This window comes from Candidatus Omnitrophota bacterium (assembly GCA_030695905.1).
Taxonomy (GTDB): domain Bacteria; phylum Omnitrophota; class Gorgyraeia; order 2-01-FULL-45-10; family 2-01-FULL-45-10; genus CAZHPY01.
Map to the genome: position 1 here is coordinate 57,672 of JAUYOL010000043.1, position 210,652 is coordinate 268,323.

Annotated in this window: 221 protein-coding genes, 6 tRNA genes, 2 rRNA genes, 1 pseudogene and 1 riboswitch (1 of these 231 running past the window's edge); of the genes and pseudogenes, 5 read left to right on the forward strand and 225 right to left on the reverse strand. The window is 44.9% G+C overall.

The annotated features are described in order from the left end of the window. The 35 genes from Q8R38_07575 to Q8R38_07745 form a co-directional block, all read right to left on the reverse strand. Positions 1 to 600, reverse strand: partial view of a glutamate synthase subunit beta gene (locus Q8R38_07575; GenBank protein MDP3791885.1) — the 5' portion only. 846 nt of this gene lie to the left of the window's left edge; the window shows 600 of its 1,446 coding nt (coding positions 1-600); its start codon is at positions 598 to 600; its stop codon lies off the left edge, out of view. Beyond that, positions 593 to 5,119, reverse strand: a complete 4,527-nt coding sequence (gene gltB, locus Q8R38_07580; GenBank protein MDP3791886.1) for a glutamate synthase large subunit — start codon at positions 5,117 to 5,119, stop codon at positions 593 to 595. Before gltB ends, Q8R38_07575 begins: the two co-directional genes overlap by 8 nt. Positions 5,120 to 5,273: 154 nt before the next feature. Next, positions 5,274 to 7,466 (reverse strand): glutamine synthetase III, encoded by a 2,193-nt coding sequence (locus Q8R38_07585; protein MDP3791887.1) that lies wholly within the window; start codon positions 7,464 to 7,466, stop codon positions 5,274 to 5,276. A gap of 210 nt (positions 7,467 to 7,676) precedes the next feature. After that, positions 7,677 to 8,018: a P-II family nitrogen regulator gene (locus Q8R38_07590; GenBank protein ID MDP3791888.1), complete on the reverse strand. Its 342-nt coding sequence runs from the start codon at positions 8,016 to 8,018 to the stop codon at positions 7,677 to 7,679. A gap of 11 nt (positions 8,019 to 8,029) precedes the next feature. Then, entirely contained in the window at positions 8,030 to 9,265 is a 1,236-nt protein-coding gene (locus Q8R38_07595) for an ammonium transporter (protein ID MDP3791889.1), read from the reverse strand. A gap of 219 nt (positions 9,266 to 9,484) precedes the next feature. Further along, on the reverse strand, positions 9,485 to 9,826 hold the full coding sequence (locus tag Q8R38_07600; GenBank protein MDP3791890.1) for a P-II family nitrogen regulator: 342 nt from the start codon (positions 9,824 to 9,826) through the stop codon (positions 9,485 to 9,487). A gap of 18 nt (positions 9,827 to 9,844) precedes the next feature. Beyond that, positions 9,845 to 11,080, reverse strand: coding sequence for an ammonium transporter (locus tag Q8R38_07605; protein MDP3791891.1), 1,236 nt, complete (start codon positions 11,078 to 11,080; stop codon positions 9,845 to 9,847). 15 nt (positions 11,081 to 11,095) lie between these two features. Further along, positions 11,096 to 11,275, reverse strand: coding sequence for a hypothetical protein (locus Q8R38_07610; protein MDP3791892.1), 180 nt, complete (start codon positions 11,273 to 11,275; stop codon positions 11,096 to 11,098). 20 nt (positions 11,276 to 11,295) lie between these two features. Next, positions 11,296 to 12,552 (reverse strand): outer membrane beta-barrel protein, encoded by a 1,257-nt coding sequence (locus Q8R38_07615; GenBank protein MDP3791893.1) that lies wholly within the window; start codon positions 12,550 to 12,552, stop codon positions 11,296 to 11,298. Positions 12,553 to 12,719: 167 nt separating this feature from the next. After that, on the reverse strand, positions 12,720 to 13,259 hold the full coding sequence (locus Q8R38_07620; GenBank protein MDP3791894.1) for a sigma-70 family RNA polymerase sigma factor: 540 nt from the start codon (positions 13,257 to 13,259) through the stop codon (positions 12,720 to 12,722). A 92-nt stretch (positions 13,260 to 13,351) separates the two neighbouring features. After that, a complete protein-coding gene (locus Q8R38_07625; protein ID MDP3791895.1) occupies positions 13,352 to 15,031 on the reverse strand; it encodes an NAD+ synthase in 1,680 nt (559 codons plus the stop codon). A 145-nt stretch (positions 15,032 to 15,176) separates the two neighbouring features. Further along, the gene (locus Q8R38_07630) at positions 15,177 to 15,893 is read right to left on the reverse strand and encodes a GAF and ANTAR domain-containing protein (protein MDP3791896.1); all 717 of its coding nucleotides are present in this window, start codon (positions 15,891 to 15,893) and stop codon (positions 15,177 to 15,179) included. Positions 15,894 to 15,897: 4 nt separating this feature from the next. Next, positions 15,898 to 16,860: a radical SAM protein gene (locus Q8R38_07635; protein MDP3791897.1), complete on the reverse strand. Its 963-nt coding sequence runs from the start codon at positions 16,858 to 16,860 to the stop codon at positions 15,898 to 15,900. Between the two features lie 14 nt (positions 16,861 to 16,874). Then, positions 16,875 to 17,588 carry an STAS domain-containing protein gene (locus tag Q8R38_07640; protein ID MDP3791898.1) on the reverse strand — a complete coding sequence of 238 codons (714 nt, stop codon included), beginning with the start codon at positions 17,586 to 17,588 and terminating at the stop codon, positions 16,875 to 16,877. Positions 17,589 to 17,591: 3 nt separating this feature from the next. Further along, a complete protein-coding gene (locus tag Q8R38_07645) occupies positions 17,592 to 17,732 on the reverse strand; it encodes a hypothetical protein (GenBank protein MDP3791899.1) in 141 nt (46 codons plus the stop codon). A 19-nt stretch (positions 17,733 to 17,751) separates the two neighbouring features. Further along, on the reverse strand, positions 17,752 to 18,273 hold the full coding sequence (locus Q8R38_07650) for a M23 family metallopeptidase (GenBank protein MDP3791900.1): 522 nt from the start codon (positions 18,271 to 18,273) through the stop codon (positions 17,752 to 17,754). A gap of 77 nt (positions 18,274 to 18,350) precedes the next feature. After that, positions 18,351 to 18,746 (reverse strand): hypothetical protein, encoded by a 396-nt coding sequence (locus Q8R38_07655; protein ID MDP3791901.1) that lies wholly within the window; start codon positions 18,744 to 18,746, stop codon positions 18,351 to 18,353. Between the two features lie 55 nt (positions 18,747 to 18,801). Continuing rightward, positions 18,802 to 19,161: a sulfite exporter TauE/SafE family protein gene (locus tag Q8R38_07660; GenBank protein ID MDP3791902.1), complete on the reverse strand. Its 360-nt coding sequence runs from the start codon at positions 19,159 to 19,161 to the stop codon at positions 18,802 to 18,804. 17 nt (positions 19,162 to 19,178) lie between these two features. Then, positions 19,179 to 19,625: a GatB/YqeY domain-containing protein gene (locus tag Q8R38_07665; GenBank protein ID MDP3791903.1), complete on the reverse strand. Its 447-nt coding sequence runs from the start codon at positions 19,623 to 19,625 to the stop codon at positions 19,179 to 19,181. 110 nt (positions 19,626 to 19,735) lie between these two features. Further along, positions 19,736 to 19,936 (reverse strand): cold-shock protein, encoded by a 201-nt coding sequence (locus tag Q8R38_07670; protein MDP3791904.1) that lies wholly within the window; start codon positions 19,934 to 19,936, stop codon positions 19,736 to 19,738. A gap of 129 nt (positions 19,937 to 20,065) precedes the next feature. After that, positions 20,066 to 20,542: a peptide deformylase gene (gene def, locus Q8R38_07675; protein ID MDP3791905.1), complete on the reverse strand. Its 477-nt coding sequence runs from the start codon at positions 20,540 to 20,542 to the stop codon at positions 20,066 to 20,068. A gap of 14 nt (positions 20,543 to 20,556) precedes the next feature. Further along, the gene (locus Q8R38_07680; GenBank protein ID MDP3791906.1) at positions 20,557 to 20,910 is read right to left on the reverse strand and encodes an aspartate 1-decarboxylase; all 354 of its coding nucleotides are present in this window, start codon (positions 20,908 to 20,910) and stop codon (positions 20,557 to 20,559) included. Positions 20,911 to 20,913: 3 nt separating this feature from the next. Next, positions 20,914 to 21,255: a hypothetical protein gene (locus tag Q8R38_07685; protein MDP3791907.1), complete on the reverse strand. Its 342-nt coding sequence runs from the start codon at positions 21,253 to 21,255 to the stop codon at positions 20,914 to 20,916. Position 21,256: 1 nt separating this feature from the next. After that, positions 21,257 to 21,634, reverse strand: a complete 378-nt coding sequence (locus Q8R38_07690) for a PilZ domain-containing protein (GenBank protein ID MDP3791908.1) — start codon at positions 21,632 to 21,634, stop codon at positions 21,257 to 21,259. Positions 21,635 to 21,759: 125 nt separating this feature from the next. Continuing rightward, positions 21,760 to 22,125: an exosortase system-associated protein, TIGR04073 family gene (locus Q8R38_07695; GenBank protein ID MDP3791909.1), complete on the reverse strand. Its 366-nt coding sequence runs from the start codon at positions 22,123 to 22,125 to the stop codon at positions 21,760 to 21,762. A gap of 109 nt (positions 22,126 to 22,234) precedes the next feature. Then, a complete protein-coding gene (locus Q8R38_07700) occupies positions 22,235 to 23,881 on the reverse strand; it encodes an alpha/beta fold hydrolase (protein MDP3791910.1) in 1,647 nt (548 codons plus the stop codon). A 3-nt stretch (positions 23,882 to 23,884) separates the two neighbouring features. Beyond that, the gene (locus Q8R38_07705) at positions 23,885 to 24,463 is read right to left on the reverse strand and encodes a hypothetical protein (protein ID MDP3791911.1); all 579 of its coding nucleotides are present in this window, start codon (positions 24,461 to 24,463) and stop codon (positions 23,885 to 23,887) included. Next, a complete protein-coding gene (locus tag Q8R38_07710) occupies positions 24,463 to 24,996 on the reverse strand; it encodes a DUF4416 family protein (protein MDP3791912.1) in 534 nt (177 codons plus the stop codon). Before Q8R38_07710 ends, Q8R38_07705 begins: the two co-directional genes overlap by 1 nt. Beyond that, entirely contained in the window at positions 24,989 to 25,453 is a 465-nt protein-coding gene (locus Q8R38_07715; protein ID MDP3791913.1) for a PilZ domain-containing protein, read from the reverse strand. Before Q8R38_07715 ends, Q8R38_07710 begins: the two co-directional genes overlap by 8 nt. Next, a complete protein-coding gene (locus tag Q8R38_07720; GenBank protein ID MDP3791914.1) occupies positions 25,454 to 25,813 on the reverse strand; it encodes a PilZ domain-containing protein in 360 nt (119 codons plus the stop codon). It lies immediately after the preceding gene. 28 nt (positions 25,814 to 25,841) lie between these two features. Further along, a complete protein-coding gene (locus Q8R38_07725; protein ID MDP3791915.1) occupies positions 25,842 to 26,921 on the reverse strand; it encodes a DUF362 domain-containing protein in 1,080 nt (359 codons plus the stop codon). 107 nt (positions 26,922 to 27,028) lie between these two features. Further along, positions 27,029 to 27,376, reverse strand: coding sequence for a hypothetical protein (locus Q8R38_07730; GenBank protein MDP3791916.1), 348 nt, complete (start codon positions 27,374 to 27,376; stop codon positions 27,029 to 27,031). Between the two features lie 9 nt (positions 27,377 to 27,385). Then, positions 27,386 to 27,742, reverse strand: a complete 357-nt coding sequence (locus tag Q8R38_07735) for a PilZ domain-containing protein (protein ID MDP3791917.1) — start codon at positions 27,740 to 27,742, stop codon at positions 27,386 to 27,388. A gap of 84 nt (positions 27,743 to 27,826) precedes the next feature. Next, on the reverse strand, positions 27,827 to 28,159 hold the full coding sequence (locus Q8R38_07740) for an exosortase system-associated protein, TIGR04073 family (GenBank protein ID MDP3791918.1): 333 nt from the start codon (positions 28,157 to 28,159) through the stop codon (positions 27,827 to 27,829). A gap of 87 nt (positions 28,160 to 28,246) precedes the next feature. Beyond that, a complete protein-coding gene (locus tag Q8R38_07745) occupies positions 28,247 to 28,624 on the reverse strand; it encodes a PilZ domain-containing protein (GenBank protein MDP3791919.1) in 378 nt (125 codons plus the stop codon). 122 nt (positions 28,625 to 28,746) lie between these two features. On the opposite strand from Q8R38_07745, the gene Q8R38_07750 reads away from it, so the two are divergent. Then, entirely contained in the window at positions 28,747 to 29,565 is an 819-nt protein-coding gene (locus Q8R38_07750) for an XrtA-associated ATPase (GenBank protein ID MDP3791920.1), read from the forward strand. Then, positions 29,562 to 30,113: a hypothetical protein gene (locus Q8R38_07755; GenBank protein ID MDP3791921.1), complete on the forward strand. Its 552-nt coding sequence runs from the start codon at positions 29,562 to 29,564 to the stop codon at positions 30,111 to 30,113. Before Q8R38_07750 ends, Q8R38_07755 begins: the two co-directional genes overlap by 4 nt. Before the next feature lie 2 nt (positions 30,114 to 30,115). Here Q8R38_07755 and Q8R38_07760 read toward each other — a convergent pair whose 3' ends face one another. The 82 genes and pseudogenes from Q8R38_07760 to groES form a co-directional block, all read right to left on the reverse strand. Then, complete coding sequence (locus Q8R38_07760) at positions 30,116 to 30,574, reverse strand: GNAT family N-acetyltransferase (protein MDP3791922.1); 459 nt, start codon at positions 30,572 to 30,574, stop codon at positions 30,116 to 30,118. A gap of 15 nt (positions 30,575 to 30,589) precedes the next feature. Then, complete coding sequence (gene aroB, locus Q8R38_07765) at positions 30,590 to 31,681, reverse strand: 3-dehydroquinate synthase (GenBank protein ID MDP3791923.1); 1,092 nt, start codon at positions 31,679 to 31,681, stop codon at positions 30,590 to 30,592. A 7-nt stretch (positions 31,682 to 31,688) separates the two neighbouring features. Continuing rightward, positions 31,689 to 32,003, reverse strand: a complete 315-nt coding sequence (locus Q8R38_07770) for a small basic protein (GenBank protein ID MDP3791924.1) — start codon at positions 32,001 to 32,003, stop codon at positions 31,689 to 31,691. Positions 32,004 to 32,027: 24 nt separating this feature from the next. Continuing rightward, positions 32,028 to 32,594, reverse strand: a complete 567-nt coding sequence (locus tag Q8R38_07775) for an SPOR domain-containing protein (GenBank protein MDP3791925.1) — start codon at positions 32,592 to 32,594, stop codon at positions 32,028 to 32,030. A gap of 71 nt (positions 32,595 to 32,665) precedes the next feature. After that, on the reverse strand, positions 32,666 to 33,367 hold the full coding sequence (locus tag Q8R38_07780) for a hypothetical protein (protein ID MDP3791926.1): 702 nt from the start codon (positions 33,365 to 33,367) through the stop codon (positions 32,666 to 32,668). A gap of 2 nt (positions 33,368 to 33,369) precedes the next feature. Further along, positions 33,370 to 36,462: an ATP-dependent DNA helicase gene (locus Q8R38_07785; protein MDP3791927.1), complete on the reverse strand. Its 3,093-nt coding sequence runs from the start codon at positions 36,460 to 36,462 to the stop codon at positions 33,370 to 33,372. After that, entirely contained in the window at positions 36,428 to 36,700 is a 273-nt protein-coding gene (locus Q8R38_07790; protein ID MDP3791928.1) for a hypothetical protein, read from the reverse strand. Before Q8R38_07790 ends, Q8R38_07785 begins: the two co-directional genes overlap by 35 nt. Then, a complete protein-coding gene (locus Q8R38_07795; GenBank protein ID MDP3791929.1) occupies positions 36,687 to 38,210 on the reverse strand; it encodes an HD domain-containing phosphohydrolase in 1,524 nt (507 codons plus the stop codon). The genes Q8R38_07790 and Q8R38_07795 overlap by 14 nt, the downstream gene beginning before the upstream one ends. A gap of 56 nt (positions 38,211 to 38,266) precedes the next feature. Further along, the gene (locus Q8R38_07800; GenBank protein ID MDP3791930.1) at positions 38,267 to 38,767 is read right to left on the reverse strand and encodes a YajQ family cyclic di-GMP-binding protein; all 501 of its coding nucleotides are present in this window, start codon (positions 38,765 to 38,767) and stop codon (positions 38,267 to 38,269) included. Position 38,768: 1 nt separating this feature from the next. Continuing rightward, entirely contained in the window at positions 38,769 to 39,518 is a 750-nt protein-coding gene (locus tag Q8R38_07805; protein MDP3791931.1) for a DNA alkylation repair protein, read from the reverse strand. Next, complete coding sequence (locus tag Q8R38_07810; GenBank protein MDP3791932.1) at positions 39,519 to 39,920, reverse strand: hypothetical protein; 402 nt, start codon at positions 39,918 to 39,920, stop codon at positions 39,519 to 39,521. Between the two features lie 42 nt (positions 39,921 to 39,962). Further along, positions 39,963 to 40,664 (reverse strand): lipid-binding SYLF domain-containing protein, encoded by a 702-nt coding sequence (locus tag Q8R38_07815; protein ID MDP3791933.1) that lies wholly within the window; start codon positions 40,662 to 40,664, stop codon positions 39,963 to 39,965. Positions 40,665 to 40,767: 103 nt separating this feature from the next. Next, on the reverse strand, positions 40,768 to 41,016 hold the full coding sequence (locus Q8R38_07820; protein MDP3791934.1) for a translation elongation factor-like protein: 249 nt from the start codon (positions 41,014 to 41,016) through the stop codon (positions 40,768 to 40,770). A 57-nt stretch (positions 41,017 to 41,073) separates the two neighbouring features. Beyond that, the gene (locus Q8R38_07825) at positions 41,074 to 41,196 is read right to left on the reverse strand and encodes a hypothetical protein (GenBank protein MDP3791935.1); all 123 of its coding nucleotides are present in this window, start codon (positions 41,194 to 41,196) and stop codon (positions 41,074 to 41,076) included. A gap of 77 nt (positions 41,197 to 41,273) precedes the next feature. Continuing rightward, positions 41,274 to 41,402 carry a hypothetical protein gene (locus tag Q8R38_07830; GenBank protein ID MDP3791936.1) on the reverse strand — a complete coding sequence of 43 codons (129 nt, stop codon included), beginning with the start codon at positions 41,400 to 41,402 and terminating at the stop codon, positions 41,274 to 41,276. 21 nt (positions 41,403 to 41,423) lie between these two features. Further along, entirely contained in the window at positions 41,424 to 41,822 is a 399-nt protein-coding gene (locus Q8R38_07835; protein MDP3791937.1) for a PEGA domain-containing protein, read from the reverse strand. Positions 41,823 to 41,941: 119 nt separating this feature from the next. Then, positions 41,942 to 42,205, reverse strand: coding sequence for a type II toxin-antitoxin system RelE/ParE family toxin (locus Q8R38_07840; GenBank protein MDP3791938.1), 264 nt, complete (start codon positions 42,203 to 42,205; stop codon positions 41,942 to 41,944). Continuing rightward, positions 42,198 to 42,470 (reverse strand): type II toxin-antitoxin system Phd/YefM family antitoxin, encoded by a 273-nt coding sequence (locus tag Q8R38_07845; GenBank protein MDP3791939.1) that lies wholly within the window; start codon positions 42,468 to 42,470, stop codon positions 42,198 to 42,200. Before Q8R38_07845 ends, Q8R38_07840 begins: the two co-directional genes overlap by 8 nt. 114 nt (positions 42,471 to 42,584) lie before the next feature. After that, positions 42,585 to 43,031 (reverse strand): TRASH domain-containing protein, encoded by a 447-nt coding sequence (locus Q8R38_07850; GenBank protein MDP3791940.1) that lies wholly within the window; start codon positions 43,029 to 43,031, stop codon positions 42,585 to 42,587. 113 nt (positions 43,032 to 43,144) lie between these two features. Then, the gene (locus Q8R38_07855) at positions 43,145 to 43,678 is read right to left on the reverse strand and encodes a hypothetical protein (GenBank protein MDP3791941.1); all 534 of its coding nucleotides are present in this window, start codon (positions 43,676 to 43,678) and stop codon (positions 43,145 to 43,147) included. Between the two features lie 302 nt (positions 43,679 to 43,980). Continuing rightward, positions 43,981 to 45,132, reverse strand: a complete 1,152-nt coding sequence (locus Q8R38_07860) for a deoxyguanosinetriphosphate triphosphohydrolase (protein MDP3791942.1) — start codon at positions 45,130 to 45,132, stop codon at positions 43,981 to 43,983. A 42-nt stretch (positions 45,133 to 45,174) separates the two neighbouring features. After that, complete coding sequence (locus Q8R38_07865) at positions 45,175 to 45,645, reverse strand: HIT domain-containing protein (protein MDP3791943.1); 471 nt, start codon at positions 45,643 to 45,645, stop codon at positions 45,175 to 45,177. Further along, positions 45,632 to 46,447 (reverse strand): thymidylate synthase, encoded by an 816-nt coding sequence (locus Q8R38_07870; protein ID MDP3791944.1) that lies wholly within the window; start codon positions 46,445 to 46,447, stop codon positions 45,632 to 45,634. The genes Q8R38_07865 and Q8R38_07870 overlap by 14 nt, the downstream gene beginning before the upstream one ends. A 3-nt stretch (positions 46,448 to 46,450) precedes the next feature. Continuing rightward, the gene (locus Q8R38_07875) at positions 46,451 to 46,933 is read right to left on the reverse strand and encodes a metallophosphoesterase family protein (GenBank protein MDP3791945.1); all 483 of its coding nucleotides are present in this window, start codon (positions 46,931 to 46,933) and stop codon (positions 46,451 to 46,453) included. Further along, positions 46,934 to 48,562, reverse strand: coding sequence for an ATP-binding protein (locus Q8R38_07880; GenBank protein ID MDP3791946.1), 1,629 nt, complete (start codon positions 48,560 to 48,562; stop codon positions 46,934 to 46,936). It abuts the gene before it with no gap. A gap of 111 nt (positions 48,563 to 48,673) precedes the next feature. Further along, positions 48,674 to 49,312 carry a LysM peptidoglycan-binding domain-containing M23 family metallopeptidase gene (locus tag Q8R38_07885; protein ID MDP3791947.1) on the reverse strand — a complete coding sequence of 213 codons (639 nt, stop codon included), beginning with the start codon at positions 49,310 to 49,312 and terminating at the stop codon, positions 48,674 to 48,676. A 57-nt stretch (positions 49,313 to 49,369) separates the two neighbouring features. After that, positions 49,370 to 49,443: transfer RNA gene (locus Q8R38_07890), tRNA-Gly, on the reverse strand. A 13-nt stretch (positions 49,444 to 49,456) separates the two neighbouring features. Further along, positions 49,457 to 50,356, reverse strand: a complete 900-nt coding sequence (locus Q8R38_07895) for a PfkB family carbohydrate kinase (protein MDP3791948.1) — start codon at positions 50,354 to 50,356, stop codon at positions 49,457 to 49,459. 1 nt (position 50,357) lies between these two features. Continuing rightward, positions 50,358 to 51,650, reverse strand: coding sequence for a phosphomethylpyrimidine synthase ThiC (gene thiC, locus Q8R38_07900; protein ID MDP3791949.1), 1,293 nt, complete (start codon positions 51,648 to 51,650; stop codon positions 50,358 to 50,360). Then, the gene (locus Q8R38_07905; protein ID MDP3791950.1) at positions 51,641 to 52,051 is read right to left on the reverse strand and encodes a thiamine-phosphate pyrophosphorylase; all 411 of its coding nucleotides are present in this window, start codon (positions 52,049 to 52,051) and stop codon (positions 51,641 to 51,643) included. Before Q8R38_07905 ends, thiC begins: the two co-directional genes overlap by 10 nt. Further along, positions 52,048 to 52,521 carry a D-glycero-beta-D-manno-heptose 1-phosphate adenylyltransferase gene (gene rfaE2, locus Q8R38_07910; GenBank protein ID MDP3791951.1) on the reverse strand — a complete coding sequence of 158 codons (474 nt, stop codon included), beginning with the start codon at positions 52,519 to 52,521 and terminating at the stop codon, positions 52,048 to 52,050. Before rfaE2 ends, Q8R38_07905 begins: the two co-directional genes overlap by 4 nt. Next, positions 52,522 to 53,094 carry a D-sedoheptulose 7-phosphate isomerase gene (gene gmhA / locus Q8R38_07915; GenBank protein MDP3791952.1) on the reverse strand — a complete coding sequence of 191 codons (573 nt, stop codon included), beginning with the start codon at positions 53,092 to 53,094 and terminating at the stop codon, positions 52,522 to 52,524. A 53-nt stretch (positions 53,095 to 53,147) separates the two neighbouring features. Next, positions 53,148 to 54,188: an ATP-dependent 6-phosphofructokinase gene (locus tag Q8R38_07920; GenBank protein ID MDP3791953.1), complete on the reverse strand. Its 1,041-nt coding sequence runs from the start codon at positions 54,186 to 54,188 to the stop codon at positions 53,148 to 53,150. A gap of 27 nt (positions 54,189 to 54,215) precedes the next feature. Further along, a complete protein-coding gene (gene amaP, locus Q8R38_07925; GenBank protein MDP3791954.1) occupies positions 54,216 to 54,821 on the reverse strand; it encodes an alkaline shock response membrane anchor protein AmaP in 606 nt (201 codons plus the stop codon). Further along, complete coding sequence (locus Q8R38_07930) at positions 54,818 to 55,219, reverse strand: Asp23/Gls24 family envelope stress response protein (protein ID MDP3791955.1); 402 nt, start codon at positions 55,217 to 55,219, stop codon at positions 54,818 to 54,820. The genes amaP and Q8R38_07930 overlap by 4 nt, the downstream gene beginning before the upstream one ends. A 24-nt stretch (positions 55,220 to 55,243) precedes the next feature. Continuing rightward, entirely contained in the window at positions 55,244 to 56,593 is a 1,350-nt protein-coding gene (gene accC, locus Q8R38_07935; protein MDP3791956.1) for an acetyl-CoA carboxylase biotin carboxylase subunit, read from the reverse strand. A 23-nt stretch (positions 56,594 to 56,616) separates the two neighbouring features. Then, entirely contained in the window at positions 56,617 to 57,054 is a 438-nt protein-coding gene (gene accB / locus Q8R38_07940; GenBank protein MDP3791957.1) for an acetyl-CoA carboxylase biotin carboxyl carrier protein, read from the reverse strand. Between the two features lie 21 nt (positions 57,055 to 57,075). Beyond that, positions 57,076 to 58,125, reverse strand: coding sequence for a Xaa-Pro peptidase family protein (locus tag Q8R38_07945; GenBank protein MDP3791958.1), 1,050 nt, complete (start codon positions 58,123 to 58,125; stop codon positions 57,076 to 57,078). Continuing rightward, positions 58,125 to 58,565, reverse strand: coding sequence for a type II 3-dehydroquinate dehydratase (gene aroQ, locus Q8R38_07950; protein ID MDP3791959.1), 441 nt, complete (start codon positions 58,563 to 58,565; stop codon positions 58,125 to 58,127). The genes Q8R38_07945 and aroQ overlap by 1 nt, the downstream gene beginning before the upstream one ends. Next, positions 58,566 to 58,742, reverse strand: coding sequence for a Trm112 family protein (locus Q8R38_07955; GenBank protein ID MDP3791960.1), 177 nt, complete (start codon positions 58,740 to 58,742; stop codon positions 58,566 to 58,568). Beyond that, on the reverse strand, positions 58,743 to 59,711 hold the full coding sequence (locus Q8R38_07960; protein MDP3791961.1) for a lysylphosphatidylglycerol synthase transmembrane domain-containing protein: 969 nt from the start codon (positions 59,709 to 59,711) through the stop codon (positions 58,743 to 58,745). It abuts the gene before it with no gap. Positions 59,712 to 59,767: 56 nt separating this feature from the next. Next, the gene (locus tag Q8R38_07965) at positions 59,768 to 60,922 is read right to left on the reverse strand and encodes a DNA recombination protein RmuC (protein ID MDP3791962.1); all 1,155 of its coding nucleotides are present in this window, start codon (positions 60,920 to 60,922) and stop codon (positions 59,768 to 59,770) included. A 9-nt stretch (positions 60,923 to 60,931) separates the two neighbouring features. After that, on the reverse strand, positions 60,932 to 61,279 hold the full coding sequence (locus Q8R38_07970; protein MDP3791963.1) for a DUF1844 domain-containing protein: 348 nt from the start codon (positions 61,277 to 61,279) through the stop codon (positions 60,932 to 60,934). A gap of 3 nt (positions 61,280 to 61,282) precedes the next feature. Further along, the gene (locus Q8R38_07975) at positions 61,283 to 62,116 is read right to left on the reverse strand and encodes a patatin-like phospholipase family protein (protein ID MDP3791964.1); all 834 of its coding nucleotides are present in this window, start codon (positions 62,114 to 62,116) and stop codon (positions 61,283 to 61,285) included. Positions 62,117 to 62,128: 12 nt separating this feature from the next. Next, complete coding sequence (amrB, locus tag Q8R38_07980; GenBank protein ID MDP3791965.1) at positions 62,129 to 62,941, reverse strand: AmmeMemoRadiSam system protein B; 813 nt, start codon at positions 62,939 to 62,941, stop codon at positions 62,129 to 62,131. Between the two features lie 9 nt (positions 62,942 to 62,950). After that, positions 62,951 to 63,856 (reverse strand): sugar phosphate isomerase/epimerase, encoded by a 906-nt coding sequence (locus tag Q8R38_07985; protein MDP3791966.1) that lies wholly within the window; start codon positions 63,854 to 63,856, stop codon positions 62,951 to 62,953. 7 nt (positions 63,857 to 63,863) lie between these two features. Further along, positions 63,864 to 66,446, reverse strand: coding sequence for a pitrilysin family protein (locus tag Q8R38_07990; protein ID MDP3791967.1), 2,583 nt, complete (start codon positions 66,444 to 66,446; stop codon positions 63,864 to 63,866). Beyond that, entirely contained in the window at positions 66,443 to 66,610 is a 168-nt protein-coding gene (rpsU, locus tag Q8R38_07995) for a 30S ribosomal protein S21 (protein ID MDP3791968.1), read from the reverse strand. The genes Q8R38_07990 and rpsU overlap by 4 nt, the downstream gene beginning before the upstream one ends. Positions 66,611 to 66,643: 33 nt before the next feature. Then, positions 66,644 to 67,336, reverse strand: a complete 693-nt coding sequence (locus Q8R38_08000; GenBank protein ID MDP3791969.1) for an HAD family phosphatase — start codon at positions 67,334 to 67,336, stop codon at positions 66,644 to 66,646. Positions 67,337 to 67,343: 7 nt separating this feature from the next. Next, positions 67,344 to 67,985 (reverse strand): hypothetical protein, encoded by a 642-nt coding sequence (locus tag Q8R38_08005; GenBank protein ID MDP3791970.1) that lies wholly within the window; start codon positions 67,983 to 67,985, stop codon positions 67,344 to 67,346. Positions 67,986 to 68,015: 30 nt separating this feature from the next. Next, positions 68,016 to 68,747, reverse strand: coding sequence for a precorrin-3B C(17)-methyltransferase (cobJ, locus tag Q8R38_08010; GenBank protein ID MDP3791971.1), 732 nt, complete (start codon positions 68,745 to 68,747; stop codon positions 68,016 to 68,018). A gap of 2 nt (positions 68,748 to 68,749) precedes the next feature. Further along, positions 68,750 to 69,490, reverse strand: a complete 741-nt coding sequence (locus Q8R38_08015; protein MDP3791972.1) for a cobalamin biosynthesis protein — start codon at positions 69,488 to 69,490, stop codon at positions 68,750 to 68,752. Continuing rightward, positions 69,462 to 70,244: a precorrin-4 C(11)-methyltransferase gene (gene cobM / locus Q8R38_08020; protein MDP3791973.1), complete on the reverse strand. Its 783-nt coding sequence runs from the start codon at positions 70,242 to 70,244 to the stop codon at positions 69,462 to 69,464. The genes Q8R38_08015 and cobM overlap by 29 nt, the downstream gene beginning before the upstream one ends. After that, positions 70,241 to 70,981: a precorrin-2 C(20)-methyltransferase gene (gene cobI / locus Q8R38_08025; protein ID MDP3791974.1), complete on the reverse strand. Its 741-nt coding sequence runs from the start codon at positions 70,979 to 70,981 to the stop codon at positions 70,241 to 70,243. Before cobI ends, cobM begins: the two co-directional genes overlap by 4 nt. After that, positions 70,957 to 71,577, reverse strand: coding sequence for a precorrin-6y C5,15-methyltransferase (decarboxylating) subunit CbiE (gene cbiE / locus Q8R38_08030; protein ID MDP3791975.1), 621 nt, complete (start codon positions 71,575 to 71,577; stop codon positions 70,957 to 70,959). Before cbiE ends, cobI begins: the two co-directional genes overlap by 25 nt. Beyond that, complete coding sequence (cbiD, locus tag Q8R38_08035) at positions 71,574 to 72,665, reverse strand: cobalt-precorrin-5B (C(1))-methyltransferase CbiD (GenBank protein MDP3791976.1); 1,092 nt, start codon at positions 72,663 to 72,665, stop codon at positions 71,574 to 71,576. The genes cbiE and cbiD overlap by 4 nt, the downstream gene beginning before the upstream one ends. Further along, entirely contained in the window at positions 72,662 to 73,498 is an 837-nt protein-coding gene (locus tag Q8R38_08040) for an ATP-binding cassette domain-containing protein (protein MDP3791977.1), read from the reverse strand. Before Q8R38_08040 ends, cbiD begins: the two co-directional genes overlap by 4 nt. Positions 73,499 to 73,507: 9 nt before the next feature. Further along, positions 73,508 to 74,233, reverse strand: a complete 726-nt coding sequence (gene cbiQ / locus Q8R38_08045; protein ID MDP3791978.1) for a cobalt ECF transporter T component CbiQ — start codon at positions 74,231 to 74,233, stop codon at positions 73,508 to 73,510. Positions 74,234 to 74,528: 295 nt separating this feature from the next. After that, positions 74,529 to 75,185 (reverse strand): annotated as a pseudogene (locus Q8R38_08050) (energy-coupling factor ABC transporter permease). A 76-nt stretch (positions 75,186 to 75,261) separates the two neighbouring features. Then, positions 75,262 to 75,894, reverse strand: a complete 633-nt coding sequence (locus tag Q8R38_08055) for a precorrin-8X methylmutase (protein MDP3791979.1) — start codon at positions 75,892 to 75,894, stop codon at positions 75,262 to 75,264. Then, positions 75,894 to 76,511: a CbiX/SirB N-terminal domain-containing protein gene (locus Q8R38_08060; protein ID MDP3791980.1), complete on the reverse strand. Its 618-nt coding sequence runs from the start codon at positions 76,509 to 76,511 to the stop codon at positions 75,894 to 75,896. The genes Q8R38_08055 and Q8R38_08060 overlap by 1 nt, the downstream gene beginning before the upstream one ends. Next, on the reverse strand, positions 76,504 to 77,925 hold the full coding sequence (locus tag Q8R38_08065) for a cobyrinate a,c-diamide synthase (protein ID MDP3791981.1): 1,422 nt from the start codon (positions 77,923 to 77,925) through the stop codon (positions 76,504 to 76,506). Before Q8R38_08065 ends, Q8R38_08060 begins: the two co-directional genes overlap by 8 nt. Further along, positions 77,922 to 78,875 carry an adenosylcobinamide-phosphate synthase CbiB gene (cbiB, locus tag Q8R38_08070; protein MDP3791982.1) on the reverse strand — a complete coding sequence of 318 codons (954 nt, stop codon included), beginning with the start codon at positions 78,873 to 78,875 and terminating at the stop codon, positions 77,922 to 77,924. The genes Q8R38_08065 and cbiB overlap by 4 nt, the downstream gene beginning before the upstream one ends. Before the next feature lie 4 nt (positions 78,876 to 78,879). Beyond that, positions 78,880 to 80,391 carry a cobyric acid synthase gene (locus Q8R38_08075; GenBank protein ID MDP3791983.1) on the reverse strand — a complete coding sequence of 504 codons (1,512 nt, stop codon included), beginning with the start codon at positions 80,389 to 80,391 and terminating at the stop codon, positions 78,880 to 78,882. Next, entirely contained in the window at positions 80,388 to 81,446 is a 1,059-nt protein-coding gene (gene cobD / locus Q8R38_08080; GenBank protein MDP3791984.1) for a threonine-phosphate decarboxylase CobD, read from the reverse strand. The genes Q8R38_08075 and cobD overlap by 4 nt, the downstream gene beginning before the upstream one ends. Further along, on the reverse strand, positions 81,443 to 82,189 hold the full coding sequence (cobS, locus tag Q8R38_08085) for an adenosylcobinamide-GDP ribazoletransferase (GenBank protein ID MDP3791985.1): 747 nt from the start codon (positions 82,187 to 82,189) through the stop codon (positions 81,443 to 81,445). The genes cobD and cobS overlap by 4 nt, the downstream gene beginning before the upstream one ends. Continuing rightward, the gene (gene cobT, locus Q8R38_08090) at positions 82,186 to 83,241 is read right to left on the reverse strand and encodes a nicotinate-nucleotide--dimethylbenzimidazole phosphoribosyltransferase (GenBank protein MDP3791986.1); all 1,056 of its coding nucleotides are present in this window, start codon (positions 83,239 to 83,241) and stop codon (positions 82,186 to 82,188) included. Before cobT ends, cobS begins: the two co-directional genes overlap by 4 nt. An 8-nt stretch (positions 83,242 to 83,249) precedes the next feature. After that, positions 83,250 to 83,771, reverse strand: coding sequence for a bifunctional adenosylcobinamide kinase/adenosylcobinamide-phosphate guanylyltransferase (gene cobU, locus Q8R38_08095; GenBank protein ID MDP3791987.1), 522 nt, complete (start codon positions 83,769 to 83,771; stop codon positions 83,250 to 83,252). Next, positions 83,764 to 84,369, reverse strand: a complete 606-nt coding sequence (locus tag Q8R38_08100; protein ID MDP3791988.1) for a histidine phosphatase family protein — start codon at positions 84,367 to 84,369, stop codon at positions 83,764 to 83,766. Before Q8R38_08100 ends, cobU begins: the two co-directional genes overlap by 8 nt. 24 nt (positions 84,370 to 84,393) lie before the next feature. Beyond that, a complete protein-coding gene (gene cbpB / locus Q8R38_08105; GenBank protein MDP3791989.1) occupies positions 84,394 to 85,773 on the reverse strand; it encodes a peptide-modifying radical SAM enzyme CbpB in 1,380 nt (459 codons plus the stop codon). A gap of 19 nt (positions 85,774 to 85,792) precedes the next feature. Beyond that, positions 85,793 to 85,909, reverse strand: a complete 117-nt coding sequence (cbpA, locus tag Q8R38_08110; GenBank protein MDP3791990.1) for a modified peptide precursor CbpA — start codon at positions 85,907 to 85,909, stop codon at positions 85,793 to 85,795. Positions 85,910 to 86,023: 114 nt separating this feature from the next. Beyond that, positions 86,024 to 86,269: riboswitch (cobalamin riboswitch) on the reverse strand. 54 nt (positions 86,270 to 86,323) lie between these two features. Further along, positions 86,324 to 87,079 (reverse strand): DNA repair protein RecO, encoded by a 756-nt coding sequence (gene recO / locus Q8R38_08115; protein ID MDP3791991.1) that lies wholly within the window; start codon positions 87,077 to 87,079, stop codon positions 86,324 to 86,326. A 3-nt stretch (positions 87,080 to 87,082) separates the two neighbouring features. Next, positions 87,083 to 87,784, reverse strand: a complete 702-nt coding sequence (locus tag Q8R38_08120) for a diacylglycerol kinase (GenBank protein MDP3791992.1) — start codon at positions 87,782 to 87,784, stop codon at positions 87,083 to 87,085. After that, a complete protein-coding gene (gene ybeY / locus Q8R38_08125; protein MDP3791993.1) occupies positions 87,742 to 88,212 on the reverse strand; it encodes an rRNA maturation RNase YbeY in 471 nt (156 codons plus the stop codon). The genes Q8R38_08120 and ybeY overlap by 43 nt, the downstream gene beginning before the upstream one ends. Positions 88,213 to 88,258: 46 nt before the next feature. Continuing rightward, positions 88,259 to 90,022, reverse strand: coding sequence for an aspartate--tRNA ligase (gene aspS / locus Q8R38_08130; GenBank protein MDP3791994.1), 1,764 nt, complete (start codon positions 90,020 to 90,022; stop codon positions 88,259 to 88,261). A gap of 2 nt (positions 90,023 to 90,024) precedes the next feature. Beyond that, positions 90,025 to 91,278 (reverse strand): histidine--tRNA ligase, encoded by a 1,254-nt coding sequence (gene hisS, locus Q8R38_08135; GenBank protein MDP3791995.1) that lies wholly within the window; start codon positions 91,276 to 91,278, stop codon positions 90,025 to 90,027. Beyond that, on the reverse strand, positions 91,275 to 91,550 hold the full coding sequence (locus tag Q8R38_08140) for an HU family DNA-binding protein (protein ID MDP3791996.1): 276 nt from the start codon (positions 91,548 to 91,550) through the stop codon (positions 91,275 to 91,277). The genes hisS and Q8R38_08140 overlap by 4 nt, the downstream gene beginning before the upstream one ends. Continuing rightward, positions 91,547 to 91,993: a hypothetical protein gene (locus Q8R38_08145; protein ID MDP3791997.1), complete on the reverse strand. Its 447-nt coding sequence runs from the start codon at positions 91,991 to 91,993 to the stop codon at positions 91,547 to 91,549. Before Q8R38_08145 ends, Q8R38_08140 begins: the two co-directional genes overlap by 4 nt. A 59-nt stretch (positions 91,994 to 92,052) precedes the next feature. Beyond that, positions 92,053 to 95,499 carry a DNA polymerase III subunit alpha gene (locus tag Q8R38_08150; protein MDP3791998.1) on the reverse strand — a complete coding sequence of 1,149 codons (3,447 nt, stop codon included), beginning with the start codon at positions 95,497 to 95,499 and terminating at the stop codon, positions 92,053 to 92,055. A gap of 22 nt (positions 95,500 to 95,521) precedes the next feature. Further along, entirely contained in the window at positions 95,522 to 96,685 is a 1,164-nt protein-coding gene (locus tag Q8R38_08155; protein MDP3791999.1) for a GuaB3 family IMP dehydrogenase-related protein, read from the reverse strand. Between the two features lie 155 nt (positions 96,686 to 96,840). Continuing rightward, positions 96,841 to 98,487, reverse strand: a complete 1,647-nt coding sequence (gene groL / locus Q8R38_08160) for a chaperonin GroEL (protein ID MDP3792000.1) — start codon at positions 98,485 to 98,487, stop codon at positions 96,841 to 96,843. 20 nt (positions 98,488 to 98,507) lie between these two features. Continuing rightward, on the reverse strand, positions 98,508 to 98,795 hold the full coding sequence (gene groES, locus Q8R38_08165) for a co-chaperone GroES (GenBank protein MDP3792001.1): 288 nt from the start codon (positions 98,793 to 98,795) through the stop codon (positions 98,508 to 98,510). Between the two features lie 204 nt (positions 98,796 to 98,999). Here groES and Q8R38_08170 point away from each other — a divergent pair. Beyond that, a tRNA-Gly gene (locus Q8R38_08170) sits at positions 99,000 to 99,073 on the forward strand. A 101-nt stretch (positions 99,074 to 99,174) separates the two neighbouring features. On the opposite strand, the gene Q8R38_08175 is transcribed toward Q8R38_08170, so the two are convergent. From Q8R38_08175 to Q8R38_08550, 76 genes are all read right to left on the reverse strand, one after another. After that, on the reverse strand, positions 99,175 to 99,366 hold the full coding sequence (locus tag Q8R38_08175; GenBank protein MDP3792002.1) for a hypothetical protein: 192 nt from the start codon (positions 99,364 to 99,366) through the stop codon (positions 99,175 to 99,177). Then, on the reverse strand, positions 99,363 to 99,908 hold the full coding sequence (locus tag Q8R38_08180) for a nucleotidyltransferase (GenBank protein ID MDP3792003.1): 546 nt from the start codon (positions 99,906 to 99,908) through the stop codon (positions 99,363 to 99,365). The genes Q8R38_08175 and Q8R38_08180 overlap by 4 nt, the downstream gene beginning before the upstream one ends. A 270-nt stretch (positions 99,909 to 100,178) precedes the next feature. Then, positions 100,179 to 100,264, reverse strand: a tRNA-Tyr gene (locus tag Q8R38_08185). Between the two features lie 17 nt (positions 100,265 to 100,281). Then, a tRNA-Thr gene (locus Q8R38_08190) sits at positions 100,282 to 100,357 on the reverse strand. Then, positions 100,348 to 101,211 (reverse strand): NAD(P)H-hydrate dehydratase, encoded by an 864-nt coding sequence (locus Q8R38_08195; GenBank protein MDP3792004.1) that lies wholly within the window; start codon positions 101,209 to 101,211, stop codon positions 100,348 to 100,350. Before Q8R38_08195 ends, Q8R38_08190 begins: the two co-directional genes overlap by 10 nt. Next, positions 101,208 to 101,618, reverse strand: a complete 411-nt coding sequence (gene acpS / locus Q8R38_08200; GenBank protein ID MDP3792005.1) for a holo-ACP synthase — start codon at positions 101,616 to 101,618, stop codon at positions 101,208 to 101,210. The genes Q8R38_08195 and acpS overlap by 4 nt, the downstream gene beginning before the upstream one ends. After that, entirely contained in the window at positions 101,615 to 102,328 is a 714-nt protein-coding gene (locus Q8R38_08205) for a pyridoxine 5'-phosphate synthase (GenBank protein ID MDP3792006.1), read from the reverse strand. The genes acpS and Q8R38_08205 overlap by 4 nt, the downstream gene beginning before the upstream one ends. Then, on the reverse strand, positions 102,309 to 102,488 hold the full coding sequence (locus Q8R38_08210; protein MDP3792007.1) for a hypothetical protein: 180 nt from the start codon (positions 102,486 to 102,488) through the stop codon (positions 102,309 to 102,311). The genes Q8R38_08205 and Q8R38_08210 overlap by 20 nt, the downstream gene beginning before the upstream one ends. Positions 102,489 to 102,514: 26 nt before the next feature. Then, the gene (gene cdaA, locus Q8R38_08215) at positions 102,515 to 103,306 is read right to left on the reverse strand and encodes a diadenylate cyclase CdaA (GenBank protein ID MDP3792008.1); all 792 of its coding nucleotides are present in this window, start codon (positions 103,304 to 103,306) and stop codon (positions 102,515 to 102,517) included. Between the two features lie 13 nt (positions 103,307 to 103,319). Further along, positions 103,320 to 104,144 carry a dihydropteroate synthase gene (gene folP, locus Q8R38_08220; GenBank protein ID MDP3792009.1) on the reverse strand — a complete coding sequence of 275 codons (825 nt, stop codon included), beginning with the start codon at positions 104,142 to 104,144 and terminating at the stop codon, positions 103,320 to 103,322. After that, on the reverse strand, positions 104,122 to 105,996 hold the full coding sequence (gene ftsH / locus Q8R38_08225; protein MDP3792010.1) for an ATP-dependent zinc metalloprotease FtsH: 1,875 nt from the start codon (positions 105,994 to 105,996) through the stop codon (positions 104,122 to 104,124). Before ftsH ends, folP begins: the two co-directional genes overlap by 23 nt. Before the next feature lie 75 nt (positions 105,997 to 106,071). Further along, positions 106,072 to 107,073 carry a tRNA lysidine(34) synthetase TilS gene (gene tilS, locus Q8R38_08230; protein ID MDP3792011.1) on the reverse strand — a complete coding sequence of 334 codons (1,002 nt, stop codon included), beginning with the start codon at positions 107,071 to 107,073 and terminating at the stop codon, positions 106,072 to 106,074. A 14-nt stretch (positions 107,074 to 107,087) separates the two neighbouring features. Further along, a tRNA-Met gene (locus Q8R38_08235) sits at positions 107,088 to 107,164 on the reverse strand. 22 nt (positions 107,165 to 107,186) lie between these two features. Continuing rightward, a complete protein-coding gene (gene larE, locus Q8R38_08240) occupies positions 107,187 to 108,014 on the reverse strand; it encodes an ATP-dependent sacrificial sulfur transferase LarE (protein MDP3792012.1) in 828 nt (275 codons plus the stop codon). Continuing rightward, positions 108,011 to 108,628, reverse strand: coding sequence for a hypothetical protein (locus Q8R38_08245; GenBank protein ID MDP3792013.1), 618 nt, complete (start codon positions 108,626 to 108,628; stop codon positions 108,011 to 108,013). The genes larE and Q8R38_08245 overlap by 4 nt, the downstream gene beginning before the upstream one ends. Positions 108,629 to 108,647: 19 nt before the next feature. Continuing rightward, positions 108,648 to 109,283 (reverse strand): bifunctional 4-hydroxy-2-oxoglutarate aldolase/2-dehydro-3-deoxy-phosphogluconate aldolase, encoded by a 636-nt coding sequence (locus tag Q8R38_08250; GenBank protein ID MDP3792014.1) that lies wholly within the window; start codon positions 109,281 to 109,283, stop codon positions 108,648 to 108,650. Continuing rightward, the gene (locus Q8R38_08255; protein ID MDP3792015.1) at positions 109,283 to 110,233 is read right to left on the reverse strand and encodes an aldolase catalytic domain-containing protein; all 951 of its coding nucleotides are present in this window, start codon (positions 110,231 to 110,233) and stop codon (positions 109,283 to 109,285) included. The genes Q8R38_08250 and Q8R38_08255 overlap by 1 nt, the downstream gene beginning before the upstream one ends. Beyond that, positions 110,226 to 110,633, reverse strand: coding sequence for a peptide chain release factor-like protein (locus Q8R38_08260; protein ID MDP3792016.1), 408 nt, complete (start codon positions 110,631 to 110,633; stop codon positions 110,226 to 110,228). The genes Q8R38_08255 and Q8R38_08260 overlap by 8 nt, the downstream gene beginning before the upstream one ends. Positions 110,634 to 110,658: 25 nt before the next feature. Continuing rightward, positions 110,659 to 111,765, reverse strand: a complete 1,107-nt coding sequence (gene mnmA, locus Q8R38_08265) for a tRNA 2-thiouridine(34) synthase MnmA (protein ID MDP3792017.1) — start codon at positions 111,763 to 111,765, stop codon at positions 110,659 to 110,661. Continuing rightward, on the reverse strand, positions 111,762 to 112,856 hold the full coding sequence (locus Q8R38_08270; protein MDP3792018.1) for an AAA family ATPase: 1,095 nt from the start codon (positions 112,854 to 112,856) through the stop codon (positions 111,762 to 111,764). Before Q8R38_08270 ends, mnmA begins: the two co-directional genes overlap by 4 nt. A gap of 410 nt (positions 112,857 to 113,266) precedes the next feature. After that, a complete protein-coding gene (locus tag Q8R38_08275) occupies positions 113,267 to 113,527 on the reverse strand; it encodes a hypothetical protein (protein MDP3792019.1) in 261 nt (86 codons plus the stop codon). 1 nt (position 113,528) lies between these two features. Next, on the reverse strand, positions 113,529 to 114,326 hold the full coding sequence (locus Q8R38_08280) for a dihydropteroate synthase (GenBank protein MDP3792020.1): 798 nt from the start codon (positions 114,324 to 114,326) through the stop codon (positions 113,529 to 113,531). A gap of 14 nt (positions 114,327 to 114,340) precedes the next feature. Beyond that, positions 114,341 to 115,267 (reverse strand): 2-dehydropantoate 2-reductase, encoded by a 927-nt coding sequence (locus Q8R38_08285; GenBank protein MDP3792021.1) that lies wholly within the window; start codon positions 115,265 to 115,267, stop codon positions 114,341 to 114,343. After that, positions 115,267 to 116,109 (reverse strand): 3-methyl-2-oxobutanoate hydroxymethyltransferase, encoded by an 843-nt coding sequence (gene panB, locus Q8R38_08290; GenBank protein ID MDP3792022.1) that lies wholly within the window; start codon positions 116,107 to 116,109, stop codon positions 115,267 to 115,269. The genes Q8R38_08285 and panB overlap by 1 nt, the downstream gene beginning before the upstream one ends. A gap of 10 nt (positions 116,110 to 116,119) precedes the next feature. Then, entirely contained in the window at positions 116,120 to 116,908 is a 789-nt protein-coding gene (locus Q8R38_08295; GenBank protein MDP3792023.1) for a dihydropteroate synthase, read from the reverse strand. 13 nt (positions 116,909 to 116,921) lie between these two features. Beyond that, positions 116,922 to 117,842: an acetyl-CoA decarbonylase/synthase complex subunit delta gene (locus tag Q8R38_08300; GenBank protein ID MDP3792024.1), complete on the reverse strand. Its 921-nt coding sequence runs from the start codon at positions 117,840 to 117,842 to the stop codon at positions 116,922 to 116,924. Between the two features lies 1 nt (position 117,843). Next, positions 117,844 to 118,530 carry a carbon monoxide dehydrogenase gene (locus Q8R38_08305; GenBank protein ID MDP3792025.1) on the reverse strand — a complete coding sequence of 229 codons (687 nt, stop codon included), beginning with the start codon at positions 118,528 to 118,530 and terminating at the stop codon, positions 117,844 to 117,846. A 50-nt stretch (positions 118,531 to 118,580) separates the two neighbouring features. Continuing rightward, positions 118,581 to 120,395, reverse strand: a complete 1,815-nt coding sequence (locus Q8R38_08310) for an ASKHA domain-containing protein (protein ID MDP3792026.1) — start codon at positions 120,393 to 120,395, stop codon at positions 118,581 to 118,583. Next, the gene (gene acsC, locus Q8R38_08315; protein ID MDP3792027.1) at positions 120,396 to 121,730 is read right to left on the reverse strand and encodes an acetyl-CoA decarbonylase/synthase complex subunit gamma; all 1,335 of its coding nucleotides are present in this window, start codon (positions 121,728 to 121,730) and stop codon (positions 120,396 to 120,398) included. A gap of 13 nt (positions 121,731 to 121,743) precedes the next feature. Beyond that, entirely contained in the window at positions 121,744 to 122,940 is a 1,197-nt protein-coding gene (locus Q8R38_08320) for a glycosyltransferase family 39 protein (GenBank protein ID MDP3792028.1), read from the reverse strand. Between the two features lie 13 nt (positions 122,941 to 122,953). After that, positions 122,954 to 125,131: an acetyl-CoA decarbonylase/synthase complex subunit alpha/beta gene (gene acsB, locus Q8R38_08325; GenBank protein MDP3792029.1), complete on the reverse strand. Its 2,178-nt coding sequence runs from the start codon at positions 125,129 to 125,131 to the stop codon at positions 122,954 to 122,956. Further along, complete coding sequence (locus tag Q8R38_08330) at positions 125,124 to 126,392, reverse strand: FAD-dependent oxidoreductase (GenBank protein MDP3792030.1); 1,269 nt, start codon at positions 126,390 to 126,392, stop codon at positions 125,124 to 125,126. The genes acsB and Q8R38_08330 overlap by 8 nt, the downstream gene beginning before the upstream one ends. Continuing rightward, the gene (locus tag Q8R38_08335; protein MDP3792031.1) at positions 126,389 to 126,832 is read right to left on the reverse strand and encodes a 4Fe-4S dicluster domain-containing protein; all 444 of its coding nucleotides are present in this window, start codon (positions 126,830 to 126,832) and stop codon (positions 126,389 to 126,391) included. The genes Q8R38_08330 and Q8R38_08335 overlap by 4 nt, the downstream gene beginning before the upstream one ends. Further along, the gene (gene cooS / locus Q8R38_08340; protein ID MDP3792032.1) at positions 126,829 to 128,772 is read right to left on the reverse strand and encodes an anaerobic carbon-monoxide dehydrogenase catalytic subunit; all 1,944 of its coding nucleotides are present in this window, start codon (positions 128,770 to 128,772) and stop codon (positions 126,829 to 126,831) included. Before cooS ends, Q8R38_08335 begins: the two co-directional genes overlap by 4 nt. Before the next feature lie 14 nt (positions 128,773 to 128,786). Continuing rightward, complete coding sequence (locus Q8R38_08345; protein MDP3792033.1) at positions 128,787 to 129,653, reverse strand: methylenetetrahydrofolate reductase; 867 nt, start codon at positions 129,651 to 129,653, stop codon at positions 128,787 to 128,789. 74 nt (positions 129,654 to 129,727) lie between these two features. Beyond that, positions 129,728 to 130,591: a bifunctional 5,10-methylenetetrahydrofolate dehydrogenase/5,10-methenyltetrahydrofolate cyclohydrolase gene (locus Q8R38_08350; protein ID MDP3792034.1), complete on the reverse strand. Its 864-nt coding sequence runs from the start codon at positions 130,589 to 130,591 to the stop codon at positions 129,728 to 129,730. Further along, entirely contained in the window at positions 130,588 to 131,190 is a 603-nt protein-coding gene (locus Q8R38_08355) for a cyclodeaminase/cyclohydrolase family protein (GenBank protein ID MDP3792035.1), read from the reverse strand. Before Q8R38_08355 ends, Q8R38_08350 begins: the two co-directional genes overlap by 4 nt. After that, entirely contained in the window at positions 131,169 to 132,848 is a 1,680-nt protein-coding gene (locus tag Q8R38_08360; protein ID MDP3792036.1) for a formate--tetrahydrofolate ligase, read from the reverse strand. The genes Q8R38_08355 and Q8R38_08360 overlap by 22 nt, the downstream gene beginning before the upstream one ends. Before the next feature lie 65 nt (positions 132,849 to 132,913). Next, on the reverse strand, positions 132,914 to 133,684 hold the full coding sequence (locus tag Q8R38_08365; GenBank protein MDP3792037.1) for a type III pantothenate kinase: 771 nt from the start codon (positions 133,682 to 133,684) through the stop codon (positions 132,914 to 132,916). After that, positions 133,681 to 134,658 (reverse strand): biotin--[acetyl-CoA-carboxylase] ligase, encoded by a 978-nt coding sequence (locus Q8R38_08370; protein ID MDP3792038.1) that lies wholly within the window; start codon positions 134,656 to 134,658, stop codon positions 133,681 to 133,683. Before Q8R38_08370 ends, Q8R38_08365 begins: the two co-directional genes overlap by 4 nt. Further along, positions 134,621 to 136,615 (reverse strand): excinuclease ABC subunit UvrB, encoded by a 1,995-nt coding sequence (gene uvrB / locus Q8R38_08375; GenBank protein ID MDP3792039.1) that lies wholly within the window; start codon positions 136,613 to 136,615, stop codon positions 134,621 to 134,623. The genes Q8R38_08370 and uvrB overlap by 38 nt, the downstream gene beginning before the upstream one ends. 4 nt (positions 136,616 to 136,619) lie before the next feature. Further along, on the reverse strand, positions 136,620 to 137,474 hold the full coding sequence (gene nadC / locus Q8R38_08380; GenBank protein MDP3792040.1) for a carboxylating nicotinate-nucleotide diphosphorylase: 855 nt from the start codon (positions 137,472 to 137,474) through the stop codon (positions 136,620 to 136,622). 9 nt (positions 137,475 to 137,483) lie between these two features. Beyond that, positions 137,484 to 137,768, reverse strand: a complete 285-nt coding sequence (locus Q8R38_08385) for a hypothetical protein (protein MDP3792041.1) — start codon at positions 137,766 to 137,768, stop codon at positions 137,484 to 137,486. 15 nt (positions 137,769 to 137,783) lie between these two features. Further along, positions 137,784 to 140,423 (reverse strand): valine--tRNA ligase, encoded by a 2,640-nt coding sequence (locus tag Q8R38_08390; protein MDP3792042.1) that lies wholly within the window; start codon positions 140,421 to 140,423, stop codon positions 137,784 to 137,786. A 5-nt stretch (positions 140,424 to 140,428) separates the two neighbouring features. Continuing rightward, on the reverse strand, positions 140,429 to 140,854 hold the full coding sequence (locus Q8R38_08395; GenBank protein ID MDP3792043.1) for a hypothetical protein: 426 nt from the start codon (positions 140,852 to 140,854) through the stop codon (positions 140,429 to 140,431). Positions 140,855 to 140,864: 10 nt separating this feature from the next. Further along, positions 140,865 to 141,302, reverse strand: a complete 438-nt coding sequence (locus Q8R38_08400) for a hypothetical protein (GenBank protein ID MDP3792044.1) — start codon at positions 141,300 to 141,302, stop codon at positions 140,865 to 140,867. After that, positions 141,299 to 142,867: a citramalate synthase gene (cimA, locus tag Q8R38_08405; protein MDP3792045.1), complete on the reverse strand. Its 1,569-nt coding sequence runs from the start codon at positions 142,865 to 142,867 to the stop codon at positions 141,299 to 141,301. Before cimA ends, Q8R38_08400 begins: the two co-directional genes overlap by 4 nt. Positions 142,868 to 142,895: 28 nt before the next feature. Then, a complete protein-coding gene (locus Q8R38_08410; protein ID MDP3792046.1) occupies positions 142,896 to 144,125 on the reverse strand; it encodes an aspartate kinase in 1,230 nt (409 codons plus the stop codon). Between the two features lie 2 nt (positions 144,126 to 144,127). Next, positions 144,128 to 145,348, reverse strand: coding sequence for a cofactor-independent phosphoglycerate mutase (locus Q8R38_08415; GenBank protein MDP3792047.1), 1,221 nt, complete (start codon positions 145,346 to 145,348; stop codon positions 144,128 to 144,130). After that, entirely contained in the window at positions 145,345 to 146,403 is a 1,059-nt protein-coding gene (gene thrC / locus Q8R38_08420; protein ID MDP3792048.1) for a threonine synthase, read from the reverse strand. The genes Q8R38_08415 and thrC overlap by 4 nt, the downstream gene beginning before the upstream one ends. A 1-nt stretch (position 146,404) precedes the next feature. Next, positions 146,405 to 147,694, reverse strand: a complete 1,290-nt coding sequence (locus Q8R38_08425; GenBank protein MDP3792049.1) for a homoserine dehydrogenase — start codon at positions 147,692 to 147,694, stop codon at positions 146,405 to 146,407. Positions 147,695 to 147,726: 32 nt separating this feature from the next. Beyond that, a tRNA-Pro gene (locus Q8R38_08430) sits at positions 147,727 to 147,804 on the reverse strand. 127 nt (positions 147,805 to 147,931) lie between these two features. Further along, the gene (locus Q8R38_08435) at positions 147,932 to 148,933 is read right to left on the reverse strand and encodes an NAD(P)H-dependent glycerol-3-phosphate dehydrogenase (protein MDP3792050.1); all 1,002 of its coding nucleotides are present in this window, start codon (positions 148,931 to 148,933) and stop codon (positions 147,932 to 147,934) included. Then, complete coding sequence (locus tag Q8R38_08440; protein ID MDP3792051.1) at positions 148,930 to 149,697, reverse strand: tetratricopeptide repeat protein; 768 nt, start codon at positions 149,695 to 149,697, stop codon at positions 148,930 to 148,932. The genes Q8R38_08435 and Q8R38_08440 overlap by 4 nt, the downstream gene beginning before the upstream one ends. After that, complete coding sequence (locus Q8R38_08445; protein MDP3792052.1) at positions 149,694 to 151,571, reverse strand: BatD family protein; 1,878 nt, start codon at positions 151,569 to 151,571, stop codon at positions 149,694 to 149,696. The genes Q8R38_08440 and Q8R38_08445 overlap by 4 nt, the downstream gene beginning before the upstream one ends. A gap of 2 nt (positions 151,572 to 151,573) precedes the next feature. Next, entirely contained in the window at positions 151,574 to 152,737 is a 1,164-nt protein-coding gene (locus tag Q8R38_08450) for a tetratricopeptide repeat protein (protein ID MDP3792053.1), read from the reverse strand. 2 nt (positions 152,738 to 152,739) lie between these two features. Continuing rightward, the gene (locus Q8R38_08455) at positions 152,740 to 153,741 is read right to left on the reverse strand and encodes a VWA domain-containing protein (GenBank protein ID MDP3792054.1); all 1,002 of its coding nucleotides are present in this window, start codon (positions 153,739 to 153,741) and stop codon (positions 152,740 to 152,742) included. A 2-nt stretch (positions 153,742 to 153,743) separates the two neighbouring features. Continuing rightward, the gene (locus Q8R38_08460) at positions 153,744 to 154,742 is read right to left on the reverse strand and encodes a VWA domain-containing protein (protein ID MDP3792055.1); all 999 of its coding nucleotides are present in this window, start codon (positions 154,740 to 154,742) and stop codon (positions 153,744 to 153,746) included. After that, positions 154,729 to 155,646: a hypothetical protein gene (locus tag Q8R38_08465; GenBank protein ID MDP3792056.1), complete on the reverse strand. Its 918-nt coding sequence runs from the start codon at positions 155,644 to 155,646 to the stop codon at positions 154,729 to 154,731. The genes Q8R38_08460 and Q8R38_08465 overlap by 14 nt, the downstream gene beginning before the upstream one ends. Next, the gene (locus tag Q8R38_08470) at positions 155,646 to 156,521 is read right to left on the reverse strand and encodes a DUF58 domain-containing protein (GenBank protein MDP3792057.1); all 876 of its coding nucleotides are present in this window, start codon (positions 156,519 to 156,521) and stop codon (positions 155,646 to 155,648) included. Before Q8R38_08470 ends, Q8R38_08465 begins: the two co-directional genes overlap by 1 nt. Before the next feature lies 1 nt (position 156,522). Further along, positions 156,523 to 157,518 (reverse strand): AAA family ATPase, encoded by a 996-nt coding sequence (locus Q8R38_08475; protein MDP3792058.1) that lies wholly within the window; start codon positions 157,516 to 157,518, stop codon positions 156,523 to 156,525. An 11-nt stretch (positions 157,519 to 157,529) separates the two neighbouring features. Next, positions 157,530 to 157,952, reverse strand: coding sequence for a response regulator (locus tag Q8R38_08480; protein MDP3792059.1), 423 nt, complete (start codon positions 157,950 to 157,952; stop codon positions 157,530 to 157,532). 27 nt (positions 157,953 to 157,979) lie between these two features. Beyond that, entirely contained in the window at positions 157,980 to 165,425 is a 7,446-nt protein-coding gene (locus Q8R38_08485) for a glycogen/starch synthase (protein MDP3792060.1), read from the reverse strand. A 108-nt stretch (positions 165,426 to 165,533) separates the two neighbouring features. Next, on the reverse strand, positions 165,534 to 166,148 hold the full coding sequence (locus tag Q8R38_08490) for a ribonuclease HII (protein ID MDP3792061.1): 615 nt from the start codon (positions 166,146 to 166,148) through the stop codon (positions 165,534 to 165,536). Then, on the reverse strand, positions 166,093 to 166,476 hold the full coding sequence (gene rplS, locus Q8R38_08495) for a 50S ribosomal protein L19 (GenBank protein ID MDP3792062.1): 384 nt from the start codon (positions 166,474 to 166,476) through the stop codon (positions 166,093 to 166,095). Before rplS ends, Q8R38_08490 begins: the two co-directional genes overlap by 56 nt. Before the next feature lie 52 nt (positions 166,477 to 166,528). Next, entirely contained in the window at positions 166,529 to 167,212 is a 684-nt protein-coding gene (trmD, locus tag Q8R38_08500; protein MDP3792063.1) for a tRNA (guanosine(37)-N1)-methyltransferase TrmD, read from the reverse strand. Between the two features lie 51 nt (positions 167,213 to 167,263). Then, positions 167,264 to 167,509 (reverse strand): 30S ribosomal protein S16, encoded by a 246-nt coding sequence (gene rpsP, locus Q8R38_08505; protein MDP3792064.1) that lies wholly within the window; start codon positions 167,507 to 167,509, stop codon positions 167,264 to 167,266. 10 nt (positions 167,510 to 167,519) lie between these two features. Then, entirely contained in the window at positions 167,520 to 168,785 is a 1,266-nt protein-coding gene (gene murA, locus Q8R38_08510) for a UDP-N-acetylglucosamine 1-carboxyvinyltransferase (protein MDP3792065.1), read from the reverse strand. Beyond that, entirely contained in the window at positions 168,773 to 169,453 is a 681-nt protein-coding gene (gene prmC / locus Q8R38_08515; protein ID MDP3792066.1) for a peptide chain release factor N(5)-glutamine methyltransferase, read from the reverse strand. The genes murA and prmC overlap by 13 nt, the downstream gene beginning before the upstream one ends. Further along, complete coding sequence (gene prfA / locus Q8R38_08520) at positions 169,450 to 170,523, reverse strand: peptide chain release factor 1 (protein MDP3792067.1); 1,074 nt, start codon at positions 170,521 to 170,523, stop codon at positions 169,450 to 169,452. Before prfA ends, prmC begins: the two co-directional genes overlap by 4 nt. Positions 170,524 to 170,533: 10 nt before the next feature. After that, the gene (gene rpmE / locus Q8R38_08525; protein MDP3792068.1) at positions 170,534 to 170,764 is read right to left on the reverse strand and encodes a 50S ribosomal protein L31; all 231 of its coding nucleotides are present in this window, start codon (positions 170,762 to 170,764) and stop codon (positions 170,534 to 170,536) included. Positions 170,765 to 170,780: 16 nt separating this feature from the next. After that, a complete protein-coding gene (rho, locus tag Q8R38_08530) occupies positions 170,781 to 172,031 on the reverse strand; it encodes a transcription termination factor Rho (GenBank protein MDP3792069.1) in 1,251 nt (416 codons plus the stop codon). Next, positions 172,022 to 172,624, reverse strand: coding sequence for a dephospho-CoA kinase (gene coaE, locus Q8R38_08535; protein ID MDP3792070.1), 603 nt, complete (start codon positions 172,622 to 172,624; stop codon positions 172,022 to 172,024). The genes rho and coaE overlap by 10 nt, the downstream gene beginning before the upstream one ends. Then, positions 172,625 to 174,013, reverse strand: coding sequence for a glycogen synthase GlgA (gene glgA, locus Q8R38_08540; protein MDP3792071.1), 1,389 nt, complete (start codon positions 174,011 to 174,013; stop codon positions 172,625 to 172,627). Positions 174,014 to 174,040: 27 nt separating this feature from the next. Beyond that, a complete protein-coding gene (gene polA / locus Q8R38_08545; protein ID MDP3792072.1) occupies positions 174,041 to 176,716 on the reverse strand; it encodes a DNA polymerase I in 2,676 nt (891 codons plus the stop codon). A gap of 108 nt (positions 176,717 to 176,824) precedes the next feature. Further along, the gene (locus Q8R38_08550; GenBank protein MDP3792073.1) at positions 176,825 to 178,420 is read right to left on the reverse strand and encodes a hypothetical protein; all 1,596 of its coding nucleotides are present in this window, start codon (positions 178,418 to 178,420) and stop codon (positions 176,825 to 176,827) included. Positions 178,421 to 178,567: 147 nt separating this feature from the next. On the opposite strand from Q8R38_08550, the gene Q8R38_08555 reads away from it, so the two are divergent. Then, the gene (locus Q8R38_08555; GenBank protein MDP3792074.1) at positions 178,568 to 180,220 is read left to right on the forward strand and encodes a diguanylate cyclase; all 1,653 of its coding nucleotides are present in this window, start codon (positions 178,568 to 178,570) and stop codon (positions 180,218 to 180,220) included. On the opposite strand, the gene Q8R38_08560 is transcribed toward Q8R38_08555, so the two are convergent. From Q8R38_08560 to Q8R38_08705, 30 genes are all read right to left on the reverse strand, one after another. Beyond that, positions 180,221 to 182,362 (reverse strand): hypothetical protein, encoded by a 2,142-nt coding sequence (locus Q8R38_08560; GenBank protein MDP3792075.1) that lies wholly within the window; start codon positions 182,360 to 182,362, stop codon positions 180,221 to 180,223. Between the two features lie 23 nt (positions 182,363 to 182,385). Next, positions 182,386 to 184,446 (reverse strand): hypothetical protein, encoded by a 2,061-nt coding sequence (locus Q8R38_08565; protein ID MDP3792076.1) that lies wholly within the window; start codon positions 184,444 to 184,446, stop codon positions 182,386 to 182,388. A 180-nt stretch (positions 184,447 to 184,626) separates the two neighbouring features. After that, positions 184,627 to 185,937 carry a diguanylate cyclase gene (locus tag Q8R38_08570; GenBank protein ID MDP3792077.1) on the reverse strand — a complete coding sequence of 437 codons (1,311 nt, stop codon included), beginning with the start codon at positions 185,935 to 185,937 and terminating at the stop codon, positions 184,627 to 184,629. A gap of 5 nt (positions 185,938 to 185,942) precedes the next feature. Further along, on the reverse strand, positions 185,943 to 187,625 hold the full coding sequence (gene recJ / locus Q8R38_08575) for a single-stranded-DNA-specific exonuclease RecJ (GenBank protein ID MDP3792078.1): 1,683 nt from the start codon (positions 187,623 to 187,625) through the stop codon (positions 185,943 to 185,945). 19 nt (positions 187,626 to 187,644) lie between these two features. Continuing rightward, positions 187,645 to 188,517, reverse strand: coding sequence for a cation diffusion facilitator family transporter (locus Q8R38_08580; GenBank protein MDP3792079.1), 873 nt, complete (start codon positions 188,515 to 188,517; stop codon positions 187,645 to 187,647). 17 nt (positions 188,518 to 188,534) lie between these two features. After that, a complete protein-coding gene (gene secD / locus Q8R38_08585; protein ID MDP3792080.1) occupies positions 188,535 to 190,763 on the reverse strand; it encodes a protein translocase subunit SecD in 2,229 nt (742 codons plus the stop codon). Positions 190,764 to 190,787: 24 nt separating this feature from the next. Further along, positions 190,788 to 191,069, reverse strand: coding sequence for a preprotein translocase subunit YajC (gene yajC, locus Q8R38_08590; protein MDP3792081.1), 282 nt, complete (start codon positions 191,067 to 191,069; stop codon positions 190,788 to 190,790). Then, the gene (gene tgt / locus Q8R38_08595; protein MDP3792082.1) at positions 191,066 to 192,214 is read right to left on the reverse strand and encodes a tRNA guanosine(34) transglycosylase Tgt; all 1,149 of its coding nucleotides are present in this window, start codon (positions 192,212 to 192,214) and stop codon (positions 191,066 to 191,068) included. Before tgt ends, yajC begins: the two co-directional genes overlap by 4 nt. Before the next feature lie 63 nt (positions 192,215 to 192,277). Beyond that, on the reverse strand, positions 192,278 to 193,276 hold the full coding sequence (queA, locus tag Q8R38_08600; protein ID MDP3792083.1) for a tRNA preQ1(34) S-adenosylmethionine ribosyltransferase-isomerase QueA: 999 nt from the start codon (positions 193,274 to 193,276) through the stop codon (positions 192,278 to 192,280). Between the two features lie 6 nt (positions 193,277 to 193,282). Further along, positions 193,283 to 194,449, reverse strand: coding sequence for a SpoIID/LytB domain-containing protein (locus tag Q8R38_08605; protein ID MDP3792084.1), 1,167 nt, complete (start codon positions 194,447 to 194,449; stop codon positions 193,283 to 193,285). Continuing rightward, the gene (locus Q8R38_08610) at positions 194,446 to 194,988 is read right to left on the reverse strand and encodes an epoxyqueuosine reductase QueH (protein ID MDP3792085.1); all 543 of its coding nucleotides are present in this window, start codon (positions 194,986 to 194,988) and stop codon (positions 194,446 to 194,448) included. The genes Q8R38_08605 and Q8R38_08610 overlap by 4 nt, the downstream gene beginning before the upstream one ends. Beyond that, positions 194,985 to 196,049 carry a Holliday junction branch migration DNA helicase RuvB gene (gene ruvB / locus Q8R38_08615; protein ID MDP3792086.1) on the reverse strand — a complete coding sequence of 355 codons (1,065 nt, stop codon included), beginning with the start codon at positions 196,047 to 196,049 and terminating at the stop codon, positions 194,985 to 194,987. Before ruvB ends, Q8R38_08610 begins: the two co-directional genes overlap by 4 nt. A gap of 27 nt (positions 196,050 to 196,076) precedes the next feature. Next, the gene (gene ruvA / locus Q8R38_08620; GenBank protein ID MDP3792087.1) at positions 196,077 to 196,709 is read right to left on the reverse strand and encodes a Holliday junction branch migration protein RuvA; all 633 of its coding nucleotides are present in this window, start codon (positions 196,707 to 196,709) and stop codon (positions 196,077 to 196,079) included. Positions 196,710 to 196,713: 4 nt separating this feature from the next. Continuing rightward, positions 196,714 to 197,259, reverse strand: a complete 546-nt coding sequence (locus Q8R38_08625) for a crossover junction endodeoxyribonuclease RuvC (protein MDP3792088.1) — start codon at positions 197,257 to 197,259, stop codon at positions 196,714 to 196,716. Next, positions 197,259 to 197,996, reverse strand: a complete 738-nt coding sequence (locus tag Q8R38_08630; protein MDP3792089.1) for a YebC/PmpR family DNA-binding transcriptional regulator — start codon at positions 197,994 to 197,996, stop codon at positions 197,259 to 197,261. The genes Q8R38_08625 and Q8R38_08630 overlap by 1 nt, the downstream gene beginning before the upstream one ends. Continuing rightward, complete coding sequence (gene fusA / locus Q8R38_08635) at positions 197,996 to 200,056, reverse strand: elongation factor G (GenBank protein ID MDP3792090.1); 2,061 nt, start codon at positions 200,054 to 200,056, stop codon at positions 197,996 to 197,998. Before fusA ends, Q8R38_08630 begins: the two co-directional genes overlap by 1 nt. A gap of 181 nt (positions 200,057 to 200,237) precedes the next feature. Continuing rightward, positions 200,238 to 202,007, reverse strand: a complete 1,770-nt coding sequence (locus Q8R38_08640) for a YgiQ family radical SAM protein (protein MDP3792091.1) — start codon at positions 202,005 to 202,007, stop codon at positions 200,238 to 200,240. A 7-nt stretch (positions 202,008 to 202,014) separates the two neighbouring features. Next, the gene (locus Q8R38_08645) at positions 202,015 to 202,341 is read right to left on the reverse strand and encodes a hypothetical protein (protein MDP3792092.1); all 327 of its coding nucleotides are present in this window, start codon (positions 202,339 to 202,341) and stop codon (positions 202,015 to 202,017) included. A 3-nt stretch (positions 202,342 to 202,344) separates the two neighbouring features. Continuing rightward, positions 202,345 to 202,677 carry a hypothetical protein gene (locus tag Q8R38_08650; protein ID MDP3792093.1) on the reverse strand — a complete coding sequence of 111 codons (333 nt, stop codon included), beginning with the start codon at positions 202,675 to 202,677 and terminating at the stop codon, positions 202,345 to 202,347. A gap of 12 nt (positions 202,678 to 202,689) precedes the next feature. Then, entirely contained in the window at positions 202,690 to 203,106 is a 417-nt protein-coding gene (locus Q8R38_08655) for a secondary thiamine-phosphate synthase enzyme YjbQ (GenBank protein ID MDP3792094.1), read from the reverse strand. A gap of 158 nt (positions 203,107 to 203,264) precedes the next feature. Further along, positions 203,265 to 203,822 (reverse strand): LemA family protein, encoded by a 558-nt coding sequence (locus tag Q8R38_08660; protein MDP3792095.1) that lies wholly within the window; start codon positions 203,820 to 203,822, stop codon positions 203,265 to 203,267. 49 nt (positions 203,823 to 203,871) lie between these two features. Next, entirely contained in the window at positions 203,872 to 204,630 is a 759-nt protein-coding gene (locus Q8R38_08665) for a TPM domain-containing protein (protein MDP3792096.1), read from the reverse strand. An 11-nt stretch (positions 204,631 to 204,641) separates the two neighbouring features. Continuing rightward, positions 204,642 to 205,382 (reverse strand): hypothetical protein, encoded by a 741-nt coding sequence (locus Q8R38_08670; protein MDP3792097.1) that lies wholly within the window; start codon positions 205,380 to 205,382, stop codon positions 204,642 to 204,644. Beyond that, positions 205,379 to 205,915: a hypothetical protein gene (locus tag Q8R38_08675; protein ID MDP3792098.1), complete on the reverse strand. Its 537-nt coding sequence runs from the start codon at positions 205,913 to 205,915 to the stop codon at positions 205,379 to 205,381. Before Q8R38_08675 ends, Q8R38_08670 begins: the two co-directional genes overlap by 4 nt. After that, positions 205,909 to 206,259 carry a response regulator gene (locus tag Q8R38_08680; GenBank protein ID MDP3792099.1) on the reverse strand — a complete coding sequence of 117 codons (351 nt, stop codon included), beginning with the start codon at positions 206,257 to 206,259 and terminating at the stop codon, positions 205,909 to 205,911. Before Q8R38_08680 ends, Q8R38_08675 begins: the two co-directional genes overlap by 7 nt. Positions 206,260 to 206,279: 20 nt before the next feature. Further along, on the reverse strand, positions 206,280 to 206,651 hold the full coding sequence (locus Q8R38_08685; protein ID MDP3792100.1) for a response regulator: 372 nt from the start codon (positions 206,649 to 206,651) through the stop codon (positions 206,280 to 206,282). Between the two features lie 17 nt (positions 206,652 to 206,668). Beyond that, positions 206,669 to 207,043, reverse strand: coding sequence for a hypothetical protein (locus Q8R38_08690; GenBank protein MDP3792101.1), 375 nt, complete (start codon positions 207,041 to 207,043; stop codon positions 206,669 to 206,671). After that, complete coding sequence (locus Q8R38_08695) at positions 207,044 to 207,478, reverse strand: hypothetical protein (GenBank protein MDP3792102.1); 435 nt, start codon at positions 207,476 to 207,478, stop codon at positions 207,044 to 207,046. It abuts the gene before it with no gap. Next, complete coding sequence (locus tag Q8R38_08700) at positions 207,475 to 207,831, reverse strand: hypothetical protein (GenBank protein ID MDP3792103.1); 357 nt, start codon at positions 207,829 to 207,831, stop codon at positions 207,475 to 207,477. Before Q8R38_08700 ends, Q8R38_08695 begins: the two co-directional genes overlap by 4 nt. Before the next feature lies 1 nt (position 207,832). Then, positions 207,833 to 208,039, reverse strand: a complete 207-nt coding sequence (locus Q8R38_08705; GenBank protein ID MDP3792104.1) for a PspC domain-containing protein — start codon at positions 208,037 to 208,039, stop codon at positions 207,833 to 207,835. A 461-nt stretch (positions 208,040 to 208,500) separates the two neighbouring features. Here Q8R38_08705 and Q8R38_08710 point away from each other — a divergent pair, with 461 nt between their 5' ends. Next, on the forward strand, positions 208,501 to 208,743 hold the full coding sequence (locus Q8R38_08710) for a hypothetical protein (GenBank protein MDP3792105.1): 243 nt from the start codon (positions 208,501 to 208,503) through the stop codon (positions 208,741 to 208,743). A gap of 69 nt (positions 208,744 to 208,812) precedes the next feature. Here the strand turns inward: Q8R38_08710 and rrf are convergent. Next, positions 208,813 to 208,930 (reverse strand): 5S ribosomal RNA (rrf, locus tag Q8R38_08715). Positions 208,931 to 208,993: 63 nt separating this feature from the next. Then, positions 208,994 to 210,652: ribosomal RNA gene (locus Q8R38_08720) — 23S ribosomal RNA — on the reverse strand; the annotation flags it as partial.

Below are 210,652 nucleotides of genomic sequence, written 5' to 3' on the forward strand. Positions count from 1 at the left end.
AATGCGGCGGTCTATGATCTTTTTTTCGAGTTTGAAGTCAGGAATGCCGTAGCGTAATATTCCGCCAGGCCTGTCATCTTTTTCAAATACTGTAACCTTGTGCCCCGCTTTATTGAGCTGGTCCGCGCAGGATAGCCCGGCGGGGCCGGAGCCTATTACGGCCACGGATTTTCCTGTGCGTTTTTTTGGAGGCCTTGGTTTGATATAGTTTGAATTAAATGCCCATTCTATTATCGAAAGCTCGTTATCTCTTATTGTAACAGACTCATCGTTAATGCCAAGAACGCATGCGTATTCGCACGGAGCCGGGCATATTCTGCCTGTTATTTCGGGCAGATTATTTGTTGCGTTTAGAAGTTCGAAAGCTTTTTCCCATTCGCCATGAAAAACAAGGTCGTTCCATTCCGGTATATAATTGCAGACCGGGCAACCCCAGTGGCAGAAAGGCGTTCCGCAATCCATGCATCTTGAGGCCTGTTCTTCGGAATCCTTCTCGTTGCGCAGCTTGGCTACCCACTCGTGATCCTGCACCCTCTCGCACACAGGCCGGTAAGGCAATCCCTCTCTCTTTACTTTTAGGAAACCCTTAGGGTCACCCATCCGACACCTCCGACAGGTCCATCTTCTCCTCGGCTTTTCTTGCCTGAAGTATGCGCTTGTATTCAGTAGGCATTATCTTGACAAAATATTTCTTCTCTTTATAGAAGCTGTCCAGTATCTTTTTGGCGACATGGCTTTTAGTGTATCTTGTATGGTTAAGCAAAAGGTGTTTTATGGCTTCCTCGTCCTCTGTAGTCAATTTTTCAAGCTCTACCATGCTCATATTGCATTTGTCTTTGAAAGACTTGTCCCTGTCGAATACATATGCTATGCCGCCCGACATGCCAGCGGCAAAGTTTCTACCGGTTCTGCCCAATATGACGACTCTTCCGCCGGTCATATATTCACAGCCGTGGTCTCCGACACCTTCTACGACAGCGTTTAAGCCCGAATTTCGTATACAGAACCTTTCGCCGGACACGCCTCTTATATATGCCTCGCCCGAAATAGCCCCATAGAATGTCGTATTGCCGATAACTATATTTTCTTCGGATTTGTAGGTTGCTCCGTTATCGGGATAGATAATTATTTTCCCCCCGGATATGCCTTTGCCTACATAGTCATTTGCCATTCCTTCTAATTCGAATGTAGCTCCTTTTGCCAGAAAGGCTCCAAAACTCTGTCCGGCGATACCATTAAATTTACAGTTAATAGTATTTTCGGGCAGGCCTTCCTCGCCATATCTTCGGCATACCTCTCCGCTGAGCATTGCGCCCGTTGTTCTATTGGTATTATTTATGGATAGTTTTATATTTACCGTATTTTTATTTTCGAGCGCGTCTTTGGCCATTTCAATCAGCTTGATGTCCAGTACGCGTTCAATATTATGATTCTGTTTCTTCATGCAGCGTATATCCACACCTTGCGGGACATCAGGTTTAAATAAAATCTTTGAGAAATCTATATCTTTACCTTTCCAGGGTAGCGCAGATTTATCTGACTCCAGAAGATCCGTTCTCCCGGTCAATTCCTCTAAGGTTCTCACGCCCAGCCGAGCCATTATTTCACGTAATTCTTGCGATACAAATTTGAAGTAGTTTATAAGATATTCGGATTTTCCTTTAAACCTTTTCCTTAATATATCATCCTGTGTCGCCACGCCCACAGAACAATTATTTAAATGGCAGTGCCGCAACATTACGCATCCTAATATAATAAGGGCTGCTGTGCAGAAACCAAATTCTTCAGCCCCTAAAATAGCTGCTATGGCCACGTCCCGGCCCGTACGCATCTGCCCATCCGTCTGAAGCCTTACCCTGCTTCTCAAATCGTTAAGCACGAGCGTCTGATGTGTTTCTGACAGTCCTAATTCCCATGGAAGTCCCGCATGTTTTATCGAGCTCAATGGCGACGCGCCTGTTCCACCGTCTCCACCCGAAATAAGTATCATATCGGCATGCCCTTTCGCGACGCCTGCCGCTATAGTGCCCACGCCTATCTCCGAAACAAGTTTTACGCTTATGCGCGCGCGCGGATTGGCGTTCTTCAGGTCAAATATAAGTTGTGCCAGATCTTCTATTGAATATATGTCGTGATGGGGAGGCGGCGATATAAGTGTCACGCCCGGTGTGGTGTAGCGTATCTTTGCTATAGTCGCGCTTACCTTATGGCCGGGTAGTTGTCCTCCCTCTCCCGGCTTTGCTCCTTGCGATATCTTTATCTGCAGCTCATCGGCATTAACCAAATAGTTTGCGGTTACACCGAATCTTCCGGATGCAACCTGTTTTATTGAACTTCGCGCCGAATCGCCGTTTGGCAGAGGCGTGAATCTTGCAGGGTCTTCTCCGCCCTCTCCGGTATTGGACCTGCCTCCGAGTTTATTCATAGCTATGGCTATAGCCTCATGGGTCTCTTTGCTTATCGAGCCGAAACTCATCGCTCCTGTCGCAAAGTGCCTGACGATAGACTCTATGGGCTCAACCTCTTCTATAGGTATGCCATTTTGATCTTTAAATTTTAAGAGGCTTCTTAATGTGCATGGATTTTTAGACTGGTCATTTATTGACCTGGCAAATTCCTTATATTTTTCATAGTCATTACTCCATGTCGCGTCCTGCAGTTTGGATATAGATTCCGGATTCCATAGATGGAATTCTCCGTCGCGCTTCCACTGGTATAGCCCGCCCGTTTTTAGATATGGCTCTTCAGTATTCTTTGCAAAAGCATCTTTATGCCTGAGGATCGCCTCTTTAGCTATTATTTCAAATCCTATGCCGCCTATTCTTGAAACCGTTCCGGTAAAACACGCATCTACTACTTCATTGCCTAAGCCCATCGCCTCGAATATCTGGGCGCCTCTGTAGCTTTGTAATTTAGATATTCCCATTTTTGACAAAACTTTTAGTATGCCTTTTTCCACACTCTTTATATAGTTATACCGGCCGTCCTTTTGACTGATGTCGAGTTCGCCTTCATCTATAAGTTGTCGTACAGCCTCATAGACAAGATATGGATTAATACAATCGGCTCCATATCCGAATAGAAGCGCAAAATGATGAACCTCTCGCGGTTCCGCGCTTTCAACTATAATGCCTATCTGTGTTCTGAGCGCGTTTCGTATAAGATGGTGGTGCACCGTGGCGGTTGCCAATAGCGCAGGTATGCTGGCAAATTCCTTGCTGACACCTCGGTCACTCAAGACTATAAATGTATAACCGTTCTTAATCGCGCTTACAACTTCTTTACATATTACATCGAGCCTCTTCTTCAGTTCTTTCTCACCCGAGGCTTTGAACAATATGGAGATCGTCTTGGTTTTAAAGTTATTGAGTTTGATACCTTGTATCTTTAGAAGGTCGTCATCTGTCAGGATAGGATGTTTTAATCTTATCTTGTGACAATGCTTTTCGGATTCGCTCAGAAGGTTCTTCTCTGGGCCTATGTAGCTTTCCAGACTCATTACAAGCTCTTCTCTTATCGGGTCTATGGCCGGATTCGTAACCTGTGCGAATAATTGCTTAAAATATGTATATAGAAGCTGCGGGCCTTTTGAAAGGATCGCGTGCGGCGTATCATTTCCCATGGAGCCGACCGGCTCCTGGCCGTTTTGCGCCATAGGCTTGATAATCACTTTTAAGTCTTCTCTTGAGTATCCAAACGCCTTCATTTGTGTCTGCAGATCTCCGATTTTTTTGTTATTCTTTTTTGCCGGAAGTTTATCAAATTCAATTAGGCTGTTTTTTAGCCAGGTTTCATATGGTTGTCTGTCCGAGGCCTCTTTTTTTATCTGAGAGTCATCTATTATTTTACCTATCTTCGTGTCTATATAAAACATCTTGCCCGGTTCCAGCCTGCCGGACGTCAGGATATCTTTGGCTGCTATATCGAGCACTCCGACCTCTGAAGCCATAACAACAAGGCCTTCTTTTGTGACAATGTAGCGCGCCGGCCTTAGACCGTTCCTGTCAAGTACGGCTCCTATGCTTACGCCGTCGGTAAAAGCGATGGCCGCCGGACCATCCCATGGCTCCATAAGGCAGGCGTGATATTTGTAAAAATTTCTAAGCTTTCTATCCATGAGAGCGCTCTGCTCCCAGGCGTCCGGTATAAGCATCATCATCGCGTGATGTATAGGCCTTCCGGCGAGAACAAGCAGCTCGAACGCGTTATCTATTGCGGCGGAGTCGCTCCCGCCAGGTACTATTACGGGGAATACCTTCTTTATATCTTTGCCAAATAGGTCCGATTTTAACAGGCCTTCCCTGGCGCGCATCCAATTAATATTGCCCCTCAAAGTATTTATTTCGCCATTGTGAGCAAGAAATCTGAACGGCTGCGACAGGTCCCACGTGGGGAATGTGTTGGTGCTATAGCGTGAATGGACCAGGCATATGGAGCTTTTAACGTCTTTATCCTGCAGATCCGAAAAGAAGCCCTCCATCTGGTGAGGCATTAAAAGGCCTTTATAAGAAAAAGTCCTGCTCGAAAAATTCGTTATATAGAAGAAAGACCTCTGTTTGATGCAGGATTCCCGGATGGTATTCTCAATCTTTTTTCTCGTTATATACAGCGTTCTTTCAAAATCTATGCCACAGGCCGGATTTGAATCCGCCCTCTTTATAAAAGGCTGCTCCATTACAGGCTGCGTATTTTTTGCTGTTATGCCTATATCAGAATTTTCCACAGGCACGCTTCTCCATCCAAGCAGCGTGAGTCCTTCCTTTTTTATGATCTGTGAGATGGCTTCTTTGCAGAATGTGCGGTCCTTTTCATCTGCCGGCAAAAATACCAAGCCTGTGCCGTATTCACCCTTGTCCGGCAAATCTATCTTTATCTTTTTGCATTCTTTAACAAAAAATTCATGCGGGATCTGTATTAGTATCCCGGCTCCATCTCCCGTTTTTGGGTCAGAGCCTGTCGCTCCACGGTGAGCCAATCGCCGCAAGACTTCGAGTCCTTGAGATACTATGCGGTTGGATGCTTTGCCCTTTACGTCACAGACGAACCCTACGCCGCACGAGTCATGCTCGAAAGCCGGGTCGTATAGCCCTTGTTTTTTTGGTAAATAGTGATATTCCATGTTTACAAATTCCGTTTATTAGAGTTTATTGCATAGAATTTAAGCGGGCAAAAAGAAAGCAAATAGGCGCTCAACTTAGTTTAAGCAATTAAACCTAAATCGAACGCCTATAATACAATAATGCAAGTCAATTTGCAAGCTTTTTGATAGGCATCTATTTTATAAAAAGCATCTCTCTGTATTTCGGCAGGTCCCAATGCTCGTCGGAAACTACGCATTCGAGCGCGTCAGCGTGCTTCCTTATATGTTCCATCAGAGGTTTTAGTTCTTCAAAATAAATCTTTGCCCTCTCTTCATGATGCAGTTTCTGTGCGCGATCCAGTAGATCTGTCATTTCGTGCAGATTGCGCCTTACATAGTAAATCTTCTGCGCGATCTCCGCCAAATGCTTCTTCTGGTCATCGAGGGTTCTTTTGTCTATTTTAACTCCGCCGGTTTTTGCCAAAATTACCAGCTTATTGAGATTGCCGGATAGTAATTTTTGATACTCATAACCGGCAGGCACAACGCTTGCATTTACCATTTCGTTAAGTGTCTGAGCCTCGATCTCAATAGTTGTATTATAAGTATGTACCCAGATATGATAACGGGCGACGATCTCTTCTTTTGAGAATACTTTGTATTTTTCAAATAGCGCTATATTATTCTTGTCTATAAGCGCTTCGAGAGATTGATAGGTGGATGCCACATTGGGCAACCCTCTTTTTTTTGCTTCCTTAATCCACTCGGGCGCATAGTTATTACCTTCGAATCTGACATTCTTTGTTTCCTTGGCCAGCCTCGCTATTACTCGAAGAGTGGCTGTGCCGAAATCTTTTCCTTTGGACTCTTTCCTGATCTCGCCCGCAACATAGTCGAGGGAATCGGCGATTATCGTGTTGATAATAGCTATAGGAGTCGATATATTTTGCGAAGATCCGACAGCTCTGAATTCAAATTTATTTCCTGTGAACGCGAATGGTGATGTGCGGTTCCTGTCAGTCGTGTCTTTGTTAAACTGCGGAAGGCGCGCAATGCCAAGGTCTATTATATCTCGCTTGGAAATTTTATTTTTAACACCCTTCTCTATCATATCAAGGATGCCGGTCAGCTGTTCTCCCAGAAAAGCGCTTATAATGGCCGGTGGCGCTTCGTTAGCTCCAAGACGATGCTCATTGCCTGCCATCGCTACGCTTGCACGCAGCAGATCAGCATGTAGGTAGACAGCCCTTAAAACCGCTACGAGGACGGTCAGGAATTGTAGATTGTCTTCAGGTGTATCTCCCGGATTCAAAAGGTTATTTCCTTTATCATCAGCGAGCGACCAGTTGAGGTGCTTGCCGCTCCCATTTATTCCCGCGAATGGTTTTTCGTGGAGCAAGCATACCATGTTATGCCGTAACGCAACTTTTTTCATGAGTTCCATGAGAAGCTGATTGTGGTCAGCGGCTATGTTCGATTCTTCGAATATCGGAGCGAACTCATACTGATGAGGCGCGACTTCGTTATGCCTTGTCATTACCGGTATGCCTAATTTATATGCTTCTTCAGCGACTTCAAACATGAAATTTACGACACGTTCTTTGATGGCGCCAAAATACTGGTCTTCAAGCTGCTGTCCCTTTGGCGAGGGGGCTCCTATCAGAGTCCTCCCCGTTAATAATAGATCCTGCCTCAAATTATAGTAGTTTTTATCTATAAGGAAATATTCCTGCTCCGGACCGCATGTGGACACCACTTTCTTCACATCTTTATGCCCGAAAAGTTTCAGAAGATTGACCGCTGCCTTGCTAAGCGCTTCATCAGATCGTAAAAGCGGCAGCTTCTTATCAAGAGCTTCTCCGTGATAAGATATGAATATGGTAGGTATGCAGAGTGTGTTACCGAGCGTAGATTCTATTATGAAAGCCGGGCTCGAAGGATCCCATGCGGTATAACCGCGCGCCTCGAATGTGGCGCGTATTCCGCCTGACGGAAAACTGCTTGCGTCCGGCTCGCCCTGGATTAATTTAGATCCGGAAAACTTCTCTATTACCTTACCCGGTTTCACAAAAGAGATAAAGCTGTCATGCTTTTCCGCCGTAAGTCCTGTCATGGGCTGGAACCAATGAGTATAATAGGTAGCGCCCTTTGCCATTGCCCATTCTTTCATGGCGTCAGCTATTTCATTTGCCTGCTCTAGAGTTATAGTTACGCCCTCGGACATCCAGCGCTTAAAGGCATCGAATGTTTTTTTGGATATATGTTTCTGCATGGTCTCGATATTAAAGGTATTCTCTCCAAAATAGCTGGAAACTTTTTTTAGGACTGCTTGTTTTTTCAAATCCACGCTCTTTACTTTAAATAATGCTTCCTGTCGAATTGCCATAAAACTCCCTTTCTATGTTTTTATTGCGGGTGTCCAAATATTATAGCACAGGCCCATCCCAATTCAATCGTTTTTACTTTTACAAAAAAATAACGCCCATCTTGGCAGCTGCTATTTCCAAAATGAACGCCTGTGTTCCACTTTAATATTGTAGCACTACTTTGTGCGGCATTACTATACATACAAGTAAAAACGGAGGCGTTTTGGTAACTACCCTATAGCTTCCTGTCCCCTCTCGCCCGTTCTTATCCTTATGCACTCTTCGAGGTTCAGCACAAATATCTTTCCGTCGCCTATATTGCCCGTCTTAGCGGCCTTACTGATTGCGGCTATAGTGGGTTCCACAAATTTCTCATTTACTGCGATCTCAAGCCTTACTTTTTTTAGCAGATTTCCAGTTTCTTTTCTGCCACGGTATATTTGAGTTATTCCTTTTTGCCTTCCGCATCCCAGGACGTTGGAAACAGTTTTAAGATGTATTTCGCACTTGTCCAGCTCCTGCAGGACATCTTCAAGTTTATGCGGCTGAATAACAGCGACTACTAACTTCATATTGTCCCCCTTTAGTCGAGCAGTGTATACGCGCTCTCCTCATGCTGTGTTATATCAAGGCCTATTACCTCTTCCTCATCCTCGACTCTTAGACCCATAACAGCATCAAGAACCTTTAGCAGAACAAACGTAATGGCTATAGAATAAACCATTACTGCCAGAACACCAGTTGATTGTATCATAAATTGATTTTGATTTCCAAAAAATAAGCCATTGTTACCAGCCGGGTTAATTATTTTTTGCGCAAGCAATCCTGTTGCCAATGCTCCAACAGCTCCTCCGACACCATGCACGCCGAAAGCGTCGAGAGAGTCGTCATATGAAAATTTCAGTTTTATAATAGCTACGGCAGTGTAACACAATAATGCCGCCGCGATGCCTATCAATATGGCAGACATGGGAGAGACAAATCCCGACGCGGGTGTTATAGTGGCCAGGCCCGCGACAGCGCCTGTGGCGCCGCCCAGAAGGGTCGGCTTGCCGGTTGCTCTCCACTCTATAAACATCCACGTAAGCGCTGCTGATGAAGCGGCTGCATTAGTAGCTACAAACGCCCATACCGCTAATCCATTTGCCGCGAGAGAGCTTCCTGCGTTAAAGCCGAACCAACCGAACCAGAGCAACCCCGCTCCAATGATAGTTAGCGGCAGATTATGCGGAGGCATAGGTTCCCGTCCATAACCCCGCCTCTTACCTAATATAAGAGCACACACTAAAGCTGATACTCCGCTTGATACGTGTACTACTATCCCACCGGCAAAATCCAATACTCCCTTATTCCTTAGCCAACCGCCCTCGCCCCATACCCAATGACATACGGGATCGTATACAAGAGTGGCCCATAACAAGGTAAAGACAACATAAGTTGAAAATTTCATTCTTTCGGCGAATGCTCCGGCTATCAGGCCGGGCGTTATGACTGCGAACATCATCTGGTACGCCATGAAAAGAAGGTGTGGTATCGTTGATGAGTAAGTAGGGTTGGGCTCTATTCCAACGCCTTTTAAACCCATCCATGCCAGGTTTCCTATAAAATGGCCCTGGTCGGGGCCAAAACTTAAACTGTATCCGCATAACATCCATTGAATACTGATAAGGCACAATACGAAAAAAGATTGCATCATCGTCGCCAAGACATTTTTTCTTCTTACCAACCCGCCGTAAAATAGTGCCAGTCCGGGTATCGTCATAAGCATAACCAGCGCCGTAGACATCAAAATCCACGCCGTATCGCCAGAATTTATCATAATTTATCCTCTCTTGTATTCAACTGCGTAATCAATTGAGCAAATTTAAATAAAAAAATAGCGCGCACCTTGTTGAGCACAACATTGTGCACGCTATTGCTATACAAGTAAAAAAGATAGATTTTTGGTAACCAATTTCGCTTTGCGAAATTGGCCCTGAGCGAGCCATGAAATCCGACTTTATAGGAGGATTTCAGGCGAGCCGAAGGACCTTTCCACTCATCCTATCGCTACGCCATCTCTTTCACCCGTCCTTATTCTCACGCACTCCGCAAGATCCAATACGAATATCTTCCCATCACCTATATTGCCTGTTTTTGCGCCCTTTGTTATGGCCAATACCGTAGCTTCAACATATTTTTCATTTACAGCGATCTCGAGCCTTACCTTTTTCAGAAGGTTGCCCGTCTCCTTTTTGCCTCTATATACTTCGGTTTTACCTTTTTGCCTTCCGCACCCCAGGACATTGCTTACGGTCTTTAGGTGTACCTCCGCCCTATCCAGTTCCTGCAGGACATCTTCAAGTTTATGTGGTTGAATAATCGCGATTATAAGCTTCATATAAAACGTCACCTCCTCTTAGTCTAACAGCGTATATGCACTCTCTTCATGCTGTGTTATATCAAGGCCTATTACCTCTTCCTCATCCTCGACTCTTAGACCCATAACAGCATCAAGGACCTTTAATAATATAAAGGTCACGGCCACCGAATATGCCATCGTGGCTAAAACACCGATTGCCTGGGTAGCGAATTGCGCTGAATTTCCAAAAAACAACCCATTATTTCCAGCGGCATTTACTATCTTTTGCGCAAATAAACCTGTTGCAAGCGCTCCCAACGTTCCTCCTACACCATGAACACCAAAAGCATCGAGTGAGTCATCGTAGCCGAATTTTAATTTGATAACAGCTACAGCTGTATAGCAAACAAGTCCTACCAGAATCCCTATAAGGATCGACGACAGAGGTGTTACGAATCCCGCTGCGGGAGTAATTGCAACAAGTCCCGCTACGGCGCCGGTTGCTCCGCCAAGTATTGTTGGTTTTCCGGTAACTTTCCACTCTATGATCATCCATGTCAACGCGGCTGCAGCTGCGGCGGTATTTGTGGCGATAAAAGCCGAGACCGCGAGCTCGTTTGCACCTAAAGCGCTGCCGGCGTTAAATCCAAACCAGCCAAACCACAAAAGGGCCGCGCCGATCAGACATAAAGGAAGATTGTGCGGCGGCATAGGTTCTTGGCCGTAGCCCCTCCTCTTACCCATATATAGGGCGCACACGAGCGCCGATATACCGCTTGATACGTGAACTACCGTGCCCCCCGCGAAATCCAAAGCGCCCATATTTCTTAACCATCCGCCCGCTCCCCACACCCAGTGGCAGACAGGATCATAAACAAGCGTCGCCCATAATAGGGTAAAGACAACGTAGGTTGAAAACTTCATTCTCTCCGCAAAGGCGCCTGTTATTAGGCCCGGCGTAATTACCGCGAACATCATCTGATAAATCATGAAAAGAAGATGCGGGATAGTTGAGGCATAATCCGGATTGGGGGCCATTCCTACACCCTTTAAACCCATCCATGCCAGGCTTCCTATAAAATGGCCCTGATCGGGACCAAAGGACAGACTGTACCCAAAAAGCACCCATTGAATACTGATAAGGCACAGTACGAAAAAAGACTGCATTATTGTGGCGAGGACGTTTTTACGCCTTACCAGTCCTCCATAAAACAGCGCAAGGCCCGGGAATGTCATTAACATGACAAGCGCAGTCGATATTAAGACCCATGCTGTATCGCCTGAATTAATCATAGCTACCTCCTCTTTTTATTTTATATCCAGTTTTTCTTTGACCATTTCTGCGTATACTTTATTTATGCGGCCAGTTTTTAGCCATCTCTCTAATGTCGACACCTGTATATTTATCTTCACAGAAAGATCATGCAGCGTATAGTCATTTTCTTCTTTAATTTGCTGTATTTTTTTAATTAATTCTTTATCAATCATTAATGCAGCTTCCTATATTTCTAAAAAGTGATGAGCGCGTCCATGCTGAATGTCAGCTGATCCCTCTTGCCGGTGCTAAATACTGATCTGTCAGAGTGGTCATAACGAATTTCCGGCCGAAACAACAAGTTGGATAGTACCTTGTCTTTTGGGAACGGCTTTATTGCTACGCCTGCGGTTACCTCATAGTAGTTGGCGCCGACAGGAGCGGCGTTAGAAAAACCGCTGGCTGCATCTTTATACCACTCCAGTCGGGTATTCAGAGTAAAATACTGATTAAGCGCATAGCTAGCATATCCGGCCACACCCCCCCACTGCTTGACCTTATCTTGCGATCCGGGGATCTTTGGAGTCACAACGTAGTCAGTGCCCAGGCCGAGGCTTAATTTATCATTGATCTTATGTGTTATAACTAAATCCATGGCTGTCCACCAGTTGGCGCTGTCACCCGTAGGAAGATTGTGTCCGACACCGATCGGGAATTCAGGGCCTTCCGTCATCGTAAAGATGGCGGTAGTCTTGTCGCTGGGTGTAAAGGTTACACGGCCCAATAGATCCAAAGCATGGTTGGCATCTCGCAGCGACTGGTTCCATCCCAGCGTTGTGCCAAGGTCAAACGTCCATTGCGGGTTCATTATATAGGTGGCCAGAACGCCCGTCTGCGTACCCGGCTCAGCATAGAGAAACTGGTAACTATAAGAATAGAATGCCTTGGCAGGATCACCGAAAGCCCCGTAAATATTGGCGCTGAATTGTTCAAATCCGGCCAACTCGATCCACTTACCTACTCTAAGCCGTACAGGTATATAAGGAAGAGCCATATCCGCGTAAGCTTGGAGAAGGTCCCATTGATTATGACCCGTTTGGGTATCCCACATGCCATTAGAGTGTATGAAGGCAGCGTCCGCGCCAAAGATGCCCTCCATGCGCCCGCCTATGTCAAACTGCTTCTTGGTCGGATCTACCGTGCGTTCGACGTTCAAGCTGACCTTATTAAGGGTTATGTCGCTTTTGAAGTTGTTATATCCGATGAAGGTCGGCCCTACGCCTTCCTGAGGCGCTGTAGCGTCATAAAACCAGCCCGCCTGGGTGTATCCATAGATCTTAATGCCGAGCTTATCTAAAGGTTTGGCTAAACCCACCTTGTCCATGCCGGTCATAAGCAGCCCTCTCGACGGCGCAGTTAGAACATCCTCATCGGCATATACCCAGGAATGCGCTTGCGAGTACACAAGGAATGATACCAATATTAAAGTAATTTTTTTAATCAGTTCCATATTATCTCCTTTTTATGTACCTCAAATAAAAAAAGCGTCTTATTTATCCACATGGATCAATAAGACGCCAATGTCCTAAAATTTAAATAAAAAAGCGCTCTTTTCGAACGCCTTAGTTTATCAACACAACTATGTGTCTTAATGCTACTCATACAAGTAAAAAGAGCTTAGTTTTGGTAACTCCTTTTTATCTCGCATCTCAGTTTCTCGCATTTTGCCCTGATCTTTTTCCTTAATTTTATCACGGCGACGTGTGAAATGCCAAGCTTTTCACCCATTTCACGCACTGTCAGGCCGTCGGTGCTCATTTTTATAATAGCGATTTCCCTGTCATTAAGGTCATTTTTATAGGCTTCATCATATAATATTTTGTCCTCAACCTGTTCTTCACAGGACGATTCGTTTAAAGCTAATACTTCTTCGAGCATAGTTCCGTCTTCATCTATGGGGCTTTCGATGCTCTGGATCTTTACTTTATCCATGGATGTCCTTATGTAATTCTTAAGATGAAAGTAGCAGCCCTGCAATATATAGCTGTCCGTTTTATCATCAAGGATGCCCTTGCCAGACTTGATCCATAGATGGATAACCGCCTCCTGGTATAGGTCATCATCGTTAAAGAACGTAAAATGACCGTTGAGCCGATGACTTATCCTTCGGATCGTAGGCGTAAGTCTGGTTATTAATGTTTCGAAATTATCTTTCATGTTAATAAAGAAGCCCTTCGATGCATATCAATGCATACAAAGGGCTTCTTTGCTCCTTAATATTTTTATCTCTTCAGCGAGATAAATTCCTTTTAATATTCTTTATACTTGTTCGTTATCGGCATTCTTCTATCTTTGCCGAATGACCTTGGCGTTATTCTTATGCCCGGCGGTGACTGCCTCCTCTTGTATTCGCTCTTATCGACCATAGCAACAACTCTCAAGACATCGTCTTTACTGCATCCCGAGGATATGATCTTCTTCATATCGCGGTCATCTTCAACATACGCTTTGAGTATAGGATCTAATTTGCTGTAAACCGGCAATGTATCGCTGTCTTTCTGATCGGGCTTGAGCTCCGCGGTGGGCTCTTTTGTTAAGACAGAATCCGGTATTATATGAGAAATAGAATTTCTATATTTGCAAAGCTTATAGACAAGGGTTTTTGGCACATCTTTTATTACCGCGAAGCCTCCTGCCATGTCTCCATACAGAGTGGCATAGCCGGTGCTCATTTCCGATTTATTTCCCGTAGTAAGGACGAGCCACCCAAATTTATTGGACAGGGCCATCAATATATTGCCTCTTATGCGCGCCTGCAGATTTTCCTCCGCTATGTTCTTTTCTGATCCAGCGAATAGCGATGATAAAGTAATAAGGTATAATTTAAATATCTGTTCTATGGAAATAGCCTCATATCTTATGCCTAAGTTACCAGCGACCTCTCTCGCGTCGTTTGCTGATTCTTGTGAAGAATATCGAGACGGCATGAATATGCCCGTTACGTTATCCTTGCCAAGGGCATCTACTGCCAACGCCGCTACTATGGCGGAGTCTACGCCACCGCTTAATCCAATGGCAACTTTTTTAAAACCATTCTTGTTTACATAATCCTTTAGTCCCAGCAGGAGCGCTTTATATGCCTCTTCCGCATTTTCTACCATGACAGCAACTTTATTTTTTAATACAGAAGGTTTCTTATCTATCTTTTTCTTTATGGTCAATATTTTACTATCAGTTCTTCTGTGCGCAGCGTTTAAAGCAATATCCGCGAAAAGCAGCTCTTCTTCAAAAGCCTTGGCTCTCGCGATTATCCTGCCCTTATCGTTTGCCACCATACTGCGGCCGTCAAATACAAGTTCATCCTGTCCCCCTACCATATTTACGTAGGATATAAATATCTTGTTGCTTTTTGCCGCCTTCTGGATAACATTTTCTCTTTCCTTTATCTTTCCGATATGATAAGGAGAAGAGTTTATTGCGATCATTACTTGAGCGCCGGCCAAAGCACACATTTTTACGGGCCCGGACTTATGCCATATGTCTTCACATATACTGAGTCCAAATACTATATTATCCATCTTAAAGATAAAAGGAGATTTACCCTGTTTAAAATAACGGACTTCGTCGAATACCCCATAATTGGGCAATAGCATCTTGTGGTATATACCGAGAATTCTTCCCTTATATATTACCGCGGCGGCATTGTAAACATTGGCGCCCTTACTATCCGCGAAGCCGATTATAGCTGCTACATCCCCGACAGACTCGGCTATCTCCTTGAGTATGTGCACATTTCGTTCGATAAAATGCGATTTAAAAAGCAGGTCCTCTGGCGGGTATCCGGTTATAGCCAACTCAGGGAAAGAGACTATGTCAGCTCCCGCATTTTGAGCCTTATTTATACAGTCCATTATTTTCTCGGCGTTTAGATACAGGTCTCCTACTGTGCAATTAACCTGCGCTAAAGCCAATCGTATTGTTTTCTTCATATTTTAATCTCTTTATCCCCACAAAATAAAAAATGCCTTCCGGCATACTTTGCCAAAAGACATTCTTTGTCTACTACAATAAGTATTATATCACACTTCGGTAGTTTGTCAATCAAGTAATTCCTGCTTTTTAATTTCTAACCCGTTATTTCTTTTTCATCGAGTCTATCAGGATGATAGCGTCCGCTATATCGCGCATGGAGCGCCTTGTATCCATACTCTGTCTTTGTATCTTCTTAAACGCTTCCTCTTCGGAAAGGCCCTGCTCTCTCATAAGGATACCCTTGGCCTTTTCAACGCTCTTCCTGGTTTCTAATTCTTCCTGTATTACCTTAGTCTTTACCATAAGTTCCGCATTTTCAATAACTATCGCAGCCTGGTTTGCCACAGAGAACAGTATGTCTATCTCTTCCTTCGTGAACTTGTGCGGTTTTGAAGTATAGTTATTTAATACGCCTATTACCCTGCCCTTAACTGAAAGAGGAACGGATAGTAGAGATCTTAAGCCTTCCTTCTTTGCTATATCCTTATATTTATATTCCGTCTCTTTGGATATGTCGTATATTGCCTGCGGCTTATTTTCTAAAGCGGCCTTTCCGGCTATCCCTTCTCCTATATGCAGCGGCGGTTTTTTGTTGTATGTTTCGCTCATAGATTGAGTCGCTTTAAGCACAAGCGTTTTTGTCTTATCATCCACCAGGCTTAAAGAGCATATCTTGGAATTCATGATCTCCGCGGTAACCGTTACGATAAGTTTTAGAATATCTTCCAGGTAGAGGTTTGAGGTAATAGTTCTGCTGACCTTGGAGATTGCCTCTAAGCGTTTCGCGTGAGATACTGCCCTGCTGTCCTTTTTTGCCATTTGGTTATCTCTTTCCTTCCGATTTAGGGGCTATGTTCGTCCCGAGAAATTTCGTGTCAGAGTCTTTGGGCATTTCTTGTATCCAGCCATTATTTAACCCCAACTTGTGCGCTTCGTCAACTTTTATTTTGTACTCCTCCTCCAGTATACCGCAAGACAGCTCTTTAAAATCACATGCTTTATAGGTCGGATAGTATTGGCTCATTATACTCAAGTAGGCATCTTTAGAGATGTTTTCCTTGATAAATTTTAAACTTTCGGTAGTTCCAGAAATATTGTGCGGCAATACCAGAAGCCTTATTATGAGGCCTTTTATCGCAATATCATCGTCGTCCAAAATAACGTTTCCTGCCTGTCTATACATCTCCTTCACCGCTGTCCTATCGCGTTCAACGTAATCGGGAGCATCGGAATACAGCTTGGCCATCCTGTTATCCGAATAGCGCATATCAGGCAAATATATGTCGATAATGCCATCAAGTAGACGTATAGTGTCTGTAAGGTCATAACCGCTTGTATTATATACGATGGGTATCGAAAGGCCGTTATTGACGGCTATTTCCAACGCCATCAATATCTGAGGCACATAATGCGTAGGATTGACCAGGTTTATATTATGACAGCCCGCTTGCTGCAGTTCTAACATTATCGAGGCAAGTTTCTCTATCGATATTTCGTCGCCTCCATCAAGCTGGCTGAATATGTAGTTCTGGCAGTATGCGCATTTCATATTACAGCGCGAGAAGAATATCGTTCCGGAGCCTTTAGAGCCGGATAGCGCGGGTTCCTCGCCGTGGTGGGCCATGTAACTGTATATAACGGGATTGTATGGCGCCCTGCAATAACCGAGTTTGCCCGCGAACCTATTTACTTTGCACCGGCGCGGACATATTGCGCATTTACTTAAAGAGTCTTTCAGCAAGTCAAGCGCAATACGCACTTTCTTTAATTTATCATCTTTATTCATACGAGAAAAAGGCCTTAAGAGGGATCCGCTCTGTGTGTTATATTCTTATCGATGAAATTTATTATGGCTTTTTCTTTTTCAGGAGTAAGGTGCGTGAAAGCTATCCCCGTGCCGGGATAGAAATGCGGTTGAAGTTCTTTATCCGCCAACCATATGACCCTGCCCGCGGTATCGGTAAATTTTATCTCACCGGGAAGGTCAATCTCCATTTCTATTTGGCTGTTGATGGGGAATGTGTATTTGGAGAATATATACATTCCCGCGGCGCTCAAATTGAGGATTTCTCCTTCGAACACTTTGGGGCGCTTTTGATTTCCAACGAGCCAATACTTCACTTTTAGGCTTATATCGAGCCGTTTGAACCTGCGCCTCAAAGGCATGGCCAGAACCGCAGCGTCATAAAAACTTTTTATAGCGGACTCCTCGTCAGGATATACTTCGAAAGTATTTTCCAGCTTTACTATTTTAAAGAGTTCTATTACCTGAGGCGATACGTTAAGGAATTTAATCTTACCTTTATGGTTAAGTACATTTTTGTAGGCTATGGCGAGGACTGAAAGACCGCTGTAGTCCACCATGTTGACATTTTCGAAGTTTAAGATGAAGTTAAGCTTGCCGGAGCCCAGGAAGTATCCTATCATCTCGATGATATCAGAAGAGTTGATATCAATATTGCCTTCGGCATCGATAATAGTTATATTTCCGCTTTCCCTGAATCTTATCGGCATAAATTATGGTTGGCGGAAGAAGAACGTGCTTACTCCTCTGCCCATCCTGTTGACATCCTTGCCTACCCCGGAGACGGTCTCTCCGCAACCCATTAATATGGCAGTCACGCTTATTAACAATAAAAATAATAGCATCTTTTTCATTATTACCCTCCCTCTAACGTTATCTCATCAGCCTTCTGGGATCCTGCGGCTCCCCTTCTTTGCGTATTTCGAAATGCAGGTGCGGCTGCATAGATTTCGAAGCGGCATTTCCGGTTTTGCCGACATATCCTATCAGATCACCCTTATTTACGCGCTGGACCGGTTTAATGGCCCAGTCCGCAAGATGTCCATAGTATGTTTGGTATCCGCCCGGATGGTATATCATTACATACTTTCCGTATCCGGTAGGTACTTCTGCTTTAAATGCGGTGCCGCTCTTTGCCGCGTAAACAGGCGTTCCTGTAGGAGCTAAAATATCTATCCCGCTGTGCGAACGGCCGTTTCGCCTTTTAGAGCCAAATTCACCATCGCCATGCGCGTCATTACGCACCACCATCTTTGAAGGCGATGTATGTACGGGGCGTATAAAAAACGGCTCCCTTATATTGAATATCAATAATGATACAGGATCATATAACAATATGGTAGCCGCTATCGTTATGGTGATAATAGCTGCTACGATAATAAAATCTCTCTTCATCGCGCTCTTCATATTACAGAAGAAGCCATATTTCTTTTTATAAGAAGATATGGCTTCTTTATATATATTTTAGGTTATTATTTTTCAGCTTGCTCGGCCTGCACAGGTTCCTGAGCTTTTTCTTTTAGAGCTTCGGAGGGTACTTTTATTGTGCCTTCGCCCGCTTTCACGACAGTTTCAGCGGTACCTGTTATAGGCTCGGTTATCAGTTCTTTTGTCTTGGCAACATCACCCGTGGTGACTTCTCCTACCCTTTTTACGGTTGTGCTAACCACGTCAGCGCTTCTCTTCGTTGTGTCCGCGACTACTGAAGCAGACTCTTCAGTAACCCTGGCAGGGTAACCAAGAAGATTTCTCCAGAAATTTTTTACTTTTGTTCCGAACGTCTCTTTTTCTGCGGCAAATGACGCAGATACAAACATAGCGGATATTAATAGTGCCGCTATCGCTACTACAAATACTCTTCTCTTCATCTTGCTCCTCCTTCAATTGATTTGATGTACACTATATAATATATATCGTATTTTTTCAAGTAAAAACGATCATCTTTATTGCCACTGCCAGAAGTATCACTCCAAATATTTTTTTCAGAATCATGTCAGGTATTGTCTGCACCATTTGGGCGCCTACCAACCCGCCTACTATAAAGCCCAATGCTATGAACATCGCTATATCCAGTTTTACATTTCCGCTGTAATAGTATCTCAATGCCGCCAGCAGTGTTATTGGGGGCACCATTACCGCAAGAGAGGTTCCCTGCGCCTGATGTTGGGTCAGCCCGAATATATAAACAAGTACCGGCGTAAGAAGGATGCCCCCGCCTAATCCCATAAAACCGCTGAAGATGCCTGCCGCAAGCCCTAATAATATGTAGGATAGCCAAATCATAGGACGCCCCCCGCATTCTATTTCAACAAAGACATTACCAGTTGGTTTACGACTTTTCCGTCTGCTTTCCCTTTAACTTTTTCCATTACGGCTTTCATGGCTTTTCCGGTATCAGCCTTGGACGTTATACCCATCTCTTGTATGGTGGCCTTTATGATAGACAGAAGCTCTTCCTCACCCATTTGGGCAGGTACGTATTTTTGCAGGATATCAAGTTCTGCCTTCTCTTTATTTACAAGATCAGGCCTATTACCCTTCTCAAACTGCGCAATAGACTCCTTGTGTTCTTTTATCATCCTCTGGATCACTGAAACTATATCTACATCTTCCAGCTTTTTAACTTTTTTTGATATTTCGGTATTCCTTACAGCAGCAAGCAGCATGCGCATTACAGACAATCTTACATTATCCTTGCCGCGCATCGCATCTTTCATTTCCGAATCAATTTTTTCGTATAGATCCATGAGTGGTGCTCCTGTGTTAATAGACAAAAACATCTCCTTCAAATCGCCTTTATATTAGGAAAAAGAGATTTTAAAGAGTATAAAACTTTAGTGAGGAGGGAAGTCGAAAGTTAAATCTTCACAACTTTCGTTGCCTGATCTCCCTTAGGGCCCTGGACGATATCAAACTGAACCTTATCGCCTTCTTTCAGGCTCTTGAATCCTTCGCCTTCTATTGCGGAGTGATGAACAAAGACGTCTTTACCAGTGTCAGCAACTATGAAGCCGTACCCTTTTTTGTCATTGAACCACTTTACTGTTCCTTGCGCCATTTTATCTTTTTCACCCCCTTCCAACAAAAAAGCCACCCAAGGCTCACAAAAAGCCTTTGATGGCTACATAACTATTTTTTGAAAATATTCAGCACTAAGTACCTACTTAAACTATAGGTAGAGTATATATCATAATTTACGTATTGTCAAGCGGTTAGAGAATAATAGTTTCTTTATGGGGCTCAAATAGTCTATTATGAGTTTGCCCAATAAATGATCGATTTCATGCTGAAGTACGCGCGCTAACAGCCCATGTGCGGTTATTTTTACGGCCTCGCCGCCCTCATTTAAATATTCAACCGTGACTTTTTTCGCTCTTTTTACCTTTATAGCGGCTTCGGGGACGCTTAAACAGCCCTCTTCCTGCGTTTCACAGCCGTCCTTTTTAACTACTACGGGGTTTATTAATTTGATAAGGCCGTCTCCTATGTCTATTACAGCAAGCTGTTTATCTATGCCTACCTGGCACGCGGCCAGGCCTACCCCGCCCTTTAGGTACATGACCTTTGCCATTTCGTCCAGCATCCTCTTTTCTTCATCAGATACCTTAAGGACTTTGGAGGTCTTTTTTCTTAAGCAGGGATTTGGGAGGCAGACTATTTCCATCGTAGTTCCTACGGCTATTTTGTGCTTTTTATGCGGTTTTTGTCGTCTACTTTTACTGCTATTAATTTTAGTTTTTTTGCGGTTTTGTCATCTACAAGGCAATTTGACAGGATTATTACCAAGTCTCCTACTTTTCCCAGGTGGGCGGCCGCGCCATATAGGCCTATTGTGCCTGAACCGGCCACTTCTTCTATGGTATACGTCTCGAACCTGGACCCGTTATTTATATTAACGACCTGGACTATCTCGCCCGGGTAGATGTTGCTCGCCTTGAGAAGATCTTTGTCTATCCCTATGCTTCCTTCGTAGTGAAGATCGGCTTTTGTGATCCTGACACGATGTATCTTTGATTTACACATTAATCTCATATTTTACAGCTCGTCTATATCGGTAAGATATTGTCCATCGAAGTATAATTTCCTGGTCCTGGAAAGATAATCCGCGTCTATGGGCAGGCCTGTCTGGGCACGATACACCCACATATCGCGGGGATCCTGCCACCTCTTCTTATCCTCGATCGTGCTTATCTCATCCGGCTTGCCCCATTTAGCCTCTACTTCGTGTTTTGTCATACCTATCTTCAGGTCAGTCTTGCCAAGAGGATACTTTAACACATCATCCGGCTTCGGCAACGCCTCTATCAATGTACACCCGTAACCAGTTATCGCCAAGGCGATAATAACTATCAAAAGTTTAATGCGCATGCCGGACATCTTAGCTCTCCTTCTGTAGGTTGTATATCAAATCACATAAGAATTTTAAAAATGTATTCTTATTGTCTTCTTCTATTTCGATAAATTCCACACCGATGTCGTAAGGCGCGTTATCTTCCAGGCTTAATCTCTTTTTCCATACTACCTTACCCTTGGCGTGTACCGGATTATGAGTGTCATATATTTCAAGCTTGAGCTCAATAGTGCCCGATACCTTAATATCTTTCGCGTTAGATTCTAATCTCAAGCCGTCAGCGGATATATCTTTGGTTATAGCGCTGTATATGCTGCCGGTTTCAGGGACTGTATACGTCACCGGTATAGGCGATTTAAGCCTAATATACTTTCTTCTCTCGATAAGCCTGTCTTTTATCTTCATATTATCAACATGTTATGATGAATGCCAAAAAGGAATGATAGCATACGCATCGCGATGCGTCAATGATAAAAAAACAGAGCCACTCGTTATAAAACAAATGGCTCTGTTATCTTTGAATCACTTAATTATTTAGTCGTACTTGCAGTTGAAGGCTCCATAAGCGGATCCGGCTTTACAGGGCTCTTATCGTAGTCGGGTATCGGGAAAGTGGCTAAATCGACCGCTCCAGAGATAGTTCTCGGAAACGCCTTTTTAAAACCATCCCATGCTCCGGCCGTGAGGCCTAATGCCGCGTTCTTTGACTCATTAGTAACCTGATATATAGATAGCGGTATGTCGGTCCAACCCAGCAAAAGATTCTTCAAGCCTCTTCCGGCCTTGTTCATCGCGCCTTTGCAAGCGTCAGAAGAAGCAGATTCAGCTGCATATGATAATCCTGAAAAAGATACTGCCAATAAAATTATGATTGCTACACAAAATAACTTTTTCATTCATTCACCCCCTTTTTTTACGTTATTCATCAGGGAGTATATCACAAGTTTCGCATAAAGTCAAATCTATTTAGTTCGTTGAATCCACCAAGCCAATTGAAAGCGGATTTTATACGTTGCCCTCAAGCCACTTCTTTATAGTGTCGAGCACGGCTGGATCGGTTTCATAGTATAGCTTATGAACTCCATCATTGATAGGCTTGCCAAGAAAATGGCCTAAATATCCATAATATATTAGCTTGTGATTTTTATTTCCGCTATCTTCCAGAGCCTTATCCAGGTTAGAAACATCCTTTGGGGGAATCAGTTCGTCTTCCTTGCCTTGTAATATGAGTACGGGGCACTCAACCTTTCTGATAATGTCTATAGGGTTCTCCTGTAAATCTTCTCTTAGCTTTTTCAGGAAGCATCTCGTTCTTAATATCGTCGCCCAGTCGCCCTTTATATTTTTTACTTTGTCTATGGTCTCCATGCGGGACTTTATAGTCAATTTAAGATACTGCTCGTCCCATTTGCGTTTAGCGGCCATCTCATTAAGGCTGTCAAAATTAAGATCCATCTGGCCGGCTGAAGTTATCAAAGGCGACAATAGAATCAGCGCTTTGACATTTTTTGTTTCAGATGCTATCTTTGCGGCATCTAACGCGCCCTTGCCGTGACCTATGAGAATGATCTTATCTATATCGGCGTCTTTTCTTCCGAATAAGTAGTTCAAGGCCGCTTTGGCGTCATCGAACGCTTCGCTATCGGTAGTAGATTTACTATCGCCGCCGCTTGATCCTATTCCGCGCTTATCAAATCGTAAAGTTAAGAAACCATTCCTTGCAAGTGTATCGCAAAGGTGTGTAAATAATCCTTGCTCTTCCCTGTCGCTTTCTTCCGTACCGCTTATCAAAAGTACGGCAGGATGAATGCCCTGATCTTTGGGTGCGGCGAGGGTTCCCGTAAGAGCTGTTTTTTTGTCGTTAATCTTCACCTCTTCTGTTGTGTAGGTGTCTGATTTTAAAATAAATGGCCCTGCTTCGAAATCTTTAGGCGTAAAAGTGCGTGTTATCTTTATTTTTTTTTCAGGAAATTCTATCCCTACAAGGCTCCTGCCCGTTTTTGTGACAAATAGCATGCCTTGCGGAAAATTTCTCATCTTTATCAGCAGACATTCCACCTTCGTCTTCCTCGACCCTATTTTGATATATTCATCCCTGATAGATGTGAGTATTAAGAGTTTTTTCATAGGTGGCAGAAGCGGCGAATAGCACATTACCACATTAAAAGCCTGCGCTTGGCCTATGTCAAAATCGTAATTTTCAAGGATCGGCAGGTATGTTACCGGAGAATATTCTTCGAATACAAATGTGTTGTGTTTTATAGGCAAGTTGGCAATGTAAGCGAATTCGGACATGGCTGTTCCAACAAAGGATATATTATCGTTTATATTATCGAGAAGCACGGTATTTTGGGCTCCACCGCCCGATTCTTCTCTTGTATAATTGATTAAAGAGTACCTTTTGTCCAGGGTCAGCCGCGATTTTGAGTCTGTCAATAATGGCTCAAACGGCATGGAGCTTTGCGATTTATAGAGCAGGTTTTCGTCGGTAATGAACTTGTCCACTTTTATGGTGCCCATGTCACGGCCGTCAATATTTACCGTAAAATGTAAAAGCTTGTGTTTTTCTTTATCCAGATAAAACAGCGATGCAGTGAAGAGTATCGCGCTTACTACGAAGATTATGAATACGGTAAGATAAACTTTTCTCATATTTTAAAAGTCCAGCGATGCGTTGTCTGCCGTTAGCCTGCCGGACCACTTTCCAAAACTTTTCTTGGGTTTTTCACCTTCTCTTAACTCAAGAAATATCTCGGTCGGGCAGTTTAAAATTATTTTTTTGAAGGCATACGATTCGTTCGGCTTTAAGACCGTTTTCGGATGAGTGGACAGATAGGGTATATTCACATAAGGAAGAACGCTTCCCCCCAGGGACGGCTCCTGCGGATACATCTGGGTCTGGTAGATAACAGCGTTGTCTTTATCCAGGAAATTTATTATTAGGCATAAATCGAGTATCTCCTTGGCGCCTTTATTAGTGACGGTTCCTTCTATTATAGGTTTTCCCTTGAGAGGGCCGGTATTCTCTATTCTTGCGTCCAGCTTTTCAATGGCAATATATTTTGAATATATTTTTGCCTTGGCCTTGCCCAAGAGTTCGTGATAACTTGTCTCGAACTCCTTAGCCTTGAACTCAAGGTATATGAAATATCCCGCCAGTGTCAGTACCAGCACCAGAGCTATTACGAAGCTCGATACTAACCCGACTATAAGGCTCTTCTTCTTTACAATCATTACCTATTTCCCTTAATTTCGTTTTTGTAGCGTTCCCTTATAGAATTGAATATTGATATATACTCGTCTGTCCTGTAATCAGGATATGTCCATGGCCAGGCATTGAATTTTTCACCCATGAAATGCAGCGTTACTTCGGCATATATATTATTACCGACATGCATCCTGTGCGAATAATCTTTTGTGGAGAAGAGCACGAGCTTGGCCAGGTCCAGGTATCCCGGATCTATATTTATTGCGCGTTTATTATTAAGAGAAAATTTATCTTCTATCTTATTCGAGACCAATTTCATCTTTTCAATATTTTTTAAAGAGACCAGTTTTTTAAAACTTAAGAATTTACGCTTTAAATTAATGCCCATCTCTTTGTTGTAATAATCCGTGTAAGAAAAATCGATAATAGTGCTTTCAAAGTCGATTTTGTTTTTAAATCTTTTTTCCAGTAAAAGCTTTGCTTTGTCAAAGAGCTCCGTATCGTTGGATATGAGTCCTGTAATTAGCTTAACTTTTCCGGCGGTTCGTATATTACCCATGCAGGATATCGGCGAGATGGGTGTGCGCGGGCTCTTTTAACGCGATAAATTTTACACCGCAATGAAATAGTCTTTTGCCGAACGAATCCTGATCCTGCGCGTCTTTAATCCATACGACCTCGGCCTCGACTTCCACTACTTTCTTTTTTTCCGGTATATATGCTTTAATATCCATTATTGAGCCTTCAGGCAGTTTTTCATCTATAAGAAGTTTCATTCCACCGCCGGACACATTTATGGTCCTGCCGGGTTTGAGATGAGATTTTTTTTCTACGCTATATTCAACTTCCAGGTCCTTGTCAAAACGCTGATGCTTGCGCCTCTCTTCGCTGTCCCAGTATTCTTCTATTTTGGCGCGGGGCGTTATTCTTTTATTCGTTATTCTCTCATGTGCCCATAACATAAAGAGCGTTACGGATAGTAATGCCAAAAAGCATGTCCCTACAATAAAAAACATCTACCGGCCTTTCTTATTTGAAATATAAGTAGCTATGATTTCTTTATCCTTAGCTGATAGATCATCAAAAAATACCGCTATATCATAATGTTTTATGATACCGTCTACTATGACCGAATGCTGCCTCACAACTATGCCGCTTACCTCGATATTCTTCGCGCCGGGTTTGTCCTTTGAGAAATCGGGCACCATAAGCATCAGTTTTACCCTGGACATCAGAGGCAGCTCTTTGTCTACTTTGCAATATACTCCCGACGTGCTTATATTTAGAGTATGGGTTATCGAATCGAACCCGTCCAACTTAAGCGAAAGAGTGTCATCCTCTAATCGCGGAAACCGTCTTCTTTCTTCAGAAACCATCGTTTTAGTTCTCCTAATATTTTACTTATTAATCATCTACTTCTATTAATTTGTAATCCAAATTGCCGAGCCCGAGTTCGTTGGCGTACTTTAGCTGCACCGTCCAGTCTATTTCAGAGTGCCGGGCTCTAAATATGTCCTGCTTGCCCATATTGTTTAAAAGGTCCGCAGACGCCTTATCTATGCTGACCAGATCGTCTGAGGCAAGTATGCCTATATCATGTGTTATCCTGGGTTCGTCCTTTGCAAGACAATCGCAGTCTCCGGTTATATTTGTAAGAAAATTTATATAACCCAGCTTTCTGTCAAGGATCTCCACCGCACCGTAGGCATATTCTACCATCTTCTCTTGCAGGTTTGCAAGTGTTTCGCTCCATTTTGTGGTCAAAGCGTCCGTTTTACATACCACTACACACTCACCACAGCCGATGCACCTGGTTTCATCCAGTCTTGCCTTACCCGCTTCAAGGCTAATACACCCCGCGGGACAATTGGCAACACAGAGTCCGCAGCCTACACAGTGTTCTATGTTGAAATCGGGAACGATCCCGCAATGTTGTTCGAACTTTCCCCGTCTCGATGCGCAGCCCATGCCCAGGTTTTTTATCGCACCGGCAAAACCGGTCATTATATGGCCCGTTATATGAGTTAGCGCCAATAGGCTGTCGCAGTCGGCGATATCAGAAGCTATCTTTACTTTGGAAAAGCGTTTCTTGTTTATCTCTACTTCTACAAAATTTCTGCCCCAAACCCCGTCCGCTATGATTACCGGTACACCCATCTTATCGAATCCGAAACCATGTTTATACGAAAGCTTAAGGTGATCTACGGCATTTGTCCTCTCGCTCTCCTTATACAGCACATTTGTGTCGGTGAAGAATATATTTTTTGTTCTTGATTGTACATTACTAACCAGGCTTTTGAGCCAATCGGATTTTATGTGGCCGGTATTGCCGCTCTCTCCGAAATGTATCTTAATGCCGGTGTAAGAATCCTTTTTTATAAAGTTTAGCACTCCGGATCGCTTGACAAGATTTTCTATCTTCTTATTTATTGCCTCGTCTTTTTCGCTGCTATCCAGCCTTGTCAGGTATACATTACTCGGCATATTAAGCCTCTTTTGCTTTTATCTTATCATTAAGATTACCAGAGCCGCGAAAAGTGCAATTTACGCCGGCAAGACAAGCGCTTACCAGCGTATTTTTATGCAGGATATTATTTTGAGGGAGCTTGCTCTTTGGCATCAGAAGGATTTTCGGGCGTTTGGGCCTGCTCTTCTTTCTTTGCCGTCGTCTTCCAGCATCTCTTGGTGCAGAAAAATTTGCCATTTCTGTAGTAATAGCGTTTTTTCTTTATCGATTTGTTGCACACTGCGCAATTGACAGGCTTCTCTTTCTTCTTCTCTTCAACTTTTTTCTCTTCCGCGGGTTTTCCGGCAGCTTCAGCCTTTGGCGCCTCGGCCTTGGGGGCTTCCTGCGCAGGAGCTTCGGCCTTAGGAGCCTCTTGTTTAGGAGTCTCGGCCTTCGGAGTTTCTTTTGTCTGGTCTTTCTTTTCTTCAGCCATAAAAAGGGATCATTTCCTTTCTGATAGTTTCAACCACAGTGAATAGATATAATCTAACAATCTACTTTTATCAAACCCATCTATAACGGCAAACCTGATGCCGGTTTCATACGCGCTTTTTTTTGGTTCGAGTATCGATTTTCTCTGCCACGCTACAGTACCTGAAACGAATATCGGCACATTGTCTCCAGGCACGTCTAAAGATACATTTATCTCGGAGCCGTTATCAAGCGGTGTATCTAAAACTATGAGGGCGCCGGACTTAGAGATATTCTTTACTTCGTAAGTCCTCTTTATGCCGCGGCCTATTTCGCAGATCGCCTTCAGTGCGGCATTGAATCTTATGAAATCTCTTCTCTCTATCATATTTTAGGTACAGTTTTTTTAATGACAAAAATAAGGGGATAAAAATATTATTTCTATCCCCTTATTTATGAAAAGCAAATAATCTTATTTGCCCTTAAATACAAACTCCGGTTCCAATACTGGATTATATCCTTCCGGTATCGGGAATGGGAATGTCACCGTCTCGTAAACGCCGGCGCCAGTCCTAACGATCGTCATTCCGACTCCTTTTGCCAATCCAATTGTTAAACCAGAGAGAGGATTATCTTCTACGCTTGTGTCGTAAATGTTCTTAGGTAGTTCTACCCAGCCAGTTACGATGTTCGCGACTCCTCTGTATAGTTTCTTTCCCATATCCTGTGCATAGCTAGCAGAAGCCATATTCAGGACCATCAACACAGCAACGCATATAATTATACCCTTTAGTAAGCTTTTCATCTTATTCTTTCACCTCCTTTACACTAAATTTGCTTTAAGTATAACATAGATAGCATATTTTGTCAAGGTTGCGCAGTTAAAATGAAGCTATTTTCTCGACCTGGATTGGGATTTTATTATCTCTTCCACAGCTTCGGATATCCTATCCCTGTCCTCCGGCCTTATATCGATAAATTCTACTCCGGTATCGTAAATATAGCTGCCCTTCTGTTTGGGTTCGGATTTTTTGACTACCCATACGACTGTGCCGCCGCATTTTATAGGCGGACGGTCGTCTTCAAGGAATAATTCGAGGTCAACACCCTGGAAAAGGCCCAAATCTTCCTTTATAATCACACATATCCCGCCAGCGCCTATATTCTCTGTGTTTGTGGATATAGTCTTTGCGGTGAGACGTTTTTTGATCGTAATAAGACACTTGTAGCTTGCTCTCGGGAATTTTCTTCTGTTAATACCGTTCCACATAAAATAAATCTCCTTATTGTGCTTTTCAACACGCATTACAGTATACATAACGCGTTTTTAAAATGCAAGTAATTTTATTTGCTTTACGCCGGTTTTGGATATATAATTGTTTTAAATAAACCATGTATAGAGAATTCTTCGGCCTTAAAGAGAAGCCTTTCAACGTTACCAGCGACCCGAACTTTCTTTTTTTAAGTCGTGTCCATAAAGAAGCGTTTTCGCATCTTTTATACGGCATTAAAGAAAGAAAAGGCTTTTTGGAGATAACCGGAGAAATAGGCGCCGGCAAGACCACCCTTTGCAGGGCGCTTTTGAATCATCTCGACGCTAATACAAAGAGCGCGTTCATCTTTAATTCCACTCTTCCCGATATGCAGTTATTCCAAACGATACTCGAAGACTTCGGCCTGTCCGTAGAAAGAAAAACCAAAGCGGCCATGTTGAGGCAATTTAATAATTTTTTGCTCGAAGAGCTTTCGAGAAATAAAAATGTCGTTCTGATAATAGATGAAGCGCAAAATCTTAAAAACTCCGTTCTTGAAGAGTTGAGGATACTTTCGAATCTTGAGACAGAAAAAGAAAAACTTTTTCAGATGATCCTTGTCGGCCAGCCTCAATTAAGAGATAAGATCAACTCCCCCGGCCTGGAGCAGTTAAGGCAGAGGATCAGCGTAAGGTTCCATATCACGCCTCTGGAAAGCAACGAAGTCGTAGAATACATATGCCACCGTCTTAAGGTTGCGGGTTCAAGGGGTGATATAAATTTTTCCGATGCGGCACTGGAAGGTATTTATAGGTATTCCAAAGGGATACCGAGGATAATAAACAAAGTGTGTGACAAGGCGCTCCTTTGCGCCTATGTCGTCGAAACAAAACATATAGATCTTTCAATAATTGAAAGGTGCATACAAGAGATAGAAGGGGTGGTGGCTGTAGCATGAGCATAATACAGGAAGCTTTAAAAAAAGCCCAGGGTGATTTTTCCGAAAAAAAGATACCTGAAGTGACCGAATCGGTTAAGTGCGCGGACTCGGTTAAGGAAGCCGCGCTGCCGGCGCCTGAAATTCAAATTCCGCATGACATAAAAAATATAACGTCTAAGCGCCTGCCTGCTTTGGTGGGGATATTGGCAATACTTCTGCTCGCTTATGGCCTTAGATTATCTTTGCAATATTCTGATAGAAATGCCGATAAATCCAAGCGTGTGCCCGTAAGCCAGGAGAGCCGTGACGCTTCCGTATCCGCGCCTAAGGTAGTAGAAGACTTCACTCCGCCTAAGACGAACCCTGTAAGTTTCGTAACGAAGCGGAATCCCCTATTTAATTTAAGCGGTATAATGTATCTGGAAGATGGGCCTCAAGCTATTATAAATGGCTATGTGCTTGAGGAAGGAGACAAAATAAACGGCGCCACTGTCCTGGTTATCGAGAAAGATTGCGTCCTGCTCGATGTGAATAATTCTAATGTGAGGCTGGAACTTAACAATTAAGCCTAAATTTTTAATTCAAGATTGTGTATTTTGAATCCCGATATCTCCAGGGCCTCCGTCTCTTTAAACCCTTTCTTAAGACAAAGTCTCATGGCATCGGCCATACGATCTGTGCACCTGAAATAGACTCTCTTATAACCTTTTTCTTTACAAAAATCTATCGCCTTATCAAGTAATTGGGTCCCATAACCTTTTCTGCGGTGTTTTAAATCTACGAATAGTCTGCGCAATAACGCGGTATTTTCGGTATCTTCTTTTACCCCAACAGTTCCCGCTATCCCTCCGTCATCTTCGATAACGATAAAAGATTCTTTTGGCCCGCCGTACACTTCATGGATCTTGTCAAGGTCACTGTCAGAATACGCGTTCTTGTCAAAAGGATATTCTTTTGTGAGGATAGATAATATCAGGTCTTTGACCCCGGACGCGTCATTCTTGGTGAAGACTCTCAGCTTATGCATAGGCAGCTCCTCATTTTACATGCGTCCTTTAATCGAATTGATTATCAGCGGGCGCTTTATACCTTCAACTATACGCACCTTCCCTATTCCCGAAGGAAGGACGAACTTATTTTTTCCATGTACAAATTTTTTATCGCGCAAAAGCGAGTCGTATATGCGGGATATCTTCAGCCCCGAGATCTTTACGGGCAGCCCGCACTTTTTTATCAGGGACTCTATTCGCAACTTATCTTCATATTTGATAAGATTCAATTTTGCCGATATATCCGACGCGCATACCATGCCTATGGCTATGGCCTCGCCATGATTATATCTTTGCGAATAATCCGCCGCGCTCTCAAGGGCATGGCCGACAGTATGGCCATAGTTTAATATTATGCGTTTACCAAGCCTGTCAAGCTCGTCCTGGGCCACAACTTTTGCTTTAATCCGGCTGCACGCCGCTACTATGCGCATGAGGGCGTCTTTATTGAGCATCAACACTTTTCTGTAGTTATACTCCAGATATTCGAATAGCCCTTTGTCTTTTATGACGCCGTATTTTATGCACTCCGCCAGGCCGTTTTTTATCTGTTTGCCGGAAAGGGATGTCAATATAGATGTATCGGATATAACAACCTTTGGCTGGTAGAATGAACCCACAAGATTTTTTGCCGCAGGCAGGTCTATCGCCGTCTTGCCGCCTATCGCCGAATCGACCTGCGAAAGCAGTGTGGTGGGTATCTGAACGTACGGTATCCCTCTTTTGTATATAGAAGCGGCGAATCCTGTCAGGTCGCCTATGACTCCGCCGCCCAACGCGATGAGAAACAATGTCCTGTTCTTGTCGTAGGCGCCTATTCTATTCAGGAGGGATATTAATGTTTTGTGGGACTTTGCCTTTTCTGAATCCGGAACAAGTTCCAGCTTAAAGCTTATTCCGGATTTATTTAAGGAACTTTCGATCTTTTTTCCATAGAGGCACGCTACTTTTTTGTTGGTTACGACTATAGCGTCTTTACCAATGGAAAGATTTTTGAGAATAGCGCCGGTCTGTCTGATAACCCCCGGGCCTATCAGAATATTGTAAGACCTGTCCTTTAAGGGAACTTTGACGCTATTAGTCATGAAAGAATTATTTTTTTGTTTCTTTCTTCGCTTCAGCTGCCTTACCTGCCGCAGGCGCTTTGCCCGCTGCCGGAGCCTTACCTGCCGCGGCCGGAGCCGCGCCCGCCGCCGGAGCCGCGCCTTCGGCGCCTTCGGCTGCGGCTGCTGCTTTTTCCTTCTTAATCTTGAATCTCGTTATCTTTACCTTAGGCAGTCCATATACAGAATCTTCATCGGCCCACTTTTCTTTTTCTTTGAGCGCCTTTATTCTCTCGTGACGTTTGAGGACAGACCTCTGCGCTTTATCTTTGTCCGACACTCTTAAGCTGGGATGTTGCGACATCTTCGTTACCTCCTGGTTTACTTTCTATTTTAACCTTACATATGCATCTCGATGCATCTGTTTTACTTTGTTTAATGTCCTTTGCGCGTTCTCTTTATTCGCGAATGATCCAACACAGACCAGATAATACGGCTCGCTGTTATATACAAATGCCTCAAGGCCGCTTATTTTGATCCGGCCTACCTCTTTAACGGCAGTTGCCTCCTTCGAGAACGCCGCAACTACTATTGTATAAGGCATTGTATTCTGCGCGGGCTTTACCGCGACTGCCTTAACCGGCGCTTTAACCGCCGTTTTGGCCTGTACCGGCTGCTGTATCGTTACGGCTGCCGCAGGACGCTGTGCCGGGACAGCCTGCGCGATAGCGGGACTTATGCGGACAGTTTTGGCCGCAGATGCCTTGCCTCTCTCTACGCCAAGAGCGAATGATACCACAAGCAGCATTATTACGCCGATTGAGACAAATATAAGCCTTTCGGCACTCAGGCTTACGGCAAAATCCGTTCTTTGAAAAAAACGGCCGAATCTATTTGGCTGTCTTCTGGGCGCGTCAAACTCAAAAAGCTCTTTTTGTATGTTATCTTTTTCCATACCGTACTATAATTTTTTCCTTAAACGGGCCACATTATAACATAGCGCCTGTCAAAAATCAACCCCGCCCATTATTCCTTCATCACCATAGTGCCCACGTTGAGCCTGAACATCTTGCCCGATATCTGAACCGATGGCGAGCGATAGTCACCTTTTAGCTTTACCGATAAGCTCTTCCACTCCTGCGGCTCATCGTTCATTATTACCGAATGCAGCTCCATAGGCACATCTTTAAGCGTATCTTTGGAGAATGAGGCGGTTATATTTACATCTACCACTCCCTGGTAGAATATATCCCCGGAAATAAAGAGTTTTATCTCCCTTCCGTTGGCCTGGAATTTCTTTAGCGTAAAGCCGTTGGAAAATATTTCGACAACGCCGGATATGTCTTTATAGGTCCATCGCCCTTCAAATGGCATTGCCACTATGCCTTCGAGCGTGTCATACTGCGCTTTCGGTTTATCTTTCGAGCTTTTTATAAAGTGCGCGTCCTTGAATTTAAAATCAAAATCCAGGCTCTTTAGAAAATTGAGTTTTTGCACAGGCTTTATAGTGGCGCGCGCGCAGAAGAACCCGAGTCCCATCTTGTCGTTTACCATCTTCAGATTTTCAAATATATAGCCATCCCGCGCATCTTTGGTCATAGATTTGTACGATATATTGAGTTTGTAAATTTTTGATAACGCGAATATGGCTATCTTATCCAATGACAGGTAGATTACCGTTATGGCAACCAGCAGGATAATAAATATTGTAAAGATTTTGGATCTCATATTTAGTTTCCCCAGCAGACATCGTCAAAATCGCACTTTTGACATTTGTCATCATCTCTTTCGGGCAGCTTCTCGAAGCTCAAAGCCTTTATATCCGCCCATACTTTTTTAATCAACTCTTCCATATTACGGACCATATCTTCGGAAATTTCTACCGAAAAATTCGCGTAGTCGCCTTTTCTGTATCCGTACTTCCTTAATTCGGATTTCAAAGGCTCTATGAACGCGAGAACGCCATGGCTTACTTTTATGCCCACGGGCACAGACTTGTCCCTTTCGTAAAGTAATTTATAGCATACCAGCTGCCTTAAATATCCGTCGCATTCGTCGCTTGCCAGATCGCAGGCCTCGCTTATCTTCTTTATATGGTCATCGCCTTTACCGGTTTTATAATCGACTATCCTTACCAGGGATCTTTTCTCATCTTCCCATTCGACCTTATCGTACTTTCCGGTGAATATTATATTTTCACCTATGGTTATAAGTATCTTCTTCTCCAGGTCTATGGGCATCACAGGTTCTTTCGACGCTTTTTCAAACCAATTTTTTATATCATCGCTTTCGGCTTTCTTCAGGCATTCGGATTCCATTAGCTTGTCCGGTCCCTGATTCTTCAGCTCTTTTTTAAACTCATCCAGAAAGAACCTGAATTTTGGGAAAAATCTGCTATTTTTATACTCCTTATATACTTCTTCCAGCGCCTTATGTACGCAATTTCCGAATACAAGGCTCTTCTTCTTGGCGCCCGGTATCTTTAATACGTCGTTATACAGAAATTTGCGTTTGCAGGTTATGTAATTATTAACGCGCGTCGGGTTCAGGGAAAGATTGCCGACCATATCTTCCAATATCGCTTCTGTCCCTATGAACGGGTCAGATACGTCGGCAAGCTCCAGCGATTTTGACACAACATCTTCCTCGTTTACAAATTCCGGGCTTTCCCTGTGAATATCGATGTTGTCAAGATATGAGCTTGATATCGTATTTTCCGTCGGGCTTGCTGTAAGCGTAAGCGTTGATTTTGCCCTTGTTATGGCCACATAGAAGAGCCTCGTCTCGTCGTAGAGCGCGAGTTGTTTTAAAAGAGACTTTTCTTTTATCCTCTCCTTTGTTTTGAATAACGTCGCCGGCAGAGGTATCTTTTCCGGTATGGGCCTTGCCGGCCAATTCTTGTTTTGCAGGCAGAAAGGTATTAATACGGAGTGGAACTCCTGTCCCTTGGAGCCATGCGCCGTATAAATTCTCACCCCGTCCTGTGTCATAGTGACGAGCTGGCCCTGCACGGGCAGGTTGTGGTCGCGGCGCGTCTTCATCTCGAGGATAAAATCGTTTAGCCTTATGCCGGGTTTCGCAAGATCCGCGTTCTTGACCATGTTTACAAAAGAAGTCACCGCCCTTAAATCCCTGATCCTTAATATTTTTTTGTCGGCATACTCTTTGAGGATGTGCTTAAATATTCCGGCGTCTTTTATGTAATTTAACAGGATAGTGTGAATGGTCCTTGTCTGGGCATCGTCGAAGAGATTTTTTATTGCCTCATATGCGCGGTGCGGTTTGAAATGTTCGAAAAATTCGGATAATAAAGTTACGCTCCTGTCTTTCTCTTTCTTTTTGTTTACCATGTTGACAAATTTCAGTACTTGGGCGTGCGGTATGCCGAAATAATCCGAAGTCAGCACTTTGTAGAATACCAGGTCTTTGGATCCGATGTCATTGCTTTCCATCGAAATCAGCTCGAGGACATCCAACAGCTGCTTTACGCGCTTATGGGAACTTATATCTTCTTTTCCATCGGTTGCGTAAGGTATCCCCGCCTGTATAAAAGCATCTATGATCTTTGGTATATTGTTCCTCTTCCTGACGAGTACGGCGATATTATTGTACGGATGATTGCGTTCTTCGGCAGAGATTTCTTTAGAGCACAGTATCCTTTCCCTCAACTCTTTGACCTTGTCCACCATATATAAAAGCTCTTCGTCTTCCGTAGTAAACTCCCTGAAGAGGATCTCCTTATCCTTGTAGTCCTTTAAGCTCTCCAGCCTCTTTTCGGCCATCCTCTCTTCGCGGGGTATTATGTTTATTATGTTTTTTGATACTTGTATAAGATCGTTGGTGGAGCGGTAATTATCTTCTAAGGATATCTCTTTGAGCTTTGGAAATCTTTCCTTTAGTGCCCTGAAATTTCCCACGCTGGCTCCCTGAAATCTATATATGGATTGATCGTCATCTCCGACACAGCAGAGGTTGGGATCCTTATCATCAATAAGGCTGAATAATAGGTCCAGCTGCGCTCCATTAGTATCCTGATATTCATCGACCATGACATACAGGTATTGCTTTCTGTATTTTTTCCGCAGGGCCAGTTCTTTCTTAAGCGCCTCGGTCGCGAACAGTATCATGTCGTCATAATCATATCTGCCGCGTTCATCGAATATCTCTTTATTATTGCCGCGTTTTAAGTCTTCATACATCCTGTATGCTACCGCAAGCGCTTTTAGGCGCCCTATATGCTTGTCCTCCAGGTATGGATCGAGTTTTTTATGCTTCGCGAGATAGCCGTCAAGTGAGTCGGGCTTTATCCCGTCTTTCTTTAGTTCCCCTATCTTCTGTTTGATCTCGCCCAGATATATATACGGAGCGTTAAATGGCCTTATTTCGTCCACGCCCTTGGCGTGATCGAGTATATACTCTATCGCCCTTACCTGTTCAACCTCGTCCATCTGGATCTTGTCGCCGGCATAGTTTGCGGCTTCTTCCGATTCTTGAATTATTGAATTCGCGAAGCTATGGAACGTGCCGACGTCTATGTCGTAGCCCTTGGCGCCTATTATCCTGGCAAGACGTTCTTTCATGGCTTTGGTCGCGGCATTGGTATAAGTGAGTATAAGTATGTTTTCGGGAAGGACGTCCGGTTTTTTGCTTAAGATGGCCTTGGCTCTTACCGATAATAGCTGGGTCTTGCCTGTACCGGGCCCGGCGAGGACAAGCAGAGGGCCGTCTATGGTGTCGACGGCCAGTTTTTGCTTCCCGTTCAGCTTGGCGTAGAATTCTTCCAGAGTACTATGCGGATTTTCTTTTTTTAAGGAGTTTTTCAATTTTTGAAATAATTTTAGGATCGCGTGTATAGCTATATCCTGTAGTGGATGTGGTCCTGTGCGCCGCTAATATTTTTAGTTTAACCAGGTCTTCAAGAGCTTTTCTAACCTTTGAGCGCTCCTCGCGTACCCATGTGGAAATACCTCGCGGCGTATCTATAGAGGCCTGGTTTTCATGAAAGAATTTCATTATCTTAAAGTGCAGTTCCGATAAAGCGGTCTTGTCATCGTTTGCCATGTTTTTCCCTCGCAAGCATTTCACTTATATCTTTTCTCTTTATGACTTCTAAAAACGCCTGTACTACTTTTGGATCAAATTGTTTTCCTGAGCTGTTGCGGATCTCTTCGGCCGCCGCGTTTATGGATTTAGGCGTCCTGTAAGGCTTTTTCGTTATCATGGCCTCAAAAGCGCTCACTACCGCCATTATCCTGGCGCCTACAGGGATCTGGTCTTTCTTCAGTCCTTTGGGATAGCCTGTGCCGTCGTAGTTTTCATGGTGATGGAGTATTATAGGGATTATCGACTTTAATGCCTTTATCGGTTTTAATATTTCTGCGCCTATTATCGGATGTTCTTTTACCAGATTATACTGTTTTTCGGTGAGCTTCGCGGGTTTTTTAAGGACTTCTTCGGGCACGATCAGCTGCCCCGCGTCATGCAACAGTATCGAGTATTCTATGCTCTTGAGCTCATATCCGGAAAGGTGTAATTTTTGTCCGACCAGCGTCGTTATCCTTAAAAATGAAGCCCGCGGCATATACTGGCCGCTTTTGCGCGTGCTCACTATTGCCGCAAGGGACTTTATCATTCCAAATGTTAATTTCTCCTGCTCCTTATATAGATGCGCGTTCTTTATCGCTATTACCGCCTGCTCGGCAAGGGTGGACATTATCTCCTGGTCGAATTGCGTGAAGGGTTTGCCGTCTATCTTGTCATATAGCGTTATAACACCGATGACATCCTCGTCTATCAAAGGTGTGGCCAGGTGATTTTTGTCGCGTATCGGCCTGCCGAATTTCGCGGCTTTGCCCGGCGACCAGCGGCCTATGCGCACCTTCTTAAGCTTTGATTTAGTTTCTCTCAAGTCTACAGTGGCCTTCGGCAGCAGCAGTTTTTTGGTGGAATCTACAAGTTTTATGGAACATCTGTTGGCCCTTATTACTTGCAATGAAAGTCTCGCCACTCGAGGCAGAAGCTCGTTCATATCAAGGGTAGAGCCTATAAGCCTGTGCACCGTGTGGACCGTCGATAACGCTATAGCGCGCGGACGTATCGTCTCATACAATTTGGATAGCTCAAGTTCTTTCTGCACTTCTTTTACTATAGTATCCGTAAAAGCGGCGAAGATGTCCATTATCTCGTCGGAGACATCTTTTTTGGTATAACATGCGCCTATGTAGCCGTATAGTTTGTCGCCCTGCGAAATAGGATAGATGAATCCGCGCAGGCCCTCTATGCATTCAAACCGCACCATCCTTTTCTCCAGGCCGGCCTTTTCCACCATATCTTCCAACATCCTGACGCAGCTGGCGCCTTTTTGGAAATCAGGTTTTTTAAGAAATGGGCATGTGTTTAAGACGAGTTTCTTTATAGACGCCGCTGAAGGATGCGGCTCCTCTATGAGCCACCACATAGCGCTCTTTAGGCATGAGCCGAAACATTCTTCTTCTTTTTTCAGGCTTACGCTCTTCTTCAGCTTGTCAAAAAGTTCCTGTTGGTATTCCCTGTCTGTAAATTCCTGCTTCATAAGATTAGATTATATTGTCCTTTATGAATATTGTCAATTTGTAACGGCCCGGGCGGTTATCTGTAATTACAGAAAGTAAGAGCTAAGGGATAATCTATCTTTTTAAGATGCGCTATGACCGACTGCAAGTCATCTTTTTTCGGCGAAGAGACCCTTATCTTCTCTCCTTCTATCTGCGCCTGGACTTTAAATCCCAGCCCTTTTATTATTTTAACGAGTTCCTTGGCCTTATCCTGCGGTATGCCGGCGGCCAGATCCGCTATCTGCTGAAGGCATCCGCCGAATATGCTTTGCGGCTCCGCGAATGTCAGAAGCTTCATCGAGACGCCTCTCTTCGCGAGTTTTGCCGCAAGTATATCATTTACAGAGCGCAGCTTAAAATCGTCATCACCCACAAGCGTTATCTTTTTCTCGTTCCGGTTGTAATCGATAGACGACTTACTGCCCCTGAAATCGAATCTCTGCGCGAGCTCTTTCTTGGCCTGGTTTACCGCGTTGTCCACTTCCTGCAGGTCCGCTTCGGAAATTATGTCGAATGAAAAACTTTCTTTTGCCATATTATTTTTCCCTTGCGCTTATTATAGCATGCCTGTCGGCATGTTTCATCATTTTCTTGCTTAAGTACGCCTTTCTCTTTGGCTCGGGAAATTTTTCAATGGCGTATCTTAACATCGTCCGCGGCATATTTTCGCAGTGGACGGACAAAAAGCCTTCAAGGGTCTTTACATCACGCTTGCCCACTTCCCGCAGCATCCAGCCGACAGCTTTATGGATAAGATCTTCTTTATCGCCCATGAGCATTCCGGATAATCTTAGAGTCTCTTCAAAATCGTTATTTCTTATATAGTAAAATGTGGCTATTACGGCTAATCGTCTTTCCCAGAGATTTTTGGATTTCGCAAGCTCATAGAGCGCGCGCTTATCTTTATCATTAAGAAATCCGCCTATTATATGATGCGCGGTCAGATCCACCAGGTCCCAATTATTTACAAATGCGGAATTCTTCATGTATAACCGGTATATCTTCTTTTTGCCGGTATCATCGGCAGATTTGAATTTATAGACGAGTATTAAAAGCGCGGTAAGTCTCTCCTCGTGAATGGGGGATCTTAAGAGTTTTGGCAGGTATTTTAAACCTATATCTTTGAATTCTTTGACAACTTTCCTGGCATAAGGCACCATAACCCCGATAAATATGTCACCCTGGGCGTACTCACCGGGGCCTGTTTTAAAAAACCGCTGGAGAACGGGGATTTTTTTCTTATTACTGTATTGCTTTAATCTTTTTTTAATAGCCGATACTGACATTTACTTCTTTATTATTTTAAAGCTCCAAACCGTATCATGCCGGCTCCAGATCCTCGCTGAAGCATCGCGCTGTTCGACATACCAGCTGTATGTGACGCCGTCTTCGAATTTATCAGCGGGGACATCTATTGAAAATACATTCTGAGGCAACTCTTCCGATACGACAAAATCATACTTAAAGCCTTTGATCAATTTGAACCGGTAGGCGTCCCTGCCCCCTCCCGGAACGGGAGAATTTTTCCATTTAAATGTTATGCCCGGCTTCTCTGTAAGGTCTATCGTAATCTCGTCATCCGGGGAAAGGAATGGGACATTCGGCACGTCGCTTCTCCTGCCGGTGGCAAATGCGCCTGAAGCGAGTAAAAGGCATATCACCATTAAAATAAACGCTTTTTTGGCCACATTACCTCCTTACGATCTGGGTAGCGTTACCTCTTCCTGATCTTACATGAACCTGCCAAGAAGGCTGTAAGTTTTCAGAGACCTGACTAACACCCTTGCGCAGCGCGGCACCTTTACCTTATTCTTGATAAGGATATTATCCGCGGAAATCTCTCTTCCGTAAAGTTCCCTGTTGCCATCCCAATGTTGCGCAAGCACGGCGCCCTCGAGCTTTATCCCTATAAACAATCCCCTGCTTCTGGAATATGATAATATACCGCCCTTTAATTGAATGTCCGTAGCGGCGGACGCGCTCCTGCCGACCGGCCCCGCTGCAACAGAAGCGTCGGCGCCCAATTTTACCTTGCCGCTTAAAAGCGCGTCTACGCTCTTTTTATCCATAAAAAGTAAAACTATATCTGTGGCCTGTCCGCCTATTTGCCAGCCTATGCTGCCGCCTCCGAGTGTGAATATGGCTGGGGGTGACCATCGCCCATTATTGTTTACCAGTATAACGCCCTGGCCGTATTGACCTCCGATACCGATACCCGCGGAAATAGTATTCGGGAATATGGCTATTGCCTGTGCTTTTAGGAGGGCACCTTCGGGTATGCCCTGATCGGGCATCTTCCTTATCTCTGTCATTACCTTAGTGCATTCCTTGATAAGCCTGGTCCATTTATTATCCGGCTCTTTAGCGCATCCGGTAAGCACAGTCAAAATCGTAAAAGCGGCTATTAACAAGACCCATCTTTTATTTACCATGCACGCCTCTCTTATTTTTTAACCCCTCTTCCTGGGGTAGGGACACCCTATAACTTTACAGGGCGCCTCTGTATCAGGATAGGTAATGATTGTGTAGGAAAGCCTACACTTTATATACGATGTCGTCTTTACGGACCTTCTGCTCCACTTTTATACTGATAAGATCTCCGGCCTTCGCCTCCTGCGCCGGAACGCGATCTATCTGCATACTCAATATATCCTGTGTGAAATCCGAGGTATTTCCTTTTATGCGTATCTTATCGCCCACCTTCAGCGCATCGCTCAACTTTATCATCCCCACGCTGATGTTGCTGAAAAAATGATCCACCGTCCCTATCTGCTTCTCGTCCATATGCTCCCCCTTTATTTACAAACGAATTTTAACGTAGTCTTCCAGGATTCCAGTTTCTTATTTTTTGATATCCCCGCATAAGCCTATTCCGGATTTTGACAATAGCGCATTCTTCATTCCGTATATTATGCCGAAACCTTTACCGGTTTCTTGCCCCACCTGAAAATCTTCCCAAACCATCTTTTACACTTGGTCTGCACCTTGTATCTTCTCCTGCACAATAGACTGGCTATTAACTTCATAAGACCTCTTTTTAGTTATTTGCAGCACTCATCCGTCTTCTTGCAAACCTTGCAGAACGTATCATGCACGCACTTTGCAGCCCTGAAAACGAACGAAAATATCACTATAAGAAGAACGATCTGCCCAAACAGTCCCCAGCTCATACGCACCTCCTGTTTATGTTTTTACTCTTTTTGTTTCAATGCAATGTGAACGGGATTAGGCTGTAACTTATACTGTGTCCCCGCGCATATATCAAATACCCAACCTAAGGGCCCCCAGCAAAGCGTGTTACCGGCCACGGCCTCGCTTATAACATGAGTCAATTTAACCGTCTGGCTTTCATATCCGTCTTTCGAAAATACAAGCGTATGGTCACGCCTTCTTTCGAGCCGCAGCTTCACAGGCGCAGTATGCGATTCTTTTTCATCAACCAAAACAGTCGCGCCCGACGGATCAGATGTTACCTGGATCTTTTGCGACGTACCGTTTACTATGGTAGCACATCCCGATATAGATGCAACGAGAAGCCCTATAATCATAAGCACATATATTCTATATACTTGACTTAATACAACCTTCATACAATCTTGACTCCCGCGCCTCTAAGGTCCTTAGTAAGAAAGTAACTTAACATTGTACGGATGACTACTATTGCGCCCAACATCCCTGGTGGTGGCACTGTTTTTTTACTTTCGGTTTCTTATCTATTATAAACTTCGCGTCTATGGCCTATATCTATTACGAGTACCGTTAGAATGCTATGTTCTATCGAATAGATTATGCGGTACATACCTACCCTGTATGACCATTTACCTTTTAATGTGAGTCTTAAAGACTTGCCTTGATGGGGATCTTGAGCAATAGAGCTTAAAGCAGCTCTTACCCGTAAAAATATATTTTTATTGGTGCCATAGAGGTAGGAATATTCTTTTTGCGCGTTCTTTGTAAGGACTATCTTATACAATGCCGAGTTCCTTTTCTATCTTGTCCAAACTCTTTACATCGCCTTTTCTAATCTCTTTTTCCGCCTGTTTGATGCTTTTCATCAATCTTGGATCAGATAAGATGCTCAAAGTTTCTATCAAGCTCTCGTAATCATCGATAGACATCATCATGGCAACCGGCTTGCCCCGCCTGGTTATGACAAATCTATCCATCTTTGAATCTACCTCATTTACCACTCTGGGCAGACTGGGCCTCAATTTTTTTAATGTTATACTCTTTGTCATTTTATTCACCTCCAAACCAAGTATACACTATAGTGTATACCTTGTCAACCCCTATGAAAAGTTTCTGTGTATTGCATGTCTCCTCATTAGGATGGCCCCGGTCTACTTATCTATTTATTTTTTTGCTTTTGCGCTATATTTTTCCGGATTTTTATTAAATTCCGCGGTACACGCAGGGCAGCAAAGACTATACGCCTCTTCCTTGTATTCTACAGTAGCGGGATTCTTCATATCTACTTTTTCACCAGTAACAGGGCAAACTGTATTATTAACTTTTACTACCGCAGCCTTGGCGTCGCCGGCCGATTTTTCCTCTACCCCGCATACTCCGCACATAGCAAAAGCGCTATTGCACACAAATATTACCGCTACCGCAATACCTATAATTCTCCTGACCATATCCACCTCCTGCATTTTATGGAGTGTCCCCAAATGGACCGTCCCCGACTTACCTCCACATCCCTTAGATTCCTTCTTATGTTTTGACAGCCACTCCTCATAATATTTGCACTTCGCCGTTTCATCCTGGATCTCCTGAAAACAATACGGGCACTTTTTCATAGCATCCTCCCTTTTTTGTTTTACAGATCTCTCCTTTTTACTGGGGCGTCCCCTTCTCGCCCGTCCCCGAATCTATTCTTGTGTGTCCAAGCGACACGTCCCCCATCTTCGTGTTAAATTACTTCATGAACTATCTTGCTACGAGCTATATCTCCTGGCGAGGTGGTCTCGGCGTCACCCACGCTTGGCACTATGTCTAATCCTCCACCCAAATAAAATGCTTTGTAGCAAAGTTCGCTGCAAAAGTAATCTTGATCTTCTTGCAGCGAATCGGAAGCTTTTTTATTGTGCGCAATCTTCAGTCCAAGTAATTTTAGTAAACGCATTTTTCGTAAAAATATTTTCCAGCCCAATATAGTAGCCGATCTGGTGTCATATTTTCTAGCGAGCATCATTATTAAAAATGAAACAACGCCGTTTATTTGGTAAGGGTGATCATCTTTAACTCTATATAGATCGTAAGGAGTTTTATAGTTTTCAACAGAAATAGCCCTAACTCCACCCTGAGGGATAGCTTCTATAATAAGCCCCAGGTTGGCTGAGGCCGCAACCGCCACATGTGAATAAGCACTATTAGTACCCCATTTTATAAGTTTTGAAGTAAGGTCGGTACCTTTACAAAGAAGAATGTCACCATCTTTTAACATGATTATTATTCCTTTGCGTAAATTTTTCCGATTGGCGAGGGATAAGCCTTGAGGGTTGTGAAAAAAGGCGGCGAGTGCTTACGGGATGGGGTTATCTGCCCCCGCTGTTTTGACTTTGTGATTTCGGAACAAAGCAAGCGAGGGCGTGAAAGATACCAAATCCGTTTACACTCCTATTGTGCACCCCGTACGAGCCAGCCTTTTGAACGCCCGAAAGGCTTGCCCGAGCCAATGCCCGGGAAAATTTAAAGAACATTTAGAGATTGCTTCGGCCCTTCGGGCCTCGCAATGACGAAATTGTCTTACACGCGCTCGTAAGGCTCAAAAAATTTCTTATATTCATCAAGCGCATACCTATCCGTCATCCCCGCTATATAATCGCACACAACCTGATGTTTATCTTCTTTTTTGAGTCTTGCAAGAGTCGACGGTGGAAGTTGTTCCGGTTTGTCGAAATAGACATTGTAGAGCGCCGATATGAACCGGCTCGCTTTATTGGACATGCGCACTACGCGGTAGTGCTGGTAGAGGTTCTTCTGCAGGAATTCGCGCATCGGCTTGCGCAGGTTCTCCATGCTCTTGGAGAATGACACTATGCGCGCAGGCAGTTTCAGGACATCGTGAATGTTGCGGATCTTGTAACGTTTTATATTGTTCTCGGTCTGCGTCAATATGTCGGTTATCTGCTCATTTATGAGGCCGCGGATTATCTGATATTTGCGTATCTCATCTTTAAGGCGCGGATAGAGCTTGCGGATCTGGCGCTCTTTTTGAGTCCAGATGCCAACGCTGCGCAAATCCTCTTCTTTTATGAGCCTGCTCGTTATGCCGTCATCGAGGTCGTGGTTATCATAGGCGATTTCGTCGGCGGCATCCACTACCTGTATTTCAAGCAGAGGTGAAGCCGTAGATTTGAACGGCACGATCGGCCTGGGCAGGTCGTACATGGTGGAATGCTTTATTATGCCCTCGCGCACCTCGTAGCTAAGATTTAATCCCGGAAATTCCGGATATCGCTCTTCCAGTAGATCTACGACCCTTAAGCCATGAGTGTTATGGTCGAATCCGCCGTGGTCCTTCATTATTTCGTGCAGGGCGTCCTCGCCTGAATGGCCGAATGGCGTGTGCCCCAGGTCATGGGCAAGCGATATCGCCTCGACCAAGTCTTCGTTAAGGCGCATGGCCCTGGCTATCGATTTCGCTATCTGGGCTACTTCCAGCGTGTGGGTAAGACGCGTCCTGTAATAATCGCCCTCATGATTTACAAAAACCTGGGTCTTGTACTCTAATCTTCTGAAGGCGGTTGAATATATGATCCTATCTCTATCGCGCTGGTAACATGAACGGTAGGGGTGTTCGGGCTCTTTGTAGATCCTGCCCATGGAGTTTTTGCTCTTCTGCGCGTATGGCGCGAGAAGATCTTCGACTTTTTCGAGGTCTTTTCGTTTAAACATAGGTTAATAGGTTTTCACCGCCGCGATGTTATAGTAGCATACTTAACGTCCGCCTCGGCGGTGTGATACAAACAACTTATACATAGCATCGAGCGAGTCCGGCACAACCTTTGTATCCGCTATTACGGGCATAAAATTCATATCGCCTTCCCACCGCGGCACTATATGTATATGCATGTGGTCGGCAAATCCTGCCCCGCCGGCCTTGCCCTCATTGAACCCTATATTGAAACCGTGCGGTTTTAATTTCTTTTTAAGTATCTTCTTGGTCTTTATGACCAACTCCATTATGTCGCACACTTCCGCTTCGGATAAGAGGTCGATGCTCCTGATATGCCTTTTAGGGAATACCATTACGTGGCCGTTATTATAAGGATAGATGTTGAGCATCGAGAATGAATACTCCGACTCGTCGAGAACATACTCTTTCGGTCCGCAGAATATGCATTTCTTATTCTTATGCGATATTATGTATTTTTTTCTCCAGGGCGCCCAAAGGTTACTTCGCTTCATTTTTTAACCTCACCTGCGCCTCTTCGAAGAATGGCTGGGCAAACTCTGTGGACCATGTCTTCTCCTCAAATGCCCTCTCCCCGACGGTCTTTAAGAACCTTTTGAACTCTTCGGCATAGCTGCCGTAAATATGGAAACTGTCGCTTATGTCGACATATCTGCCGACGGTTACATTTTTACCGGTATTTTTCGATATCCGGCCGGCTATATTCGCCTGAAGGTCCGTAAGGGCGAATATATTCATGAAGCTGGCTTTATAGGCATCGCGGGATCTCCAGTGTGTATTCATATTAAGCGAATAGGTATTATTGCCGCGGTCCACGAGCCTGCACCAGATCCTCTGCAGGCACGGAGGATCGTCTGTAATGGGATCCGTGCCGGGATTCCATGTTATTGCCTGCGCCCTCCTGGAATACGACGTTTCCGACAGTTTCTTTATTAAGTATTCCACCTGGTTTACCACCTTGCCTTCTATATCAAAACTGAACAGGCGCTGATGATACGTGTATGTCCATTTTCCTTCTTCAGGCTTTATCCAATGGTCGTGTATGCCGTCAACGACTTCCTGCCTGTAGACTTCCAGGTCCTCCAATCCGCCCGGAAACGCCCTGTGAATACGCGGCTCTTTCATCGGGTCATTGACGACCATTATCATAGTGCAGTCTTTACTCGCTGGGTCATCCGGCTTGTCATATTCTGTCTTTATATCCAGTCCGTCCTTCCAGGTAGCTATTACGGCCTTCTCCCACGCCTCGGGAAGCGTATCGCCTTCAACTCTTATTACGGGAATATCTTTGGTCATATATTATAACTCCACTATTTTACCTTCTATCTTTTTATCCGTGACCTCCAGGATACCGTAAGAATTCTTCGAAGCGAATATCTTATCCGTCGGGCTTCCGGGATTAAAAAATAGAACACCGTCTTTTTTTACGTTTACAGCGATGTGAGAATGTCCGAACACCAGACAGTCTACTTTGCCAAATTCTTTTCTGACACTCGCCATCAATTCTGACGGAGCGCCGTAACCATGTATAAGCCCTATCTTAGACTTGCCTATCGTGATGAGTTCTTTAGGATTAAGCTGCGCGCGGATCTCCTGCGAATCCATGTTGCCGCAGACGGCCTTCACCTCTTTTATGGAGCGCAGTTTATCCAAAAATTTCGCGTCTATAAAGTCTCCGGCATGGAATATCATGTCCACGTCTTCGGCCGCGTCATAAATAGCCTTCGGCAGGTCCTGCGCGGCTATTGGTATGTGCGTATCGGATAAGACGAGTATCTTCATCTAAACTATGACCTTGGTTTTGCCGTAAGAGTTCAGGATATTGTTGATTGTGGATATATCCCATATCGATATCTTTAGCTCTTTTGCCAGCAGCTTCGCGTTTTCATCGATACCGCATAAAGATATCACTATCTTGTTCGATATCTTGTATGTAAGAGGCTTTACGTTTTTGATATATTCAACGATATCGTTCTCGTTCACCACATGTGTATATGCCTGCACCAGCCAGGTATTGCCCCTGAAAGTGGCGGCCAGGCACCTGTTTTCATCGGATAACGCCCTTACCTCCACCTTGGTAAAGTGCGGCAGCCTTAACTGCCTGGAATCCACCTGTATCAGCTCATTGGAGAATGAGTTGAATAATTCCGACAGGCGCGCGGTTATCTCTTTTTCGGATTCGGTTATGAAATCGGATATATATGCCTTCACCTGTGAGGTAAACAGCTCGGACCTGTTAAATATGCCGTCTACGAGAAGGTTCTTTCTCTTCTGGTAAACTTTTCCCAGCCAGAACTCCAGCATTGAATCGTCTATCTTGTAAAATATGCCGAATTTGGAGACGAGCCCGAGCTCTGAAAGCTGCGCAAGGTCTTTAGATACCTCCGACTGCTTCGCCTTGACCGACTTCGCGATATCGGCGAGCTTGTTGCGGCCGCTCGATATAGATGTCAATATCGACAGATGCCTGTCTTTATGCCTTGAATCCAATAAGTCCAGGATGAAGTTCATCAGATACTGGTGTATTACCCCGCTTGAATCGTATACGGTCTCTATTATGGCTTTTGTCAGGATGTCGGTATCTATATGGTTGGACATCTTTTCGGTGGCGAGGTCTTTCGCCTTCTTGGCAATATGGTTTAAATAGAACGGATTACCGTCGGTAAATACCACCAGGAACCTCTTTAACGCGTTGTCTATCTCAAAGCCCCCCAGCCGCATATCGACGAACCTTTTCGCGTTCTCCATATCGAATCCCGAGACCTTCACTATTTCGAAATTTCCGAAGAGAAGCGAGAGTTTTTCGGAGAGTATCTTTTTGAATACCTGGTTGCGGGAACTGGATACTATATACATAGTATCCTTCTGTATCATTATGACCTTGCCGAAATTTAAGAACGGGTTCTTTATGCCTATATATTCCAAATTGTCGAATTCGTCCAGTATGACTACGCAGGATTTTTTGATCTCTTCTTTCAGCGTAGAGGTAAGGCCCAACAGGTTAAAATACGCGGCTTCGTGGTCGCTCTTCTCTACGAGCGAATTGATATTCTTTATCGCGGCGTATGTCTTAGGAAGGCTCTCCTGGGCTTTTCCCAGAAGGTTATCGAGTTCAAACCCGGCGTCTTCGCCCGTCTTCGTCAGCGCGTTATATAATAGAGTGGCTATAAACCTGTTGGTAAAGGCGCGGAACGGCTCTTTGACGACCTCTACGTATATTGTTATGAACTCCTCTTCCTTTATAGAATAGAGGAAGTGGTGCAGTATCGATGTCTTTCCGGCAAGGCTCTGGCCCGTAAGCGCGACATTCTGGCGGTAGCCGTCTTTTAACGCCGAGACCCTTTTATTGAGAAGATCCAATACCTCATCTCTTCCGAAAAACTTCTCGCCAACTACAGGTTCACTGAACATGTGCGTCCTCTATTCTGCTCCGCCCTTCAATCTTGTATAGCCGGTAGGGCTACGCAGGAATAAGCCCTGCGAAGCCATGCCGCCAGTACGCGCGGTGAATGGCGAAGTAGGCTATTTGGATAGATAATAAAACGGGTTCTGCGGCTCTCCGCCGCGCCTTATTTCAAAATGCAGGCTGGGCTCTTTTGCCCGGCCGCCCCTTCCGACTTTCGCTATGACGGTATTCTGCTCTACGAAATCCCCCACATTTACCAAAATGGCCGAATTATAAGCGTATACCGTCTGAAAACTGTCTCCATGATCCAGTATTACGGTTTTGCCTAAACCCTTCATCCACTCATCGCAGAATACCACTTTGCCCGCGCGCGACGCAACGACCGAACTGCCCTCTTGAGCGCGTATATCGATGCCTTTATTCTTGGTCCTGTCGTGCTTGGCCCCATAATATGATATCACATTACCTCTTAATGGCCACGTGAAAAGATCACCGTAGGAATAGGCCTTGCGCTCTTCCGTGCGCTTAACGGCCGCCGTCGAACCGGGTATCAAAAGACGCTGGCCGCGGTCTATGTCCTTAGCGTCGTCTATATCATTAGCTTTTAAAATGGCGCTCATATCCACACCGTAAGACTTGGATATGCCCCAGAGGGTTTCGCCCTTTCTCACGTAGTGATAGACACCGCCTATAGTTTTGGTATCGGCTATATAAGGCTTTTCTACCGTTCCACAGCCCGCAAGCGTAAGAAGCAAAAATATTATTACTGCGAAGCCATACCTGCGTTTTACTTGTTGAATGGCAAAGCAGAATGGAGCGAGCGATGGGAATCGAACCCACGTATCAAGCTTGGGAAGCTCGTATTCTACCATTGAATTACGCTCGCGCCGATCGCTCATTTAAAACCTGGTTAATTTTTTAAAATCCGAATACCTTTTATTGATATCCGACATTTTTATGGCAAGAAGTCTGTTTACGCTGAAGTCTTCTACGGCAAATGAAGCCATTATACTACCATAGACCATGCTCTTCCTTATTGCAGCGTCGTTTATCTTGCCGGCCTTGCTTAAGTATCCTATTACACCGCCCGCGAATGTATCGCCCGCGCCGGTAGGATCAAATACGTTTTCCAGAAGATATGCTGGAGCCACAAAATGCCCCCGCTTCGAGTAATATATCACGCCATGCTCGCCCTTCTTTATGACTACGCTCTTCGGGCCTTTCGATACGATTATCTTCGCCGCCTTCATCAGGTTGGCCTCCCCGCTGAATTGCCTAGCCTCGGCGTCGTTTAAAAAGAATACGTCGACTTTATGCAGAAATTTTTCCAGGGACTTCTTTTTGCTCGTTATCCAATGGTTCATCGAATCACACGCTATCAATTTGGGCTTTTCGACCTGCCTCAATACGCTCTCCTGTAAGTCCGGGTCGATATTGGCGAGGAACAGTATGCGCGGATTTTTTAAGCTGTCGGGTATCTTCGGAGCGAAGTCCTGGAAGACATTGAGGTGCGTGGCGAGAGTATGCGCGACATTCATATCATATTCATACCGGCCTTCCCAGCGGAATGTCTTGCCCTTACTTATCTCTATGCCTTCGGTGCCTATATTCCTATTCTTCAAGAGCTGCAGATGCCTTTTAGGAAAATCCTCTCCGACGGTGGCTATTATATTGACCTTGTCGAAGAATGAAGCCGATATGGAAAAGAATGTGGCCGACCCGCCCAAGATCTCTTCCTTCTTTCCGAATGGGGTCTCTATGGAGTCCAGCGCTACTGAACCAACGACCAGTATACTCAAGTTATGTACCTCTCAAACATTTTTCCGCAGTCTTAATAGAACAGTATTCTCCGCACATTGTGCAGACATCTTTTTGATCCGGCATAGACGCTTTGCGGTATTCGGTGGGCTTCACCTTATCCAGCGCCAATTCAAATTGCTTTTTCCAATCTCTTTTAAACCTCGCTTTGGACATCGCTATATCCCTGTCCATGGCACCCGGTATATTCTTCGCTATATCCGCCGCGTGCGCGGCTATCTTTGAAGCGACTACGCCTTCTCTCACATCTTCCAGGGTAGGCAGCCTCACATGTTCGGATGGAGTTACATAACATAAGAAGTCCGCGCCTGCGCTGGCGGCTATCGCTCCGCCTATAGCGCTGGTTATATGGTCATATCCGGGCGCTATATCTGTGACGAGAGGCCCTAAAACATAAAATGGCGCGCCATTACACAGCGTTTTTTCCAGCTGCACGTTCGCTTCTATCTGGTTTAGAGGAACGTGTCCGGGACCCTCTATCATTACCTGCACACCCTTATTTACGGCCCTTTTTTGTAATTGCCCGAGAGTGACCAATTCTGATATTTGGGCTTTATCCGTAGCGTCGGCAATAGAGCCCGGCCTCAAACCGTCTCCGAGGCTTAATGTAATATCGTAGCGCTTCACTATATCTATTACCCTGTCAAAATATTCATAAAAAGGATTTTCTCGGTTGTTGGTCAGTATCCATTCGGCAAGAAAAGCCCCGCCGCGCGAGACTATATCGAGAATTCTCGGGCTCTCTTTGAGTATCGATAATACCCTTTTGGTAACTCCGGAGTGTATCGTAAAGAAGTCCACGCCCTCTTTCGCCTGTTTTTCAAGGCAATCGAACATGTCGTCCACGGTTATCGAGGATATCGAACCGCGGGCCTTTATGCCTTTTACAACCATCTCATATATAGGGACCGTTCCTACGGGGACTGTAGACCCCGCGAGTATCTGGCGCCTCGTTTCATCCATGCGCGGGCCTGTGGACAGGTCCATTATAGCGTCGGCGCCTAACTTTATGCACTCCCGCATCTTCTTCAGCTCATTGGCTATATTTGAGGAGTCCTTCGATGTGCCTATATTGGCGTTTATCTTTGTCTTTAAACCTTTGCCTATTCCGCAAGGCTTGCTGATATCGCGTTTTGTATTTTTAGGTATTACAATAACTCCGTCGGCGATGCCCTTGCGTATAAAATCCACGGTAACGCCCTCATCGCGTGAAACCTGGATCATCTCGGATGTTGTCTTGCCGCGTCTTGCGTATTCTAATTGCGTCACTTTAATGCCTTCTTTTCTATCTCGTAAATTTTAAACCTGAGATTGGTAAATTTAGCGGAGCCTTTTTTGTCTACGAGTTTGAAGAACTCCTCAAGCACCCTTAAAGACTCCTTTACTCTTTGTATATTCGCGCTGAATATATCGGCATAAGTTATCCTGTTCATCTCGCTTTTGGATACGCCGCACCTGCCAACGTCATTGGCCGAATCCCTGCTGGCGCTTAGTATCTTGACCGTTGCTGGAGCATCTTTAAGGATAGACGATATGGAATGCCTGGCCATCTTCAGATCTTTTGTCAGCGTCGGGCAGTTCCATACAAACCTTGCTACTTCCTCGCATACTCTTAAGCCTTCGCGGGACCTGTTGAAATTGGCGTCTATAATACGGTAAAGCTCTTTCTTCATCATATATTCTCTATCTTCTTTATCAAAGATGTGGTCGAGTATCCCCTTACAAAAGGTATTCTCTTTACCTTTCCACCGTGGGACTTTACAAATTCACCGCCAACGATATCTTCTATCTTCCAGTCGCCGCCTTTTACCAGCGTATCTGGCTTAAGCTGCCTTATAAGGCGCTCGGGCGTGGATTCGCCGAATACCGAGATGTAATCTACACATGACAGAGCCGAAAGCACTTTGGCCCTGTCGCGCGCGTTGTTTATCGGGCGGCCTTTTCCCTTGATCTTTTTTACCGAGGAATCGCTATTTAATCCCACGACGAGGATGTCGCCCAGCGATTTTGCTTTGGAAAGATAATCCACATGGCCTACATGCAGTATATCGAAACAGCCATTCGTAAATACCACGCGCCTGCCTTTTGAGCGCAGACGTTTTAGAAGATTCGCCAATTTTTTAGAATCTAAGGTTTTCGCGGACATCTATTTTTTAAATATATCTTCCTCTATAAGCGCGCAGAGTATGTGCGCTATCATAGCCTGGGATTCCTGGACGCGCGGCGTATCTTTGGAGGGCACTATTATCGATATATCGGCCTCGCCTTTCATCTTCCCGCCGTCCGAACCTATCAAGGCGATCGTTTTTATACCAATCGCCTTCGCTTTTTTGAATGCTTCTATCACGTTCTTTGAATTTCCGCTTGTCGATATGCCCAACGCGATATCGCCTTTACGGCCGAGAGCTTCTACCTGTCTTGAAAACACCACATCATAGCCATAGTCATTGGCTATAGCCGTTAACGCGGATGTATCGCAAGTCAGCGCTATCGCGGGAAGTGCTCTTCGCTCCATCTTGAACCTTCCGACGAGCTCTGCCGCCATATGCTGGCTGTCGGCAGCGCTGCCGCCGTTACCGAACACAAGAAGTTTACCGCCGTTTTTAAGCGAATCGATTATTAATGTAGCGGCCTTCTCGATATTACCAAGCTGATCTTTAAGGACCAGCTCTTTTGTCTTTATGCTCTCTTTGATATAGGATTCTATCTTCTTTTGCACCCCGCACCTTCTCCTGTTTGCCCCCGCACCTTCGAAGGTACGGGGCACGTATTCTATCCAAAAAACACTTTAGCAAGTTCATAGAATTTTGCATCAACTGTTTTAAGCGTGCCTACCGCGTCCTGTATCGGAACCTCTATAACGTCGGTCCCTTTGAGGCTTGCCATGTAACCGAACTTCTTCTCTAAAACCAGGTCCATAGCCTTTACCCCAAATCTTGTGGCAAGGACTCTATCAAACGCGCTTGGCGTGCCGCCTCTTTGTATATGGCCGAGCACCGTGACCCTCGTCTCAAAACCTGTCCTGTTCTCTATCTCGGCCGCGAGGATCTCCGCTACTCCGCCCAACCTTACGTGGCCGAACGAGTCAAGCTTCTCTTCCTGTGTTACTACCTGGCCCGCTTTGAATGTAGCGCCTTCGGCAACGACGACTATCGAGAAACCCTTGCCCCTCGCGTGGCGCTTTTTAAGTATTTCGCATACTTCGTCGATGTCGACTTTGATTTCAGGTATAAGTATTACATCCGAGCCCGAAGCTATGCCGGAATGTATCGCTATCCAGCCGGCGTGCCTGCCCATGACCTCGACTACCATTATCCTGTGATGGCTCTCCGCGGTCGTGTGGAGCCTGTCAATGGCTTCAGTCGCTATATTTACCGCTGTATCGAATCCGAATGTCACATCTGTCGCGTTAAGGTCGTTATCTATAGTCTTTGGAACGCCGACCACGTTTACGCCCTTCTTCTCCTTATTCAGCTTATTCGCGACGCCGAGAGTATCTTCTCCGCCTATTGCTATAAGCGCGTCGAGTTTTAATTTTTTGTAATTTTCTATAACCTTCGCCACATCTTCAGGCTTTTTATAAGGATTGGTCCTGGACGTCCCTAATATCGTGCCGCCCTTCGGAAGTATCCCGGAAACAGAATCCAGTCCAAGCTCTACCGTATCTATCTCTACAAGGCCTTTCCATCCGTTCTTTATACCGACTATCTCGATATCATTACCGGATCTGACCGCCTTCCTTACAATCCCCCTTATTACGGCGTTTAATCCAGGGCAATCGCCGCCGCCCGTCAATACTCCTACTCTGCTCATCTGTAACTTCCTCCTCGTTATTTTTAATTAAAAACTGCTGTACTCTATGGTTCCCCTGAAAGGCGGAACTTTATCGTCCTTCTTTGTGTCTCTGGCCTTCTCATCCTTATGGGCTATCTTTGTCACGTTTACCTGTATCTCGACAGGCTCGTCCACACCAAGCATATCCTGGACGCGCGACTTTACTATACTCTGGATCTTTTCCGTAGTTTCGGGAATATTGGTATCGGAAAAGAGCACAACCTTATTTATTATCATTATGCCCTTCTTGCTGGCGCGCACATTCGGCCTCGACTCTTTGACCTCGGGAAGCTGTTTCATAGACCTTTTTATAAAATCTTCTATCGCGGTCAATGAGATGGTGACCTGCCCGTCGGGATTTTCGAAAGCTATCGTCTTCTCTTTATTGATTATGCCCAGCGTTATCTGTATTACCATGAGGCTGATGAATATCAAAAGCCCGCCGGTCAATCCCAGTATCAACCTTACGTCCGAATTTGTGTAGATGGTATTGAGCACGTCTATTATATAGTTTAAGGGTATTACATTGGTCGCCACAACTATGAATATGCCGCCCACCAGAAAAAACACAAGCGTGTAAAAGAACAGCGTTAATCCTCCGATAAATCTCATATAGAACCTCCCTTATTCGTCTTTTCAAGTGATTGCGGCGAGCGCACGCCCTCGACTATAACATCTACGGATGAAACAACCAGCCCTGTCATCTTCTCGACGGCTGCTTTAACATTTTCCTGGACATCATCCGCGACCCTGGCTATGTCGACGCCGTATTCTACAGTTATGTAAAGGATCAATCTTAATTCGTTTTCCGAAGCGTATATCTTGACGCCTTTCTTGCCGCCGCGGCGCATCAATACTTCATAGATCGTCTTGCCCAGGCCCCTGCCGACTTTGGAGACACCCTTAACTTCGATGGCGGCTGTGGACGCGATGGTGGTTATCGCGTTATTATTTATCTTTACCACTCCCAGTTCTGTCGTCCTATACCTGTCACTCGAATCGCGTTTCATCTCTTCTCTTTCTTCTCCCCGAGTCTATTCGGTATGCTCAAATAGTTTTTCAATAAAATCGGTGGAGAACTTCCCTTTTATGAATAAGGGGTTGTTCATTACCTTTTTATGGAACGGTATCGTCGTCTTTATCGGCTCGACGATAAATTCGTCCAGCGCGCGCCTCATTATAGTGATGGCCTCGTTCCTGTCCTTGCCGTGAACTATCAATTTCGCTATCATGGAATCGTAATAAGGCGGTATCTCATAGCCCTGGTAAACATGCGTGTCTATTCTTACTCCGCGTCCCCCCGGCAGATCAAGCATGGTAATCCTTCCCGGAGACGGCATAAAATCTTTATCGGGGTCTTCGGCGTTTATCCTGCACTCTATCGCGCTGCCGGTGAATTTAATATCTTCCTGTTTATGCGCAAGTTTTTCGCCCGCGGCTATCCTTATCTGCTCTTTTACGAGGTCCAAGCCTGTAACGCATTCTGTTACCGGGTGCTCGACCTGTATCCTGGTATTCATCTCCATGAAATAAAAGTTACCGGCCGCGTCTACCAGAAATTCTATGGTGCCCGCGTTAACATAATTTATCGTTTTGGCGCACTTTATCGCGGCCTCGGATAATTTTTTGCGTAATTTGGAATCTACTATAGGCGACGGAGATTCTTCTATAAGCTTTTGATGACGCCTCTGCACCGTGCAATCTCTTTCGCCTAAGTGTATAATATGCCCGTACTGATCTCCCAGAATCTGTATCTCAACGTGCCGTGGTTTTTCTATATACCTTTCTATATAAACATCGGAGCTGCCGAATGCCGCCTCGGCCTCACGCTGGGCGGTAAGAAGCGCGCTGATGAGCCTGACGTCATTATGGCAAATTCTCATGCCCTTTCCGCCTCCGCCGGCCGCGGCCTTTATTATTACAGGATACCCTATCTCTTTGGCTATCTTCAGGGCCTCTTCCTTTGATTTTACTATCGCCTTGCTCCCCGGCACTATCGGAACGCCCGCCTTCCTGGCGGTATCCTTGGCGGCCATCTTATCGCCCATGAGCCTCATATTTTCCGGGGTGGGCCCGATAAATTTTATCTTGCATGATTCGCAGATCTCCGCGAAATGGTCATCCTCCGCCAGAAAGCCGTAACCCGGGTGTATCGCCTCGACATCGGCTATCTCCGCTGCGCTTATTATGCTGGGTATGTGAAGATAACTCGAAGCGCTGGGCGCGCTGCCTATACATATAGCCTCATCCGCGAATTTTACGTGCAGCGAATTTATATCGGCCTGCGAATACACGGCTACCGTGCGTATGCCTAATTCTTTACAGGCGCGTATTATCCTTAACGCGACCTCTCCTCTGTTTGCTATAAGTATTTTTGAGAACATTTTTTATTAGTCCTTTAAAAACTTTATGCCGGCTCCACAACATACAATACATGGCCGAATTCGACGGGCTCGGCGTTCTCTACGTTTATATCGACTATCTTGCCTTTTACTTCACTTTTGATCTCATTCATCAGCTTCATGGCCTCTATGATGCACAGGACCTGCCCAACCTCTATATTGTCCCCTATGCTCACGTATGCCGGCGCTTCGGGTGACGGCGAGCGGTAGAATGTGCCTACCATCGGAGATTTTATCTCTATTGTATTTGCTTTCTCCTGCGCAATCGCCTCGGGAGCACGCCCCGCGGCCGGAGCCGGACCGGAGACAAACTCGACGGCTTTTTCGTATACGCCGCCGGATTTTTTCAGGCGGATTCTCATGCCATCCTTTTCTATTTCAAGCTCCGATAGGCTGTTTTCGTTCATAAGATTTATCATATCTTTTATCTCTTTTATATACATCTCTAATCCTCCGTAGGTAATTTATATTGTTAAGATCTCAAACCCTTTTTCTGTGACTAAAACCATATCTTCTATCCTTATCCCGCCTAACCCGGGAACGTATATTGCCGGTTCAACGGTAAATACCATGCCCGGCTTCAATATGCCTGTGCTTCTGCCTGAAACACTCGGCTCCTCATGAACATCGAGCCCTATACCGTGGCCCATGGAATGGCCGAAAAATTTTCCATAACCCTTATCCGCTATATGCTGTCTGCCGGCGGAATCTACAGCCGATATCTTGCGCCCCGGCCTAATATTGTCGAAAGCTTTTTCCTGGGCGGCCTTAACCACAAGATATATCTCCCTGATCTTGTCTTTAATCTTGCCGGTCAAAACCATCCTCGTTATGTCGGAGTTGTAAGAATCAAGCGTGCACCCCATGTCTATCATCACGATATCGTTCTTCGCTATCTTTCTATCAGTAGGATGCGCGTGAGGCTTCGAGCTGTTCTCGGCGCAGGCCACTATCGGCTTAAATCCGGACTTTGCGCCGTTGGCTATGAATTCGCACTCTATCCGTCCGCTTAATTTTTTTTCGGATACGCCCGGCGCTACCTCGCCAACGATATTTTTCAGCACTTTTTTCGCGCACGCGACCGATCTTTCTATGCGCGCTATCTCTTCTTTGTCTTTAACGGCTCTTAAATTTTCCACTATATTATTAAACGGTAGTAGCTTTGCTTTGCCGATATAGCTTTCAAGGTTCTTTATTACGCCGTACGGCAGATTCATCGATTCGAACCCTATTTTTCGGATGCCGTTTTTACACGCTATCTTGCCTATGACATCATAGGTCGAAGAGACGACTTCCAGTATCGCGAAACCCCTTACCGACTTTTTCGCTTCCTGGGTATATCTGGAATCCGTGAGAAAGAACTGTGAATCCGGTGTTATAAAGAGTACCGAATCGCTTCCTGTAAATCCGCTTAAATAAGTTACGTTGCTTTCATTAGTTACAAGTAGCGACTCTATCGATTTTGCTTTTAATTCGCTTCTTAACTTCTTTAGTCTGGTCTTGAAGTCAAACATTATTTTTTGGCCGTAAGAGCGATCGCCGCTTCCAGGCCCAGAATATAGCTGGTCTTACCAAATCCGCATATCTGGCCCTTTGCCACAGCCGAAATCAGCGATGTATGGCGAAATTCTTCTCTCGCGTATATATTGGATAAATGCACTTCAACCGTCGGTATATTAACGGCGCTTATAGCGTCTCTTATCGCTACGCTTGTATGCGTGTAGGCTGCGGGATTTATCAGTATCGCGTCATATTTACCCTTGGACTTGCCGATAAGCTCGACTATTTCGCCCTCATGGTTTGACTGCACAATGGTAAGCGCGGCTTTCTTTGTCTTGGCGAGCTTCTTCAGGTCCTTATTTATATCTTCTATAGTGACCTTGCCGTAAACATCCACTTCGCGCTGCCCTAAAAGGTTAAGGTTGGGGCCGTGTATTACAAGAATCTTCTTCATTTACGCACCTCTCTTGTCTTGCGGCAATTGGGCTTCGTCTATGAGCATTATGGGTATATCATCTTTTATCGGATAGCGCCTGCCGCATTTGGTGCAGACTATTCTGTCGCCTTCGAGCTTCACATCCGTTTTGCAGAGCGGGCAGGCAAGTATATTAAGCAGTTCCTTGTCTATCATTTAGACAACCTCCTCCTTAATCTCTTTTAATTTTATCTTAAACTGCGGGCTTAACGCGTATATTACCCCGCCGATTACACTTACGCATAAAAGCACCACCAGCCACAGGATGCTCATCGCGAACGCGCGGTCCGATCCTATTAACGGGCCGAACAACGCCACTGTAGAGCCTTCGCGCAGCCCCAGTCCGTTTATTGAAGGCAAAAGGCTCATCATGCCGACTATAGGCATCTTTACGAAGATATCTTTTACCGGTATCCTGGCGCCGAGGCTAAACGCTATCACGCCCAGGCTTGTGAAGAACATGACCTGCGACGCGAATGATATCGCGAATGATTTATACATCAGTTCCTTGTGGTGCTTATAGTTGTGCACTATGTTATACAGCTTTTTCAGCTTCTCCTCTATAGGCTTTACTAAAAACAGCAGGAACGAGAATTTCTTCGCCAGCTTATCGTTGGTCATGAATATTATAATAAGTAAGGATCCAAACGTTATAAAGTAAACTATATATTTTATGGTATTATCCACTATCCCCTCCTTTACAAAGAATAGCGCGATAAAAGCCATCAATATCATCGTTATTAGCCCTATGATCCTGTCTACGAAGATAGACGCGTAAGAACCCGCTTTATTATCTGTTTTATGTGATAGATAGTAGGCTTTTACGAAGTCGCCCCCTATGGATGTCGGCAGAAAATTGTTGAAGAAATATCCTATGAAGGTTAAAGAGACCGATTCTTTGTATGTTATCAATATATTCTGGGCCTCGACTATCAGTCTTAACCTTATAGAAGCTATGAATATAGCGGCTATGAAACATAAAAGACCGACAAGGAATACAAAGCCTTTGGTATCGGCAAGGGCTTTAAGTATCTGAGGGTACTTATCCCTCATAATATATAGTAATAATATTATAAAGAATATGCTTACAAAAGCCCTGAGAGCCGTAGATAATAATTTCTTCATAATGAGCTTAATAATTTATCATAAAGCGGGCGGTATGTAAAGAAAAAATGGGGTTTTTATAGCGCTGAAGGTATGTTGAGGTCTTGTTCTTCGGGTAGAGCTGCCGATTCGGCTATGCCTTCCTGTTTTCTTAGATCTTCTATCTTTTTTACCTGGCGGTCAAGCTGTTTGCGCCTGGTAGTCGTGAGATTGTCGAATTCTTTTTGGACAGCACCGATCTTCTCGCCTAAATCATCAAATGACTTCGCGAACAATTCCCACTGCTTGTTAAACGCTCCTAAAAGCGACAACATGTGCGCGGCCGTTTTTTCAAGATTAAAGTTGTCGATAGCGTGGTGAATGACGGCCAGTATAGCGTATAAAGTAAGGGGAGAACAGAATATGACCTTGTTTCTAAGCGCGTCGTCGATCAGCGCGCGGTCGTTCTCATTTATAAAAGAGTATAACTGTTCGTTGGGTATGAAGAGAATAACATAATCCACCGTTTTTTCTTCCGGATTTATATAATCCCTGTTCGTTACTTCTTTCATCCTGGCTCTGACATCCCTTAAGAATTGGTCCTTATGTTTCTGCTTGTCACTGTCGGATTCCGTCTCGAGATACCGCAGGTAACTATTCATCGGGAATTTGACATCCATGTTTACTTTTAAACCCTGGGGCAGAAAAAATGTATAATCCGGCCTTGTGGTTACCGTATCCTGGCTCTTGTCTTTTTGATAATTGATCCCTTCGGCAAATCCGGCAAGCCTTAATATGTCATCGGCAATCCTCTGTCCCCACTGGCCGCGGGCCTTTGTGCTGACGAGCGCCGCTTTAAGCTGATTTGTCGTATCGTGAAGCTTGCCCAGCTGTTCCGCGCTTAATTTCAACTGCCCGGAAAGCTCGCCGAACTTTAATTCACGGTCTTTCTCAAAATTTGTGACCAAGCACTGAACTTTTTGCAATTCTTCCTTCATGGAGCCAAGAGTCTGGTCTATTAATTTCTTTTTGGCTTCGAGTTCCCGCTCTCCCCCCTCGGTCTGTTTCGAAAGCGTCTCGTTGGCTATCTTCAGAAATTGATCCATGCTTTTAGACAGGGCCTCGAAAGAAAGCGCGCTAAAAGATTCTTTTAACTGGGAATGGCTTAGCCTGGATTGACGATTTAACCAAATAAACCCGCCAAGAATCATTATCGCGGCCAGCGCTATTAAAATTATTCCGAATAATAACATGAAACCGACTTACTCCTTTTTATTTGATTTGGCTACGAAGCGCATGCGCAGATCATAGAGCATGGAGTTGATCGCGTCTTCTTCATCCTTATCAAGATTGCCCTTAGTCTTGTGCTGCAACATCTCAATGGTATCTATCAGCAGCTTCGCGTGTTGAATATTCGCTTCTTTTTTGTGCGTTACCGGGTTTTCCAGGTCGCCGAGAGATATCAGCGCTTCCATCATCAGCCCCGTTATAAACAGGCCGAAAGTTACCTCTATCGGCGCCTGCGAGTCACCTTTTACCCCTGGCGTCTCTTTTTCCTTAGCAACCGCATCCTTCCAAGACTCATCAACGTGCTTCTTCATCTCATCCATTTTTTAATCCCACCATTCTTCCTGCCCCGCCATCTTCAGCGACGGAAAATTGTAAACACTCAACATCCTCTTTATCTGATCCACTTTTTCTTCAGCCGCTTTCTCGCCGAGCGCTATCGCCTCTTTTGCCCTGCCGAAACCGACTTGATCGATATCGCCAAGTTCGACTTTGATAAGAGTGTCCGATATGCGGGACTGATACCGGTTAAGTTCCTCACCCATTATCTGGAACGACTGCAAAAGCATCTGGAATATATTTTCTATCTTGCCGGCTTTTACGCAGAAGCCCACATCGACCGCTATCATGTAGCCGGGATCCAGTGACCTCGCGATTCTCGTTGGCACGCTGTTCTTGATGCCTCCGTCGACCAATAACCTTCCTTCTATCTTTACGGGATTGAATATGCCCGGCCATGAGCAACTCGCGCAAACTATTTTTTGCAGGTGGCCTTTCTGAAATATAACCCTTTCGTTTCTTTCTATATCTGTGGTGACTATCGCGAGGGGTATCCTGCAGTCCGCGAAGCTTTTGTTCTCGGTCAACTCATTTACGACTTTCTCCAGTTTCTTGCCCGCTAATAGGCCCATCCTGGGCAGTGTCGGGTCAAAAATGGTCTTCCAATTGAATTTGAGCGCAATACCTTCCATCTTCTTTACGGATACACCTACAGAGTAAGCCGCGCCTATAAGGGCGCCCATACTTGTCCCCACTATCCTGTGTATAGGTATCTTCTCTCTTTCCAGGACCTTTAATACGCCTATATGCGCCAGGCCGCGCGCGGACCCTCCCCCAAGAACAAGCACTACACTTCTTTTTTTCTTCAAAAATTGCAGCATATTGTAGGCCCTCTAATTTATTATTATGCCGGCATAGCCGACGACCGATGACCGGTCCTGGGAAACATCACCGCTGGTCTGATACTTTACCAGCCGCGCTTTTTTCGCGCCCAAGTTTTTCACCGCCGAAATCATTATTGCCGCCGGAGCGAAGCCGCACATGCTGATATCGAGCTCCTGCACGCGCTGGACAAGCATTTTCTCATCTAAGTTCAGAATAGCTTCTATAGCCTTGGAGTCTTTTTCTTTCGCGCTCTCCTGCGATTCATAGTGCGTCATGTCGCTCGACGCTATTATCGCCACTATCTTGTCCATCTTCAGTTCTTTTATAGATTTTGCCATGCACTCGCCTATATGCCTGTATGTTTTTATATCGGAAACGGAGATGACTATGGGAACAAATGTGAATTCACCCTGAAGTTTCTGCAGAAACGGCAGCTGCACTTCTATAGAGTGCTCGTGTATATGCGCAAGTTCGTCCTTGCGTAAGAGGTCACAGTCTTTTAAGAGCTTTTCCGTCAGTTCGCCGTTTATCTTTACATCCCCCAGCGGCGTTCTCCATGAGTCGCTTGCGCAAAGGCTGAAAGGCGAACCTAACCCTGTATGATTAGGGCCCATTATTATATAGGTGGATTTAGGATTTACAGAGGCGAGCACGGCTCCGGCGACAACGCCTGAATATATATAACCCGCGTGCGGCAGCACCATCCCTATCGCGTCCTCTTTTTTAGCTTTGACGCGGTCGGTCAATCCTTCTATCTCGAGCGAAAGCACCTCCCGCTCTCCCGGATAAAACTGGCCCGCAACTGCCGGATTACGTACCATCGATAGGATTTATCTTCCCAAAATTTTTGTCAGATACTCCACGCCCCGCCGCAGATCTTCTATGCTTGCAGGGTGATGCGCTTCTATTACTTTTATGGTATCTTTACTAATATAAGGCTTCAATACATTAAAATCGAACGTTCCCGCGCCCGGAGCCTTATGGTCATCTATGAGCCCAATTATATCATGAAGATGCATGCCAAGCAAGCGGCTTGAAAATTTGCTCAAAAGCTGCAGGTGGCCATAAAACCCCAACCTTTCAAATACTTCCGCATGGCCGACATCGTGCCAGTAAAATAGTTCTCCGGTCTTAAAATGGCGGAATATTTCCTCAAATTCGTCCATCAGCGGTATTTCGCGGTAGTAGTATCTATTCTCCACAGCGGGCGCGATGCCTTTTTTGGCGGCATAGGGCACTATATCTTCAAGGCTTTTGATAACCTGCCTCATATGCGGGTCTTTTTTCGCGTCTCTGGCCGATACCATCTCTTTTTTTACGCTCTCAAACTTTTCCTTGTCGCCCGCTAAAGAAGCCAGTTCCCTGGTCCTGCCCTGCATCTCTACCCTGCCGATATGGAATACGACGGCTCTGGCATCGAACATCTTTGCGTAATCTATCGTATTCATGGCCACTTTTACCGCCATAGCGCGTTCTCCGTCGTCCGTCGAAGAGAGCGAATAATAATCGGGAGAGGCTTTTTCGGGCGCTATTTCTACAGGCAGCGGGCACATATTATGAAGGCTCGAGACTTTGATCTCGCCGCGGCGTTTTAATTTTAATATTTCTTCGACTGTTTTTAGAGGCAGTGTGAAGCCAAGCTCCACGGTATCGAAGCCTGCCGATTTGATCTCATCTATTAGTTTAGCTGCGCTGGAGTGCCTTGACGCGTTCCATGAAGTGGAAAGGCTGAACATTTTGTTTTTACTCTGGCTCTATGACTATTTCGGTATATGCGTTTAAGGTAAAGTATTTATTCGCGACTCTCTTAACATCCTCTTTTGTTACCTTCTTTATCTGGTCCTCATACTTATAGAGATTATCATAGCCCAATCCGTAAAGTTCGTCCAGAGCGCTCTGGAATGAGTATGAAGTATTTGTCTGCATAAGCATCTTGTAGCTGCTTACCAATTCTTTTTTCGCGGAATTCAATTCTTCTTCCGACACAGCCGTGTCTTTAATAATTTTTATTTCACCGTAAAGTTTCTCTTTCGACAATTCCAGCTTATCCTTCGTGGTAGCCACATAAAATAAGAAAAAGCCCGTGTCGAGGCCGAGCTTTTGCGCGCAGCCGAGCGTGTAAGAAGCTCCTGATTTTTCGCGTATCGCGGAAAAGAGCCTTCCTGACATTCCCGATAAGAGCGTATCCAGAACATCCAGCGGATATCTGTCCGGATTGCTTATGCCGACGGTCCTGAAGCCCAGAACAAGAAGAGCCTGGTCCCTGTCCATCCCGAAGGACTCTTTTTTTATTTTACCCGGCAACATTTCGGGCAATGGCTTCTTTTGTAATTCTCTGGATGGCGCTGACTTAAACAGCGCTTCTACCTTTTGGAATACTTTTTCCGGCTCTATATCCCCGGAAACAGAAATAACCATATTGTTCGGCACACAATAGGTATGATAAAAATTGAGCAGTTCGTCCCTTTTGAAAGATGAAATGGTTTCTATTTCTCCGGTGTAACGCATACCGTAAGGATGCCCCTCAAAAAGGTTCCTCTTCATCAATAGGCCGCCATATTGAAATATATCGCCGTCTTCATCCCTTATATCCGCGATAGCTAAAACTTTTTCTTTTCCTATCTCATCCTGCGGAAATGTTGAATCTAAAATAACATCCTTAGCGATCTCCAACGCGAGGTCGAGGTCGTCTTTAAGCGCCACTATGTTGATGCCGAAGCTGTTAAATCCGCTGAACGGCTCGATCTGGCCCCCGCGGTTTTCAATAGCGCCTTTTATATCGGCTTCTTTCCTGCTCTTCGTCCCGTTAAGCATCATGTCCGCAACAAAAGCGGATATACCGTTATTTTCTTTTGTCTCTATGAGTAATCCTCCGGAGAATACTATCGTTACAGCGACCGCCGGCACTTTGGCGCTTCGCCTCGCGAGCACAGTAAGGCCGTTCGGAAGCTTTTTCTTTTCTATCTTCTCTTCGCCGGAAGATTTTGGCACTTTTATATCTTTTAATACCGATTCGTCCTTTGGGGTAAGCCTGACTTCGGTAAGATTGTCATTATTAAGATACAACAGAGCCATGCGCCTTATGTCGGATTTCGTAACCTTGTTTATGCCTTCTATATAACGATCCGAGAAATCATACACGCCGGTCATTATCTCGCTTTCGCATAAGTCTCTTGCCTGACCCTCAATAGTTTCTTTGGAGAGTATATAGTCGCTTAAAAGCATTTTCTTCGCGGTTTCAAGCTCCGAGTCCGTCACGCCTTCATTTTTTATCTTATCTATTTCGCTTAAAACCAGCTTGCTCGATTCCTCGATATTATTCTTGTCCAGGATTATGCTTACTATAAAAAGACCAGGATCTTCCGGCGTATAGTTTGACGCAGATATGGAATGGGCTACTCTTCTGTCTTCAACCAGGGTTTTATTAAAACGCGAGTTGTTCCCACGGCTAAGTATAATCGAAAGCACATCCATAGCGAAGAGGTCTTTACTAAGGATGCCCGTTGAATGGAACCCCATAGCCATATACGATAACGTCGACGGCGCTTCTTCTTCGATAAGTTTTTTGCCGATCTGCGGCGGCTCAAGTCCGCCGGTATTCGAAGCCTTGTAATCCGGCTTCCTGAAATCCTTAAACTCTTTCTCTATCAATGCGATAGCATCTTTGCAGTCTACGCCGCCCGCTATCGCGATGACTATATTGTTCGGTATATATCGGCTGTTGTAATATTTGACCAGATCGTTTCTCGTCAAGCCATTAAGCAGATCTTCGTATCCTATCGCGGGATATCTGTATGGATGCCTTATGTATGAATTAAAAAATAGCGTTAGAATGGCCTTCTTCTCGGGGTCATCCTCGCTCATCCTCACTTCTTTTAATATTACATCCCGCTCCCTGTTCATCTCGACGGGATCGAATGAGGCATTTAAAAGCATATCTTTAAGAAGACGAACCGCCTCGGCAAAATTCTTGGAAGGAACCGTTAACTGATAAGTCGTAAAATCGCTCGATACCGCGCCGTCGATGAGTCCGCCGTATGACCGGACCTCTTTTTCTATATCGCCCGGTTTTCTTGCGGCGGTGCCTTTAAAGAGCATATGCTCCACAAGATGCGATATTCCTGTGCCAAGATACTCCTGCTCGTATTTAGGAGCCGCTCTTACGGCGACATCTATAGTGACCAGGTCTTTGGGCGCAGACTCTTTCACCAAAACAGTGAGGCCGTTCTTAAGGACTTGCCTTAAAACGGCCTCATTTGCAAAAGTCAAACCCTGCCATAAAATCAGCAGCGGTAGAACCAGAGTAAAAAATTTAATTCTCTTCACCGAGATCCCGTCGATCGCTTCTTCCGGCGTTTTCTCTCACTTGGCTTTTCGTAATGTTTTCTCTCTTTGAGAGTTCTTAAGATGCCTTCGCGTTCGATCTTCTTCTTAAAACGTCGTAAAGCCTTTTCGAGCGGTTCATTCTCGCCAACATTGACTATTGGCATTTTTTATCACCCTTTCTATATAAATTTGATTATTTATTTTATCACGATAGGGCATGCCTTGTCAATCAGAGTAGCAACTTCTTCTAATCTATCGGCTATTATATCTGCGCCCTTAAGATACTCTTTTGGCAGGCTCGTCGTTATAGCTACGCAGAACATTCCCGCCCTCTTCGCGGAAGTTACGCCGTATGGCGCGTTCTCTATAACCAAACACTCGGATGGTTTTATCTTAAGGCTCTTTGATGCCTTCAGGTACGGCTCCGGATTTGGCTTGCCCTTTTTAACGCAATCTCCCGTTACTATAAAATCGAATAACTTCTCTATCTTTCTGGGGAGTATCTGTTTTACCCCTTCTTTTGTGGTTGCAGTCACTAAACCCAGCGGATACCCTCTCTTTTTCATGCAGATCAAAAATTCGACCGCGCCTTTAAACACGAATCTTTTAAACCGGTTTTTAAAAAGTTTCTTCCTGGCCAAAAATACTTTTTTAAATATATCTTTCGTGGGGCTTATTCCGGAACCTTTAAGAAAGTCCATCAGCGACTTTTCCCAATGTTCGCCTTCCCTGGTATATACATCAAAACACTTTACGCTGATGCCCATCGGACGCAGCGCTTCATACCATGCGAGAAAATGATACGGCATAGAATCGACTATAACACCGTCCATGTCGCATATTATGGCTTTTGGCTTAAAATTTAATTCTTTTACTACTTTCGCGCCCATAAAAACCTCATTTTTTGAAAGCTATGGTTATATTGAAGGACATCTTAGGCGCGGATATCGCTTTGGGAAGAGCGGAAAACGGAGCTACCGCCATAAGGCTGGTGCTCGTTATGTGAAGCAATACATTATCCTTGGTCGATCTCGCCCGGTCTATACTATATGTCAGAAGCGCCCCTCTGTCATTCAACACAAAGGATAGGTAGACGTCACCTTCTCCGTTATAATATCTGTAATTATCCTGCAGCCTCGCCCTTATCCTGTCCTTCAAATATCCGTAGTAGCTTATGTAATCCTTGCTCGATTTTATTTCCGATTCTTTTCTATCCGCCGCTTTTATGTTTTTTAAATCATCCTTCTTTACAGCTCTGTCCGTCTTTCGCTTGTAATACGACTTATCGTGTTTGGCCTGTACTGTCCGTGGCGCGGAAGATTTTTGTATTTCAGGCTTTGGCGCCTCCCGCACTGCGACATCTTCTTTATTGGATGTATTGGCTATTGTGATATTACTGATCTGGCTTAATATCATGTAGTCCACTATTACGGGGTCTTTTCTGACAAAATCACTCCTGATAAGGCTGTGGGTGTAAAGCGGCGCGGCTATAGCGGTATGTATTATCCCGGAGATTATAAATGCGCTTCTTAGTCCCATATCCATACAAGTGAGTATAGATTAACGGGGTCAGGATGTCAATAGTCCATAACCACGCGGCGTGATCATAAACCCGCCCTTTAGATAAGTTTTGGAATTACCGACTATGATAGTTGTTGCCATATTTATTTTTTCGGACGATATCAATCTCTCTAAGGTAGTGACTACGACTTCCTGATTATCTCTGTAGGCATTTTGCACAATACCCACAGGCGTTTGCGGTGATTTATATTTTAACAATATCTCGCAGGCCTTTTGGAAAGGAATGATTCTTTTGGTGCTCTTAGGATTATAGAGCGCAATAACAAAATCAGCCTTCGCGGCTAATTCGACTCTTCTTTTAATCAACTTCAAATCAGTTAAAAGATCGCTTAACGAGATGACTGCAAAATCATGCATTAAAGGCGCTCCCAAAAGGGCCGCGCAAGATGTGGCGGCAATGATACCGGGAATAATTTCAATCTCAATCCTGTTCAGGTCATCTTTCTTTAAAAGTTCCAAGACCAAACCAGCCATCCCATAAACGCCGGGATCGCCGCTTGAAATAATAGAGACCCTTTTACCCCTTCGGGCATTCTCTATAGCGCGCTTTGCCCTCTTGACCTCTTCAGTCATGCCTGAAAAGATAACCTCTTTACCGCGGGCCAGATCACCGAGCAGCCTCACATAGGTTTTATATCCGACAAGAACCTGGGATTCCTCTATGGCCTTCCGGGCGCATTGGCTCATATGCTTTATATGTCCCGGCCCTATACCGACTATCTTTAGGCTTCCCTTACTACCGCTATGGTAACTCTGCCGATTATCGTTTTTGGCAAAATTAATTTTGGACTTTTTGCTACAATTAGCGCACAAGGCTCGCTCACCCCCTCAATGCCGATCTTTTCTTTTACAAAGGACGATCTTTTATACGTTCCGTTAAATTTTTTTATCAACTCCGCAGGCACGATCCTTAATGGAATCCCTAACTCTGCGCATGCATCTTGCAGGCCCCGCTCATTTTGTTTTAAATCTATAGTGGCGATATACCTAACTCTATTTATCGGATGCCCGGTTTTAGTCAAAGCATATCGTACCGCCTTTACAATCTCTCCCTTTTTTATGCCTCGCCTGCAGCCCACGCCGATTACTATATTACGTTTTGACTCCGAAGCCGTGGTAACAACCGGTTCCGCGCCTAAACTATTAGCAACCATGATGGCAAGGTTGTTTGCTCCACCCTCATGGCCTGATAACAGGCTGATCGCAAAACGTCCCCCCTCATCAACCACAACTATTGCCGGATCGGTATATTTATCCTTTATGTAGGCAGCGATAATCCTGACCACAATGCCCGTAGCCATACAAAATATGATTCCATCAAATTCGGAAAAGAGTTTTTTCGTTAAATCTTTTAGCCTGCCCTTCGACGACAAGATATGTACTTCGGATCCTAAGATATTTTTTTTAATCTCCAGGGCTGTGTTTTTGCCTTTTTTAGTTATTGCGACAATGGCTACCTTCACTATCCCCCTTCTTCCTGAACATGTGGTCAAAATCTTTATCATATAGTTTAGATTTTTGATAATTTTTTCTCAGGACATCCCCAACAATAATCAAGGCCTGGCGCGTAATACCTGCCTCTTTAACTTTTTTTGCGATATCCCGCAATGTACCTATTATTTTTCTCTCTTGGGGAAAAGAGGCTTTTTCTATCACGGCAACCGGAGTATTTAACCCATAACCGTCCTTCAGTTTCCTTATAACACGCTCTATTTCCTGAATACTCAGGAAAATCACCATTGTAGCTCTTGCCTTGGACAACTTTCGCAAATCTTCTTTAGCGGGTACTTTGGTCCTGCCTGAAACCCTTGTTAATATTATTGTCTGGCTCACCCCTGGAAGCGTAAGCTCCTGCTTTAAGCTTGCGGCCGCTGCCTGAAAAGAACTCACCCCGGGAATAACAGAATAATCTATCTTCTGTTTCTGACACCAATCCATCTGCTCCTGGATCGCGCCATAGATCGACGGGTCGCCGCTATGAATTCTGGCCACTATCTTATTGGTTGATTTCGCTTTTTTGATTAGGCATAATACATCTTCGAGGCTCATCGCGCTCGAATCGTAAAGCCTCGCGCCTTTTTTGGCCGGTTTAATGATATCCTTATTTATTAATGAGCCGGCGTAAATAATAATATCCGCCTTCTTAATTATCTTTCCTGCCTTTATAGTCAGGAGTTCCGGATCGCCCGGCCCAGCACCTATAAAATATATTTTCATATTATATTATCCACATTCCGCTTTACTATGATTACGGAAAGGTATCCTGCCTTCTTATCTTTTAAAGAAGAAAGGTCGCATACTATCCTTTCGCCCGCCTGACCGGCATGACTAACCAGGACTGAATTTTTTATAAGTTTCATTTCCTTCAAAAGACAAATTACTCTGTCAAGTTTTGAGCCGACTTTCATTAAAACCACTGTGTCAAATTCTTTTAATGTCTTTTTTAATCCTGCAAGATTCTTTGTCACCGGTAATATGGCCAGTCTCTCATTCCCTTTTACAAGCGGCAGGCCGCTGGAAGCCGCCGCGGCACTAAACGCGCTGATCCCAGGGACAGTCTCTACCCTTATGTCTGGAAAATTTTTACGTAAAGTCTCTAAAAGATAGATGTATGTGCTATAAATAAACGGATCCCCTATTGTGACAAATGCGGCTATTCGATCTTTTTTTAACTCTTTGGCTATTTTTTCAGCCGCGCCCAGCCAGCTTGACTTTAGCTTTTTTCGATCCTTCGTCATTGGGAAAGTAAGCTCAATAAAATTTTTTGACCCCGGAACAGCCGCTTCCACTATAGATCGGGCGCACGACCTTTCGCCATCTTTTGCTCTTGGAGTAAAGATGATATTAACCTTATCCAATATCTCCATTGCCTTTACGGTAAGCAGTTTCGGATCTCCCGGACCTATACCCACTCCATAAAGCCTGCAGGCTATTTTTTTATAATCATTGCGCATAACCCGAACCCCCTCTTACTTGACAATCCTTTTAGATCGGTATCGACGATTCTCTCATTTGGATATGTAAGGGCTTCGAAGACAACCGCCCTTCTATTTTTAACGCCATTATGCAGTAAATAGTCAGCTATTTTCCCGGGAGGAAATTTCATATCAGTGAATAAAAAGACTTTGTCGGAACTCTTGACATCCCTGACTAAATTCCCCTTTCCTCTGCCGTGTATACTGATGATCTTCGCATCCTGCCAGCTCTCGCCAATCTTAGCAAAAGCGATCTGCAGGGTGCTTATGCCGGGGATTACCGCGTATTCTTCTTTCTTTAAAGCCGTCCTAATAGCGCCCAGGTAACTGTATAATCCCGGATCGCCTGAAACAAGGACGGCTATCCTCTCTTTATCTTTATTCTTTTTTATATATGAGACCGCTTTTTTAAAATGCCCTTCGAGCCGAATCTTTTTTTTATTCCGATACAAAAAAAGTGATAACAGGCGCTCTGCTCCAATCAGGCAATCCGCTCTTTTTATCTCTTTTCTTGCCACGGGCAATAAATAGTCGATTGCGCCCGGCCCCACTCCGATTATATATACTTTGTTCATTTCTTTATTCTTTTTTTTGGATACACTGACAACGCCTTCCCGTGCAGGGAAAGCAGTATGCAACTAACAGAAAGCTGATCATCTACAAATTCATTTATCGCATCCACTGTTCTTTTTGCAATCATATCGAAAACCTGTGTAAGATTATATTTCATCAATATATCGATAGTGGCTTCTGCACAGGCCTGCTCCATTATATCTTCTAAGATCGGTTTTTTCGCGCCGCAAAGCCTGGCATATCTTGCAATTGTTTTAATGCGATGATCTCCAAATTTGATATTGGTATCAAGCTGGCCATTAGCAACCTTTACCAATTTACCGATATGGCCTATAAGAAGGACTTTATTTATATTCTTTTTTGCACACTCGGAGAGCATAAACCCGATGTGGTCGCCTATCTTGACCACTGAATCCGGTTTAAGCCCAAGAACTTCTTTGCAAAACTTTTCTCCCACATATCCCAGGATCAGGGTAGCATTTTTATATCCTGCGGCCTTCAAAACATCGAGCTGAAGGGATAAAGATTTCTTGTAAGCGTCCGTTGATTTAGGTTCGACTATGCCCGTAGTGCCGATGATGGAAATGCCGCCTTCTATGCCAAGCCGCCCGTTAAAAGTATGCCTGGCCATCTTCCTTCCCTGCGGGACACTTATTATTACTTTTATCCCCTTATGCTGTTTCATAAACCGGAGCGAGGCTAAGCAGGGCTTGGTCTCTTTAACAATCATCTGCCTTGGCACTGGATTAATCGCATATTCGCCGACGCTTACCGCAAGACCCGGCTTGGTAACTACTCCCACGCCCTCTGCGCCTGTTATTAAAATCCCTTTCTTATCGCAATATTTCACTTTTGCATATATCCTGGCGCCGTCAGTTACATCAGGGTCATCGCCCGCGTCTTTAACTACCGCGCACCGGGCGAAATCTCTCCCTATCTTTTGGTCGATAACCCTTAGATTAAGATGTACGCCCTTAGGGGTTTCTACGTCGACACTTTTTACCACTCTTTTATTGATGAGCATAATACCGGCGGCTTTCGCAGCAGCCTGGGCACAAGTGCCTGTAGTAAATCCTTTTCTAAGATTCATTTGGATAATATGTTTTTAATCTCTTCCCGCGCCTCGCCTATAGTAAGCGGGAGGCCGTCAAAATTAATCGCATCGTCCCTTCTTAAGGTCTCGAATAGCTGCCCAATGCGCGGCAATCTCAATTTAGCGTCCCTTATGGCATCGGCATGTGAGAAGACTTCTTCGGGATCACCATCAAGCACGACCGTTCCTTTATTTAATATAACTACGCGGTCAATAAACACAGGCACCAGATCCACAGAGTGCGTGGTCATGATCATGGTTATTCCTTTTTCTTTGTTCAATTTTTTTAGTAGCTGCATAATAGAATTAACCCCCATCGGGTCCAGGCACGAGGTCGGCTCATCCAATAACATCACCTCGGGACCCATGGCTAAAACGCCGGCCAAGCAGATCTTTTTCTTTTCGCCAAAACTTAAATTATGTATAGGTTTTTCGGCAAATGCCGGCATGCCTACAGCATCAAGCGCGTGCCCTATTCTTTTGCAGACTTCGTCTTTTTTAAGCCCCATATTCGTCGGACCATAGGCGATATCTTCACCTACTGTGGAAGCAAATAGCTGGTCATCCGGATTCTGAAACATGGTACAGACTTTGCTGAACAGGATATTCCTGTTGCTAGCCCTGACGTTCTCTCCCTCTAAATAAATTTCACCTTTTGCAGTTTTTAAGAGGCCGTTGAGTATTTTTAATAGCGTCGTTTTGCCGGAGCCATTGGCGCCTAATATACCCAAAAACTCGCCCTTTTTGATCGAGAGGTCGATACCCTGTAAAGCAGGCAAGCCGTCAGGATAGCTGAAGTGTAGATTTTTAGTTTCTAAAATGTTGGCCATAAACTACCTCTAATAAAGTAATATATTTAATGCCAAAAGCGACGTTAATATTGTAATGAATATGATAACCGCGACAGCATCTTTAATTTTAAAACCTTCTTCCCAAACGATATTCTGCGTCGTTCCGTTATATCCGCGCAGCACCATAGATTCATAAACCGCTATAGAACGGTCATATGTCCTGATAACGGTTGACCCAATCAATTCGCCAAAAGATTTTAAACTTCGCGCTAAGCCGCTATACCCAAGGCGAACTCGTTGCGCATCTCTAATAGTTAGCGCATCTTCCAGTAAAACAAATATATAGCGGTAAGTAAGCATGGCTACCTCGATCCAGGTATCAGGCACTTTAAACCACCGGGCTGCGTTAAGCAGCCTATTTACAGGCGTAGTCATGGACAAGAATACGATTAAAGATACGGCCCCGAGTGCCTTAGCCACGATTAAAAAACCCTGCATCAGGGGCATGGCAAAAAAGAAAACCTGTATAAGAAAAATCGTACCGGCTATGCTTAAGGGAGTGGCTAATCTCCATAGAATAATTTTTACCGGAATCCTGATGCCTAAAAGGAAAACTACGGATAAACAAAGCGCGGTTAGCGGCGCGTAAAACTGGCGTGATGAGATTACTATAATTATCGCCGCGGCCACATAAAGCATCTTTACTCTGGCATCCGCTTCCGTCAAATAGTTTTTCTTCTGTGCAAAAGAATCACTAAATATATCAGCGCGCATTGTCAGTCCTTTTTTCAACGAAAAGTTGACGCCAATAAAAACCCAAAACAAATCCACCCGCTATTCCTGCTAAAAGAAAAACAAAAAGCAATAAATCGCCCTGGTCGGTATTGATAAAAGGCGTCCAGGCGGCCCTTCCATGTTCTTTGGCAACCTTCTCTACCACGCTCTCATCTACGCCGCCCCACTTAGTTTCTTGCGCAAGCGCAAGGTGGCTATTTGCGGACAAAAGTAATGATATCAACAGAATGCCAACGATCTTCGCCCCGGTTTGCGTGATATGTTTTACATTCTTTTTTATCACTCCCAGGGAAATTAAAATATCCGGCCTTCTTTTGGCTACAAAAACTATCATACCCCCGGTCAAGAACCCCTCAAGTATACCCAGGGGGAGTTGAGTAGGAATAAATGCGGTAAGTATAGCGCAAAAAAGAGGGAACATCGGTTTCGTTCCATGAAGAGCCGAGGCTAATTCAAATGAAGTTATAGTATAGGTGGCCCAATCAGCCAATAGCCCGGCTATAAACCCAGAAATAAATAAAGAAACCCTAAATTTTCTTAATATCTTAAATGCGGCGAAAGCGGCAAAAGAGCCGGCTATGCCCATAGATACGATATCCGCGCCCCAGGTAGTTATCCCGCCATGTGCCAAAAATAGGGCCTGGATAAGAAGCGCGATAGAAGTTATAAATATGCTCATGATCGGCCCGATTAAAATCGCCGATATGCCTGTTCCCGCAGGATGGGAACAGGTCCCTGCGGTTGGTACCGGTACCGGCATACATGAGATAACAAAAATAAGCGCTCCCATCATGCCTAAAAGAGGTTTAAAGCTTGGGATCATTTTTGATTTCTTTTTTATATCAACAATACCTTTTATGAGGAAGGGAATCGCTGCCAGGCACCAAACAGTTGCCCATTTAAGAGGCAGAATCCCTTCTGAAATATGCATTGCCCAGGCCGGACGTGTAAATACGAATAAATACCCAATGGCAATTAAAACTAAGACCGATATTATTTTACGCATCTTACTCCTTCTCTCTTTTGGCTATCTTTAACAACGCATTAACGCAGGCCGCGGCTGCGCTGGATCCTCCATACCTGCTCCGATTGGTAATATACGGGATCTTTAAAGTACGTAATTTTTTCTTGGACTCTTTGGCTCCCACAAATCCTACGGGCAGCCCTATTATCAAGGAAGGTTCTGCTCTTCCTTTACTGACCATGTCGCAAACTTCGAATAACGCAGTCGGGGCATTGCCTATAACCACGATCCCGCCGTTAATCGATTTACAGGCTTTTCTCATGGCCAATATGGAGCGGGTGATATTCAACCGGGAAGCCTGCTTTGCGACACCCTTGTTATCGATAAAACAGATAACCCTGCCTCCGAAACCGGATAATATTTTTTTATTTATACCGGCTTTGACCATGTTTGCGTCCGCAACAATATTCTTTCCCTTCTTTATCGCTGTCACGGCGGCCCGTATCGCTTTTGGGTGGAAGAGAATGTCTTTTGCGTAATTAAGGTCACTCGTAGCGTGGATCACTCTAGCCGTGACCTCTTTCTGGGGTCGCGCTAATTTTACATCCGCCAAATACTTGTCGACTATCCGGAAGCTTTTTAATTCAATCTCTTTAGGGCTGGTGATTATCTGCACTATGCAAGGGTCTCCTCTATTATATCCGCAACAATATCGGCGATTCTTATATCCTCGCCCAGGTTTTTAGTATATATGAATTTGGTTTTAGGATATTTAGTTTTTTCTTTTTTGATTAAACGGGGAATATCCCGGGTTACATGGTTGCCGTTAAAAAGGAAAAAAGGGATTATGATCAGCGTTTGACAACCCCGCGCTATCAGATTTTTTATGCTCTGTGCCAGGTCGGGCCTGAAAGATTGAAGATAGGCGGGGACTATGGTGTTCACCCCCGTCTTCTGCCTGATCGCCCTGACGGTCCTATCCAGGCTGGCATTCGCCTTTTTTAATTTACTTCCGTGACTAAGCACTATGACGCCTTTCTTCCCGCTTTGCAACACTCGCCTCCGATATTTACTCTTACTGATCAAATTAAATATATCGTCTGTAACTTTTCTTTTATGGATCCAATTACAGGATTCGCAGGACCATATGCCCTTCTTGTATTTAGATGAATATACATGGTTACCTTTCTTTTCATCCAGACACGGATAAAACGGACAATAGCAGAATGTGCAATCTTCCAACCCTGTATGGCACGGAAAAAACTTACAAGCCTTGTTTAATCTTTTAACCATGGCTTACCCCGTTGGGAAGCCCATTATTTCTAACGGGGTTCATTTTAAATTGTCTGCAACGATCGATAAAATTTTTAGCAAATTCCCTATTGGCGGCAAAATGCAGATGCGCATAGCTGGCCAATACGTTTCTTCCTATCAAGCCGTCATAAAACACATTATTTTTATCTTTTATTATTTTATAGGCAAAAGGCAGGTCCTTGGGGACATCCGTAAGACGCGACCAGTGAAACATATGAGCCCTGGACCTGTCGCCTTGTTTACCTAATATATTATCTTTAATAACCCGGACATTCACATAGCCCATCCTATGGAGCCTGTCACCCATGCTCACCGAACACTTGAATACACCGACCATAGAAAATATTCTCTTTTTGAAATCCATAATACTCTCAACCAGGTACATCAATCCGCCGCATTCGGCATAAATGGGCAGCCCTGATTCTGCTTTATGATAAATCGACCACCTGAGGCTCTTATTCTTCGATAGGCCGGAAGCAAAAATCTCCGGGAATCCGCCTCCTATATATAAACCATCAACACCTTTCGGTAGCTCCCTGTCTTTTAAGGGACTGAATGCGACTATATCTGCCCCCAAGTGACTTAATATATCCAGGTTATCCTGATAATAGAAATTAAAGGCCGCATCCTTTGCAATGGCTATCCTCACGCGGCTTTTAAGCGGTTCTTTTTTAAATATTACCTCTTTTGCGCATGAAATCGACTTTGCCTGCTGTCCTATCTTAAGCAGTCTTGTTAAATTTATATTGGCCTCGACGAGTTTCGATAGCTTTTGGCAAAAACCATGTTGCAGTTTCTTCTCCTCAAGAGGGACCAGCCCTAAGTGCCTTTCGGATAATTTTAGATTAGCGTCTCTGGGCAAATAACCAAGTACCGATATTCCCGCCTTTTTCTCAATAGCCGCTTTTATATAATTATAATGATTTATACTCGCTATATTATTCAAAATAATACCCGCTATGTTTACATTTTTATCAAATTTCTTATAGCCCAAGGCTGTGGCTGCGGCGCTTCTCGATAAAGAGCGCGCATCTAATACAAGGATAACCGGACAATTAAGTATCTTCGCCAAATGAGCAGTTGAACCAAGTTCGGTATCTTTTAAGCCGTCGTATAAGCCCATGACGCCTTCTATGACAGAAAGGTCGGCATCTTCGGCCCGCCTTTTAAATAACTCTATAATTGTGTTTTTAGAGAGCAGCCAGCTATCGAGATTTCCACACATCTTACCGGAAGCCTCGGAATGATACGTAGGATCGATATAATCGGGACCGGCCTTGAAAGCCTGCACATTCACGCCCCTCTTCTTCAAGGCTGAAATTATCCCCAGGGTTAAGGTTGTCTTCCCTACCCCGCTATGAGTACCCGCAATGATAATTCTCGGTAGATTCATCTTCCCAGCGCGCTTCCTGCGCAAGCCATTAAAAGCACTCCGACAATTAAAAATAATGCCGATGAAATATAAGAGATTTTTATGCTATCTTTAATATGGCCGATCTCCAATGCATTGATATTATCGCCTATAAATGGTTTTTCAACGGGCCTGGAGTTATAAAAATTTAAACCGCCTAATCGGACTCCCAGCGCCCCTGCAACAGCGGCCTCAGGTATTCCGCTGTTCAGGCTGGGATTCTTCCTGCCGTCCCTTCTGGCTATCTTCCATGAATTTAACATGTTCTTGCCCGCAAATAGACTGGCAAGCGGCAAGAACAGTATAGACAGTCTTGCCGGTATGAAATTAACTAAAGTATCTATCTTTGCACAGGCCCAGCCGAAATCCTTATATTTGTCGTTTTTGTACCCGACCATTGAGTCTAAAGTGTTTACCGCCTTATATGCTAATGCTAAAGGAGCTCCGCCAATAAATGCATAAAAAAGAGGAGAGATTACGCCATCCACAATATTCTCGGCTACCGTCTCAACCGTAGCGCGGACAACCTCTTGATCTTCCAAATTATCCGTATCTCTCCCGACAATTAAACTTAATTTTATCCGCGCTGAAATTATATCTTTTTTCTCCAGTGAATGATAAACATCCGCACTTTCTATATCCAGGTCTTTGGCAGCCAGCGAACTATAGATAATAAGGATAGAAATTATCGAGCCCAAGTATCTGTTAACGGAATATGCTCCCCTGATAATAATAAAGCCGAGGCACCAGGTCACACCAATGACCGATATGGCAAGAATGACCCCTCCTATCCGCTCATTCCTGAATACTTTCCTTAAAACAGGCTCCAGCTTTTTTATCATCCAGCCTATGCCTTTTACAGGATGCGGGAGCCATCGTGGATCACCCAAAATCAAATCTAAAATATAGGCAAGCGCGATTTCAATGGCCACCAGATCAAACCTTTACTATATCGTATAGTGATTTCATATTAATATTTCCCCGTAACAGTTGGGCGAGCTTATCAAATTCCCCATCCGGATCAAAATAAATATTTTGAGGCAATTTCTGCCAACCCTTACTTTGCCGTATTGTATTTAAAAATTCTCTTCTGAAAACGTCCGCATCAAACAAGCCATGAATATATGTCCCTAAAACACGGTTGTCTTTACGGCGGAAGCCGTCAAAGCATTTTATTTTCTTACCGTTACGCTCTAAAATCTCGAAAAACGGCCTGGGGCTCCCTTTACAGCCGGAAAGACCGTGATGGATCTCATATCCGGAGATTTCTGCTCCTGAAGACATATCCTTTGCTTTTACCCTGCTTAAAACCTTATCTTTAGCAAGGTAAGTATTAACCGGTAATAATCCCAGTCCCTCTATATTCCTGCCATTTGATTCCAAATGATGCTTATCGGATATATTTTTGCCCAGCATCTGGTAACCGCCGCATATTCCCAGTAAAAATGCCGAAATGTTGGAACTGATGTGCGAAATGATCTTTTCCGCGAGACCGCTCACTTTAAGATAACGCAGATCTGAAATGGTATTCTTTGTGCCTGGTATGATAATTAAGTCCGGGGCATTCAGTTGTGCCGAATTTTTTACATACCGCAGCATCACATCGCCTTCTTTTTCTATAGCGTCGAAATCAGTAAAATTTGATATGTGCGGCAGCTGGATCACGGCTATATCCATATATTTACCATTTGTACCGCGTCTGCCCCCCGGCAGCCTTTCGTCAAGAGAAACGGAGTCTTCCTCCGGTATCCTTATATCTTTAAAATACGGGACAACTCCCAGGACTTTAATGCCAAGACGCCTTTCTAAAAATTTTACGGCCGGCAATAGAAGCGATTTATCGCCGCGGAATTTATTGATAATGATACCTTTAATCATTTTTCTCTCTTCTTTATTCAATAATTCTAATGTGCCTACAAGCCAGGCAAAGACGCCCCCTTTATCGATATCGCCTACTAAGATTACAGGCGCGTTGGCATGTCTGGCCATCTTCATGTTTACAAGATCGTGTCTCTTTAAATTTATTTCTGCAGGGCTGCCGGCTCCTTCGATAACAACAATATCATACGCGCGACTAAGTCTCGCAAAAGATTGCTTTACCACATTTTTAAACTTCTTTTTATGCTTTATATACTCCGCGGCCTTCATATTCCCATAGGGCTTACCTCTGACGATGATTTGTGAACCAATATCGCTTGTAGGCTTGATCAGGATCGGATTCATATCTACGCTGGGTTCTATCCGGCAGGCCGCAGCCTGGCTTGCCTGGGCGCGGCCGATCTCGCCCTCTTCTTTTGTTACAAAAGAATTTAACGCCATATTCTGGGCTTTAAAGGGGCATACCCTGTAGCCATCCTGTAAAAATATCCTGCACAGGGCGCTGACTATAACGCTTTTTCCTACCCCAGAGCCCGTTCCGCAGATTTGCAGCGTTTTTGCTCTCTTCATCGAATGGCCTTTTTGATACTGCTTATAAGACGATTGTTATCCATTCTTCTTCTTACCGCCACGCGGAAGAATCTGCCGTTTAAGCCCCTGAAGTTGCCGCAGTCTCTGATATAAATGCCATCTCGCAATAACCGCCGTTTTAATCCTCCGCAATCACGGATAGACGCATCCTGAAGCTTGCATAAAATAAAATTCGCGGATGACGGGTAGGCCTTCAGCCCTTTTATATTGTTTAATGCTTCTGACATGTACCGCCGTTCTTCGGAAATAAATACAGGTGTTTTTTTCATATAGGCTCTATCCTTGATGGCTTCTTTTCCCGCAAGCTGTGCCAGGATATTCACGTTCCAGGGGTATTGAAAACCGGCTATTTTCTTTATAATATTTTTATGAGCTACGGCATATCCCAGCCTCAAGCCCGGCATGGCAAAGAATTTGGTCAGAGATCTTAATACTATTAAATATCCGCTCTTTACCGCCTCTTTTACGATACCTGATGCCGCCGCTTCTTTTGTAAATTCGATAAATGCCTCGTCGAGTATCAGCGTGGTTTTACGTTTTTTGCACAAGTACGCAATGCGCAGGACTTCATCGGCATTCAGCAAAGAGCCCGTAGGATTATTCGGGTTGCACAGGAAAAGGGCGCAGCATTGTTTTAATGCGTCGGCTATTTTTGCCGGATCAACTTTAAAATTATCTCTTTCATCTGTATTTAAAAAAACTATTTTCGAATTATTTGCCTTTAACGCAAGTTCATACTCGCTGAATGTCGGCACAGGGATAATGGCCCTTTTTATTTTAATCGCCCTGGGAATAAGGTGGATCAACTCTATAGAACCATTCCCAATAACAACATTCTCCGGCTTTACATTATTAAGCAGGGCCAGCCTGTTTTTCAATCTTTCCGATGAGGGGTCAGGATAGGACAATACGGCGTCTGTGCTTTTGGAAATAATGCTTGCTACCCTCCCAGGCAGACCCATAGGATTTATGTTGACACTAAAATCGAGTATATTCGATCTTAAACAGTCGCCGCCGTGATTTCCATGTGTCATATATTGCAATTGACCAATATCAAGCAGAACAAAAGTGCCGAGACCTCGGCAATTTCGTTTGCCGCGCCGATTGTGTCCCCTGTCATCCCGCCGATTTTTCTTTTCGCATATTGTATAAATAAAAATATAGTAACTGATAAAAGAGCCGTCAGGACAATGCCTTTTATGCCCATTAAAAACCAGTTTAAAATCAGTGTAAATACGGCTCCTGCAAATATATCGGCCCTCTTCGCGTATTTTACAAAATATTTTGCCTTACCTTCGTCACGCGCATACTTGGACACAGAGCACGCAAATGCCTGGAGCCATCTGGCGGATACGGCCGCCGCCAACAAAATCTTCCATAAGTCTTCCGGATGGATACTCGCTATTATCGCAAATTTAAAGAGCAAAAGCAGCGCAATACCTGCCGCGCCCATCGTTCCAATGCGGCTGTCGCGCATTATTTTTAAAATATCCTCTTTAGAGCGCTTCCCGTAAAAACCATCGCAGGTATCCGCAAAACCGTCCAGATGGATTGCGCCGGTTATCACTACCCACACAATAAGAATCAGGGCGCTTCCGACTAAAGGCGGAAAAGATGTTGAAATAAAAGCTATGCCTGCAAGAAGGGTGCCCAATAAGAGGCCTATGACAGGAAAATAAACGAGGGATCTGCCAAAATCCCCGTCTTCTATCTTTCCTTTAATGCTAACGGGAAGGATGGTCAGAAACTGCAAGGCTATCAGAAATCGCGTCTTCATTTTTTTTCGGAAACACCGGCATTCTCAAAAGTCGCCATCTCATTCAATATCTTGGTGCCGGCCTCGATAATATTCATAGCCAGTGCGGCACCGGTCCCTTCCCCCAAACGTAAGCTTAAATCAAGGATGGGCTTAAGCCCTAAAAATTCAAGCGCTTTTTTATGCCCCTGCTCTACAGAGCAATGCGCGGCTATCATATAGTCTTTTGTCTTAGGCTCTATTTTATATGCTATCAATGCGGCCGCTCCGGAAATAAATCCATCTATAACCACGGGTATCCTGTGCTCCGCGGCAGCCAGTATTACTCCCGCCAATCCGCCTATCTCAAATCCGCCCACTTTAGATAAGATATCTATGCCATCTTCCGGATTTGGCTTATTTACTTTTAGAGCCTCTTTTATAGCGTTGATTTTACTCTTTAGGGTTTTATCATCGACCCCGGTACCCCTGCCTGTCACATCTTCCACATCCCTGCCGGTAATAACAGAGACTATGGCGCTTGAGGGAGTAGTATTGCCGATCCCCATGTCTCCCGTTCCAACAATATCGATTCCATTTATCAGCTCTGCTTTGAACGCCTCTATACCATTTTCAATGGATTTAACAGCCTCGTCTTTTGACATCGCGGGACCTTTTGTCATATTCTTTGTACCGCGATTTACCTTTTTTATAATGAGAGCCGGATCATTTTTAAGATCGCAAGCAACTCCCATATCGATGACAACAACTCTCGCGCCCGCGTGCCTGGCGAGCACGTTTATGCCCGCTGTGCCATTTAGAAAATTATATACCATCTGAGGGGTAACTTCCTTGGGAAACGCGCTAACATTATTTTCAACAACGCCATGATCCCCGGCCATCGTAAATATAACCTTGCGTGCCAGCTTCGGGTTTCTGGTTTTGGTTATTTCCACAACCTGCTTGGCCAGATCTTCCAGCCTTCCAAGGCTTCCTTGGGGCTTCGTCAGATTATCTAATCTCTTCTGTGTTTCTTCAGATAACGAATCATCAATTTTCTTAATTCTCGATATTGTTTCATTCAATAATTTCATATGCCCGCCTATTTTATGCTTACCGGTATCCCTGCATGCATCATAATAACCTCATCGGCCCGTGCCGCTATTACCTGATTCGCCATTCCGATCAGGTCGCGGAATCTCCTCGATAGCGCGTCGCCGGGTACTATGCCTTCTCCCACCTCGTTTGATACTATGATAACGATGCCTGCTTTAGCTTTGGATACACTGTCGCAGAGCTTTTTTATTCTTTTTTCTATCGCGCTATCATTCATATTGGTCATTAAAAGATTAGAGATCCATAACCCGAGACAATCGATTAGCGCTACGCGATATACCGGCTTCAGCCCGTCAAGGATATCGCATATGTTTACAGGCTCCTCAATGAGATCCCAGCCCTTCGGCCTTGAAGTCTTATGCAGCCGGATTCTATTCTTCATCTCCTCATCTGACGCGGTAGCAGTCGCGATAAATACAGTCTTTTTATTAATAGTTTTTGCAAGCGCAACAGCATGCTGGCTCTTACCGCTTCGCGCACCGCCTAAAATAAAGGTCATATTACTCATCGCTGCCCCTAAGATGCCCGATGTCGTTGAATTTTATCAATCTGAGTTTTCCTCTTTTATGTTCTACCATGGTAACGCTCGCAGGCGATGGGACACAGCTCCAAAAGTTCCCGCTCCTTGATATACCGTTCACAAATATACCTATCACTCCGCCGTGGCAAACAACGGCAATCGTCTTATCGGGATTAGATTTTACTATCTTCCGCAGGGCATTCCCGACCCTCTTTTTAAAAACACCCATAGGCTCTGCGTTAGGAATTCTATTTTTGAAAGAATTTTTTATCCATTTCTTGTAGATAATCGTATATCTTTCCATGATGTCTTGATGGCGCAACCCTTCAAGAACGCCGAAATTAATTTCACGCAACCCCCGGTCTATAATTATTTTTCTTTCTTTAAAAAGTATGCGAGCGGTTTGTGTAGCGCGTTTTTGATTACTGCAATATATTTTATCGAACCTATCGATATCGAGCCCTTTGGATAGCAGCTTAACCTGAGACTTGCCTTCATTGCTTAATCCTATATCTTTGTGGCCGCAGTAACGCTTTTGTTTATTCCACCTGGTTACGCCATGACGTATCAAAATCAACCTTGTCATAAATATTTTCTTAAAATATTCCTGTTATTTTATTGCGAGATCAAGCGTCGTAAGCGTGCCTTTATCCCATTTGTCCCACAAATACGCGTCTTCTTTATTATCGGCGATTAATCTAAACGCGTATTTGACCTGCTCTTCATAGAGTCCGCAAAACGCGCCTCTTGAAGCCATCGAGCCGTTTATAGCCCACGCTTCGGCAGGGCACGGCGAACCGCAAAAATGACGGATAGCGCAGCGAGAACATGGCTCAATATCCTCAACGCGCCTGCCTGTAACAGATTTGAATGGCGCGGTTTTTAGGACGTTTCGGACATTATCCCTGAAGATATTGCCGCCCATAAATTTCTTTATCCCTATAAATTCGCTGCAAGGAAACATGTCTCCTCTGCTCGAAATCGCAAAAAAACATCTGCCGCCCCCGCATGGCGAAATATCACACATAAGCCGCCGTGCCGTGGGCGCGAGAATGCTTATCAAGATATTCGCGAAATTAGCGATTACCAGTTTGCGGCCGGTCTGCTGATAAAGCTCGTAAGCGCGATCCAGGGCTTTCAGGTAAAATTTCGCCGATTCCTCGTCCGACGGTTTTTGTCTGCGTCCGCCGGGAAGAGTACATCGGACAGGGTTAAGCATGCAAGTGGGCACTTCCAGGCCATGAAAAAACTCGACTATCTTTGCCTGGTAGGGCATATTTTCTTTCGTTACGGTGCATATGACCGAATAATTATGATACCCTTTAAGCCTGTCTATCGCCTGTAAAACTTTTTGGGAAACGCCTTTACCGCTCCAGTCCCGGCGTAATCTGTCGGCTACACCATCTACGTGGCCGTCCAGAGAAAGGCCTATGCTTATGCCTCTTGAAGTCAAAAATTCTGTCGTTTCAGCGTCCAAAAGCGTTCCATTGGTTTGAACACCAAAACGAAAGTCCTTCTTAAATTTGTCTATCGCGGTAAAAACGGCTTCTTTATTAAGCAGGGGTTCCGCCCCATGAAAAATAATCTGAGGCATCTGGCCCTTTAATAAAGTGGATTTAAAATAATCCTTAAGAATCCCCAGGGCTTTCAAAATCTTTTGGACGGGCATATTTGAGCCGCTTTTACGCAGATCTGCGGGAATGTAGCAATAAGAACAATTCAAATTACATTTGTCTGTAGGATTAAAATATACGGCTGAGGGATTTAATCCAAACCGTAAGGTGTTCATTTCGGCATAAAAAGCCTTCGCCTTCTTGCGGTATCCGTTTAAAACAGAAGAATTTTCCAGCGCGGCGGATAGCTTATCTTTTCTTACCAATGCCCAAAATGCCGTATCGGCGGAAACTAAACAAGCATAGTCCCTATGGCCGATGTCTATGGGCTGAATAGTATCTCCCTCGCCCATATTAAAATTAGTCTGAGTCTTCATGGTGTTTTATCTTTGTGAATTAAGACTTGCTCCCTTTATTCAATAACACATAATGCGACAAACCTGTGCCGTTAGCTTTACATTTCTTACGGCTGGCTATAATGCTTTTCTTTATTTTGCTCGCCTTTTTCTCCATATCATTCACCTCCTTTATATTTTATGGTTCCATGAAATAAAAAGCCCCGCGACTGAAAAACAGTGCGGGGTATGTTCCCTGGTTTTACAAAACCCGTATACAGCGGCATTATTCACGATGCCTTGATATATAGGTAGGTCTTCTGACTGCCCAGCCCTTTTTAACTGCCTTCCCATTCCAGAAATAATAGAATAGTGGCTTTATTGTTAAAAAGGCTCCTTTTCTAAAAACAAGAAAAGGGCTGAGCTACAGCGGCGGGACCGTTTCCGTTTTCCCGCCAGATTCGCTCAAACAAATCTAAGCGGCGGGACTGGAATTCCCTTTTAAGCTCTCTCGAGCACCTATACAGTTCAATGTGTCAAAGAATAAATTAGATTATAGCGCATTGCTCTAAAACGTCAAGTAAAATTTTTCCTACGCCTTTTCGATCTCCTTCAAGAATTCTACGGATTTGAGGCGGCGTTCGATGTGGTAATCTAAGAATTTTCGCAGGATAGACTCGAGCTCTTTGCCGACAACGTTTGCGACCTTGATACGCTCAACTTTCTCAAACGGAAGTTCGCGTATATGCTCGATGAACTTAACGGTTCCCGCCATTATCGGCAGCGCGTTTTTGTCTTTATCTATGCAGGTTTTACATATAAGCCCTCCATGCGCGACGCTGAATTTAGCTCCCGGTTCGGGCTTGCTGCCGCAATACGCGCAAGCATTAAGCGTGGGCATAAGGCCTATAAGACCCAGCAATTTGATCTCGAATATTCTTGCGACTCTTTTGGCGCTTGCCTGGCTCGACAAAAGCGTTAAACTATTCAGGAGAAGCCCGAAGATTTCTTGGCTTTTTTCTCCCAGGCCCGTTACGGAATCAAGAAGCTCTATTATGTAATTAGCGTACGCGAGACGCTCCAAAGATTGCCTTACCGGATAGAAAAATTCAAGCAGGTCGCACTGGGATATCGTAAAGACATCCGCCTTTTTTCTCTCATAGAACACTATCTCATCATGCGCGAATACCTCAAGGCTTCCCCCGCCATACTGCGCGTGCGGACCGCGCACACCACGCACTATCCCTTTTATCTTGCCGAAATCTTTTGTAAATAAAGTGACTATCAGGCTGGTTTCTCTTAGGTCCTGCCGCCTTATTACTATGGCTTCAGATTTCTGGATAGGCATAATTTAACGCAGCAGCTGAAATACGAGCGTCGTTACCAATACACCCAATATACCGCCCGCGACAACTTCCCGTATTGTGTGGATAGAAGATTTTATCCTGTGGCGCGCTATCAGGAACGCCATCACAAAAGCCAGTATTATGACTATCGCGTTGTGGGTAAGAAACGCTATGATAGTCCACATTGAAAATGCTATGGCCGTGTGACCCGACGGCATGCCTCCGCGCATCGGCGTCCCGCTATGCAATACTATCTTGCCGAATATAGTAACGGCCAGCACAACTATAATCGAAATAAATGTAAGATGCCAGGGACTCCTGCCTATCCTCATTATTCCATCTTCCACGCTAAACGGAAGCCTGCCCGCGAATAACAGGTAGCCAACTATCGCAGCGTTTATAGCGGTCAACAATACCGCGCCCGCCGAAACGTCTTTTATGATCCTCGCGATGGGGTGGTATTCCATCTGCACTATAATATCTACAACCAGTTCCACCGCCGTATTGATCATCTCCGCCGATAGGACCAGTGTGATCGTAAGAGCGAGTATCATCAATTCATTGGGCGTAAAATTAAAGAATATTCCCAAGAGCAAAATCAATATAGCCAAAAGGAAATGGATGCGCATATTCCTCTGGGTCTTGATAACGTAGAAAAAACCTTCTATCGCGGCGTTAAAACTTTCGAAAAGCTTGACTTGGCGCATAGTATTTTTAATATCCTGTTCTCTTTTGCCGACATCTTCTTCTTTTCGCGCGCAGTCTCATCATCGTAGCCGAAAAGATGCAGAATGCCGTGTATTACGTACAAAATTATCTCTTCTTCGAATAATGTGCCGAAGACTTTTGAATTCTTAAGCGCGGTATCGGACGATATTAATATCTGTCCGCACTCTCCAAGATCAAAACTTAACACATCCGTAGCCCTGTCGCTATGCTTATACTTCTTATTAACCGGTTTTATAGCTTTATCGCTTAAAAAAACTATATCCAGCTTTGTATCGCGCGGTTTACCTAAAATCTCCAGAATTTCTACACCGATTCTTTTTATAAGCGGCTCGTTAAGGCTGAACTTTTTATTCGCATTTTTTACAACAACCCCAGACACCCTGTGCCCGGTCCTGTTCTTACTCATGCCCTTGACCGCTCGTATGCCTTTATTATCTTTATGGTCTTTTCCATTATCGCTTTATCTTGATACCCAGCTCATTCAGCTGTTTTTCATCTACTACAGAAGGAGCGCTTGTCACAGGACAAAATGCCTTCTGTGTCTTCGGGAAGGCAATGACATCCCTTATCGAGTCGCTTCCGGTAAATATCGCCATCAGCCGGTCGAGTCCGAACGCCACGCCGCCATGCGGAGGCGCGCCGTATTTGAACGCGTCCAGCAGGAAGCCGAACCTTGATTTCGCGTCTTCATCGCTTATGCCTATGGTCTTAAATATCAGTTCCTGCATCTTTCTGTCGTGTATCCTTATGCTCCCTGAACCGAGTTCCATACCATTCAAAACCAAATCATATGATCTTGACCGCGCGAAGTGCAGGTCTTTACCTTTTTCCAGAAGAGGTATATCTTCAGAGTGGCATGAAGTAAACGGATGATGCTCCGACTCCCATCTCTTCTCTTCATCATTGTATTTAAATAGCGGGAAGTCCACTACCCACAGGAATTCAAACCGCTTTTCATCGATAAGTCCCAGCTTTTTTCCCAGGAATTTTCTCAAATTTGCCATTGAGTCGAACACCGTTTTTTCGGAATCGGCGACTATGAATATCATGTCTCCGTCTTCCGCGCAGAGCACCTCTTTTATTGAAGATAACTCCTCTTTTGTGAAAAATTTATCGATCTGCGATGCCAGGGCGCCTTTTTCGGCTTTGAAATTAGCCAGCCCTTTAGCGCCGTATTTTTTCACAAGCTCTATCAATTCATCGACCTGGCCCCTGGAATAAGAGCCGCATCCCTTGGCATTTATGGCTATTACCTTGCCGCCCTTCTTTATAACTTCGTGGAATATTTTGAACTGACAATTCTTCACGATATTGGTTATCTCCACGAGTTCCAGTCCGAATCTTGTATCGGGCTTATCACAGCCAAACCTCGCCATCGCTTCGGAATAGCTCATTCGCGTGAATGGAGTCTTTAGATCAACCCCTATCGCGCCTTTGAATATCTTTTTCATCAATCCTTCGGATAGCTCGAATATGTCCTCTTCGGTAACGAATGACATTTCAATATCGAACTGCGTAAACTCGGGCTGCCTATCCGCCCTCAAATCTTCATCGCGGAAACATTTCGCTATCTGAAAATACCTATCCAGCGACGATACCATAAGCAGCTGTTTAAATAGCTGCGGCGATTGAGGAAGAGCGTAGAACATGCCGGGATTAAGCCTTGACGGGACAAGATAGTCGCGCGCGCCTTCTGGTGTTGATTTGGTAAGTATAGGTGTCTCTATTTCTACAAAATTCCTTTCGTCAAAATAGTCACGGGCAAGTTTACAGACCTTGTGTCTTAATCTTAAATTCTTCTGCATAGAAGGCCGTCTTATGTCAAGGTATCTGTATTTTAATCTCGCTTCTTCGGATATATTTATCGCGTCCGTGATCTCAAACGGCGTGGTCAATGATTTATTGAGTATCTCCAGCGATTGTGCCCGGATCTCTATCTTGCCGGTAGGTATCTTGTCGTTATTTGTGCCTTCGGGCCTTGACTCAACAATCCCTTCGACCATTATCACGAATTCAGAGCGTAGATTTTCCGCTTCTTTATGGACCGCGGGATGTGTTTTAGGGTCGAATACTATCTGGGTTATACCGTAGCCATCCCTTAGATCTATAAATATCAGGCTTCCATGATCCCTGCGGCTTCCTACCCATCCGCAGAGCCTGGCGGTCTTGCCTATAGTTTTTTCATTCAATTCACAGCACGTATGCGTTCTTAACATTTCTATTCCTTTACCTTTTCCTTTATTGTAGTTATGATTTCGTCAAACTTTACCGCGGTCTGCTCTTTCGTATTCATATTCCTTAAGGCGGCTTCGCCTTTGGCTATCTCGTCTTCGCCGACTATCAGGACAAATTTCGCGCCCGCTCCATCGGCGGCCCTCATCTGCGCTTTCAGCGACTTGCCCTCAAAATCCATATCGCAGGAGACGCCGTCCTTTCTCAAATCATTTAAAAGTTCGAATGCTTTTGAATGAGCGGCCTCACCTATTGTAGCGATAAAAACATTTAACTCTTTCTTTGCCGCGGCCTCTTTAAGGACTATCATCATCCTGTCTACACCCAACGCGAACCCGCATGAGCCGACATCCGGTCCGCCCATATCTAAAGATAAGTTGTCATATCTTCCACCCGCGCCTATCGCGTCTTTGGAACCTAAGCCTTCGTGTGTTATCTCAAAAACGGTCCTTGTGTAGTAATCCAACCCTCTTACAATATAAGGATCCAGTTCATAATTTATCCCTAAGCCACTTACAAGTTTTATAGCCTTATCAAAATGCGCTCTGCAATCGCTGCATATAAAGTCGGCCTCTTTGAATATTTTCCTGACAGATTCTCTGCAACCGTCATTTTTGCAATCAAGTACCCTTAAGGGGTTCATCTTTATCCTATTTTTACAATCATCACAAAGGTGCGCGCCCTTAGCGTCATCGAATGCGGATTTAAGCATCTTTGACAAATTCTTCTTATCTTCCTTACATCCAAGGTTATTTAATTTTATCTTATATCCGCTTATACCCGCACTATCCAACAGTCTGGCTGCAAGCGAAATGACTTCAGCGTCTATTGCAGGGCTTAGTGAACCTATGGCCTCGACGCCTATTTGATGAAACTGCCTTAAGCGTCCTGCCTGCGGCCTTTCAGCCCTGAAAAATGGGCCTATGTAATACAATTTCTGGAACTGTGATGCTTTATCAAGATTATTTTCAATATACGAGCGCATAATAGGCGCAGTGCCTTCGGGACGAAGAGATATATTCCTTTCTCCTCTATCCACAAAAGAGAACATCTCCTTACTCACTATATCGGTATCCTGTCCGATATTCTTTATAAATAGCGCGGTCTCTTCGATTATCGGCGTCCTGATCTCTTCGTAATTATAGAGATGCAATACGGCGCGCGCGGCTTTTTCTGTCTGCTGCCAAAGCGGCGCCTGGGACGGTAATATATCCTTGGTCCCGCGGATCGCTTTTATCACTTCATCACCTTCTTCTTCATTATCATTCCGGACTTAAAGGTAACTATTCTCTTTTCAGGAATCGGCACGGTTACGCCCGTCTTGGGATTTCTGCCCACCCTGGCCTTTCTCGTCTTCACTTTAAATATACCGAAATTACGCAATTCAACAGTCTCGCCCTTGGTAAGGGCCAGAACTATCTGGTCCAGCGTTTTCTGCACGACCTTCTTCACATCTATCTGTTTAATGCCGGTCTCTTCCGCTATCTTAAGTACTATCTCTTTTTTTGTCATTTAAAACCTCCCCGTAGCTTGTCTATAAAATTTTGCTCAAAAAACCTTTTGAAATACACGCCCGCAGGGCTGAACTGCTCCAGTCTTCTTTTATTATTCTTAAGCCTCTCCAGGATGCTGTTTAAAAAAACATACGAATCTCTCCAATCGGCTTCGACTTTTTTAAGATTATTTTCCGCCATAAAACGCACATTATCTATCTGTAATATGTCACTGACCGGATCGGTAAGTCTGGAATATGGGGCATACTTAAAATCGAGGCCGTTCTTCAATTCATCATACTTATTTTTTATCAGCCCTTTTGTTTCTAAAAATTTCGTCTCCTCTTCTTTGCTGATAGTATCTTTTGATACCACGCCTGAATATATGGAATGAAATTTCACCCAAAATTCGAGAAAGCCGCCTACTACCTTTATATCGGATTCGATTTTTTTATCAATCATAAGATATTGTTCTATAAGGAGTTATGATAACATTGCGAGGCAGCGATTGTCAATAAGATTTAGACCTTGAAATTCACTACGTCTCTACCCAGGACTTTTTCTATATCCCTGACCAAACCTTCATGAGGCTCTACCAACAACCCCTGGCTTGCGGATACCGTCGTGCGCTTCCCGTCCGGTTTTACAAAATTTAAATATACAGGAACGCGTCCAGGGTAGCGCGACAGGACTTTTTTCAAGTTCTCGAGGCTGTTTTTCTCCAGGCCCGCGGTCAATACATTAACAAGTATGGCTTTGGTATACTTTGCCCGGACGGAGTCGAGCGTAACTATTTCATTCGCTATTATCTTGGGCTCTTCCTCCCGCAGGCTTAGCCGTCCTTTGACAAACACTATCGCGTCCGGCTTGACAAGTCCGCCATGCTTCGCGAATGTCACGGGAAAGACCAGCACCCCTACCGTGCCGTTTAGATCTTCCAGCGTAACTATGGCCATCTTTTCATTGGTCTTTTTCGTTGTGGTAAATTTCGCGCTTGAAATTATCCCGCCTATAAGCACTTCATCGCCGTCATGCATATTTCTAAGCTGAGTGGTATTGCATGTAGAATAAGTATTGAGCATCTTCTCGAATCTGGCTAGCGGATGTTTTGTTATATAAAAGCCTATCATCTCTTTTTCCTGGGCGAGCAGCTGATTTTCCGGCCATTCCGGTATATTGGGTGTGTCTTGGAATGTCTTTTTAAAATTTTCCTGGTCCTCGAACTTTTCGAAGAATGACAACTGCCCATTGAGCCTGTCTTTATGCACATCTCCGGCCGCTTCAAGAGCCTTGTCCACCATCGCTGAAAGCTGTGACCTGAAGAGCCCCAGGGAATCCATCGCTCCGCACTTTATCAGGCTCTCTACAACCTTCCTATTAACGAGCCGCGGGTCCACCTTTCCGCTGAAGTCATATATAGATTTAAATTTTCCGTTCTTCTCGCGCATTTTGATTATCGATTCTATCGCGCCGTCTCCCACGTTCTTGATAGCGGCAAGGCCAAAACGAATAGAATCGCCCACTACTGTAAAGTTGGCGTAACTTTCGTTTATGTCCGGAGGCAGAATCTTTATTCCCATCCTGCCGGCCTCATTTATATAGATAGCTATCTTATCGAGGTTATCTTTTTCACTCGTTAGAAGTGCCGCCATGAACTCCACTGAATAATTAGCTTTCAGGTAAGCTGTCCTGAAACTTATCAGGGCATACGCCGTAGAATGGGATTTATTAAACCCGTAACCGGCAAAGTACTCTATAAGATTAAATACTTTTTCTGCGGTCCGCCTCTCTATTCTATTTTTTAGGCACCCTTCCACAAAGTGCTGCCTCATCTGAGCCATTACTTCGGGCGTCTTTTTAGCCATAGCACGCCTTAAGTTATCGGCTTGAGCCAGTGTAAACCCGGCAAGACTTGAGGCTATCCTCATCGCCTGTTCCTGATATAATATGACCCCGTATGTCTCTTTTAATATCGGCTCCAAGAGTTTATGGTCATATTTCATTTCAACTTCGCCGTGCTTTCTCTTCATGAAGTCATCCAGCATACCTGAACCTATAGGCCCGGGCCTGAAAAGCGCCAGAAGCGCTATTATATCCTCGAATTTTTCCGGTTTTAATTTCTTTAAAAGATCTCTCATCCCGGAACTTTCAAGCTGGAACACGCCTATAGACTCGGCATTGGCGAGCAACTTGTATGTCTTCCTGTCATCCGATGTAATCTTTGAAAAATCTATATCGGTATTTTTTGTGCGTTTTATTATCTTTATCGCTTCACTTATTACCGTAAGAGTCCTTAAACCCAATAGGTCCATCTTAAGCAGTCCTATCTTCTCAAGGGAAGTCATTGGATATCCGGTAGAGATCTGCCCATCCTGGGTTTTGTAAAGAGGCGCGTGATTAACCAGGCCCTTTTCGCTTATTACGACTCCGGCGGCATGGGTGGAAGCATGGCGGGTAAGCCCCTCGAGGACTAAAGACGCGTCTATCAACCGGGTTATCTTAGGATCAGTCCTATATAAAGTCTTTAGCTCCGGTTCCTGTTCTATAGCGTGTTCTAAAGTTATATTAAGTTCGGTCGGGACCAGCTTCGCTATTCTGTCAACATCTCCATAAGCCATGCCCAGCGCCCTGCCCACGTCCCTGATAACCGCCTTTGCCATCATCGTTCCGAATGTTATTATCTGAGCGACATTTTCCTTGGAATATTTCTTTACGACGTAATCTATTACCTCGCCGCGCCTTTCATAGCAGAAGTCTATATCTATATCCGGCAGGCTTATCCTTTCGGGGTTTAAGAACCTTTCGAAGAGAAGGTCGTATTTTAGAGGATCTATATCGGTAATGCCCAGCGCGTAACTTACTACGCTGCCCGCGGCGCTGCCCCTTCCCGGCCCGACAGGTATGGAGTGCTCTTTAGCGTAATTTACAAGATCCCAGACTATCAAGAAGTAGCTTGGATAACCGAAGTTTTCTATAATCTTTAGTTCGTGTTCAACGCGGTGAATTATGGCTTTGTCTATATTCTCATAGCGCCTCTTTAAACCTTCCTGCACAAGATCCCGAAGATATGATTCGCGCGTCTTTCCTTCCGGCACTTTATATTGAGGCAGGTGCACCGATTTAAAATTCAATTCGAGGTTACATTTTTCCGCTATCGCAACCGTATTCTTCAGCGCTTCAGGGATCGTACTGCCGAATGTCCGGGCCATATCATTATAGGATTTAAAATAAAATTCGTCAGTCTGCAACCTCATCCTGTTAGGATCATCGATGTTTGTTTGTGTCTGTATACACAAAAGAAGGTCGTGCGCTCTCGAATGATCCCTTTCTATATAATGGACATCGTTTGTGGCAACGAGCCCTAAAGACAATTCTTTGGACATCTTTACAAGCTCTGTATTGACCGCATCCTGTTCGGGTATGCCATTGTCCTGGACCTCAAGATAAAAATTATCTTTGCCGAAGATACTTTTGTACTCGTCGGCTGTCTTCCTGGCCTGGTCAAGCTGATTGGTATGTATAAGATGGGGTATCTCTCCTTTAAGACAGCTGGAGAGGCACACGAGACCGTCCTTATGCTGTGACAATATCTCTTTATCTATGCGGGGGCGATAATAGAATCCTTCGAGAAATCCCGCGGATGTAAGTTTTAGAAGATTTTTATATCCGGTTTCATTTCTGGCGAGCAATATAAGATGGTATGACGCTTCCTGAATACCGCGGCTTGTTTTGTCAAACCTTGAGTCCGGAGCTATGTAGACTTCGCATCCTATGATGGGCTTCACTCCGACCTTCATAGCCATATCATAGAACTCTATCGCGCCGAACATATTGCCGTGATCCGTTATCGCGCAGGCAGGCATCCTATGTTCGCGTACTTTATGCAGAAGTTTTTCCAACAGGCATGCGCCATCTAAAAGGCTATACTGCGTGTGGACGTGCAGGTGCACGAAATCGGAGTGATTCATCGTGAGTCTTTACTTATGCGAGTTATTTACCCATTCCAACCCGCTGAGCGACTTGGAATACTTTTCCTTCTGTCTGTATGGACGGTGCTATAATTATTTCGGCCTTGTGCATCTGGTCGATATTTTTTGCGCCTACGTTGCCCATAGATGTCTGCAGCGCCCCCATAAGATTCTGTGAGCCGTCATCTACTTTCGCGGGGCCGAACAATATCTCTTCGAGTGTTCCCGTTACGCCCACCTTCACCCGTGTGCCGCGCGGAAGATTCGCGTGCGGCGTTGCCATGCCCCAGTGATTGCCTTTGCCCGGAGCCTCTTTTGATCTTGCGAATGCCGAGCCGACCATTACAGCGTCCGCTCCACAGGCGAAAGCTTTGCATATATCTCCGCCGGTTGTCATTCCACCGTCGGTAATAATGGGGATATATCGTTTCGATTTTTTATAGTACGTGTCCCTGGCCGCGGCGCAATCTATAGTGGTAGTAACCTGGGGAACTCCTATGCCTAAGACTCCGCGCGTGGTACACGCGGCGCCCGGGCCAACGCCTACTAAAAGCCCGCTGACGCCTGTCTGCATAAGGTCCAAAGCGACTTCATAGGTGACGCAGTTGCCGACTACTATCGGCATCTTCATCTTTTTGCAGAATTTCTTGAAATCGAGCGCTTTATACTTTGAGGAGTAATGTTTGACCGTGGAAACCGTGGATTGAACTACGAATATATCGGCGCCCGCTTCCTGCGCGATCTCCGCGCAACGTTCGGCTCTCTGTGGAATCGCGCTGACGGCGACCGGCACGCCGGCTTGCTTAATCTGATCTATCCTCTTTGCTATTAAACTCTCTTTTATAGGCTCGGCATATACACCCTGCACCAACTCCGTGGCTTTTCCAAGTTCTGCGGACGCTATTTTATCAAGGACTTCATCGGGATTTTCATAACGTGTCTGTACGCCTTCGAGATTTAATACGGCTAAACCGCCTAATTTACCCATCGCTATCGCGAATCTAACATCGACAACCCCATCCATAGCAGCCGCGATTATAGGGACACGAAATTTTTTGCCTCCGATCGACCAGGATATGTCAACATCGGTTGGATCTATAGTTACCCTTCCCGGAACAAGGGCTATCTCATCAAAGCCGTAACAACGCCTTGCTTTTCTCTCAACTCCTATATAAAATTGCGCCATGATTCTCCTCTCAATTTTGTTTTGGGAGTATTATAATATAGAATTAACTTGGTTTTGTCAAGTTAATCTAATAAAATTGGGGCTTTAGGATATCACCCAAAGCCCCAATTTCTTTAACTATAACCCTAAGATCTTACGAGCCTAAGGCCTTATTCTTAATACATCCCGCCCATTCCGCCTCCGGGAGGCATTCCACCGGGCATTCCCATAGGAGCTTTCTCTTCCTCCGGGATGTCTGTAACTATCGTTTCAGTCGTTATCATAAGCGCCGCGATACTCGCCGCGTTCTGAAGCGCTGAACGGGTAACCTTCTTAGGATCTATGACACCCGCCTGGATCATATCGCAGTATATGTTCTTATCGGCGTCATACCCTTCGTTGGTCTTCATATCTTTTACTTTATTTACCACTACCGAGCCTTCCATGCCAGCGTTATTGGCGATGGTCCTGATAGGCTCTTCAAGCGACCTTCTGATAATGTCGACACCTATCTGCTCGTCGCCTGACAATTTCAGCTTGTCGAGTGAATCTACACATCTCAAAAGCGCCACACCACCGCCCGGAACTATTCCTTCCTCAACAGCGGCTCTTGTCGCATGCAACGCGTCTTCGACACGGGCCTTCTTCTCTTTCATCTCTGTCTCTGTCGCAGCTCCGACGTTTATCACCGCTACTCCGCCTGAAAGCTTGGCCAGTCTTTCCTGTAACTTCTCTTTGTCATAATCGGAATCGGTACCCTCAATCTGCTTCCTTATCTGGGCTATTCTGCCCTGGATATCGGCAGTCTTACCGGCGCCTTCTACTATAGTAGTGTTGTCTTTGTCTATCCTTACTCTCTTGGCGCGTCCCAACTCTTCTATCTTCACGTTCTCTAACTTTATTCCGAGCTCTTCGGTAATGGCCCTGCCGCCTGTCAACACCGCTATATCTTCTAACATGGCTTTACGCCTATCGCCGTAACCCGGAGCTTTAACCGCCGCGCACTGGAGCGTTCCGCGGATCTTATTCACTACCAATGTCGCGAGCACTTCGCCTTCGGTCTCTTCCGAAAGTATCAACAACGGCTTACCCGCTCTGGCGACTTTTTCCAACAAGGGAAGAATATCTTTCATTGCAGATATCTTCTTTTCGTGGATTAAGATGTAGGGTTCTTCGAGAACGCATTCCATCTTTTCCGCGTCTGTGGCAAAGTACGGAGATAGATACCCTTGATCAAATTCCATACCTTCAACAAGCTCTAACTCTGTCTTGGAAGCCTTGCCTTCTTCTACTGTTATAACGCCGTCTTTTCCTACTTTTGTCATGGCTTCCGCTATGAGATCGCCTATTTCGCGGTCACCATTTGCGGCTATAGAAGCAACCTGTGAAACTTCCTTCTTATCTTTTACGTTAATAGGCTTCGCAAGCTTCTTCAGTTCCTCAATAACCTTCTCTACGGCCTTCTCAATGCCTCTCTTAAGAGCCATGGGATTCGCGCCGGCGGTTACGTTCTTCATGCCCTCTCTGAAAATCGCTTCGGCTAATAAGGTAGCCGTCGTTGTTCCGTCACCGGCTATGTCAGAGGTCTTCGAAGCCACCTCTTTTACCAGTTCCGCGCCCATATTCTCATATGGATCCTTTAACTCTATCTCTTTTGCTACGGTTACACCGTCCTTTGTGATCGTCGGTGCGCCGAACTTCTTGTCGAGGACAACGTTTCTGCCTTTAGGACCGAGCGTTACCTTAACGGCCTTGGCAAGCTGCTCAACGCCTCTTAAGACCGCCCTGCGCGCTTCCTCGCCATATAGTATTTGTTTTGCCATTTTCTTCTCCTTGATTTTTCTTATTTTACTATCGCTAAAATATCTTCTTCTTTTAAGATCAGGTATTCTTTCCCATCAACGGTGATCTCCGTCCCTGAATATTTTCCGAATAGAATTTTATCTCCGACCTTTACTTCCGGAGTTATTACTTTCCCTTCATTTGAAGTCTTACCTTTTCCCACCGCCACTACCTTCGCTTCCTGCGGCTTTTCCTGTGCTGTGTCAGGAAGAACTATTCCTCCCTTTGTCACCTCTTTGGCATCGAGAACTTCTACCATTATCCTGTCTGCCAATGGCTGAATCTTCATATTGCCACCCTCCTTTTTATTTTGATATAGTTCAAATTAGCACTCACCAAAATCGAGTGCTAACAAAGTAGTATTATACAGACTAACGAAATTTTGTCAAGAATTTTTGTAATTTTTTTATTCGCTTCTGGCTTATGACCGGAATTCACTAATGGCAGGATTGACAAAAACGCAGTGTGGTGATATTATTTATGAACCTTTGGCGCGGGAGTAGTTCAATGGTAGAACACGAGCCTTCCAAGCTCGTTGCGTGGGTTCGATTCCCATCTCCCGCTCCACATCGCCTACCTCTCTCCCGACCCACTCTTCAAGCTATTCCTTACAGCTAGGATTTATTAATACTGGTGGTGAGGGTTCGTCATGAACCGAACATACGAAATTATTTTATCGAAAAAGGAACGTCAACGCGCATGACAAGTTCATCCTTTTTTGATAGCTTGTTTTTATGAAAATATTTATGGGTGAAATTTACAAATTCGATGTAATCATTCATCGATAACCATTTATGCTGTTCCGGAATACATTTTCCAACCGGTAAATTTAGTTTCTCCATATCTAATCGAGATTTCATACATTACCACCCATGGCCTTTAATATAGTTTGATACATCTCTTCACTACTATATTTTAAACACATTTCTTTAAACCGTTTATCGCTATAATCGACTTTGTTCATTTTAATTAAATTTATAATATCCGGCAAGTCTTTCCACATTCTATTCTTTTGATTGTTCTTTATAGCATGAAGCTTTAAAGCTATCAAATGATTGACGGATGGAATGACCAACTTCTCTCCGACAACGTCAATCTCTTTCCCGTCTTTTATTATCTTCTCTCGCGTCGCTTGATCAACAATCATAAAATCGACATCTAAATTTTCCTTTTTGTTCGAGAACCGCACCGTTACCTCTGTCGCAAACTCTTTCGCATAGCCCGCATTAATCAGCGCGTCTTTTATCTTTGTGAAATCTTCCTTAGTGGTTAAAAAATCGACATCGAGGGTATCGCGTGTAACCTTATAGAAATTTACAGCAAAACCGCCTATAAGTATGCACGGTACGGCCGATCTCTTCGACGCTTCAGCAACAAGGTGAAACACTTTTGAATAATCCATGTAGCGTATTATACAGAAAAAAGTCCGGAAACGGAAGAAGATTAATCAGATGGAATTTTTCTTTTTTATAGCGCTGTGGCAACGGCCTCTTGGGATTTCTGCCAATCTGTAATTGTTCTGTAATCTATGGTCTTTGATGTCGCAAGAGTTAAAAATACTTGAGTAAAGTTGGCCTGCCATGAACCTGAGCTTTGCCCCGTACCAGTCGCAGCCCTTTCAGGGCTCCTCCGGTACAGGGCATGAACCCTACAAGGCAAAGCGAATGGTTCATGGTGGTGAGAGGTGGATTCGAACCACCGAAGGCTTGCGCCGTCAGATTTACAGTCTGATCCATTTGGCCGCTTTGGTATCTCACCGCAATTACTTGAAGAACTGGAGCTAGCAGAGGGGATCGAACCCCCGACCTATGGTTTACAAAACCATTGCTCTACCAGCTGAGCTATGCTAGCTTTCTTAAAACTTCCGGTAATTTATTTAAAAGATCGGTCGCTGTTAAACTTAAAATGCCTTTTTCTTTTGCCGCTATATCGCCTGCCAGGCCGTGAAAATATACAGCCGTTATCGACGCGTCAAATGGTTCCAGGCCCTGGCCTATGAACGAAGCTATCATGCCTGTTAGACAATCTCCCGTCCCGCCCGTCGCCATACCGACATTTCCTGTTTCATTGATGTAATAATCACCGCTCGGTTTTGCGACTATAGTCTGATGGCCCTTAAGAACCAGGACGATATTATACGCAGCAGCGAAGCTTAATGCAATATCTTTTCTATTATTCTGTACTTCCGAAACATCTTTACCGAGCAACCTCGCCATTTCACCCGGATGCGGAGTAAGTACCATAGAGCTGTGATTCTTCTGCAGCGTATCAACATGTCCAACAACCGCGTTTATGCCATCCGCGTCCAACACGATAGGCCTCTCTATCTTACCTATCAGGCTCCTGACAAGCGATTGGGTCTCTCTATTCTGCGAGATTCCCGGACCGATGACGACGCAATCGCAATGCTGTGCAAAACTAAGGATCTCCTTCTCCGCCAAAAGGCTTAAGGAGCAGTCCTTGGTCTCAAAAAACGGCTTTACCATTACCTCTGTTAACTTTGTCGCCATTATAGGATATATACTCTTGCCCACCGCAAGAGTAACGAGTCCGCTTCCGGAAAGAAGGGCCGATTGACTGGCCAAGTACGCGGCTCCGGTATAACCGGATGAGCCGGCGATCACTAACACATGGCCGAAATCTTTTTTATTCGCTTCCGGTTTTCTTTTTGGAAAACCCGCCAGGACATCCTCTATCTTTCTCATCTCTTCCCCGTCAGTCTGCAGGCAGGCCTGCCTTTAAGAAGAATCACGTTGGCCACCGCATAGTTTTTAGAATGAGACATACTCACTACCACCTCATCCACCTTCTTCTTTTTCTTTAATTTCAGCGCGGAGTTATTGAAAGATATTATCGGTTTACCTTCCTGGTCATTGAATATCTCTATATCCGTCCAGTTAAGAGGGTACTTTCTCGCTACGCCGAAAGCTTTAACCACAGCCTCTTTAGCCGCGAATCTTGCCGCGAAGTGCTGCGGCGCGAAACGCTTAGAACTGGAATACTTTATCTCTTTTTCCGTAAATACTTTTGTAAGAAAATTATCTCCCCACTTATTTATCGCGTCGCGCATCCTGAATACTTCTACTATGTCTATACCTGTCCCGACTATCATTTTATCAGCTCCAACATGTCTTCCACCGCCTGTCTTAAACCAATCAATACGGCTCTCGCAACTATAGAATGCCCTATATTAAGCTCATTTATTCCTTCGATAGAAGCGACTTCTCGGACATTATCATAATTCAACCCATGGCCCGCGTTAACTTCAATGTCAAGGGCTAAAGCATGCTCCGCCGCATTGGCTATCCTTTTAAGTTCCCCTTTAGCCGCGGCAGCGCTTTTGGCATTAGCGTATTCACCTGTATGAAGTTCTATTATCTTTGCCCCCGCTTTTTTGGAAGCCTCTATCTGTTTTTTCGAAGGATCTATAAAAAGACTTGTCTGAATGCCATTCTTTTCAAATCTTCTAATAACAGATGCTATCTTCTTCTCGTATTTTACCACGTCCAGGCCGCCTTCCGTAGTAAGCTCTTTTCGTTTTTCCGGAACAAGTGTGGCCTGGTCGGGTTTAACTGCGCAGGCAATATTAACTATTTCTTCAGCTATCGACATCTCAAGATTAAGCCGCGTGATTACCGTGGCCCGCAACCTCTTAACATCAGCATCTTTTATATGCCGCCTGTCTTCACGCAGATGGCAGACTATCGAATCACAGCCCGCCTCTTCGCATATAGCGGCGGCTTCTACAGGATCGGGATAAAATATCCGCCTGGCCTCCCTTATCGTGGCGACATGATCTATATTAACGCCTAATTTTGCCATTATTTAATTTTTCGGTCTTGGCCTGCAAGATCTTGCGCAGAGCCTGCAGCTCTTCTTGTGAACCCCTGTTCAATTCATTTACTATATAAAACCATATCAAAAGCGCCAAAATAAATGAAAGGATCTTCAGCGGTAAATTCTTAGTAAAAAAACTTTTCATAAAACCGGACGCCCGATTCGCCTTCCTTATTTGATAGTAGGAGAAAGCTTAGACAATACGCTCAAAAGCTTCTTCCCTTTAAGCTGTTGTGGATTATGAAATACTTCTTTTAGTAACTTTACAAGATCATCTTCGGAGATCTTATGTATGAGCTTCCCGCCCATACAGACCGATATAGCTCCGGTCTCTTCGCTGACTACAACGCATATGGCGTCGGTCTCCTCGCTTAAACCTATTGCCGCTCTATGCCGGGTACCAAAAGATTTCGATATATTAGTTTCCTGTGAAAGCGGTAATAGGCACCCTGCCGCGATTATCCTGCCGTGCTGTATTATGACAGCGCCGTCGTGAAGCGGAGCTTTTGAGCTGAATATGGATATTATAAGCTCCTTCGTCACTTTTCCATCTATCGGCACGCCGCTTTCTATATAAGTCTTGAGGCCGCCTTCCCGCTCGATAGCTATAAGCGCGCCTGTACGATTTTGCGAAAGATATGAAGCGGCCCTCGAAATCTCATCGACAATACCTTCTTCCTCCTGGTATATCCCGAATTGGCCAAGCCTCGCGAGCCCCTGCCTCAATTCCGGCTGGAATATTATTATAAGCGCTATTACCGAAAGTGGAAAGAGGCTCATCATGACCCACGATATAGCCTCGAGCCTTAACTGTCTTGCCGCGACGAAGATAGCTCCTATTATTACAAGCCCTTTGAGAAGTTGTTCTGTGCGGGTTCCCTTTATAAAGAGGAGTATCATGTAGATAACATACCAAAGTATGATTATCTCTATGCCTATTTTTATATATGACCAAAGATACATTGGCGGTATCTTTCTATTTTACAATGCTATCCACGACGCGCACTGCCTGTGAAACCTCTTTAACATCATGGACTCTCAATATATCAGCGCCATTTGTTATCGCAACGGCGCAGCTTGCTATAGTGCCGAACAATCTGTCGCCAGGGTCATCCGATCCCAATATCTTTCCGATAAAAGATTTGCGTGAAGTCCCTATGCATATCGGACAACCGAGAGATTTAAATTCACCCAAATGCCTTAAGATTTCTAAGTTATGAAATAAGGTCTTGCCAAATCCTATGCCGGGATCCACTACGATATTATCTTTTTTTACTCCGCATGCGACGGCGATCTTTATTGACTCTTTTAAATGGGCGGATATTTCTTTGATGACATTCTCGTAGCGGGGCGATCTCTGCATCGTTTGGGGTGTGCCTTTCATATGCATCAAGACTAAAGCGGCGCTATGGGCCGCCACAACATCTGCCATTGAAAGATCGTATCTTAGGGCGGAAATATCATTTACTATACTGGCGCCTGCCTTCAGGGCTTGGTCAGCGACATTTGCCTTACGGGTATCTATCGAGATAGGTTTTTTTATTCTGCCTGATAGAGCCTTTATTACAGGAATCACTCTATCTAATTCCTCATCAGCGCTTACCTCTTTTGCGCCGGGCCGTGTCGACTCCCCGCCTACATCTATTATATCTGCGCCACACGCCGCCATGTCTATTGCGTGGCTTACGGCTTTCTTCCTATCAAAGAATCTTCCCTTATCAAAAAAGGAGTCGGGCGTTACATTAAGAACGCCCATAATTAATGTCTTTGAGCCTATTTTAGGCAGTAACCGGCGAAGCATCGTTACCTAATCCAAGCAACGCTTTCACTTGCTCAACATCCATTACTTCTTTATCGAGTAATTTCTCAGCTAAAATTTTCAGCTTATCTTTGTGCTTAGTAAGTTCTTCTTTGGCTTTGTTATAACAGTTATCGACTATATTGCGCACTTCCTGGTCAATAACCTGCGCGGTCTGGTCGCTATAGTTCTGCTCTTCCACTATATCCCTGCCCAAAAATACCTGTTCTTCTCTGCGTCCAAATGTAAGATGGCCTAACTTATCGCTCATGCCGAATCGCATCACCATCTTCCTCGCAAGCTCGGTCGCCTCTTTAAGGTCCTGGCTGGCGCCTGTAGTGATTTCATTAAACATTATCTCTTCAGCTACTCTTCCGCCCATCGAACATATTATCTTTACGGTTAAATCTGTCTTGGAATAGTAATATTTATCTTCGACAGGTATCTGGATAGTATATCCGCCCGCCATTCCGCGCGGCAGTATAGTAACTTTATGCAGAGGGTCAGCGCCTTTGATAACGAGAGCGAGTATCGCGTGACCTGATTCATGATAGGCCGTCAACTCCTTATCCTTCTTGGACATTACCTTGGACTTCTTCTCCGGGCCAGCGATAACTCTTTCCATCGATTCCTGCAGTTCTTTGAGCGTAACACTCTCCTTATCGTGCCTTGCCGCGAGAAGCGCCGCTTCATTCACGAGATTCGCGAGGTCTGCGCCCGAGAATCCCGGGGTCTGTCTCGCTATAATAGTCAAGTCTACGCTCTTATCCACTTTAACATTTTTAGTGTGCACTTTAAGTATCGCTTCGCGCCCTTTTATATCTGGCCTATCTACAACTATTTGTCTATCAAAACGCCCGGGCCTCAAAAGCGCGGGGTCAAGAACATCGGGCCTGTTGGTCGCGGCAATCAATATTACGCCTTCCTGAGTGTTAAATCCATCCATCTCGGCTAAAAGAGCGTTTAAAGTCTGCTCTCTTTCATCATGCCCGCCGCCGATACCGGCAAACCTTAATCTGCCTACAGCATCTATCTCGTCGATAAATATTATGGCTCCTCGACCCGACTGTTTTGCCGATTTCTTTGCCTGTTCAAACAAGTCCCTGACCCTTGAAGCGCCCACGCCTACGAACATTTCGACAAAGTCGGAACCTGATATCGAAAAGAATGGCACGTTTGCTTCGCCGGCTACCGCCTTGGCAAGAAGAGTCTTTCCCGTTCCCGGAGGCCCCATTAAAAGAACGCCTTTTGGTATCTTTCCGCCAAGTTTCTGGAATTTTTTAGGGTCTTTTAAAAACTCTATTACTTCTTTTAATTCTTCCTTGGCCTCATCGACGCCCGCGACATTCTCAAATGTTATTTTAAGACTGTCCCCGGACGCGAGAATAGCGCGCGATTTGCCGAACGACCATATCCTGCCGGCACCGCCGCCCCCGCCAGGGCCCGCGCGATATGCAAAGAGCCACAGGAACAATATCAATAATACTGTCGGGCCAAGATAATAAAAAATATTCGACCAAAAAGTCTTTAACGGCTTAATGTCGAAGTCCTTGACATTGTCGCGTAATAGCTGCAATAGCTGCTGATCGTTCTCGGGTATGTTTACAATAAACCCCTGGCCGGCCTTTAGTTCTCCCCTCAAAATACTATCCGTCTTATAACATGACGCTATAGCCTGGGGATTCTCTTTTACCATTGCGTAGAACTTTGAATACGTGATCTCCTGTACAGGCTTTGCCCCGCCCTGAAACCACGGATGAAATAGCGTAAATAATCCAATTGCTATCAAAAACCATATTATAAGATTCGAACCGCTTTTCTGTGGAACCTGTTTCTTTAAACTTTTCTTTTCCATTTAGATTACTCCATTTTGGTGGCTATTGTAACAGATCGTAATGAATATATCAAGAAGAACACCGCGGCGGTGAAATTAAGCTCTCTTCATAAAAACCAAAGACGTTGCAGTTCTTGTTATGCGTATGTCTCCGGGTAGATCCAGGGCCTTACCCTTGCCCCTATAAGCTATCAACTGTTCCAGCTCCTTCCAGTGCCTGAATGAGAGCCTCTTCACTTCCCCTCCGCTTTTTTCGAGTGAATCTCTCAATATCTCTTTCTGAAGCGCTTTTGGCTGAACAACTATATCCTTAAGCTTTATCTCAACGCTGCCGCCTTTACCCTTTGCGCCTTGGACTCTGGCACTGCCCTTTGCCTCATTTATGAACTCAAAGTCTTCTCTTAAATGTTCTGCGAGACTACACAGAGCTCTTTTTAACCGCGGATTATGCTTTTCAAGATATGGCACGATCTCGCTACGGACAACGTTTCTGAAATATATAGATTCCAGATTAGAGCTGTCCACTCTGTAAGCAATGCCTCTTTCATCAAGGTACTTCTCTATCTCTTTCTTCTCTAATTCAAAAAGCGGCCTGACTATGTTTAAGTCGCCTTCCTGCCTGACCGGAGAAATACCGACAAGACCTTTTAAAGAAGCGCCCTTAATTATACGCATTAATACAGTCTCGGCCTGATCATCCAGCGTATGGCCTGTAGCAATGACATTCGCCTTTACAGCCTTTGCGGCGTCATTAAAAAATTTATACCGCTCTTCACGCGCCGCTTCTTCGGTGGAAATGTTTTTAGATTTTTTTTCGGGCAAATTAATCATTTTGTGGATAAATTCCAGATCGGAGTCTTCCGCTAATTTTTTCACAAATAATGAATCTTCACTCGATTCCTTGCCGCGAATACCATGATCGAGATTGCAGACCACAAGCTTCTTTAGTTTTAATTTTGATTGCAGAAATTTAAGCGCAAGCATTAAAAATACAGAATCAGGCCCGCCGGATACCGCGACAAGCACCGTATCGCCCGGTTTAAACATATCGTAGTTACGCGTGGTCTTTAAAACACGCTCTATCAGATTATTCTTCAATTGTAGGTTTTTGTTGGTAGCGGGAGTAGGATTTGAACCTACGACACGCCGGGTATGAGCCGACTGCTCTGCCAGACTGAGCTATCCCGCCAAATGATGAAAGACGCTATATATTATACTTCTACCAGGTTTTTGTCAATACTTTGGGCCTCATGCATACTGCCTGTCCTGTATCCGCCGAGATCCAAAGTCACATACACAAAACCAATATCTTTTAACTTCTTTACAATATCTTCTTTTAATTTCAATCCCAGACTCATCCGGTCTTGAGGGATTTCTATGCGCGCCATTGAGCCATGCATGCGCACTCTCACCTGCCCAAAACCTATCCTGCGCAAAAAATCCTCGGCCTCGCCTATCCTCAAAAGCCCGTCTTTGGTTATAGGATCGTTAAAAGGAAACCGCGACGCAAGGCATGCTCCGGACGGTTTATTCCATGTTGGAAGTCCCAACTTTTTTGAGAACACCGATATATTGCGCTTTGTTATGCCGGCCTCAAGCATGGGTCTCTTTACATCTAACTCTTTTGCCGCCAAACTACCATATCGAATGTCTTTAAGGTCGTCGAAATTCGTTCCGTCTATGACATGATCCATCTTATACTTATTGCGGATCTTCGTTAACTTATTGAATAATTCTTTTTTGCAATAGTAGCACCTATTGACCGGATTCGCCCGGAATTTATTTGACCGCAGTTCATTTGTACGGATAACGATATGCCGCGCGCCTATAGATTTTGCGACTGTAACAGCGTCTCTATACTCAGATAAAGTATAGGTCTCGGACCGGGCGGTAACAGCGATGACATTATCCTTGCCTAAAGCGTCTATCGCGGCTTTAAGCAAAAAAGTACTGTCTCTACCGCCGGAATAGGCGACAACTACCCGCCTAAGATCTCTTAAGATATTTTTTAGCTTGTCTATCTTCTTCACTAAGTCTATTTCTTTGCTTCTTTTAAATCCAACACTATCCAGACTATGCTTATCACTGAGATTATCAGATAAGCATACATGGTCTGCCACAGCCCCTGCTCTATCGATATCTGGATGGGTAGACTGGAAAGATCTACAGTCATCATATTATATAATCCGCCAACCGCTATGCCGCCGCTTGATACCGCCATGCCTATAACGGCTATCTTATTTTTAAGGCCGACTATAGCTAAGCCGATACACACAAGCGCCAATAACGGCAGTAAATATACAAGCATGCTCTTCTTGTCCAGATCTTTCGCGTCCTTAAACATGACCGATGCTATAGCGATAGCTATCTGGGAACTCTTCTTGTTTATAAGAGTCGGTATGTCATAACCGCTTACGACTGTTTTTATCCTGATATCGCCTAAATCCGATATTTTATCCGTAGCTTTGTCGAGGCCTCTAATAAATTTTCCGGCAAAAGGGGTATTTTCAAGCATACCTCCTGTGGCTGATTCCGTCAGGCCCTTGGCGACTTTGGTAGCCGACACACTTGCCTTAGCCCACGGCATAAAAAAACCGTGTATAATAGCTATCGCGCATATGACTATTAATGACAACAAAACCACTTTCCTCATACGCCCTCCCTGCCCGCCGTTAAGCAGGCTTTTTTTGTTTCAATCCGTCCACATACCTTTTTACCGCTGCGCCTATGCTGGCGAAGTCCTTCTTCGCAAGCCACTCTTTCTTAAACACACCGGCACCGAAGGCTATAGCCGCGGCGCCATTGGCGAAATAATCATTCATATTTTCGGGCGTCACACCTCCGCAAGCAAGTAATTCGATCTCATTAAACGGCCCTTTTATCTCTTTAAAATACTTCGCGCCGAAACAGCTCGACGGAAACACCTTGACCATTGTTGCCCCGGCATCCCATGCGTTATATATTTCCGAAGGTGCTAGGGCTCCCGGGAAAACCGGTATTTTATTTCTTACGCAATATTTCACAACATCCTCCACCATGACCGGCGTTACTATGAATGTGGCGCCCGCGTCCAATGCTGATTTTAACGAATCTTTTTTTAATACCGTACCTGCTCCTACGGCAATCCGGCCTTTCGCGCATCGAGCCATTTTAGCTATAAGGGCCGCGGCGCCATTGGTATTCATCGTTATCTCTATCGCGCCCAAGCCCGCGAAAATAACCGTTTCGGTCAGCTCCTCGATAACATCGGGTTCGATTCCGCGCAATATGCCTATAACGGGTTTTTTCTTAAACCTGGCTATGTCCATTAATCCGATTCTTCTCCCATAAAACTATCATAAAATTCTCTGTAATTTTCTTTTTTGGCGCTCTCCCTTAAAGCTATGGCCGTCTTAGGATGCTCGTCTAATATGCCCGTTATGGCGTATGGTATAACATAGCCCCATTCCAGCTTTTCTCTCAAAGGAATGAACTCTTTTGATATAACATCCAGTATGGGCCTGATATCGTATTTAGGATTCTTCAAGAAACCCAACAATAATTCCGTCGGGCAATTGCCAGCTGCCCTCCCCAAGCCGTATATGCTTCCATCGACATAGTTAGCGTCATGAATTATCGCTTCTATGGTATTGCCGAAAGCGAGCTGCTGATTATTATGCGCGTGCATACCTATCTCTTTGGTCTTAAGTATGCTCTTAAACTTCTTTACCAAAAATTCTACCGACTCCTGATAAAGCGCGCCGTTGGAATCTACGACATAAATTATCGGCGCCTTACACTCTTCCTCAAGCTGATGAAGAGCTTCGATTAGCTCATTATCAAGAGCGCGCGAGATTGCCATTATGTTCACGGTAGTCTCATACCCCTTATCCGCGAAATGGTTTACCAGGTATATCGCCTTGTCGATGTCTTTAACATACGAAGCGACGCGCACCATAGATATTACGGAATCTTTCTTCTGCGGGACATCGTCAAGGTCTACACGGTCAACGTCAACCATTATGGAAAGCTTTGTCTTTGACGGGATCCCTTCAATGGCCTTCTTTATATCATCCTCGTCGCAGAACTTCCATTTGCCGTAATCCTTTGGCGAGAATAATCTTCTGGAGTTCTTATACCCTATCTCCATATAATCTATCCCGGCCTCGGATATGGCTTTGTACACTTCCCTTACAAACCTGGGCTCAAAATTATGGTTATTCATGAGCCCGCCGTCTCTTATTGTGCAATCCAGTACCTTTATCTTTTCTCTAAACATCTCTAATCTCCACCTTCCTGCGTAATTCTTTCTTTTCAGAATGAATTTTCTTGTTATGAAGCATCTTATCCTTCGCCCTTTTGGACCTCTTCCTTTTCTGCCTTCTTATCTTCTCTATCCTCTTTCTCTCTTCCGACTCACGGCCCAAAACGGCCGATTCTATCTTTCCGACGAGGACCTTCCTTGCCATATATCTATTTAACGGCTGTGAACGTTCGCTGAATGCTTTTACCTCAATGCCGGTAGGAATATGCTTTAAATATACGCCTGTCGAGGTCTTATTTACATTCTGCCCGCCGGGTCCGCGTGAACGTATAAAGTGTTCTTCGAGGTCGCTTTCCCATATAGAGAAACGCCGCATCTTATCCGCAAGTGCTTTTGCCTTCTTTTCTGATATCATACTGCACTACCAACTTTTAGCCGGCTCATACCACTTCCTTTATCCAGCCGCCACCGACAACTATCTCCTTGTCGTAGAAGACTACCGCCTGTCCGGGGGTAGGCGCTTCTTGAGGAGATTCAAAATCGACTCTAACCATATCTGTATCTACCGGAGTAACCAGCGCGTTTGCGGCCTTATGATTGTACCTTATCTTAGCCTTGACCTTAATCGGTTTATCGATGCCATCTATAGCTATCCAGTTAAGGCTATGCGCTACCAGGCTCTTCTTTAACACATCTTTCTTGGTTCCCACGATAACTTTATTATCGAGCCTGTCTATAGCAACAACGTATAGCGGCTCCTTATACGCTACGCCAAGCCCGCGGCGCTGGCCTATCGTATAAAATGGTATACCCTTATGCCTGCCAAGCACTTTACCGGACAGATCAACGATGCTGCCCTCTTTGATCTCAACGCCGGTCTTCTTCTTTATATACTCCGCGTAATTTTGGTCCTGGATAAAACATATATCCTGGCTCGAAGCGGTATTAAAAGTTATCAATTTAAATTTTTTAGCGAGAATTCTCGTCTTCTCTTTCGTGTAACCGGCAAGCGGAAATATTGTATATTTAAGCTGGTTCTGTGACAGGCTGAACAAAAAATATGTCTGGTCTCTCTCGCCGCCTTTGCCTACTTTCAAAATAAATCTACCTCTCTTTTTATTGTAATCCAGCCTGGCGTAATGTCCCGTAGCCACCAAATCAGCGTCCAGCGCAAGCGCCTTTTCATGCAAAAGCCCGAATTTTATCTTTTCATTGCATACAACACAAGGATTGGGAGTAAAACCTTTTAAATACTGGTCACAGAAATAATCTATCACCTTCTTCTTGAATTCTTCGCTAAAATCAAATACATAATAAGGTATGCCCAGATCTCCGGCAACAGCACGCGCTCTTGTAACAGCTTCGAGATTACAGCATGAGCGCCCTACGCTGGCGCCGCATTCTTCCTTTGGCCACATCCTGAAGGTTATGCCTATGACCTGATAACCTTCTTTCTTTAAAAGCGCCGCGGCAAGCGATGAGTCAACACCGCCGCTCATCGCGACAGCTATTCTCTTTCTTTCTTTTTTGAGTTTTTTTTGGTTCACTTTATATGCTCGAGGACATTATCGATATCAACATGTTTTTCTACCATGTCGATTATTATCTTTATTTTATGAGAATCCTGTGGCTTTAATTTAACTATCATATTATTAACTCTCGAGGCTATAGTGTATGTCTCCTCGTCTGTAACCAGTGTGGGTATGAGTGCCTGTTCAAGTAAATTTAGCGCTCTTTTCTTAGGCAATAGGCCGCCGCTTAAAATAACGCCCGATATAGAGCACCCTTTCTTAAGCTTGCCCCAATGCACATCGCATGTGGCCGCGACCATATCGTCCCTGTCGCCGGGTATTATCATTAGGGAATTATTCTGAATATACGGCAAGGCGTCACGGACATGCATGGCGCCGATGAGGATCTTTTCCGCCGGAGCATCTAAATTATGCCCTTCATACAAAGGCTTAAGTTTAAGCTCTTCCATTATCTCCCGCATCGTCGGTATATCTAATATAATATGATGAGGTAATACACCGCACACATTAAGGCCCTTTTGCACCATACCTTTCGTAACAAGGCGCGATATCCTGTCATATTTTTCCATCAGGACCTTATTGACTATAACGCCGGCAAGTTTAACTTTTTCCTTGTCGAGCAGGGCCTTATTAAGCATTATCTCGTCTATCGGTTTTCCTACACCTCCGGATGAAATCATTATCACATTAGCGTTGAGCAGATGAGCTACCGTAGCGTTTGAAAGTCCGAAGACAGACCCGACTCCGGCGTGGCCCGTTCCCTCTATTATCACAAGGTCGTTATCTTTCGCTACCCTGTCATAAGACTCTTTAATGAGTTTGGCATAGTCCTCGGCCGCGCCTTTCTCTATATAGCGCTCGGTAAATCCGCGCTCTATTGCCACGGGAGACATGTCCTTTATGCTACATTTTATTCCGAAGATATGCTCTATGAGGACCGAGTCTTCATCTACCTGATAACCCTGTTCCATAAGGTAGCGCTGGCCTATTGGCTTGATAAAACCTATGCGAGGGAATTCCTTCTTGAGGGCCGCTATGAGGCCCAAGGATACGGTCGTCTTGCCGTCATTCTGCTGCGTCGCCGCTACAAATATCTTCTTCGCCATAAAATTTACCCACCATGCTGGCCGTAAGGCCAGGGGGCCTCGCCTAATTTTGCTATCAAGCTACTTAATGTTATCTTAATTATATATTTCAAATTGTATCTTATGGCTTAGCCTATAAATACGTTGGGGAATAATAAACCGTTAGCAAAATTTACGGCTCAACCCCCATGGCCTCACGGCCTACAACATGATATAAATTTTATAGCTCATGTTGCAGGCGGGCCTCGCTGGCCCAGCCTGACGCTGCTGTCAAAAATTATGACACCTTATAGCGATTTAGCAAAAAATTTAAATTCCTGAAAGAAGTTAAATTTTTGTCAGAATTTTTCCAGAATAAATTGGTATGCTTAATACCAATTTATGTCAGCGGAAGGCGGTCAGCGAGGCCCGCCGTCCTCTGAAAAAAAGCTTTACTCCCCGAACCTACGATACCATAGCACTACTGCTGTAACCGCTGTGAAGAGGATCAGATTGACGATGTTAAACGCGCGCCAGACGATATCGGGAGAGTGTAACGCCTCGGGCGCCATCAAAACAAAGCATGTCCACACTCCGACCGCCCACGGGATACTAAGATCTTTTGAAGACCTTCTTTTTATGACTCTCACTATCAGGGGAATATTCCACAGGGGTAATACTATAGCCGCTATCAGCGCGATAGTCTTTGTCATTTTATATCAGCCTCCCTTCGCGGAACGCTTTTATGTATTCGGCGCAGTATTCATCCTCACAAAGTAATGCCTTTGAAACAACTATGGAAGACATGATATATTTTTCCGTAGGGTCAAGTATGGCCGCGTCCAATCCCGCCTGCATAGCCATGGATAAAAATACTGAATTGATCAATTTTCTGTTCGGCAGTCCGAACGATACGTTCGACAATCCGCATACGGTTTTCGCTCCGAGAGATTTTATCATCGGTATCGACCTCAAGAATTCTTTCACTTGTTCAGGCTCTGTCGATATGGGGCGGATCAACGGATCGAAATAAATATTTTCCGGCTTAAAACCTTTTGCGCAGACCTTCACCAGCATATCTTTGGCAATATTAAACCTGTCCTCTGCGCTATGTGGCATACCCTCTCCGCCCATAGTAAGGGCTATGAGCTTCGTATTATATTTAACCGCCAGCGGAACTATATGCTCCATCCTTGAGTCCTCGCCTGTAATTGAATTAATAAATGTTTCGCCGCCTGCTTTATATATTTTGAGAGCGCTTTCAATGGCGATGTGGCTGGGACTATCGATACAGATATTGACATCTTTTATTTCGCTCTGGATTACGCTTATCATCCAATCGATATCCTGGATCTCGTCTCCGAGGCTCATCGCGCAATTGATATCCAAAAATTTTGCGCCTGCTTCGATCTGCTTCTTCGCTTCTTTTAATATGAAAGCTGCATCCTTATTCTTCATCGCTTCCTGAATATGCGCTCTCGTAGAATTTATACGCTCACCGATTATCAACATTCTATTACTACCTCCTAAACTATACCGTAAGCCGCTTCTATCGTTTTAATAAGCGCGGTCAACACTTCATTAACAGGCGTCGGTATGCCTAATGCCTTCCCCTGCCGCATGATCGCGCCATTTATAAAATCTATTTCGGTGCGTTTATTATTAAGGACATCCTGCAGCATGCTTGAGACATTAGCGGCCGTCGCCTTGCATACCGATTCGACCTTCTGGATAGGATCGTCGTAGGCCAGCTTTATCCTTTTTCTTTTTACTATCTTCACGGCTTCCTGCACGGCGCTTCTTAGAATTTCCCTTGTACCGCTGTGCTCTGTAAGCATCCCATTTTTTAGACGTGTTATGCCTGTCAGGGCATTTATTCCCACATTTATAACGAGCTTACTCCACACCACAGAATCTATGTCCTTAGATACTTTTGTCTCCAGGCCGGCTTTTGACAAGATACCCGCGATCTCTTTAATCGGCCCCAATACCTTACCGTTAGAAATCCCTATAATGGTATCGCCCTTACCCGCATGCCGGACATGGCCGGTGCCAAGTAAAGTCACACCGTGATTTGTAATACCGGCAATAACTCTATCCGAACCAAAATAATCGTTTAACACCTGGACATTACCAATGCCGTTTTGTAAAGTCAGGACAAATGTTTCTTTCGAGACAAGATCCTTAATGTCTTTGCACGCGTCCTCGGTAGAATAACTCTTAACGCAGAGTATAACGAGGCCGCACGGTCCGACCTCTTTAGGATCCGCCGAAATATTTACCTGCGCCTGAATGGAACCGCTCAAGCCTTCTATCTTTATCCCATCGGCTCTTATGCGCTTGGCGCGCTCGGGAGATCTGTCAATAAGCCATATCTCCTCCTTGGTCCTTGCCTTCAATAATACGGCTATAAGACAGCCGAGGGCTCCGGGGCCTACGACCGCTACCTTCATTATTTCTTCCTCATCTTTCTTATCTCTTCGTCTTTTATCGTAAAACAGTGCGCGGCATCCGGAAACAGCCCTTTCTCGACCTCGTCTTTATATTTCTTTACGCCGTCCGTTATAAGCGAGGAGAGCTTCACATATTGCTTTACAAATTTTGGGACAAATCTGTCGAATAGCCCGACCATATCATAAGTTACAAGCACCTGGCCGTCACAATGCGGGCCGGCACCGCAACTTATCGTCGGTATCGACACTTTGCTTGTAATCAATTTAGCTACTTTATCGGGGATGCATTCGAGTACTACGCCGAAGCATCCGGCACGTTCCAATTTTATCGCCTGCTCCAATATTTTATACGCGCCGTCAGCGTCTTTACCCTGAACTTTAAAACCGCCCAACTTCGACGCGGTCTGAGGGGTAAGCCCAAGATGGCCCAATACGGGAATGCCAGCGCTGACTATCGCCATCGTTACATCCAGCGCGTCATTTCCGCCTTCGAGCTTCACGGCGTCGCAACCGGCCTCCTTCATGAAACGGCCCGCGTTGCGCACCGCTTCTTCATTCGAGATCTGGTACGACATAAACGGCATATCGCCTATTAAAAACGCGTATTTCGTGCCGCGCCTCACCGCTTTCGCGTGATGTATCATCTCATCCATGGTTACAGGCACAGTTGATTCGTATCCGAGCACCACCATGCCCAACGAATCGCCGACCAGTATTGAATCTATGCCCGCGTCATCAATTATCCTCGCCATAGGATAGTCATATGCCGTAAGCATAGTAATCTTTTTCCCTTCGTGCTTCTTATTCTGCAGATCTATTATCGTTACCTTTTTCCTATCCATATTCTCTCCTTTATTTCTTCCTATACGCATCCAAGAACGAGTCGCAGTAAATATTTTTATTCAATACAAGTTCCGCTGTGATCACGGCGTCCATAAGATCCTTGTCGAGCGGATCCAATATCGCCGAAGTCAGGCCATTCGCTATAGCCATCGTGACAAATGTCCGGTTTATCAGGGGCCTGAATTTTGTGCCTTGTGACACGTTAGATAAGCCCACTGTCGTCTGCGGCGCGGGATCGCATAGCATCCTGAATTCACGAAGCGACTCGAGAACCTCCCTGCCTTGAGTCTGCGCGACATTTACCGGCAGTACTATGGGGTCGATATATAGATCCTCGGTATTGATGCCATATTCTATGGCCTTCGCCACTATCGTCGCAGCTAACTCCAGCCTCTTGTCCTTTGAATTCGGCACTCCGGACTTATCCATGGCAAGCCCTATCACCTGCGCATTATACCTCTTTGCAAGGTCAAAGATCTTCGCCATCTTATCTTCATCCGCGCTTGTAGAATTTATAATGGCTCTCTTCTTTACCAGCTTCAAGCCCTCTTCTATAACATCCGCTTTCGTCGAGTCAAGCGCGAGCGACACATCGGTAACAGCCTGGATGGATTCGACCAGCCACTTCATATCATCTTTAGGATTTTTTGAATAAGGCCCTGCATTGACATCTAAAACGGACGCGCCCGAATTGACCTGGTCGACAGCCAGATGCTGTATTATATCCGCCTCCTTATTTACGATAGCCTTGCCGACATCCTTATACATTCCATTTATCAACTCGCCTATTATTATCACTTTTTCTTCCCCCTTATCTCTTCATCATGGTTTCAACATATCCGGTAATTTCTCTGGAGCTATCGGGATGCCTGACTACTAAAATGTCGGCTCCTGCCTGCAGCATCGATATCGACGTTGCTATCTCCCAATTTACGCCCTGCACCATCGAATCCTTCGCTTCCTTGACCTTCCAAACCTCCTGACCCGCAAATAAGATAAACGGCATCGAGAGCATCTTGTCGCCTATAAACGCGGCGAGCCGGGCCCGCTCCATTATCGAATAAACGTATTCCATGCCATAACCTAAAGATGTAGTAGTTGGATGCATCACTATCTTTTTAGGGTCGAAGCCCATATCGCTTACCAGTATATTTACCTGCTTCGCGATATTAATATCTATTGGCGATTCCGCTATAAGAGAGTGTCCGTCGGCAAGACAGGTCGCGGTAAGCGTCTTGTAATTTTCCTGGCTGGCGACTCCGAAAAGGCTGTTCGTCCCTTTAAGCGCATTACTCGCTTTAGGCAGAAGGTCATTATCTTTATCATCGTCCCCAGACCCCACTACTATTAACGGCACTTTTACCTCTTTGGCGATCTGTTTTAAAATAGAGACCGAATGATCCGAGCTTTTATTGCCCCAATCAGGGTGAACACTCTGCAGCCTCACACACAATAACTTCGCACCGAACTTTTCCACCGCGGTCTTCGCCCATCTTACAGGGTCTTTTATATCCGCGCCGAAAGCGTCTTTAAGAGGCTGCGGCCATTCCACCGGTTCGCAATCCATCACTTCGATAGCCGTTATGGGCGCGTTGGGCATCTGGCCTTCTTCAAATAAGAAAGGAAGCATCGTCTCACCGCCGATTTTTACCGTCGAACCGGATTGCGGGCCACCTATCTCAACAATATTTATCGCGTTATTATACTTTTCTTTTACTAATTCCACGGCCATCTTATTTCTCCATTAATTTTGTGAATATCTCTTTTATCCTGTCCTTAATATCGGCATCTTCAAATTCAAATATCGGCTTATTCGATATGCTCCACTTGTCGACATTCTCGTCAAAAGGTATCGTTCCGATAAAATTCGCGCCGACAGCGCGTATTTCGGCCTGAAGCGGCTCCAAAAATCCGGTTACCTTATTTATTATAAACGCGCTCGACCCCATCCTTATGCCAAGGTCTTTTGCAAGTTCGAATATCCTTTTTGCCGAGCGTATCCCTACTATGGAATAGTCGCTGACGAGCAAAAGCCTGTCGATAACTCGCATGGTGCGGCGCGATATATGCTCCATGCCGGCCGCATTATCGATAACTACAAAATCATAATTTTTTATCACACGCGCCATCATGTCGCGCAAAAGGTTATTAACATAGCAGTAACATCCCGGGCCTTCAGGCCTACCCATGACCAATAGGTCAAACCCCTCTTCTTCGACTAAAGCTTCCTGCACTCTCATTTCTATAAAACGCTCTTTCGTCATACCGCCGGGAATGTTGCCCATCTGCTTAGAAACTTCATCACAAATTCCGGCTATAGTCTGGTGGCCCGCGATACCTAAAGCTTCCGGTAAAGTTGAATTAGGATCGGCGTCGATAGCCAGTATCAAGCCTTTTTTATTGGATACGAGAAAATCCACCAAGAGCGCCGCTACGGTGGTCTTACCAGTGCCGCCTTTTCCATTAACAGCTATAACTGTACCGATGGGAACCTCCCTAAATCAGTGTGCGGAAAAAATAATGACGCCACATATTCATCCATATAGTTATTCTCCGCGCTCAAATCTATATATGTGATGTTCTTATATATATCGTCCGTCTTCTTAAAAGCGTCCGCAGACAATAGCGACATTCTCGCGCCGGCAAGCGATGAATTCCCTATAAATTCATACCTCGACCTCTGGGCGTCGGGCAGAAGACCTATAAAGATAGAGTTTTCTATATTCAGATAATTACCGAAGCCGCCGGCAATATATATCTTTTTTATGTCCTCTAATTTTTTATCGACCTTATTAAGCAGCGATATTATAGCGCTGTATATCGCGCCTTTCGAGCGCTTAAGATTTTCTATGTCATCGTCGCTAATGATAACTTTATCCGCGACGATAAATTCATAACCTGTATCTGTCTTCCTGATCCTTTTGGATTTCAACTCACGGTTTATTTTTCCATTTTTTCCAATAACACCTCTTTTTAACATCTGGCACAATAGGTCTATATAGCCGGAGCCGCATATCCCCTTCGGCTTTTCATCCGCTATTGTTAAAACTTTTACATTAAGGTCTTTATCTATCTCTACTTTCTGAATCGCGCCTTTTACCGCCTTCATGCCGCTCGTCAGCCCGCTTCCTTCAAAAGCAGGACCAGCGCTCGCCGCGGCACTTATCATCCATTCGGAATTACCAAGTACAATTTCGCCGTTAGTGCCTATATCTACGAGCAATGATATCTCGCCGCTTTCCGACAGCCCGCATGCCAGCACACCCGAGACGATATCGCCTCCCACATATGTGGTTACGCCTGGTATAAAAGATACTATGCCTTTAGGATTTGCATCTATCCCCACTTCGGGAGAGTGTACCGTCTCAAACACAGTTGTCGTAGGTATATAAGGCGCCTTCCTTATATTTGTCGGGTCAACTTTTAGCAAAAGATGCATCATCGTCATGTTGCCCGCGCATACTATAGCGTATATATCAGCCATGTTGACATTGTGCGCCTTCGTAAGGTCTTCTATTATTTCATTGACATTATCAAGCACCGCCTCATTAAGCACCTTTAGGCCTTCCGGATTTGAGGCGTAAATTATCCTCGTAATAATATCGGCTCCGTAGCTCGCTTGCTTATTAAACGCTATTCTTGTGCCTAAAATATTTCCTGTATTAAGGTCTATCAGCTGGCCGACAACGGTAGTCGTTCCTATGTCAAACGCAAACCCGAAATTTACCTTCTTCGTATCGCCGGGCTCTATCGAGATTATGTCTATAGCATCGTCTTTATGTCCGATACAGGCGGTAACCTTAAAATCGCTGTCCCGCAGGACTTCGCTCAAATGTTTTAGATTTGCGAGGTTCGTCGATATGTGGACATTGTGAAACTTGTGCTCTATGTCCCTACATACTCTGTCAAGATCGCTTAAATTGTCGTCCTGTGTAGGCGCGGAAAGTTCCAGATACTCTTTTTTGACAAGCGGTGAAAAGGCAAACGCCTTTTCTCTTTCAAGCACTACGCCTTTCGTGAATTCTTCCGATTCGTGCTTGAACTTAGCGTGGACTTCGAGCGACTCTTTAGGTATCTTTACTTCGAGGTCGCTTTCCACTATAGTCTGGCAGGCAAGGACCTCTTTTTTGCCTGTTACAACCTTACACTTGCCGCAGAGGCCTTCTCCGCCGCAGGATGCATGCATCGCTATGCCGGCTTTTATGGCGGCGGTAAGCAGATCCGTACCTTGCGGAACTTTTATCGTTTTCTTCAGCGATGTAAAATTTACTGTGAACTCTTTCATCTATTTTAGGTTTCTCAAATAATTCGGTAACCCGGATGCCTCACGCGGCCCCACCGATATCTTCCAGCCGGTTACCTCTTCTAATTTTCCGCTCATAACCGAAACATACCCCGGAATGATAAGGCGCTTATGAGAGACTATCTTTTCAACTCCGGCCTTCTTCATCGTTTCATCTATTTTTTCCGGAGTAAATTTTTCGGCGGCCCACGCGGTAAGTACAGACATACCCTCCGAATCGCAGCAAAGTATATATGAAGGGACCTTGCTCGACTCAACTTCGCCCGCGACAGTAAAGTACGTTATGGAGAAATTGGTGGTTATAAGGACAGGTGAAGAAGGGCTGACTTTACCTATCTCGTAAATTTTGGGCTCTACCTGCACCGGTTTCTGCGGATCAGAGTAAATATCCTGGCGCGCGACCAAAAGCGGCAGAACAAACTCTTTATCCGTATTTTTTATTATCACAAGTCCGGCGTATTTAGCTACATATGAAATCGCCTCGGCCAATTCCGCATGGGGCTTGGCTTCAGAGGTAAGTGCCATCAAAGGATACCCAAGCGGCCTGAAATTTTTCTTTAATGCCGCTCTTCTTATAAATGTAAAGTTCTGTATCAGGCCGCCTTGAGCTTTGCCCTTTAGGCTTATCACAATCTCTTCGACTCCGCCCTGCTTTACCTTATCCGCGATGCTCGCCGCTTCATCAATATCTTTGCATGTAATGGCAAGCGGCGTCTTGTATTCTTTAGCTAAAGCTATGAAGGCATCTATATTGCCGGAGCCGTCCCAGATTATAAGAGGCCTCCTATCCTTACATATCTTCAACGCTTCCGCCATGGCATCGGCGCTGCCGCTATAAAGCGCTATATTTAATCCTGTCGAACCCGCTACTTTACTGACAAGTCCAATAAACGCGTCTTTACTGCCGGATGTATTCTTCAGGCAAACAAGACTTACGGATATATTCTGTCCGGCACGCTCAAATGACAAAGCGTTTATAGCAGAAACTTTCTTAGAAATCTCTTCGTCATTTAACGAATCTTCTATGAGTATACCGATGCCTGTGGGATGGAAAAATTTCTGCTCATGCCTATACATAACGGTCTCATTGCCCATCTCCAGCTTCTTATCGCCGGTGCCTACCGTGACGAGCTTTATAGGCGGCTGGCTGGCGCTCTCTAACGCTGACTTCGCCTGCGCGGTAACATGGGGGCACTTATCGAGCGACACCTTCTTCTGGGCAAGCGCCATCGCAAAGGCAAGACACGTAGCGAAACCGCATTCCTTGCAGTTTGTCTTCGGGAGTAACTTATAAATATCTAATCCTGTTAACGCCATTTTAATCCCTTTCTTACATTCTTAATATGAATTTTTCCCAGCTGCCTATTAAATTACCTGTTATAGTATCGTAAAATACCGTATTCCTGACATAAAAGCTGTAGAAGATGTAGAAATCCAAACACACTATCAATAAAATCGGGGCGCTGACTATTAATGCCCTTTTAGCTTTTGATTTTGACGCCAAGCCATATACCGTGATGGCCGTAAATACCCTTATCGGAAAATCGAGCGCTATCACATACCGCGCATTCTTTATGTATAAGCTGTTCGCGAGATAATATACTATGAAAAATAGCACCAGATATGAGCATGGCTCCGTCCAGAGGTTCTTATCTCTAAAATACCAGATAAAGAATGCCGCCGCGGCGATAACTGTAAGCGGCGATATGAGAAAAAAATCCAGCCCGTAGCGCGTTATTGGACCCGTTAAATACATTCTGGCCCATTTGTTGGTCAATGGCGACGTTATTATGATTTCAATAAGCCTTGCCAGATTGGCTAAACTTCCCGTAACGATAAGCCATGACATAACAACAGCCGCTAAGGATAAAATAAGATATACCAATAATGAAAATCTTCTCTTCCAGAAAATAACAATGAGAAAGAACGGCACGATCAGCAGATTCGACTCTTTTACCATAATTGCCGAGAATAGCGACAACGCAAACGCTATCCTTAACGCTATATTATCTTTCTTAAGCGCTTCGTAAAAGATCCATAACGTCAATATGATGAAGAAATACAGCATGCTTTCAGGCTGCGCCCTTCTTGAAAAAGCAAGATTCATAGGAGAGAAAGCAAGCAATGAAAGACTGATCAGCGCTATCTTTTCATCAAAGAGCCTTTTTGTAAAAAAATATCCGACAAAAAGCGACATAATACTGAAAAACGCCGACATATAAGAAAGAGCCTGGTAATTAAACTGCGCTATAAGCCGCATCCAATAACTGGCGATAACAATATAACCTGCCCGTAATGGGCTTGGGAATATATGAAAAAAATCGCCGTTAATATAATCTACCACCAGCGCCTGTATAGACGCATCCTTAGCTACCGCCATATAGGACGCGTATTTCAGGTAAAACTTTTCGTCCGGCACAGAGCCTGAATAGTCTATGTCTTTCAGAAACGCTATTCTTAAAAATATCCCTACCGCAAAAACAAGGATTACAAGCAGGATAAAATATTTTCTCGACCCTTGTTCCATGAGCCTTGTCCTTTTACATCATTGAAGGCATTGTAAGAGCAGGGTGCCCGACTTTTTCCATGAACTGTACAAGATTTACCACATCGGTCGCCACGGTCTCATCGGCGATCTTGTTTAAAAAGTCGGGGTCGCCTATCTCTTCGCAACGTTTCTTTAATTTATCGCCTAATGCTTCCTTTAATTCCTTAGGCATCCATACGATACGCTTTAACCCGCCTTCGGCTAAAATAAATTTTTTACTGGTTATATACAAACGTCCTACCCCTAAAAATCCGGGCGTTTGATTTCCCCCGCCTACGGAGCTTGCCAGCGTAGTAAACTTCATCCCTGCCGGTGTTTCGCCGGCGTATTCTCTATTCACAATCATTACACCGTTAGCTTCCGGCACTATTGCCACTATGCACTCAAAGCATCCGCATGATGTCATTGGTGATTCCATGATCGAATATGTGGACATCTGGCTTACATGCTGGTGGGACGCATTGTGAACAAAAGTGTTTATTCCTTCCCAGATACCTTTTACAGCATCAATAGCGTTACCCTTCTTTATAGGCTGATTACCACCCGTCGGCGTGATTTCGTGCGCTGCCTTGGCATCGAGCCATGAGTAGGCGCCGCAAAGTCCGAGCCTCTCAGGGCTCACGACGCAGATATGATCAGGCGCAAAGCTTTGACAAAGCGCGCAGCTATAGAAGGTATCTACTGATTCATCAGTCATGCCCGCAAGACGCGCGTCGCGCGCTTCATAGGTTTTGCGAGCTTCAGGCAAAATATTATTTACCCCTTTTTCATCCGTAATAAGTTTAACCTGAACTTTGTCTATAATCGCTCCATATTCGTCATGGAATTTTGTAATCAGCAGATCGCCGAAATGGCGGATCTTAAATCCTGCATTCTTGGCGTCCTTGGAGATCCTTACCCAGTTCATGTCACGCTGGCCCATATGAAATATGCCCATCGCGTAATTCAGGAACTTATGTATTTGACGCTCCAGTATGGGTTCAAAATCCTGTATCATCTTACGTCCGGCTACTTCTATCAGTATACCGAGGGGCGCAGACGATCCCTCCGCCATTTTATCGATCTCAGGCCCTATAACCTCTATGCGGCCATTCTCTATCTCTTCAGGCTTTCCCATCTTCAAATACTCAAAGGCCGGCGAGTATTTACCGCCGAACTGAACGAACATATTCTCTTTTCTGACGCGCTCGCCCTCAAAGGCCGCTGAACACGGGACAGGTATCGGCACTTTTGTAACTTTTATCTTGATCCCCCTTACCTCGATGCAGCGCTGCACTATTTTCTTGTGATCCAGTTCTTTCACCAAAGCCTCATACGTCGTAATACCGGATGGTTTTATCTCAGGTATATCTGTATCAGCTATGATCGGAAAGCCCATGTTTATAGCGCCGGCGCCCGTAGCATATTTTATGTCGTCAAGCTCACCAAGAACGAGGCCGAACGCGAATACTCTCTCTTTCGTGTACATGAGGCATTTCGACGCGTCTCCGGACTTAATTCCACCAAATGTCAACGCCGCCCTTATCGCCCAGTTGAGGGCGTAGATACCGGATATGGTATCTCTGCCGTAAGGAACGATATAATTTTCCCAGCCCATCTGTATCTTCTCTTCTATCAGTTGGTCTATGATGGAACGCCCCTTGACCGATGAGCCGACAAATATCAATATGCTTCTTTCCTGGAGCTGCCGGATTATATCGACGGCTGTTTTATTGTCCGGCGCCGCGCCCAGAACCGCCGCGAAACCGGCCATTCGGCCGTCGACCAATTGTATCCCAAGCGTGCGCAGGATCGTATCCGAAAAGAAGCCATTACAATCTTTTTGAGGCTCCTTGTTATATAAATAGCGTAATGCGACGATAATCTCTTCATTAAACAACGTTGCCATGCCGGCATTAAGCGCATCACCCAAATAAGGCAGCCACACTTTCTCCGAAGGCATTTCAGGAAGAAGAGACTTGGCGTGTTCGAGTATCGGCACCATATCCTTCAACGTCTCAACCTTCGCGCCTAAAAGGGCATTCGCCATAGGCAGATAAAATGCTGTATCCGGGAAATTGACCTTCTCGGATGTCCCCTTCTCCTTTATCGCTTTATCTAAAAATTCGGACGCCTGTTTATATATCTCACGAGCACCGCGAATTACAGATTCTGCAACAACTTTAGACATACATATTCTCCTTATCTTTACCTTTAATATGTTCTATAATATCAGGATAGCCGAAGCTCTCCTCTGTCAGTCTATCCCTGAACGGTACAATGTCTATCCCGTCTTTTATTAATCTTAAAAATATACCGCCATTAGCCACCTTTCCAGCCAGTACTACCCCAACCAGGCGGTTATTTTTAATAACAAATTTTTTATACGTCCCGGCTTTTGCATTCTTTAATTTTATCTCTTCGAACCCCTGTCCATCCTTTACCTTAAATATTCCAAAAGACATCGTCGGCAACCCGAAAAACTCCAGAGAATTCATCCCAAGCGAACCTTCATATTTAACCTTTTCTCCCGCCATATTCGCGCCTGCAACTCTTCCCTGCCATACGGCAATAGGCCAGAGCGCGTTCACACACCCCGCCTTCAGAGTAATATCATAAGCCTCGCATACATCTCCAGCCGCATAGATATTGGGAACTGCTGTGCGCAACGTGTTATCTGCTATTATACCTTCGTTCACTTTAATGTCTGTTCCGCTTACCATATCAATATTAGGCGCAACTCCTTTACTGACTATCAGTATTGAAGCCTCTATTGTCTTGCCGGAATCTAACTTTAACGCCTTAATATTGTCTTCACCAACTACCTCAGCCACATCGTGGCCGAAGATAAGTTCGACACCGTTTGATTCCAGCTTATTCTGGACAAGCTGGGCAGCCTCCCGGTCGAGCACCTGCGATAAAACCTGCCCGGATTTGACTATGACCTTTACTTTGAGGCCTCTCTTCTTCAAGGCATAAGCAGCCTTCAGCCCGACCAGGCCCCCGCCGGAAATACAGGCTGGCTTGCTCGCCGCGACAAGCGTATTAAGTTCTTTAGCATCCCGGATCGTCCTGAATCCATAAACGCCTTTTTTGTCTATGCCTTTTATCTCCGGCATCTTGGGCGAAGAGCCTGTAGCAATAAGGAGGCTGTCGAATTCATGTTTCGTCTTGTCCTCAAAGTAGACCGCGTTCTTCTTCGGTTCAACGCGCGTGATCTTTTTATTCAGGATTAGTTCAATATTATTCTCTTTATAAAAACTGTCTGCCCTGTATAATATTTCTTTCTCCTTAATGTCCCCGGCGAGATAGTACGAAATGAGACAGCGACAATAAGACGGGTAATCTTCATCCGAAATCATAGCTATCCGTGACTCTTTATCTTTCTTACGGATAGCTTCCGCCGCCGATATGCCCGCTGCTGAATTCCCTATAATAATATAGCGCTTCATTTAAACACCTCTTCCTGCCATATAACTGCGCCTGTAGGGCATGCTTTTACACAAGCCGGTTCGTCTTTATCGGCACATTTATCGCAGCGCACCGGCATCTTCTTTTTTAAATTGGGGCGGACAGCGCCGTATGGGCATACCATGACGCACATCCAGCAGCCGACACAGCGCTTCTCATCGTGCAGGACCATCCCCTTCGTCTTATCAAAGATAAGCGCTGAGGCCATGCAGGCGTCAACACATTTTGCGTCCTTGCAATGCCTGCATGAAACAGGATAATTTTTCCCGCGCGAACATAGCACTTTTTTTCGCGGCAGAGAGGGCATCTCTTCTTTTATTGCCTTAAAGAGATCCCCGCTCGCTGAATGAGCCACCGCGCAGGCAATCTCGCAGGACTTGCACCCTAAACATTTTTTTACTCCATAATATAACGTCTTCACTTTTGGTACATCCAGGGTTTAAGATTAAGCGCTTTACGCTTCTTGTCTATGTGAGCTATCATCAGGTCGGCCATCTTTATTGGGTCATCGCAGAACTCAAACCTTCCTCCGACGGCACTCTCAATACCCTTCGTCAGATACTCCGTCAGATTAGCGCTTCCCAGAGTGGCAAAAGGAAGTGAGCCAAATACGGTGTATACTCCCGAGGCGACAAAATAAAAACCGATCGTTATCGCTTTCTCTGACATCCATTCGGGCGCGCAGCCTGCGGCCGGTATATCCGACAAATCCTGGCCCAGTCCGCCTTCCTCTATAATATGAGACGCGGCTGTCAGTATACGTGAATTATCGACACATGCGCCCATGTGCAGTACCGGCGGTATGCCGACCGCCTCGCATATCTCCTGCAATCCCTTGCCGGCATAAGTCTTGGCCGCTTCCGGCACCAGCAACCCCTGTTTCGCGCAGGCTATCGCGGCGCATCCGGTCTGAAGTACCAGCACATCGTTCTTTATTAATTCCTTCACAAGCGTCGTATGATAATAATCGTGAGTCTGCTTCGGGTTGTTGCATCCTACCACGCCGGCCAATCCCCTAAGGCGTCCGGATATGATAGCCTCATTCAAAGGCTTATATGTTGAACGATATTTGCCTCCCAATATCTGGAAAACTATCTCTTTCGTAAAACCTGCCACCAGATCCATCTCGTGTTTTGGGATGTTGACCCTTCCCTTATTTCTATTGGAAAAATTTTCCACGCCTATCCTTACTATCTGCTTGGCCACATCATAAGCATTGTCAGGGGTAAATTCTATATGTTGTACGCCGGGGAAACGGGCCTTCGTGCTTGTCGTAATGAGTTTCGTATGAAAACAACTCGCTACCTCATGGAGGGCCGGCATTATACATTGGACATCTACCATCATAACTTCCACCGCGCCGGTTATTATGGCCAACTCCTGCTGAAGAAAATTACCCGCGACCGGAATACCGTTACGCATCAGGACTTCGTTAGCGCTGCAGCAGATACCGGCAAGATTGATACCTTCGGCGCCTTTTACCTTAGCAAGCTTTACCAATTCAGGATCTTTGCAGGCCTTGACCGCCATATCCGACAGGACTGGTTCATGGCCATGCACTACGATGTTGACAAAACCTTCCCTCAGAACTCCGAGATTCACTTTTCCCCTTACAGGCATCGGACTGCCAAGAATGGCATCCTGAACTTCGGTCGCGATCATCGATCCGCCCCAACCGTCCGAAAGCGCACATCGCATACCGTTTTTTATCATATTCTTATAATCGTTGTCCACGCCCATAGTTGTGGTATGTAAAAGCTCTACGACTTCCCTGTCTATACCGCGCGGTGTAATGCCAAGATCCTTCCATATCTTCTGCCGTTTTTTAGGGGCCCTTTTGCAAAATACCAGTTCGCCATCCTGTTTCCCGAACTCTTCGAGGAGTTTTTTGGAAAGTTCTCTGGTAATATCGGATATCGGCTTTGAGCTGTCGATGCCAAATTCTTCCGCAAGCTTCTTAAATTTATCGACGTCGAGTATTTCGTAATTGTGTGTATGAGAATCCTTGCCATGCCCATGCTCATGCATGCGAACGTCCGAGATAAGCGATAACATATGCGCGACATCCCTGCCGTGATCGGAATGAGCGGACGCGCCAACCGCTATTTTCCTGACAAGGTTTCTCGCCGCTATGGTATCGGCGTTTGCGCCGCACACACCGGTGTTAGCGCCCTCTCCAAACGGATCTATGCGGCACGGTCCCATGTTACAGACTGTGCAGCATGCTCCGAGTTGACCAAAACCGCATTGAGGTTGCTGTTCTCCAAGCCTATCCCAAACAGTCTCGATGCTCTCACATCTTGCCTTTTCAAGCATCTCCTGCGTAGCTAAATCTATGGATTTTTTCTTCACATCTGACATTTATTTTCTCTCCTTTACAATCCCGCTGTCTCTAAAACAAGCGGGACCTTCTTATCCCAGCCTATCGGCATGATATGTATGCCCTGACACAACGGCTTAAGCTCTCTAATAAGCCGCGCAGCTATCTCTATCGATTTTGCACTCTTATCTTTCGTCTCTTCCATCTCTTTAATAAGATTGTCGGGCACGAAGACTCCCGCGACATTCTTATTCATATATCTTGCCATTCCCGCGGATTTCAGCAATACTATGCCGCCCAATATCTTTGTCTTTAAATGCCGCGTGGCGTCCAAGAATCTTTTGAATAACTCCATATCGTAGATAGCCTGCGTCTGGAAAAATAGCGCGCCGGATTCTATCTTTTTCTCCATCTTTATGATTTCCGGCTCGAGCGGATCCGCGCCCGGGTTTACTACCGCGCCTACACAGAATTTTGGCGCCCCCTTTAACGCGTTGCCTTTCATGTCCTTGCCTTCCTGCAAAAGTTTTATCGCGTCCAGAAGCTCAATAGAGCCTAAATCAAATACAGGCTTAGCCTCGGGATGATCGCCGAGCGTCGGATAATCCCCCGTAAGGGCAAGCACATTTTCTATGCCGAGTATGGCGGCGGATAATAGATCGGACTGTAACGCAAGCCTGTTCCTGTCACGGCATGTCATCTGCAATATAGGCTCGATGCCCCTATCCTTTAAAAGATGGCACACCGCAAGCGAACCGACCCTTAATACGGAACTTTGCAGGTCCGTAACATTTATTGCGTCGACCTTGCCCTTTATAAGATCCGCATCTTCGAGCATCTCTTTGATATCGGTCCCTTTTGGGGGACCTATCTCGCTTGTAACTAAAAATTTGCCGGCTTTAATCTTATCGCAGAATGTCATCCCGTATTCCTATCCCACCGCCGCGGTGGGAATGTAGCTAACTACACGACACCGCGGCGGTGCAATTCATGAGTTTAAAACATAAAACTATTCTTAAACAATTCAACAGTATTACGCATAAGTATAGTAGTTGTGATCGGCCCTACACCGCCGGGAACAGGCGTGATGAAAGACGCTTTTGCTGAAGCGGCCTCAAACTCCACATCGCCGACTATCTTGTCCGCTACTCTATTTATCCCTACGTCTACAACAATAGCGCCTTCTTTTATCCAATCACCTTTTATTATACCTGCCCTGCCTACCGCAACGACCAGCACCTCGGCTCTTTTTACATGATCGGCAAGCACGCCTCTTTCGCCGGTGGCTATGTGACAAACTGTCGTCGTCGCGAATTTATTTAGTAGCATCATGGCAAGCGGTTTGCCCACAATCTCTGAGTGGCCGACTATAACCGCCTCTTTCCCGTATAGATTTACTTTTGATGATTCCAATAATTCCATTACAGCCATGGCCGTACACGGGCCTATCCTGTACTGGCCCAGCAATATTTTCCCGAGGTTTTCCGGATGCATGCCCTCGGCATCTTTTGCGGGCGATATAAGATTAACTATCCTTTTTGCGTCTATACCCTTTGGCACCGGAAGCTGTAATATTATCGCCGATACGGCCGAATTACTATTTAACTCTTTAACAATATCTTCCGCTTCGGCCTGTGTAATCGTCGCTGGTAAGACTTTAAGTTCATACTCTATTCCAAGATTTTCCGCCGCCTTCTTCTGCGCTTTGACATACACGGCGCTCGACGCGTTATCTCCCATCTGCAAAGCAACCAGCTTAGGCGTCTTGCCGCTTTTAGCTTTAAGCGCTTCGACATCTGATTTTATCGACGTTCTAAGTCCTTCCGCTATTACTTTACCCTCTAAAAGTGCCGCACTCACCTGATTACCTCCTCGCATTTTTCCAAGAACTCTTCTTTTAACTTCGGCAGCTGCTCCTCCATCGGCTGCAGGATATTGTGGATACTGCCGATAAAATCCATATCCTTTATATATCTCATATTTATGTAGACGTTGTACTTCGCGGCAAAGAACGCGCCCTCCAGAAATATAACCGCTATCGCCGTATCCGTTATTAAATTTTTATTGCCGCATTCGATCAATCCATCGCATAATTTTAAACATTCCGCGGATATTCTGCATATATCGCAGGGAGGTTTTATGGCTTCTTTGTAGGCCATCTCCAGTTTCGAAGCGTCCTTAGTCTCCTTCATGATCTTCGACAATTTACTATAAGCTTCTACATCCATATCGATAAGGGCTTCGAGTTCTTTGCGCGCTTCAAGCGTCCTATTTAATATTTTCTTCGCATTCTCTTCGCCGGATTTATATTTCGGATTGCCTATAGTGTAATTTGCGACCATAGACATCAGCGCTACCCCTGCAGCCGCAGTAAGCGCGGCCGCGCTTCCGCCGCCAGGTGCCGGTTTTCGGGCAGCAAGATCACTTAAATAGGCTTCTACAGATCCTTTAATGTACATATCTTCGACCTCCCTTTGGCGTCGACATCCATGCACTCGCCCACCGGATGAGACGGCAGGCTCGGCATGGTAAGAATATTACCGCACAGCGCATATAAAAATCCCGCCCCGGCTGATGGGCGCACCTCGCGTATAGGCAATACAAAATCTTTCGGAGCGCCTTTAAGTTCCGGGTCATGCGACAAGGATAATGGCGTCTTTGCCATGCATATGGGCAATTTTGCCAAACCCAGTTTTTCAAAAATCTCTATATTTGCCTGGGCATGCGGCTCGAAATTCACATCTTTTGCGCCGTAAATTTTAGTGGCAATAATACGCATCTTCTCTTTTATGGATACACCGGACGGATACAGGCGCCTGAAATTACTCTTTACGGAAGCGGCCTTTACCACCGCCCTCGCGAGATCCTTACCGCCTGCCGAGCCTTTTTTATAAACTTCGCTTGCCACGCAGTCAAACGCGCCGGAGCTTAAAGCTATCTTTTTAACCAAATCTATCTCTTTGTCGGTGTCTGTGGCAAATCTGTTGACGGCGACAACGCAAGGCACGCCGTAAATGAGCACATTCTCTATCTGTTTTTTTAGGTTCTCGCAACCTGATTCAACTGCCTTTAAATCTTCTTTTTCGATCTCTTTGCCCAGCGCCTTACCCACGGTCATTTTGAACATTCCGGAATGTACTTTAAGCGCTCTTATCGAACATACCAGGACTGCGGCATCGGGCTTGAGTCCACTCTGGGCGCACTTTATATTAACAAATTTCTCCATCCCGCAGTCCGCTCCGAATCCGGATTCCGTAACCACAAAATCCGCCAATTTCAGCCCGACACGGTCGGCCAGAATGGAGCTGCTCCCATGCGTTATATTCGCGAATGGCCCTGTATGTATAATGCACGGCGTATTCTCGCCTGTCTGCACAAGGTTTGGCTTTATAGCGTCCTTTAATAACAGCGCCATGGCTCCCGCGACATGGATATCTTCGCACGTAACGGCCTTGCCTTCTTTGGTAAGGGCAAGGACTATCCTTGAAAGACGCCTCCTTAAATCCGGTATAGACTCGCATAATGCAAGGATAGCCATTATTTCGCTTGCCGCTGTTATGCAAAATCCGGTCTTCCTTTCGACGCCATGCTCACCGCCGCCTAAGGCTATCATGACGTTACGCAGCGCCCTGTCATTTACATCGACTACCCTGCGCCAGTATATCCTATCCGTATCTATGCCTAATCCATTGCCTCTATATAGATGATTGTCTATAAATGACGCACAAAGGTTATGAGCCTGGCTTACCGCGTGTATATCGCCTGTTAAGTGCAGATTGATATCGTCTTCCGGCAGTACCATAGCCTTACCACCGCCAACTCCTCCGCCTTTAACACCGAAGAACGGCCCGATAGAGGGCTGTCTTATGCAGGCAACCGTTTTCTTGCCGAGCTTATTCAGGGCCATCGATAGGCCTATCGTAGTAACGGTCTTTCCCTCACCCAAATGCGTCGGGGTGATGCCCGTTACAACGATATATTTGCCCTTTGACCGTAAATTCTTTTTAGACTTGAGGATGTCCAGGGATATCTTGGCCTTATGGTAACCATATGGCTCCAGATATCTGTTTGATATACCGAGCTTTGTGGCAATTGAATTGATTGGCTTTAGCGTCATTATATTAAAATAATTATGAGATAATCATTCTAATATAAGTGGGCGGGCAGGTCAATAGAATTTACCTATTTTTCAGCACAGGCTGCAGAAATAAGGTAAAGGCCTTTTAATGTCAGATCTTCGTCCGCCATCTGTATGGATTTAGCGTATTTTTTGATGAGTTTGGAGTTTCCGCCTGTGGCTATAATTTTCGCATCTTTACCCAGGATCTTCCTGTATTTGGCCGCCAAACCGTCGATCATAGCGCCAAAACCGAATAAGATGCCGCCTCTCATGCTATTTACAGTATCCTTGCCTATGATAGATGGGGCATCTTTTAACTCTACTTTTGGCAACAACGCCGTTCTTCTGTAAAGACTTGATAACGATAATTCTATTCCCGGCAATATAAGCCCGCCCAGATAATCGCCCTTTTTTGAGATTATATCGAAGGTTATAGCGGTCCCCGAATCAACCACTACTGCGGGAGCGCCGTAAAGCATCTTGGCCGCATAAGCATTCACAAGCCTATCCTGCCCCACCTCTTTCTTTATCCTGTATAAATTTTTTATCGGGACTATCTTGTCTTTGCCTAAAACGGTTATCTTTATATCAGATGATAGCTTACGGAGTTCCACTATAAACCGCGCTAATGACAAAGGAACGACGCTCGATATTACCGCCTCGCTCACATCGCCTATTTCGAAATGCGCCCGCGCTATAAGAGCTTTTATGCTACGGGCGTATAAGGAATATGAATTGGTCGGAATCTTCGTCTTCCTGGACAGCTTATTGCCTTTAAATAATCCAACTGTTATATTTGTATTTCCTATATCTACCGCTAATATATTTTTCATCTCGCTATCACCACGTCTCCAGAGGAAACTTTTTCCAGCACTCCTGAATCCAGCCGCACAACAAGCGCTCCGTCCGGATCTATATCATGAGCCAGCCCTTCGAATGTCCTGCCTGGCAGGCTTATCTTTACCCTCGATCCAAGCATGTCGGATAGATTCTTCCACGCTTCTACTATAGGCTCAAATCCTTTGCTGGCCAATAAATTATAACATCCTTCAAGTCTTTCCAGGATATTTTTTGTCAGTTCAACTCTTGATACCGCGCCTTTTATGCTGCGCCTGACAAGCCCTTCTTTTAATGAGGTGCCGGTTTTGGGCAACTGCTTAGATGGCGTATTCACGTTAATTCCTATGCCTAAAATAACAAAATCTACACAGTCTTGCTGGGCTTTCATCTCCGTTAAGATACCGCATATCTTCTTACCGTCTAACATTATATCGTTGGGCCACTTTATAGAAACATCAAGCGATGTAACTTCTCTGATCGCCCTAGTCACCGCCACTGCCGCCAGAAGAGTTATTCTCGGTATTTCATTCGGGGCTATCCTGGGTTTCAATATGCATGACATGTACACACCACCCTTCGGCGGAGAAGCCCAGCGCCTTCCGTGCCTGCCTTTACCTTTGGACTGTTCTTCCGCGAGAATTATCGTGCCCTCCTTTATTCCTTTTTCCGCCAATTGATAGGCTAAATCATTTGTTGAATCGACTTTTTTATACGATATTATCTCTTTGCCGAAAACTTTTGTTTTCAGTTTCCATTTTATCTCGGAAGATATGAGCGCGTCGGGTACTGTTATAAGTTTATAGCCCAGATGAGGCACGGCTTCTATTTCATAACCTGCCTTGCGCAAGTCCTCTATGTGTTTCCATATAGCCGCCCTGGAGATGCCGGCATACTTACACAGCTCTTCGCCGGAAACATAGGAATCCCTGCTATGGCGCAGTACGTTTAATATCTTCTCGTCCAACATTCTCTTTTAACTCCTTTATCTGGTCGCGAAGGATGGCGGCGCGTTCAAACTGCAGATTCCTTGCCGCGACTTCCATATCGTGCTGTAATTCTCCGATCAATGACGTAACATCATACTCGTCGTCATTCTCCTCGACGACACTCTCAATAACTTCACGCGCTTTCTTATATGACTCGATGCCCTCCCTGACAGCCTTCTCTATCGAGCGCGGAGTTATATTATTTTTCTTATTAAATTCGATCTGTATCTCCCGGCGGCGGCTGGTCTCATCCATGGCTCTCTTCATGGATTTTGTAACGGTGTCCGCGTACATCAGCACTTCGCCGTTTATATGGCGTGCCGCGCGGCCCGCCACCTGTATAAGGCTTGTGCCGGAACGCAAGAATCCTTCTTTATCAGCGTCGAGTATCGCCACCAGTGAAACTTCCGGCAGATCCAGCCCTTCTCTTAATAAATTTATTCCAACGAGACAATCGAACTTTCCTAACCTAAGGTCTCTTAGTATCTCTACCCTTTCTATAGCGTCGATTTCAGAGTGCAGATATTTCACTCTCAAGCCCATATCTTTTAAATAGCGCGCCAGGTCCTCTGAGAGCCGCTTTGTAAGAGTGGTGACCAGAATTCGTTCTTTTTTCTCGGCGCGCTTTTTTATCTCACCGACAAGATCGTCTATCTGTCCGGCTGTCGGCCTTACTTCTATCTTCGGATCTATAAGTCCGGTGGGTCTTATTACCTGCTCTATGATGCTACCTTTAGAGAGCCCTATCTCATATTCATCCGGAGTGGCGGAAACAAATACCGCCTTATTTATCATGCTTGAAAACTCTTCGAATCTTAAGGGTCTGTTATCAAGCGCCGACGGCAGCCTGAAGCCATACTCTATCAGTGTCTCTTTGCGCGCCTTGTCGCCCGCATGCATGCCCCTTATCTGCGGTATTGTCACATGCGACTCGTCTATAAAAAGAAGAAAATCTTTGGGGAAATAATCTATCAGGCACCACGGTCGCTCTCCCGACGGACGGCCGGATATATGGCGCGAATAATTCTCTATGCCGTTGCAATACCCCAGCTCGCGCATCATGTCGATATCATATTTCGTGCGCGATTCAAGCCTCTGCGCTTCCACCAACTTTCGCTGGCTCTTTAATTCATCGAGCCTGAAACTCAACTCTTCCTCTATGGTATTAATGGCGCGCTCTATTCTATCAGGCGTGGTAACAAAATGTTTCGCGGGATATATACCTATCTTCTGAACGCCATTTATAATGTCGCCGGTCAAAGGGTTTATTTCATATATATGCTCTATCTTATCGCCAAATTGCTCGACCCTGTAAGCCGTCTTTGTATATGCCGGAAATATCTCGACTGTGTCGCCTCTGACGCGGAAAGTGGACCTTTTAAAATCGTAATCATTGCGCGTATAGTGTATCGAAACGAGCTTGCATAATATTTCGTCACGCGAAATATCTTCGCCCTCTTTTAAAAATATAAGCATCTCGCCATATTCTCCCGGAGAGCCCAGGCTGTATATGCAGGAGACGCTGGCCACTATAAGGCAGTCACGCCTTGACATAAGAGAGCTCGTCGCGGACAGCCTTAAACGGTCTATATCCTCATTTATCGACGCGTCCTTTTCTATATAGATATCTCTTTGCGGAATATACGCTTCGGGCTGGTAATAGTCGTAATAGCTGACGAAATACTCTACAGCATTTTCGGGAAAGAACTCTTTAAATTCGCTGTAGAGCTGCGCCGCGAGGGTCTTATTGTGCGAGATTACTAATGTGGGCTTATTTATAGCGGCTACCACATTTGCCATCGTAAATGTCTTGCCGCTGCCGGTAACACCGAGAAGGGTCTGGAACTTTTCGCCTTTTCGTAAGCCTTCCTCCAGTTTTTTGATCGCCTGCGGCTGATCACCTTCCGGATTAAAGTTGCTTACGAGTTTAAAATTCATCTTTTTAGACGATTTCCAGGCTCATGTCTATTGATTTGACCGAATGGGTGAGAGCGCCGACCGATATCATATCGATACCTGTCTTTGCATACTCTTCTATCGTTTCCAGATTTATTCCGCCCGATACTTCGAGAAGCGCCTTGATCTTTGACATGCGGCGTATCTCAACGCATGCCTTCACGTCCTTTACCGGCATATTGTCCAGCATTATAATATCCGGCTTTCCCTTAAGCGCGTCTTCAAATTGGGCGGGAGTCGCCACTTCTATTTCTACAACGGTTCCCTTTAAATTTTTCTTTCTTGCCGCCTCTACCAACTCTTTCAGGCCGGTCTTCTGCATGCTCGCTTTTATATGGTTATCTTTTATCAACACCTGGTCATATAGACCCATACGATGATTCGAGCCGCCCCCTACGGAAACAGCGTACTTTTCAAGATATCTCAGAAGCGGATAGGTTTTACGCGTATCCATCACTTTCACGCCATAAGGCTTGGTCTTGTCGGCAAATTCTTTCGTCTTTGTGGCGATGCCGCTTAGGAACTCGAGAAAATTGAGCATTGCCCGCTCCGCCCTTAAGATAGAACTGGTGTGCCCCTCAATAAAAACCAGCTCTTTATCCCTGCCGATAAAATCGCCGTCGTTGCAATTGGGCTTAAAACGCACACTATAATCTATCTGCGCCATAAGCCATTCTGCGATCTGCAGGCCGCATACCACGCAATCTTCCCTTGTGATTATGGTCGCTCGAGAACTTAAGAATTTATCTACAAGGACACCGGTAGTGATATCGCCCTTGCCGATATCTTCTTTAAGCGCAGACTTTATTATGGGTAATACTCTCTCTTTATCCAGCCGCATGATACATATCTACCTTAATTCAAACGCTTCATCGCTCGCAGTTACAATAGGCATGCCCGTATTTTCATCATAGGTTTCCCACTTATCTACAACCATGTCATTGTCTGTATCGTAACCTCTTTTTACGACTTTGTTATCAACATCATATATATCCACACCGTCTATTTTGGCATCACCGTTCCTGTCGACCATTATCTGTTTTGTTGACATCTGTTCATGCTGCGGAACCGCGAAGGCTGATCCGGCTAAAATAACACACAATACCGCGGCTACCAATACGACAAACTTCTTCATGCTTCCTCCTTGTTTTTATTCTATATTCTTCAGGTTGTCTTTCAGTTTTTTGATCTGCAGTTCCAATTCCGTTTTTCTTGCCCTTTGTCTTTCAACGACTTCTTCCGGCGCCTTACCGGTAAAATTTTTATCTTTAAGGCGCGCGGATATCGATTTTATCTCGCAGGCTATCCTGTCCTCTTCTTTTTCAAGCCTCTGGGCCTCTTTATCGAAATCTATAAGGCCTTCCAGCGGAATATATATTTCGGATTTACCCACAATCGCCGCGGCGGAACTTTTCGGCTTCTGCACCCTGCCCACGGTAAGCTCCGAGAGCCTTGAAAGTCTTTTTATGAACTCTGTATTATCACATAAAAACTCATCTTCTTTCTTATCATGGATATTCACAAAAGCCTTCATTTCAAGCCTCGGCTCGATGTTCCATACGGACCTGATATTTCTTATCGCTGTAATCATGTCAATAAGGCGCTTCATTTCGGTTTCGCACTTCTCGGATATGATATCTTTCTGTATATGCGGCCATGGCTGGATCATTATCGAATCACCCTTAGAATCTTTCGGCCGTGGTATCTGCTGCCATATCTCCTCTGTAATAAAAGGCATAAACGGGTGCAGCATTCTTAGCGATTTTTCCAGCACTTTATACAGCACTACTTGGGTCGTCTTTTCGGTAATCGCTGCCTTGGCTATCTCTATATACCAATCGCAGAACTCGTGCCAGACAAAATCATAAATACTATTTGCCGCCTCATTGAACTTATATTCATCCAGGCACTTCTCCACATCCCTGATAGTAGAGTATAGACGTGAAAGGATCCACCTTTCCGGAAGAGGCAGGTTTTCTGCCTTAAAAAATACACACAGATCTACGTTAATATCATCTTCTTCAAGATTCATCATTATGAATCTTGACGCGTTCCACAGTTTATTGGCAAAATTTCGGCCAAGCTCGAATTTGCTCTCTGATAAAAATACGTCCTGACCCTGGGCCGTTATCGATACTATACTGAAACGAAGCGCGTCGGTGCCATACTTGGCTATCATGTCCAATGGGTCTATGACATTACCCAGAGACTTGGACATCTTGGTTCCGGTTACGTCTCGCACAGTCCCATGTATATAGACATCTTTAAAAGGTATACCACCCATAAACTCCATACCGGCCATTATCATGCGGGCTACCCAGAAAAATATTATCTCCTGCGCGGTAACTAACGAATTCGTCGGATAAAAATATCTTAAGTCCGGGGTTTCTTTAGGCCATCCGAATGTTGAAAAAGGCCACAGCCAGGAAGAGAACCATGTATCCAGAACGTCCGGGTCTTGTTCTATCCTCACAGAGCCGCATTTTACACATGTTTCGGGCCTGGCCTTCGCCACCATTATTTCGTTACAGTCACGGCAATAATATACCGGTATGCGGTGCCCCCACCAGATCTGTCTTGATATGCACCAGTCGCGTATGTTATTCATCCAGTCCAGATAAACCTTGGTCCATCGATCCGGATGAAATTTAATCTTACCTTTTTTGACGGCTTCGATGGCAGGTTTTGCCAAGGGCTTCATCTTCACGAACCACTGCGGTGAGAGCCGCGGCTCAACCATCGTGTGGCAACGATAACAGTGACCTACCGCGTGCCTGTGCGCCTCTGACTTTATAAAGAGCCCGCGATCCTTTAAGTCCTCTATTATGGCTTCACGCGCTTCCAGCCTATCCATGCCATGATAATCCGTATCCGGCAGGTTTATCGTCGCGTCTTCGTGCATCACGTTTATCTGCCCCAGGCCGTATTTCTGCCCTAATTCGAAGTCCACAGGGTCGTGCGCAGGCGTTACTTTAAGCGCCCCTGTGCCGAACTTCATATCGACCAAAGGATCGAATATCACCTTTAGCTCTCTATTCAGTATCGGCAATAAAATTGTTTTATCTTTTAATTCTTTATAACGCTTGTCTTTGGGGTTCACCGCTACAGCGACATCGCCCAGCATAGTCTCGGGCCTCGTCGTCGCTACCACAACAAATTCTTTCGATCCCTTTATTGGATATTTTATGTGGTAAAGCATCCCTTCTATGTCTTTATGCTGCGACTCTTCGTCTGATAGAGCCGTCTGGCAGCGAGGGCACCAATTTATTATATAGTTGCCTCTATATATGAGCCCTTTTTCGTATAATTTTACGAATACTTCCAATACCGCTTCCGAAAGCCCTTCATCCATTGTAAAACGTGTTCGCTGCCAATCGCATGAACATCCGAGCTTCTTAAGCTGCCTTATTATGGTGGAGCCATACTCTTCGCGCCACTTCCATACCTCTTCTATAAACTTATCCCGGCCGAGATCCTGGCGCTTCATGCCGCCTTTGGCAAGCTTCTTCTCAACAACATTCTGCGTGGCAATTCCGGCATGATCGGTTCCAGGCATCCATTCAGCCTCAAAGCCCTGCATGCGTTTAAAGCGTATTAATATGTCCTGTATTGTATTATTTAGAGCGTGGCCCATATGAAGGATTCCGGTAATATTGGGAGGGGGTATGACTATCGAATATGGCTTCTTTTTGGGATCGGGTTTGCCAGAAAAAAAACCCTTCTCTTCCCACATCTTGTATATAGAGTCCTCGATGACCTGAGGATTATATGCCTTTGGCAATTCTCTCATTATGGCTAACCGCTTATGTACTTGTTCAATAATGCCATCGCTTTTTCGTTGTCACTGGTCTGGAGCACCATTCTTGAAGAGCCTTTGGTATCGCATGTGCACGGAGTTATATATGTATATTTTATATCTATGTTGTTCTCTTTCATCTCTGTGGCCACTACCTTAAACGCGCCGGGTTTATTTTCCAGATCGACTAAAAGAACCTCTGTCTCTTTTACCATCTTATACTTCTTTTTCTTAAGCTCATTGATAATAACCAGATTTGCATTCGTAATAAGAAAGACTTTGCCGGTGATGCCCGCTTCATAACCAAGGACGGCCTCGATATTTATACCTTTATTGGCGAGCATCATGGCGACGTCGGCCAATATACCGACCTTGTTCCTGGTCGTTATCGTTATCTCTTCACCTATCATGATGTTCTTTATCATAATAGCTCCTTTACTTGATTGCCTGTTGTTCCTCTTTCAGGGCCTGGGACTGGTCCGGGCCCTTTAATTTTTCCGATATCTTCTTTGAAACAAACGCGGCGAGATCCGCGTTGCCGGAAGCGACATCTACCTGCGACTTATCAGCCTCCCAGGCCGTAACCAGTATCCCGACCTGCGTCGTATCTATAGAAGAACGGAACGAGCCCTGCAGATTATCGGCTACTATAAATTTCTGCTTCGTATTTTCACGGACAATCGCCTTCATATCGGAAAGCATCTCTTTTATTTTGGCAACACACACATCGCTTGATATATCATATTGCTGCGTTTGCCTGGTCTTGGAATTTTTCACGTCGGCGATCGATATGCCCAATATCTCCTGCCTCAACTGCGCACCAGAACATCCGCACAATCCCAAAACCAGCAGTATCGCTATTATTTTCTTCATTTTTTTGAATCCTTTAACAGTTTGTATTCTATAGAATCGACAAGGGCGAACCAGGATGCTTCGATAACGTTTTCTGACACTCCAATGGTCCACCATGAATCATCTTTATCCTGCGACTGAATGAGAACGCGCACGCGCGCGGCGGTGCCCTCTTTCTCGTCCAGGACCCTGACCTTATAATCGATGAGATGCATCTGGGCCAATCGAGGATAGAATTTTTTAAGTGCTTTACGCAAAGCGCTGTCAAGCGCGTTTACAGGCCCGTCGCCAAGCGATGCGGTGTGCTCGAGCTCCTTACCCACTTTAAGCTTAATTGTCGCCTCACTCAACATTTTGCCGCCTTTATTCTTCTCCATGATTACACGGAAACTCTCAAGCTCAAAAAAATCCTTGAATGTCTTCATTACGCGCTTTATCAGAAGTTCGAGCGAGGCTTCGGCAGCTTCAAAATGATAGCCGCGGTTCTCCATCTCCTGCAGAACTTTTAAGATCGCCTTCGATTTTTCCGCGTCTTTGCCCAAGTCGAGATTAAGATCCTGCGCCTTCTTGATAATGGTAGACTTGCCGGATAGTTCGGATATCAAAAGCCGCCTATGGTTGCCCACTCTGGCGGGATCGACGTGTTCATAAGTCTTTGGATTTTTCAAAATGGCATTTACGTGGACACCGGCCTTATGGGCAAACGCGCTATTCCCCGCGAAAGGCTGGTTGTCCTGTAATTTCATATTGGAAATTTCAGCGACAAAGTGGGCTATTTCGGTTAACTCCCTTAACGCAAAATCGGATACGCAATTAATGCCGAGTTTCAGTTTAAGGTTAGCGATGATCGAAACAAGGTTGGCGTTCCCGCACCTTTCGCCATAACCGTTGATGGTGCCGTGCGCCTGGACGCAGCCGGCCTGAATAGCGGCTACGGAATTCGCTACAGCCATTTCGATATCATTGTGCGCATGTATACCAAGAGGTGTTTTAATGACCAGCTTAACCTCTTTGACTATCTCAAATACCTGGCTCGTTATAGTGCCGCCATTTGTATCGCACAAAATGATCCTCGCCGCGCCCGCGTCTTGGGCGGCTTTTAACGTCTTTAAAGCGTATTCTTTATTACCCTTGTAACCGTCAAAAAAGTGTTCGGCATCATAAAACACGGTCTTACCTTTTGACTTCAAGAATTTAACGGAGTCCGATATCATCTTAAGGTTTTCGCCCAGATCGACCTTAAAGACGTCCCTTACATGAAGATCCCATGATTTGCCGAAAATAGTTACATATTTAGTACCAGCTGACAAAAGTCCTTTCAGAATCTTATCAGAGCCAGCCTTGGATTTTGCGTAACGCGTAGAGCCAAACGCGACAATATGCGAATTCTTCAGCTTAAGGCTCTTCGCCTTCTTAAAAAATTCCATATCTTTAGGATTAGCTCCGGGCCAGCCCCCTTCGATAAAATCCACGCCAAGCTCGTCGAGTTTTTCACAGATCTTTAGCTTGTCGGCGACAGAAAAGGAGATGCCTTCGGATTGAGCGCCATCCCTTAAAGTCGTATCATAAAGTTCTATCTTGGCCATCTGATCCTCTTTAAATTCCAAATCACAATTATTTCTTCGCTTTATTTAACCTGAACTTTGCGTGAATTGCCCTTACGGCTGCTTCGCCCATATTCTTTTTTACAACGCATGATATCTTTATTTCGCTGGTAGATATCATCTCTATATTGATGCCTTCCGCGGCCAGGGCTTCGAACATATCTGCGGCAACACCGGAGTGGCTTCTCATTCCTATACCGACTATAGAAACCTTAGCGATATCCTTATCCACGGTAACATCACCCGCGCCTACCTTCGCCGAAACTTCTTTCGCGCATTTTATCGTCTTATTGAGCTCGGTACCCATAACGGTAAAAGATAAGTCGGTCGCGCCCGTCCTCGAGACGTTCTGGATGATCATATCGACATTGATGTTATTTTTGGCTATATACTTGAATATTTTGGCCGCAATACCCGGCTTGTCCGGAACATCGCAGATAGTGACTTTTGCCTCGTCTTTATTTAACGCCACACCGGAAACCACCATATGCTCCATAGCCTTTACCTCCCTGGAAATTATAGTACCTGTCTTTTCGGAAAAACTCGACCTTACGTGTATGGGGACGCCAAACTTCATCGCGAATTCTATTGAGCGCGGCTGCAGCACCTGGGCGCCCAATGAAGCGAGCTCAAACATCTCTTCATAACTTATCTTCTCTATCTTTCTTGCGTCTTTTGCAATTCTTGGATCCGTGGTAAATACACCCTCGACATCGGTATACATCTCACACATCTTCGCGTTCAAAACTTTCGCAAGCGCGACAGCGGTAAGATTGGACCCTCCGCGGCCTAAAGTGGTTATATCCTGGTTAACGTTCATGCCCTGGAAGCCGGCGACTATTACTATCCTGCCTCTTTTAAGCTCTTTCACTATTCGCTTGGCGTCAATATCGATTATGCGCGCCTTAGTATAGGAGTTATCGGTGATGATCCCTACCTGGGAGCCCGTAAAAGATATCGCGTCTTTACCCAGCTTATGGGTAGCCATGGCCAGAAGAGCGCATGACACCTGCTCGCCGGTAGACAAAAGCATGTCGAGCTCTCTATCGGGCGGGTTCATAGAGATCTTCAGGGCCATATCCATCAGATTATCCGTGGTATCGCCCAATGCGGATACTATGACAACAACATCGTATCCGGCCTTAGCCGTCTTGACGACTCTTTTCGCGACATTCTGGATCCTTGAAATATCCGCGACGCTCGTCCCGCCGTACTTTTGAACAATAATGCCTTTAGACATATCTATCCCGTAACCTCTTTAGTTTTAATCAGCGCGCTCGTCAATGCGGCGCCCGATTTAAATATTATATTACTCAGCTTGGCATTCGCCTCACTGAAGGTTGCAAAGCCATTATGAGAAACGCCCTTGCCTGCCATAACAAAAGGCGCCGGATCCGAGACATGCGTCCTTACAGCCACCGGCGTGGCATGGTCCGACAAAACCATTATTCTGAAATCGTCCGTCTCCTTCAGGTAATTCCATACCGCACCCACAACATATCTATCAAAATTTTCTATAGCGGTAATTTTTGCCCTCACATCCCCGTTGTGCCCTGCTTCATCAGGAGCTTCAACATGTACAAATATAAAATCTCTCTTCTTTAAGGAATTAACCGCGCACTCGCCCTTACCCTGATAGTTGGTGTCATAATATCCGGTAGCGCCCGGAACATCTATAAGCTCAAGGCCTGTGAGCCTGCCTAAACCATTAACAAGATCTACGGCGGAAATGACAGACCCATCCATGCCAAACATGCCTTTGAAGCTGGGCATATTGGGATTTGTCCCCTGGCCCCACAACCATATCATATTCGCGGGATTCTCTTTAAGGTCGACCCTGACTCTGTTTATTTCATGTTTTTCCAAAAGAGATTTTGAATTTTCCATTAATTTCATAAGAATCCCTGCGCCCTTGCCCTTAGGAAGATGCTTACCTATGCCCTTGCCGGTTATATCGTGCGGCGGTGTGCAGGAAGTCTTCATAAGGTCATTTAGATCATCGCGCGATCTCGTCTTTATTACTACGAGATTTCTGTAGCTTTTACCATGATAAAATTTTATCTTATCGCTTCCTAATTTTTTATCCAGAAATTCCATCAGTATCTTTGACTCATTGTCCCTGATGTGCCCGGAACTATAATCGGCCATCGTATCATTGTTAGCCGTTATAAGATTGCACCTAAAAGCCACTTCGTTTTCGGCTATCTCTACGCCTATATTTGCCGCTTCAAGAGGTCCGCGCCCCGTATAGTATGCCTTCGGGTCATATCCTAAAATTGAAAGATTCGCGACATCGCTCGCGGGCTTCATGCCGCGCGGCACGGTCTTCACAAGGCCTATCATGCCTTTTTTGGCGATCTGGTTCATGTTGGGGATCTTCGCTACATCAAGCGGGGTCTTCTTGCCCAACTCTTCTATCGGATAATCGCTCATCCCGTCGCCGACTAAAATAGCTACTTTCAACCCTCTATCTCCTTCAGTATCTTGTCCAATTTTGGTTCCAGAACCTTCGGTTTCTCAACGCTTGCAATCGCCCTGTCCGGGTCTTTCAGTCCATGGCCGGTGAGCACACATACGATTTTTATTTTTCCGGCCCCTTTGAAATATTCTTTTTTAGCAAGCTTCAAGATTCCCGCGACGCTTGCCGCGCTTGCGGGCTCGGCGAATACGCCTTCTTTTTCCGCGAGCAGCTTATACGCGGCGAGTATCTCATCATCAGTAACGCTGTCTATCAATCCGCCCGAAGCATCCCGCGCGGCCTCGGCTTGTTTCCAACTGGCGGGATTTCCTATCCTTATCGCCGTCGCTATCGTTTTCGGATCTTTTACCGGATGGCCCAGCACTATCGGAGCCGCGCCATGCGCCTGGAATCCAAGCATTTTGGGTAATTTCTTCGAAATACCGGCGTCTTTATATTCTCTGTAACCTTTCCAATAAGCGGTTATATTACCCGCGTTGCCGACCGGTATAGCGTGAAAATCCGGAGCGTCGCCCAAACAATCGCATATCTCAAACGCGCCGCTCTTTTGCCCTTCTATCCTGTAAGGGTTTATAGAATTCACAAGAGTAATCGGATATTTAGCCGTAATATCACGTACCAAATTTAACGCATCATCAAAATTTCCTTTAATAGCCAGCACCTTCGCGCCATGTATAAGCGCCTGCGATAATTTCCCTAAAGCGATCGCGCCTTCGGGGATCAGGACGATACATCTGATTCCCGCCCTGGCAGAATAGGCCGCCGCTGAGGCGGAAGTATTGCCGGTAGAAGCGCACATGACGGCTTTTGAGCCCTCTTCCATCGCTTTTGAAATGGCCATACACATACCGCGGTCCTTGAACGAGCCCGTCGGATTAAGGCCTTCGTATTTTAGGTGGACTTCCGCTCCTTCGCCGATAAGAGCGCTGATGTGAGATGCGTAAATAAGCGGCGTATTGCCTTCGTTCAAGCTTATTACCGGAGTCTTCGCGGATACCGGAAGAAATTTCCTATACTCTTCGATCACGCCTTTCCACATATTATCCCTCTATTCTCACTCTGACAGTTTTTTTCTTTATCGCGCTTAGGGCGTCTATCTCTTTGAGCGCTCTTGCCATATCGCGCTCAAGCGCCTCGTGAGTAATCATTACTATAGGCACAACCTTTGAGGCCATCCTGGCCTTCTGTGTAACGGTCGCTATGCTTATATTATTTTTACCCAATATGCCGGATATCCTCGCAAGCACGCCGGGCTTGTCTATCGCTGAGAATCTTACATAATATCTGGTCCTGACATCATATATCTTTTTTATACCTTCCACATCTTTTTTAAAACTTATCGGCGTGGCTATCTTACCGCAGCACGAAACCTGCTGGGCAATGTTTACAATATCGCCGACAACGGCGCTTGAGGTGGGTTTCGCGCCGGCGCCCTCGCCGTAGAATAGGTTTTCTCCGATGAGATCACCTTTCACGAATATAGCGTTATAAACACCGTTAACAGTCGCCAGCATATGTGATTTTGGTATCAGCGTCGGATGAACGCGTAATTCTAAAGCCGGGCCGGCCCTTTTGGCTATAGCCAACAGCTTAACCGCGTATCCAAATTCTTTGGCGTATCTGATATCACATGGCTCGATATCTGAAATCCCTTCAGTGTATATATCGCCCGGCTTTGCGGGAATACCAAACCCGAGCAGCGCAAGAATGGCGAGCTTGTGGTTTGAATCCATCCCGCTTATATCAAGATACGGATCTTTCTCCGCATAACCTTTTTGCTGCGCTATAGAGAGAGCATCCTTAAATTTTAATCCGTCTTCATCCATCTTTGAAAGAATGAAGTTACTCGTTCCGTTTACTATGCCGTATATCATTTCAAATTTATTCGCGATAAATCCGTCTTTTAAGGACTTTATGATGGGGATACCTCCGCCCACACTTGCCTCGAAGCCGACAGTAAGCCCAAGCGTATTAGCCAGGCTGAATATTTCATATCCGCTGTCAGCAAGTAACGCTTTATTGGCACTGACCACGCATTTACCACGCCTCAAGGATTCGAGTATTATATCTTTGGCCGGCCTTAATCCGCCCATAAGCTCGATGACAACATGAATACTGGGATCGTAAAGGACTTTTCCTAAAGATTTTGTAAGCACCGACTTTTTTACCTTTACGGGACGTTTGGATTTAATATCCTTGTCGCATATCCTGACTATGCGGATATCGACGCCGCCCTTGTCTTTCAATAGCTTGCTTCTCGACTGCAGCGCGCTTACCACGCCCGCGCCAATCTTGCCGAATCCTATTAATCCTACATTTATTTTTTTCATGCATTTCCCTCTATACGCTATATACTAAAATATGGTCGGGACGGGCGGATTTGAACCGCCGACCCCTTGCACCCCAAGCAAGTGCTCTAGCCGGGCTGAGCCACGTCCCGCCAAATAAGTTTAGCCTATATACTACAATAGACAGATATTATATCAAATTAGGCTATATATGCAAATAAAAAGCCCTGCCTAAGCCGAAACGGGCCTGGGCAGGTCGAAAAATGGCGTATCTAAAATCTATGCTTCTACTTTTGGAGGACGTGTCATAAGATCATACACGGCCTTCTTTGGGTCTTTGTCTTCGTAAATGACCTTGTATATTTCGGAGGTTATCGGCATATCTATATTATATTTTTTTGCGAGGTCATACGCGGACTGTGTTGTGGCAACTCCTTCTACCACCATCTCGCTCTCTTTTAATACATCGCTTGGCGTCTTCCCCTTGCCTATCGCTTCCCCAAAATGCCTGTTCCTGGAATGCGTGCTTATACATGTAGTGGCAAGGTCTCCCAATCCGCTCAAACCGTAGAATGTCTCTTTCTTGGCGCCCATCGCAACGCCGAGGCGCACCATCTCCACCAGGCCCCTGGTAAGAAGCGCTGCCTTCGCGTTCGTTCCAAAACCGAGCCCGTCCGAGATACCCGCGGCAATAGCCACGACATTCTTCAGCGATCCGCCAAGCTCCGCACCAAGCACATCTGTGGAAGCGTATACCCTGAAAGTATCTGTCATAAATACATCCTGGACTTGCTTGGCTAACTCGATATCACTCGCGGATGAGACTATTGTCGTAGGAACTTTTAGCGCGACCTCGTGAGCTATCGTTGGACCGGAGAGCACAGCTAAGGGTATTTTCCCCAGCACTTCATAAATAACATCGGACATGCATTTCAAAGTTTTATTCTCTATACCTTTAGCGACACTGACAAATATCTTCCCTGACATTTTACAGGCACTTAGCCTTGTTAATACTCCTCTCGTATATTGTGAAGGTACTGCCAGCACCACAAGATCATTCCCATCCATAGCCACATCGAGCGAGGACGTTATCTGGACTTGGTTCGGAATGCGTATGCCCGGCAAAAACTTTGTATTAACCCTTTTCGATTTGAGTAAATTTGCGTAATCGGCGAATGCGCTCCAAAGAGTTACTTCATATCCTTTTTCCGATAATAGTATCGCGAGCGTCGTGCCCCATCCGCCGTCACCTATAACAGATATATTTTTTATTTTGCTCATTCTTCCTCCACAGAACCACTCTTTACCCAGCCAAGTTTACCGTCGATACGCTTTATCCTTCTCCAACCGTTCCGCGTTTTCAATACAAGTACCTCCTGCCCCTCCCGGAGGGTAAAATACGTCGTCGACTTATCTATCGGTTCGTATTTACATTCAACATCCTTAACCACCACTATACCGCGCGTCAATATCTCTTCCTCGTAGTATCTGACAGAGAATCCCGCCAGCGCCAGTATAAATAATAACAGTATTGGGTAAAATATAAATGTTGCCCTTCTTTTAAACAGAGGGCTTATTATACCGCCGGCTATCAGGCCTATAACAATGAGATAAAACGCTATCAATATCCTCGCGACCCCATTTAAGGTAAACTCCCGGAATGGTATCTTCGCCAGCCACGCGAATTTATTGGGAGTTGTGGCCTGCAAGCCGGAATCTTCGGTTAGAGATTGCGCATATGAAAGATTTGATTTTAAGTCGCTATCGGCCGGTATAAGCCTTATGGCTTTCTTGTAATAAAGTATCGCGTATCCGGTTTTACCTGTTTTAAAATAGGCGTTGCCCATATTGTAATATAAGGGCCCACTCTCAATCCCCCCATCAGCTATCTTCTGATATTCTTCTATAGCCTTATCATATTCTCTTTTTTCATAAAAAGAATTTCCGTTATAAAAAAGACGGGTTGGATCATTTGAGGCTTCCTGCCCAAATGCCACGCCAAAAGAAGACAGAAGTATCGCAAGCGCAAGTAAATGTTTTATCATAGCTTCACCCGTTCAAAATATCTTATTATCTCTTCAAGCTCTTTCATGTCATCTTTCATTTTGAACTCATCTATATTGGAAAGCGCGAATTTCGCGCGGTCACACATTTCAAATATGCCCCGTATCTTATTTACTATCTGCGTGTCGGCATCCTTCGATTTGAGTATCGGCTCCACCGTATCAAATGTAAGGCCGGCAACCGGCAGATAAAGCTTGCCCCCCAGATAGTTTTGCATAGTTTTAAATAGTGTCTCGTAGAAACCTTTTGCGTCGTTCGATTTAAGGTGGTGCTTTAGCTTAAAAAACTCATACCTCATATTTTTAAACGCTTGAGTGCGATGAGCGTACCGCGTATCCCGTATTAACCTGTTTCTTCTCGCGTAAACAATATAAAGAGCCGTCAAAAATACCATTGGCATCGCAAATACAAGAAGAAATACGATATTATTATATATTCGGTAATCTTTTGTACGGACACGGCCGATAGATTCTTTAATATAAAGGATATCGCCCTGTGGCTCTTCTTTCCTCTCTTCCGGCATGCCGAAATTAATAGGCGTTGCCGGTGAAGGCAAGCCTTGGGGGGCGCCTATTACCTGGGCGGGCGCATCTTTGACTTTTTCCACTACAAGCGGTACCGGACCCTGCACTATTGACTTGTATTCCTTCTTATTCGGATCGAAATAGGTAAATACAGCTTTGGGCGTCTGATACACCTTATCCGATTCCGGTATCAGTATCTGCTTAAATGTCTTTCTGCTCGCTTCAGTCTTGGCTTGAGGCTCATAGATCCTGAAACCTTCCGTATTGTCAAGCTTGGGTATTATGACTGTGTTAAAATTCCCTATGCCATTTATCTCCATCTTCAATGTTACGGGGTCGCCGACTTTGACCTTTTTAGGCCCTGCCTGAAATATAAACTGATAATCGCCTATAGCGCCGGAAAAATCGCTCGGCATTCCCTCTGCGGGTAAGGGCGACAGGATGACCTGAACCTCGTCCGACTTTAGTTCTACAGGGTATCGCTCATACCGGGTGAAGAATTCATCGAAGTACTGCCCCTGGGGGCCAGGTTCATTAAGGAAATCGTCGTTTAGCGCAGATGCCTGCCTTGTCCTTTTCCTGACAACGAGGTTACACTTTAACTTTGCGGGCCCTATCTTGTAATCACCGGCCCTTGTTCCGAATATGGTGGTTTTAAATTCCAATACGTCGAAAAGCATTCCGCCCATGCGTTCCCGATACTGTTTTGGTTCTTCAAATTGGGCCTTTGAAAATCCTTCCTGGCTAAATGTGGGAAGCTGTATATCGCTTATATTAAGATTATTGCCGTAGAATTTTATAGTTACGGGGATTATCTCGTTTACATACGCTCTGGTCTTTTCAGCTTTTAGCGTCAAAAACAGCCTATCCTTTAAATCCAATGAATCTACAACGTCCTCTCCGGAACCTGCACTCTTTGCCTCCTCTTTTAAATCTTGTCTGGGCTTTTCTTCCGAGACTGTAAGAAAAGCGGAATTAGAAGTATATGTATTGCCTTCATATTTAAAACTGAACGGCCCAAATTGGAACTTTCCCATCCTGAGAGGCTGGATTTTATACATATGCGTTATCGATGAGGATACGTTGCCATTTATCACGGTCATCATCGTGGACGGGCCAAGATAACGCACATCGCACCCCTCGATATTGCCTATATCCGGAGCTGGAACATTCTGCGTGCCGTAGAATGTCAGCCCAAGCTGCGCCGTTTCACCTATAGCTACGGCCTTCTTATCTATGCTCGCTTCAAATTTAACATCCTCGGCATAAATAAGCCCTGCGGTAACACAAGCGAGAGTAAGTATCAAAATTATTATTTTCGAATATCTCATATTTACCAATTCTTGTCCGGATCAGGCAAGGGAACCTGCTTTCTTCTCATGCGTATCGACTGGCCCGTTGCTTCTTCACCCTTGTACCCCTCGAGAAGCATCTTAGCTTCCTGTTCCGTCATCTCTTTGGACTCGCCTTCTGAAGCCTGGTAAAACTGCATATTTTGACCTTCTTCACTCTGACCCTGCTGTTCTTGCTCTTTTTTCTGCTCTTCCTCTTGTTTTCTTTGCTGATCCTGTTTTTTCTGTTCTTCTTGTCGCTGTTTTTGTTCCTCTTGCTGCTCCCGCTCTTCTTGCTTACGCTGTTCTTCTTCTTTCTTTTTTTGTTCCTCCTGCTCCTTCTTCTTCTCTTCCTCTTGTTGTTGCCTCTGATCCTGCTTTTGTTTTTCCTGTTGCTGCTTATCCTGCTCACCCTTACCTTCAGATTTTTGCTGGTCCTGTTGCTTATCTTTTTCGCTTTCAGGCTTATCTTTATCCTGCTCTTTGCCGCCACCACCCTGACTCTGATCCTGCTTATCCTTCTTATCCTGGCCCTGTTTTTGCTGTTGGGGCTCTTGCTGCTGATCTTTCTGCTTATCCTTTTGTTTATCCTGCTGCTGTTTTTGGTCCTGCTGATTCTTGTCTTGCTGATTGGGCTGTTGCTGATCCTTCTTGTCCTCCTGCTTCTTATCCTTTTGGCTCTCCTGCTTCTTCTTTAACGCCATCAGCTTCTGATCTACAAACTCATAATTATACTTGGCATCCCTATCATTAGGATTCAAGTCTATAGAACGCTTATAAAATTCCAGCGCTGTCTCATAGGATCCTTTGGCTTTCTCCATATCCGTTTTTGCTGCCGCGCTGCCAATCTTATATTGTGCGTTACCTATATTATAATCGGTGGGCGATAATATGCCCGATTCGCCCGCAGCCAGCGCTTTATTGTATGACTCTATAGCCGCGGTATAATTTTCCTTGCTATACAGCGCATCGCCCTTGTTAAAACGCAGCATAGCGCTATCCGATTTTTTTTCCAGCGCGGCGTCATATACCTTTATCGCTTCGTCATATTTTTTGTTATTATACAATAAATTACCTTTTTTTACATCAGCGGCGGTTGAGGCAAACAACGCCTGAGCGCTCAAAAAGAACGATAAAATTGTCAGAAAAACTACTCTACGCGTCACAGCTACCTTCTCCTCTCAGAAAAAAGCGACTCTATCAACAGGAGAGCTATCGCGAGGGCCAGAAATATCTGATATCTTTCCTTGTAGTGCTTCTTCATCTTCGTGTCCAGTTCCTGCTTTTCCAATTTAGAGATTACTTTATCATACAGTAATATGAGCCCAAAATCGCTTTGTGTGGCATGAACATAGCTTCCGCCCGTAGCGACGGCTATTCTCTTTAACAGCTCTTCGTTTAATCTCGTCTTAACGGCCTGGCCGCGCTTATCGGCAAGGTATGCTCTCTCTCCGCGCTCATCTATGGTAGGAATAAGCTCTCCTTCCGGGGTTCCGACGCCGATGCAGTATATTCTTATACCTGCCTGAGCGGCTTCGTTTGCTACGCTTATAGCATCGCCCTCGAGTTCTTCACCGTCGGTAATCAGCACCAGCACTTTAAATTTCTTCTCGGGCCCCTTAAACGCGTTCATCGCTTCTTTGATAGCGCCGGATACGGATGTTCCGGGCCTCGGTATCGTATCTGTATTCATATCGTCAAGCGCCAGAAGAAAACCATTATAATCTATAGTCAAAGGGCATTGTAGAAACGCGGTTCCCGCAAATGCCACCAACCCCACCCTGTCTCCATTTAATTTTTTAACAAGATCCTTTATCGCAAGCTTCGATCTTTCGAGCCTATTGGGCCTGACATCGCGGGCAAGCATACTTTTCGAAACATCAACGGCTATCAGCATATCGAGGCCGATCCTTTTTATCTCCTGCCACTCGAAGCCCCACTGCGGGCGGGCAAGTGAGAATATACACAAAAGAAGCGCGCTCGCTATCAGGACTATCTTCCAAATTTTGCGGGCAATACTTACTGTGGGCGTTATCCCGCCCAACATATTCTTATCGGCGAATTTTTCCATCAGGCTCTCGCGCCGCCTCATCACCAGTATATAGAATATGATTATCAGGACCGCGGAAGAGATGAATATTGATATATATTTTATGTCGCCGTAATGCATATTTAGGGCACCTTCAAAAATATTGTATTCGACAAAAATATCTCCAATGCCAACAATATCAGCCCGGGAATAAGAAATATCGGGAATAGCTCTGTATATTCCCTGTATCCTAAATGCTCGATATTGGATTTTTCGAGCCTGTTTATTTCGTCATAAATACGCCTGAGCTTCTCGGAGTCCGATGCCAGGAAGTACTTGCCGCCGGTAAGGTCGGCTATCTTCTTCATCGACTCCTCGTCTATCTCTATGGGTATGTTCCTGTAAACGGTCCTGCCGTAAAAATCTTTTAATGGATACGGTGAAAGGCCTTTGGTCCCTACAGCTATCGTGTATATCTTTATCTTCAACGCCCTTGCCGCTTCCGCCGCAACAATAGGCGAAATATTTCCCGCGTTATTTACGCCGTCAGTAAGAAGTATTACGACCTTGCTCTTCGTCTTACTCGTCCTTAAGCGGTTTATCGAGCTCGCTATGGCCGAACCTATAGCGGTGGCGTCCTCTATCATGCCTATTCGCACCCTGTCCAGATTTTCCAATAACCAGCCGTAATCCGACGTAAGCGGGCAAACTGTGTAGGCGCGAGCCGCAAACGCTACGAGGCCTATCCTGTCATCCTTCCTTTTCGCTATAAAGTCCTTTACTACTTCTCTTACAAGATCGTATCTATTTACCCTCTTGGAGCCGAGCATAAAATCTTCGGCTAACATACTGGTAGAAGTGTCGAGGGTCAGGACTATATCGACTCCTTCCGAAACCGTCTTTGAGCCTTCCAGCATAGCCTGCGGCCTTGCCAACGCTATTATCATCAATGCCAATGCGACTATCTTAAGAACTATCAGGGATTTCCCTAACCGCACGCGAGCGGTCTGCTTCAAATCCTTCAGGAGCTCTTCAGAAGAAAATACAAAGCTTGAGCCCGAACGCCTTCGCCTCTCGATGAATAATATAAGAGGCAGTAACAATAAAAGCCAAAAAACGGCCGGGTCTTTAAACAGGAACATACTCTCCTTTCGTCTCCTCTATAAACTTTTTCGCTGTGGTGAATACCGACCCTATCTCGTCTTTTGAGGGCGCATGCTTGGCAAACTTCACCAGATCGCATGCCTCCATAAAAGTTTTTAGCAATTCCCTATATCCTGTCGATATCTTCAATGAATCACCCAGGCTCGCTAAAAACTCCTGTGTCGTCATCTCCGGAGCTCTTAATTTAAAGACTGTCTCTATATAGCGCCGGACTGCGTCGGAGACGGTTACGTAATAATCCTTAACATTGCCTGTCTTCGCGAATTCCGCCTTAGCCGATTCCAGCGCGTCTATAGCGGCCTCGTAAGGAAGTTTTGGCGGCGGGCTTTTCTTGAATTTTTTGAATAATTTTATTATCAGCCATAATACAAGCAATGCCGCCGCTATCCATAAGGCAAGTTTAAGAAAACTGAATGGATATATCGGCCCCTTGATATCCTTTACATCATAGAGGGCGACGTTTCTTGGCAGAACGCTTTCGACTGTAAACTCAAATTCCGGGGTTTTTAGAGTCCTCCAGTTGCCCTCTCCCTTCTCGCGGTACTTTATCTCTATCCCGGGGATCTTCCGCTTGCCCACATAGTAACCGGTTATATCGAGCCAGTTTACATAATGATGACTGCCAAACAAGGACCTCTTAATCTCTTTCCCTGAATCTTTTATCTCGCACTCACCGATCTTGCTATCCTTAAACTTAGGAAATTCTATCTCAAGATCGAGTTTCGAAAATATTTCGGCCTTATAATGTATCCTATCGCCTATAAGGATCCTCTTCCTGTTGATAGTTGTCTTTATAGAAGATGTGTCTTCATCGGCTGCCAGCGCGATATTTGATATAAGCAGAACACCGGTAATGAATATCATTCTATTGAAAAACTTCACTACATGCGCCTCTTTCTCATCCGGAAAAATTTTATAAATTCTTCTATGTATGATTTATCGGTACTTATATCTATGTGGTCCACTCCGACGGATCCGAATAATCTCGTCCTCTCACTTTGCATCTGGCTCGCTTTTTTCGCGTATTTTTCTCTGACTTTAGCGCTTGAGGTATCGATCACATAGGGTCTTCCGCTTTCGGCGTCTGCGAGTTCGATTATGCCCGCGTCCGGCAGATGGCCTTCCCTGGGATCGGTTATGGTAATGGCGACGACATCATGTTTTTTGTTAGCTATGGAGAGAGGTTTTTTGAAATCATCCGCGAAGAAATCCGAGATTACAAATGTGACGGCCCTGCGCCTTATAACATTATCCAAGTAGCGCAGCGCCCCGGCAAGATCGGTCCCTTTGCCTTTAGGGGTAAAATACAAAGCTTCCCTTACCACCCTTAGAACGTGATGAAGGCCTTTTCTGGGCGGGACAAACTTCTCAATCCTGTCCGTAAATATTATCAAGCCCACGCGGTCGTTATTCTGTATGGCGGCAAATGCCAGGACCGCCGATACTTCAGCGGCGAGTTCTTTCTTGAATCTTTTGGTAGTTCCGAAGCTTGAGGAGCTTGAGGCGTCGAGCAGGATCATTACGGTAAGCTGACGCTCTTCGACGTACTTCTTTACAAAAGGTGAACCGATGCGCGCCGTAACGTTCCAGTCTATGGAGCGTATCTCATCGCCGGGCTGGTATTCCCTTACCTCGTCAAACTCCATGCCACGGCCTTTGAATACGCTTTCATACTGGCCGGCGAGAAAGTCCGTGACCAGCCTCGAGGTCGTTATTTCAATGCGCCGTATTTTGCGTAATACTTCCTTCGGCAGCATCTTACGGTACTTTTACTTCCTCAAAAATCTTTTTTATAATATCTTCGGAGTTCTTGTCTTCCGCCTCCGCCTCATAGCTTGCGATTATGCGGTGCCTTAATACGTCCATGCCGATAGTCTTTATATCCTGCGGAACAACATAACCGCGTCCCTGTAAAAACGCGTAAGCCTTTGCGGCCATCGATAGGTATATGCTTGCGCGGGGGGACGCGCCATACTGGATAAGCCCAACCAGCTCTTTAAGCCTGTATGCGTTAGGATCTCTGGTGGCGAATACTATGTCGATAATATATTTCTCGATTCTTTCGTCTATATAAATTTCATCGACCACTTTACGCGCTTTTATTATCTCGTCCGGAGTAACCACCGCTGCCACAGTGAGTTTTTTATCCGTAACCGCCATACGCTTCATTATCTTGTGCTCTTCTTCCTTGTTCGGGTACTCTATCTTTAATTTCAACATGAAGCGGTCCACCTGGGCTTCAGGCAGCGGATATGTGCCTTCGTGTTCTATTGGGTTCTGCGTCGCCAGAACAAGAAACGGCTCATCGAGTTTATAAGTATTTTCGCCTATAGTCACCTGTCTTTCCTGCATGGCTTCGAGTAAAGCGCTCTGTACTTTCGCGGGGGCCCTGTTTATTTCATCGGCTAAAATTATATTGGCAAATATGGGGCCTTTCTTGGTCGTAAATAAACCGTCCTTCGGACTGTATATAAGAGTTCCTATTAGATCCGCAGGTAAAAGATCGGGTGTAAACTGTATTCTCTGAAATTTGGTCTTTATTGCCTGGGCAAGCACCTTGACCGACAATGTCTTGGCAAGTCCCGGTACTCCTTCTATCAGAATGTGGCCGTTTGCCAGAAGGCCCACGAGCAGCCTCTCCAATAAATATCTTTGGCCTACTATCACCTTCTCCATTTCGGCAAGAAGTTTATTTACAAAATCGCTCTCTTTCTTTACCTTCTCATTTATCGCTTCTACTGACGTCCCCACCATATTTTCCTCCTCTATTGAATATTCTCTAACTCTCTATTCAGGTCTTTTAACTGCAGATTCATGAACTTCAACAAAACTACTTTGTCCAGATATTCGAGACTAAGAGGCTTGGTTATATAATCGTTTGCGCCTAATTCCATGGCCTTCTTCATCACATCATCGTCCTTAACGCCTGTAACCATAATAATGACGACATCCTTATCAATCTCTCTTATCTTCTCAAGTGTTTCGATGCCGTCCATGCCCCTCATGTTTATATCCAGCAGGATAATCCGGGGCTTTTCCTTTGCCACGATCTTCAGGGCCTCTTTGCCGTTTAACGCGTTGAATACCTCATAATTACGCGCGGTAAAGAACTCATAAAAAAATGAGTCGATACCCATCTGGTCATCGACAGTCAATATTTTACAAATCGGCTTTTTGGTTTCCTTCATAATGGTATGATTATACCATAAGAAAGATTATGCTGCAGTAAGTAGTTCGAGCAAGCGCTTATTTAGTTTAGGTATGTCGTTGACAGGCGCTGAAGCGGCTTTGGGCAGGTCAAAGATAAGTCTGCGGGCAAATTCTTTCGGATCATCCGATATTGCATCGGGCGGATTGTCAAATGGCTTGCCTGCCATGACGGAGTATATTCTCAAAAGTGCGGGCAGGCCGTTATCTGAATGCAATGCTCTCAAAGCCGCCACAATGCCTTCCAATTGTATAAAGTCTTCTCCTTTAAATATAAGCATCTTTATATCTTTGTCTTCGGGAACCAATGCGAGATGTTCCTCGATAGAGAGGGCTATATCAACCATTGCGTTTGTATTTTCGGCGCGAATCTTTTTTATTGCTTCACTAATGGATGTTCCGCTCTCCAATATCCATACTTTTTCAGACACATTCTTATTATCTCTAAAAGCCTTATTAACGCGCGTAATAAAACTGCCTTGCTGCTGCTCCAGCGGTATTACACCCTGTTCTATGATGTGCCATAATACTTTATTTTCGGAAATAGCAGGCTGTATCTGCATGTTTATTTCATGCAAAATTGCCGCCCTAACCAACGCCCTGGAGATCTTTGCCTCACGCTTTGCCAATTCGCAAGTAACAACATTTAATAATGTCCTCGTATAATCTACATCCTCGCCGATCATCATATCGGTAAACCTGTAATAATCAGGCTTATTTTCAATCGGTTCAAGCACTCCAAGCGCAACGAGTCTTTTGGCTTCGGATTTATCGAGCGGGATGCCGCCATTTCTATTTAGCGCCGCTTTCATTAATTTGTCGTTATCTCTTATCGCTTTCATTACTTTTATCGACCAGCCTCTAACACGATTATAGACTTCACCCGATTCGCCTTCGCTCATTCTGCCCATGCTGACCAATAGTTTCAAAAGATATCTACCCTTGGCAGAACGCTGCAGTTTACGCCGAGCGCTGTCTAACAACTGCTGAATCCGCCTGCAGCTCACCTTGTATTTTCTACTCAATTCTTCTTGCGTGCTTGGCTCATTGCCAAAAAGTCCATAATACCCAATAGTCACTTCGCGCTGTCTATCAGTAAGGATTGACATCGCTGACTTTACAGCATCTCTCATTACAGATTCCTCTTCAGCAGCGGATGAAGGCTCTTCCGATGCCTCCACTTCCATTAAATTCATATCTTTTCTATTTAGGGGCATTTCTGTCACACGCCTATCACGGATTTCTGCCACATCAAGATAGTGGCCTAACGCGAGGCTGGAACTTCTTATTTCTTCTAAATCTGAGAATTTGTTGTTCAAAGTCCACACAAAACCCGGATAGCGTTTCTCTATATACTGCCTGAAGGTGAATATGCCGTCTTTTGTTAACAATTCCTTTTCTTCCATATATATTCCATAAAGATACTGCAACCTTTTTACTATACGCGCCTCGGTCCAGAATGGCTTGCCTCGACTATAATGAGTCGTATCCCAATTTTCTTCAGTGGCCTCCCCAGTATCAACCGGAGCCTCCCCGTATCCAACATCAGCAACTCTTGTCAGCACCTCTTCCGCTTTGGCCCGCTCTATATCACTAAGATCGCTCCCATCCGGTTTCCCGGGCGTAAGACCACCTAAAAATTCATCAAGCTCATTGGGTCTATCTTGTAACAATTCGAATGCCGCAAACAGATCCAGCGCTTCCATTGCTTTTGATTTCGCTTCTTTGTATCTGCCATCATTGAATGCTCTAACCGCTTCACTTATCAAATCATTTACATATCCACCCGTCCATCCGTAAAGACTGTTCCTTTCTATGGGTCTTCCCACCAGCGAACCTTCGCCGCGAAGAGCAACTTCGCGTATTTCGGGAGAATCATCTTCTACCCCGAGTTCTCTCAATTTCTCACATATTAATCGCGGCGTTGCGTTTATATGATCTATATCCCAAAACCCCTTTCGTACGGTCGGGATCCAATGCTTTGCCGCTGAAATCACAACAGCTGGCACTCCTCGTAACAGGGCCAAATGAAAAATAGCTGTATCAATAGTGACAACCCCTTCTGCCTGAGAAACAAAATCCAGCACTTTTCCCCTGTCCTTGAATTTTTTTACAATTAATTTCGGTGAGCCATGGATCCTACTTCTCACGGCATTTTCTATTTTTTGTGTTTCCCGCGCTTCATAAGAACTGGTACCGCTATTAAGCGCGACAACAAAACCTTTATCGATTAACTCCAGGATGGCCCCCACCCAGAGCTTCCTAAGCTGCCCGGATAGCTCTGCGTTAGTCCAGGAATGAGGATTAACAAAGATAAGGCCTTTCTGGTAATCTTGCCTGGGATAAACGATATTTACATCAGCTGAATTTAGACCAGCCAGGGATATATTATTTCTGGTAACCGAATAAATATCGCGCCTGTCCGGCTTATTAGATAACAATATCTGGCTAAATCCGAAAATAGACAATCGACTCACTGCTTTGAATTTTAAATTTTTCCCAAAATCAATAAAAACATCGAATCTCTTATTTTTTAGAAACTGCTCTGATTCTTCATGAGATACATACCTGACCCTTGGGTCCATATTTTTAATTAATTCCGGCGCATAGGTAATAACGGATATTTCTTCTACATCCGGCCAGGTATTTAGTATCGACGCTATGGTTAAAGGCAGCGAAACAATAGCCGAACCCCACGGTGAAAAATATTCATGCACTATGGCAACGGATCTGACGCTTTTTATACCAGAAATAAGTTCTTTACATTGCGAGTAACTGTTAAACCCATCTAAATCTAAGGTTGTCGTCTTAACATTTTCATTGATAGTCTGTTCCTTTGGCGAATCCTTAACCGGCGGTGCGATACTCGGATTCGATTCGAGATGTCTGCGCGCGACATCCTGCACTTCCCCTGTCGTAGCATGGGCTTTTAATCTTGAAAGTTCTTCAGAAATTTCTGCTATTTGTGCACCATCCATATTATCAGCAGCATGATAATTATCGCCTTCTTGAACAATAAGACCGGCGCTGACAAGCTTACTTAAATCTTTTCGTGCCGTTGATACGGCGATTTGTCTCTTTCCGCCATTAGTTTCTATCATGACATCACCGCACAATCTATCGAACGGCACCCATCCTCTTTGGTAGTTATTTGTAAGCAGATCGAAGAACGTTGCGACATGTTCTGGAGCATGCGATGGCTTTACTGCTTCTTTAGCAGCCATCATTGCCCCCACAGCCTTCTTCAAGTTGATAAATTCACAACCCTTCGGCCCGACATGAATACTGAGTCCATATTTAAGCAAATCTTCTGCTCTTATTATCCGCTTTTCAACAGGAATCCACTCTAAACCTTGTTCATCAAGTCTAAAACCTTCTTTTACATAATATGTGTTTCCCATATCAGCAGGTTCAACCTGTGAGTTAACTATCCTTTTCATATCAAATGTCGTCCACCCGTCCTCGAACGTAACATTAAGCGCGCCGATCACCATATCGTTGTCTCCGAAGCGCGCAAGTCCTATGGCATGCTCGGGCCTGTCTGTTTCAAGATAGTGATATGCTCCGTCGCTGAAGTTCGCATATAAAGCAGGGAGTGAGAATAGTTTTTTTCGGACATCCCTTTTAGCAGGATCCGCATCCTCCATACGTGGGACGGGCGATGACTTCTCCTGAGCATTTCGATACTTGTGCTGGCTTCCATATATCTCTCCATTAAATATTAAATTGAACCCAGGCATAAATGTATACATAAAATACAGCAGATTTCTATCCTGATAACTTAACATGGACCATGGGTCGCCGAAATCAAAGGCATCGTGTTCGGGCCCAAGATAGATAAAATTATCACGTATATCGGCAGGCATTGTCTCCGTGCTGCGCAAATACGAAATTAGTGCCTGGAGCCTGGAGGGGTCCAGTGGATCCATCAGGGCCTCTGTAGCATAATTCCTGCATTCCCATCCATAGAACGAAGCATCTCTTCCTTTTGCAACCGCCAGGAGATCTCTATATCTTTCAAATCCTTCAAACATAAAGAAAGCATAAGGATTTGTTTTACGGACTGCTTCAACAAATTGGGAAGAAAGATTATTGCTGACTTCTATATGCCAGTTATCTTTTATCCTGTCCGGGAACGTTGCAAGCGCGGTACCTACCCGCATTCCGTCCACACCTTTGCTAAGCCAAAACCTTCCTGTCTCTATCGCATCCCTGACAACATCCGGATGCGAAAGATCCGGCTGGGCCAATGAACACCACCTACGGGGATAATCTGTTTTGAGGCTTACGAGGTCGGTCGCAGAAACTAAAAAAAGCGCTGACTCATCAGGGATGATTATGGCTGGGGCAACATAGCTCGCCCCCATCAGACCTTTTCGTATCTCATCGTCAGGCCGACGGTATGGTATTTCCCTGCCGTCCACATTTATCATTCCCTCGTGCTTCAATTCACGTGGGTCCATGTTTTTTAATTTGGCTGAAATCTTTTCACCTAATTCTATTTTTCGGCGAAGTTCATTTGGCTGTATCGTTTGCCCGCGGAACAGCTTCGGATCCCTATCCAGCCCATAATTTCCATCACTGACATTGGTGTATAAATATCTTTCTGGATAGGACTTGCATAAAGGGCTGGACTTGGCGACATGCTGATTCGCTATCCAATCAACAATCACCATAAGCCCGACACTGTGCGCTTTTTTAATAAAATCTTCCAATTCTTTAAAAGAACCTGCCCGTTTATCTATATTTTTAGGATCGATAATTTCAAAAGGGCTGCCTGTATTTTCAATAAGCCCCAGCAGATACATGTATTTAACGCCAGAGTCCGCCAGGAATGATAATTCCTTGACTGCGGATTTCAAACCGGACATGCCTGTTGTTACATCATAATAGTCGCGAAGCACCATTTCATATATGGTCTTTGTATTTCTTTTCTTTCTTATTGCGGGCAGGTAGACGTCATGCGCATATCGCCTCTCCATCGCAACTGCGGTAACAAGCTCATTGGCCCTTAAATATGAATTTCGCATCAGATGCTTCCACTTGCTTTTGCCCTCTTCATAAAAAAGCCTTGAAGATATCTCACACTTCGCAAATATATCCGCAGGGGCTTCGTGATAAAATTTTTCGTTATCTGCCGCAAAACCGTCATCTGTTTCTTTTGTATAAGAACCAATAAAGAAACCGCTTCCCCCACCTGTCGTCTCATCGTAATCAACTATCCATTCGACCGGGCCAGCGCCTTTAATGGCTATATTCACTCCGCCGTTTTCACCCGCACGTCCATCGGAAGTACCCGCAGCTTCTTCGAGAGGCCGGGGATTGGTTATACATAGATCGCAACCTATTGCCTGCATCTTAAGAAGCTTCGCGTCAGAGTTGGGCACATAGACAAATCTCCCATTGAATTCCGGTATATCATTTGCCCAGTGCCGAAATTCCTGAACCCAGAATGGCATATATTCAGGACCGCCTACAACTAATTGCATGCCCAATCCATATACTTTTTTACGCCGGCCATTATCAAATATCTTGCTAAGATTGGATTCCACGATCCCTTTATTGTAGGATTGCGCTAAATCCGGTATGTCTCGGAACCACAGCGTTTTCAATTCGTCCATTGTGAAAGATTTATCTTTATCCGCGGTGAGAATATGGACCAAAAATCTTAGCATGGGATACTGACTTTTATAATCCACCAGTCTTCTCACTTCCCACCCGGTAAGTTTATTTGGATCGAGCTTAACACCGGTCCTAATCTCGATCTCTGCAAAGGCTTCTTTTTTGCCATTTTCATGGATCTGCCACAGGTCTTCCTCACTGGGAACACCCTTCTTATCTTCAAATGCTTTCAGCTCGTCTGACTTCCATGTTTCGCCCGAACCATTCAGGACACCTACCACCGGCTTATCAAATTCGCTTCCGTACAGGTTCCTGAATAGCCTTTCGGTTGCTTTTGCATGCTCGTTGCTGACCGCATTTATAACATCGGCTAACTTCATCGCAGCATAACAGAAGTCAACAACGCCATTCGGCCTCAAAAATGCCGATCTTAGCTGAGCTGCTTTCTTTTTGGGCAGACCTATTACATACATCATCCGGTCCGCATTACTCTTGACCGAAGCGGGCGAAAATGTCTCAAGGCCCGCCGGAACCAGCGTATGATTGGTATATACAATGGCGGTATTATTATATGATTCGTCTGCCCTCATCTGCGCCGCTGCTACAACTGTATGAGCTTCGTTAAGATGCAATATATCCGGTTTGATATGCATTTTTTTCATAAATGCATACACCGCCTTGCCGAATACTATCTCCTGGGTGAACCGGTGGGCCCTGTCATCTGGATACAATTCATCAAAAACCTTTGACATGAAAATGTAATCTGTTGCACCGCCCCTGCTTAACTTGTATACTTCTACCATAACTTTTGGATTATAGCGGTCCTCTTCGTCCTCTGTCCTGGCTTCAGGGTCTTCATCCCACGCACGGACCATGATTGCATCACCATTCACAGAAACCTTTTCCAGTATCCCTCTTTTTATCAGCTCCTCATAACTTACTTTTACCTTTTTACCATCCTTCCTTAGATGAGAGTAGCCTATCTGCGCGCCGAGAGCATTTATGCCTATTGCGGCCATGCCTTCGAGCTTGTCCCCGAAATATGCGCCAAGCCCGCCCTTAGTATTAGCATTCTGCGCTTCGTATCCTGCAAATTCCGGGATATTACCTTCCAGAGAAAGGGATAACACCGTCTTACCTTTTAACTCCGGAATATTTTGCGCTATCCAATTTTCTGTAAATTTACCTCCATTGCTCGCCGCAATATTAATATCATTATCATCTCTGTCTAATCCGTGTTCACTGTATAGTACATAGATATTGTCCAGATCTATAGAGCCTTTTACACTCTCGTATATCTTTTTGACTCGGGGGGTCGCTTCCCTGTCAACTTGGGCCGCAAACTTTCTCGCTTCGTCATGAGTGGCAGGATCTAAAATCCACCCCCTCATCTCGGCATATGTCTTCCCAAGCTCGAGGCGCTTGCTTTCCCATCTTGTTATTTTGTTCTTTTCATGGTTTCTTAGGGTGGCATTATTAAAATATCTTTTATCTATATAAATAATGGGCACGCCTGCCTGACGGCCCAATCCTATATGGGCGAGCTGGCCCGTATCTTTTGCCAAATTCTTAATAGCGACTAAAATGATTTTTTGAGTTTTATCAAGAACTCTTATGGTCTCGGCATCATCAACATCTTCCGGCTGGACCAATTTAAGCTGTGGGATTCCACCGGGCGGAAGCTTGGACTTGATATTATTATTGAGGGCAGCATGGGATAGTTTTGTATATCCTGCTATATACTCGTCAGAGAATTGCTTCTGAGTTATTCGAAGCTGTGGGGCGAGTGCGAATGCTATATCATTACAAAAAAATAGACATACTATTGCCATTGTGATTACTCTTAGCAGCAATATATGCCTTACTTTGTATTGGATTAACATATTTTACTTAAATATACCACTAAATCATAATAATACAAGGAAAGATAACCAAGTATTTTATTTTTTAACAGGTCTGAAGCTACGACGATGGATTGCGGATGGGCCATATTTTTCTAAAGCGGCCATATGAAATTTCGTACCATATCCTTTGTGCCTTGCGAACCCATATTGAGGATAAATACTATCATACTCCAGCATAATCCTATCCCTAGTCACCTTTGCTATTATCGATGCCGCGGCAATGGATAGGCTCTTTGAGTCTCCTCCCACTATACACTTAAGCGGGCACTTGGTATATATATTCATCTTACCATCTACTATAACATATTCGGGTGGGACTTCAAGGCTGGATATGGCCATCTTCATGGCTCTTTTTGTGGCCTGATATATATTGATCTTATCTATTGTCTTCTCGTCAACTATACCAACGCCTACTATGGCCTTCTCTATTATCTCGTCGTACGCCATCTCTCTTCTTTTGGCGGATAATTTCTTAGAATCGTCTATTATTTCTCCAAAAACAAAAGTTTTCAGAATAACAGCCGCCGCAACAACAGGGCCCGCCAAGGGCCCCCTGCCCGCTTCATCTACACCTGCGATAAAACGATATCCGCAGTTATTTAGGCTCCTCTCGTGAACCAGCAGGGCCTTCGCGTTCGATCTTTTCTTCAACTTTCGTCTCTTTGCCTATCTTTCTCTTAAGATAATAAAGTTTCGCTCTCTTCACGTCGCCCTTCTTCACTACTACTATCTTTTCAATCGAAGGCGTATGAAGCGGGAATACTCTCTCCACTCCCTCGCCGTAAGAGATCTTTCGCACGGTAAACGTTTCGCCTATCCCCGAGCCCTTCTTCGCTATAACTATACCTTCGAAAGTCTGGGCCCTGGCCTTTCCTTCTTCTATTATCTTAACGAGAACATCGATGGTGTCTCCGACATTAAACTGCGGCAGATCCTTCCTTAAGCCTACAGCCTCAACCAACTTCAGATACTTATTCATCTTATCTTCCTTTCCTTTCATTCTTCGCTTCGCCCAGAATGGAACTCTATATTTAAGCGAGCGGTTTCTTAATCAAATCCGGCCTTCTAACCTTTGTCCTTGCGAGCGCCTGGTCGCTGCGCCAACTCTCTATTTTTTTGTGGTCCCCGTTTAACAATACTTCCGGGACCTTCATTCCTCTGAATTCCGCGGGTCTTGTATACTGCGGATATTCCAATAAATTATTTTCAAATGACTCCGCTATAGTAGATTCGCTATGGCCCAAAACACCGGGTACCAGCCTCACAACAGAATCAACCAAAGCAAGCGCGGGAATCTCCCCGCAAGTAAGAATATAATCGCCTATAGAAATCTCTTCGTCGGCAAGCTCTCTTATTCTCTCATCGACGCCTTCATAGTGACCACAGATCAAAACGAGCTGCTTATCCCTGGCCAGTCTCTTCGCAATCTTTTGATCAAGCTTCTTTCCCTGCGGCGTCAGGAGTATTACTTTTGCAACTTTTTTCTTTGACACCAGCTCATCTACCGCCCGCCACACCGGCTCTACCTTCATTACCATGCCGGGCCCGCCGCCGAAAGGCTTATCATCAGCCGTCCTGTGAGAGTCGCTCGTCCAGTCCCTTAAATTATGAACCCTTATCCTGACGAGGCCTTTTTTCTGGGCTATCTTAAGCATCGACTCCCCTAAAATGTTTTCAAACATTTTAGGAAAGAGCGTAAGTATGTCGATTTTCATATTTTCAGCTTTAGGCTTTAAGCTTAAAACTTGAAGCTTACGGCTTATAACTTATTTTTTAATTCCCTGTTTCTTAAAAAGTATCCTTACCGAATCCGACGGTATCGCGCCCACCCCGAGCCAATATTGTGCGCGCTCTTTATCTATCTTCACATTAGCCGGATTGGTCTTCGGATCGTAATAACCCAGTGTCTCTATAGGTCTACTGTCTCTTGCTCTACGCTTGTCTATAACAACAATGCGATGAGACGGCTTCTTCAGGGTTCCGAACCTCTTCAATCTGATAACTGCTGGCATCTACTACCTCCTATTTCTCTTTTTCTCTCCACACTTTTGCTCCCAACTTCACGAGCTTATCTTCTAACATCTCATAGCCCCTGTCAAGATGATAGATCCTATGAACATCTGTCCTGCCTTTGGCTACGAGCCCCGCGAGGACAAGCGCGGCTGACGCTCTTAAATCCGACGCCATGACAGGCGCGCCGCTTAAATTTTTTACTCCCTTTATTATCGCACATGGGCCTTCCAATAAAATATTCGCGCCCATCCTATTGAGCTCGCTTATATGTATAAATCTTTCCGGATAAATCTTTTCCGTTATTACGCTTATGCCTTCGGTAACAGCCATAAGGCTCATGAACTGCGCCTGCATATCTGTGGCAAACCCGGGATACGGCAACGTAGTCACGTCGGTGGGCTTGAGCCTGCGGACATATTTTACCCTAAGCCCATTCGGCACTTTCTTTATCGAAACTCCTGATTCCGCCAGTTTATCTGCCAAAGCTATCAAGTGTTCCAACCTCGCGTTCTTTAATATAATATCGCCTTTTGTTATGGCCGCCGCAAGCATATACGTCCCCGTTTCAATTCTGTCCGGAATTACCGAATGTTCCGCGCCGTGCAGCTTTTTTACCCCTTCGATTATAACTCTTGGAGTGCCGGCCCCTTTTATCTTAGCGCCCATCTTCACCAAAAACGCGGCAAGATCCGCGACTTCCGGCTCACAGGCTGCGTTCTCTATTATAGTGACACCTTGTGTAAGCGTCGCCGCCATCATTACATTGTCTGTGGCAAGAACGCTCGAACCAAAATGTCCGCCAAGATATATGTGCGTGCCTTTTAACCTGCTGCCATCCGCTATTATATACCCTTTTTCTACCTTTATCTTGGCGCCAAGCGCCCTCAGGCCTTTCAAGTGAATATCTATTGGACGAGGGCCTATTACACATCCGCCGGGAAATGAGACTTCCGCTCTCTTTTGTTTGGCAAGCAACGGGCCTAAAACACAGATAGACGCGCGCATAGTGCTCACCAATTCATACGGCGCCACATATTTTGAATACCCTTTTGGCTCAATGGTAATGCAATCGCCTTCCTGCTTAACACTTGCGCCGAAGTTCTTCAATATCTTCAGCATCGTCGACATATCGCGCAGCGCGGGAATATTCCTTATGACGGATTTGGCGTCCGAAAGGAGTGTCGCCGCGAGTATCGGAAGGCACGCGTTCTTAGCGCCACTTATCGATACCGTGCCTTCTAACCGCCTACCGCCTTCTATTACTAATTTATCCATTTTACTTTAACTACCCTGTCTATATTGTACTGGTCTTCTTTAACATCTATGAGTTCAAACCCATCGTGCTTATTAATTATGACTTTGATCGCCTCGCGCTGTCCATAGCCTATCTCCATAATGCAATATCCGCCTGTCTTCAAATATTTGGGCGCTTCATTAAATATTTTTCTGTAAAAGTCCAACCCGTCTTCGCCGCCGTCCAATGCCACTACAGGCTCTTTCAGGACCTCTTTTTGCAGAGTCTTGAATTCATGGCGAGCTATATAGGGCGGATTCGTTACAATTACGTCGAATTTACCGTCGATGCTTTCAAAGAGATCGCTTTTTAAAAATACGACATTGTCGGATACTCCGTTGATAGCCGCGTTGGCTTTGGCTATTTCCAGGGCTTTATCCGATATATCGGAAGCGAGTATTTTACAATTTGTGACATTTTTAGTCAATGAGATTGCTATGCAGCCCGACCCGGTGCACAGATCCAGTATCCGCAGGCCGGTAACCTGGGGCCGGTATTCGTTAATTGTGTCCAGTACGGTATTGACCAAAATCTCCGTTTCCGGACGAGGGATGAATACGTCTTCATTTACTATGAAGTCCAGTCCGAAAAATTTTTCCTTACCTATAATGTACTGAAGCGGCGTAAATGGCTTTATCGGGTTAATCATTTTGTCGTCTGAAGCCTCAATTTTTTGTCTTCGGCTCTTAGCGCGTCTATTATTTCGTCAAGCTCGCCTTCCAGCATCTCTTCCAGATTGTGCGCGGTAAAACCTATCCTGTGATCGGTTACACGCCTGTCAGGAAAATTATATGTGCGTATCTTCTCGGAACGGTCACCTGTTCCTACCTGCGCCTTACGCGACTGGGATATCTTCCTGTCGTGTTCGGTCTTCCTCATATCGAATAGCCGCGCTCTTAATACCTTTAGAGCCTTCGCCTTGTTCTTAAGCTGTGAGCGCTCGTCCTGGCACGTAACTACCATACCCGTAGGGATATGCGTCATGCGCACCGCGGAATCTGTCCTGTTAACACCCTGCCCGCCCGCGCCTCCAGACCTGAATACATCTATCCTCAAATCCTCGGGCCTGACTTCTACATCGACATCTTCCGCTTCCGGCAATACCGCCACGGTCGCCGCCGAAGTATGTATCCTGCCGCTTGCTTCCGTATCCGGAACGCGTTGGACACGGTGAGTGCCGCTTTCAAATTTCATTCTGCTATACACACCCGATCCGGATATTGAGAATATTACTTCTTTAAAACCGCCCTTTTCTGTAGTGCTTGCGTCTATCGGCTCCAGCTTCCACCCTTTTTTCGCGGCATATTTCGAGTACATTCTCAATAGATCCGCGGCAAAAAGGCCCGCTTCAACGCCTCCGGTGCCCGCGCGTATTTCTACGATTATGTTCCTATCGCCGCCGGATTCTTTCTCCAGCACCAGGTCCTCGAGCCGCGTCTCTGACGCTTTAAGCGCGTCTTTAAGCTTAAGATACTCTTCTTCCGCCAAGACGATAAAATCCTTATCGTGCCCCTTTTCTTTGAGCACTTTCTCTATCTCGGACAGATCGTTGGCGATCCTTTGATATTTATTGTATTCATTTATCAAGGGAGTCAAGCCCGACACCTCTTTGGCGTAATTCTGATAGAGAGCCTTATTCGCTATGACTTCCGCGTTAGCCAAAAGATCGTGCAGTTCGCTGTAGCGCTTCTTTTTTTCTGTGACTATCTTTAAAACCATATTTTAACTATCAGCCTTTGGCTTCCGGCGTTTTTTCTTTCTTCTTTCCCGCGTAACGCTTGGTAAACTTCTCTACCCTGCCCGCCGAGTCAACCAGCTTCTGCTTACCGGTAAAGAACGGATGGCACTTTGAGCAGATATCAACGTGTATGACCGGCTTCGTCGATCTGGTATGGATCGTCTCGCCGCAGACACAGCTGATTGTCGCCTCTTTGTATTGTGGATGTATCTTGTCTTTCACTTTTTTTCCTCCATGTTTATTTTTGGTTTAACGTCATTAAGAATTCGGCGTTGGTCTTTGTCTTCGACAATTTTTCTATCAGAAGCTGCATTGCCTCGTCGGAATTCAGCTCCTGCAGCACTTTTCTCATGAGCCATATCCTTTTCAGCTCATCATCCCGCACCAATAGTTCCTCGCGCCTCGTATTCGAGCGCTTTATGTCTATGGCAGGATATATCCTCTTCTGGAACAGGTTTCTGTCGAGCTGCAACTCCATATTGCCGGTTCCCTTAAATTCTTCGAATATGACTTCATCCATTCGCGAGCCTGTATCCACAAGCGCCGTCGCGATAATGGTAAGTGAGCCACCCTCTTCTATCTTTCTCGCGGCTCCGAAGAATCTCTTCGGTTTCTGCAGCGCGTTCGAATCTACGCCGCCGGAGAGTATCTTCCCCGAATGCGGTACGCAGGTATTATACGCCCTGGCAAGCCTCGTGATCGAATCGAGAAGCACCACAACGTCCTTACCGCTCTCAACGAGACGCTTCGCCTTTTCCAGTACTATCTCGGCGACTTGAATATGACGCTCCGCCGGCTCATCGAATGTAGAACTTATGACCTCGCCTTTGACCAGCCGCTGCATATCCGTAACTTCTTCCGGCCGCTCGTCTATCAAAAGCACTATAAGAACCGCTTCCGGATAGTTGGTCGTAATAGAGTTGGCGAATTTCTGCAGAAGTACCGTCTTGCCGCTATACGGAGGCGCCACTATCATGCCGCGCTGTCCCTTTCCTATAGGAGTGAACAGGTCCATTATACGCGTCGATACTTCCTGAGGTTTTGTCTCGAGCATAAAGCGCTCATTCGGATATATCGGCGTCAGGTTGTCAAAGAGCGTCTTGTCTTTGGTCTCTTCCGGATTACCGAAATTCACGGCCTCAACTTTTAATAAAGCGAAGTACCTCTCTCCCTCTTTCGGAGGACGTATCTGTCCGCTTACGGTATCGCCCGTCCTTAAGTTAAATCTTCGTATCTGTGACGGCGATATGTAAATATCGTCCGGCCCCGGAAGATAATTGTAATCCGGGCTTCTTAAAAATCCGAATCCGTCGGGCAGGATCTCAAGCACGCCCTCGCCAAAGATAAGGCCCTCCTTTTCTGTCTTTGCCTGCAGAATCCTGAATATGAGGTCCTGCTTCTTGAGGCCGCTTATCCCGTTAACATTGAGATCTTTGGCCAACTTTGTCAATTCAGAGATACTTTTTCCTTTTAACTCGGCTATCTCCATACCCTTGCTCCCTTCTTTAAGTCTTGCCATATTTTTACCACCTGCTTTTTCGTTTCCTTTCTGGTACCGTTGTTATCTACCACATAATCCGCTTTACCTATCTTTGCCTTAAGCGGCATCTGGCACTCCATCCTCTTATAAATATCCTCTTTTTTTAAATTAAACTTCTTTACGCACCTGTCTACCTGCTTTTCTCTCGAGGACTTCACAACCACAAGCACGTTCACTAATCCCAAGAGGCTCGTTTCGCAAATTAGCGGAGCGTCCACTACCAATACCTCATTTTTCGACGACCTTATCTCATCTTTTATCTTTTTTATCACAACGGGATGAATTATGCTATTCAGCCTGGCGATTTTTCTCTTATCACTAAAGGCAATTTTACCGAGGGACTTTCTGTCTATCAGGCCCTTAGTATCCAATATAGATCTGCCGAAAACAGAAACTATATTTTTATATGTGGACGAACCCTTTTTAAGCGTATTATGCGCGAGCTTATCGGCATCGACAATCCTTGCCCCAAGCTTCTTAAAAATCTTGGCTACAAAGCTCTTTCCTGTGCCAAAACCGCCGGTAAGCCCCACTATAGCCATCTATTTATTCAACACCTTATTGTAGACGTTCATATACTCTTTTGCGGAAGCCTCCCATGAATAGTCCAGGCTCATCACGTATTTTACAAGGCTCATCCACAGCGGCTTATCTTTATAAACCGTGAGCGCCTTCTTAACTGCCGCAAAAAGATCTTCCGACTTAGGTTCTATAAACGTAAATCCGGTGCCCTTTCCCGTTCTTGGGTTAAATTCTTCTACCGTATCTTTCAACCCGCCTGTCTGCCTTACAATAGGGATCGTCCCATACTTAAAACTTATCATCTGGCTCAATCCACAAGGCTCATATCTCGAAGGTATAAAAAACATATCCGATGACGCATATATCTTTTGAGCTAACACCGCGTCAAATTTCAGGCTTATCGAAGCGCTGGACGGATATTTTTTCGCAATCTTTTCGAATATAATGTGGTATTTGTTGTCGCCCGTACCGAGCAGAACGAACTGCGCCTTCATATTAAGGACCTTATCTATTATGTCAGCTACAAAATCCGCGCCTTTCTGTTCCGCAAGGCGGGATATCATGCCAAACATCGGTATATTCCTATCGACTTTGAGCCCCATCTCCTTCTGGAACATCTCTTTATTCAGATATTTATCCTGCAATGAGTCGACAGAATACTTTTTAAATATTTTGGGATCTTTCTCGGGGCTCCAGAGGTTATAGTCTATACCGTTTAATATTCCATACAGCGCATTTTCGCGGTTCTTCAGCACGCCCTCCAGCCCGCAACCAAATTCGCGCGTAAGTATCTCTTCGGCATAAGTCTTACTCACTGTGCTTATAGCGTCCGAATATACCATACCGGCTTTCATCAGATTTACTTTGTCATAAAATTCAAAATAATCTATGTTAAATAGCGCCCAGTCAAGCCCCAGCTTTGGATATTCCTCCTTCGGAAATACCCCCTGATAAGCGAGGTTGTGTATAGTGTACAAAATTTTCGTATTTGCGAAAAAGGAATCGTACTTATATATCGTATTTAAATATACCGGGACCAGCGCGGTCTGCCAGTCATTACAATGAATAACATCGGGAGCGAATTTTTCCTTCTTACACCTTTCTAATATTTCGCGTGAGAAGAATACAAACCTGTCGAGGTTATCTTTATAATCGCCGAATTTGTCGCCGTATAATTCTTTCCTGTTAAAATAATCATCATTCTCTACAAAATATACCTTAACATTTTTTCCTATCGTCGCTGAATCCCCGACAACCTTCACAGACGCGTATTTAGGCATGATAACCCTGACATCAACACCGCATTCCTCCAAAGCAAGCGGCAGACTGCCGGCGACATCAGCAAGCCCTCCCGTCTTGGCAAACGGCACCACTTCGCTTGAGGCCACCAATACTTTTAATTTTGCCATTACCCCTCCATTTTTTCAGCTTTAAGCTTACGACTTATAGCTTTCTTGCTCTAACCAATTCTTGCCCACCTCTATATGGGCCTCTACAGGCACTTTCAACTTTATTATATTCTCCATGCCGTCCTTCACTATTTCATATACTTCCTTAAGCTCATCTTTATTCACATCAAAGACAAGTTCGTCGTGAACCTGCATGATCATCTTAGAGGACAGATTCTTTTTCATTAGTCTTTCCTGTATCGCTATCATGGCTACTTTTATTATATCGGCTGCCGACCCCTGTATCGGCGTGTTTATGGCTGCTCTCTCGGCAAACTGACGGATGCGCATATCCTGGCTGTTTATTTCTGAAATATAACGTCTTCTGCCCAGGATTGTCGTAACATAACCCTTTTCCCTGGCCTCTTCCAGCAAGTCTTCGATAAATTGCCGGACATTAGGATACCTTTCAAAATAAGCGTCTATGAATTCTTTGGCTTTGTCGACTTCTATGCTAAGGCTTTGCGATAGGCCATACGGGCTCATGCCGTATACTATGCCGAAATTTACGGTCTTCGCCATGTTTCTCATGTCGGGCGCCACATCTTTTTCTTCCACGCCAAATACCAGACTTGCCGTAAAAGAATGGATGTCGAGACCGTCTTTAAACGCTTTTGTAAGGTTCTTATCATCGGAAAAATGGGCCAGCACCCTCAGCTCTATCTGCGAATAATCGGCAGACAGCAATACATTGTCCTTGCCCGAAGGCACAAAGGCCTTCCTGATCTTCTTGCCTTCCTCAGTCTTTATCGGTATATTTTGCAAATTGGGCGTACTGGACGAAAGCCTGCCCGTAGCGGTAACGGTCTGGTTAAACGACGTATGAACCCTGCCGGTTTCCGGATTGATCAAAGCGGGTAAATTATCGACATAGGTGGATTTTAGCTTGGATAATTCCCTATATTCCAATAGTTTTTCAGGTAAGCCATGTTTAGCCGCAAGCTTCTTAAGAACGTCTTCATCCGTAGATATACCCGTCTTTGTGCGTCTTATAATGGGAAGTTTCAGCTTTTCGAATAATACCGATGACAGCTGCTTGGGCGAATTTATATTAAATTCCTCTCCTGCAAGTTCATAAATTTTTTTCGTCAGCTTATCGAGCTTCTTCTCCATCTCGCCTGAAAGCTCTTTTAGATAATCGCCGTCTATAGATACTCCGTTCATCTCCATGCGCGCCAATACTTCTATAAGCGGAATTTCAACATCATAAAACAATTGGTCCAGGTCCTTTTTTGTAAGCTCTTTTTCCAGTATCTTCTTAAGACGAAACGTGACGTCGCTGTCCTCGCACGAGTAAGAGCACACCTTATCGACATCAACTTTATCCATCGTTATGGCGTTCTTGCCCTTACCGAGTAATTCCTGTATGGGCGTGGTCATCTTGTGCCCCAAATATTCTATGGATATATCATCAAGATTATGGTTAAACTTTGAGGGATTGAGCAAATATGACGCTACCATTGTATCAAACACAATTCCTTTTACGCGAATCCCGTAATTTGCCAAAACTATATAGTCGTACTTTATATTCTGGCCTATCTTCTTTATCTGGCTATCTTCAAAAACATTCTTTAATTTACTGATAACTAAATTAATATCGAGCTTCTTCTTCTCGGGGCCATCACATACGCCTACATAATAGGCAATCCCTTCCTTCCAGGAAAAAGATATGCCCGCTAATTTTGCAAGCACAGGATCTTCGCTCGTAGTCTCGGTATCAAATACAAACTCCTTTGAATTATAAAGTTCTTTTAGAAGGTCGTCGAGATCCTTTTCGTTATCAATAAGAATATATTCCGATTCCAGTTTCTCGCTGGGTATCGCGTCTTTCAATAGGGCCTTGAATTCGAACTCCCTGAATAATTCTGCAAGCTTTGCCTGGTCCGGCTCTTTTAAGGACAACTCTTTGAAATTTATGTCTATAGGAGCATTCATATCAAGAACGGCCAATTCTTTACTCAAGAAAGCGTTCTTTTCGTTATCGGCCAGCATCTTCTTTCTCGCCGCGCTCTTTACCTTATCGATATTCTTATACAGCCCTTCAAGGCTGCCAAATTCACTTATAAGCTCCATCGCGGTCTTCTCGCCTATGCCTTTTACACCCGGGATATTATCGGTCGCGTCACCCATTAGTGCCATCAGGTCTGTGATTCTGTCCGGCCCAACACCATACGCCTCTTTTACTTTAGCGGCATCATATATCAAGCCCTCTTTGTGCGTGCTGTAAACCTTGATATGAGAATCAACAAGCTGGAGAGCGTCCTTATCTCCCGTAACTATAAAAGTATCTATACCCTTTTCTTCGGCCCTCTTAGCCAGCGTCGCAAGCACATCATCAGCTTCATATCCTTCTAATTCGTAGATAGGTATATTGTACGCCTGAACCACCTGTTTAATATACGGCATCTGGCTTACAAGGTCGTCAGGCATCGGCTTTCTATGGCTTTTGTATTCTTCATACTTTTTATGCCTAAAGGTGGGCCCTTTAAGATCAAATGCGACTGCCAGCATATCAGGCGCCTCATCCTTGACTATCTTGTTTAACATGGTCGTAAAGCCGTAAATGGCATTGGTGGGCTGGCCCTTTGAGTTAGAAAGGTTGCGTATGGCATAATACGCTCTGTAGCAAAATGAATTGCCATCAATTAGAAAAAGCCGTTTCATCCTATCATCTTATTTTTTGGGAGTTAACTTTAAAAGAAATGTGTTTAAGAGGCACTATCTCTTGATATAATTTTCAGTCGTAATTATATAGCATATACCTAAAAATTGTCAAGAAGATTTTTTGCTGGATTTGCTGGATTTTCTTATATGATCCGAAAGGTAGTTTCCTGTAAGATCGTCTATAGAATGGGTCAATTCCTGCAATCTCAGCTCCTTTTCAAACCTTATATTCATATCTTTATAGGGATTGGCCATCAGCTCAAGCTGAAGGCGTTTACGCTCATAATAAGCGCGCCTCAGGTCGTCCAATATATCGTTTCTCAGCTGCACCATAAGCCGCGAGCGCACATCTATATTGGTCTGGTCGTCACTCCAGATGAGGTCGCCGAGTTCCCACGATACCGAAACACTCCACCCGTCAGATGTATCATCGGGCCCTGACACGACATAGTCTTTCGTGGCGCTTGTATATATATCGTACGTATCGGAACGGCTGTTGTCGGCCCCCAAAGAGACCTTTGGCAATAAGGCCCTTGCCTTTGCTTCAGACCGCCACTTCTTTATCTTTTCGGGACTCACTTCGGCATACTTTATCGCTGCTTGCTGCAATTCCTTATATGTGGGCTCGCCGTCAAATATCACCTTAAGGGTATTTAAGCTCTTATCTATATCCGGATAATCATCCATAATGTAATCACCGCGCTGAATACTGTATAGGCCATTATCAGTGACCGCAAATATGGTATTTTCGTCGTCACTTCCGAATATCAGCCGGCTCACACTCGTGCTCTTCGCGATACCTTTGTATAATTCAAGCCAGCGTGACTTTTCCGCGTCAAATTCAAACACACCCTTATATGTAGCGCAATAGATTCTTTTGTTTTTCGCCGAAATGAGTATATGGTTTATTCCCCCTACTAACCCTTCGCGCGAAAGATCCTTCCATGCCTTGCCCTGGTCATCACTATACTTTATCTCTTTAGAATAGCCTATATATACCCTGCTTCCGTCGATAGCGATAGTTTTTATCGAAGCATCTGTCTCGTATTCATCTTCTGTTGTATCCTGCGGCTCATCCGTTTCGATTCTTTCAGAGGCGCTTCTTACAAAAATTCTCTCCCAGTTCCCGCCATCCGCTTTCCTTATATGCAGGCCCGATTCCGTCCCTGCATACATATACTCTTTGTTCAAAGCCAGGCAGCTTACTGACATATTCTTAAGAGCGCCGCTTATATCCTGCCAGCGCATTCCAAGATCCTCGCTGGCAAATACGCCTTTTTCAGTGGCTATGATAATCCGGCTGCGATTATGCCTCGAAAGCTCGATGCAGGTTATATTATTCTTATCCGGCATAATTGTCCTAAAAATATTTATCCATCGCTGGCCGTCATCATCGGATCTGAATAGCCCTCTTCTTGTACCTAAAAACATGGCCCTGCTTCTTCCCGCAACACAGGTAATCTGGTTATTTCCGCTTTGAGGCAGTGAAAAAACAGGCTCCCACTTCTGCTTCACATCTTTTGTCCTGTATAGCGCGCTCTTGGTCGCTATATATAGGGATTCCTTATTAAAAACAGCGTCTTTTATTTCCGAATTTTTAACGGCTCCTTCCCTGGCCACCCAGGCATCCTGGGCGTTTATAGCGCCAAAATTCAGAAAAGAAATAGTAATAACTACAACGGATAACATAATAATCTTCTTCACGATATCTTCCTCCTTGCCTGCCGGAAGGCAGGCCTTTCGTGGAGCTTCACAATACCATTTATTTGATGTTTTGTCAATATTTATTTTAATATTTATCAATAATATATATCGCCTTGCCTTTAAGCGTCCATATGCTATAATTGTTGCATGTTTAAGGACAAAAGAATACAGGCACTGGCTATATCGCTTATCCTATGCATATCCTATTTCTTATGGATTGCGCCATTAAAACCTATCCGTATAGCCAATCTAAAGATCATAGACACATACTTTGCGCTTAGCTCTAAAGTGACCTCTTCCCCAAAAGCCTTTGAAGATATAGTGCTCGTTACTATCGACGATGAATCGCTGCGGCGGATAAATATCCAGTGGCCGTGGCCCAGAAGCGTCATAGCGGGTATCATAAGCAAAATTTCACAGCAGGGCCCGCGGCTGATCTTGGCCGATCTTGTATTTGCCGGAAAGAGCGTTAACCCGGAAGAAGACCTGGCGCTTATAAACACGCTAAAAGATTCTAAGAACGTTATAGGCGCGGCATACTTCGGTAATGACGGCAGATACGTTATCCCCGATGAGCCGATAGCTCTTAGTCTGGCGGATTTTGGGTTTGTGAATAAACCAAGAGACGCGGACAATTCTGTCAGAAGGACAAGGCCTTACTTCCTGTCGCCTTCAGGAGAAGTCATAGATTATTCCCTTTCTCTAAAGGCGGCCGGGCGTATCCTAAATATGCCGACAGCCGGCCTTGCGGCTACACTGCCCTTATCAAAAGACGGTACCGCATATATTAAATTTTTCGGCAGGACGGAAAAATTTAATATTGTCCCCGTATGGAAAATTATGGATAGCAGTATTAACACCATTCCCTTAAAAAACAAGACAGTACTATTGGGCGTAACCAGCGAATCTTTCCATGATGCATACAGTACACCACTGGGAATAATGCCCGGGCTGACCATAGACCTAAATGAAATGCTTACATACACGAATAAAAAATTCTTTCGTTACGCGGCTGGCAATATGAACTCAGTCATCATATTCCTCTTTCTCCTGATGGCCGTGATGGGGGCATTAAGGCTTCATGTCATCACAGGCACCGTCTTTGGCATAGCGTTAATTGCGGCATCTTTCTTCCTGGGGTTATTTTTATTCACAAAATATATAATAACAGATACTTTCGGCGCGATATTTCTTATAGCCGCATCCACCATATTATTGCACGGAGCCAGGTCCGTACTTTTGGCACTGGAAAATATAGTACTAAAGAAAGAGGCTATTACAGACGGTCTTACAGGCTTATTTTTATACAGATACTTTGAGCTACAGCTTAAGAGGGAATTAAAAAACGCGTCTTCAGGCAGTAAAAATCTTGCGCTGGTACTATATGATATCGACCACTTTAAGAAGATAAATGACACATTTGGTCATGAATTCGGCAACACTGTACTAAGGGCGATAGCAAGGAGCCTTAAGAACCACACCAGGAAAAATAACGTAATAGCCCGCTATGGCGGAGAAGAGTTCTGTATTATAGTTACAGGAATGGGCCGTGACCACGCTATAAAATATGCTGATAGGCTGCGGAATCTGGTTGGCAGCCTGGAATTTAAAACCGATAAGGGCGAAATAATCAGGGTCGCCATGAGCGCCGGCATAGCAATGATAGGAGATGTCCCTTCGGATAATCCCAGCGAATTTGTAAAAGCGGCTGACTGCGCGCTCTATAGGTCTAAAAACAGCGGACGCAACAGAATTAGTGTTTTTGATAAGAATTTGGATGATATAAATAGATGCGGATAATTATTTCTGTGATGATTTTACGGTTTCCAACACCTTCGACAATCTCTTCGTAAATGAGCCCATCATAGCCTTCATCTTCTCTTCAAGTAGTTTCTTATTCGGATCTATGTATTGTTTGCGGTACTTGGCTTCCTGCTGAAGTATATACTCTTCCTCGAAGCCCTTCTTCTCCATCCTTCTTATCTTATCGAGTATCTTATCCACTTCATTGGGTTCGAGCTTAGACAACTCCTGTTCCATCATATTCTTGGAGAGAATGTTGTTGAGCTGAAGCAAAGCAATATTCTTTGAGATTATCTTCTTCATATCATCATAATACGGCTTTACCGACTCCTGATACTCGAGAATTATCTTGCCCTTCGATGTATTGAGTTCGGAGAATATGTTCTTCACATTGGATACATCGCCATCCTTCAATAGATCGGGAATGGCTTGTGCTATTAATATGGCTGCCACAGCTTGAAGCAGATCGTCTGATGCTTTCTTTAGTTCGGGTGAGCCGGATTCCTGCTCCTGTCTTTTTACTTCATTCAGCAATGCCGTCATCACATCGAGCATAAGCCTCTGGTCCTGGGTAGGATTTTTGAGTATATTGGCAAGTTTTGCGGCGATATCCATCTCCTGAGCGCTTACCCCGGCCTGAGGGACAGCTAAAGCTGATCTACCCAGCGCATCATCCACTATTCCCGCAAGTAACTTAGGGTCAACTGCACCCTGAGACCCTCTTTGTAATGCTCCCTTATTAGCCAAAAGACCCTTAAATATTGAGGCGAGACCGTTAGCTCCTAATGCTTTCCCTGAGTCGATACTTCCAGGATATAAAACCGACTCCAAAAACAACTTGTTGTCATCGAGCCTATCATTATTGAGAAATAACGTATTGGAAGTAGATACTGATGAAGTATTGGCTAATAAGCTGCTGGAGCCGGTCTCAAGGTTCGGCGCCGTCTTGGTACTTGCCATGGATATGGCGGGGGTATAGCTGCCGTAAGAATAAGACAAAAGCCTGCTGTCTGCTTCGCTGGCGAAATAATCTCCGCTGGATGACAAAGACAGCCCGCCATTCAGGGAAATGCCATAAACGCTATTATAATTATTATCCGTAGAAATTACGGTTGACATCGCTCCGGACGTATTCACCGTCATAGATGATCCGGGAATAGACAGGAACATGTATTGCTGATATATGCCGGTTACACTCACCCCTATCCCCGTATTAAAATCATTATCCTCAAGCGTGATAGATGAACCATTGACACGTATTCCCGAATCAGCGGAAAGGCCATAATATCCCGTAAAGTCTCCAGCATTGAATGTATTATTGCTTATAACCAGATCTGAGGATCTGTCAATGTGTATTCCTGCATAACCATCTTCCCCATACACTGAAGTACTGGAAACATTGAATGTGAATCCGTCAATCTCTGTGAGGTTATCGATATTCTCCGCATACATGAAACCGTTTATAATAGTCGGGGTATTTTCAAGATCTCTTTCTCCGCTTTCGCTATATCCGCCGTAAAGACTCACGCCGTTTTTAATAACCAGCGGATCAGCGACATTGCCCCATTCATACATGTAATATGCTGGATCGTATATGCCTCCTTTTACGATTACTCTGTCTCCCTCACCGGCTATATCTATAGCCTCTTGTATCGCGCCTTTGCCTACATCATCAAATCCCGCGTATACATACTTTTGCCCATCAATGACTTCGGATATTAACCGGCCATCCTCATATACCTGGTCTGTGCCCGAGCCTATATCCACATCATAGCTTACCGCCGCTTCGGCAACCTCGGTTGAAGTTGATGCTGTTTCCGCATCTCCGTCACTATCCCCCCTGGCACCGGTCTTCTTCTTTAGCTCGAGCGTAGGCTTATCCATAGCGTCTTCTTTGACCTTGTCAGATAGGTTGGTATCCATATATTCGGCTGAAGTATTGGGCAAATTCTTCTTACTGCTTATCTGGCTGATTATAGCGTCTGTCTTCTGTTTGGAGGCATTAATATATCCCGGAGAGAATACACTAGACTGGCCATTGGACAGACGATCGCTGTTGTCGTCCGCGGCGGAATACGAGCCCTGGACAAAAATTATAGATATGGCTAAAATAATAGATATTATTAACATTTTTTTCATGACTACGCCCCTTAAGTTGTACATTACTTTTTAGCCGTATTTACAGCCTCCAATACCTTCGACAATCTCTTCGTAAATGAGCCCATCATAGCCTTCATCTTCTCTTTAAGCAGTTTCTTGTTCGGATCTATATATTGTTTGCGGTACTTGGCTTCCTGCTGAAGTATATACTCTTCCTCGAAGCCCTTCTTCTCCATCTTTCTTATCTTATCGAGTATCTTATCCACTTCATTGGGTTCGAGCTTAGACAACTCCTGTTCCATCATATTCTTGGAGAGAATGTTGTTGAGCTGAAGCAAAGCAATATTCTTTGATAGCAATTTCTTTGTCTCGTCATAATATGGCTTTACCGACTCCTGATACTCGAGAATTATCTTGCCCTTCGATGTATTGAGTTCGGAGAATATGTTCTTCACATTGGACACATCGCCCTCCTTCAATAGATCGGGAATGGCTTGTGCTATTAATATGGCTGCCACAGCTTGAAGCAGATCGTCTGATGCTTTCTTTAGTTCGGGTGAGCCGGATTGACCTTCTATATTATTGACCATATTCAACAGGCTCTCCACAACACTAAGAACCTCTTTCTGATCCTGGGTTGGATTTTTGAGTATATTAGCCAATGCAAGAGCTAATTCCATTTGAGGACCGTTTATTCCAGTCATAGGAATCGATAATGCCGATCTTTCTAACGAATCACCCACCAGCTTTATCAGAAGCGCTGGATCTACTTGCCCTGTCGCGCTAACCATCAAAGCGTCTTTGCTTCCAAGCAAGCTTTTAAATATAGAAGAAATAGCTCCGGCATCCGAAGGACTTAGGGTCTTAACCGCCAATAGTGAGCTTTGGTAAATATCGCTATTATCGCGCTTATTATAAGAAAGATCGTTGGTGGTATAATTAGACAGTCCAGCGTTAATAGACTGTGCGGTATCCACTTGCACAGTCGGACGCAACGACGAACCTACTATTGATACATCAGCAGTATAAGCCGATCCCGGACGGTCAATAAACTGACCTCCGCTGAAATAGTCATTGACAGATTTAATTATTGAGTGGCCGCCTGAGGATATTCCAATGGAGCCATTGAAATCGTTATTTTTTGTCTGAATATAAGAAGAAGATCCGGAATATTGAAGAATAGGCGATGGGGCATTTTTACCGTATACGTATATGGCTGTTTCCACATTAAAAATATTATTCCGAATATCCAGGAAGGCGGAATTTGCCACTATCCCGAGACTCCTACTATCGCTACTGACAAAAATATTGTTGCTGATAGTAAGATTTTGTGAGTACGATGCCGATACCCCAGAGCCGGATTTAGCGATATCCAGCGTAAACCCGTCGATCTCTGTAGGTTTAGTTATAAACGAGGCGGTCAAGTAACCATTAATAAGGGTGGTAGTATTATTTACAACATCCCTACTGCCAGCTTCATTATATCCACCGTAGAGGCTGATACCATTTCGTACTTGTAATAAGGACACTATTCTGCCATCCGGCCTTTCCAAGCTAAGGCTATACGTCCCTGCCTTTACCAATATATTGTCTCCTGCAGTTGCGGACCTCACAGCATCGATTATGCTGCTCTTCCCGATATTGTCGAAGCCAACGTACATAAATCTTTGACCGTCTATTACCTCAGATATCATGCGGCCGCTACTGTCATACGTTTTATTTGTCCCGCTGCCTATACCTATATTATTGTACTTCGATGAATCACGCATATCGGTCTTGGCAGCTGCCGTTAAATCTTTAGCCTCTCCACTTGCGGCCACGGCTTGGCTCGTCTTCTTCTTTAGTTCGAGTGTAGGCTTATTCATAGCATCTTCCTTGACCTTATCGGATAGGTTAGTATCCATATATTCGGCCGAAGTATTGGACAGGTTGTTTTTCTTGCCATTTATCTGATTTATAATAGCATCTGTCTTCTGCTTAGTTGCGTTGATATACCCGGGAGAGAATATGCCGGTCTGCTCATTGGACAAAAGATCACTCTTGTCGTCCATAGCGGAATATGAGCCCTGGGCGAACACCGCTGATATTGCCAGAATAGTGAAAACTACCGCTAATCTTTTCATGGCTATGCCTCTTTCGTAAAAAACTTTTAAAAAGATTTGTATAAAAACCCATAAAAAAACACACTCGCCGTGTGTTTTATCGGCTGTTTATACATCTAACTTTCTCTTCCCTTCACTATATAATATACCATATATATACAGCCAATACAATGGAGCAAAATATAACTTTTTTCTATTTAACTAAACCGTCCTCCTATCAAGTATGAAGTTACTTTTCTTTACCTGTTTGGCCTTCACTTTTATGCTAACGGCTATATTTGTCAATTCTCCATAACTCGATATCGGCCTTACCTGATTAGTGACACCTGCCATGGATATACTCATTATAGGAAATTTGACAATCTCTCCCTTCCTGTCCTTCTCCATAATAAAACCCGTCTTTAGGTCTTCTTCTGAATAAAAGGTTCTCACCTTAGAGTCAAATTCGGATATTATTTCCCCAGTTACTAAATCGACTTTATCCGGCGTTGTTATAATAAAAAAGTCATCGCCACCCTCATGGCCCAGAAAGTCTCCCGTGTTCCCTTTAGATCTTATTGCGCCTTCCAATACTTTGCTCGTAAATTTAATTACCTCGTCGCCCTTCGCTATACCGTATCTGTCATTGTATGCTTTAAAATTATCCAGATCCACATGTACCGCCACAAACTTACTTCCCCTGGCTATCCTGCTTTCCACCTCATCCCGTATAACATTGTTCCCGGGCAATTTTGTAAGCGGATTGGCGTTTTCAGCCTTCTCCTTCATTTTCTTTAAGGCAATCGTCATCTCGTTGAATGTTTCTCCAAGTTCCTGTATTTCATCATTTGTGTTAATAGAGACCTTCATATCCAGATTGCCGCTGGCTATTTCCTTGGTCGCGCTATTAAGAACCTCTATGGGCCATACCACCGTTTTCAATAGAATAAACCCGAGCACCAAATTGCCCAGTATAACGGCTATTGAAGTAAGGACTATGGGCACCATCGTATCCACAATTGCCTGGCTTATATTCCCTATGGAAAAAGATAGTTTTGCTATATATTTTTTTACCGCTCCTGTGGCAAGGGGTATATAAATATCTATTATCTTGGTGTTCTCATTAATTGACGAATAGAACCAGGATTCCTGCCCGGTTGCGCGGGAAAGATTGCTGTATGTCTCTATATCCTGCGCGGCCTCGCCAAACTCTCTCACTATAGGATCGTTTGTAGTTACTACTTTTCCGTCCATGGATAGAACCGATATCTTTTCCACTACACCTTCACTGGAAAAAGAATCTATGGCTGCGCCGAATATGCCGGACAATTCATCTTCGCCCTGCATATCCTTGGCGAGCATCTCCAAAGTGGTCTTGACTATTATTGTGCTAAGACGGGCGCGGTATTTATTGTAAGCGTTGAGCCTCTCGAGATGATTATTAAGCTGTATTGAAGTGAAGGTAAAAATAAAAAGAAGCGACAAGGCGCTTATGACAATACCGACTCTTACATGTAGCTTAAATTTGGGCATGGATTTTACTTTATATCCTTTAGTTCCAGCTGTATCGACTGCACCCCCTGCCAATCATTTATCGAGGGCATGTATGCGAGATCTACGCCGGAACCTGTTTTTGGTATCAGGATCTCATTCCTGCCGAAGTTCACGGCCTCGCAGGTAACATTGTTGTCGGTAACCCACATCTTAAAACCTTTCTTACCTATCTGTCTTGGGCCGTCCTTTACGACAAGGTTGCGCGAAGAAAATACCGGCCGAGGATTCTCTTCGCCAAATGGCGCCAGGCTCTCGATCTCGTTTATAACGTTCTCGGTAAGCATATTAAGGGGTATCTCCATATCGATATCCAGCTGCTGGCTAAATGTATCTTCATGGGTACATTTTTCCGCTTCGATATTTATCTTGTCCCTAAACTCATCCAGGCGGTCCTTATCTATCGTCAGTCCGCAGGCCCCTTCATGGCCGCCGAAGCCTATCAGCAGATCCTTACACTGGAGCATAACATTAAAGAGATTGAACTTCTCTACGCTCCTACCGGATCCTTTGCCGTGTTTTCCATCCAGCGAAATCAATATAGTGGGCCTATAAAACCTGTCTGCGATCCTCGACGCCACTATCCCTATAACTCCGGCATGCCACCCAACGCTGCCTAAGACAATCACCTTGTGATGTTTAAAATTAACTTCCCTTTCCAGCTTGGAGAGCGCTTCGTCCAGTACGCGCGATTCTATCTTTTGCCTGTTCTTGTTTTCGGTATCCAGCACTTTGGCCAGAATGGCGGCTTCATCCTTATTATCCGTAAGTAAAAGGTCTATAGCCTTTTGAGGAGAGCCTACGCGGCCCATAGCATTTATTCTGGGCCCTAACATAAAGCCAATGTGCCCGCTTGAAATATCCTTACCGCTCAATCCGGAAATTTCGGTAAGGGCATTGATGCCCATTCTATTTCTCTTGTTTATTTCATCCAGACCGTGCTTGGCCAGGATCCTGTTCTCTCCTATCAATGGAACTATGTCCGCTATAGTGCCAAGGCTTACAAGATCGAGAAAATCTTCCGCAAAAAACGAAGTCCCTTCATAAAGAGCTTTGACTAATTTATAAGCAAGTCCTACGCCGGCAAGATGCTTGAATGGGTAGTTGCAGGATTCCTGCAGCGGATTTATAATAGCGTAAGCCTGCGGTAAGCGGGAATTTACTATTTCATGATGATCTGTCACAATTACATCTATTCTTAACGCTTTGGCATACTCAATTTCCTTAAAAGAACTTATGCCGCAATCTACGGTAATTATCAGCGACACTCCGTCATTAACGGCTTTTTTTATAGCATTGGTATTAAGGCCATACCCTTCTTCAAGCCTATTTGGTATGTACGTCTCGACCGTCGCGCCCAAATTCAAAAGCGCCTGCTTTAGCATGGCAACGCTGGTCATGCCGTCTACATCATAATCGCCATAAACCAGAATTCTTTCCTTATCGCATACCGCCTTTTTTATTCGGGTAACGGCCTTGTCCATATCTTTTAGCAGGAATGGGTCGTGGCAGGACGACAAAGAACAGGCAAGAAATTCGCCGGCATCTTTTACATTGTCTATGCCTCTATTTGATAAAAGCTGGGCCGTTATCTTCGAGATATTCAATTCAGAATAAAAACTATTCTGCATCGCGGCATTTTGATCTTTTATTTTCCAAATTCTTCGCATCGTCTTATGGCCTTAAAGCTTATTTTTTGGGCTCTACATGGACAACAACATCCGTCACGCCGGGTATGCTTGCCTTTATGGTGCCTTCTATCTCGTAACATATCTTATGCGCTTTATCTACATGCATATCCGGATTAACCTGCACATGAAGATCGACATATATATCGTCTTCCCTGCCCCGCGTCCTTATCTTATGGCAGGCCCTCACACCCTTTATGGATAAAACTATATTTTCTATCTTTTTGCCGTCCAAGATTATCGCATCACATAAAACACCGGAGCTGCGTCTTGCTATCGAAAAAGCCGCATACGCTACAAATAACGCTATCATGACGGTAACTATAGGATCGAGGATGGGATAGCCAATTCTGATTACTATTATAGCAACGATAACGGATAGCGAAGTAAAGATATCTGCCTTGGTATGTATTGAATCGGATATGAGTATATCGCTTTTAAGAAGCTTGCCCTGCTTATTCTCATAGCCCATCACAAGTATATTCACTACCATCGTGACGAGCATCACTATAAGACTGCCCGCGTTAATTTCAGGGTTTATAGGGTGGTGAAACCTCTCTATGGCCTTTGATAAAAGTTCGAAGCAGACAAAAAACAAGAGCGCCGCTATTCCCAGAGAAAAAAGCGTCTCATACTTCCTGTGCCCGTATGGATGGTCCTTATCCGCGGGTCTACAGGCGAGCGTAATACCTACTATGCCTATTATGTTGGAAGCGCCATCGGACAGGGAGTGGAAACCATCCGCTGTCATACTGGTAAAACGTGTGGCAAGGCCGAATGCTATCTTGGCTATCGCTACGGCCCAATTTAAGGCCAATACGACTATCAGGACATTTTTTATCTTACCAAATCTTGCCGCCTGATCACTCGTCATAAATTTAAGTTTGTCTGCTATCTTTTACCAACAAGCTTTGAGTGCCATGATATTACCATTGGGCTTGCGATATATACGGTAGAGTAGACTCCGGTCAGAAACCCTACAAATATACACAAGGAAAAGTTACTCAATACCTCACCGCCTAAAACGAGTAATGCTATGACCGCAAGCATAGTGACACCGGTGGTAAGGATAGTCCTTCCAAGCATCTGGTTCACGCTTAAATTCACAACATCGCTGAAACTGCCCTTCCTTACAGTGCGCAGATTTTCCCTTATCCTGTCATATATGACAACCGTGTCGTTGATAGAATATCCGGCTATAGTAAGAAGCGCGGCGACTATCGTCAGGTCAAACTGTCTTTGCATAAGCGCCAGAGCGCCTGCCGCGACGACAACGTCATGCAGAAGCGCTATGATGCCGGCCAATCCGTACTTCAGGTCAAACCTTATCATTACATAAAGCATTATACCAATAAGGCCCAAGGCAAGACTCGTCAAGGCATTCTTTCTTAAGTCCTTTCCGACTGCCGGCCCGACCGTCTCAACGCGCAATATCTGGAACGGATTTTCGGCCATATTTTTTCTAAACTCTCCGGTAAGTTTGGTTGTAATATCGTCCTGCGTCCTTACAATCAGTTCCTTCGGGTCTCCATACTGCTGAATGGCCGCGCTTCCATACCCTATATCTTTAAGGATCGTCCTTACCTTATCAAGCTTTACCGGCTCATTAAACACAAATTGCTGTAATGTCCCTCCGGAAAAATCTACTCCATAATTTTTGTCACCGCGTATCGCGAATATCGCGATGCCGGCTATTATGACTATGGTGCTGATGATGTAACATATTTTTCTCTTTCCTATAAAATCGAAATTGGTGGTCTTCTTAAATATGTGCATGAAATTCAATTTTGACAGTCCGAACTGGTCACACATCAGCTCCATGACAACCCTGGTACATGCGACAGCCGTAAATAAGTTTGCTAATAGCCCTATCGTAAGCGTGACCGCAAAACCTCGAATTGGCCCTGTGCCGAATTGGAATATAAGAGCTGCCGCCACTATCGTTGTTATGTTAGAGTCTACGATCGCGGAGAGCGCTCTGTGGTAACCGGCCGCTATTGCCGCTCTAAGCGATTTGCCAAGAGCCAGTTCTTCTCTTATCCTCTCATAAATAAGCACGTTCGCGTCTACAGCCATACCTATGGTCAATATCAAACCTGCTATGCCCGGCAAAGTAAGGGTTCCCTTAAATAACGAGAGGGCCGCCAGTATAAGAAGAACGTTTAGTACAAGCGCGAAATTTGCTACTAATCCTGCCAGGCGGTAATATAAGATCATGAATCCGACTACGAGAAGAGTGCCCACTATGGCCGCGTTGAGGCCGCTTCTTATCGAATCCGCTCCCAAAAGCGGCCCGACGGTCCTCTCTTCTTCTACCAAAACAGGGGCGGGTAACGCGCCGGCCCTTAACACTATCGAAAGGTCATTTGCTTCCTCAACCGTAAAATTGCCGCTTATCTGAGCTTGACCTGACGGTATCGGCTCGCGAATTACCGGAGCGGACTGAACCTTTCCATCCAACACTATGGCTAATCTCTTACCAACGTTGGCTTGAGTAATAGCATAAAATAGCTCGGACCCTTTTGGATTAAGCGCCAACGAGACATAAGGCTCTCCAAAACCTCTTGAGCTAAAATCTGTCTTTGCGTTGACAATGCAATCGCCGGCTAAAGAGGCTTCAGTTGCTATTAGGAGCGGCTCACGGCCGCCGCTTTCTCTCTCCTGATATTTTAATTCATATCCCTCTACAGGCTCATTATTAATAGCTTTCTTTATATCCTCAGCATTATCCGAGACCAATTTAAATTCCAAATGCGCAGTCTTGCCTATAATTTCAAGAGCTCGATCTCTATCTGTAATGCCCGGAAGCTGGACTATTATATTCTCTTTGCCCTGCCTCTGTATCGACATTTCACCTACGCCAAACTGGTCTACCCTGTTCCTGATAATTTCTATTACGCGCTCTACGGCATCTTTTCTTGCTTCAACCGGCAGTTTAGAGATGTCTACCTTAAGCACAACGTGCATGCCGCCCTGCAAGTCTAAGCCGAGATTTATCTTTCCCTTCTGGATTATTTTACCGTCTTTGTCCTTGGTTGTAAAAGGCGGCAAAATCATCAAAACGCATACTACGATAATGGCTATTATCCCGATAAATTTCCACTGCAAACCCTTATTCATTATAAAAACCTCCGATTTACTTTCTTACTCCGACGCCTTTCTTCTTACTCTGGCTATGCAGCTCTTCTCAACGTCTATCTTAACGTTGTCGTCTACCTTAAGCGTCACAGCGGCTTCCTTAACATTAACTATCGTTCCGTGAATACCTCCCGAGGTAACGACCTCGTCATTCTTTTTCAATGACGCTATCATATTCTTGTGCTCGTTCTGCGCCTTTTTTTGAGGGCGTATAAGAAGAAAATAGAATATTATAAAAATAAATACTATCGGCATCAAGCTTACTAACGGATTCTGTCCTGCGCTCATCTTTTCACCTTTCCCGCCTGCTGTCCTGCAGACTTTTTTATGTAGTTGTTCACAAATTCTTTTCTAAAACTATCGAATCTGTTGTCCTTAATCGCACCCCGCGATAATTCTATAAGTTTAACATAAAAATGTATATTATGCAATGATACCAGCCTTAGACCCAGCAGTTCCTGCGTATTGAATAAATGCCTTATATATGCTCTGGTATAATTTTTGCAGGCCATACATCCGCAATCTCTGTCAATGGGCGTAAAATCTTCTTTGTATTCAGCATTGCGAAGCTGTAGCTCGCCTTTAAATGTGAAGGCCTGGCCATTCCTTCCATTTCTTGTAGGCACTACACAGTCAAACATATCGACGCCTTCCGATATCGCCCGCAATATGTCGGTAGGCGTGCCCATTCCCATAAGATAACGAGCTTTATCCTCGGGTAATAGTGAAGCGGTATACGAGCTGATCTCATGTATAAGCTCATTAGGCTCGCCTACGCTTACGCCACCAATAGCATAGCCGTCAAATCCTATTTCCAACAACTGATCTACGGCCTTCTTGCGCAGATCTATATAGGTACTTCCCTGCACAATTCCAAAAAGCAGCTGCCCTTTTTCATTCTCCTGGGCCTTAAAATACTCCTTGGATCTCTTAGCCCATTTAGTCGTCAGTTCTAAAGACTGTTCGACATAATCCCGCGCCGCAGGATAATGCACACATTCATCAAATACCATCATTATATCGCTTCCGAGCGTCTTCTGTATGTCGACAACTTTTTCCGGAGTGATAAAATGTTTAGCGCCGTCTATATGTGACGAAAACTCCGCGCCTTCCTCATTTATCTTTCGCAATACGGCGAGGCTAAAGACCTGGTATCCGCCGCTATCGGTAAGTATGGGCTTCTCCCAACTCATGAATTTATGGAGGCCGCCGGCCTTTTTTATAATATCGAGCCCCGGCCTTAAAAATAGATGGTACGCGTTGCCGAGTATTATTTCAGCCCCGCAAACTTTGACCTCATCGTTCGACAGGGCTTTTACGGATGCCTGTGTTCCGACTGGCATAAATACGGGCGTATTGACTTCTCCATGTGCCGTCTTCAGCTTCCCCAGCCGTGCCTTCGAATTTTTATCTTTATGAAGTAATCTAAACATTTTAGCTTTCGGCTTTCAGTTATCAGCTATCAGCGCTGAAGGCTGAAAGCTGACGGCTGATAGCTACAATATCAACATCGCGTCGCCATAACTAAAAAACCTGTAACGTTTTTCAATTGCCTGCCTGTATGCCTCGAATATAAAATCCTTTCCCGCAAACGCACTCACAAGCAACATGAGCGTCGATTTTGGGAGATGAAAATTAGTAATAAGATGATCGACGATATTAAACTTGAAGCCTGGATAGATGAATAGATCATTATCCCCTTCAGCCTTACCTTCCTTAGCCCAATATTCGAGACTTCTCGCGGATGTTGTACCGACAGCAAAAACTTTTCCGCCAATTTTTTTCGCAGCTCTGACCGCTTCTATAGCACATGATGGTATACTAAAATATTCCCTATGCATCTTATGACTCTCCACATCTTCTGTCTTGACCGGAGCAAAGGTGCCATAATTTGTATGTAAGGTTACATACGACAATCGCACTCCGCTGGCCGCCAACTGATCTAATACCTCTTTCGTGAAGTGGAGCCCCGCTGTTGGACTTGCCGTAGCGCCCTCTTTGGCGGCATATATAGTCTGATACGAACCCCTATCGTCCGGACCGTCAATCCTATCTATGTACGGAGGCAGCGGCATATGGCCCGACTCCAGTATCTCATCAATAGGCCGATTAAACTTAACAAGCCTGCCCACTTCTGTCCTGTTTAAAATTTCGGCTTCGGCGCCCGATTCCAGAGTTACCTTTTCGCCTTCCTTAAGCCTCCCTGAAGGCCTCAACAGCACCCTGCATACCGGGTTCTTCTTTTCCAGCAGGAACAGCTCGACCTTACCGCCTGTCTTACGCCTGCCAAATAGTCGCGCAGGTATGACCTTGGTATCATTAAGCGTTAGAAGATCTCCGCTATTAAAGTAGCCGGCAATATCTTCGAATTTTTTATGCTCGATGGATTTTTTAGCTCTGTCCAACACCATTAGCCTGCACTTCGCCCGTTCTTTGAGGGGATGCTGCGCGATCAGTTCTTTTGGCAGGATATAATCAAATTCGGATAATTTCATGAAATTCTACAACTTACCGGAGATTTTGTCTATGGTCGTAATCTGGGCGCCGGGATAATATAATTCCAGGATCTGCTCGCACTTCTTTTTCTTATCAGATTGCCCCTTGGCTCCCCATTGACACATCCCGACACCGTGGCCCCAGCCTATGCCCTTCAAGACAAGTTTGTCGCCGTTTATAGAGACCTCGAAATTTGTGCTTCGCACGTCATTGGGCCCCAACATATGTCTAAAATCTTTCGCTGTCAATATACAGGATACATCGGCTTCATCCTTTATTTCCACCTTATCCGCCCTGCCGGAATTGTCTCTTGATAAAACCTCAATCTTTTTTATACTCCCCACTTTATACCCGCCGCCGCTCAACTTTTTCTCCAGGTCTTTCAGCAGGACTATTTTTGTCCACTTGTAATGAGGGGACTCTTTGCAATAACTACACTCAACGCTCTTCAGGCATGGCAAGTCTATGTTCCACAAACTCGACGCATCCTCTGTTCGGCCGCCGCATGTTGCGTGGTAATAGGCCGGAAATATATCGCCGTTGTAAGCCAGAACTTTCCCAGCGGTAAGCTTTACCGCCCTGGTTGTGGCCCATCTCTCGGATGTCGCGCCGCTATACACCTGAGAGTATATATCATTTGTTAAATCATAGTCCTGCAGCTTATTCTGCCTTGCCTGATAGAGAGCAAACGTACGCGCGGTAACAGCTTGAGCTTTTATGGATTCTATAGGCCAGCGGTGCGACACTTCATTATACAGAACACCATACAGGTATTCTTCGAGAGGCACCCTGTTTATCACCATAAGTTTTGCGTTGTCCTTACGTACAATATCAACGCTGCCTCTAAAAGCCCTTCCGTCGATATATATGTACGCGCTTTCGGGCACAACAATTCTGATCTTTGAAAATTTCAGATCGCGCTGGCCAAACATAATACCCTGGTCGCTGGCGCTAACAACAGTGTGAAGTATGTACCCCCCCGTCAAGAGCTTATCTGAAGGAATAGAATATATCCTATAGCCCCCCTTTATTACCATTAAAACATTGTCTTTGTTCTCAATTACAAGAACACGCAAAATGGGGTTTATATTTTTTTTATTCGCTTGACTATCCGCGCCCATAACCGACAAGGATAATAAAATTATTAAAAATAAAGCTGATATTTTCTTCACTTACTTCCCTTCTTCTCTATTCTCTCTTTCTCCGAGAATATACAACCGCAGTAATTCTGGCAATAGATGCCTTTCGACTTGGCCTTATTATGCGCAGCCTTAAAACCTGTCCTAAAATCTTCATAATAGAACTTTAAGCCGGCTTCCTTTGCGACCTCTTCGCCTATGTTCTTTACGACTTCTTGATCCTGATATGGACTACCCAACAAAGTCGTGGTAAACGCTTCGAAGCCATTCTCTTTCGAGAGCTGGGCAACCCTTCTCATTCTATACCACCAGCAGATAGGACATCTACTCTTCGTAGACTCGCTATCGATAATATATTCGAGGTATCCCTCGAGATCATATTCCGCATAAATAACATTTAGCGATACCTCTTTGGAATATTTCTCGACCTCTTTTTTCCTCTTAAGATATTCCGAGTAAGGATGTATGTTAGGGTTGTAGAAGAGCCCTGCTATCTTGTGGCCGCTTTTTCTTAAGGCTTCCACCGGATAAATCTCACAGGGCGCGCAACAGATGTGCAAAAGAATGTTCAAAACATCTCCTTTTGAACTTCTTTAGCCTTTTTTTGCGCGAAACCCATATGGTCATAAGCCAGCTTCGTGAGCTCTCTGCCTCGTGGTGTGCGTTTTAAAAATCCTATTTTGAGCAGAAACGGCTCAACCATATCGGATATAGTGTCGCTTTCCTCGTTTAGTGATGCCGCTATGGCCTCTATCCCGGCAGGGCCGCCGCCGAATGATTCATATATTATGCTCAAGACTTTTCTGTCTATATTATCAAGGCCCACCTTATCTATATTATGGCTCTTCAGCGCCTCCTGGGTAGCGTCTTGGGTTATTTTACCGTCGCGCTTTACCTGCACCCAGTCCCTCACGCGCCGAAGCAGCCTATTGGCGACTCTGGGGGAGCCCCTCGAGCGCCTGGCTATTTCATACGCCGCGTTTTCGTCTATAGGTATATCCAATATCTTTGCCGAACGGGTTATAATCTTTACCAGATCATCGGTTTCATAAAAATCGAGATGGTGGAATATTCCAAACCTTGACCTTAAAGGCGCCGTAAGCAATCCCGCGCGCGTCGTTGCGCCTATCAAAGTAAAACGCTTGAGTTTAAACTTATAGGTCCTCGCATACGCGCCCTTATCCATAACAACATCTACTTCAAAATTTTCCATGGCAGGATATATATATTCCTCAACGGTCTTGGAAAGCCTGTGTATCTCATCGATAAAAAGGATGTCCCCTTCTTCCAGATTCGTCAGAACCCCGACCAAGTCTCCGGCGCGCTGTATGGCGGGGCCACTTGTAGAAGTGATCTTTGTGCCCATCTCATGCGCGATAATATGCGCTAAGGATGTCTTGCCAAGCCCCGGGGGGCCGGACAAAAGAGTGTGCTCTAAAGGCTCCTTCCTCTTCTTAGCGGCCTCTAAAGAGACTTTGAGATTATCTATTACACTGCCCTGCCCTACGAAATCGCTTAGCTTGGAAGGCCGCAACGACAGGATCAGTATCTGATCCTCGTCAGTCTCCTGATTAGTGATAAGCTTTTCTCTCCCTTCAGGCGCTATTTTTTTATTTATTTCTTTTTTATTCATCTTCTGTCTTTGCTTACAGTTTAAAGCTTACGGCCTACAGCTTTTACTTCCCTTATAGACCTCATTCAATATCTCTTCACATGAAGATATGCCGGTGTTGCGCTTGACAGCATTCTCTATCATATCCCTTGCTTCGTTCTTCTTATACTGAAGCTGAAGCAAGACATTTAGCGCCTCTTCTTTTATATTCTCTTTTACCTTTGGTAAGTCTTTCGCGGATCCGTCCTGTATAAGGCAGAATTTTCCGACCTTGCCCTGCAATTTCGCTATAATTTCACGGGCTTTCTGCTCGCCTATGCCGGGAAGCGTCTTCAGCAGTGGCATATCGCCATTGTCTATTGCGTCAGCTATTGTGGAGAATGACAGACTAAGAGCTTTGCAGGCTGCCTTCGGCCCGACCCCCGACACCTTTATGAACTGCTCAAAAAATTCTTTTTCTACTTCATTAAGAAAGCCTATCAATACCGGCATCGCCCTCGACGGATCCATCTGATAGTAGTGATAAGTTATAAAATTTATATTCCCATCGGGAGACTTCGCGCTGTCTATAGATTTCATTATTGCAGGCGGCACCAGGACTTCATAAGATATCCCATTACAGTCTAGTATAACACTGAACTCTTTTTTCCTTTTTATCTTTCCGCTTATTTCCGAAATCATATATTTAGCCCTTGCATTTAAAGCCCCGGATTCCGGCTCCCGGTCCTTTGTTGATATAACAATACGCTATCGCCATGGCGAGCGCATCGCTTACATCTACCGGCTCCGGAGGATTCTTTAGTTTAAACGTATTCTGAACCATCCTCTGCACCTGTTGTTTTGAAGCATGCCCGTTACCGGTCACGATCTTTTTTATCTTAGTGGAAGGATAATTTATTAAGTTCACGCCATTTATACCGCAAGCAAGACATACGACTGAGCGGGCATGGCCCATAAGTATCGCTGTGGCAGGATGCTTGTAATGAGAATATATCTTTTCCAGTACTAATACAGAAGGCTTGTGTTCTCTGATTATTTCCGAGACCTCTTCGAATATCTTTTTTAACCTGGCCTGTATCGGTGTATTCGCCGCGGTCTTGATAATCCCGGCCTCGACAATTTTAAAATTGCCATTCGCTCCTGGTAGGCAATTCCGCGAAGCGAAATTATTGTCCTCGATTATACCATAACCTGTGGTCCCGAGGCCCGGGTCAATGCCGAGTATCCGCATTATTCCTTTATCAGCTCATCCGGTATGTCAAAATTGGCGTACACGTGCTGAATATCCTCATGTTCCTCGATCGAGTCGACAAGATCCAGTATTTTTTTAGCTTCATCGCCCGCCACCTTTACCGTACTCTTGGGAAGAAGAGTTATTTCGGCGTCTTCGGTCTTTATACCGGCGTCGTCTATAGCCTTCTTCACTTTAAAATAGTCTTGAGGGCTCGTCTTTATAGCGTAGTTTTCATCTTCTACTATCAGGTCCTCCGCTCCCGCGTCAAGAGCTATGCCCATTAACTTGTCTTCGTCTATTACATTCTTGCTTACAACTATATATCCCTTCTTTTCAAACATCCAGGCCACTGAACCCGCGCCTGCCATGTTGCCGCCCTTTTTTGTAAATATCGTCCTGACTTCGGCGGTGGTCCTATTCTTGTTGTCCGATACGCCTTCGACATATATTGCGACTCCGCCCGGCCCATAGCCCTCCAAAGTTATATCCTCATATGTCACGCCTTCGAGCTGTCCGGTGCCTTTTTTTATAGCGCGATCTATGTTATCCGCCGGCATACTCGACTCCTTGGCTCTCTCTATCGCCACTCTAAGCCTTGGGTTAGTATCGGGGTTACCGCCATTCCTGGCGGCTACCGTGATTTCTTTTATAAGCTTCGTAAATAGATTGCCGCGCTTCGCGTCTGTCGCAGCTTTTTTGTGTTTAATCGTTGCCCACTTTGAATGACCGCTCATTAATCCTCCGCTTCCTCTTTTTTGGTTAATTTTGCCTTGTCTATTATGGCCTGCGCCTGGTTAGACGGCACTACTTCGTAATGCGAGAAACTCATCGCGTAAGTTCCTCGTCCTCCTGTAATCGATTTTAATTCATTTACATACTTATACATCTCCTCCAGTGGAACCTTCGCCTTAATGGTTTGCGATCCATCCCCCGGATCCATCCCCATGATCCTGCCGCGCCTTGAATTTAGACTGCCTGTAATATCACCCATAAACTCGTCCGGTATTACAACATCTACGTCCATTATTGGCTCTAAAAGCACCGGCTTTGCTTTTTGCATAGACTCTTTAAATGCCTTACGCGCAGCCGTCTGGAATGCTATATCTTTTGAATCTACCGGATGGGTCTTCCCGTCATAAACTATCGCCTTCACATCGACAACCGGAAATCCCGCCAATATTCCGGACTGCAACCCCATCCTTATACCTTTTTCACAACTTACGACAAACTGTCTCGGTATCGCACCGCCGACAACCTCATCAACAAATTGGAATCCCTCGCCCCGCGTAAGCGGCTCTATGCGCATCCACACTTCAGCAAATTGCCCTGCGCCGCCGGACTGTTTTTTATGTCGATACTGAGCGTCTCCTTTGCCCAGAATCGTTTCCTTATACGCTACCTTGGGAGTACCCATATCAACCTGCACGCCATAGCGCATCTTCATCCTGTTGATCATCATATTGATGTGCATATCGCCCATGCCGGACACTATCATCTCTTTGGTCTGTTCGTCCCTAGTAACTTTAAATGTCGGGTCTTCCGCCATCAACTTATGAACAGCTCCGGATATTTTATCTTCATCCGACCGCGTTTTAGGCTTTAGGGAAAAAGATACCGCCGGCTCGGGAAACTTTATCTCATTAAATTTTACAGGATTTTTTTCATCTGTAATAGAATCGCCTGTATGCGTCTCTTTAAGTTTAGCTACGCATGCTATATCGCCCGCCTGCGCGGAATCCATTGAGCTCTGCGTTTTCCCCATCAGGCTGAAGATCTGACCTATCTTTTCGCGCGCGTTTCTATTGACATTGTAAAAGCCATTGTTTGACTGAAGCTTCCCGGAAAAGACCTTAAATATTGATATCTGCCCGAGAAAAGGGTCCGACAATGTTTTAAAGACAAGCGCTGAAAACGGCCCGTTAGGATTCATCCCGATATCTACTTTATCGCCTGAATCCGGCTTAGTGGCTTCCTCTTTTGGCCTATCCAGAGGAGACGGAAAATATTCCACTATAAAATCAAGGAGTTCTTTGATGCCTATGTTACGCGTCGCGGATCCACAGAGTATAGGCGAAACATCGTCAGTATTTACGGCTTTACGCAGCGCTTTTGTAAGCTCATCGGCAGTAAGTTCGCCCTTATCGAGATACTTTTCCAGCAGCGCATCATCTGTTTCAGCTACTGTCTCGGCAAGAACATCTCCAAGCGCCTTAAAATGGGCCTTCTCCGCGTCTTCAAGCGATTCCGAACCCTTGCCTGTTATTACGCTTGCCACTGACTTAAAATCATCCTCTTTGCCTATGGGGTAATCGACGGGTATGCAGTGCTTGCGAAATTTATTCTGTATGCTGTCATAACATTTGTCATAATCTGAATGCTCTCTATCCAGCATATTTATGAAGAAGAAACACGGAACACCCTTCTCCTTCGCCATCCTGAATGCGCGCTCGGTACCTATCTCTATGCCGGCGGCGGCATTCACGACTACTATGCACGCGTCAGCTGCCCTCAAGCCCCCTATCATCTCTCCCGCGAAATCTATATATCCCGGAACATCCAGAATATTTATCTTCTTCGATTTATATAAAAAACTTATCAATGACGTGCTTGCGGAATGCTTTTTGTCTTTTTCGTCTTCGTTGTAATCAGATACCGTAGTACCGTCCTCTATCCTGCCCATTCTGGCTATAGAGCCGCCATTTAAAGCTAAGGCTTCGGCCAATAACGTCTTGCCACATCCTGAATGGCCAAGCAGAATAATATTTCTTATATCCTGACCAAAAAAGTTCGCCATTTAGTCCCTCCGTGATCTGTTTTGGCTCTTGTGGTAATTATATTATTATATAGAAGCACAACCATATGTCAAGGGAATTAGCCCTACTTCACCCTTCAATATACAAACAATGGTAGAGTTTCGTAGAGGCTATTCCTGCGAAGCCCCACCTCATACTTACGAGTTGAAGGGCGAAGCAGAATTAGGCCGCGAATAGCCTTTTTAGATCCTCCCTATTTAATATCTTAAGCGCCTTCCTGACATATTCCCTATTCTGTGGATTCTTATACTGCATTAAAGCCCTCTGCATCATCCTTTCGCTCGGTTTTTTAGCCACATAAACGGCTCTACCGGTAGATGGATCCATTTGCGTATGATACATAGCCCCCGATACGGTCATGGGTAACGGTATAAAATCCTGCACCTGCTCAGGATGGATATGCTTTTTCGCCAAATATACCGCCAGCACAAGCGCGTCCTTCAAGTCCGCCCCTGGATGGCCCACAATAAAATAATTTACCAGATACTGTTTTTTACCCAGGCGCTTATTTATATTCTCAAATTTGTCCATGAATTTTTCATAAATATCGAATTTTGGCTTATTCATCAGTTCCAAAACGGAATCGGCGCAATGTTCGGGAGCGACCTTCAATTGGCCGCTAATATGGTCGGCGCATAGTTCGCTCAGGTACTCGTCCGCATACGAGTCCGTCAAAAGGTCGAATCTGACGCCGCTGCCAACAAACACATGCTTAACTCCGGGTATCTTTTTCAACTCTTTCCACAGACGTATAGAATAATCATACCCTAACTTCAAATTTTTACATTTCTGCGGCACCATGCATTTTTTGTCGCGGCACGTGCCCTGCGCGCTCCACGACCGGCATTCGGCCTTATATAAATTTGCCGTAGGGCCGCCTATGTCAGTAATAGTCCCTTTAAACTTCTTGCTCTTCGATATTAATTTTATCTCTCCTACTATGGACTCGACGCTGCGGCTCTGCACATGGGCGCCTTGATGAAGATATAGTGAACAAAAATTACATGCGCCGGCGCACCCTCGATGTGAAACTATGGAATTTCTTACAGACTCAAAGCCCGGCACTCCGCCGGAAGCCGCGTAAGAGGGATGACATTCTCTCGTAAAGGGCAAAGAATAAATTTCATCCATCTGTTCCTGCGTTAAAGGCGCCGCCGGAGGATACTGTATCACAAATCTGTCGCCGTGTTTTTGGACTATGGCCTTACCCCTTATGGGATCTGCTTCCAAGTAGGCCGCCTTAAATGCCTCGTTAAATTTCCCTTTGTCATTACTTACGTCTTCAAACGAATGAATATCAATATAATCTTTTACATTTTTTAAATTCTTTCTAACAACAACCGTGCCATAAATATTGTCAATATCGCTTACGGCCTCACCCGCCGCCAGTCGCCTGGCTATATCAACTATCTGGGTTTCGCCCATGCCATAGACAAGAATATCGGCCTTAGCGTCCAGAAGAAGCGAACGCCGCACTTTATCAGACCAATAGTCATAATGGGCAAGTCGCCTCATGCTTGCTTCAATACCGCCTATTACTATAGGCACATCCTTAAAAGATTCTCTTAGCTTGTTGACATACATTATAGTTGCCCTGTCGGGCCTAAGATGGGCTTTACCGCCGGGTGAATAGTCATCCATATTGCGCACTTTCTTATTGGCGGTATAATTTGCTATCATTGAGTCGAGGTTCCCGGCCGTAACGCCGAAAAATAATTTTGGGCGTCCTAATCTCCTGAAATCATCCAGCCTATGCCAATCGGGCTGAGCTATAACGCCGACTTTGAAACCCGCGCCTTCAAGCACTCTGCCTATCATGGCTACGCCATAAGACGGGTGATCTACGTAAGCGTCGCCGCTGACAAGTACTACATCAAGCTCGCCCCAATCTCTTCTCTCTAAGTCATCTTTTGATACCGGTAGATAATTCATAGGTTATTTAAACAACCGTGATCGTTATGTTTACTACTGTGTTGCCGCCTGAATCGTCTTCATAGTATCTAACGATAGCGTTATCCAGTATGTTTACATCCATGAGCCATATAGTTGCCCCGAGTTTTCTTATCGACACGTTTTGCGGAACATAAAACTCCATCTCACCGCCAACGCCATTTACCCTGATCGTCGCTGTAACCCAATTTATGTACGAGACGCGTCCCTCGAAAGATTTAATTTGCGGTTTATCATCACAATATGAAGGCGAGACAAAAAACGCGGCTACCGCGAATACTGCGGACAAAACTATCGCAACAATGATTTTGTTCATTTATTAGAACTCTGCGTATTCTCTTTCCAATACTATCTTTACTGCCCTGGGGGTGCCTGTGGGATTGTCATAATATTTGATCAACACTGGATCGTCCTGTAACACATCGGACAAACCTACTGTTTCAGTCCCCCAAACTATATTTGTTCCGGCGGGAACATAGAATGTCATCTCGTCCATGCCCGCAACTGTCAATAGCGAGCCTGCCCAGTCTATTTCCTGCACTATACCGCGATAGGTCTTTAGCTCGTCATCCTCGCAGTATAAGCTACTGGTGGATAATATAAACATGGTCGCAATTAATCCAATGAGGCATATTTTGAAAATATTGGTCATCTCTCCTCCCGTCTATTCTCCTATTATCTTTACGAGGACTCTCTTGCGCCTCTGCCCGTCGAATTCTCCGTAAAAGATCTGTTCCCACGGCCCGAAATCGAGCTTGCCATCCGTAACGGCACAAACAACCTCTCGCCCCATAATCGTCCTTTTCAGGTGTGCATCGCCATTATCTTCACCTGTCAAATTGTGCTTATACTTGTCCTTGCCATATGGCGCCAATTTCTCGACCCACGCGAGAAAGTCCTGGTGCAACCCGGATTCGTTGTCATTGATAAATACGCTCGCGGTAATGTGCATCGCATTAACCAGGCACATGCCCTCTTTTACCCTGCTCTCGTCAATAGCTTCCAGCACCTGTTCAGTAATATTCACGATCTCATACCTATTCTTCGTATTGAACCAAAGGTATTTCGTATGCGATTTCATTTATCACTCTCCTGTTTGTCCAAGACTAAGCCTCGTTATGTTCGCACAAAGTCTTTCGTACTTTCCAACCTGCCAATTCTAACCAGGTTAGAAAGCCTTTTCATTCCTGTCGCAGGCGGAACCTTTGTGGCCCGCCTATACTTATCGAAAATTTTATCCTAAAACTTAACCTCCGGCACTGCCTTCGCTTTTTCTTCCGCTTTGAAGTATTCGGTTGCCGGCTTGTAGCCGAACATTCCGGCGACAACATTGGCCGGGAACCTTCGGACTGTGATATTAAACTCTTTGACCGCTTCGTTATATCTCATCCTCTCGACCGCAATCCTATTTTCGGTACCTGATAACTCATCCATAAGTTGCAAGAACGTCTGATCGGCCTTCAACAAAGGATAATTCTCAACGACCAAAAGCAATCTTGACAGCGCCGCATCAACCTGACCCGCGGCCTTTACTTTTTCGTTAACAGTCGATGCATTCGCCCATTGAGAGCGCGCCTTTGTAACATCCTCAAATACCGTCTTTTCATGCGCCGCATAACCCTTTACCGAATTCACAAGGTTCGGTATAAGGTCATTACGTCTCTGCAATTGATTCTCGACCTGAGCCCACTTTGCGGTAATGGTTTCATGCTTCGTGACTATACCATTGTATGTTGATGCAACTGCTACTCCCACTATTAGAACTGCCGCTACCAACCCTATCAAAATGCCCTTCATTACTACCTCCTTTTTCAGCTTTAAGTTGTAAGCCATAAACTTACGGCTGTCAAAATCCTCCGCCGGCGCCGCCTCCTCCACCGCCTCCGCCGCCGCCTCCGCCAAATCCACCGCCGCCAAATCCGCCACCTCCAAATCCACCGCCATATGTTAAAAAGCTGTCTTTCCGCTTACCCGCAGGCAGATTATGCCAGAATAAAAACCTGAAGACCGACGCTACTGCACATATTATGAAGAATAGTGCGGCCATGCCCATATCATCGCCTTTTTCAGAAGAAGCGCTTACGCTCTTAATATTAAGGCCGCTTAAGCCATCGAGCGTTAACTTAGCATCTTTGGCAATAACATCACTGATCGCGGCCACTCCGTAATAAAGTCCCTTGCCATATTCGCCGGCCTTAAAATACGGCACCATGTAACTGCGGCCGATCTGCCCGCAACGGCCATCCGGCAAAATTCCTTCCGCGCCGTAACCTGTTTCAATGCGCCAGCGCCTCTGGCTTACCGCCAATAACACCAGCACGCCATTATCTTTACCGAGTTTACCGGGTTTCCATGAATCAAATATCATACGCGCGTAACTATTTTCATCATATGGAGCTATAGAACTTACCGCGACGACAAAAATTTCCGCTGAAGTTTTTCGTTCAAGTTCCTCTATTAAAGCCGTTATCTTATTTTTATATTCCTGGGAGATAACGCCTGCCGAATCATTGACCCAGCCTGAGGGCTGCCCAATATCATCAGCTTTGGAGGCCTGCGAAAATAGCAGGGTTGTAAAAAATATTATCAGAAAAATTTTTCTCATAGAAGTGCTAATTATAAGAGGTCCACTTTATCGCTTATGCTTTCAAGTATCTCGACAAGCTGGGCGAAAAACTGGTCTATTTCCTTCGTGCCTAATCTGGCATTGATATTTTTGGCATTTAGCATGCTTCTTAAGCTTCCTACATCGACCGCAAACTCTCTGGCTACATCATCCAAAATGCCGTCCTTGCTGCAGGAAGGCTGCTTGCCCTTCAGCCTCACAAGATTACGCAGTATATGAAGACTTGAAGTGGCGGATTTAAACAAAAAGTTTTTAAGAATAATTTTATTCGAGGTCCTCATGCAAAACTTTTTTATATTCAATATTTTCGACTTAAGTTCCTGCTCACATTGAAATCTTAAATTCTTTATATCTATCTGAAGATCCTTAAATATATCTTTGCCGTATAATACAGAATGACTCTCTTTCATATCTAAAAACTCTATGGGAAATACATCCAGCGACTTTTTTATATAATCTTCTGTAAAAAATACAGGATTTATAATAGAGAATTTATTCTTATTCAAAAGGCAGGCGGCCTTCTTAATTGACGATATGGACGTGTCGTTTAGCACAATGGCCAGATTTATATTAGAATATTTACCCGCGTATTCTCCCCTGGCAGCGCTCCCATATAGGGCCACGCAGACAAGCTGGTCCGAATAAACATTTCTTATGCATTCCACGAGTTTATCAACTGTTCTTTTTATATTATGCGGCAGATTTAATTCTTCCATAAAAAATTTTCTCATGGTACTATTATACCCTCCTCATCTTCGCGTCTTATAACTGTGTCATAAAAAGCGGCGCTCTGCCCGCCCAATAGCATATACATGCTTGCCTGCTCATAAGGATTAAAGTTAACGTCATCTCTGTATCGTCTTGCTACGAGCCTGCCCGACTCGCTATACATCTTTATCTCCATCATCTTGCCTGTTTCATCATAAGCGACTTCGTAGAGCAGGATAGGCCCGCTGTATATCCACCTTATTGCGGACCACCCGTCTATACCTATCTTTAACCTGCCCTTGCCGTCATACAGCGCTTCTTCTGTCTTCTTGCCGAGCATATTAAATCTTTCTATCTTCTCAATGGTGCCGTCGCCGCGGCAATATACGGAAGCCTTCAGATAACCGTTAACATCATACACGTCGCACTTTCTTACCTTTCCGGTCTTCCAAAACTCGAACTTCTTCAGGCTCTTTACTTCGCCGTCTCCATAAACGGCACAAGCCGTCAAAAGGCCGCATAACACAAAGAATAGCGCTATCTTTATCTTCAGCATCTATATTTTTCTAAAATATCCTCTACGTCTTTTAGTTTTACGGGCTTTGTAAGGTATTCGTCTGTCCCTATCGCCTTGGCGAAAAAACCTCTTATGGCAGGATATCCGGTAATCATTACGGTCTTGGAATTTATACTATTTTCTCTTATATATCTTACCAATTCAAGACCCGTCATCTCCGGCATATTGTGATCCAGAAATATTATGTCATAATGGTTCGATTTTATGAGCTCGAGAGCTTGCCTGCCGTCATAGGCATGATCCATATCGACATTTTTATAGCGAAGCCGCTCTTTGAGCATATCGATAAAATCCACCTCATCATCCGCTATTAAAATACGCATAAGCCGAGTATTATACCATATCAGTCTTTTAGGAACTTCTTAATTTCTATAAGCAAGTCGCTGAACTCAAACGGTTTGACCATATAGCCGTTGGCGCCGCATTTTTTTGCGACTGCCATATCGCTATCGGTTGCTTTTGCGGTAAGAATTATTATAGGAATACGAGTAAACCGCTTGTCGCTTTTAAGTATGTTGCAAACCCACAGCCCATCCACCTGCGGAAGCATCAGGTCCAGAAGAATCAGGTCGGGCGTTTCCGTGCGGACCTTTTCGAACCCCTCCTTGCCGTCAGATGCGCATATAGCATTAAAGCCGCTCTTCTCGAGGTGCATCTTTAAAAATAACGCCGCATCCGGCTCATCCTCTATGATCAATATTTTTTTCTTAGCCATCATGTCCTTTTAAATATTCACTTTTCTTCGATTCGCGCTTCATCCAGTGTGCCTTGTTCCGTATATATAAGAGTTGCCCTGACCCCCTTAAAGAAGGATGATGTGCCGGGCTTATATATACAATCTTCGCGCTTCCCATCCAAATCCTTAATTGAAACAACGGGCATGCCGTACCTTGCCTGAATATCGGATCTGGCCTGGCCTTTTTTAATGGTGCCTGCATTGATCGCTTTTTTCACTTTTTCGAAATTCTTCGTCTCGTCATCATACTGCTTTTTGATATCCGCCTGTGACTTCGAAACCTGGATCAAAACATCGAGGCCTTCGGCGCCGCAAACAGACGCAAGCAGTAAAAACAATATTCCTAAAACCGTAAAAGCTCTTATCGCCATCTATTCCGGCTCCTGCGAATCGCCAACCCTCTTAGCCACCTCAAAATACCATATATCATGCTGGCTCCACATGAGAGTTTTTCCGTCGCGCTGCTTAACATACCACCAATACGTTACGCCGTTCTCAAATTTATCTGCCGGAACCGCTATTGAGAATGTGCGCGGGTCGATAACCTGGTCAACTACAACATCATATCCATCACCCTTGTGAACAACTATTCTATAACTATCCCTGTTACCGCTCGGTATGGGCAGCATTGCCCACTCAAACACCACACCCTTGCCATCCGATATGTCCACCACAGACTGATCCTGCGGCTTCACATATGCAACACGCGGGACAGATCCGGGCCCGGCACCACCCATCCTGCTTTCCGCAATAAGCGGAATCAGTAAAATAGAACCGATAACAAACAAAGCACAGGCCTTTTTCATCTGCTTTTACCTCTCACCGGTATGCCCTGAGCGCGCAATTCATCAGTTTTCTCTTTCGAGCATTCCATGCATAAAAATATAGGTTTCGAATCGCTTCTGTCATACCCCGCGGTCTTTATAAGTCTCCATAAATGCGATACCTTCCCGCATTTATCACATTTACCTTCTTTTATATGCCATACTTCAACTGCCTTAGACGTGAAGATAAACTTATCTACCCAGAAGAATATGGCGCCGCCTATAAGATTAGCTATTATGGTGGAGTACAAACTTGCCCCCAGCTGCTTGACTACAAGCCATAGTATGGGCGTACTAAGCTGCCAACGTATCAAATATAGTACAAATCTTCTCATCTCACGACACCTTTCCTTTACCGCCCGCCGGCCTTCTCGGCGCAACGACCCACAGGACGATATAGATGAAGATAGTCAATCCGCCGAATAACGCGAATAGCACAAACAAAAGCCTGACAAAAGTCGAATCAACATTAAAATATTCCGCTATCCCGCCACATACGCCGCCTATTCTTTTATCAGTGGTCGATAGATAAAATTTTTTCATCTTTTTTACTCCCTTCCTTTGCAAAAAAAGAAATCGCCAGCAAGATCGTGGCGACTTTAACTATTTTTACCTTGTTTTTGGGCATATTTTGCCTCTCCTATTAAACCTAATAATATTATATAAAGCGATGAATTTCAAGCATAATCTGACACAAAAATGTCCGACAAAATAAAGCTTGACCAAATCTGGCTTCCTATCCTAACATATAGGCATGGAGAAGTGTCCTAACAACTCAAAATACACATTCAAAAAGTCTATACGTGTAAACAGCTATATAAAAAATATCATAGAAAAAAATTTCAGAGATGTTTGTAAAAATACCGGGCTTAAGCTCTCTTATGGCAAGATTGCCAGAGCATTCTGGGCTTCTCTTGCAGAAAAACCCGCACTTAGAAAAAAGTGTATGGATTTAGTATGTAAATCGATAATGAAAGACCACCGTAAAAAACAAGGGGGTCAGAATGGACATAAAAAACCCTGATATGATACCGGAGGCTGCAAAAAAAGCAATCTCGTGCAACGGAACTCATGCATGCCGCGGTAAGCCGGAAGAGATGTGCCCTCCGGAATCTATGGTGGCCAACAACCTACTGTTTGTCTCAAATAAAAAATATCCTCACTGCCCATACTATGTTCCATTCGGTTACGGCGGATGCTGCAACTTCCCTGTTCGCAAGGACATATATAAACTCTACGGAATTTAGCCGGATACCGAGTCACTTCTATAATAAAAAAGAGCCGCTATCAGTTAAGATAACGGCTCTTCTAATTTAACCCGGCACTGGTCTACTCTCCCAGCCAGTTGCCCGGCAAGTACCATTGACGCTGGAGGGCTTAACTTCCGTATTCGGAATGGGAACGGGTGTGGCCCCTCCGCTCTAAAGCACCGGGATAAAATCGATAACAATCCATAGTAACCATTAGGATCCTCGAGCCAAACCATTGAATAATAAAAAGGTCAAGCCAAACGACCGATTAGTACAGCTAAGCTAAAAGCCTCACGGCTCGTACACTTGCTGCCTATCAACCTTGTAGTCTACAAGGGGTCTTAAGGGATATCCATTCTCGGGGAGGGCTTCACGCTTAGATGCATTCAGCGTTTATCCTTTCCGAACGCGGCTACCCAGCCATTGCCACTGGCGTGACAACTGGAACACCGTAGGTTCGTCTGTCCCGGTCCTCTCGTACTAGGGACAGCCCCCCACAAATATCCTGCGCCTGCATCAGATAGAGACCGACAATACTGTTACTCTTCGCTTATTGCGAAGGGATCGGACATTTCTGCCGATCTCTGCATATCGCTATGCAGTTCGGACTATATCTTTCCGCCTTATCAGCGGATCCGGCGTATAGTCTCTGAGGTTTTAAGATGATAGAAGTTTTTCTTTTGAATATTTTTTAAACCTTACATTCGCTTGTTTGAAAACCAGCCCTACTATTCTGTCAAATCCTTTTCGCTCTAAATGCTCTCCATTATTTATAATTTCAAGCACTTCCGCGAAAATCTCATAATCAACCTGCTTCCCAGAATGTAGCGGATGTTCTTTAAAGAACGGAATTATTTTTTCTTTTAAATCTTTCCTATCTTTAACCACCAAAACCCACGATCTATCTGTAGAACTTTTAGGATGATTTGGTTTAATATAACCGCAACCTAATCTATTCCTAAAACCTTCTAAAACATTCAATCCTTTTGGATTTTGGCTCAAATGGAATTCTGTGATAACCTGCCACTTTAGCGGCAAATCCTCACGCTTACCAAATCCCACGTAGAAACACCCTTCGCCGTCAACAAAACCAGCGAAATATTCATCAGAAATCTTCGTCTTCTCGCTTACCTGCTGATTGTCCGCATACTGCGCATTGTCACTTGACTTCATAGAGATATATTAACTCTATCTGATTATTTTGTCAAGTAGCGAGTAATTCTCGGATTTTCCAGCATATAGCCAGATTTAAAGACAGCAACGGTCAACTCTACTGTCTTACGACGTTCTGAACCCAGCTCACGTACCACTTTAACCGGCGAACAGCCGGACCCTTGGGACCTTCTCCAGCCCCAGGATGTGATGAGCCGACATCGAGGTGCCAAACCTCCTCGTCGATGTGAACTCTTGGAGGAGATCAGCCTGTTATCCCCGGAGTACCTTTTATCCGTTGAGCGATGGCGCTTCCACACGCCAACCACCGGATCACTAAAACCTACTTTCGTACCTGCTCGGCTTGTTGGGCCTCACAGTTAAGCTCTCATCTGCTTTTGCGCTCAGCGTGCGATTGCCGTCCGCACTGAGAGAACCTTTGTACACCTCCGTTACATTTTAGGAGGAAACCGCCCCAGTCAAACTGCCCGTCTGGCATTGTCCCTTGGCCCGATATAGGGCCACAGGTTAGAATCCTAATACTATAAGGGTGGTATTTCACATTTCCGCTCCATCCACGCTAGCGCGCAGACTTCAAAGCGTCCCACCTATTCTACACATACAGGATCAAAATCCAGTACCAGAGTACAGTAAAGGTTCCGGGGTCTTTTCGTCTTGATGCAGGTAACCGGCATCTTCACCGATACTACAATTTCGCCGACTCACTCGTTGAGACAGCGGCTCTGTTGCTACA

Coding starts and splice junctions, on each gene's coding strand:
- gltB (MDP3791886.1), bottom strand. CDS start 5,119: ATGGAATATCACTATTTACCAAAAAAACAAGGGCTATACGACCCGGCT.
- Q8R38_07585 (MDP3791887.1), bottom strand. CDS start 7,466: ATGGCAATTCGACAGGAAGCATTATTTAAAGTAAAGAGCGTGGATTTG.
- Q8R38_07590 (MDP3791888.1), bottom strand. CDS start 8,018: ATGAAGTTAGTAGTCGCTGTTATTCAGCCGCATAAACTTGAAGATGTC.
- Q8R38_07595 (MDP3791889.1), bottom strand. CDS start 9,265: ATGATAAATTCTGGCGATACGGCGTGGATTTTGATGTCTACGGCGCTG.
- Q8R38_07600 (MDP3791890.1), bottom strand. CDS start 9,826: ATGAAGCTTATAATCGCGATTATTCAACCACATAAACTTGAAGATGTC.
- Q8R38_07605 (MDP3791891.1), bottom strand. CDS start 11,080: ATGATTAATTCAGGCGATACAGCATGGGTCTTAATATCGACTGCGCTT.
- Q8R38_07610 (MDP3791892.1), bottom strand. CDS start 11,275: ATGATTGATAAAGAATTAATTAAAAAAATACAGCAAATTAAAGAAGAA.
- Q8R38_07615 (MDP3791893.1), bottom strand. CDS start 12,552: ATGGAACTGATTAAAAAAATTACTTTAATATTGGTATCATTCCTTGTG.
- Q8R38_07620 (MDP3791894.1), bottom strand. CDS start 13,259: ATGAAAGATAATTTCGAAACATTAATAACCAGACTTACGCCTACGATC.
- Q8R38_07625 (MDP3791895.1), bottom strand. CDS start 15,031: ATGAAGAAAACAATACGATTGGCTTTAGCGCAGGTTAATTGCACAGTA.
- Q8R38_07630 (MDP3791896.1), bottom strand. CDS start 15,893: ATGGCAAAAAAGGACAGCAGGGCAGTATCTCACGCGAAACGCTTAGAG.
- Q8R38_07635 (MDP3791897.1), bottom strand. CDS start 16,860: ATGAATAAAGATGATAAATTAAAGAAAGTGCGTATTGCGCTTGACTTG.
- Q8R38_07640 (MDP3791898.1), bottom strand. CDS start 17,588: ATGCCGATAAGATTCAGGGAAAGCGGAAATATAACTATTATCGATGCC.
- Q8R38_07645 (MDP3791899.1), bottom strand. CDS start 17,732: ATGAAAAAGATGCTATTATTTTTATTGTTAATAAGCGTGACTGCCATA.
- Q8R38_07650 (MDP3791900.1), bottom strand. CDS start 18,273: ATGAAGAGAGATTTTATTATCGTAGCAGCTATTATCACCATAACGATA.
- Q8R38_07655 (MDP3791901.1), bottom strand. CDS start 18,746: ATGAAGAGAAGAGTATTTGTAGTAGCGATAGCGGCACTATTAATATCC.
- Q8R38_07660 (MDP3791902.1), bottom strand. CDS start 19,161: ATGATTTGGCTATCCTACATATTATTAGGGCTTGCGGCAGGCATCTTC.
- Q8R38_07665 (MDP3791903.1), bottom strand. CDS start 19,625: ATGGATCTATACGAAAAAATTGATTCGGAAATGAAAGATGCGATGCGC.
- Q8R38_07670 (MDP3791904.1), bottom strand. CDS start 19,936: ATGGCGCAAGGAACAGTAAAGTGGTTCAATGACAAAAAAGGGTACGGC.
- def (MDP3791905.1), bottom strand. CDS start 20,542: ATGGAAATAGTCTGCCTCCCAAATCCCTGCTTAAGAAAAAAGACCTCC.
- Q8R38_07680 (MDP3791906.1), bottom strand. CDS start 20,910: ATGAGATTAATGTGTAAATCAAAGATACATCGTGTCAGGATCACAAAA.
- Q8R38_07685 (MDP3791907.1), bottom strand. CDS start 21,255: ATGTCCGGCATGCGCATTAAACTTTTGATAGTTATTATCGCCTTGGCG.
- Q8R38_07690 (MDP3791908.1), bottom strand. CDS start 21,634: ATGAAGATAAAAGACAGGCTTATCGAGAGAAGAAAGTATATTAGGCTT.
- Q8R38_07695 (MDP3791909.1), bottom strand. CDS start 22,125: ATGAAAAAGTTATTTTGTGTAGCAATCATAATTTTATTGGCAGTATCT.
- Q8R38_07700 (MDP3791910.1), bottom strand. CDS start 23,881: ATGAGAAAAGTTTATCTTACCGTATTCATAATCTTCGTAGTAAGCGCG.
- Q8R38_07705 (MDP3791911.1), bottom strand. CDS start 24,463: ATGATTGTAAAGAAGAAGAGCCTTATAGTCGGGTTAGTATCGAGCTTC.
- Q8R38_07710 (MDP3791912.1), bottom strand. CDS start 24,996: ATGGGTAATATACGAACCGCCGGAAAAGTTAAGCTAATTACAGGACTC.
- Q8R38_07715 (MDP3791913.1), bottom strand. CDS start 25,453: ATGTTTTTTATTGTAGGGACATGCTTTTTGGCATTACTATCCGTAACG.
- Q8R38_07720 (MDP3791914.1), bottom strand. CDS start 25,813: ATGGTTTCTGAAGAAAGAAGACGGTTTCCGCGATTAGAGGATGACACT.
- Q8R38_07725 (MDP3791915.1), bottom strand. CDS start 26,921: ATGCCGAGTAATGTATACCTGACAAGGCTGGATAGCAGCGAAAAAGAC.
- Q8R38_07730 (MDP3791916.1), bottom strand. CDS start 27,376: ATGGCTGAAGAAAAGAAAGACCAGACAAAAGAAACTCCGAAGGCCGAG.
- Q8R38_07735 (MDP3791917.1), bottom strand. CDS start 27,742: ATGATAGAGAGAAGAGATTTCATAAGATTCAATGCCGCACTGAAGGCG.
- Q8R38_07740 (MDP3791918.1), bottom strand. CDS start 28,159: ATGAAAAGCTTACTAAAGGGTATAATTATATGCGTTGCTGTGTTGATG.
- Q8R38_07745 (MDP3791919.1), bottom strand. CDS start 28,624: ATGTGGAACGGTATTAACAGAAGAAAATTCCCGAGAGCAAGCTACAAG.
- Q8R38_07750 (MDP3791920.1), top strand. CDS start 28,747: ATGTATAGAGAATTCTTCGGCCTTAAAGAGAAGCCTTTCAACGTTACC.
- Q8R38_07755 (MDP3791921.1), top strand. CDS start 29,562: ATGAGCATAATACAGGAAGCTTTAAAAAAAGCCCAGGGTGATTTTTCC.
- Q8R38_07760 (MDP3791922.1), bottom strand. CDS start 30,574: ATGCATAAGCTGAGAGTCTTCACCAAGAATGACGCGTCCGGGGTCAAA.
- aroB (MDP3791923.1), bottom strand. CDS start 31,681: ATGACTAATAGCGTCAAAGTTCCCTTAAAGGACAGGTCTTACAATATT.
- Q8R38_07770 (MDP3791924.1), bottom strand. CDS start 32,003: ATGTCGCAACATCCCAGCTTAAGAGTGTCGGACAAAGATAAAGCGCAG.
- Q8R38_07775 (MDP3791925.1), bottom strand. CDS start 32,594: ATGGAAAAAGATAACATACAAAAAGAGCTTTTTGAGTTTGACGCGCCC.
- Q8R38_07780 (MDP3791926.1), bottom strand. CDS start 33,367: ATGAGATCCAAAATCTTTACAATATTTATTATCCTGCTGGTTGCCATA.
- Q8R38_07790 (MDP3791928.1), bottom strand. CDS start 36,700: ATGGCAAACGATGACAAGACCGCTTTATCGGAACTGCACTTTAAGATA.
- Q8R38_07795 (MDP3791929.1), bottom strand. CDS start 38,210: ATGAAGCAGGAATTTACAGACAGGGAATACCAACAGGAACTTTTTGAC.
- Q8R38_07800 (MDP3791930.1), bottom strand. CDS start 38,767: ATGGCAAAAGAAAGTTTTTCATTCGACATAATTTCCGAAGCGGACCTG.
- Q8R38_07805 (MDP3791931.1), bottom strand. CDS start 39,518: ATGTCAGTATCGGCTATTAAAAAAAGATTAAAGCAATACAGTAATAAG.
- Q8R38_07815 (MDP3791933.1), bottom strand. CDS start 40,664: ATGGTAAATAAAAGATGGGTCTTGTTAATAGCCGCTTTTACGATTTTG.
- Q8R38_07820 (MDP3791934.1), bottom strand. CDS start 41,016: ATGGACGAGAAGCAGATAGGGACGGTGGATCATTTTTTCAGCAACATC.
- Q8R38_07825 (MDP3791935.1), bottom strand. CDS start 41,196: ATGGTTTGGGAAGATTTTCAGGTGGGGCAAGAAACCGGTAAAGGTTTC.
- Q8R38_07830 (MDP3791936.1), bottom strand. CDS start 41,402: ATGAGCTGGGGACTGTTTGGGCAGATCGTTCTTCTTATAGTGATATTT.
- Q8R38_07835 (MDP3791937.1), bottom strand. CDS start 41,822: ATGAAGGTTGTATTAAGTCAAGTATATAGAATATATGTGCTTATGATT.
- Q8R38_07845 (MDP3791939.1), bottom strand. CDS start 42,470: ATGACAAAGAGTATAACATTAAAAAAATTGAGGCCCAGTCTGCCCAGA.
- Q8R38_07850 (MDP3791940.1), bottom strand. CDS start 43,031: ATGAAAAAGTGCCCGTATTGTTTTCAGGAGATCCAGGATGAAACGGCG.
- Q8R38_07855 (MDP3791941.1), bottom strand. CDS start 43,678: ATGTTAAAAGATGGTGACATTCTTCTTTGTAAAGGTACCGACCTTACT.
- Q8R38_07860 (MDP3791942.1), bottom strand. CDS start 45,132: ATGTTTAAACGAAAAGACCTCGAAAAAGTCGAAGATCTTCTCGCGCCA.
- Q8R38_07865 (MDP3791943.1), bottom strand. CDS start 45,645: ATGAAGCGAAGTAACCTTTGGGCGCCCTGGAGAAAAAAATACATAATA.
- Q8R38_07870 (MDP3791944.1), bottom strand. CDS start 46,447: ATGACCAAAGATATTCCCGTAATAAGAGTTGAAGGCGATACGCTTCCC.
- Q8R38_07875 (MDP3791945.1), bottom strand. CDS start 46,933: ATGAAGATACTCGTCTTATCCGATACGCACATACCAATAGCCGCGCAG.
- Q8R38_07880 (MDP3791946.1), bottom strand. CDS start 48,562: ATGTTCAGTGAACCTGTAGTTGGCGAGAAGTTTTTCGGAAGAGATGAG.
- Q8R38_07905 (MDP3791950.1), bottom strand. CDS start 52,051: ATGATGAAGAAAGAGCTTTACCGTATTATAGACGCCAATTTCAACAGG.
- rfaE2 (MDP3791951.1), bottom strand. CDS start 52,521: ATGTCCGCGAAAACCTTAGATTCTAAAAAATTGGCGAATCTTCTAAAA.
- Q8R38_07920 (MDP3791953.1), bottom strand. CDS start 54,188: ATGAGCAGAGTAGGAGTATTGACGGGCGGCGGCGATTGCCCTGGATTA.
- amaP (MDP3791954.1), bottom strand. CDS start 54,821: ATGAGATTTATCGGAGGATTAACGCTGTTCTTTTACACGCTTGTGTTT.
- Q8R38_07930 (MDP3791955.1), bottom strand. CDS start 55,219: ATGAAACGCGATTCGAGTGACAGGTATAGGACGACAGAACTGGGAGTG.
- accC (MDP3791956.1), bottom strand. CDS start 56,593: ATGTTCTCAAAAATACTTATAGCAAACAGAGGAGAGGTCGCGTTAAGG.
- accB (MDP3791957.1), bottom strand. CDS start 57,054: ATGTATATAAAAGAGATAAAAGATATGATAAATCTTATGAACGAAAAC.
- Q8R38_07945 (MDP3791958.1), bottom strand. CDS start 58,125: ATGTTTGACTTCAAGACCAGACTAAAGAAGTTAAGAAGCGAATTAAAA.
- aroQ (MDP3791959.1), bottom strand. CDS start 58,565: ATGAAGAAGATTCTTGTAATACACGGCCCCAACCTTAACCTTTTAGGG.
- Q8R38_07955 (MDP3791960.1), bottom strand. CDS start 58,742: ATGATAGACAAGGAACTGCTTAATATACTTGCCTGCCCGCTCTGCAAA.
- Q8R38_07960 (MDP3791961.1), bottom strand. CDS start 59,711: ATGAAGAAATTATTATCTACGGCTCTCAGGGCTTTTGTAAGCATATTC.
- Q8R38_07965 (MDP3791962.1), bottom strand. CDS start 60,922: ATGTTATTATTCGGAATAATTTTAATAGCGCTGGCCGCGATAATGATT.
- Q8R38_07970 (MDP3791963.1), bottom strand. CDS start 61,279: ATGGATGAGATGAAGAAGCACGTTGATGAGTCTTGGAAGGATGCGGTT.
- Q8R38_07975 (MDP3791964.1), bottom strand. CDS start 62,116: ATGCTGCAATTTTTGAAGAAAAAAAGAAGTGTAGTGCTTGTTCTTGGG.
- amrB (MDP3791965.1), bottom strand. CDS start 62,941: ATGGTACGTAATCCGGCAGTTGCGGGCCAGTTTTATCCGGGAGAGCGG.
- Q8R38_07985 (MDP3791966.1), bottom strand. CDS start 63,856: ATGTTCAGCCTTTCCACTTCATGGAACGCGTCAAGGCACTCCAGCGCA.
- rpsU (MDP3791968.1), bottom strand. CDS start 66,610: ATGCCAATAGTCAATGTTGGCGAGAATGAACCGCTCGAAAAGGCTTTA.
- Q8R38_08000 (MDP3791969.1), bottom strand. CDS start 67,336: ATGGGCGCGAAAGTAGTAAAAGAATTAAATTTTAAGCCAAAAGCCATA.
- Q8R38_08005 (MDP3791970.1), bottom strand. CDS start 67,985: ATGGGACTAAGAAGCGCATTTATAATCTCCGGGATAATACATACCGCT.
- cobM (MDP3791973.1), bottom strand. CDS start 70,244: ATGAAAATATATTTTATAGGTGCTGGGCCGGGCGATCCGGAACTCCTG.
- cobI (MDP3791974.1), bottom strand. CDS start 70,981: ATGCGCAATGATTATAAAAAAATAGCCTGCAGGCTTTATGGAGTGGGT.
- cbiE (MDP3791975.1), bottom strand. CDS start 71,577: ATGAACAAAGTATATATAATCGGAGTGGGGCCGGGCGCAATCGACTAT.
- cbiD (MDP3791976.1), bottom strand. CDS start 72,665: ATGAATCTTAGAAAAGGATTTACTACAGGCACTTGTGCCCAGGCTGCT.
- Q8R38_08040 (MDP3791977.1), bottom strand. CDS start 73,498: ATGGCCAACATTTTAGAAACTAAAAATCTACACTTCAGCTATCCTGAC.
- cbiQ (MDP3791978.1), bottom strand. CDS start 74,233: ATGCGCGCTGATATATTTAGTGATTCTTTTGCACAGAAGAAAAACTAT.
- Q8R38_08060 (MDP3791980.1), bottom strand. CDS start 76,511: ATGGTTAAAAGATTAAACAAGGCTTGTAAGTTTTTTCCGTGCCATACA.
- Q8R38_08065 (MDP3791981.1), bottom strand. CDS start 77,925: ATGAATCTACCGAGAATTATCATTGCGGGTACTCATAGCGGGGTAGGG.
- Q8R38_08075 (MDP3791983.1), bottom strand. CDS start 80,391: ATGAAGAGAGCAAAAACGCTGCAAATCTGCGGAACGGGCTCTGGGGTA.
- cobD (MDP3791984.1), bottom strand. CDS start 81,446: ATGACACATGGAAATCACGGCGGCGACTGTTTAAGATCGAATATACTC.
- cobS (MDP3791985.1), bottom strand. CDS start 82,189: ATGAAGACGCGATTTCTGATAGCCTTGCAGTTTCTGACCATCCTTCCC.
- cobT (MDP3791986.1), bottom strand. CDS start 83,241: ATGAAATTATTGAATGAAACAATATCGAGAATTAAGAAAATTGATGAT.
- cobU (MDP3791987.1), bottom strand. CDS start 83,771: ATGAGTAATATGACCTTTATTTTAGGCGGTGCGCGAAGCGGTAAGAGC.
- Q8R38_08100 (MDP3791988.1), bottom strand. CDS start 84,369: ATGACAAGGTTGATTTTGATACGTCATGGCGTAACCAGGTGGAATAAA.
- cbpB (MDP3791989.1), bottom strand. CDS start 85,773: ATGAAGACTCAGACTAATTTTAATATGGGCGAGGGAGATACTATTCAG.
- cbpA (MDP3791990.1), bottom strand. CDS start 85,909: ATGGAGAAAAAGGCGAGCAAAATAAAGAAAAGCATTATAGCCAGCCGT.
- recO (MDP3791991.1), bottom strand. CDS start 87,079: ATGCCTATCCAGAAATCTGAAGCCATAGTAATAAGGCGGCAGGACCTA.
- Q8R38_08120 (MDP3791992.1), bottom strand. CDS start 87,784: ATGCGCCAAGTCAAGCTTTTCGAAAGTTTTAACGCCGCGATAGAAGGT.
- ybeY (MDP3791993.1), bottom strand. CDS start 88,212: ATGAGTAAGAACAGGACCGGGCACAGGGTGTCTGGGGTTGTTGTAAAA.
- aspS (MDP3791994.1), bottom strand. CDS start 90,022: ATGTTAAGAACGCATACGTGCTGTGAATTGAATGAAAAAACTATAGGC.
- Q8R38_08140 (MDP3791996.1), bottom strand. CDS start 91,550: ATGACAAAAAAAGAGATAGTACTTAAGATAGCGGAAGAGACCGGCATT.
- Q8R38_08145 (MDP3791997.1), bottom strand. CDS start 91,993: ATGATTGATAAAAAAATCGAATCCGATATAAAGGTAGTAGGCGGCTTT.
- Q8R38_08150 (MDP3791998.1), bottom strand. CDS start 95,499: ATGAATCACTCCGATTTCGTGCACCTGCACGTCCACACGCAGTATAGC.
- Q8R38_08155 (MDP3791999.1), bottom strand. CDS start 96,685: ATGGCGCAATTTTATATAGGAGTTGAGAGAAAAGCAAGGCGTTGTTAC.
- groL (MDP3792000.1), bottom strand. CDS start 98,487: ATGGCAAAACAAATACTATATGGCGAGGAAGCGCGCAGGGCGGTCTTA.
- groES (MDP3792001.1), bottom strand. CDS start 98,795: ATGAAGATTCAGCCATTGGCAGACAGGATAATGGTAGAAGTTCTCGAT.
- Q8R38_08175 (MDP3792002.1), bottom strand. CDS start 99,366: ATGAAATCTCGATTAGATATGGAGAAACTAAATTTACCGGTTGGAAAA.
- Q8R38_08180 (MDP3792003.1), bottom strand. CDS start 99,908: ATGGATTATTCAAAAGTGTTTCACCTTGTTGCTGAAGCGTCGAAGAGA.
- Q8R38_08195 (MDP3792004.1), bottom strand. CDS start 101,211: ATGAGAAAGATAGAGGATGTCCTGGCGGGTTTTCCAAAAAGAAAACCG.
- acpS (MDP3792005.1), bottom strand. CDS start 101,618: ATGATAGTCGGGACAGGTATAGACATAGTAGAAGTATTCAGGATGCGC.
- Q8R38_08205 (MDP3792006.1), bottom strand. CDS start 102,328: ATGGCAAAATTAGGCGTTAATATAGATCATGTCGCCACGATAAGGGAG.
- Q8R38_08210 (MDP3792007.1), bottom strand. CDS start 102,488: ATGAAAAGTTTTTTTACTAAGAATTTACCGCTGAAGATCCTTTCATTT.
- cdaA (MDP3792008.1), bottom strand. CDS start 103,306: ATGTATCTTTGGTCATATATAAAAATAGGCATAGAGATAATCATACTT.
- folP (MDP3792009.1), bottom strand. CDS start 104,144: ATGCTTCGCCGGTTACTGCCTAAAATAGGCTCAAAGACATTAATTATG.
- ftsH (MDP3792010.1), bottom strand. CDS start 105,996: ATGGAAAAGAAAAGTTTAAAGAAACAGGTTCCACAGAAAAGCGGTTCG.
- Q8R38_08245 (MDP3792013.1), bottom strand. CDS start 108,628: ATGAGGAAAGTGGTTTTGTTGTCATTAATAGTCATATGCGCGATAGCT.
- Q8R38_08250 (MDP3792014.1), bottom strand. CDS start 109,283: ATGGACATAGCCAGGTTTAAGAAAAAACCCGTTATAGGCATATTGCGC.
- Q8R38_08255 (MDP3792015.1), bottom strand. CDS start 110,233: ATGTTTAGAGAAAAGATAAAGGTACTGGATTGCACAATAAGAGACGGC.
- Q8R38_08260 (MDP3792016.1), bottom strand. CDS start 110,633: ATGATATCAGAAAAGAAGGCAAAAGCACTTGCGGATAAGATGCGGCGT.
- Q8R38_08270 (MDP3792018.1), bottom strand. CDS start 112,856: ATGGCGAAGAAGATATTTGTAGCGGCGACGCAGCAGAATGACGGCAAG.
- Q8R38_08275 (MDP3792019.1), bottom strand. CDS start 113,527: ATGACAAAGACTATCGCGCTGATAGCGGCTATAGTATTACCCCTGTGG.
- Q8R38_08280 (MDP3792020.1), bottom strand. CDS start 114,326: ATGTTGATAATCGGTGAGCGTATAAATTCTACGAGAGCGCATATTCAG.
- Q8R38_08285 (MDP3792021.1), bottom strand. CDS start 115,267: ATGAAGGTAGCGGTCGTAGGCCCCGGAGCCCTCGGCTGTCTTATAGCC.
- panB (MDP3792022.1), bottom strand. CDS start 116,109: ATGGATAGGAAAAAGGTAACGATAATAGATCTGCAGAATAAGAAGCAC.
- Q8R38_08300 (MDP3792024.1), bottom strand. CDS start 117,842: ATGGCCGTGGAATTAGTAAAAGAAAAGTATAATAACGCGATAAATATT.
- Q8R38_08310 (MDP3792026.1), bottom strand. CDS start 120,395: ATGAAAGAGTTCACAGTAAATTTTACATCGCTGAAGAAAACGATAAAA.
- acsC (MDP3792027.1), bottom strand. CDS start 121,730: ATGGCGTTAACAGGATTAGATATTTATAAGTTACTCCCGAAGACAAAC.
- Q8R38_08320 (MDP3792028.1), bottom strand. CDS start 122,940: ATGGAACAAGGGTCGAGAAAATATTTTATCCTGCTTGTAATCCTTGTT.
- acsB (MDP3792029.1), bottom strand. CDS start 125,131: ATGTCTAAAGTTGTTGCAGAATCTGTAATTCGCGGTGCTCGTGAGATA.
- Q8R38_08330 (MDP3792030.1), bottom strand. CDS start 126,392: ATGAAGCGCTATATTATTATAGGGAATTCAGCAGCGGGCATATCGGCG.
- cooS (MDP3792032.1), bottom strand. CDS start 128,772: ATGTCAGATGTGAAGAAAAAATCCATAGATTTAGCTACGCAGGAGATG.
- Q8R38_08345 (MDP3792033.1), bottom strand. CDS start 129,653: ATGACATTCTGCGATAAGATTAAAGCCGGCAAATTTTTAGTTACAAGC.
- Q8R38_08355 (MDP3792035.1), bottom strand. CDS start 131,190: ATGTACATTAAAGGATCTGTAGAAGCCTATTTAAGTGATCTTGCTGCC.
- Q8R38_08360 (MDP3792036.1), bottom strand. CDS start 132,848: ATGACGCTAAAGCCAATCAATTCAATTGCCACAAAGCTCGGTATATCA.
- Q8R38_08365 (MDP3792037.1), bottom strand. CDS start 133,684: ATGAAAAATATATTAGCGGTAGATATAGGAAATACAAATATAACAGTT.
- Q8R38_08370 (MDP3792038.1), bottom strand. CDS start 134,658: ATGTTGGACGAGAAGATATTAAACGTACTGCGCCATAGCAGGGATTCC.
- uvrB (MDP3792039.1), bottom strand. CDS start 136,615: ATGAATTTTAAACTCGTAAGCAACTTTAATCCGGAAGGTGATCAGCCG.
- nadC (MDP3792040.1), bottom strand. CDS start 137,474: ATGCGGCTGGATAAAGAGAGAGTATTACCCATAATAAAGTCTGCGCTT.
- Q8R38_08385 (MDP3792041.1), bottom strand. CDS start 137,768: ATGAAGAAGTTTGTCGTATTGGTAGCCGCGGTATTGTGTGTTATTTTA.
- Q8R38_08390 (MDP3792042.1), bottom strand. CDS start 140,423: ATGAGAGAATTGCCAAAGGCATATAATCCTCAGGTCATCGAGGACTCT.
- Q8R38_08395 (MDP3792043.1), bottom strand. CDS start 140,854: ATGATAAAGAACATCATGATAGGTGAAGAGATAACGATAACGACCAGG.
- Q8R38_08400 (MDP3792044.1), bottom strand. CDS start 141,302: ATGAAGAAAATAATAGCGATACTGCTGGTTTTGGGATTGTGCGGATGT.
- cimA (MDP3792045.1), bottom strand. CDS start 142,867: ATGGCCAAGATAGAACTTTATGATACGACTTTAAGGGATGGCGCTCAA.
- Q8R38_08410 (MDP3792046.1), bottom strand. CDS start 144,125: ATGTCTAAAGGCATTATTGTTCAAAAGTACGGCGGGACGAGCGTCGCG.
- thrC (MDP3792048.1), bottom strand. CDS start 146,403: ATGTGGAAAGGCGTGATCGAAGAGTATAGGAAATTTCTTCCGGTATCC.
- Q8R38_08425 (MDP3792049.1), bottom strand. CDS start 147,694: ATGAAAAAAATAAATGTAGGATTAATAGGATTCGGCAAGATTGGCGCG.
- Q8R38_08435 (MDP3792050.1), bottom strand. CDS start 148,933: ATGAGCAAAATAAAAAATATATCTGTTATAGGTGACGGCGGATGGGGC.
- Q8R38_08440 (MDP3792051.1), bottom strand. CDS start 149,697: ATGATAAAACATTTACTTGCGCTTGCGATACTTCTGTCTTCTTTTGGC.
- Q8R38_08445 (MDP3792052.1), bottom strand. CDS start 151,571: ATGAGATATTCGAAAATAATAATTTTGATACTTACTCTCGCTTGTGTT.
- Q8R38_08455 (MDP3792054.1), bottom strand. CDS start 153,741: ATGCATTACGGCGACATAAAATATATATCAATATTCATCTCTTCCGCG.
- Q8R38_08460 (MDP3792055.1), bottom strand. CDS start 154,742: ATGTTCCTGTTTAAAGACCCGGCCGTTTTTTGGCTTTTATTGTTACTG.
- Q8R38_08470 (MDP3792057.1), bottom strand. CDS start 156,521: ATGCTGCCGAAGGAAGTATTACGCAAAATACGGCGCATTGAAATAACG.
- Q8R38_08475 (MDP3792058.1), bottom strand. CDS start 157,518: ATGGTGGGGACGTCAGTAGAAGCGATAAATGAGAAGGTAAAGAAAGAG.
- Q8R38_08480 (MDP3792059.1), bottom strand. CDS start 157,952: ATGAAGGAAACCAAAAAGCCGATTTGTAAAATATTGACTGTCGATGAC.
- Q8R38_08485 (MDP3792060.1), bottom strand. CDS start 165,425: ATGGCAATAGTATGTCTATTTTTTTGTAATGATATAGCATTCGCACTC.
- rplS (MDP3792062.1), bottom strand. CDS start 166,476: ATGAATAAGTATCTGAAGTTGGTTGAGGCTGTAGGCTTAAGGAAGGAT.
- trmD (MDP3792063.1), bottom strand. CDS start 167,212: ATGAAAATCGACATACTTACGCTCTTTCCTAAAATGTTTGAAAACATT.
- rpsP (MDP3792064.1), bottom strand. CDS start 167,509: ATGCCAGCAGTTATCAGATTGAAGAGGTTCGGAACCCTGAAGAAGCCG.
- murA (MDP3792065.1), bottom strand. CDS start 168,785: ATGGATAAATTAGTAATAGAAGGCGGTAGGCGGTTAGAAGGCACGGTA.
- prmC (MDP3792066.1), bottom strand. CDS start 169,453: ATGATTAACCCGATAAAGCCATTTACGCCGCTTCAGTACATTATAGGT.
- prfA (MDP3792067.1), bottom strand. CDS start 170,523: ATGGTTTTAAAGATAGTCACAGAAAAAAAGAAGCGCTACAGCGAACTG.
- rho (MDP3792069.1), bottom strand. CDS start 172,031: ATGGAGATAGCCGAGTTAAAAGGAAAAAGTATCTCTGAATTGACAAAG.
- coaE (MDP3792070.1), bottom strand. CDS start 172,624: ATGGCTATAGTGGGGCTTACCGGCGGTTTTGGCACAGGAAAGAGCTTT.
- glgA (MDP3792071.1), bottom strand. CDS start 174,013: ATGGCAAAATTAAAAGTATTGGTGGCCTCAAGCGAAGTGGTGCCGTTT.
- polA (MDP3792072.1), bottom strand. CDS start 176,716: ATGAAACGGCTTTTTCTAATTGATGGCAATTCATTTTGCTACAGAGCG.
- Q8R38_08555 (MDP3792074.1), top strand. CDS start 178,568: ATGTTTAAGGACAAAAGAATACAGGCACTGGCTATATCGCTTATCCTA.
- Q8R38_08560 (MDP3792075.1), bottom strand. CDS start 182,362: ATGAAAAAAATGTTAATAATATCTATTATTTTAGCCATATCTATAATT.
- Q8R38_08565 (MDP3792076.1), bottom strand. CDS start 184,446: ATGAAAAGATTAGCGGTAGTTTTCACTATTCTGGCAATATCAGCGGTG.
- Q8R38_08570 (MDP3792077.1), bottom strand. CDS start 185,937: ATGCCCAAATTTAAGCTACATGTAAGAGTCGGTATTGTCATAAGCGCC.
- recJ (MDP3792078.1), bottom strand. CDS start 187,625: ATGCGAAGAATTTGGAAAATAAAAGATCAAAATGCCGCGATGCAGAAT.
- Q8R38_08580 (MDP3792079.1), bottom strand. CDS start 188,517: ATGACGAGTGATCAGGCGGCAAGATTTGGTAAGATAAAAAATGTCCTG.
- secD (MDP3792080.1), bottom strand. CDS start 190,763: ATGAATAAGGGTTTGCAGTGGAAATTTATCGGGATAATAGCCATTATC.
- yajC (MDP3792081.1), bottom strand. CDS start 191,069: ATGAGCGCAGGACAGAATCCGTTAGTAAGCTTGATGCCGATAGTATTT.
- tgt (MDP3792082.1), bottom strand. CDS start 192,214: ATGTTTAGATTACTTCATAAAGATAAAAATTCGAAGGCACGGCTGGGG.
- queA (MDP3792083.1), bottom strand. CDS start 193,276: ATGAAATTATCCGAATTTGATTATATCCTGCCAAAAGAACTGATCGCG.
- ruvB (MDP3792086.1), bottom strand. CDS start 196,049: ATGAATAAAAAAGAAATAAATAAAAAAATAGCGCCTGAAGGGAGAGAA.
- ruvA (MDP3792087.1), bottom strand. CDS start 196,709: ATGATTTCGGAAATAAGCGGAAAGATAAAAAGGAAAAAAGAGTTCAGT.
- Q8R38_08625 (MDP3792088.1), bottom strand. CDS start 197,259: ATGCGGATACTCGGCATTGACCCGGGCCTCGGGACCACAGGTTATGGT.
- Q8R38_08630 (MDP3792089.1), bottom strand. CDS start 197,996: ATGAGCGGTCATTCAAAGTGGGCAACGATTAAACACAAAAAAGCTGCG.
- fusA (MDP3792090.1), bottom strand. CDS start 200,056: ATGGCGAACTTTTTTGGTCAGGATATAAGAAATATTATTCTGCTTGGC.
- Q8R38_08640 (MDP3792091.1), bottom strand. CDS start 202,007: ATGAATTATCTACCGGTATCAAAAGATGACTTAGAGAGAAGAGATTGG.
- Q8R38_08645 (MDP3792092.1), bottom strand. CDS start 202,341: ATGAACAAAATCATTGTTGCGATAGTTTTGTCCGCAGTATTCGCGGTA.
- Q8R38_08650 (MDP3792093.1), bottom strand. CDS start 202,677: ATGACCAATATTTTCAAAATATGCCTCATTGGATTAATTGCGACCATG.
- Q8R38_08655 (MDP3792094.1), bottom strand. CDS start 203,106: ATGAAATCGCATACGAAATACCTTTGGTTCAATACGAAGAATAGGTAT.
- Q8R38_08660 (MDP3792095.1), bottom strand. CDS start 203,822: ATGAAGGGCATTTTGATAGGGTTGGTAGCGGCAGTTCTAATAGTGGGA.
- Q8R38_08665 (MDP3792096.1), bottom strand. CDS start 204,630: ATGAGAAAAATTTTTCTGATAATATTTTTTACAACCCTGCTATTTTCG.
- Q8R38_08670 (MDP3792097.1), bottom strand. CDS start 205,382: ATGAGAAAATTTTTTATGGAAGAATTAAATCTGCCGCATAATATAAAA.
- Q8R38_08675 (MDP3792098.1), bottom strand. CDS start 205,915: ATGCTGAAGATAAAGATAGCGCTATTCTTTGTGTTATGCGGCCTTTTG.
- Q8R38_08680 (MDP3792099.1), bottom strand. CDS start 206,259: ATGCGTATTTTAATAGCGGATGATGAGGTGGATTTTATCGATATGCTC.
- Q8R38_08685 (MDP3792100.1), bottom strand. CDS start 206,651: ATGGCTAAGAAAAAAATATTGATCATAGAGGATGAGCCGGATGCGGCG.
- Q8R38_08690 (MDP3792101.1), bottom strand. CDS start 207,043: ATGGCGATAAGAGCTTTTACGGTTTTAGGAATATTGTTTTTACTGCTT.
- Q8R38_08695 (MDP3792102.1), bottom strand. CDS start 207,478: ATGAAAAAGGCCTGTGCTTTGTTTGTTATCGGTTCTATTTTACTGATT.
- Q8R38_08700 (MDP3792103.1), bottom strand. CDS start 207,831: ATGAGAAGATTTGTACTATATTTGATACGTTGGCAGCTTAGTACGCCC.
- Q8R38_08705 (MDP3792104.1), bottom strand. CDS start 208,039: ATGAAAAAATTTTATCTATCGACCACTGATAAAAGAATAGGCGGCGTA.
- Q8R38_08710 (MDP3792105.1), top strand. CDS start 208,501: ATGGACATAAAAAACCCTGATATGATACCGGAGGCTGCAAAAAAAGCA.